211 protein-coding genes, 1 tRNA gene, 3 pseudogenes and 3 riboswitches are annotated in these 225,221 nt (G+C 63.1%); of the genes and pseudogenes, 109 read left to right on the top strand and 106 right to left on the bottom strand.

What is annotated here, in order from left to right; translation table 11 throughout:
* Positions 1 to 852 precede the first annotated feature (852 nt).
* The 3 genes from SB659_RS14045 to SB659_RS14035 all read left to right on the top strand — a co-directional run bounded on the left by SB659_RS14045 (position 853) and on the right by SB659_RS14035 (position 5,462).
* Positions 853 to 1,140, top strand: a complete 288-nt coding sequence (locus tag SB659_RS14045; protein ID WP_284976225.1) for an HU family DNA-binding protein — start codon at positions 853 to 855, stop codon at positions 1,138 to 1,140.
* Positions 1,141 to 1,347: 207 nt separating this feature from the next.
* Complete coding sequence (locus tag SB659_RS14040; protein ID WP_410550807.1) at positions 1,348 to 3,492, top strand: cytochrome c oxidase assembly protein; 2,145 nt, start codon at positions 1,348 to 1,350, stop codon at positions 3,490 to 3,492.
* On the top strand, positions 3,489 to 5,462 hold the full coding sequence (locus SB659_RS14035) for an NHL domain-containing thioredoxin family protein (RefSeq protein WP_410550797.1): 1,974 nt from the start codon (positions 3,489 to 3,491) through the stop codon (positions 5,460 to 5,462). Before SB659_RS14040 ends, SB659_RS14035 begins: the two co-directional genes overlap by 4 nt.
* Before the next feature lie 78 nt (positions 5,463 to 5,540).
* Here SB659_RS14035 and SB659_RS14030 read toward each other — a convergent pair whose 3' ends face one another.
* The 4 genes from SB659_RS14030 to SB659_RS14015 form a co-directional block, all read right to left on the bottom strand.
* Positions 5,541 to 6,533: a hypothetical protein gene (locus tag SB659_RS14030; protein WP_410550796.1), complete on the bottom strand. Its 993-nt coding sequence runs from the start codon at positions 6,531 to 6,533 to the stop codon at positions 5,541 to 5,543.
* A gap of 143 nt (positions 6,534 to 6,676) precedes the next feature.
* Positions 6,677 to 8,290, bottom strand: coding sequence for a helicase HerA-like domain-containing protein (locus SB659_RS14025; protein ID WP_410550795.1), 1,614 nt, complete (start codon positions 8,288 to 8,290; stop codon positions 6,677 to 6,679).
* A 9-nt stretch (positions 8,291 to 8,299) separates the two neighbouring features.
* On the bottom strand, positions 8,300 to 8,818 hold the full coding sequence (locus SB659_RS14020; RefSeq protein WP_410550794.1) for a GNAT family N-acetyltransferase: 519 nt from the start codon (positions 8,816 to 8,818) through the stop codon (positions 8,300 to 8,302).
* Positions 8,815 to 10,794 (bottom strand): FAD/NAD(P)-binding protein, encoded by a 1,980-nt coding sequence (locus SB659_RS14015; RefSeq protein ID WP_410550793.1) that lies wholly within the window; start codon positions 10,792 to 10,794, stop codon positions 8,815 to 8,817. The genes SB659_RS14020 and SB659_RS14015 overlap by 4 nt, the downstream gene beginning before the upstream one ends.
* A 295-nt stretch (positions 10,795 to 11,089) precedes the next feature.
* On the opposite strand from SB659_RS14015, the gene SB659_RS14010 reads away from it, so the two are divergent.
* From SB659_RS14010 to SB659_RS13980, 7 genes and pseudogenes are all read left to right on the top strand, one after another.
* Complete coding sequence (locus tag SB659_RS14010; RefSeq protein ID WP_410550792.1) at positions 11,090 to 12,055, top strand: amino acid ABC transporter permease; 966 nt, start codon at positions 11,090 to 11,092, stop codon at positions 12,053 to 12,055.
* Positions 12,052 to 12,927: an amino acid ABC transporter ATP-binding protein gene (locus SB659_RS14005; protein ID WP_284978225.1), complete on the top strand. Its 876-nt coding sequence runs from the start codon at positions 12,052 to 12,054 to the stop codon at positions 12,925 to 12,927. The genes SB659_RS14010 and SB659_RS14005 overlap by 4 nt, the downstream gene beginning before the upstream one ends.
* Positions 12,928 to 12,937: 10 nt before the next feature.
* Positions 12,938 to 13,963 carry an ABC transporter substrate-binding protein gene (locus tag SB659_RS14000; RefSeq protein WP_284978224.1) on the top strand — a complete coding sequence of 342 codons (1,026 nt, stop codon included), beginning with the start codon at positions 12,938 to 12,940 and terminating at the stop codon, positions 13,961 to 13,963.
* Positions 13,960 to 14,725 (top strand): annotated as a pseudogene (locus tag SB659_RS13995) (LLM class flavin-dependent oxidoreductase). The gene SB659_RS14000 and the pseudogene SB659_RS13995 overlap by 4 nt, the downstream one beginning before the upstream one ends.
* A complete protein-coding gene (locus SB659_RS13990) occupies positions 14,709 to 15,560 on the top strand; it encodes a DUF1684 domain-containing protein (RefSeq protein WP_410550791.1) in 852 nt (283 codons plus the stop codon). Before SB659_RS13995 ends, SB659_RS13990 begins: the two are co-directional and overlap by 17 nt.
* Positions 15,557 to 16,609: an LLM class flavin-dependent oxidoreductase gene (locus tag SB659_RS13985; RefSeq protein ID WP_410550790.1), complete on the top strand. Its 1,053-nt coding sequence runs from the start codon at positions 15,557 to 15,559 to the stop codon at positions 16,607 to 16,609. Before SB659_RS13990 ends, SB659_RS13985 begins: the two co-directional genes overlap by 4 nt.
* An 8-nt stretch (positions 16,610 to 16,617) precedes the next feature.
* Positions 16,618 to 17,964, top strand: coding sequence for an NtaA/DmoA family FMN-dependent monooxygenase (locus SB659_RS13980; RefSeq protein WP_410550789.1), 1,347 nt, complete (start codon positions 16,618 to 16,620; stop codon positions 17,962 to 17,964).
* A 182-nt stretch (positions 17,965 to 18,146) separates the two neighbouring features.
* Here the strand turns inward: SB659_RS13980 and SB659_RS13975 are convergent, their stop codons facing one another.
* On the bottom strand, positions 18,147 to 19,028 hold the full coding sequence (locus tag SB659_RS13975; RefSeq protein ID WP_410550788.1) for an aldo/keto reductase: 882 nt from the start codon (positions 19,026 to 19,028) through the stop codon (positions 18,147 to 18,149).
* 144 nt (positions 19,029 to 19,172) lie between these two features.
* Here SB659_RS13975 and SB659_RS13970 point away from each other — a divergent pair, with 144 nt between their 5' ends.
* Positions 19,173 to 20,102: a threonine/serine dehydratase gene (locus tag SB659_RS13970; protein WP_410550787.1), complete on the top strand. Its 930-nt coding sequence runs from the start codon at positions 19,173 to 19,175 to the stop codon at positions 20,100 to 20,102.
* A 45-nt stretch (positions 20,103 to 20,147) separates the two neighbouring features.
* Here SB659_RS13970 and SB659_RS13965 read toward each other — a convergent pair whose 3' ends face one another.
* On the bottom strand, positions 20,148 to 21,140 hold the full coding sequence (locus tag SB659_RS13965) for an ABC transporter substrate-binding protein (protein ID WP_410550786.1): 993 nt from the start codon (positions 21,138 to 21,140) through the stop codon (positions 20,148 to 20,150).
* 269 nt (positions 21,141 to 21,409) lie between these two features.
* Between SB659_RS13965 and SB659_RS13960 the strand changes: the two genes are divergently transcribed.
* On the top strand, positions 21,410 to 22,399 hold the full coding sequence (locus SB659_RS13960) for an LLM class flavin-dependent oxidoreductase (protein WP_410550785.1): 990 nt from the start codon (positions 21,410 to 21,412) through the stop codon (positions 22,397 to 22,399).
* 86 nt (positions 22,400 to 22,485) lie between these two features.
* Entirely contained in the window at positions 22,486 to 25,122 is a 2,637-nt protein-coding gene (locus tag SB659_RS13955; RefSeq protein WP_410550784.1) for a trehalase-like domain-containing protein, read from the top strand.
* Between the two features lie 17 nt (positions 25,123 to 25,139).
* Here the strand turns inward: SB659_RS13955 and SB659_RS13950 are convergent, their stop codons facing one another.
* Both SB659_RS13950 and SB659_RS13945 read right to left on the bottom strand, forming a co-directional pair.
* Positions 25,140 to 26,066 carry an AEC family transporter gene (locus tag SB659_RS13950; protein WP_284978214.1) on the bottom strand — a complete coding sequence of 309 codons (927 nt, stop codon included), beginning with the start codon at positions 26,064 to 26,066 and terminating at the stop codon, positions 25,140 to 25,142.
* A 109-nt stretch (positions 26,067 to 26,175) separates the two neighbouring features.
* Positions 26,176 to 26,775, bottom strand: a complete 600-nt coding sequence (locus SB659_RS13945) for a TetR/AcrR family transcriptional regulator (protein WP_410550783.1) — start codon at positions 26,773 to 26,775, stop codon at positions 26,176 to 26,178.
* 200 nt (positions 26,776 to 26,975) lie between these two features.
* On the opposite strand from SB659_RS13945, the gene SB659_RS13940 reads away from it, so the two are divergent.
* Genes SB659_RS13940 through SB659_RS13925 form a run of 4 tightly spaced genes read left to right on the top strand, consistent with a single transcriptional unit; the run spans position 26,976 to position 30,971 of the window.
* Complete coding sequence (locus SB659_RS13940; protein WP_410550782.1) at positions 26,976 to 28,436, top strand: APC family permease; 1,461 nt, start codon at positions 26,976 to 26,978, stop codon at positions 28,434 to 28,436.
* 19 nt (positions 28,437 to 28,455) lie between these two features.
* Positions 28,456 to 29,247: a MoaF C-terminal domain-containing protein gene (locus tag SB659_RS13935; protein ID WP_284978211.1), complete on the top strand. Its 792-nt coding sequence runs from the start codon at positions 28,456 to 28,458 to the stop codon at positions 29,245 to 29,247.
* Between the two features lie 28 nt (positions 29,248 to 29,275).
* Positions 29,276 to 29,608, top strand: a complete 333-nt coding sequence (locus tag SB659_RS13930; protein WP_284978210.1) for a cupin domain-containing protein — start codon at positions 29,276 to 29,278, stop codon at positions 29,606 to 29,608.
* 10 nt (positions 29,609 to 29,618) lie between these two features.
* Positions 29,619 to 30,971 (top strand): flavin monoamine oxidase family protein, encoded by a 1,353-nt coding sequence (locus SB659_RS13925; RefSeq protein WP_410550781.1) that lies wholly within the window; start codon positions 29,619 to 29,621, stop codon positions 30,969 to 30,971.
* On the opposite strand, the gene panD is transcribed toward SB659_RS13925, so the two are convergent.
* From panD to xylA, 8 genes are all read right to left on the bottom strand, one after another.
* The gene (gene panD / locus SB659_RS13920) at positions 30,964 to 31,395 is read right to left on the bottom strand and encodes an aspartate 1-decarboxylase (protein WP_284978208.1); all 432 of its coding nucleotides are present in this window, start codon (positions 31,393 to 31,395) and stop codon (positions 30,964 to 30,966) included. The two genes, SB659_RS13925 and panD, sit on opposite strands and share 8 nt — an antisense overlap.
* A gap of 107 nt (positions 31,396 to 31,502) precedes the next feature.
* Entirely contained in the window at positions 31,503 to 32,399 is an 897-nt protein-coding gene (locus SB659_RS13915) for an aldose 1-epimerase family protein (RefSeq protein ID WP_410550780.1), read from the bottom strand.
* Entirely contained in the window at positions 32,396 to 33,925 is a 1,530-nt protein-coding gene (gene araA, locus SB659_RS13910) for an L-arabinose isomerase (RefSeq protein WP_410550779.1), read from the bottom strand. Before araA ends, SB659_RS13915 begins: the two co-directional genes overlap by 4 nt.
* Positions 33,926 to 34,001: 76 nt before the next feature.
* A complete protein-coding gene (locus SB659_RS13905) occupies positions 34,002 to 34,709 on the bottom strand; it encodes an L-ribulose-5-phosphate 4-epimerase (protein ID WP_410550778.1) in 708 nt (235 codons plus the stop codon).
* Positions 34,706 to 36,517 carry a ribulokinase gene (gene araB / locus SB659_RS13900; RefSeq protein ID WP_410550777.1) on the bottom strand — a complete coding sequence of 604 codons (1,812 nt, stop codon included), beginning with the start codon at positions 36,515 to 36,517 and terminating at the stop codon, positions 34,706 to 34,708. Before araB ends, SB659_RS13905 begins: the two co-directional genes overlap by 4 nt.
* Before the next feature lie 153 nt (positions 36,518 to 36,670).
* Positions 36,671 to 37,654: a LacI family DNA-binding transcriptional regulator gene (locus SB659_RS13895; RefSeq protein WP_410550806.1), complete on the bottom strand. Its 984-nt coding sequence runs from the start codon at positions 37,652 to 37,654 to the stop codon at positions 36,671 to 36,673.
* A gap of 69 nt (positions 37,655 to 37,723) precedes the next feature.
* Positions 37,724 to 39,154, bottom strand: coding sequence for a xylulokinase (gene xylB, locus SB659_RS13890; RefSeq protein WP_284978203.1), 1,431 nt, complete (start codon positions 39,152 to 39,154; stop codon positions 37,724 to 37,726).
* Between the two features lie 81 nt (positions 39,155 to 39,235).
* On the bottom strand, positions 39,236 to 40,423 hold the full coding sequence (xylA, locus tag SB659_RS13885; protein ID WP_284978202.1) for a xylose isomerase: 1,188 nt from the start codon (positions 40,421 to 40,423) through the stop codon (positions 39,236 to 39,238).
* A 67-nt stretch (positions 40,424 to 40,490) separates the two neighbouring features.
* Here xylA and SB659_RS13880 point away from each other — a divergent pair, with 67 nt between their 5' ends.
* The 4 genes from SB659_RS13880 to SB659_RS13865 all read left to right on the top strand — a co-directional run bounded on the left by SB659_RS13880 (position 40,491) and on the right by SB659_RS13865 (position 43,252).
* Positions 40,491 to 40,616, top strand: a complete 126-nt coding sequence (locus SB659_RS13880) for a hypothetical protein (protein ID WP_410550776.1) — start codon at positions 40,491 to 40,493, stop codon at positions 40,614 to 40,616.
* Complete coding sequence (locus SB659_RS13875) at positions 40,609 to 41,823, top strand: ROK family transcriptional regulator (protein ID WP_284978201.1); 1,215 nt, start codon at positions 40,609 to 40,611, stop codon at positions 41,821 to 41,823. Before SB659_RS13880 ends, SB659_RS13875 begins: the two co-directional genes overlap by 8 nt.
* A gap of 130 nt (positions 41,824 to 41,953) precedes the next feature.
* Entirely contained in the window at positions 41,954 to 43,015 is a 1,062-nt protein-coding gene (locus SB659_RS13870; RefSeq protein ID WP_284978200.1) for a YihY/virulence factor BrkB family protein, read from the top strand.
* Positions 43,016 to 43,045: 30 nt separating this feature from the next.
* The gene (locus SB659_RS13865) at positions 43,046 to 43,252 is read left to right on the top strand and encodes a hypothetical protein (protein ID WP_410550775.1); all 207 of its coding nucleotides are present in this window, start codon (positions 43,046 to 43,048) and stop codon (positions 43,250 to 43,252) included.
* 62 nt (positions 43,253 to 43,314) lie between these two features.
* Here SB659_RS13865 and SB659_RS13860 read toward each other — a convergent pair whose 3' ends face one another.
* The gene (locus tag SB659_RS13860; RefSeq protein WP_284978198.1) at positions 43,315 to 44,169 is read right to left on the bottom strand and encodes a LysR substrate-binding domain-containing protein; all 855 of its coding nucleotides are present in this window, start codon (positions 44,167 to 44,169) and stop codon (positions 43,315 to 43,317) included.
* A 158-nt stretch (positions 44,170 to 44,327) separates the two neighbouring features.
* Here SB659_RS13860 and SB659_RS13855 point away from each other — a divergent pair, with 158 nt between their 5' ends.
* Complete coding sequence (locus tag SB659_RS13855; RefSeq protein WP_410550774.1) at positions 44,328 to 45,743, top strand: MFS transporter; 1,416 nt, start codon at positions 44,328 to 44,330, stop codon at positions 45,741 to 45,743.
* A 60-nt stretch (positions 45,744 to 45,803) separates the two neighbouring features.
* Here the strand turns inward: SB659_RS13855 and SB659_RS13850 are convergent.
* Positions 45,804 to 45,874, bottom strand: a tRNA-Gly gene (locus SB659_RS13850).
* Positions 45,875 to 45,948: 74 nt separating this feature from the next.
* The gene (locus SB659_RS13845) at positions 45,949 to 47,397 is read right to left on the bottom strand and encodes a D-alanyl-D-alanine carboxypeptidase family protein (protein WP_410550773.1); all 1,449 of its coding nucleotides are present in this window, start codon (positions 47,395 to 47,397) and stop codon (positions 45,949 to 45,951) included.
* A gap of 219 nt (positions 47,398 to 47,616) precedes the next feature.
* Between SB659_RS13845 and SB659_RS13840 the strand changes: the two genes are divergently transcribed.
* Positions 47,617 to 48,060 (top strand): SRPBCC family protein, encoded by a 444-nt coding sequence (locus tag SB659_RS13840; protein WP_410550772.1) that lies wholly within the window; start codon positions 47,617 to 47,619, stop codon positions 48,058 to 48,060.
* Positions 48,061 to 48,066: 6 nt separating this feature from the next.
* Here the strand turns inward: SB659_RS13840 and SB659_RS13835 are convergent, their stop codons facing one another.
* Complete coding sequence (locus tag SB659_RS13835) at positions 48,067 to 50,019, bottom strand: CAP domain-containing protein (protein WP_410550771.1); 1,953 nt, start codon at positions 50,017 to 50,019, stop codon at positions 48,067 to 48,069.
* Between the two features lie 109 nt (positions 50,020 to 50,128).
* Here SB659_RS13835 and dcd point away from each other — a divergent pair, with 109 nt between their 5' ends.
* Both dcd and SB659_RS13825 read left to right on the top strand, forming a co-directional pair.
* Positions 50,129 to 50,704, top strand: a complete 576-nt coding sequence (gene dcd / locus SB659_RS13830; protein WP_410550805.1) for a dCTP deaminase — start codon at positions 50,129 to 50,131, stop codon at positions 50,702 to 50,704.
* 151 nt (positions 50,705 to 50,855) lie between these two features.
* Complete coding sequence (locus SB659_RS13825; protein ID WP_410550770.1) at positions 50,856 to 51,797, top strand: endonuclease domain-containing protein; 942 nt, start codon at positions 50,856 to 50,858, stop codon at positions 51,795 to 51,797.
* 70 nt (positions 51,798 to 51,867) lie between these two features.
* Here SB659_RS13825 and SB659_RS13820 read toward each other — a convergent pair whose 3' ends face one another.
* The 3 genes from SB659_RS13820 to SB659_RS13810 form a co-directional block, all read right to left on the bottom strand.
* Positions 51,868 to 53,067, bottom strand: a complete 1,200-nt coding sequence (locus tag SB659_RS13820) for a cation:proton antiporter (RefSeq protein ID WP_284978191.1) — start codon at positions 53,065 to 53,067, stop codon at positions 51,868 to 51,870.
* Between the two features lie 5 nt (positions 53,068 to 53,072).
* Positions 53,073 to 53,555 (bottom strand): cation:proton antiporter regulatory subunit, encoded by a 483-nt coding sequence (locus tag SB659_RS13815; RefSeq protein WP_284978190.1) that lies wholly within the window; start codon positions 53,553 to 53,555, stop codon positions 53,073 to 53,075.
* Positions 53,556 to 53,620: 65 nt separating this feature from the next.
* Positions 53,621 to 55,024: an MFS transporter gene (locus SB659_RS13810; RefSeq protein WP_284978189.1), complete on the bottom strand. Its 1,404-nt coding sequence runs from the start codon at positions 55,022 to 55,024 to the stop codon at positions 53,621 to 53,623.
* Positions 55,025 to 55,175: 151 nt separating this feature from the next.
* Between SB659_RS13810 and SB659_RS13805 the strand changes: the two genes are divergently transcribed.
* From SB659_RS13805 to mnhG, 6 genes are read left to right on the top strand one after another with little or no spacing between them, the layout of a single operon-like run.
* Entirely contained in the window at positions 55,176 to 58,202 is a 3,027-nt protein-coding gene (locus SB659_RS13805) for a Na+/H+ antiporter subunit A (RefSeq protein WP_410550769.1), read from the top strand.
* A complete protein-coding gene (locus SB659_RS13800) occupies positions 58,199 to 58,699 on the top strand; it encodes a Na(+)/H(+) antiporter subunit C (protein ID WP_284978187.1) in 501 nt (166 codons plus the stop codon). Before SB659_RS13805 ends, SB659_RS13800 begins: the two co-directional genes overlap by 4 nt.
* Complete coding sequence (locus SB659_RS13795; protein ID WP_410550768.1) at positions 58,696 to 60,276, top strand: Na+/H+ antiporter subunit D; 1,581 nt, start codon at positions 58,696 to 58,698, stop codon at positions 60,274 to 60,276. The genes SB659_RS13800 and SB659_RS13795 overlap by 4 nt, the downstream gene beginning before the upstream one ends.
* A complete protein-coding gene (locus tag SB659_RS13790) occupies positions 60,273 to 60,839 on the top strand; it encodes a Na+/H+ antiporter subunit E (RefSeq protein WP_410550767.1) in 567 nt (188 codons plus the stop codon). The genes SB659_RS13795 and SB659_RS13790 overlap by 4 nt, the downstream gene beginning before the upstream one ends.
* Complete coding sequence (locus SB659_RS13785) at positions 60,836 to 61,114, top strand: monovalent cation/H+ antiporter complex subunit F (RefSeq protein ID WP_284978185.1); 279 nt, start codon at positions 60,836 to 60,838, stop codon at positions 61,112 to 61,114. The genes SB659_RS13790 and SB659_RS13785 overlap by 4 nt, the downstream gene beginning before the upstream one ends.
* Positions 61,104 to 61,496: a monovalent cation/H(+) antiporter subunit G gene (gene mnhG / locus SB659_RS13780; RefSeq protein ID WP_284977377.1), complete on the top strand. Its 393-nt coding sequence runs from the start codon at positions 61,104 to 61,106 to the stop codon at positions 61,494 to 61,496. The genes SB659_RS13785 and mnhG overlap by 11 nt, the downstream gene beginning before the upstream one ends.
* Here mnhG and SB659_RS13775 read toward each other — a convergent pair.
* Together SB659_RS13775 and SB659_RS13770 are read right to left on the bottom strand one after the other, a co-directional pair.
* On the bottom strand, positions 61,493 to 61,753 hold the full coding sequence (locus SB659_RS13775) for a DUF4235 domain-containing protein (RefSeq protein ID WP_410550766.1): 261 nt from the start codon (positions 61,751 to 61,753) through the stop codon (positions 61,493 to 61,495). The genes mnhG and SB659_RS13775 overlap by 4 nt on opposite strands.
* Before the next feature lie 62 nt (positions 61,754 to 61,815).
* Entirely contained in the window at positions 61,816 to 62,505 is a 690-nt protein-coding gene (locus SB659_RS13770) for an NUDIX hydrolase (RefSeq protein ID WP_410550765.1), read from the bottom strand.
* A 117-nt stretch (positions 62,506 to 62,622) separates the two neighbouring features.
* Positions 62,623 to 62,759, top strand: a riboswitch (TPP riboswitch).
* A 74-nt stretch (positions 62,760 to 62,833) separates the two neighbouring features.
* On the opposite strand from SB659_RS13770, the gene SB659_RS13765 reads away from it, so the two are divergent.
* The 4 genes from SB659_RS13765 to SB659_RS13750 all read left to right on the top strand — a co-directional run bounded on the left by SB659_RS13765 (position 62,834) and on the right by SB659_RS13750 (position 67,494).
* Positions 62,834 to 63,454, top strand: coding sequence for an ECF transporter S component (locus SB659_RS13765; RefSeq protein ID WP_410550764.1), 621 nt, complete (start codon positions 62,834 to 62,836; stop codon positions 63,452 to 63,454).
* Positions 63,454 to 65,073 carry an ABC transporter ATP-binding protein gene (locus SB659_RS13760; protein ID WP_410550763.1) on the top strand — a complete coding sequence of 540 codons (1,620 nt, stop codon included), beginning with the start codon at positions 63,454 to 63,456 and terminating at the stop codon, positions 65,071 to 65,073. The genes SB659_RS13765 and SB659_RS13760 overlap by 1 nt, the downstream gene beginning before the upstream one ends.
* On the top strand, positions 65,070 to 65,864 hold the full coding sequence (locus SB659_RS13755; protein WP_410550762.1) for an energy-coupling factor transporter transmembrane component T family protein: 795 nt from the start codon (positions 65,070 to 65,072) through the stop codon (positions 65,862 to 65,864). Before SB659_RS13760 ends, SB659_RS13755 begins: the two co-directional genes overlap by 4 nt.
* Positions 65,865 to 65,970: 106 nt before the next feature.
* Positions 65,971 to 67,494: a UDP-N-acetylglucosamine 1-carboxyvinyltransferase gene (locus SB659_RS13750; protein WP_410550761.1), complete on the top strand. Its 1,524-nt coding sequence runs from the start codon at positions 65,971 to 65,973 to the stop codon at positions 67,492 to 67,494.
* A 105-nt stretch (positions 67,495 to 67,599) separates the two neighbouring features.
* On the opposite strand, the gene SB659_RS13745 is transcribed toward SB659_RS13750, so the two are convergent.
* From SB659_RS13745 to SB659_RS13730, 4 genes are all read right to left on the bottom strand, one after another.
* Positions 67,600 to 68,424 (bottom strand): DUF559 domain-containing protein, encoded by an 825-nt coding sequence (locus SB659_RS13745; protein ID WP_410550760.1) that lies wholly within the window; start codon positions 68,422 to 68,424, stop codon positions 67,600 to 67,602.
* A 170-nt stretch (positions 68,425 to 68,594) separates the two neighbouring features.
* Entirely contained in the window at positions 68,595 to 69,803 is a 1,209-nt protein-coding gene (locus tag SB659_RS13740; RefSeq protein ID WP_284978177.1) for an O-succinylhomoserine sulfhydrylase, read from the bottom strand.
* On the bottom strand, positions 69,804 to 70,214 hold the full coding sequence (locus tag SB659_RS13735) for a rhodanese-like domain-containing protein (protein ID WP_410550759.1): 411 nt from the start codon (positions 70,212 to 70,214) through the stop codon (positions 69,804 to 69,806).
* Positions 70,211 to 70,477: a DUF1737 domain-containing protein gene (locus tag SB659_RS13730; RefSeq protein WP_284978176.1), complete on the bottom strand. Its 267-nt coding sequence runs from the start codon at positions 70,475 to 70,477 to the stop codon at positions 70,211 to 70,213. Before SB659_RS13730 ends, SB659_RS13735 begins: the two co-directional genes overlap by 4 nt.
* 12 nt (positions 70,478 to 70,489) lie before the next feature.
* Positions 70,490 to 70,601: riboswitch (SAM riboswitch) on the bottom strand.
* 140 nt (positions 70,602 to 70,741) lie between these two features.
* On the opposite strand from SB659_RS13730, the gene SB659_RS13725 reads away from it, so the two are divergent.
* Entirely contained in the window at positions 70,742 to 71,224 is a 483-nt protein-coding gene (locus tag SB659_RS13725; protein WP_284978175.1) for a carboxymuconolactone decarboxylase family protein, read from the top strand.
* 35 nt (positions 71,225 to 71,259) lie between these two features.
* Here SB659_RS13725 and SB659_RS13720 read toward each other — a convergent pair whose 3' ends face one another.
* Complete coding sequence (locus SB659_RS13720; protein WP_284978174.1) at positions 71,260 to 72,201, bottom strand: aminodeoxychorismate lyase; 942 nt, start codon at positions 72,199 to 72,201, stop codon at positions 71,260 to 71,262.
* 86 nt (positions 72,202 to 72,287) lie between these two features.
* Between SB659_RS13720 and cls the strand changes: the two genes are divergently transcribed.
* Complete coding sequence (cls, locus tag SB659_RS13715; protein ID WP_410550758.1) at positions 72,288 to 73,763, top strand: cardiolipin synthase; 1,476 nt, start codon at positions 72,288 to 72,290, stop codon at positions 73,761 to 73,763.
* Positions 73,764 to 73,843: 80 nt separating this feature from the next.
* Here the strand turns inward: cls and pabB are convergent, their stop codons facing one another.
* From pabB to SB659_RS13690, 5 genes are all read right to left on the bottom strand, one after another.
* The gene (gene pabB, locus SB659_RS13710; protein WP_410550757.1) at positions 73,844 to 75,880 is read right to left on the bottom strand and encodes an aminodeoxychorismate synthase component I; all 2,037 of its coding nucleotides are present in this window, start codon (positions 75,878 to 75,880) and stop codon (positions 73,844 to 73,846) included.
* Positions 75,877 to 76,449 (bottom strand): low molecular weight protein-tyrosine-phosphatase, encoded by a 573-nt coding sequence (locus tag SB659_RS13705; RefSeq protein WP_410550756.1) that lies wholly within the window; start codon positions 76,447 to 76,449, stop codon positions 75,877 to 75,879. Before SB659_RS13705 ends, pabB begins: the two co-directional genes overlap by 4 nt.
* A gap of 110 nt (positions 76,450 to 76,559) precedes the next feature.
* Positions 76,560 to 77,528: a ribokinase gene (locus tag SB659_RS13700; protein WP_410550755.1), complete on the bottom strand. Its 969-nt coding sequence runs from the start codon at positions 77,526 to 77,528 to the stop codon at positions 76,560 to 76,562.
* On the bottom strand, positions 77,525 to 78,976 hold the full coding sequence (locus SB659_RS13695) for an MFS transporter (RefSeq protein ID WP_410550754.1): 1,452 nt from the start codon (positions 78,974 to 78,976) through the stop codon (positions 77,525 to 77,527). Before SB659_RS13695 ends, SB659_RS13700 begins: the two co-directional genes overlap by 4 nt.
* Positions 78,976 to 79,989: a nucleoside hydrolase gene (locus SB659_RS13690; RefSeq protein WP_410550804.1), complete on the bottom strand. Its 1,014-nt coding sequence runs from the start codon at positions 79,987 to 79,989 to the stop codon at positions 78,976 to 78,978. Before SB659_RS13690 ends, SB659_RS13695 begins: the two co-directional genes overlap by 1 nt.
* 240 nt (positions 79,990 to 80,229) lie before the next feature.
* Here SB659_RS13690 and SB659_RS13685 point away from each other — a divergent pair, with 240 nt between their 5' ends.
* On the top strand, positions 80,230 to 81,219 hold the full coding sequence (locus SB659_RS13685; protein ID WP_410550803.1) for a LacI family DNA-binding transcriptional regulator: 990 nt from the start codon (positions 80,230 to 80,232) through the stop codon (positions 81,217 to 81,219).
* Between the two features lies 1 nt (position 81,220).
* On the opposite strand, the gene SB659_RS13680 is transcribed toward SB659_RS13685, so the two are convergent.
* A complete protein-coding gene (locus tag SB659_RS13680; RefSeq protein ID WP_284977358.1) occupies positions 81,221 to 81,847 on the bottom strand; it encodes a LysE family transporter in 627 nt (208 codons plus the stop codon).
* Between the two features lie 49 nt (positions 81,848 to 81,896).
* On the opposite strand from SB659_RS13680, the gene SB659_RS13675 reads away from it, so the two are divergent.
* On the top strand, positions 81,897 to 82,970 hold the full coding sequence (locus SB659_RS13675) for a DNA polymerase IV (protein WP_284978167.1): 1,074 nt from the start codon (positions 81,897 to 81,899) through the stop codon (positions 82,968 to 82,970).
* A 43-nt stretch (positions 82,971 to 83,013) separates the two neighbouring features.
* On the opposite strand, the gene SB659_RS13670 is transcribed toward SB659_RS13675, so the two are convergent.
* From SB659_RS13670 to SB659_RS13650, 5 genes are all read right to left on the bottom strand, one after another.
* The gene (locus SB659_RS13670; RefSeq protein WP_410550753.1) at positions 83,014 to 83,997 is read right to left on the bottom strand and encodes an aldo/keto reductase; all 984 of its coding nucleotides are present in this window, start codon (positions 83,995 to 83,997) and stop codon (positions 83,014 to 83,016) included.
* Positions 83,998 to 84,073: 76 nt separating this feature from the next.
* Entirely contained in the window at positions 84,074 to 85,282 is a 1,209-nt protein-coding gene (locus SB659_RS13665) for an RNA polymerase sigma factor (protein WP_410550802.1), read from the bottom strand.
* A 67-nt stretch (positions 85,283 to 85,349) separates the two neighbouring features.
* The gene (locus SB659_RS13660) at positions 85,350 to 85,709 is read right to left on the bottom strand and encodes a YciI family protein (RefSeq protein ID WP_284977354.1); all 360 of its coding nucleotides are present in this window, start codon (positions 85,707 to 85,709) and stop codon (positions 85,350 to 85,352) included.
* A gap of 104 nt (positions 85,710 to 85,813) precedes the next feature.
* Positions 85,814 to 86,632, bottom strand: coding sequence for a methyltransferase domain-containing protein (locus SB659_RS13655; RefSeq protein WP_410550752.1), 819 nt, complete (start codon positions 86,630 to 86,632; stop codon positions 85,814 to 85,816).
* Between the two features lie 45 nt (positions 86,633 to 86,677).
* Positions 86,678 to 87,232 (bottom strand): MarR family winged helix-turn-helix transcriptional regulator, encoded by a 555-nt coding sequence (locus SB659_RS13650; protein WP_410550751.1) that lies wholly within the window; start codon positions 87,230 to 87,232, stop codon positions 86,678 to 86,680.
* Positions 87,233 to 87,434: 202 nt separating this feature from the next.
* Between SB659_RS13650 and SB659_RS13645 the strand changes: the two genes are divergently transcribed.
* The 3 genes from SB659_RS13645 (at position 87,435) to trxB (ending at position 91,271) form a co-directional block, all read left to right on the top strand.
* Entirely contained in the window at positions 87,435 to 89,603 is a 2,169-nt protein-coding gene (locus SB659_RS13645) for an MMPL family transporter (RefSeq protein WP_410550750.1), read from the top strand.
* 43 nt (positions 89,604 to 89,646) lie between these two features.
* Complete coding sequence (locus tag SB659_RS13640) at positions 89,647 to 90,219, top strand: pyridoxamine 5'-phosphate oxidase family protein (RefSeq protein ID WP_410550749.1); 573 nt, start codon at positions 89,647 to 89,649, stop codon at positions 90,217 to 90,219.
* A 74-nt stretch (positions 90,220 to 90,293) separates the two neighbouring features.
* Complete coding sequence (gene trxB, locus SB659_RS13635) at positions 90,294 to 91,271, top strand: thioredoxin-disulfide reductase (RefSeq protein WP_410550801.1); 978 nt, start codon at positions 90,294 to 90,296, stop codon at positions 91,269 to 91,271.
* A gap of 23 nt (positions 91,272 to 91,294) precedes the next feature.
* Here trxB and SB659_RS13630 read toward each other — a convergent pair whose 3' ends face one another.
* Both SB659_RS13630 and SB659_RS13625 read right to left on the bottom strand, forming a co-directional pair.
* The gene (locus SB659_RS13630; RefSeq protein ID WP_284978159.1) at positions 91,295 to 92,152 is read right to left on the bottom strand and encodes a prephenate dehydratase; all 858 of its coding nucleotides are present in this window, start codon (positions 92,150 to 92,152) and stop codon (positions 91,295 to 91,297) included.
* Between the two features lie 156 nt (positions 92,153 to 92,308).
* Positions 92,309 to 93,721: an aldehyde dehydrogenase family protein gene (locus SB659_RS13625; RefSeq protein ID WP_284978158.1), complete on the bottom strand. Its 1,413-nt coding sequence runs from the start codon at positions 93,719 to 93,721 to the stop codon at positions 92,309 to 92,311.
* A gap of 159 nt (positions 93,722 to 93,880) precedes the next feature.
* Between SB659_RS13625 and SB659_RS13620 the strand changes: the two genes are divergently transcribed.
* Complete coding sequence (locus tag SB659_RS13620; protein WP_410550748.1) at positions 93,881 to 94,525, top strand: LysE family translocator; 645 nt, start codon at positions 93,881 to 93,883, stop codon at positions 94,523 to 94,525.
* Between the two features lie 7 nt (positions 94,526 to 94,532).
* Here the strand turns inward: SB659_RS13620 and SB659_RS13615 are convergent, their stop codons facing one another.
* Positions 94,533 to 95,123, bottom strand: a complete 591-nt coding sequence (locus tag SB659_RS13615; RefSeq protein WP_410550747.1) for a TetR/AcrR family transcriptional regulator — start codon at positions 95,121 to 95,123, stop codon at positions 94,533 to 94,535.
* Between the two features lie 122 nt (positions 95,124 to 95,245).
* Here SB659_RS13615 and SB659_RS13610 point away from each other — a divergent pair, with 122 nt between their 5' ends.
* Positions 95,246 to 97,201, top strand: coding sequence for a primary-amine oxidase (locus SB659_RS13610; RefSeq protein ID WP_410550746.1), 1,956 nt, complete (start codon positions 95,246 to 95,248; stop codon positions 97,199 to 97,201).
* Positions 97,202 to 97,221: 20 nt separating this feature from the next.
* On the top strand, positions 97,222 to 97,686 hold the full coding sequence (locus tag SB659_RS13605) for a hypothetical protein (RefSeq protein WP_410550745.1): 465 nt from the start codon (positions 97,222 to 97,224) through the stop codon (positions 97,684 to 97,686).
* A gap of 3 nt (positions 97,687 to 97,689) precedes the next feature.
* Here the strand turns inward: SB659_RS13605 and SB659_RS13600 are convergent, their stop codons facing one another.
* Positions 97,690 to 98,934, bottom strand: a complete 1,245-nt coding sequence (locus tag SB659_RS13600; protein ID WP_284975182.1) for a pyridoxal phosphate-dependent aminotransferase — start codon at positions 98,932 to 98,934, stop codon at positions 97,690 to 97,692.
* Between the two features lie 16 nt (positions 98,935 to 98,950).
* Positions 98,951 to 99,892, bottom strand: coding sequence for an NAD-dependent epimerase/dehydratase family protein (locus tag SB659_RS13595; protein ID WP_284978152.1), 942 nt, complete (start codon positions 99,890 to 99,892; stop codon positions 98,951 to 98,953).
* Positions 99,893 to 100,028: 136 nt separating this feature from the next.
* On the opposite strand from SB659_RS13595, the gene SB659_RS13590 reads away from it, so the two are divergent.
* From SB659_RS13590 to SB659_RS13570, 5 genes are all read left to right on the top strand, one after another.
* A complete protein-coding gene (locus SB659_RS13590) occupies positions 100,029 to 100,763 on the top strand; it encodes a TetR/AcrR family transcriptional regulator (protein ID WP_410550744.1) in 735 nt (244 codons plus the stop codon).
* 252 nt (positions 100,764 to 101,015) lie between these two features.
* Entirely contained in the window at positions 101,016 to 102,887 is a 1,872-nt protein-coding gene (dnaK, locus tag SB659_RS13585) for a molecular chaperone DnaK (protein ID WP_410550743.1), read from the top strand.
* Positions 102,888 to 102,889: 2 nt separating this feature from the next.
* Complete coding sequence (locus SB659_RS13580) at positions 102,890 to 103,549, top strand: nucleotide exchange factor GrpE (RefSeq protein WP_284978149.1); 660 nt, start codon at positions 102,890 to 102,892, stop codon at positions 103,547 to 103,549.
* 87 nt (positions 103,550 to 103,636) lie between these two features.
* On the top strand, positions 103,637 to 104,614 hold the full coding sequence (locus tag SB659_RS13575; RefSeq protein ID WP_284975177.1) for a DnaJ C-terminal domain-containing protein: 978 nt from the start codon (positions 103,637 to 103,639) through the stop codon (positions 104,612 to 104,614).
* Between the two features lie 9 nt (positions 104,615 to 104,623).
* On the top strand, positions 104,624 to 105,052 hold the full coding sequence (locus SB659_RS13570; RefSeq protein ID WP_284978147.1) for a heat shock protein transcriptional repressor HspR: 429 nt from the start codon (positions 104,624 to 104,626) through the stop codon (positions 105,050 to 105,052).
* A 16-nt stretch (positions 105,053 to 105,068) separates the two neighbouring features.
* On the opposite strand, the gene SB659_RS13565 is transcribed toward SB659_RS13570, so the two are convergent.
* Positions 105,069 to 105,947 carry a hypothetical protein gene (locus SB659_RS13565; RefSeq protein ID WP_410550742.1) on the bottom strand — a complete coding sequence of 293 codons (879 nt, stop codon included), beginning with the start codon at positions 105,945 to 105,947 and terminating at the stop codon, positions 105,069 to 105,071.
* Between the two features lie 237 nt (positions 105,948 to 106,184).
* Between SB659_RS13565 and SB659_RS13560 the strand changes: the two genes are divergently transcribed.
* Positions 106,185 to 106,487 carry a DUF3040 domain-containing protein gene (locus SB659_RS13560; RefSeq protein ID WP_410550741.1) on the top strand — a complete coding sequence of 101 codons (303 nt, stop codon included), beginning with the start codon at positions 106,185 to 106,187 and terminating at the stop codon, positions 106,485 to 106,487.
* A 7-nt stretch (positions 106,488 to 106,494) separates the two neighbouring features.
* On the opposite strand, the gene SB659_RS13555 is transcribed toward SB659_RS13560, so the two are convergent.
* Together SB659_RS13555 and SB659_RS13550 are read right to left on the bottom strand one after the other, a co-directional pair.
* Positions 106,495 to 106,938 carry a hypothetical protein gene (locus tag SB659_RS13555; protein WP_410550740.1) on the bottom strand — a complete coding sequence of 148 codons (444 nt, stop codon included), beginning with the start codon at positions 106,936 to 106,938 and terminating at the stop codon, positions 106,495 to 106,497.
* Between the two features lie 128 nt (positions 106,939 to 107,066).
* Complete coding sequence (locus SB659_RS13550; RefSeq protein WP_410550739.1) at positions 107,067 to 107,717, bottom strand: CG0192-related protein; 651 nt, start codon at positions 107,715 to 107,717, stop codon at positions 107,067 to 107,069.
* A gap of 105 nt (positions 107,718 to 107,822) precedes the next feature.
* Here SB659_RS13550 and SB659_RS13545 point away from each other — a divergent pair, with 105 nt between their 5' ends.
* Both SB659_RS13545 and SB659_RS13540 read left to right on the top strand, forming a co-directional pair.
* Positions 107,823 to 108,164 (top strand): hypothetical protein, encoded by a 342-nt coding sequence (locus SB659_RS13545; protein WP_284975170.1) that lies wholly within the window; start codon positions 107,823 to 107,825, stop codon positions 108,162 to 108,164.
* 96 nt (positions 108,165 to 108,260) lie between these two features.
* Positions 108,261 to 109,076, top strand: a complete 816-nt coding sequence (locus tag SB659_RS13540; RefSeq protein ID WP_410550738.1) for a GNAT family N-acetyltransferase — start codon at positions 108,261 to 108,263, stop codon at positions 109,074 to 109,076.
* Between the two features lie 61 nt (positions 109,077 to 109,137).
* On the opposite strand, the gene SB659_RS13535 is transcribed toward SB659_RS13540, so the two are convergent.
* Entirely contained in the window at positions 109,138 to 110,880 is a 1,743-nt protein-coding gene (locus SB659_RS13535) for a phospholipase C (protein ID WP_410550737.1), read from the bottom strand.
* 156 nt (positions 110,881 to 111,036) lie between these two features.
* Between SB659_RS13535 and SB659_RS13530 the strand changes: the two genes are divergently transcribed.
* Positions 111,037 to 111,897 (top strand): NAD(P)-dependent oxidoreductase, encoded by an 861-nt coding sequence (locus SB659_RS13530; protein ID WP_350224920.1) that lies wholly within the window; start codon positions 111,037 to 111,039, stop codon positions 111,895 to 111,897.
* A gap of 22 nt (positions 111,898 to 111,919) precedes the next feature.
* Here SB659_RS13530 and SB659_RS13525 read toward each other — a convergent pair whose 3' ends face one another.
* Positions 111,920 to 115,366 carry an SNF2-related protein gene (locus tag SB659_RS13525; RefSeq protein WP_410550736.1) on the bottom strand — a complete coding sequence of 1,149 codons (3,447 nt, stop codon included), beginning with the start codon at positions 115,364 to 115,366 and terminating at the stop codon, positions 111,920 to 111,922.
* Between the two features lie 165 nt (positions 115,367 to 115,531).
* On the opposite strand from SB659_RS13525, the gene SB659_RS13520 reads away from it, so the two are divergent.
* Complete coding sequence (locus SB659_RS13520; protein ID WP_410550735.1) at positions 115,532 to 116,377, top strand: hypothetical protein; 846 nt, start codon at positions 115,532 to 115,534, stop codon at positions 116,375 to 116,377.
* 17 nt (positions 116,378 to 116,394) lie between these two features.
* On the opposite strand, the gene SB659_RS13515 is transcribed toward SB659_RS13520, so the two are convergent.
* The gene (locus SB659_RS13515) at positions 116,395 to 116,943 is read right to left on the bottom strand and encodes a hypothetical protein (protein ID WP_410550734.1); all 549 of its coding nucleotides are present in this window, start codon (positions 116,941 to 116,943) and stop codon (positions 116,395 to 116,397) included.
* Between the two features lie 151 nt (positions 116,944 to 117,094).
* Between SB659_RS13515 and SB659_RS13510 the strand changes: the two genes are divergently transcribed.
* The gene (locus tag SB659_RS13510) at positions 117,095 to 117,592 is read left to right on the top strand and encodes a sigma-70 family RNA polymerase sigma factor (RefSeq protein ID WP_284975163.1); all 498 of its coding nucleotides are present in this window, start codon (positions 117,095 to 117,097) and stop codon (positions 117,590 to 117,592) included.
* On the top strand, positions 117,589 to 118,260 hold the full coding sequence (locus tag SB659_RS13505; protein ID WP_410550733.1) for an anti-sigma factor family protein: 672 nt from the start codon (positions 117,589 to 117,591) through the stop codon (positions 118,258 to 118,260). Before SB659_RS13510 ends, SB659_RS13505 begins: the two co-directional genes overlap by 4 nt.
* A 25-nt stretch (positions 118,261 to 118,285) precedes the next feature.
* Here SB659_RS13505 and trmB read toward each other — a convergent pair whose 3' ends face one another.
* Positions 118,286 to 119,191, bottom strand: coding sequence for a tRNA (guanosine(46)-N7)-methyltransferase TrmB (trmB, locus tag SB659_RS13500; RefSeq protein ID WP_410550732.1), 906 nt, complete (start codon positions 119,189 to 119,191; stop codon positions 118,286 to 118,288).
* A 66-nt stretch (positions 119,192 to 119,257) separates the two neighbouring features.
* Here trmB and SB659_RS13495 point away from each other — a divergent pair, with 66 nt between their 5' ends.
* Positions 119,258 to 120,544 (top strand): CynX/NimT family MFS transporter, encoded by a 1,287-nt coding sequence (locus tag SB659_RS13495; RefSeq protein ID WP_410550731.1) that lies wholly within the window; start codon positions 119,258 to 119,260, stop codon positions 120,542 to 120,544.
* A 71-nt stretch (positions 120,545 to 120,615) separates the two neighbouring features.
* On the opposite strand, the gene SB659_RS13490 is transcribed toward SB659_RS13495, so the two are convergent.
* Both SB659_RS13490 and SB659_RS13485 read right to left on the bottom strand, forming a co-directional pair.
* Complete coding sequence (locus SB659_RS13490; RefSeq protein ID WP_410550730.1) at positions 120,616 to 121,908, bottom strand: MFS transporter; 1,293 nt, start codon at positions 121,906 to 121,908, stop codon at positions 120,616 to 120,618.
* Positions 121,909 to 121,940: 32 nt separating this feature from the next.
* The gene (locus SB659_RS13485) at positions 121,941 to 123,158 is read right to left on the bottom strand and encodes a M20 metallopeptidase family protein (RefSeq protein ID WP_410550729.1); all 1,218 of its coding nucleotides are present in this window, start codon (positions 123,156 to 123,158) and stop codon (positions 121,941 to 121,943) included.
* Between the two features lie 139 nt (positions 123,159 to 123,297).
* Here SB659_RS13485 and SB659_RS13480 point away from each other — a divergent pair, with 139 nt between their 5' ends.
* A complete protein-coding gene (locus tag SB659_RS13480) occupies positions 123,298 to 124,335 on the top strand; it encodes an Lrp/AsnC family transcriptional regulator (RefSeq protein ID WP_284978130.1) in 1,038 nt (345 codons plus the stop codon).
* On the opposite strand, the gene SB659_RS13475 is transcribed toward SB659_RS13480, so the two are convergent.
* The gene (locus tag SB659_RS13475; protein ID WP_410550728.1) at positions 124,332 to 125,051 is read right to left on the bottom strand and encodes an SAM-dependent methyltransferase; all 720 of its coding nucleotides are present in this window, start codon (positions 125,049 to 125,051) and stop codon (positions 124,332 to 124,334) included. The genes SB659_RS13480 and SB659_RS13475 overlap by 4 nt on opposite strands.
* Before the next feature lie 495 nt (positions 125,052 to 125,546).
* Here SB659_RS13475 and SB659_RS13470 point away from each other — a divergent pair, with 495 nt between their 5' ends.
* Entirely contained in the window at positions 125,547 to 127,268 is a 1,722-nt protein-coding gene (locus tag SB659_RS13470) for a DEAD/DEAH box helicase (RefSeq protein ID WP_284978128.1), read from the top strand.
* Between the two features lie 71 nt (positions 127,269 to 127,339).
* Here the strand turns inward: SB659_RS13470 and SB659_RS13465 are convergent, their stop codons facing one another.
* The 5 genes from SB659_RS13465 to SB659_RS13445 form a co-directional block, all read right to left on the bottom strand.
* Positions 127,340 to 127,990: an MBL fold metallo-hydrolase gene (locus SB659_RS13465; protein WP_410550727.1), complete on the bottom strand. Its 651-nt coding sequence runs from the start codon at positions 127,988 to 127,990 to the stop codon at positions 127,340 to 127,342.
* A gap of 4 nt (positions 127,991 to 127,994) precedes the next feature.
* A complete protein-coding gene (locus SB659_RS13460) occupies positions 127,995 to 128,999 on the bottom strand; it encodes an aldo/keto reductase (protein ID WP_410550726.1) in 1,005 nt (334 codons plus the stop codon).
* A gap of 180 nt (positions 129,000 to 129,179) precedes the next feature.
* Positions 129,180 to 129,563 (bottom strand): DMT family transporter, encoded by a 384-nt coding sequence (locus SB659_RS13455; RefSeq protein ID WP_410550725.1) that lies wholly within the window; start codon positions 129,561 to 129,563, stop codon positions 129,180 to 129,182.
* A gap of 2 nt (positions 129,564 to 129,565) precedes the next feature.
* A complete protein-coding gene (locus tag SB659_RS13450; protein WP_410550724.1) occupies positions 129,566 to 129,880 on the bottom strand; it encodes a DMT family transporter in 315 nt (104 codons plus the stop codon).
* Between the two features lie 9 nt (positions 129,881 to 129,889).
* Positions 129,890 to 129,955, bottom strand: a riboswitch (guanidine-III (ykkC-III) riboswitch).
* A 57-nt stretch (positions 129,956 to 130,012) separates the two neighbouring features.
* The gene (locus tag SB659_RS13445) at positions 130,013 to 130,663 is read right to left on the bottom strand and encodes a HutD family protein (RefSeq protein WP_410550723.1); all 651 of its coding nucleotides are present in this window, start codon (positions 130,661 to 130,663) and stop codon (positions 130,013 to 130,015) included.
* A 106-nt stretch (positions 130,664 to 130,769) separates the two neighbouring features.
* Between SB659_RS13445 and SB659_RS13440 the strand changes: the two genes are divergently transcribed.
* Complete coding sequence (locus SB659_RS13440) at positions 130,770 to 131,366, top strand: phosphoribosylanthranilate isomerase (protein ID WP_410550722.1); 597 nt, start codon at positions 130,770 to 130,772, stop codon at positions 131,364 to 131,366.
* Positions 131,367 to 131,423: 57 nt separating this feature from the next.
* Positions 131,424 to 131,825 (top strand): YccF domain-containing protein, encoded by a 402-nt coding sequence (locus SB659_RS13435; protein WP_284978121.1) that lies wholly within the window; start codon positions 131,424 to 131,426, stop codon positions 131,823 to 131,825.
* 16 nt (positions 131,826 to 131,841) lie between these two features.
* On the opposite strand, the gene SB659_RS13430 is transcribed toward SB659_RS13435, so the two are convergent.
* Complete coding sequence (locus SB659_RS13430) at positions 131,842 to 132,711, bottom strand: DUF4031 domain-containing protein (protein ID WP_410550800.1); 870 nt, start codon at positions 132,709 to 132,711, stop codon at positions 131,842 to 131,844.
* Positions 132,712 to 133,012: 301 nt separating this feature from the next.
* Here SB659_RS13430 and SB659_RS13425 point away from each other — a divergent pair, with 301 nt between their 5' ends.
* The 5 genes from SB659_RS13425 (at position 133,013) to clpB (ending at position 138,991) form a co-directional block, all read left to right on the top strand.
* Positions 133,013 to 133,423 (top strand): molybdopterin-binding protein, encoded by a 411-nt coding sequence (locus tag SB659_RS13425; protein ID WP_284978120.1) that lies wholly within the window; start codon positions 133,013 to 133,015, stop codon positions 133,421 to 133,423.
* Positions 133,420 to 134,268, top strand: coding sequence for a molybdate ABC transporter substrate-binding protein (gene modA, locus SB659_RS13420; protein ID WP_410550721.1), 849 nt, complete (start codon positions 133,420 to 133,422; stop codon positions 134,266 to 134,268). The genes SB659_RS13425 and modA overlap by 4 nt, the downstream gene beginning before the upstream one ends.
* A gap of 7 nt (positions 134,269 to 134,275) precedes the next feature.
* Positions 134,276 to 135,088 (top strand): ABC transporter permease, encoded by an 813-nt coding sequence (locus SB659_RS13415; protein ID WP_284978118.1) that lies wholly within the window; start codon positions 134,276 to 134,278, stop codon positions 135,086 to 135,088.
* Complete coding sequence (locus SB659_RS13410; protein WP_410550720.1) at positions 135,085 to 136,152, top strand: sulfate/molybdate ABC transporter ATP-binding protein; 1,068 nt, start codon at positions 135,085 to 135,087, stop codon at positions 136,150 to 136,152. The genes SB659_RS13415 and SB659_RS13410 overlap by 4 nt, the downstream gene beginning before the upstream one ends.
* Positions 136,153 to 136,309: 157 nt before the next feature.
* Positions 136,310 to 138,991 carry an ATP-dependent chaperone ClpB gene (gene clpB / locus SB659_RS13405; RefSeq protein ID WP_284978116.1) on the top strand — a complete coding sequence of 894 codons (2,682 nt, stop codon included), beginning with the start codon at positions 136,310 to 136,312 and terminating at the stop codon, positions 138,989 to 138,991.
* On the opposite strand, the gene SB659_RS13400 is transcribed toward clpB, so the two are convergent.
* Positions 138,981 to 139,481, bottom strand: coding sequence for a septum formation family protein (locus SB659_RS13400; protein ID WP_410550719.1), 501 nt, complete (start codon positions 139,479 to 139,481; stop codon positions 138,981 to 138,983). The two genes, clpB and SB659_RS13400, sit on opposite strands and share 11 nt — an antisense overlap.
* A 392-nt stretch (positions 139,482 to 139,873) precedes the next feature.
* Between SB659_RS13400 and SB659_RS13395 the strand changes: the two genes are divergently transcribed.
* Both SB659_RS13395 and SB659_RS13390 read left to right on the top strand, forming a co-directional pair.
* Positions 139,874 to 140,098 (top strand): DUF3073 domain-containing protein, encoded by a 225-nt coding sequence (locus tag SB659_RS13395; RefSeq protein ID WP_284975140.1) that lies wholly within the window; start codon positions 139,874 to 139,876, stop codon positions 140,096 to 140,098.
* 181 nt (positions 140,099 to 140,279) lie between these two features.
* The gene (locus tag SB659_RS13390) at positions 140,280 to 141,050 is read left to right on the top strand and encodes a VOC family protein (RefSeq protein WP_410550718.1); all 771 of its coding nucleotides are present in this window, start codon (positions 140,280 to 140,282) and stop codon (positions 141,048 to 141,050) included.
* An 84-nt stretch (positions 141,051 to 141,134) separates the two neighbouring features.
* On the opposite strand, the gene purM is transcribed toward SB659_RS13390, so the two are convergent.
* From purM to SB659_RS13360, 6 genes are all read right to left on the bottom strand, one after another.
* Positions 141,135 to 142,286, bottom strand: a complete 1,152-nt coding sequence (purM, locus tag SB659_RS13385; RefSeq protein WP_284978112.1) for a phosphoribosylformylglycinamidine cyclo-ligase — start codon at positions 142,284 to 142,286, stop codon at positions 141,135 to 141,137.
* A complete protein-coding gene (gene purF / locus SB659_RS13380; protein ID WP_284978111.1) occupies positions 142,283 to 143,917 on the bottom strand; it encodes an amidophosphoribosyltransferase in 1,635 nt (544 codons plus the stop codon). Before purF ends, purM begins: the two co-directional genes overlap by 4 nt.
* A 134-nt stretch (positions 143,918 to 144,051) precedes the next feature.
* Positions 144,052 to 144,384: a hypothetical protein gene (locus tag SB659_RS13375; protein WP_410550717.1), complete on the bottom strand. Its 333-nt coding sequence runs from the start codon at positions 144,382 to 144,384 to the stop codon at positions 144,052 to 144,054.
* Between the two features lie 46 nt (positions 144,385 to 144,430).
* Entirely contained in the window at positions 144,431 to 144,772 is a 342-nt protein-coding gene (gene uraH, locus SB659_RS13370) for a hydroxyisourate hydrolase (protein ID WP_410550716.1), read from the bottom strand.
* Positions 144,769 to 145,278, bottom strand: a complete 510-nt coding sequence (uraD, locus tag SB659_RS13365; protein ID WP_410550715.1) for a 2-oxo-4-hydroxy-4-carboxy-5-ureidoimidazoline decarboxylase — start codon at positions 145,276 to 145,278, stop codon at positions 144,769 to 144,771. Before uraD ends, uraH begins: the two co-directional genes overlap by 4 nt.
* A gap of 150 nt (positions 145,279 to 145,428) precedes the next feature.
* A complete protein-coding gene (locus SB659_RS13360; protein ID WP_410550714.1) occupies positions 145,429 to 146,259 on the bottom strand; it encodes a phosphatase PAP2 family protein in 831 nt (276 codons plus the stop codon).
* 98 nt (positions 146,260 to 146,357) lie between these two features.
* Here SB659_RS13360 and SB659_RS13355 point away from each other — a divergent pair, with 98 nt between their 5' ends.
* From SB659_RS13355 to SB659_RS13345, 3 genes are all read left to right on the top strand, one after another.
* Entirely contained in the window at positions 146,358 to 146,840 is a 483-nt protein-coding gene (locus SB659_RS13355; protein WP_410550713.1) for a prevent-host-death protein, read from the top strand.
* 47 nt (positions 146,841 to 146,887) lie between these two features.
* On the top strand, positions 146,888 to 147,028 hold the full coding sequence (locus SB659_RS13350; RefSeq protein ID WP_410550712.1) for a hypothetical protein: 141 nt from the start codon (positions 146,888 to 146,890) through the stop codon (positions 147,026 to 147,028).
* Between the two features lie 110 nt (positions 147,029 to 147,138).
* On the top strand, positions 147,139 to 148,233 hold the full coding sequence (locus SB659_RS13345) for a pyridoxal-phosphate-dependent aminotransferase family protein (RefSeq protein WP_410550711.1): 1,095 nt from the start codon (positions 147,139 to 147,141) through the stop codon (positions 148,231 to 148,233).
* 36 nt (positions 148,234 to 148,269) lie between these two features.
* Here the strand turns inward: SB659_RS13345 and SB659_RS13340 are convergent, their stop codons facing one another.
* From SB659_RS13340 to SB659_RS13290, 11 genes and pseudogenes are all read right to left on the bottom strand, one after another.
* Positions 148,270 to 148,689: an ATP-binding protein gene (locus SB659_RS13340; protein WP_410550710.1), complete on the bottom strand. Its 420-nt coding sequence runs from the start codon at positions 148,687 to 148,689 to the stop codon at positions 148,270 to 148,272.
* Positions 148,682 to 149,014, bottom strand: coding sequence for an STAS domain-containing protein (locus SB659_RS13335; protein ID WP_284978104.1), 333 nt, complete (start codon positions 149,012 to 149,014; stop codon positions 148,682 to 148,684). Before SB659_RS13335 ends, SB659_RS13340 begins: the two co-directional genes overlap by 8 nt.
* Positions 149,004 to 150,983 carry a glycosyltransferase family 2 protein gene (locus SB659_RS13330; RefSeq protein ID WP_410550709.1) on the bottom strand — a complete coding sequence of 660 codons (1,980 nt, stop codon included), beginning with the start codon at positions 150,981 to 150,983 and terminating at the stop codon, positions 149,004 to 149,006. Before SB659_RS13330 ends, SB659_RS13335 begins: the two co-directional genes overlap by 11 nt.
* 19 nt (positions 150,984 to 151,002) lie before the next feature.
* Positions 151,003 to 152,109, bottom strand: a complete 1,107-nt coding sequence (locus tag SB659_RS13325) for a PP2C family protein-serine/threonine phosphatase (protein WP_410550708.1) — start codon at positions 152,107 to 152,109, stop codon at positions 151,003 to 151,005.
* A gap of 113 nt (positions 152,110 to 152,222) precedes the next feature.
* Positions 152,223 to 152,690, bottom strand: a complete 468-nt coding sequence (gene bcp, locus SB659_RS13320) for a thioredoxin-dependent thiol peroxidase (RefSeq protein ID WP_284975131.1) — start codon at positions 152,688 to 152,690, stop codon at positions 152,223 to 152,225.
* A 95-nt stretch (positions 152,691 to 152,785) separates the two neighbouring features.
* A complete protein-coding gene (locus SB659_RS13315; RefSeq protein WP_410550707.1) occupies positions 152,786 to 153,553 on the bottom strand; it encodes a winged helix-turn-helix domain-containing protein in 768 nt (255 codons plus the stop codon).
* A gap of 10 nt (positions 153,554 to 153,563) precedes the next feature.
* Positions 153,564 to 154,913, bottom strand: a complete 1,350-nt coding sequence (allB, locus tag SB659_RS13310; RefSeq protein ID WP_284975129.1) for an allantoinase AllB — start codon at positions 154,911 to 154,913, stop codon at positions 153,564 to 153,566.
* On the bottom strand, positions 154,906 to 156,072 hold the full coding sequence (locus tag SB659_RS13305; RefSeq protein WP_410550706.1) for a glycerate kinase: 1,167 nt from the start codon (positions 156,070 to 156,072) through the stop codon (positions 154,906 to 154,908). Before SB659_RS13305 ends, allB begins: the two co-directional genes overlap by 8 nt.
* A 26-nt stretch (positions 156,073 to 156,098) precedes the next feature.
* On the bottom strand, positions 156,099 to 157,874 hold the full coding sequence (gene gcl / locus SB659_RS13300; RefSeq protein WP_284975127.1) for a glyoxylate carboligase: 1,776 nt from the start codon (positions 157,872 to 157,874) through the stop codon (positions 156,099 to 156,101).
* Positions 157,875 to 157,980: 106 nt separating this feature from the next.
* Positions 157,981 to 158,865, bottom strand: a pseudogene (locus SB659_RS13295) (2-hydroxy-3-oxopropionate reductase); the annotation flags it as partial.
* A gap of 78 nt (positions 158,866 to 158,943) precedes the next feature.
* A complete protein-coding gene (locus SB659_RS13290; RefSeq protein ID WP_410550705.1) occupies positions 158,944 to 159,747 on the bottom strand; it encodes a hydroxypyruvate isomerase family protein in 804 nt (267 codons plus the stop codon).
* Positions 159,748 to 160,091: 344 nt separating this feature from the next.
* Here SB659_RS13290 and SB659_RS13285 point away from each other — a divergent pair, with 344 nt between their 5' ends.
* The 3 genes and pseudogenes from SB659_RS13285 to SB659_RS13275 form a co-directional block, all read left to right on the top strand.
* The gene (locus SB659_RS13285) at positions 160,092 to 161,036 is read left to right on the top strand and encodes a HipA domain-containing protein (RefSeq protein WP_410550704.1); all 945 of its coding nucleotides are present in this window, start codon (positions 160,092 to 160,094) and stop codon (positions 161,034 to 161,036) included.
* A gap of 232 nt (positions 161,037 to 161,268) precedes the next feature.
* Complete coding sequence (locus SB659_RS13280) at positions 161,269 to 161,784, top strand: HIRAN domain-containing protein (protein ID WP_410550703.1); 516 nt, start codon at positions 161,269 to 161,271, stop codon at positions 161,782 to 161,784.
* 390 nt (positions 161,785 to 162,174) lie between these two features.
* A pseudogene (locus tag SB659_RS13275) lies at positions 162,175 to 162,430 on the top strand (LacI family transcriptional regulator); the annotation flags it as partial.
* On the opposite strand, the gene SB659_RS13270 reads toward SB659_RS13275, so the two are convergent.
* On the bottom strand, positions 162,428 to 163,027 hold the full coding sequence (locus SB659_RS13270; RefSeq protein ID WP_410550808.1) for a hypothetical protein: 600 nt from the start codon (positions 163,025 to 163,027) through the stop codon (positions 162,428 to 162,430). The pseudogene SB659_RS13275 and the gene SB659_RS13270 sit on opposite strands and share 3 nt — an antisense overlap.
* Before the next feature lie 974 nt (positions 163,028 to 164,001).
* Between SB659_RS13270 and mpaB the strand changes: the two genes are divergently transcribed.
* The 19 genes from mpaB to SB659_RS13175 all read left to right on the top strand — a co-directional run bounded on the left by mpaB (position 164,002) and on the right by SB659_RS13175 (position 181,746).
* Complete coding sequence (gene mpaB, locus SB659_RS13265) at positions 164,002 to 164,991, top strand: daptide biosynthesis RiPP recognition protein (protein ID WP_410550702.1); 990 nt, start codon at positions 164,002 to 164,004, stop codon at positions 164,989 to 164,991.
* A complete protein-coding gene (mpaD, locus tag SB659_RS13260) occupies positions 164,988 to 166,277 on the top strand; it encodes a daptide-type RiPP biosynthesis aminotransferase (RefSeq protein ID WP_410550701.1) in 1,290 nt (429 codons plus the stop codon). Before mpaB ends, mpaD begins: the two co-directional genes overlap by 4 nt.
* Positions 166,274 to 167,506 (top strand): daptide-type RiPP biosynthesis dehydogenase, encoded by a 1,233-nt coding sequence (gene mpaC / locus SB659_RS13255; protein WP_410550700.1) that lies wholly within the window; start codon positions 166,274 to 166,276, stop codon positions 167,504 to 167,506. Before mpaD ends, mpaC begins: the two co-directional genes overlap by 4 nt.
* A gap of 196 nt (positions 167,507 to 167,702) precedes the next feature.
* A complete protein-coding gene (locus SB659_RS13250; RefSeq protein ID WP_284975119.1) occupies positions 167,703 to 167,828 on the top strand; it encodes a daptide-type RiPP in 126 nt (41 codons plus the stop codon).
* 68 nt (positions 167,829 to 167,896) lie between these two features.
* Positions 167,897 to 168,034 carry a daptide-type RiPP gene (locus SB659_RS13245; protein ID WP_284975118.1) on the top strand — a complete coding sequence of 46 codons (138 nt, stop codon included), beginning with the start codon at positions 167,897 to 167,899 and terminating at the stop codon, positions 168,032 to 168,034.
* 82 nt (positions 168,035 to 168,116) lie between these two features.
* Positions 168,117 to 168,944 (top strand): daptide-type RiPP biosynthesis methyltransferase, encoded by an 828-nt coding sequence (gene mpaM, locus SB659_RS13240; protein ID WP_410550699.1) that lies wholly within the window; start codon positions 168,117 to 168,119, stop codon positions 168,942 to 168,944.
* Positions 168,944 to 170,089, top strand: a complete 1,146-nt coding sequence (locus tag SB659_RS13235; protein ID WP_410550698.1) for a YcaO-like family protein — start codon at positions 168,944 to 168,946, stop codon at positions 170,087 to 170,089. The genes mpaM and SB659_RS13235 overlap by 1 nt, the downstream gene beginning before the upstream one ends.
* A complete protein-coding gene (gene mpaP / locus SB659_RS13230) occupies positions 170,086 to 171,771 on the top strand; it encodes a daptide biosynthesis intramembrane metalloprotease (protein ID WP_410550697.1) in 1,686 nt (561 codons plus the stop codon). The genes SB659_RS13235 and mpaP overlap by 4 nt, the downstream gene beginning before the upstream one ends.
* Positions 171,768 to 172,478, top strand: a complete 711-nt coding sequence (locus SB659_RS13225; RefSeq protein WP_284978088.1) for an ABC transporter ATP-binding protein — start codon at positions 171,768 to 171,770, stop codon at positions 172,476 to 172,478. The genes mpaP and SB659_RS13225 overlap by 4 nt, the downstream gene beginning before the upstream one ends.
* Complete coding sequence (locus SB659_RS13220) at positions 172,475 to 173,251, top strand: hypothetical protein (RefSeq protein WP_284978087.1); 777 nt, start codon at positions 172,475 to 172,477, stop codon at positions 173,249 to 173,251. The genes SB659_RS13225 and SB659_RS13220 overlap by 4 nt, the downstream gene beginning before the upstream one ends.
* Positions 173,252 to 173,956: a hypothetical protein gene (locus SB659_RS13215; protein WP_410550696.1), complete on the top strand. Its 705-nt coding sequence runs from the start codon at positions 173,252 to 173,254 to the stop codon at positions 173,954 to 173,956.
* Positions 173,957 to 173,986: 30 nt separating this feature from the next.
* Positions 173,987 to 174,172 carry a hypothetical protein gene (locus SB659_RS13210; RefSeq protein ID WP_284975111.1) on the top strand — a complete coding sequence of 62 codons (186 nt, stop codon included), beginning with the start codon at positions 173,987 to 173,989 and terminating at the stop codon, positions 174,170 to 174,172.
* Between the two features lie 421 nt (positions 174,173 to 174,593).
* Positions 174,594 to 174,752, top strand: a complete 159-nt coding sequence (locus SB659_RS13205) for a hypothetical protein (protein WP_284978085.1) — start codon at positions 174,594 to 174,596, stop codon at positions 174,750 to 174,752.
* Positions 174,749 to 175,012, top strand: a complete 264-nt coding sequence (locus SB659_RS13200) for a hypothetical protein (RefSeq protein ID WP_410550695.1) — start codon at positions 174,749 to 174,751, stop codon at positions 175,010 to 175,012. Before SB659_RS13205 ends, SB659_RS13200 begins: the two co-directional genes overlap by 4 nt.
* Before the next feature lie 127 nt (positions 175,013 to 175,139).
* A complete protein-coding gene (locus SB659_RS13195; protein WP_284975108.1) occupies positions 175,140 to 175,490 on the top strand; it encodes a hypothetical protein in 351 nt (116 codons plus the stop codon).
* A gap of 134 nt (positions 175,491 to 175,624) precedes the next feature.
* Positions 175,625 to 176,245 (top strand): SRPBCC family protein, encoded by a 621-nt coding sequence (locus tag SB659_RS13190; RefSeq protein ID WP_410550694.1) that lies wholly within the window; start codon positions 175,625 to 175,627, stop codon positions 176,243 to 176,245.
* Between the two features lie 142 nt (positions 176,246 to 176,387).
* On the top strand, positions 176,388 to 177,944 hold the full coding sequence (locus SB659_RS13185; RefSeq protein ID WP_410550693.1) for a CHAD domain-containing protein: 1,557 nt from the start codon (positions 176,388 to 176,390) through the stop codon (positions 177,942 to 177,944).
* A gap of 98 nt (positions 177,945 to 178,042) precedes the next feature.
* On the top strand, positions 178,043 to 179,779 hold the full coding sequence (locus SB659_RS13180) for an ABC transporter ATP-binding protein (RefSeq protein ID WP_284978082.1): 1,737 nt from the start codon (positions 178,043 to 178,045) through the stop codon (positions 179,777 to 179,779).
* Positions 179,776 to 181,746 (top strand): ABC transporter ATP-binding protein, encoded by a 1,971-nt coding sequence (locus SB659_RS13175; protein WP_410550692.1) that lies wholly within the window; start codon positions 179,776 to 179,778, stop codon positions 181,744 to 181,746. Before SB659_RS13180 ends, SB659_RS13175 begins: the two co-directional genes overlap by 4 nt.
* 56 nt (positions 181,747 to 181,802) lie before the next feature.
* Here SB659_RS13175 and SB659_RS13170 read toward each other — a convergent pair whose 3' ends face one another.
* Both SB659_RS13170 and SB659_RS13165 read right to left on the bottom strand, forming a co-directional pair.
* Positions 181,803 to 182,375 (bottom strand): MOSC domain-containing protein, encoded by a 573-nt coding sequence (locus SB659_RS13170; protein ID WP_410550691.1) that lies wholly within the window; start codon positions 182,373 to 182,375, stop codon positions 181,803 to 181,805.
* A gap of 43 nt (positions 182,376 to 182,418) precedes the next feature.
* Positions 182,419 to 182,913: an NUDIX domain-containing protein gene (locus SB659_RS13165; protein WP_284978237.1), complete on the bottom strand. Its 495-nt coding sequence runs from the start codon at positions 182,911 to 182,913 to the stop codon at positions 182,419 to 182,421.
* A gap of 237 nt (positions 182,914 to 183,150) precedes the next feature.
* Here SB659_RS13165 and SB659_RS13160 point away from each other — a divergent pair, with 237 nt between their 5' ends.
* A complete protein-coding gene (locus SB659_RS13160) occupies positions 183,151 to 184,521 on the top strand; it encodes a hypothetical protein (RefSeq protein WP_410550690.1) in 1,371 nt (456 codons plus the stop codon).
* Here the strand turns inward: SB659_RS13160 and SB659_RS13155 are convergent.
* The 5 genes from SB659_RS13155 to SB659_RS13135 all read right to left on the bottom strand — a co-directional run bounded on the left by SB659_RS13155 (position 184,518) and on the right by SB659_RS13135 (position 188,888).
* On the bottom strand, positions 184,518 to 184,697 hold the full coding sequence (locus SB659_RS13155; RefSeq protein ID WP_410550689.1) for a hypothetical protein: 180 nt from the start codon (positions 184,695 to 184,697) through the stop codon (positions 184,518 to 184,520). The two genes, SB659_RS13160 and SB659_RS13155, sit on opposite strands and share 4 nt — an antisense overlap.
* A 7-nt stretch (positions 184,698 to 184,704) precedes the next feature.
* Positions 184,705 to 185,835 (bottom strand): glycosyltransferase family 2 protein, encoded by a 1,131-nt coding sequence (locus SB659_RS13150; RefSeq protein ID WP_410550688.1) that lies wholly within the window; start codon positions 185,833 to 185,835, stop codon positions 184,705 to 184,707.
* A gap of 223 nt (positions 185,836 to 186,058) precedes the next feature.
* Positions 186,059 to 186,229: a hypothetical protein gene (locus SB659_RS13145; protein WP_198318270.1), complete on the bottom strand. Its 171-nt coding sequence runs from the start codon at positions 186,227 to 186,229 to the stop codon at positions 186,059 to 186,061.
* Between the two features lie 201 nt (positions 186,230 to 186,430).
* On the bottom strand, positions 186,431 to 188,407 hold the full coding sequence (locus tag SB659_RS13140) for an amino acid transporter (RefSeq protein ID WP_410550687.1): 1,977 nt from the start codon (positions 188,405 to 188,407) through the stop codon (positions 186,431 to 186,433).
* Between the two features lie 220 nt (positions 188,408 to 188,627).
* On the bottom strand, positions 188,628 to 188,888 hold the full coding sequence (locus SB659_RS13135; RefSeq protein ID WP_284978075.1) for a hypothetical protein: 261 nt from the start codon (positions 188,886 to 188,888) through the stop codon (positions 188,628 to 188,630).
* A 182-nt stretch (positions 188,889 to 189,070) separates the two neighbouring features.
* Here SB659_RS13135 and SB659_RS13130 point away from each other — a divergent pair, with 182 nt between their 5' ends.
* On the top strand, positions 189,071 to 189,667 hold the full coding sequence (locus SB659_RS13130) for a DUF1992 domain-containing protein (protein ID WP_284978074.1): 597 nt from the start codon (positions 189,071 to 189,073) through the stop codon (positions 189,665 to 189,667).
* 26 nt (positions 189,668 to 189,693) lie between these two features.
* On the opposite strand, the gene SB659_RS13125 is transcribed toward SB659_RS13130, so the two are convergent.
* Positions 189,694 to 191,031 (bottom strand): ammonium transporter, encoded by a 1,338-nt coding sequence (locus SB659_RS13125; protein WP_410550686.1) that lies wholly within the window; start codon positions 191,029 to 191,031, stop codon positions 189,694 to 189,696.
* A 172-nt stretch (positions 191,032 to 191,203) separates the two neighbouring features.
* On the bottom strand, positions 191,204 to 192,433 hold the full coding sequence (locus tag SB659_RS13120; RefSeq protein WP_410550799.1) for an MFS transporter: 1,230 nt from the start codon (positions 192,431 to 192,433) through the stop codon (positions 191,204 to 191,206).
* A 205-nt stretch (positions 192,434 to 192,638) separates the two neighbouring features.
* Here SB659_RS13120 and SB659_RS13115 point away from each other — a divergent pair, with 205 nt between their 5' ends.
* Positions 192,639 to 193,370 (top strand): glutamine amidotransferase, encoded by a 732-nt coding sequence (locus SB659_RS13115; protein WP_410550685.1) that lies wholly within the window; start codon positions 192,639 to 192,641, stop codon positions 193,368 to 193,370.
* 140 nt (positions 193,371 to 193,510) lie between these two features.
* Here SB659_RS13115 and SB659_RS13110 read toward each other — a convergent pair whose 3' ends face one another.
* The 7 genes from SB659_RS13110 to SB659_RS13080 all read right to left on the bottom strand — a co-directional run bounded on the left by SB659_RS13110 (position 193,511) and on the right by SB659_RS13080 (position 202,301).
* Positions 193,511 to 195,700: a transglycosylase domain-containing protein gene (locus SB659_RS13110; protein WP_410550684.1), complete on the bottom strand. Its 2,190-nt coding sequence runs from the start codon at positions 195,698 to 195,700 to the stop codon at positions 193,511 to 193,513.
* A gap of 105 nt (positions 195,701 to 195,805) precedes the next feature.
* Entirely contained in the window at positions 195,806 to 196,306 is a 501-nt protein-coding gene (locus SB659_RS13105; RefSeq protein WP_284978070.1) for a sensor histidine kinase, read from the bottom strand.
* 139 nt (positions 196,307 to 196,445) lie between these two features.
* Positions 196,446 to 197,033: a DinB family protein gene (locus SB659_RS13100; RefSeq protein ID WP_410550683.1), complete on the bottom strand. Its 588-nt coding sequence runs from the start codon at positions 197,031 to 197,033 to the stop codon at positions 196,446 to 196,448.
* A 132-nt stretch (positions 197,034 to 197,165) separates the two neighbouring features.
* Positions 197,166 to 197,978 carry a bifunctional allantoicase/(S)-ureidoglycine aminohydrolase gene (locus SB659_RS13095; RefSeq protein WP_284978068.1) on the bottom strand — a complete coding sequence of 271 codons (813 nt, stop codon included), beginning with the start codon at positions 197,976 to 197,978 and terminating at the stop codon, positions 197,166 to 197,168.
* 14 nt (positions 197,979 to 197,992) lie between these two features.
* A complete protein-coding gene (locus SB659_RS13090; RefSeq protein WP_410550682.1) occupies positions 197,993 to 199,255 on the bottom strand; it encodes a DUF6986 family protein in 1,263 nt (420 codons plus the stop codon).
* Complete coding sequence (gene aceB / locus SB659_RS13085) at positions 199,255 to 200,868, bottom strand: malate synthase A (RefSeq protein ID WP_410550681.1); 1,614 nt, start codon at positions 200,866 to 200,868, stop codon at positions 199,255 to 199,257. The genes SB659_RS13090 and aceB overlap by 1 nt, the downstream gene beginning before the upstream one ends.
* Positions 200,869 to 200,900: 32 nt before the next feature.
* Entirely contained in the window at positions 200,901 to 202,301 is a 1,401-nt protein-coding gene (locus tag SB659_RS13080; RefSeq protein ID WP_410550680.1) for an NAD-dependent malic enzyme, read from the bottom strand.
* Between the two features lie 220 nt (positions 202,302 to 202,521).
* Between SB659_RS13080 and SB659_RS13075 the strand changes: the two genes are divergently transcribed.
* Positions 202,522 to 203,277: an IclR family transcriptional regulator gene (locus SB659_RS13075; RefSeq protein WP_284975086.1), complete on the top strand. Its 756-nt coding sequence runs from the start codon at positions 202,522 to 202,524 to the stop codon at positions 203,275 to 203,277.
* 125 nt (positions 203,278 to 203,402) lie between these two features.
* On the opposite strand, the gene SB659_RS13070 is transcribed toward SB659_RS13075, so the two are convergent.
* Both SB659_RS13070 and pucL read right to left on the bottom strand, forming a co-directional pair.
* The gene (locus SB659_RS13070) at positions 203,403 to 204,911 is read right to left on the bottom strand and encodes a nucleobase:cation symporter-2 family protein (RefSeq protein ID WP_410550679.1); all 1,509 of its coding nucleotides are present in this window, start codon (positions 204,909 to 204,911) and stop codon (positions 203,403 to 203,405) included.
* 179 nt (positions 204,912 to 205,090) lie between these two features.
* Entirely contained in the window at positions 205,091 to 206,005 is a 915-nt protein-coding gene (gene pucL / locus SB659_RS13065) for a factor-independent urate hydroxylase (RefSeq protein ID WP_284978063.1), read from the bottom strand.
* A 386-nt stretch (positions 206,006 to 206,391) separates the two neighbouring features.
* On the opposite strand from pucL, the gene SB659_RS13060 reads away from it, so the two are divergent.
* Complete coding sequence (locus tag SB659_RS13060) at positions 206,392 to 206,568, top strand: hypothetical protein (RefSeq protein ID WP_284978062.1); 177 nt, start codon at positions 206,392 to 206,394, stop codon at positions 206,566 to 206,568.
* A gap of 175 nt (positions 206,569 to 206,743) precedes the next feature.
* Here the strand turns inward: SB659_RS13060 and SB659_RS13055 are convergent, their stop codons facing one another.
* Complete coding sequence (locus SB659_RS13055; protein WP_410550678.1) at positions 206,744 to 207,679, bottom strand: hypothetical protein; 936 nt, start codon at positions 207,677 to 207,679, stop codon at positions 206,744 to 206,746.
* A 412-nt stretch (positions 207,680 to 208,091) separates the two neighbouring features.
* Between SB659_RS13055 and SB659_RS13050 the strand changes: the two genes are divergently transcribed.
* A complete protein-coding gene (locus tag SB659_RS13050) occupies positions 208,092 to 208,943 on the top strand; it encodes a hypothetical protein (RefSeq protein WP_410550677.1) in 852 nt (283 codons plus the stop codon).
* A complete protein-coding gene (locus tag SB659_RS13045; protein ID WP_410550676.1) occupies positions 208,927 to 209,262 on the top strand; it encodes a hypothetical protein in 336 nt (111 codons plus the stop codon). The genes SB659_RS13050 and SB659_RS13045 overlap by 17 nt, the downstream gene beginning before the upstream one ends.
* A gap of 95 nt (positions 209,263 to 209,357) precedes the next feature.
* Here SB659_RS13045 and SB659_RS13040 read toward each other — a convergent pair whose 3' ends face one another.
* A complete protein-coding gene (locus SB659_RS13040; RefSeq protein ID WP_410550675.1) occupies positions 209,358 to 210,695 on the bottom strand; it encodes an 8-oxoguanine deaminase in 1,338 nt (445 codons plus the stop codon).
* Positions 210,696 to 211,093: 398 nt separating this feature from the next.
* Here SB659_RS13040 and SB659_RS13035 point away from each other — a divergent pair, with 398 nt between their 5' ends.
* The 5 genes from SB659_RS13035 (at position 211,094) to SB659_RS13015 (ending at position 218,415) form a co-directional block, all read left to right on the top strand.
* Positions 211,094 to 211,588: a nucleoside deaminase gene (locus SB659_RS13035; protein ID WP_284975081.1), complete on the top strand. Its 495-nt coding sequence runs from the start codon at positions 211,094 to 211,096 to the stop codon at positions 211,586 to 211,588.
* Between the two features lie 15 nt (positions 211,589 to 211,603).
* Positions 211,604 to 213,112, top strand: a complete 1,509-nt coding sequence (locus SB659_RS13030) for an NCS2 family permease (protein WP_410550798.1) — start codon at positions 211,604 to 211,606, stop codon at positions 213,110 to 213,112.
* A 332-nt stretch (positions 213,113 to 213,444) separates the two neighbouring features.
* The gene (locus SB659_RS13025; protein ID WP_410550674.1) at positions 213,445 to 214,692 is read left to right on the top strand and encodes an XdhC family protein; all 1,248 of its coding nucleotides are present in this window, start codon (positions 213,445 to 213,447) and stop codon (positions 214,690 to 214,692) included.
* Complete coding sequence (locus tag SB659_RS13020) at positions 214,683 to 215,618, top strand: FAD binding domain-containing protein (protein WP_410550673.1); 936 nt, start codon at positions 214,683 to 214,685, stop codon at positions 215,616 to 215,618. Before SB659_RS13025 ends, SB659_RS13020 begins: the two co-directional genes overlap by 10 nt.
* Positions 215,608 to 218,415, top strand: coding sequence for a molybdopterin-dependent oxidoreductase (locus tag SB659_RS13015; protein WP_410550672.1), 2,808 nt, complete (start codon positions 215,608 to 215,610; stop codon positions 218,413 to 218,415). The genes SB659_RS13020 and SB659_RS13015 overlap by 11 nt, the downstream gene beginning before the upstream one ends.
* Positions 218,416 to 218,434: 19 nt before the next feature.
* On the opposite strand, the gene nboR is transcribed toward SB659_RS13015, so the two are convergent.
* Positions 218,435 to 219,046, bottom strand: coding sequence for a nicotine blue oxidoreductase (gene nboR / locus SB659_RS13010; protein ID WP_284978054.1), 612 nt, complete (start codon positions 219,044 to 219,046; stop codon positions 218,435 to 218,437).
* A gap of 199 nt (positions 219,047 to 219,245) precedes the next feature.
* On the opposite strand from nboR, the gene SB659_RS13005 reads away from it, so the two are divergent.
* On the top strand, positions 219,246 to 219,440 hold the full coding sequence (locus SB659_RS13005; protein ID WP_284978053.1) for a YegP family protein: 195 nt from the start codon (positions 219,246 to 219,248) through the stop codon (positions 219,438 to 219,440).
* 78 nt (positions 219,441 to 219,518) lie between these two features.
* Here SB659_RS13005 and SB659_RS13000 read toward each other — a convergent pair whose 3' ends face one another.
* From SB659_RS13000 to SB659_RS12990, 3 genes are all read right to left on the bottom strand, one after another.
* Positions 219,519 to 220,631, bottom strand: a complete 1,113-nt coding sequence (locus SB659_RS13000; RefSeq protein WP_284978052.1) for an ABC transporter substrate-binding protein — start codon at positions 220,629 to 220,631, stop codon at positions 219,519 to 219,521.
* 86 nt (positions 220,632 to 220,717) lie between these two features.
* Positions 220,718 to 221,602 carry an ABC transporter permease gene (locus tag SB659_RS12995; RefSeq protein ID WP_410550671.1) on the bottom strand — a complete coding sequence of 295 codons (885 nt, stop codon included), beginning with the start codon at positions 221,600 to 221,602 and terminating at the stop codon, positions 220,718 to 220,720.
* Positions 221,599 to 222,453 (bottom strand): ABC transporter ATP-binding protein, encoded by an 855-nt coding sequence (locus SB659_RS12990; RefSeq protein WP_284975073.1) that lies wholly within the window; start codon positions 222,451 to 222,453, stop codon positions 221,599 to 221,601. The genes SB659_RS12995 and SB659_RS12990 overlap by 4 nt, the downstream gene beginning before the upstream one ends.
* A 188-nt stretch (positions 222,454 to 222,641) precedes the next feature.
* On the opposite strand from SB659_RS12990, the gene SB659_RS12985 reads away from it, so the two are divergent.
* Both SB659_RS12985 and SB659_RS12980 read left to right on the top strand, forming a co-directional pair.
* On the top strand, positions 222,642 to 224,270 hold the full coding sequence (locus tag SB659_RS12985) for an ATP-binding protein (RefSeq protein WP_410550670.1): 1,629 nt from the start codon (positions 222,642 to 222,644) through the stop codon (positions 224,268 to 224,270).
* On the top strand, positions 224,263 to 224,931 hold the full coding sequence (locus tag SB659_RS12980) for a response regulator (protein WP_410550669.1): 669 nt from the start codon (positions 224,263 to 224,265) through the stop codon (positions 224,929 to 224,931). The genes SB659_RS12985 and SB659_RS12980 overlap by 8 nt, the downstream gene beginning before the upstream one ends.
* A 98-nt stretch (positions 224,932 to 225,029) precedes the next feature.
* Here SB659_RS12980 and SB659_RS12975 read toward each other — a convergent pair.
* Positions 225,030 to 225,221, bottom strand: a 192-nt coding sequence (locus tag SB659_RS12975) for a hypothetical protein (protein WP_410550668.1), incomplete at its 5' end; no start/stop codon positions are given.

Genomic DNA, 225,221 nt, shown 5'->3' with positions numbered 1-225,221 from the left:
AAGACCCACAGCGCCGATGGTACTGCACCCGGGAGGGTGTGGGAGAGTAGGACACCGCCGGACAACCATTCAACCGGGGAGCCCCGACCACACGGTCGGGGCTCCCCGCATTTAACACCCAAAACAAACACCGCACCCTCTGCGGTATGGAGGTCGCCCATCGGTAGCATGGTGGCCGACTGGTAGTCTTCTGGGTCCCGTTTCTTGCCTCAACGCTGGGCCTCAGGAGTCTCCTAAGCCCGGGACCGTGAGGACTCCCATCACCAAAGACAGTGCACCGAGCAGGAGAGCGGTACGAAATGAATGGGATGAAGTTGGCTATGGTGCGGCCGATTTGGTGCCCGCAAGTCCAGCTGCGGAAGGCTGGAGCCAGTGCTCGGATTGCTTATTCATCACTGCCGGCCTGGTTGCTAGGGCTGCCACTGCCATTCGTCCCCACTGTGCTCTCAGACTAGCTGGGCCACGGCCGGACCAGCCGTACCGGCGCCAGGCCGCCCTCGGTGGCAATAAAGTGTGTCGTCTTGTCGCCCCATGCCGACCACAATCCTGCCCGCCTTACGCCGGCAACGCATTTGGCAAGGAAAACGACGACGGCAGCTTCGACCACCGTTCGGCGGTGCCTCTACAACCTGCCGATCCGGTAATCCAAGGTGGCCTTGTCCGCCGTCGAGCGATGTGCCAGCGGCCTGAATAGGGTCCAAAAACCCTCAAAAATCGGTGATTTGCGTCAAAAAAGCGCGGAAACACGCGGAAGTTGCTGGCCATGTGGGCCCAAGCTGGTAAGTTTTCGAACAGTGGCTTGCTCGCAGTCCGCTTGTAAGTTCAAAAACGTATGAGTCCAGGAGGACGTAAATGGCTAAGAACCGTAGTGAACTCGTTTCAGAGGTAGCAGGCAAGGCCGGCACCAGCCAGGCAGCCGTCAACTCTGTGCTCGATGCACTCTTCGAGGTGTTCGAGGCATCTGTCGCCGCAGGCGAGAAGATCACCATCCCGGGCTGGCTCGCCGTTGAGCGCACCGACCGCGCCGCACGCACGGGCCGCAACCCGCAGACGGGCGAAACCATCCAGATCGCCGCTGGCCACAGCGTCAAGCTGACCGCTGGCTCCAAGCTGAAGGCTGCTGTCGCCAAGAAGAAGTAATTGCCTTTGGGCGTAAGCCATGGAAGGGACGGCGGCCGGCTTGGTTGCCGTCCCTTCTGCTGTTAATGCCACTACTCCTCCCCAATGGCTTCCCGATTCGCCGCCCGGCACTAGGTAGCGGACAATGGATAAGTGCCACTAGCAAGAAATTCAGCAACTGCCCCCTCCACAGCTCCCAAGCCGGGAGCGCGTGGAGGTACTGCCGTGATGGGTGTCTCGGTTCCCTGGCAGCTTGCCGGTGTGGCCGTACTTTTCGTGGCCATGGCTCTGGCCCTCGTCTTCTCGGGCGCAGCGGCGGCCCGCCAAGTCTCAGACCCCGGGGCTTTGGTCCGTTGGGGACTTCCGATTGCCAAAGCCGTCCAGGACATGTCCTTGGCCACTGTGGTGGGAGGGCTGTTATTTGCCGTTGGGATTCTACCCAAGAACCTCGGCGGCTCCCGCTCCCGTGACAAGGATCTTGACGCCCCCGAGCATCCCGCTTTCACGCGGGCCCTCGCCGTAGCGGCCGGGGCGGGCGCTGCATGGACCCTCTCCGCCGTCGCGGTCCTGGTCCTGACCTATTCGGACGTGGCGGGTTTGGGTATCTCCGGTGATGCGCAGTTCACGCGGTCACTGGTCTACTTCATGACGGATATTGATACCGGAAAAGCATGGCTCGCCGTCACCATCATTGCCGCCGTTGTCACTACGGCACTGTTTGGCGTGCGGTCATTGACCGGTCTGGCATTCACGTTGGTCCTCGCGCTTATCGGACTGATTCCGACAGCCCTCATTGGCCACTCCTCGAGCTCAAGCGATCACGAGGGGGCCATCAACTCTTTGGGGTTGCACCTCCTCGGCGTCTCCACGTGGGTCGGCGGAATCATCATGCTCGCTGTGCTGTCCGGCCTCCTCGGCGGGTCCAAGAGCAAAGGGACCACGGACATCACGGACCAAACGCTGCGTCGGTTCTCGTCGTTGGCCGGCTTTGCGTTCGTGCTGGTGTTTGGATCCGGCGTCATCAACGCGGCAATCCGGGTCACCAGTTTTGGCGACTTGTTCGGTTCCGCGTACGGCCAGATCATCGTCGCCAAGACCTTGGCCACGCTGGTGCTCGGCGGTATCGGCTTCATGCACCGGAAATGGGTGATTCCCCAGCTCAGCAAAAGCGGTTCACTCTCCGCACGCCGCGTGCTGTGGCAGTTGGTCTTGGTTGAACTGCTGGTCATGGGTGCGACGTCGGGACTCGCGGTCGCTCTAGGGCGCTCCGCCCCGCCGCAACCCACCACATACGCCCCGGATGCGTCCCCGGCCTTCATTCTTTCCGGCTACGAGCTACCGCCTGAGCTGACTCCGCTACGTTGGTTGACCGAATGGCGGCTTGATTGGCTCTGGGTAGCTGTGGCGCTCTTTGGGGCCGTGACGTACATCCTCGGCATCGCCAAGGTCCGGAAACGTGGGGACAAGTGGTCCTGGTTCCGGTCGGTGAACTGGTTCATTGGCCTGGTGGCACTCACCTACATCACCTCCGGACCTCCATCGGTGTATGGCCGGGTACTGTTTTCGGCCCACATGGTGGACCACATGGCGTTGACCATGGTGGCACCCATCTTCTTGGTGCTGGGCACACCCGTGACGCTCGCCCTGCGTGCACTTCCGAGCCGGGGTGAAGGTACGCACGGTTCGAGGGGCCTGCGGGAGTGGTTGCTGCTTTTCGTCCATTCACGGTTCTCCCAGGTGGTGACCCACCCGTTGTTTGCTGCGGCAAACTTCGCCGGCTCGATCGTTTTGTTCTATTACTCGGACCTCTTCGGCTTGGCGATGCGCCAACATGTGGGCCATGAGCTCATGAACCTTCACTTCCTCCTCACCGGTTACATCTTTGTACTGAGCATGATCGGGAGCGATCCCTTGCCGCGGCGTGCCCCGTATCCCATGCGCCTGCTTCTCTTGCTGGCCACCATGGCCTTCCACGCCTTCTTCGGCGTCGCGATCATGGGGGGCACCGGTTTGCTGGCAGCGGACTACTTCGGGAACCTGGGCCGGACCTGGGGTGCGTCGGCCATCGGCGACCAGCAACTCGGCGGGGCTGTGGCGTGGGGCATCGGTGAAGTCCCCACCCTTCTTGTCGCTATCGGAGTGGCGGTCATGTGGTCCCGCTCGGACGAACGGGAAACCCGCAGGGTCGACCGTGCAGCTGACAGGAATAATGACGCCGACCTCAGTGCTTACAACGATATGTTTGCCCGGCTGGCCGATCGCGATGCCAAAATGACCAGCCGACCCGCACCTGGTAACTCAGCGAACGCGGAAGCCACAGACGACTCAACGGGTCAGCCCGAACGAAACACCAAGCTGGAAGGACGCTCATGAGCGATACCGTACGCACCCAACTGCGGGTCCGGGCCTCGGAACTGGAGGGCCGTGGATGGCTCAACACGGGTGGTAAGTCCTTGGACCTTGAGTCTCTTCGCGGCAAGATCGTGCTGCTGGATTTCTGGACTTTCTGCTGCATCAACTGCCTTCACGTCCTCGACGAGCTCCGCCCGTTGGAGGAGAAGTACTCCGACGTCCTGGTGACAGTGGGCGTGCATTCGCCCAAGTTCGAGCATGAAGCGGACCCCGTGGCATTGGCATCAGCCGTCGAGCGGTACGAAATCCACCACCCGGTTTTGGATGACCCCGAGCTGGCCACGTGGAAGGCTTACACAGCCCGCGCTTGGCCCACCCTGGTTGTGGTGGACCCTGAGGGCTACATCGTTGCCCACCTCTCCGGTGAAGGCCACGCTGGCGGCCTGGGCGTCCTGCTCGAGGAACTCGTGGCCGAGCACGAAGCCAAGGGAACCCTCCACCGTGGAGACGGCCCCTACGTGGCGCCAGCGCCGACGTCGGGCACTTTGCGCTTCCCTGGCAAGGCCACCCAACTTGCCAACGGCAATTACTTGGTTGTGGACTCGGGCCACCACCGATTGGTGGAGTTGCGTCCCGATTTGGAAACCGTCGAGCGCGTCATTGGGTCGGGTACCAAGGGATACGCGGACGGCCAGGCAGAGATCGCGCAATTCAACGAACCCCAGGGCGTGGCGCTCTTGCCGCCTGACCTCGCGTGGAAGCTCGGCTACGACGCCGTCGTGGCCGACACCGTCAACCACCGCCTCCGCGGTGTGACCCTGAGCTCCGGTTACGTTCAGACCGTGGCGGGCAACGGTGTTCAGCGGTTGCTGGACGCTGGTCCGGCCCGCGTGACGGAGTCGGGTGCGGGCGATTGGTCCAAACACCACGACGGCGGCCCTGCCGACTTCGCTGCCGACGCCGTCGACGTCGGGGTGCTCGGCCTTGGTACCGGTGTCTCGCTCTCCTCGCCATGGGACGTGGTATGGAGCGCAAAGCTGCAGCGCGTGGTAATTGCCATGGCAGGAACGCACCAGATCTTTGCTTTCGATCCGTTGACCAATGGCGTGTCCATCCTGGCAGGTTCAGGCTTGGAGGGGCTCCTGGACGGCAAAGCCGAAGAAGCATGGTTTGCCCAGTCGTCCGGTTTGGCCATCGATGCCGACGACAACATCTGGGTGGCTGACTCCGAAACATCCTCGTTGCGCCGCCTCGTGATCGGCGATTCCGGGGTGACCGTGGAGACAGCAGTGGGTAAGGGCCTGTTCGACTTTGGGTTCCGGGATGGCGCGGCTGATGACGCACGCCTACAGCACCCCCTCGGAGTCACGGTTCTCCCGGACGGCTCGGTGGCGATCGCTGACACGTATAACGGTGCCGTACGTCGATACGACCCCACGACGAAGACCGTCTCCACCTTGGCTCGGGGTCTCGCAGAGCCGAGCGATGTCGTCGTAGTTCAGGTGGAGGGCAGCGAGCCGCTGCTTGTTGTGGTGGAGTCCAACAAGCACCAGCTGGTTTTGGTGCCGATCCCCAAGGAAGCCCAGCAGGTTGATGAGGGCGCATCGCAGACGCACCGGCCCAAGAGCCCGGTGACCCCAGGAGCGCTGGAATTGACCGTCCGTTTCAAGGCCCCCACAGGCCAGAAGTTGGATGACCGTTGGGGTGACCCCACGCAGCTGAAAATCTCATCCACGCCAGCCGAACTCCTGGTTTCCGGAGGCGGAACGTCGGTGGGCCTGTTGCGCACGCTCGAGTTGTCGAGCGATGTTCCCGAGGGCATCCTTCACATCACCGCGCGCGCAGCTGCCTGCGACGGACCCGAAACTGAAGACGGGGAGATCCCGGATCACGCAGCCTGCCACCTTTACCAGCAGGACTGGGGCATCCCGGTTGTGTTGCAGGCGGATGGCGAATCGGAGCTTGTGCTGGACCTTCGGGGCATGGACTAACAGCGGGCATGGACTAAAAGCGAGGCATCAGGGGGCAAAGCGAGGCATCAGGGGGCGAAGTGCCCGGAGCGGACCGATCTAGAAGGTCAGCATCGGCGTCACGGTCACTTTGCCGCCTGAGACATCCAGCTGCGTGGTGAAGCTGAAATCATGCTCCACGCTGAGGTCGTGCGCAACGCCGGTGAACAGGTCTATCTCGCGGGCGGTTAGCTTGGCTTTGCCGTTGAGCGGCGCTACCACCCATCTGCCACTGAACGGTTCGATGGTGACCTTGGGGTACTCCGTGATGGCCCACTTGATGGTTCCATCCACTACGCGGGCGTTACTCACGTGGTAGAACGGGCAGTCGGGCTGAAGCCGTTGTTGCGCTGTGGCCTGGGCGGCACAGGTGTCCAGGAACTCCTTGACTTTGCCTTGGACGGCGTCGTTCATGGCTTTGGTGGAGCGGGTTTGCAGGTTCAGCGGTGCCTGCGCAGTATCGCGGGTTGAAACGAGGGCTGACGTCGGTGGCGCTTCGAAGTAGGTCCCGTTGAGGCTGGCCTCGTACTTGCCCGGGTAGAAGACGGCGAAAGTGTTCCGGCCGTTGGGCATGTTCACGGGCATACCGTTGAGTGCTACCTCGCTGGCGTTGACCACCGTGACGTCGATGGTGGGCAGCGTGGTGGGAACAAACGCCCATTTCGCGAAGAACAACCATTGAGTGTCCACCCGTTCCACCAGGAACTCAGTGTGAAGCCGCTTGCCGTCCAAGGTGTAGTCGACCGGAACCGCCATCCGGTTGCCGTCACGGGACTGCGGGGTGCCCACCTTGATGTCGGCCAATGTGGAGGCGGCCGTTTGCAGGGCAGTTCCGTCCAGCATCGCAGCGTTTGCAGGCGGCACTTTGGCCCGCAGGAGGCCCAAAGCTTCTTCGCCTTTGCCGCTCTGCAAGGCTTGAAGGTATTCCTTGACGGGCTGTTGCGGGCTCGCCACCGACGAGCTGACCACATTGATGCAAACTATGGCTCCGGCGACAGCAAGCATCAGACCGAGAAGCCACCCGGCTGCGGTCTTGACTATCGCTTGGCTCACCTGCACGCCCTTTACGTTACCTGCAGCGGGCGCAACCACGGCGCAGGATGACGTCAGGGCGGGTTTTATCCACCGTGTGGAGAAGCCCGACGGCGGGTGGCAGCAAGCAGTGCCGCCACCCGCCGTCGGGCTGGAAAGTACGGCTAGCGGCGACGCCTTGAGGACGTGCCGAAGACGCCCCGCATGAGGTCGCGGCCAAGTTGATTGCCCATGGAACGGCCCATGCTCTTCAGGGCACCGCCCAAGACACCACCGAGGGCGCCGGCGATGTCACCGAACATACCCTCCTGCGGCGAGGCCTGCTCGGGAATGGGTGCCGGAAGGGGTGCGGAGGGCGCGGGAAGGGGCTCGGCGGATGCCGGAACCGGGGGCTGCCCGGGGGCTGCGTCGCCAGTGGGCACGGCACCTTGATCGCGGAGCTTCTCATAGGCGGAGACGTTGTCCACTGCCGTGCCGTACTTGGCCAGGAGTGAGGATGCCGCCACGGAACTGCGGACGAGGTCATCTGCGCTGGGTCCGATAACAGATTCCGGGGCACGCAGGCGCGTCAGGGCCACGGGAGTGGGAGCGCCTTTCTCGTTCATCACTGTGATGACGGCCTCCCCGATGCCAGCCGAGGTGAGGGTTTTTTCGAGGTCGTAATCACTGACCGGGAACGTGGAGACTGTGGCTTTGAGCGCCTTGGCGTCCTCTGGGGTGAAGGCCCGGAGTGCGTGCTGCACGCGGTTGGCCAGTTGCCCGAGAACGTCAGCCGGTACGTCTTTGGGTGTTTGGGTGACGAAGAAGATGCCTGCGCCTTTGGAGCGGATGAGCCTGATCGTGGTGGTGATGGCTTCGAGGAACGCCTTGGAAGCGCCGTTGAACAGCAAGTGGGCTTCGTCCAGGAAAAAGACGAGTTTGGGCTTGTCCAGGTCACCGGCTTCGGGGAGGTCTTCGAACAAGTCCGCCAGCAGCCACATGAGGAAGGTGGAAAACAGGAGCGGCTTGGTCTGGAGGGTGGGAAGCTCAAGGCAGCTGATCACGCCGCGGCCATCGGGCGCGGTGCGCAGAAGCTCGGCGGTATCGAACTCCGGCTCACCAAAGAACTTCTCCATGCCCTGGGCTTCCAGATTGACCAGTTCACGCAGGATCACACCGGCTGTGGCCTTGGAGAGTCCGCCCAGATTCTCCAGTTCGGCCTTGCCCTCGTCGGAGGTGAGGTACTGGATGACGGCGCGGAGGTCTTTGAGGTCTACGAGTTCGAGTTGTCGCTGGTCCGCGAAGTGGAAGATCAACTGCAGGCTGGACTCTTGGGTGTCGTTGAGGTCCATGATGCGCGAGAGCAGGATGGGCCCGAACGAAGAAATGGTGGCACGGACCGGGATTCCGTTGCCGTCGCCGCCAAGGGAAAGGAACTCCACAGGGAAGTTCTTTGCTTGCCACTGCTGGCCCAGGGATTCGGTGCGCGCGGTGAGCTTCTCACTCGGGGTCCCCGCCGTCGCCAGTCCGGAAAGATCACCCTTGATGTCCGCCAGGAAAACCGGCACACCCGCCGTCGAGAGCTGTTCTGCCATCATGTGCAGCGTAACCGTCTTGCCTGTGCCCGTGGCGCCAGCCACCAAGCCATGCCGGTTCATCATGGCAAGGGGCAGCCGGACCTGGGCTTCTTTGTGGACGACGTCGTCCACGATCGCGGCACCCAGCTCAATGGTGGCACCTTGCAGGGTGTACCCCTGCTGGATGGTGGCGAGTTTTTCAGCAGTGGTTTTGTTGGCCATGGGCATAGCTTAGCTGGGCAGTGCAAGATCCTTGCTGAACGCCAGATGCTTGATTTTCTCAGGGTCCTCATCAAGGTCGAACAGTGCTTGGTAGCCGGTGGCGAGGTACAGATTCTTGGCTTCGGGCTGGCGCGGACCGGTGGTCAGGTACAGCTTCCGGTACCCGCGGCGTCGCGCCTCGTCCTCAAGTTCTGTCAGCACGCGGCGAGCCAGCCCGCGGCGACGGTGTGCCGAGTGCGTCCAGATCCGCTTGAGCTCCGCCGTGTCTTCGTCGTAGCGGCGGAACGCGCCCCCGGCCACCGATTCACCCTCCTCCTGGATGATGATCAGCGCACCATGTGGGGCCTCAAACTCCTCGGCGGGGTACCTGTTCATTTCCTCGGCCGCGCCCCCGCTGCTGAAAAAATCTCCGTATCGTGTTGCGTATTCAACGGCGAGTTCATCCAGGAGCGGCCGGACGCGGGGGTCGCCCATGGGCAGGCTGAGGACGGTAAGGCCCGACGGCGGCACGGTAGGCGTCGTGGTCATATCAAACCTTTCGTGGTTGCGCCCCTGAGTTGGGTTGCTGGGACTCGGGATGCGGCACCCGCGGCGATGGTGGACAGGATCCGGCGGGCCAAAGCATCATTTTCCCGGAAGGGGGCAGCATTGGTATTGGGACGGGCGAAAGCTCCCGCGCCCCAACCGGACGTCCACGGACCGACCGCGAACAAACCCTTCTGTGGTGTCCCAACCGGGGAGAGGACCTCGTGATTCCCGGAGACCAGAAGTTTGCCAGTGGAATGGGTCCCCTCGGAGGTGAGCAGTCTCTGTTCCGTACCTCGTCCGGCGTCGTGTAGATCGGTCAACGCAGGGTTCGCGGAACGCTCCACGGAGGCCGAAGGCAACCGGGCCTCAATGTATGCTGCGGCGTCCACAACAACAGGTGACTGGAACGAACCCGCCACAAACCGTCCAGCCGATTCGTCCGCGCGCACCCACACGCCCGGCCCAAGGAATTTCAGGAAACCGGCACGCTGAAGCGCGAGCATCTCGCGGAGCCGGTGCGCCGGGGGACCGGAATCAACAAAGCTGAAAAAGCCGTGCCACCAACCATGGATCGCCTGTTGGGAGCGGGCATTCAACCGCTCCTGCGGAACCAGGCGGCCCAGATCCATATAGACAAACAGGAGCGCAGTGAACAACGCCAAAGTTTCGGAGTGCTCCGGGCTGGTACGCAAGTCCAGATCACGCTGGATATAGGCAGACACGGATCGCTGCACAGCGCCGTGATCGGCGAAAGCGCAACCGCTCAACGGGTGGTCCAGCCTTTCCAGGTCCAGCCACGATGCCGGATCAGGCACAGACGCGGCTACCAGGTCTTCGCGGCCGGGGCTGTACCAGTCCAGGGCATCGAACCGGGCCTCGAAACTGGCCCACGTACCCCGTACCCGGGAGGGATGGCCGGTGAAGAGCTCGCGGTAATAGGCGTAGCCCGCGTCCTTGGCGATCAACGGCCACAAGTGCGCGCGGAAGTCGAGTTCCGCATGTGAGCCGAGCAAAGATTCTATGGCGGGTGCCGTAAAGTACCGGGGCCGGGCGGCTGGCTCACCGAGGAGTGTGGAGGAAATCTTGGAGTGGTACGGCACACCTCGTCGTGACCCTGCCCAGACCCGCGGCTCGGCTCCGGATGGCAGGTAGGTGAGTTCGCCGTCGGGCCCCTCTTCAAAGCGGCCACCGCGGCCCTCGAACAACAGCACCAACAGATCCACGAACGCCAGGCCCATACCGGAGACGATCACGTCCTGGCCAGCCCCAATAGCGGAGTAGTCCACGTCCGTGGTGTACGACGGCGGTGCATGGAACCCGCCGTGCCGGGCGGCGAAATCGCTGAGCCCGGCAGACTCGTCATCCGGCAGGGAATCGGTGTGGCCCAGTGCGTAAACCACGACGTCGGCAACCACCTCCGCGCCTGTTGCCAGCCGGATGCGGTGCGTGCCGTCGTCGTGCCCGTCATGGGTGCCGGACGAGGCTGAAGCAGGCGAAACGGCGGTGGCGGTGTCGCGATGCACGGTGACTGTGACGTCCGTGCCCAGAGCAGAAACGGCGCGGCGGAAGAACCACTCCAAGTACTTACTCTGAAGCTGCCGCGTAGGAAAGGAAGCGGGTGTGAGGGCGCGAAGCTGCTCGAGCATATGCGGCTCCAGCACCGGAACGTCCCGGATGCTGCCGTCCAGCACGCCCGCGGCCCACGTGGAAAGCCCCGGCCCGTCCACTGCGGGACCGTCGCAAACCACCGAACCGTCCGTGAACATGGTGACGTCAGCCGCGGTGGAGTTCAGCAGCAGGCCCGGGCTCTGGTCATAGCGCCAGATCCTCCCGGACCCCGGCTGGTGGGGTTCGATGACGTGGACGTGCAAGGGACCGCCGAACAACGACGGACGGTTGGCGGCAAGCCTTTCGAGGACTCCAGCCGTACGCGGGCCGCCGCCGATGAAGGCGATGGCGGGAACTCGTGACGTCATGGGATCTCCTGAACGGCCTGGCAAGGGAGGGTGGTGCACCCAATCTAAGGAGGATGGGGCGGGCTGGTCGAGGAGCTGGTAACTGCCGTTAACTGCGCGTCATGCCGCGTCAATGAGCGCAAAAAAGGGACGCAATCAGCGGCCACCGGAGCAAAGTGTGACGTCCCGGGAAGCTGCAAGAAGTCACGCTAAGTCCGGTGAAGAAGTGCAAATTCCCGCCTTGCTGGGCGCTTTCCTGCGGCCCTAGATTGGCAGCCATCCGATAGTGAACAACCGATCTGAAATGAGGTGGCGCATGAGTGCACTAGCATCGCCTGCCACGGCGGACACTGCACCGCCCACCCCGGATTACTCCGAGTACAAGCTGGTCGCCGCCCGGCGTCCATGGCGTTGGGTTGGCACCGTGGTGGTGGCTGCCGGCGTCGCCGCGATCGCGTGGTCCTTGGTGACCAATCCCCGCTGGGAGTGGGGCGTGGTGGCCGAATGGTTCACCGCGCAGTCCGTAGTCAACGGGCTGATCGAAACCCTCAAGCTCACGGCAATTTCCGGTGTCCTTGGCTTTGTGCTCGGGTTCATCCTGGCCCTCATGCGCCTATCCGCGTCTCCGCTGTTGGTCTCGGTGTCCTGGACGTTCTCCTGGATCTTCCGCTCCACGCCGCTGCTGGTCCAGCTCCTGCTCTGGTACAACCTTGGCTATCTTTACGAGAAAGTCAGCGTGGGCATACCGTTCACGGACGTTCGCTTCTTCGAGGCGCAGACCACCACGCTGATCAGCCAGTTCGCCGCCGCGGTCTTGGGACTTACCCTGAATCAGGCAGCGTACTCCGCGGAGATCATCCGTGGCGGCATCCTTTCGGTGGACCAGGGCCAGTTGGAAGCCGCATCCGCCCTGGGTATTCCAGCCTGGAAACGCTCCACCAGGATCGTGCTCCCACAAGCCATGCGCGCTATCTTGCCCAACGCTTTCAACGAGATCATCGGCCTGGTCAAGGGCACCTCGATCGTTTACGTGCTGGCCTACTCCGAGCTCTTCTACACCGTCCAGGTCATCTACAACCGGACGCAGCAAGTGTTGCCGCTCCTGCTCGTTGCCACGCTCTGGTACGTGGTGATCACCTCGGTGCTCAGCGTCTTCCAGTACTACATCGAGCGCCATTTCTCCAAGGGCGCTTTGCGGAACCTGCCACTCACGCCGCTGCAGAAGGCCCGTAAATTCTTCGCCACCCACGTTGCCGCTTCTCCCACGAAGGACGCCCGATGAGCATCACCGCTGCACGCAAAGAATCGACGACGGCGGCCGCTTCGGCAGGTGCCGGCCACGTGGCTCCGCCGCTGGTCGGTTCCAGGACAGCCTCCCGCGGCCAGGTCGATATCACCAACGTAAGGAAGTCCTTCGGTGCAACCGAAGTCCTCAAAGGCGTATCCCTGTCCGTGCCGCCCGGCGGCGTTGCAGTGATCGTCGGCCCCTCCGGCTCGGGCAAGTCCACCCTGCTGCGGACCATCAACCACCTGGAAAAGGTGGACGGCGGCTATATCACTATCGACGGCGACCTGGTGGGCTACGAAGTCCGTGGAAACAAGCTGCATGAGCTGCGCGAAAAAGACATCCTCAAGCAGCGCACCAACATTGGCATGGTGTTCCAAAACTTCAACCTGTTCCCGCACCTCACCGCGCTGGAGAACGTCATCGAAGCGCCCATCGTGGCGCAGGGACGTTCCAAAGCGGAGGCACGCAAGCGGGGACTGGAACTGCTGGACCGGGTGGGTCTCAAAGACCGTGCACAGGCCTACCCCCGCCAGCTCTCGGGGGGCCAGCAGCAACGTGTTGCGATTGCCCGGGCGCTCGCCCTCAATCCCAAGATCCTGCTCTTCGATGAGCCAACCTCGGCGCTGGACCCTGAACTTGTCAACGAGGTCCTGGACGTCATCCGGGAACTCGCCAAGTCCGGCACCACATTGATCGTGGTTACCCACGAGATGGGGTTCGCCCGGGATGTCGCGGACACCGTGGTCTTCATGGACGACGGGTTGGTTGTCGAGTCCGGCACACCGCAGGAGATCTTCACCAACCCTCGCGAGGAACGTACCCGCAGCTTCTTCTCCAAAGTCATCGAACCGGCTTTCAACATCTAGGACACCCTCCATGCTTCGCATCACCCGCAGTTCCGCCGCAGCACGCAAAACCAGTTCCGCCGCAGCACGCAAAACCAGGCTCGCGGCACTTGCTGTTCTTCCCGCCGTCGTAGTCGCTGCACTGGCGGGGTGCTCCGATCCCGGTGCGTCGGCCGCCAAACCGGCATCCGAAGCGGCGAAGAACGGCGTGGTGTACAACACCTCCGTAAACCAGAACCGTATCCGCGATGAGAAGGACGCAGCCGCCGCGGCCAAGGTTCCCGCGGTCATCTCCAAGGACGGCAAGCTGACCGTCGCGACAACCGCCGGCGCTATTCCGCTGTCCTTCCATGCCACGGACGACAAGACGCCGATCGGCGTTGAGGTGGACATCGCCCAGCTCGTGGCCGACAAACTCGGCCTCGCCCTGGACCTTCAAGTGACATCGTGGGAGAACTGGCCGCTGAAGACCCAGTCGGGTGACTTCGAAGCTGTCTTCTCCAACGTGGGCATCAACGCAGCACGGGTGAAACTCTTCGATTTCTCCACGTACCGCGCTGCGTACATGGGCTTCGAAGCCAAAAAGAGCGCCAGCTACGACATCAAGGGCCCGGACGACATCACTGGCTTGAAAGTCTCCGTGGGCTCGGGCACCAACCAGGAGAAGATCCTGCTGGCGTGGAACAAGGAACTTGAGGCGAAAGGAAAGGCGCCCGCCACACTCCAGTACTACTCCTCCGACGCCGACACCATCCTTGCGCTCTCCTCGGGCCGCACGGACCTGAACCTGGCGCCCTACCCGTCGGTGACGTACCGCGAAAACACCCGGGACGACCTGAAGGTAGTGGGCAAGGTCAACGCAGGGTGGCCGTCTGAAACGCTGGTAGCAGCGACCACGCTGAAGGGCAACGGCTTGGCTCCTGCCATCACGGACGCCCTGAACTCCACCATCAAGGACGGCTCCTACGGCAAGGTCCTGGAACGCTGGGGCCTTTCCGAAGAAGCTGTGCCGGAATCCAAGACCGTCACAGAAGCAAGCTTCGGAGCGGGCAAGTGAAGTTCCAGGTCCTTGACATCATTCCGCACCTGAAGAATCCGGTGACGGGGGAGAGGGTCTCCACTGCTGATCGGCTCAACCAGGTAGTGGCGACGGCCCGCCGCGCGGAGGAGCTCGGCTTCGACAGCTTCTCAGTTGGTGAACGCCACGCCGGCTGCGCTCGCCGCCAAATGGGGCGATCCGTTGTTCACGGCCAACGCCATCCAACCGCGGGAAAACTACAAGGTCCTGATCGACCACTACCGGGAAGAGTACGGGCGTCACGGCCATGATCCACGGCACCAGTACATCGGCTCGGGCAGCGGAGCAGGCGGAGTGTTCATCGCGGACACTACCCAGGAAGCCATCCGGCAGTACGGTCCCGTGTATGAGGCCCTGACCGCCGGCCGCAACGTTCCAGGTAACAACTCGCCTTTCCGGGATATCCAGCACGCAGTCGCCCAGGGCCCGGCGTTGGTGGGCAGCCCCGAACAAGTGATTGACAAGATCCTCAGCTACCACTCCCTGTATAGCCACGATCTCCAGTCAATTTCCCTGCCCACCACACTGCCGTTCGAACAACAACTCGACATCCTGGAGCGCTTTGCATCGGAGGTCATCCCGGCCGTCCGCGCCGCAGCCCCCACCACTCTGTGGGAAGCGGGGGATCCTTTCGGTGGCAGGCCGGAATTTGCCGGAGCCACCGAACCTGACGCCGCAGCAACAGTCACCGCCGACCACGCCTTCAACAGGACGGATAACGCCCATGTCTTTGCACACTAATAGCGCTACACACGCCGCAACCACGCTGGAAGCCTTCGACGAGGAATGGCTGGAATGGCACGCTGCCCATGAGCGCAACCGTGCCCACCCGCACGGCTTCCTCGCAGTGACCCACCTGCACGGGCTCAGCAGCGAGGCGACCCGGCTGGAAGGTGCGCCGGGCACCTGGAGTGCGGATGACGACGTCGTACGGGTTGTCCTGGAACCGGGCGAGAGCCTCCTGCAGGACGGGGTGGAACTGAACTCAGACGCAGGCAAGTCGCTGGAGCTGGGTCCCATCGAGGAACGCGGCGGGATCAACCTGGTCTCCGGCGATACCGTGATCGAGGTTGCCAAGCGGGGCGGCGAGTACATTGTGCGGCCGCGGAACCCCGAAAACCAGCTGCTGAAGCAGTACCAGGGAACGCCCGCATACACGCCCAACGCCGCGTTTGCCGTTGCCGGTAGGTTCGTGCCGTTCGAGACACCGCGCGCCACCACGGTGGGTGCCGCGGTGGAAGGTATCCAGCATGTGTACGAAGCTCCAGGCGAGATCCGCTTCAAGCTGGCCGGAAAGGAGTTGGCGCTGACCGCGTTCAACGGTTACGCGCCGGGCTCGCTGTCCGTGCTGTTCACCGACCAGACCTCCGGTAAGACCACCTACGCAGCCAACCGCTCACTATCCGTAGTCCCGGCCGCCGACGGAACGGTCCAGCTCGACTTCAACCGGGCCGTGAACCTCCCGTGCGCCTACACCGACCTCGCGACCTGCCCGCTGCCGCCCGCCGAAAACCGGCTTCCAGTGGCTATCGAAGCCGGCGAAAAGATCCCCTACGAACGTCAGGACCAGAAGTGAGCAGCAACAACAACACAGCCGGGTTCCTGGCCATTGAGCTCGACAGAGCGGGGTATGAGAACCTCTCCGCCGCCGTCCTCGCCGCAGAATCCGCCGGCTTCCATGTGGCAACTTTCAAGGACTCGCCCCGGGCCGGCCGGGTGAACGCCCTGCAACGCGCTGCGTTTGCCGGACCGGCGACCCGGGCCATCGCGGTGGTTCCGGAAGTGGACACCGTATACACGGAGCCGTTCCACATCTCCACGCAGCTCGCGAGCCTGGACTACGTGTCCGGAGGGCGCGCCGGGTGGATCGCGACCGCAGCAGAGTCACCGGAGGCCGCTGCCGCCGTCGGGCGTTCCTCCGCTAGCGGGGAAACTCTGGCTCAGGAGGCCGCCGCCTCAATTGAGGTCGGGCGTCGCCTATGGGACTCCTGGGAGGACGACGCCGTGATCCGCGATGTCGCCACGGGCCGTTACATCGACGTCGACAAGTTGCACTACGTCGACTTCGAAACACCTGCCGACTTCAGCGGCACACCCTATTCCGTGAAGGGCCCCTCCATCATCCCGCGGCCGCTCCAGGGGCAGTTGCCTGTGCTGGCGGCGGCATCCCTGGTGGGGGAGGGGTTGGTTCCAGTCGAGGCCGTGGATGCTGTACTGGTTTCCGCGCCCACGCCGGAGTTGCTTGCCGCCGAGGTCCGGGACGTGCGTGCCCGGCTCGGTGCGTCGGTGCCGGTTGTTGCTGAGCTCGACGTCGTCCTGGACTCGCGCGGCGAGACAGCGGGTTCCCGCGCCTTAACGGAGCCGGAGCATGCGCGTTTTGTTGGTTCTGCCTCCGGCCTGACCGATCTGCTTGAGGCCTTGTTGAAGGAGGCCGACGGCGTTCGCCTCCACCCGGCTGTTGTGGACGTGGAGCTCGAGGAGCTTTCGCGCCTTGTCCTGCCTGAACTACGCAGGCGGGGCGCCTTGCGGGCCCCCATCCAGGACGGCACCTTCCGCGACGTGCTGGGCTTGGCGCCGGCGGAAAACCGCTATTCGATAACCGCCGCCGCTGCGGCTGGAAAGTAGGAACCACCATGTCACGCGACGTTTTCCAGCCCACGGGGCAGATCCAGTTCGGCATCTTCTTCCAGGGCGTCAACTCAGGCACCATCTGGAAGGCTCCGGAGTCGGGCTCGCAAACCGACTTCGAGTCGTTCCGTCATATCGTCCAGACGGCCGAACGCGGGAAGTTTGCAGCTTTCTTCCTCGGCGAAGGGCTGCGCCTGCGCGAACATCTGGGACGGCCGCATGCCCTGGACGTGGTGGGACGCCCGGACGCGCAGACCATGCTCGCTGCGCTCGCCGCCGTCACCCGAAACATCGGCTTGGTTGCCACCCAAAACACCACGTACAACGATCCCGCAGACCTGGCGCACCGGCTGTCCTCGCTGGATTTGATCTCAGCGGGCCGCGCCGCATGGAACATCGTGACCACGGACAACGCGTGGACCGGAGCGAACTTCCGCCGAGGTGGGTATCTGGACCATGCTGACCGTTACAAGCACGCTGAGGCATTTGTTGAAACGGTCAAGCGCATATGGGATTCATGGGAGACGCCCTCTGGGCCAGCCCGCCCCGTCCGTCACGAGGGCCAGCACTATGCCGTGGACGTCACACCCCGCCTGCCGCGCAGCGCCCAATACCGCCCCGTGCTTTTCCAAGCCGGCGACTCCCCGGAAGGCCGCGATTTTGCTGCCCGCCAAGCTGACGTGATCTTCTCGGCCCACCCAAAGCTCGGTGACGCCGTGGAGTTCCGCCGAGACATCGTCACGCGTTCCATAGCCGCAGGGCGCGGCGCCAACGCGGTGCAGATCATGCCCGCCAGCGAGTTCATCCTTGCCGCCACCGACCACGAAGCCCAGGAGAAGAAGGCCTGGGTCCGCAGTTTGCAGATCGGTCCCCAGCAGGCCGTCGCGTACCTGGAGCAGTTCTGGGGTCGCGAGCTTTCCTCTTACGATCCCGATGGCCCACTTCCCGAGATCGACCCCGTAGTTGAGGAGACCTCCGAAACCCGCGGCAGTGGCTTCCACGGTGCCAAGGCCCGGCAGCTCGCAGATCAGTGGCGCGCCGAGGCTAAGGACAAGGGCCTGTCCATCCGGCAGTTCGTGACCTCCCGCACCGCCAGAGTGGATGCCACGTTCACAGGCTCCTACACCGCAGTGGCCGACCACCTCGCCGAGTATGCCCGCGTCGGGGCCGTGGATGGCTTCAACATTTCACCGTGGCTCATCCCCACTGGCCTGGACGACATCGTGAACCACCTGGTCCCCGAACTCCAGGAACGCGGCGTGTACCCCACGGAATACCGGGGCGCCACCCTGCGCGAAAACCTGGGCTTGGAGACGCCGGTGCGGTCCAGCGAAACGGTGCCGGCAACGTGAGGGCGCGTTGGTTCACGCTCTTTGCCCGATTGTTCACCAGCGATTCCTCCCACGGCACGGTCCGGCTACAACTGGCCGCTTGGGCTCAGCCGCTGTAGCCGCACCTCGGGACTAGAGCAGTTCGCGGAAAGCGTTCCAGCCCGGACTGGTTCGGACCCCGGAGTGCTCTACCCCGGCGGGATCTAGGCTTCGGGGATGACCAGGGCAAAGCGCTCTTCGCGGGCAACGTCGGGGTCCGGCCCGTTGCGGTTGCCCGTATCAAGCGAATCGATGGCTGCGACTTCTTCGCTGGAAAGCTTAAAGTCGAAGACGTCAAAGTTCTGGGCGATACGGGCAGGGTTGGTGGACTTTGGAATCGCGGAGCGGCCCTGCTGAAGGTGCCACCGGATCATGACCTGGGCAGGGCTCTTGCCGTGTGCCTGCGCAATCCCGGCAGTCGTGGGGTCTTCCATGACATTTTTGCGTTGCTCGCCCCAGCCCGGGTAGAAGGTGATCCCGCCGATCGGCGACCATGCCTGGGTGAGGATGCCGTGTTCGGCGTCGGCGGCCTGGACGTCCGGCTGGGTGAAATAGGGGTGCAGCTCGATCTGGTTCACCGCGGGAACGATATCCGTGGACGCTAAAAGTTCCTGCAGGTGGTGTGGCATGAAGTTGCTGACACCGATCGCACGGACGCGGCCGTCGGCAAGCAGTTGCTCCAAGGCTTTGTAAGCGGCGATGGTTTTTCGGAACCGGTCCGGTGCGGGCTGGTGCAGGATGAGAAGGTCCAGTTGCTCGACTCCGAGTTTCCCTACGGCCTTTTCCCATGCATGAAGCGTTTCGTCGTAGCCGAAGTCACTGACCCAGACTTTGGTCTCAATGAATATCTCCGATCTGTCCAGGCCGGAGTTGCGGATGCCTTCGCCCACCTCGCGCTCGTTACCATAGGCCGCGGCGGTGTCGATGTGCCGGTAGCCGGTTGCAAGCGCTGACTCAACGGCCGCGGTCGTCTCCTCAGGGGCGCTCTGGAAGACGCCCAAGCCGAGGGCTGGCATGACGACGCCGTTATTCAAGGTGATGTCCATGATTCCTGATCCTCTTCTTCAGCAGCTTCTTCAGCGGTGGACGGGCGATGTGTGCACTCCACAGAGGGCCTCCTTCCCAGTAAACACCGTGTGCGCATCCGCTCCAAGGCACCCTAGGATGAAAGTCGGACGAAAGGTGCACGGATGGTCACGCGCGAAGAAGTGGAAGCGGCTTACTCACGGACGGCAGGCTGGGTCCGCCACACGCCCTTGGCCGAGAGCGGCAACCGGGAGCCCTACAACCTTTGGTTCAAGTGCGAGTACATGCAGCACACCGGCTCCTTCAAGGCCCGCGGTGCGTTCAACCGCCTGCTGTCGGCCCGGGAAGATGGCGAACTGGACCCCGCGATCGGCATTGTTGTCGCCTCAGGTGGCAACGCTGGGCTGGCCAATGCCTACGCAGCTGCCAAGCTTGGAGTTCCGGCCACGGTGTTTGTTCCCGAGTCGGCCCCAGCCAACAAGGTCCACAAGCTGTACGCCATTGGTGCCCGGGTAGTCCAAGGTGGAGCCGAGTATGCCGAAGCCTACGCTGCGGCCATTCGCTATTCCGAAGACAAGGGCGCCGTCTACTGCCATGCCTACGATCAGCCGGAAATTGTTGCAGGTGCCGGGGGTGTGGGCCTTGAGCTGCTGGACGAACTGCCCGGCGTCGACACTATCCTCGTCGCTGTCGGCGGAGGCGGGCTGATGGGCGGCATCGCTGCGGCGGCAGAGGGTAAAGCGCGCGTTGTCGGCGTCGAACCTGAGACGGTCCCGACCCTGCACACGGCCCTGGCGAAGGGTGGGCCCGTGGATGTGGCGGTGTCCGGAATCGCCGCGGATTCCCTGGGTGCCCGTCGCATTGGCGAGATCGGCTTTGGCGTCGCACGCCGCACCGGAGTCCAGAGCGTCCTGGTCACCGACCAGGACATCATCGACGCCAGGCGTTCCCTGTGGGAGGAATACCGGATAGTGGTGGAACATGGCGCCGCAGCTGCCTACGCGGCCTTGCTGTCAGGGACCTATCAGCCGCACGACGGCGAGACCGTTGCGGTAGTTCTCTGCGGCGCCAACACCGACCCATCCCACTTTTGAGGGGCCTGCCACTTCGGGTACAGGCCTCCCACTTAGGGTGCGGGCCTAGGACTTAGGCAGGCCTGCCGGGTTCAGTTCAGAGGCGGGAATGGCCTCGGAAGAAAGCCCCCAACGGTCAAGTATCTTCCCGTAGTCGCCGTCTTTGATCAGATGGTTGATCGCAGCCTGCGCAACGGCAGCCAAGCCGTTGCCCTTCTTGGTGGTGAAAGCGATGTCAGCCTGCAGCGGCCAGCCGCCGTTGAGGGTGCCCACCTGCTTGGTCTTGCCGTCCTTGGCTGCCTTGTAGGCCGCGGAAGCGTTGGGGCCAAAGGTCAGGTCCGCACGCCCGGACTGCAGGGCGAGCTGGGAGGCGGAGTCGTCGTCGTAATACTGGAAGTCAACCGGCTTCAAGCCGTTCTTCTTGTTTTCCTGGTCCCAACGGATCAGGATGGCCTCCTGGTTGGTGCCGGAGCCCACGATGATCCGCTTGCCCGCCACGTCCTTGGCTTCCTTGATGCTGGAAATACCGGAGTCGGACTTGGCGTAGAAGCCCAAAAGATCGTTGCGGTAGGTAGCAAAGTCGAACTTTTCCTTGCGGGCTTCGGTGACAGTGACGTTGGACAGGACTGCCTCGTACTTCCCGGATTCGACGCCGAGCGGCCAGTCGGCCCACGCCGCGGGGACTACTTCCACCTGCAGGCCGAGGGTCTCTCCAATCGCGTAGGCGAGGTCGATCTCGTTGCCGATAAGGGTCTTGTTGTCCGAGGCGAACAACGTCAGCGGCGCTGTGCCGCCGGTGGAGGCCACCGTCAGTTTGCCGTCTGCCTTGATGGCGTCCGGTACCAGCGCCGCAGCCGACGAATCAACACTGACCTTGATCCGGTCCTGCTGCGGTGTCAGGTTGAAGGCTCGCGCCGTTGAGCTGGCTGAAGCGTTCGACGCCGGTGCCGATGGCCCGGCTGCCGCCGTCGCGCTTGGATCCGAGCAGGCCGCGAGGCCCAGAAGAGCAGTGGCGGCCAGCGCTGCGGTGACGCCGGTCCTGGCTGCGAAACGTGCCATGTAAACCCCTAAGTTATCTCTGATGCGTGCTTGTGGCTGCAACTATCCGGCAGACCCTAAAGGAGGGTCAAAGCACTCTGAAACGCTGGGATACAGGGGGTCACGGCGGTTAATCGGACGTCGGGCAACGTCATAAAACCGTCCCGGCAAACAGACGTAACCCAAGCGCGACGCAACTCACAGAAATAAGGCGGGTGCCGCCGTCGTTGTCGATTACGTGCCCGCTAAGCAAAGCGCTGGGCCGCGAAACGTACCGAAAGGCATTCCCCGTGACTGTTCCACTTTCCATCCTCGACCTGGCGACCATCGGAAAGGGCCAGGCGGCAGGGGAAAGCCTTGCGGGCAGCGTTGCCATGGCGCAGAAAGCCGAGGAGCTGGGATACCGCCGTGTGTGGTACGCCGAGCACCACAACATGTCCGCTATCGCTTCATCGGCAACGAGCGTGCTGATCGCCCATGTTGCCGCGCACACCAAGAGCATCCGCCTTGGCGCAGGCGGCATCATGCTGCCCAACCATTCCCCGTTGACCATTGCAGAGCAGTTCGGCACCTTGGAGACCCTTCACCCGGGACGGATCGACCTCGGTTTGGGACGCGCTCCCGGCAGTGACCAGAACACCATGCGTGCCTTGCGCCGGGACCACATGGCCGCCGACACCTTCCCGCAGGACGTTCTCGAGTTGCAGGGTTACCTGACCGGACCCACCCGCATCCAGGGTGTTGAGGCGACGCCGGGTAAAGGCACCAACGTGCCGCTGTATATCCTGGGGTCTTCGCTCTTTGGAGCCCAACTGGCCGCACAGCTGGGGCTGCCGTATGCGTTCGCTTCACACTTTGCCCCTGCCGCACTGCGGGACGCCGTGGCGATCTATCGTCGCGACTTCAAACCATCCGCCCAGTTGTCAGAGCCGCACGTCATCGCTGGCGTGAATGTCACTGCAGCGGACAACAACGCGGACGCCCAGGCCATACACCTTGCTGTGAAGCGCGCCCGTGTCTCCTTGTTCTTTGGCGGCGGTCGGGACTTCACTGATGACGAGGCTGACATGGTCCTGGACTCCCCGCAGGGCCAGCACATTGCCCAGATGATGAAGTACTCGGCCGTGGGCACACCGGAGGTTGTGCGCGAGTACCTGGACGAATTCGCCCAGCACGCGGACGCTGATGAGCTCATTGTTGCCCACCAAAGCACAGGAACCGAAGAGCGGCTCCGCTCCGTGGAACTCGTCGCGGAGGTTGCCGGGCTGGTCCCGGCATAAGTCGGTAACGCATTCGAAACGGCGGAGCTATACAAGCGAAACCGGCCGGGCGGACACTGGGATAGTCCGCACCGGAAGGATTCGCTATGCCCACACCGCTGAACCAAACAGTCGCGGCCTCCGCGCTACTCATGAAGTCCCTACCGTTGGGATTGCTGCGGACGTTCGTCCAGTCGAATGCGGATCAGGGAATAACCCCGGAGTTGCTCGCCGAGCTAAGGGTCCTGTCCCGTGTTCCAGGCCTGCTGGTGGCCTGTAATTACGGCGGCACCCTGTGCTCAGCCGAAGGAGTGTCCACCGAGACCCTGCCACTGGACAGCGCAGCCGTGGCACTGCGGGCTTTGGCCGCGTTGCCCAATACCCACACGGCCGTCATTTCCGGACGCTCCTTGCGGGATCTGGCAGCGGTCTCCAGGCTGCCCGCGGAAGTTCATTTGGTGGGTTCGCACGGCGTCGAGTTCGACATGGGCTACGCCTACAACCAGTCCTTGGCCACTGACGCGTTGCTTCAGGAGGTGGTAACGGCCCTCACCGAGGCCGTCGCCTTTGAAAAGGGCATCAGGATCATGCGTAAGCCTGTGGGCGTCGGCGTTCACACCCGGCCTGCGACACCGGAGGTCAGGGAACGCGTCATCTATCGTGCCCAGCAGATCGCCATGGAATTCGGATTGTTCTTCATTGTGGACGGCACTGTGCTGGATCTGACGGTGGAGGAGCCGGCCAAGGGCCGCGCCCTGGAACAGCTTCGAGCGAGCCTGGGCGTGAGCGCGGCTCTTTACGCCGGTGATGCTGAAAGCGACGAGAAGGCGCTCGCCACCCTTCGGGGCCCCGACCTCGGCCTTCACGTGGGACCGGGGAATACGACGGCGGCACACACCATCCCGGACCCGGAGGCCTTTGCGCGGGTGCTGGCCTTGTTGTTCGAGATGCGCCGGGCGTGGTTGTTCGGCGAAGACGCGGTAGGCCTTGAACGGCATTCCATGATCGGCAACGGGAGCTCCACGGCGTTGCTCACTCCGGATGCGAAGATCTGCTGGATGAGCCACCCGTTACCTGACTCGGGCTCACTGTTTGCCCACATCCTTGGTGGAGATCCGGCCGGGCACTTCAGCATCGAACCCGTGAAGACGTCGCCCGTGCTTGCCCAGCGATACGTGGACAACACCATGATCGTGGAGACCCGTTGGGCTGATGTCACGGTGACGGACTACCTGGAACCTGCTCCGGAAGGTATCACCAGCTTGGTCCGCGTGCTCTCCGGGACTGGTACGGCCCGGGTGGTCTTCGCGCCACGGCCGGACTACGCGAACGCGCCCTTCAGCATGGAAATCCGAGACGGCGAGGTCCATGTGGTGGGGACCTCCGACCCGATCATCCTTTCCGCGCCGGGAGTTACCTTCCGTGTCACCAGTGACGGCAGGCATGCCACTGCGATGGCCGACGTTCCTCTCTACGGGGGTCCTGTGGTCCTGAACCTGCGCTGCGGTGACACCGAGCCGCCCCCCGCGGACCCCTACGGAGAGCCCCACCGGCGTGCCGCCGTCGGGCAGGTTGCGCGGGAGTGGGTCAAGACGCTCCAGCTTCCCAGCATGAAACCGTCGCTGGTGCGCCGTTCGGCGCTGGTGCTGAAGTCGCTGGTTCACGAGCCCACGGGCGCTGTGCTGGCGGCCCCCACAACGTCCCTGCCCGAAGGCATCGGCGGAACGAGGAATTGGGACTACCGGTACTGCTGGCTGCGTGATGGGTCCATGACGGTCAACGCCTTGGTCAGCCTTGGTTCCACGCGTGAAGCCGATGGGTTCTTGAGCTGGTTGGGACGCATCCTGGAGAATGCGCCGGGGCCTGAGTGGCTGCACCCTCTCTACTCAGTGACAGGCGCTCCGCTGTCCACGGAGGCGATTGTGGAGAGCCTGCCCGGCTATGCAGGGTCGCGGCCGGTGCGGATCGGGAACGCCGCGGACCACCAAGTGCAATTGGACGTGTTTGGGCCCATTGCCGAACTGATCCATGATTTGGCCGAGCGCCGGGGGTTCATGCCGGACGAGCACTGGTTCCTCATGGAGCAGATGGCCCACGCAGTCATTGCGCGCTGGCATGAACCGGATCACGGCATCTGGGAAGCGCGCCGCGCCCCGCGGCACCACGTCTATACCAAAGTCATGTGCTGGGTGACCCTGGACAGGGCAGTCCGCGCCGCAGCCCTGCACGGCCGCGAGGCGCACGCCGACTGGGCGCCAACGGCGGTGACTATCCGGGAACAAGTCCTCCACGAGGGCTGGGACAACTCTGCTGCGTCCTACACCGTTGCGTACGACAGTCCCGACCTCGACGCCGCCGTCCTGCACATCGGGTTGTCCGGGCTCCTGGATGTCCAGGACCAACGTTTCCTGGACACCGTGACCGCTGTTGAGCGGGATTTACGCGTGGGGCCTACGGTTTTCCGTTACAGGTACGACGACGGCCTGCCGGGTTTGGAGGGCGGGTTCCACATCTGCACCACGTGGCTGATCGAGGCCTACCTCGCTGTTGGCCGTTTGGACGATGCCTTGGAGTTATTCAACCAGTTGGTGGCGTTGTTCGGACCCACCGGTTTGCTGCCCGAGGAATATGATCCTTCCACGGAAACCCACTTGGGGAACCACCCACAGGCGTACTCGCATCTGGGCTTCATCCGCTGCGCACAACTCCTGGACCACTACCTGGCCCGGGCCGACGTCGAATAGGCCGTCCCGGGGAGCGTTTATGTCAGAAGCAGGGCCACCACGATCATTGCGGGCACTGCCACAACCGTGGTGATGAGCACCGTGTCCTTGGCTACCGTGAGCCCGGCCTGGTAGCGGTTCGCGGCCACGAACACGTTCTGCGCCGTGGGCAACGCCGATGTCACCACCACGGCGAAGAGTGCGTGCCCGTCAATGCCCAGGGCGAACCTGGCAAAGAGATATGCAACCAAGGGGTGGACCACCAGCTTGAAGCCGCTTGCCAGCAGGGTGTCCGTCCGGCGTCCGGCGTCCCTCTGCAGCGGTTTGGAGCCGTTCAGGCTCATGCCAAAGGACATCAGCATGGCCGGGATCGCGGCTCCACCAATCAGGTGGATCGGTTCAAGGATGAGCGAGGGCACCTGGAACCCCGTGCCGGCCGCGACCAGGCCCAGCGCAGAGCCCACAATCATGGGATTCCTGACGATCATGAGCAGGAAGCGCAGGGGAGTGGTGCGGTGCGCGCTGGTGCTGGCGTCGAGGGCCATCAGGTACATCGGTGTGTAGAACGCCAGCTGGAAAATAAGCAAGGGCGCCACATAACTGGCATCGCCCAGGACAAAAACCGCGATGGGGATGCCGAGGTTTGCCGAGTTGGCCAAGGACGCACTCATGGAGGACATCAGGGCCTCAGGCATGGTGCGCCCCAGCCAGAACTTCACGATCAGGAAGAAGAGCAGGCCGGTGATCACAGCGCCCACCGCAGTGACAAGAAGTGGGGCAGCGAAAACGTCGTGCAGGTTGGCTTTACTCAGGGTCTCGAACAAGAGCGCCGGGCTGGCAACGAAGAATGTCAGGGAACTCAGGACCGAGCGTGCATTCTCGCCCAAAATCCCCCGGCGGCCAACGAACATGCCCACCAGGATGATGGCCCACACTACGAAAAAACCCGAGAGGACGCCGATCATTGCAGCGGCGAAGGGGCAGGGAATCGACGGGTCACGACTTCCAGCCTAATCAGTCCTAGGTAGCCAGTAAGCGTTTTCACGGTGGTGTCCCGTTATGCGGACACTGCGGTCAATGCGCGGGGGGCTCTCCAGTGGTCCCGTTCGCCTCGCCGAGGGCGGAAACCATTCGGCCTACCTGGGTTACCGCCGCCCTGATCTTGGCGGGGTTGCCAAAAGTGACGAACTGCAGCATCAGCCCGTCTAGTGCGGCGAATATCGCGAGGGATGCTTCGTTGTCGGTATCCAAACCGCGGCGCTTCAAGGCATCCTCAACGGTTTCGACGTAACTCGCGTACAAATGCTCCACCATGGCACGGATGCGTGGGTTGCGCCGTGATTCGAGGATCATTTCAAACTGGAACAGCTGAAGCTCCGGTTCGGCAGAAACGCTCTCGATGAGTGAATCTGCGAAGTTGCCCTCAAAGTCCGCGACGCCTGTCAGCCCGGTTTCTTCAATGGACCGCCGGACGGACCACTCCATCGTGGCTACCAGAAGGCCCTCCATGGAGCCAAAGTGGTGGGTGACCAGGGCATGGTTGACGCCGGCACGCGCTGCGACCGATCTGTAGGTTGCCCCGCGCAGGCCTTTGTCCGCTACCACCTCCACCACGGCAGACAAGAGGGCGTCCCTTCCGTCTCCGTACGGCAACCTGTGTGATTCCTGAGCCATGAAGTGAGTCTATCGGCGGCACCACACCCACTCTTGACACTCAGAACTATACAAACGTATAGTTCTGAGTGTGGCCGGCATCACTAGCCGCACATCAAGAGCAGCTTCAGCCTTGACGCCCCCGGAAGTGACCGTGGGCGTAGGCGCCCTATCCCTCCGCACTGGCGATGGAGCCATTGCATTTCGGAAAGAACAGCCTCATGAACGAACCCAGCCCCACCACAGCGGCTCCGGCCGAAACTCAATCTGCACAGCCTTCCCATAGCAGCAACAACGCGCGGCTCGGGGCAAACAAGCTTGGCGTCGTCGCCATAGCCTTCTTCGCCATCGCCGCAGCGGCGCCCATGGCCGCCGTCGTGGGCGCAAGTCCGGTGATCTTCGCGGCGAGCGGCCCCGGAACCCCGGTTGTCTACATCATTGCCGCCCTCCTGGTAGCCCTCTTTTCAGTGGGATATCTCCGAATGAGCCAGCACATCACCAACGCTGGCGGATTCGTGGCCTACATAGCCAAAGGACTCGGAGTTAAGTGGGCCACAGGCGGGGCCGGCATTGCCATCCTCACGTACCTCAGCCTGCAAATTGGTCTATGGTCACAGTTTGGCGTTTTCGCGGCACAGTTGGTGCAGGGCCTCGCGGGCCTCGCAGTACCTGTCTACTTTTGGATCGTGGCCGTTCTGGCGCTCACTACGTTCCTGACCATGAAAGGCGTGGATGCCAGCCTTAGGGTTTTGGGGGTCCTGATTCTTGGCGAAACCCTGGTAGTTGCCGCGTTGATTGCCTCCCTCATCGCCCAAAAAGGTATCGGCATCTTTACGTTCGCAGGGTTCACGGCGGGAAGCATAGTAGGCCCGGGCCTGGGCATCTCGCTGCTGTTTGCCTTCGCCTGCTTCACCAGTTTTGAAGCCACGGTGGTGTTCGCCGAGGAGGCAAAGAATCCGCGTCGCACCATCCCGCGCGCCGCCTATCTGGTCATTGCGTTTGTGGGCGTCTTCTACGCGGTGTCCACCTGGGCCATCAGTGGTTCCATCGGAATTGACGGGATCCAAGCGGCGGCAACCGAAAACCCCTCCGGCATGATTTTCGACCTCGCTGCGGCCAGTGCGGGATCGTGGCTGAGCATCGCCATGCAGGTGCTGGTGGTCACAAGCTTTATCGCAATGCTCCTTGGATTGGCCAACATGTTCTCCCGGTACCTCTTCGCTCTTGGGCGCGCGGGATCACTTCCGGCCAAGTTGTCCTCGGTTTCCCGATCAGGTGCGCCGTCGTTCGCCGGCCTGGTCAACTCCTTGGTCGTCCTGGCAGTGATCAGCGCTTTCCTCATCGCCGGCGCCGATCCGATGGCAACGGTCTTCGCCTGGTTCGTGGCCCTGGGCACAGCGGGATTCATTTCCATCCTGCTCCTGACATCAGCGGCCATCCTGGTGTACTTCGCCAGATCAGGGCTGAGGGACAACCTCTGGGTCACCACCATCGCGCCGGCTCTGTCGCTTCTGGCCTTTGTGGTGGTCGCCTACCTGACTTTGGACAACTATGACGCCCTGCTTGGAGGCGAGGGAGGGGTAGCCCGATGGCTGCTCCTCGGTATCCCGCTGTTCTTCATTGCAGGTATGGTCCGCGGAGCCCAAAAACCAACCATCAACTACGCAGCCGAAATCGTCTGACATCCCGAAAGGACCACGCATGACTACCACAGCTCTCCAAGACTACGTTCCGGAAGAAGAGTGGCCGCCCGTCTCCACCATGGTGGACGGATTTGGCGACCAGACGCTGCCTGCCTCGCCTGCACTGGTCAATACGAAGATCTCCCAGGAAACACCTGACGGTTCCCGCATCGAATACGCGTTCCAGACCCCGAATACCCTCTCCTGGTCGGAAGGAAGTTCGGGAGGGACTGCCGCCTATAAGGCGATTGAGGCCCGCGAGGGCATTTTCATTATCGACTTCGTCCGCGGACAGGCTGCCGACGCCGAAAATGTCACCATCATCTTTGATCGCACCAACGGTGCGCTCACCACGGCCGTCTCCAAGTTCACCACATCCAAGGGGACCGTGCGCGCCTCAACGGGCTTCACGCATACGAACATCAACGGACACCCCACGGTGCACCAACGATCGTCGGCACTCGTAGGTAAGCGGATCTTCTACCGCTACAGCGACGTCGAATCCTACGAGCACATCTACCTGAACCAAGGCACCTTCACATGGCACTGCGTCCGCGGTGGGGAGGCCGGGTTGGCTGACACGGATCGCTGCATGGTGTGGGACGTTGCGGAGGATTTGTACATCTTCTTTTGGACCGAAAAGGTCATGACCGTGGAAGCGGTGCTCCTGATAGACCTCCGCGAAAAACGATCTATTGGGCGCATGTTCGGGTGGGACAATCCAACCGGGGAACCGGTTAGCCTGCCGTTCGATTCAAGGCTCAGCATCCTGAACACCACCAACTACCCACAGGACACGCGCAAGCGTTGAGCGTGGTTCCCGATGACAGGAGTACACCATGGCCCAAGTTTTTCACGCCCACCTCGACCACACAGGCTTCGACTCTTTTGAGCTTGGAAGCGTCCAATGGCTCCGCCGTCCCGGTGATGACGGCAACGATTCGCTCAGCAGCGGTATCTGGAAAGTCACCCCTGAGCAAGCGCCTGAGCCGTTCGACCTCCCCATCGACCAGGACGAAACCATTTACATCATTTCGGGCCACCTCCGCATCGATGTCAAGGGTGGCGAGACCTTCGAACTCACCGCAGGTTCCATGGCGTCCCTGTCCAAAGGCGCCATGACGCGATGGGCGGTCCTTGAGCCCACTGTCGAATTCTTCGTTTACAGCTAGGAGCCAGCGCGTGGAGACTTCCGAGGTACTGATCATTGGTGCCGGGTTCGCGGGACTCACCGCGGCCCGCGAGCTGTCACGGCGCGGTCACACCACCACCGTGCTGGAGGCCAGAGATAGGATTGGCGGCCGAACCTATCTGGAGGAACGCCTCGGGCGCGACCTCGAGTTGGGAGGAACCTGGGTGCATTGGACCCAGCCCTATGTCTGGGCAGAGCTGGGGCGGTACGGGATCCCGGCCGTCCCTGGACCGGATTTCACCAAGGCTTTCTGGGTGGCCGATGGCCTGCGGCGCGAGGGGCCCGCTGAGCAGTTGACGGAGTTGCTCGATGCTCCCAACCGAACGCTCTTGGCTGACTCCCGCCGCTATTTCCCGCTGCCTTGGCAACCGCTGACCAACCCGGAGGTGCTCGACATTGACGGGATCACGCTCTCCGAGGCCATTGACAGGCTTGCCCTCCCCGAGGATCAGCGGCAACTGCTGAGGTCCTTCTGGACGCTGAACTTCAATGGCAGGCTTGACGAGGCCGCGTATACGCAGGCGTTGCGTTGGTGCGCGGTAGCCAGTGGCGATTGGCAGCTCATGTTTGAAGCATGTGCCAGTTTCAAGATCGAAGGGGGCACCCGTCGCTTGATAGATGCGATCCTCGCTGACTCAAGGGCGGAGCTACGGCTGAACCAACAGGTCGTCTCGGTTCGACAGGACCGCGATGAAGTGCGCGTTACAACCACGTGCGGAAAGACTTACGCAGCACGGCAACTCATTCTCGGCCTGCCTCTGAGCGTGTTGAACGATATCGACATCCAGCCGCCCCTGTCCCCTGTAAAAAGGGAAGCAGCGGCGAAAGGCCAAGCGGGCCGCGGTGCCAAACTGTGGATCACGGTGAAGGGTTGCCACGAACGCTTCGTTGCCCTTGGGCCGGAGACAGGCGCCTTGAACTTCCTCCAGGTCGAGTACATCGACGACGAATCCACCACCTTGGTGGGGTTCGGTCCCGACGCCGCGGCCGTGGACGTGGATGATGTCGCCGCAGCTCAACGGCATGTGGACGCACTGGTCCCAGGCCTGGAAGTGCTGGAAGTAGCTGGGCACGACTGGGTTGCGGACCAGTTTGCCCAGTCCACGTGGCCCATGCATTACACGGGCTACCTCACAAACTGTTTGACCGAGCTTCAACGCCCCGAGGACCGGATACACCTTGCCGGCTCGGACTACGCCAACGGGTGGGGCGGCTTCATTGACGGCGCCATCGAGAGCGGAATCGACGCTGCCCGCCACGTGGAAGCCGAGCTGCTCATGGAGGCGCGCTTACGGGACCAGGAGCACTTACGGGACCAGGAGTTAGTGCAAAAGCCTAGCTGAGCTGGGCGGCGTTGCTGAGGGCGTGCGGCGGTCGGAGGAGCCCGGGCGTGTGTGCCTCAGCGGGATCATTGCCGAGCCGGATGATGTGGTTATCTGCACCCACGTGAACGACCTTGGGTTGGTAGGCCCTGGCTTCCTCCGTGGTCATCTCGGCATAGGTAATGAGGATGACAGTGTCGCCGACATGGACCATGTGGGCGGCAGCACCGTTGATACCGATCACGCCGGTGCCGCGCTCACCCGCAATGGTGTAGGTCTCCAGACGGGCGCCATTGGTCACATCCACGATGGATACAAGCTCGCCGGGAAGGATGTCGGCCGCCTCCAAGAGGTCCAGATCGACGGTGACGGAGCCGACGTAGTGGAGGTCGGCATGGGTCACCGTTGCGCGGTGGATCTTGGACTTGAACATTGTGCGGATCATAATGCCTACAGTTTAGCGCGGCACCCTGTTCCAGCGCTGTGACGGATCTGACGTTCAGCACCGTGGAACGTACAACACTGCGGCGTCTGCCGCCCCTGGTTGGGTCGCTACAGCGCGTAGATGCTCCACGAGGCCGTGTGCTCGGCACCCGGCGCCAGCCGGATCAGGTCCGTGCCGCTATTGAACACATCCGGCGGACACGTCATCGGCTCCACGGCCAGCCCAATCCGGCTCGGAATTGGTGCCGGTTTGTCTGCCGTATGGATCTGAAGCCACGGGCAGCTTTGGTCCCAGGACATTCCGACGCCGGTTCCCGCCGGGTCCCGTACGGAAAGGCGGGCCAGGCCGCCGTCGAACGTGATGTCCGTGAAGGCATGGTCGATCTCGGTGGCTCCGATGGCACGCGGGGAACGGAAATCGAACTCGTGGCCCTGCACCGGAGCCAGCGAAACAGGCAGGAGCCTATCCGGCGTGACCTCAAGGAAGGTGTCAGCAGCGAACTCCAGCACCCACTCATCCAAGGGTGAGGACCCGGCGACGAGGTACGGGTGCGGGCAGACACCGTAGGGAGCGGTGACGTCGGCTGCGTTGCGGGCCGTGACGGACGCGTGCAGCCCGGTTTCGTCGAGCACGTAGCTGGCCGAGAGCTCAAGCACGAACGGATAGCCCGTGGTCGGCCCCACAGTGCACGACAACGTGAGCGACGCGGCGTCGGACTCCTTCAAGGTCCAGTCGAGGGCGAAGGCCAGCCCATGCAAGGCGGTGCCGCGCTCGGGTTCGTTGACCGGCGCATGGTGCTCGACGCCGTCGAAAATGTACTTCCCGTCCTTGATCCGGTTCGGCCACGGCGCGGCGATGATGCCGCGAAAATCCGGGATCGGACCGCCGACCGGGAACGGAACCACAAGGTCCCGTCCCTCAAACTGCAACACCCGCAAGGCAGCCGCGTGGGCGGTCACAACAGCCGTGTAACCGCCCGCGCTCAGCGTAAATTCGGGGCTCACAGGCCGCCGGCCAGCTTGTAGTAGGCGGCGTTCCAAGCGAGTTCCTTTTTGAACTGTTTGATGGTGGTGTCCTCATCAATGGTGAGAAGTTCGGTCTTTGCGATTTCGGCGAAGTCCTCGAACACCTCCAGGCCCACCTGCGTTGACAACACCGTGTGGTGTGCCGCACCGGCGGTCAGCCACGCTGCGGCCGAGGTGGAGAAGTTGGGTTTGGGCTCCCAGAGCGCTCGGGCCACGGGCAGGTTGGGCAGCGGCTGGTCGAGGTCGACGACGTCCACGGCGTTCGCGACCAGACGGAACCTATCGCGCATATCGGACAGCGCGACGACGACGCCGGGGCCGGCATCGGTGTCAAACACCATGCGAACGGGATCTTCCTTGCCGCCGATGCCCAGCGGGTGGATCTCCACGCGCGGCTTCTTCGCTGTCAGGGAGGGGCAGACCTCCAGCATGTGGGCACCGAGGATCTTCTCCGAGCCCGGCTCCAGATGGTAGGTGTAGTCCTCCATGAGCGAGGCACCGCCGGGCAGGCCCGAGCCCATGACCTTCGCGGCGCGGACCAGGATAGCGGTCTTCCAGTCCCCTTCGGCGCCGAATCCGTATCCATCGGCCATGAGGCGCTGCACGGCCATTCCGGGGAGCTGGCGCAACTCACCGAGGTCCTCGAAGGAGGTGGTGAACGCGGCCGAGCCGTTCGCTTCGAGGAAGCTGCGCAGGCCGAGTTCAATGCGGGCGCTGTAGCGGAGCGATTCGTGGCGGGTACCGCCTGCTTTTAGCTCGTCAGCCACGTCGTAGAGGCGCTCGTACTCGGCGACCAAGGCGTCGACGTCGGACTCTGCAGCGCCGTGGACGGCGTCGGCGAGCTCGTTGACGGACCAGGTGTTCACCGAAACACCGAAGCGCAGCTCGGCCTCGGTCTTGTCGCCTTCGGTGACGGCGACGTTGCGCATGTTGTCACCGAAGCGGGTCAGTTTCAGGCTGCGTACGGCGGCCCATCCGGCGGAGGCGCGCTGCCACGCGCCCACTTGACGGGCCACGTCCGGATTGCTGACATGCCCGACGACGGTCTTCCGCGGCACGCCGAGGCGCGACTGGATGTAACCGAATTCCCGGTCACCATGGGCCGCCTGATTGAGGTTCATGAAGTCGAAGTCGATGTCCGCCCACGGCAAGTCCCTGTTGGCCTGGGTGTGCAGGTGCAGCAGCGGCTTGCGCAGTGCGTCCAAGCCTTGGATCCACATCTTGGCCGGGCTGAAGGTGTGCATCCACGCCGTTACGCCGATGACGGCATCGTTTGAATTCGCTTCCAGCGCGGTGCGGCGGATGGCATCGGAATCGGTGAGCACCGGCTTCCAGACCAGCTTGACCGGTACGTCGCTGGCGGCGTTCAACGCGTTGGCGATCTCTTGGGACTGCGCTGCGACTTGCTTAAGGACATCTTCACCGTAGAGGTGCTGGCTGCCGGTGAGGAACCAGACTTCGTACTGCTCCAGCGAAGTGTTGTTGGCGGCAGTCTTGTTGGGCATGGGGTGCTCCTGGAGTGTGGGGGTGTTCGGCTTGCTGTACGGTTGCTGGCTGTTCAGTGTTGGTTTCTTCAGTGCGCTAGCGGCCGTAGACGTTTTGGTAGCGGTCGTACAGGGACTCGATCTGGGCTTGATTGATCGGTAGCGGATCGCCGAGTTGGCGGGATACGTGGACTGTCTTGGCCACTTCCTCGCACATCACGGCGGCTTTGACGGCGGCGCGGGCGTCCTTGCCAATGGTGAATGGGCCGTGGTTTTGCATAAGTACAGCGGGGGAGTTGGAGCCCTTAAGTGTTGCCACGATGCCCTGGCCGATCGAGTCGTCTCCGATCAACGCAAACGGTCCCACCGGGATGGGCCCACCAAATTCGTCGCCCATCATGGTGAGTACGCACGGGATTTCTTCTCCCCGGGCCGCCCACGCTGTGGCATAGGTCGAGTGCGTGTGGACCACGCCGCCAACCTCGGGCATGTGCCGGTAAACGTAGGCATGCGCCGCTGTGTCCGAGGACGGCGACAGGTCCGGGTTTCCCCAATCCACAGTTCCGTTGCTGCCCGTGTTGATGCCGCGGACAGGGGTGCCGTAGAGGTCGGTGACAACCATCGATTCCGGGGTGAGCTCCGCGTAGGAGATGCCCGAGGGTTTGATGACCATCAGGTCGTGTCCCGGGATCCGAGCGGAAACGTTCCCTGCCGTCCAGACCACGAGCTCGTAACGCGTCAGTTCGGCGTGAAGCTCGCAAACTTCCTTGCGAACCCTTGTGATGGTGTCCAGCAACGCGCTCATTTGGTGGCTCCTTCCAAGGAGTTGACTTGGTCCCCTGAGCTGCCGGATGCTGGGCTGTCGGATGCTGAGCTGCCAGGTCCTGAGCTGTTAGATGCTGGGCTGTTAGATGCAGCGTGGCCGAGTGCCGCCCCTTGGATTGCTGTGCGCTGGATTGCCTTGAGGCGGTGCATGACGTTGTTCCCCCCGCGGCCGAAGTAGTCGTGGAGGGCTTTGTATTCCTGGAACAAGACCTCGTAAGCTGCGACATTTTCGGGGATGGGCGTGTACACAGCTCCCGGCGCAGCGGACATGGACGCAGCGGCTTCCCTGATGTCCTTGTACTTCCCGGCGGCCACTGCGGCGTGGATGGCAGAGCCGAGGGCAGGGCCTTGTTCGGATCCGATGGTGGAAAGCTGCAGCCCGGTGACGTCCGAGTAGACCTGCATCAGGAACTTGTTCTTCAGGAGTCCGCCGGCCACGATGAACTCCTTCACCGGGACGCCGGAGTCGCGGAAGGCATCCACGATGGTCCGCGTCCCGAATGCCGTGGCTTCCAGCAGGGCGCGGTAGGTGTCTTCGGGCTTAGTGGCCAGTGTTTGCCCCACCACCACTCCGGACAGCTCGTGGTCAACCAGCACCGAGCGGTTGCCTGAGTGCCAGTCCAAGGCGATCAGGCCGTGCTCCCCGATTGCTTGCCTCTGGGCGAGTTCGGTCAAGTATTCGTGGATGCCCTGGCCCTGTTCGGCGGCGGCCTGGTGGTACTGGGGCGGGACTCCGTTCTTCGTGAACCAACCGAAGATGTCCCCGACGCCGGATTGGCCGGCTTCGTAACCCCACAGCCCGTCCACGATGCCGCCGTCGACAACGCCGCACATGCCCGGGACCTCACGCAGGACGTCGCCGTTCATCACATGGCAGGTGGATGTGCCCATGATGGCGACCAGTTGCCCGGGCTCCACTGCGTTGGCCGCCGGGGCGCTGACGTGCGCGTCCACGTTGCCCACGGCTACTGCGATTCCAGCAGGAAGGCCCGTCCACGCGGCTGCTTCTTCGGTCAGGTAGCCGGCCGCGTCACCCAAGCGGCCGATGGTGTGTTCGAGTTTCGCGCTGACAAAGTCCTTGAAATCCGGGTTGAGGGCTGCCAGGAATTCGTCCGACGGGTAATGACCGTCTTGGTAGATGCCTTTGTAGCCAGCCGTGCACGCGTTGCGCACATAGCTTCCACACAGCTGCCAGACGATCCAGTCTGCTGCCTCCACCCAGTGGTCCATGGCCCCGTAGACTTCCGGATCCTCTTCGAGGAGCTGCAGGCCTTTGGCGAACTCCCATTCGGAGGAAATCAGGCCACCGTAGCGGGGGAGCCAGGACTCGCCGCGTTCCTCGGCGAGCTGGTTGATCCGGTCGGCCTGCGGCTGGGCTGCGTGGTGGCGCCAGAGCTTCACGAATGCGTGCGGACGGTCCGCGAAGCGTTCCAGTTCGTTCAGCGGCGTGCCGTCCGCCGTCGTCGGAACCATGGTGCACGCGGTGAAGTCGGTAGCAATGCCCACCACCGCGGCCGGGTCAATTCCAGCGTCGACGACGGCGGCCGGGACCGCGTTGCGGAGAACGTCGCGGTAATCCTCGGGTACTTGCAGGGCCCAGTCGGCCGGGAGCCGCCGGCCGGTACCGGGGAGCTTTTCAGTCACGACGGCGTGCGGGTACTCGAACACACCGCTGCCGAGTTCGGCGCCGTCCGAGACCCGTACCACGACGGCGCGTCCGGACAGCGTCCCGTAATCCACGCCAATCACATATTGCTGGTCAAGCGGGAGGTTTTCAAAGGTATTCATGGGTCTCCATCCGGCTGGCCAGGGCCTCATTGCCGGGGGTTGGGGTGGAAAACTACACTAGGTCTGATGCAATTGTTAGCGCTCACAACTTTGATGTCAAGAGCGGGCTCTTCGGTCAGGGATGCTTGCGACGCCGGTGTGGCGCGGGTCTACTTAATTCGAGAACGCCGCCGTGGTGGAACGGACCACCAAGTAGGGCTCCACCGTGACTGCCGGCCGAGGGTCCCCGCCCTCGAGTCGTTCCACCAGTAAGTCGATGGACCTGCGCCCCAGTTCTTCGAAGTCCTGGGCAACCGTGGTCAGCGGCGGGATGAAGTAGGCCGATTCAGGTTGATCGTCGAAGCCCACAACGCTGATGTCGGACGGTACCTGCACACCTGACTCGTGGAAGGCACGCAGGACGCCCAACGCCATTTGGTCATTGGCTACGAAAAGCGCCGTCACAGTCCGCTCCTGCGCGATACTCAAACCCGCCCGGTAGCCGCATTCGGCGCTCCAATCGCCTTCGATCATGGCGCCGGGTTCCAGGCCCGCTTCGGTCACGGCATCCCGCCAACCGTCGATCCGAGCTGCCGCGTCGATCCAATCGGCGGGACCGGAGAGGTGCCCAATCCGGGTGTGTCCCAGCTCCACAAGGTGCTCTACGGCCAGGCGCGCCCCTTGGCGTTGGTTAACCATGGCTCCGCTGAGGCGTTCATCTCCGGCTGAGCCCACGGCAACGAGCGGCACATGCGCGGTCACATCCTGGAGGACCTCAAAAGTGCCCGGGTGCGGAACGATCACCACGATCCCATCCACGCCCTGATCCATGAAATGGGCGATCGCGTCTTTGATGGAAGCCGGTGTTACCTCCCGCAAGCTGGCGATGCTGACGAAATATCCGGAGTCCCTCGCCGCCTGCTGGACACCAAGGAGGGTGCGGGAAGGACCATACTGGGCCATTTCGCTTCCTAGGACGCCTATGGTTTGGGAGCGCCGCGTCACCAGGCTCCGCGCGGCAGTGTTTCGCCGATATCCGAGCTCAGTGATGGCTTGTTCCACGCGCTCACGTGTGGTGGAGCTGACGTTGGGATGGTTGTTGAGCACCCGGGACACGGTCTGGTGGGAGACGCCGGCCACGCGGGCAACATCCTCCATCACGGGTGGCCGGCCTTGTGCGGATTGTTCAGTGCTCACCCTGTCACGATAGAGCACTGGCGACGCCGATCAGCTCATCGCTGCGCGAGTGGCACACTGCCGATACCTCGTCAGGAAAGGGGCAGGCCCATCCGCGGGCGCCGGCACTACTTCCGTGCCCTCGATGGGCCATTCGGGGAACCGGCCTTCGAGAACGCCGGCAGCCTGACGTGCCGCTCCATTCGCAACGTACTCGCCGGGTTCAGGAACGAATACCGGCAATTGGAAGGCGGTCGCAGCAACATGCTGCACTGCCGGTGATTGGGCCCCGCCGCCCACCAGGACGACGCGACGCGCCGAGACCCCCTGGGCCTGCAACGCGGCCAGCCCGTCCGCCAAGGAACAGACCACGCCCTCGACGGCGGCCCGGGCAAGGTTGGCCCGTGTGTAATTAGAGAGTGTGATGCCGTGCAAGGAGCCGGTTGCGTTCGGCAGGTTCGGTGTCCTCTCTCCCTCGAAATAGGGGATGAGTGTCAGCCCCTCTGCTCCCTCCGGGGCGGTCAACGCCAGCTCGCTGAGTTCGGGCAGGTCCACGCCCAGCAGTGCCGCTGTCGCATCAAACACCCGGGTGGCGTTGAGCGTGCAGGCCAGTGGCAAGTAATGGCCGGTGGCGTCAGCGAAACCTGCCACCAATCCGGTCGCATCCTTTGAAGGAACATCGGATACAGCGAACACTGTCCCCGAGGTGCCGATGGAAATCACGACATCGCCAACGCCCGCGCTCACGCCCAGAGCTGCGGCAGCGTTGTCCCCGGCGCCTGGCCCTATCAGTGCACCGGACGGCATTTTCCCGGCAACGTCCAACGGCCCCGCAACGGTGGGCAGCGCCGGCACGTGTCCGAGTGTGCTTTCGAGGACCTGGGGTAGGTACTCGCCCGAAGAAGCCGCATGGTAGCCCGTTCCTGAGGCGTCCGAACGATCAGTCCGGAGGAGGCCCAGCGACGACGGCCCAGTGCCAGGTCCGTGGCCAGCGAGCCGCCAGGAGAGCCAATCGTGGGGGAGGCATACTGCGGCGGTCCGGGCTGCGTTCTCCGGCTCGTGGCGCGCAAGCCACCGGAGTTTCGTGGCCGTCAAGGAAGCTACGGGCACTGTCCCTGTCCTGGCCGCCCAATGCTCGGCCCCAGCCTTGGCGTTGCCGTTCCCGGCCTCCACTATCAATTCTTCGGCGTCGCCTGCCGATCGGGTGTCGTTCCATAGCAGGGCGGGCCTGACTACCTCGCCGGACTCGTCCAGGCACACCATGCCGTGCTGCTGGCCGCCCACTGAAACGGCCTCGACGTCGTCCAGGCCGCCCGCCTGGGAAATGGCTTCCTGCAGGGCGGTCCACCAGTGATCCGGGTGGATCTCTGTGCCGTCGGGATGGGAAGCCCGGCCCTGACGCACCAGGGCACCGGTGTCAGAGTCCCGGATGACGACTTTGCAGGACTGTGTGCTGCTGTCGATTCCTGCTACAAGGGGCATGAATTTTCCTTTGGCGGACCGTCACCGGCCGTGCCGGGTGAAGTTGGCGCGGCCGGTGACGGCGTGAGGGTGGGGTGTGGTTTAGCGGGCGCCGAGCAGGTGCTCGATGGCCAGCTGGTTGAGGCGCACAAAGGCGAACGAACGTTCGGCGGCCTTGTCGGCGTCGAACGTGTCGAAGGCGCTGGCGTCTGCAAGCAGGTCCGCCGTGGTCTCCCCGGCGTTCAGCGTGGGTTCGCCCAGTTCGAAGACGCCAGATGCGGCGAGGGCTTCCTGGACGTCCGAATCGGCGCGGAATGCCAGGGCGCGTTCCTTCAGGAGGAGATACATGGACATGTTCGCCTTGGCGGATTCCCACACGCCGTCGTAACCATCCGTGCGCGAGGGCTTGTAGTCGAAGTGGCGGGGACCATCGTACTTAGGTCCGCCATTGGGGAAGCCGTTTTCGAGCAGGTCCACGGTGAAGAAGGCGCTGGTGAGATCGCCGTGGCCGAACACAAGGTCCTGATCGTATTTGATGCCGCGCTGGCCATTGAGGTCGATGTGGAAGAGCTTGCCCGCCCACAGGGCCTGGGCAATGCCGTGGGTGAAGTTCAGCCCCGCCATCTGCTCGTGGCCGGTCTCGGGGTTCAGGCCGACGATGTCTCCGTGTTCCAGCTGGGCGATGAACGCAAGGCCGTGGCCGACGGTGGGCAGGAAGATATCACCACGGGGCTCGTTCGGCTTCGGTTCAAGGGCAATCCTCAGGCCGTAGCCCTTTTCCTTGATGTAGCCAGCGGCGGTGTCAACGCCTTCCCGCATCCGGTCCAGGGCGGCAGAGAGATCCTTGGACCCGTCATATTCGCTGCCTTCGCGGCCGCCCCACATGACGAAGGTGTCTGCACCAAGCTCTGCTGCCAAGTCGATGTTCCGCAGGATTTTGCTGAGTGCGAAGCGCCGAACCGAGCGGTCGTTCGACGTGAAACCGCCGTCCTTGAACACGGGGTGGCTGAACAGGTTAGTGGTGACCATGGGAACTTTCAGGCCCGTCTCCGCCAACGCACCCTTGAAGTTCTTGAGGATAAGGTCGCGTTCGGACGCGCTGGCATCAAACGGAATGAGGTCGTTGTCGTGGAAAGTGATGCCGTAAGCACCGAGTTCGCTCAGCTTGTGGACGGCTTCCACTGGATCCAAAGCGGCTCGGGTGGCGACACCGAAGGGATCCGCACCGGTCCAGCCGACGGTCCAGAGGCCGAAAGTGAAGCGATCCTGCGGGGTTGGCTGCGGGGACATGAATTGCTCCTTTGCAAAGCAGGGGAAGGGTGAAAAACCTTGGGATTTAGTTTTCAATCTGAACTATATGGCTGATAATGGATCATGGTCAATAGGCGATGACCACATCGCCGAAACAGCCAAGCGCGCCGGAACAGCCGAGCATGCGAACGTCCGGATCGTGCTAACAGCAAGGAGGGTGCGCCGTGAATGAACCAGCAGCGCCCAATGCGCCCGGCCGGGTGGGGGACGTCCGCCGTCGAAACCTGTCATTGGTGCTGGACTCCATTGCCCGCACGGGCGATTCGAAGCCAAGCCGGGCGCAGTTAGCCGCCGGAACGGGGCTGACCAAGGCCGCAGTGTCCAGCCTTGTCGCGGACCTCGTCGAATCCGGACTGGTCGCGGAGGTAGGCCTCTACCGCGACGGCGAGCGTGGGCGCCCAGGGCAAGGCCTTGAGCTCAGTTCCCGACGGGGCGTGGTGGGCATGGAGATCAATGTGGATTACTTGTCGGTCGGCTTGGTGGACCTTGCAGGAAACCTCAGGTTTTCAGCCAGCATCGAATCACGGAACCGCGGGCTGGCTCCAGACGCTGTCATGGCCCGTCTGGCCGGATTGGCAGCCGAGGCAAGGGCGGCCGCCGACGCCGAAGGCATCAGCATCATGGGAGGCGGTCTCGCCGTGCCTGGCCTTGTGGATGAGCAACGCGGCATCGTCCTGTCAGCCCCCAACTTGCACTGGCAGTACGAAAGATTGGATCCCCAGGCCTTGTTGGACGGTGCGCCCCTGGGTGTCAGGTTGTCCAATGAGGCCAATAGCGCCGCGCTCGGCGAGCTTTGGTACGGCGGGGGGCGGCCGGACTTCCTTTATGTCTCGGGCGAGGTTGGGGTCGGTGGGGGAGTCGTCATCGGGTCCGAGCTTTACACGGGCCCCGGCGGCAATGCGGGCGAGCTCGGGCATATGGTGGTTCACCCGGATGGGCCGCCCTGTTCCTGCGGAGGCGCCGGCTGCCTGGAAACCTTTGCAGGCCAAGAGGCCATCTTCCAAGCTGCCGGCATCGCCGAAGGCTCCTTCAAGGAACGGACCGAGCTGCTGCTGCGCGCCCTTGACGACGGAACCCCGGCTGCGTCCAAGGCAGTGGACGACGCCGGCCGGTACTTGGGCGTGGCGCTCGCCTCTGCTGCCCGCCTGATGGATGTGCAGGCGATCGTCCTCGGAGGCCATTTTGCGGTGTTGGGACAGTGGCTGATGCCCGCGCTGGCCGGTAGCCTCGAGCGACACGCTCCGGGGCTTCTGGATCCCAAGAACCTCACCGTATCCGGGCTGGAGCACTCCGGAACGCTCCTGGGCGCAGCTGGCCAGGTCATTCGTTCGGTCATCGAATCACCCTTTGAGTTCCTGTTGGCTGCCAAGCTCGCTTAGCCGGACTGGATCCGCTGATTCGGAAGGCGCTCGAGGTAAAACGGCGTGGATGCTTCCCATGGATTCATCAGGATGCTTAGTATTGAGGGGTCAGTTGTTCGCGCAAACTACCCCAACGGACGAGTGCCCCATGACATCACAAGACTCAGCCCAAACCAGCACGGCGAAGGCGCAGACCGCTCCTTCACCCGATGATTCCCGCAAGGCCGATGGTCCCACGGACCTCACCAAGCCCACGTGGATGTACATTGCCAAGCGGACCTTGCGTGAGTTCAGCAAAGACCAGTGCCCCGACGCTGCTGCCGGGCTCACCTACTATGCCGTCCTCTCGCTTTTCCCTGCGCTCCTGGCGCTGGTGTCCCTGTTGGGACTCTTCGGAAACGCCCAAAAAACCACGTCGTCATTGCTGGACATCGTCCAGCAATTCGCGCCGGGACCCGGGCTGGACGCCATGCGTAAGCCCATTGAGGAGTTGACCACCTCCAACGCGGCGGGATTCGCCTTGGTGTTGGGCATTCTGGTGGCGCTGTGGTCAGCGTCGGGTTATGTGACGGCGTTCAGCCGGGCGATGAACCGCGTGTACGAAGTTGATGAGGGCCGCGGCTTCATCAAGCTCCGTGGCACCATGCTTGCCGTTACCGTCGTCGCGGTTGTTGGTGCCGCCCTCGTCGCCGCCATGCTGGTCCTCACAGGACCTGTGGCCGAATCGATCGGTAAAGCCATCGGCATGTCTGAAGGGTTCCTGACTGTATGGAACATAGCCAAGTGGCCCGTACTCGTCGTATTGGTGGTCATCATCATCGCGGTCTTGTTCTACTTCACCCCCAACGTCAAGCAGCCCAAGTTCCGTTGGATGAGCATGGGGTCCCTGATCGCCCTGGTCATCTTCGCCTTGGCGTCACTTGGCTTCGGCTTCTATGTTGCCAATTTCGGCAATTACAACAAGACCTACGGGGCCTTGGCCGGGGTCATCATCATGCTTTTGTGGCTCTGGATCCTCAACATGTCGCTCCTCTTCGGTGCCGAATTCGACGCCGAAATGGAACGCGGCCGCGAGCTGCAGTCAGGCATCGAAGCCGAAGAGAGCCTCCAGTTGCCTCCGCGCGGTACCAAGCGGAGTGACAAGGCGCAGAAGAAGGAAGAAGAAGGCATCCGTGCAGGTGAAGAACTCCGCGAGTCGCACCGGGACTGAAACCGGCGCAAGCCAGGAAGGCCGCTAACGGTGAAGCAGGAGACTCAAAACAAGAAACTCAAGAGCATCAAGAACGGCGATCGGGTTGCCATCCGTGGCGAAGTGTTCCAGGTCAGTTCGGTGCGGCCACAAGCAGACTCGCACAATATCCAGCTGGAGTTGCAAGGGAACGACGGCGGCTCGGTCACCGTAATAGGGGTCCCGGGGGCTAGAGTCTCCTTGGCTGCAACGCCCTGATTGAGCGGAGGGGCCTGGCCGGTGAGCGGACTGGCTTGCGGTGGGCGGACGGGCTCCCTGGGCTAAGTCGACTTGCTCAGGGTGCGTCCCATGATGGCTTGGGTCAGTGCGTCGATCACCTCAGCGTTCGCCAACGGATTTCGGATCAAGGTGAAATCGACGTCACCTACTGGTGGCAGTCCGAAGCGCTGAGTGATCACTTTCAAGTCCTCGGGAACCAGGGACGCCGGCATCACAGCCACTCCGATGCCGGCGCGCACCGCCGCCAGTACCCCACTGATCTGCTTGGTACTGCACGTGATCCGCCACGTCCTGCCCGCTGCCTCCAATGCGTCAATGGCCAGCTTCCGGCTGAGGCTGGGCGCGGGGTAGGCAATAAGCGGTACAGGGGCTCCCGGCTCCAACTGGGTCTGTTCAAGGCCGACCCAGGCAAAGTTGTCGTGCCGGACCACGGTCCCTTCCTTGGCTCCGGCGACCCACTTTACAAAGACCAGATCCAGCTGCCCGGCGTTGAGCCGCTTGTAGAGCTGATCGCTTTGGCTGACGGTGAGTTCCAGGTTGATCTGGGGGTAAAGCTGCCGGAATTCGCGCAGGATCCGGGGGAGTCCGGTGATGGCAAGATCGTCTGCCGTGCCGAAGCGGAGGCGGCCACGCATGGCCGATCCGGAAAAGTAGCGGGCTGCCGAGTCGTGGGCCGCCAGGATGTTCCGGGCAAAACCGGCCATGGCGTCGCCATTATCGGTGAGCCTGACCTCGCGGGTATCACGGGCGACGAGCGCACGTTTGGCTGCGGCTTCGAGCTTGCGGACATGCTGGCTGACGGTGGGCTGGGCCAGGCCGAGCCGCTCTGCTGCCTTAGTGAAACTCAGGGTCTCGGCGACGGCAAGGAAGGTGCGGAGCTGGACGGGTTCGAACACGGAACTCCTCGGAGGGGCCGGGATGGAAACTGCGCCGTACGGGAAGCGGTCATTGCGTTTCGCAATGCTAGTTATAGGCCTAATACGCTTCCATGATTGCTGCTGGCCACCATAGCGTTAATCACATCCCACCGAAACTCTCGATCCGAGGACTCCCTTTGGCACCCCCACCGCCTTCAGCGGCACATGTCAGCCAGCCCGTCGTCGATTCCCCGTCCGCCCGTCCCTTGCCGGAAACAAACCGGCCGGACACAAACCAGCCGGACACCGTCACCCAGCCACTCGCCGTCGTTGGCGAAAAGCTGCCGTGGCGGCACACGTTTATCTCCTTGAAGGTTCCCAATTTCAGGATCTTCGCAATCGGTCACTTCATTGCGGTGGTGGCCGTCTGGATGCAGCGCATCGCCCAGGACTGGATGGTGCTGCAGCTCTCAGGCTCCGTGACCGCCGTGGGGATCACTGTCGCCCTGCAGTTCGTTCCATCCCTGTTCTTGGGTCCTTGGGGCGGGATGATCGCCGATCGCTTCGCCAAACGCAAGATCCTCATCATGTGCCAATCGGCCGCAGCAGTCCTCGCGGCTGTGCTCGCAACGCTTTCCTTGACCCATCGCGTCGAGGTCTGGCACGTGTATGTGATTGCCTTTGTCCTTGGCTTCGTTACCGTCCTGGACCAACCGGCCCGGCAGGTCTTCGTGAACGAACTCGTGGGACCCAAGTATCTGCGCAACGCGATCAGCGTCAACAGCACAACATTCCAGCTGGGTGGGCTGATCGGACCAGCGGTGGCCGGTTGGCTGCTCACTGCAGTAGGTGCAGGGTGGGCTTTCGCGGCAAATGCAATTGCATGCTGCTCCACGGTGACCATGCTGATGCTCTTGCATAAGGACCAGCTCCACACCAGCCAACCGACGCCCCGCAAAAAGGGCATGCTGCGCGAAGGGCTGAACTACGCACTCAGCAAGCCCACCATCTACTGGCCGTGGCTGATGGCAGGATTCGTTGCTGTCTTCGCGATGAGCCTGCCGGTGTTGCTGGCCGCGTTCGCGGACCACGTGTACGACGCCGGTGCGGGCGGCTACGGACTACTGAACGCGATGGTTGCCCTGGGGGCGCTCACAGGAGCTGTTGCATCCACCCGGCGGCGGCAACTGCGGCTGCGTTCGGTGGTCGTGGCGGCCGGTTTGTATGGGCTGATGCTCTGCCTCTCGGGAGCCATGCCGTCCATGCCCTTGTTCAGCGCCACTATGGTCTTGGCTGGTTTCTGGTGCCTGATGTTCCTCACGGCGGCCAACCAAATGGTCCAGACGAGTTCCAACCTCAGCATTCGTGGGCGTGTCATGAGCCTCTACCTTGTGGTGCTCATTGGCGGCCAGGCCATTGGTGGTCCCATGATGGGCTGGCTGGCAGAACACGTCGGGCCGCACCTGGCGTTGTTTGTCGCAGGCGGGGTGCCGGCAATAGCGGCCGCCGTGGTCGCCGTCGTACTTGCCCGGAAGTCATCGCTGCATCTGGAAGTTGACCTCCGCGACAGGCGACGCGTGCTGCGCATTGTGGAGCGAAGGCAAGCGGCCTGATCGGGTGACCGGCCGGTCAAAAGCGAAAACCCCGGATCGCTTGATCCGGGGTTTTTTGTGAGCGGGCGACGGGAATCGAACCCGCGTATCGAGCTTGGGAAGCTAGCGCTCTACCATTGAGCTACGCCCGCGTAGCCCGGCTAAATTCCGCCGAGCGAGTTTTAGCATAGCGTAGTTGAAGGGCTCCCGATGACCACCGATGTGCCTACTTGAACAGTTTCAAGCCGTTCCAGCCGGAGCCCACCTGCCCGTACGTCGTCCAAGAACCAGCCCCGAGTCCGTAGTTGTAAAGGTTCCCGTCGACCGTTTGCGCCGTGATTCCCCTGGTACCAGCGCCCGTTAGGCCAAAGCTGGGAAGCAGGGTGTTCATGTACTGCCAGCCTGTACCCGCGGTGGTTGCGGGCCCGTAGAAACCGGCCCAGCCGTCGCCGCGGTAGTTAATGAGGGAGCCCGAAGCCGTCCGGGCCAGGATGTCGTTGGCTCCGTCGCCTTCCCAATCAGCCATTGTCAGGTCCAAACCGTTCCAGCCTGTTCCAATCGCCTGCGGGGCGCTGAGGGCTCCTCCGAACGTATTGGGGTAGTAGCGCAGCACGCCATCGGGGAAATACCCGACGACGCCGGGCCGGGCATCTGCATGCGTCCACTTTCCGACCGTGATGGTCATGCGGTCCCAGCCGCCGTTGCCCACAACGACCTGGCTGGCGAAGCCGCCCCCAGGCAAGCCCCGATAAACGCCCAAAGTTCCGTTGTCCCACTGCGCGAGGATGTCGTAAACACCGTCGACGTCCCAGTCCACTACGAAGCCCTGCTTCAGGCCGGTCCACCCCGAACCGATTTGCACGGGCGCGGCGTAGCCTCCCGCCGTCGTCCCCGGATAGCGCAGCAAGCGGCCCGAAGCATCAGCTGCCACCAAGTCGGCCCCTGACTTGATGCTGGCTGCGCCGGCGGGGTTCCCTGAAAAGTACTGCTCCAGGGTGGCAAATCCCCGCCGGTTCATATCGGTTGCCAGGGCAACCCCCACATACCGAAGATGCCACGGTTCGTAGCTGTATCCGGTGATGTTCGTGTAGCCGTTGGGGTACCGGACGATGAAGCCGTATTTGTAGGCGTTAGCCGCCACCCACTTCCCGGCGACCGTATCCCCAAAGCAGGTGGTCAGTCCGCAGGAGCCCGCGGCGTTTCCGATGTCCATGGCCATGCCGGTCTGGTGCTCGCTGTATCCGGGACGGGCCGAGATTGTATCGGCGTACGCCTGTCCGTATTTGCTGACGTATGACGAGTACACCTGCTGCTGCTGCACGTAGGAACGGTAGCCGCTGACGACGGCCAGGCCGCCGGTTCCGGCGTCGGCCGCGCCTTGGAAAAGCCCATTGAGCCAAGCGGCAGCCTCTTGGCGCATGTATTGACCCGTGCCGCGGACGTTGATGAGATCGGCGGGGGCGTAATTTGCGGGGCTCAATGGCCGGGATTTGTTGACGAGCACCGACGTGCTCGCTGGATCGCTGATGGGATCCAGGCTCGGAAGCGGGTTCGCGGTGAGGGGAACCGCAGCATTCGCGAAGGCTCCGCCTGCAAACATCAGCGCCAGTGCGAGCGAAGCAGCGCAAGCGGCAATCCGGCGTCGGGCATTTCGTGGATGGATGTGAACTCGCACGGACGGCGCCCCCAAATTGTTTTTAGCCAGCGGCAGGCACTCTACCCGGTCAGTGTGGGATTGTCAGCCATTCCCAGTCGAGGCCCGCACATAACCATTAGGTCAAGGCTCGGGGATCATATGGTGATTGCCGCTCAGCGCTGGCTACTCTATGAGAGATGGCTGCTGTGGAGGGGGGACCCGGCTACCTCCCCGAACCGTACGCCGAAAGAGGTTTCCGTGGCATTTGCAGACTATGAAGTGTTGATTGGCAAGGACGCCATGACCGTCTACAAGTTCCTGATGGACGGAACCAACAACTCCTTGTGGCGCCCCGGCGTCCGCAGCGTTGCACTCCAGTCAGGGGTCCTTGGCGAAAACGGTGCGGTGTACAAGCAAACCGTGGCAGGTCCCGCTGGGCGCCCGATCGCCGCGGATTTCCAAATCACTGAGGCCCGTCCCGGAGCTGAAATCCGGTTCAACGTTGTCGCAGGCCCGGCCCGGCCCACGGGAGGCTATTTCCTCAGCACCGAGGGAGCCATGACCCGGCTGCGGTTCGCCCTTGAGTATCACCCCAAAGGCCTGCAAAAGCTCATGAACGGCATGGTCCAGAAAACCATGGAGGCAGAAGTTGCACAGCTGGAGCAGCTAAAAACGGTGATCGAGTCACGCCCGGCGGATTAGCCCCTCTTATTGTGCGAGCCTGAAGCCGCCCCAGCCTCCGCCCACGGTGACCGGCGTCGTCAATCGGCCCGAGGTGAGGTCCCAATATTCCAAAACGCCGTTACTGCCCAAGCCTGCGACGCCGGTGGAGCCGACCCCGGAGACGCCCTTAAGGGCGCGCAGAGCGGTGTAGTCGGTCCATGCCGCGCCAACCACCGGCCGGCTCTCTTGCTTGGGGGTGCCCAAGCCGCTGCCCCGGTAGAGCCTTAGCGAGCCGTTGGCCTCCACAGTCAGGATGTCCTGGAACCCATCTGCGTCGTAATCGACCATGCTGAGGCGCGTGGCGGGATTCCCGGTTCCGATAGCAGCTTGTGAGCGTATGTAGGAAAGCCCGGAATTCTTGTACAGCCACAGCCCGCCCGATCCGTCCATCGCCACGATCTGGGGAAGGCGGTTATTGGCACACCAGTTACCGACCGAGATGTTCAGGGACTGCCAGCCCTGCCCCAGGATGCCGGGCGATCCAAAGCCACCCGACTGCTTGCCTGGGTAAACCAGCAGGGTGCCGTCCGTGCGCTGGGCGATGAGGTCGAAGACGCCGTCGCGATCCCAATCGGAGACGAAGAGTTCCTTCAGGCCAGTGAACCCTACCCCGATTTTCCGCGGAGCACCGTAGGTGGCGTTGCCGGTGGAAGGGTAGGAGTACACGGTTCCGTCGGAAGCGACGGACACGAGGTCGGCGGCACTACCGATCGATGCCGCGCTCAAGTTCACCGTGGGTGGCTGGTATTTGTCACTGGGTTCGCAGACTCCCACCGGATCCACCGGGGGAGTCACAGCGCCACCGCCACCGCCCGGGCTGGTGGTGGTTCCTGGCGGCAAGGTGGTGTAACCGAAGAAGTTCACCACGCCCCAGATGGTGTACCGGTTCGGTGTGGTCTGCGGGTTGCCGTCCGTGTAGGTGATCCCGATGCCCATGACGTTGAACCGGGGATCGCGCAACAAGGCGTCGTGTCCAGGGGAATGCTTCCACCACTCCACAAGTTGCGCGGCGTCCCGGTCCCAACGGACGGCGATCACCTCACCTGCGCCATTGTTTGGGTTCAGGGCGCGCGGGTCGGTCCAAAAGTTGGCACGGTGCTGGATGATTTCCCGCGAGGCGATGCTGTTTGACCACTCTTGGGACATGCCTGCAACGGTGGCGTTGAACTTCAACGCCGTCAGCCCGAGGGAGACCCTGTAGCTGTTGATTGCGTTGAATACGGTCAGGATTGCTGCCCGGTTGTCATCAGGAAGAAGGGCAAGCGCACCGTTTTCCAGGTCCGGTTGGCTGCTTGGCGCCTTGCCGGGGAAGGGCGTGCTGGTTGGGGTTGGTGTTGATGACGGGCTTGCGGTTGGTGACGGGCTTGCGGTCGGTGACGTGGTCGGGACGGCGGCCGGGCTCGGGGCTGCCGCTTTGAGTGAGGGGGTGGCGGGTGCCGTGGTTGGCCCTGCTGGAGGTACGACGGCGGCCGGCCCTGCTGCTCCTGCCGACGGAGTGGGCACGGGGGTTGCCGTGTTTGCGGGCAGGTTTGGGGAAGGTTCGGAGATGGCGGTTTCAGGCGGCTGGCCTGGGCCCGCTACTGGAGTGGAGGGAGCGTCGGGCCCCCGCAACGGCCCAATGTTCGGCACTGGAGGCGGGGTGTCGTACACAGGGTCCACGGCAATCGGCCGACTTCTGACGGGATCCGTGTTCGTCCCTGCGCCCGGCTCGGCCTCCACGGCCGGGCTAGTGCTCGCGGCTGTGGGCGTCGCGACGGAAGGCGCCGGAACCGGCGTCGTGCTTGGCTCCGACGCCGCCAATCCGGTTGGCGCGGTACTTGCGGGAGGGGCCGGGGAGGGAATTGCTTGTGTCGCAGGCAAGAGCTGACCCGAGGCGGCGACCAGGAGGGCCAGCGCTCCGCCCAGCACAATAGCGGCCGGCGCTGCCAGTTTTTTCACAATAACCCCGCGAATGCTCGTTGCCCCCAAGTACGGGCGCGGTTGTTTACGTCCCGGAACTATAGTCCCACGGGACGGCTTGGACAATGAATGGGGTATTTTTGATGCTGTGCTGATCTCTGACCGCGATATTCGTGCCGAAATAGACTCCCAACGGATTGTTCTTGAACCGTACGACCCCGCGATGGTCCAGCCATCATCTGTGGATGTGCGAATTGACCGGTTTTTCCGGCTCTTCGACAACCACAAATATGCGCACATCGACCCGTCGGAGGAGCAGCCTGAACTGACCCGCCTGGTGGAGGTCGACGGCGACGAACCGTTCATCTTGCACCCGGGCGAATTCGTCCTTGGTTCCACGTATGAGATGGTCAGCCTCCCCGATGACATCGCCGCACGGCTGGAAGGGAAATCTTCCTTGGGCAGGCTCGGACTGTTGACCCACTCGACTGCCGGTTTCATCGATCCTGGCTTCTCAGGGCATGTGACGTTGGAGTTGTCTAACGTCGCTACGCTGCCCATCAAGCTGTGGCCCGGCATGAAGATCGGCCAGTTGTGCTTTTTCCGGCTGACCTCCGCTGCCGAGCACCCCTATGGCTCCGGGGAATACGGCAACCGATACCAAGGTCAACGTGGGCCCACGGCGAGCCGCAGCCACCAGAACTTCCACAAGACCGCCATCTAGCACTTCCCCTTTGCCGAGGGGTTAGCTCTCGGCGCTTTGGTGGGATCTTTCGGCCGAGATGTCGCCCCTCGCGGCAGCCTCCTAGGCTCCACTTCTCCTCCACACTGTGGGTAACCTCTCGGGCTTCCTAGAGCGCGCCAACAATGGGCTGATGAGGATTCCGCAGCCACTCCCGGATGAGCTCCGCGACCGCTCATTCACGCTTTCCGAACAACGTGCCGCAGGCATCCCGGAGCATCGCGCGTGGAACAGCGACCTGCATGTTGCGAGCAGGGGTATCCGGGTTCCGTGGGGTCAGGAGCAGGACCTTGCCCATACGGCCCGCCTCCTCAGCGCCATGAGTGAGGGTGCTCTCTGTTGCCGGGAAACCGCGGCGTTGCTGTGGGGATGCCCGCTGCCGTGGGAGCAGCAGCAGGACTTTCTGGTGCATCTCACGCGGGCGGAAGGCAGCTTCCGCCCGCAACGCAGGGGAGTTCGCGGACACAGGATGCTGCTGGGGGATCAAGACATCGCCTGTGTGCACACCATTCCAGTGACGACTCCCGCCCGAACGTGGCTGGACCTTGCCGCGATCCTGCCCTTTGAGGACCTGGTCGCAGCAGCCGACCACTTTATCTGCAGCCAGCGGAGGAGCTTCGGCCATAACAGGACCGCCCTCTGCACGCTGGAAGACCTGCGGGAACAGGTGAAGCGGAACACCGGTATGCGTGGCATTCGGAAGGCTCGGGCTGCCCTGGATCTGGCGAGGGTTGGTGCCGATTCCGTTCCGGAGACCAAACTACGCCTGGCTATCGGGCGAGACTTCCTGCCCGAGCCGGTATTGAGTTACGTCGTCTGCACCGCCTTTGGGCGGGAAGTAGCGTGGCCGGATCTGGCTTTCCCGAACTTCAAAGTTGCGGTTAATTACGACGGCGGCCATCACCTCACCGCGACGCAGAAGGAATCCGATATTCGGCGTGAGGCCCTGCTGGCGGCGAACGGGTGGATCTCCGTGGTTATCACGGCCGCGCAGGTTCGGGACCGCGGATACGACGGGGTTGTCCACCGCGTCCGGGAGGCTCTCCTACGTGGCGGGTGGGTGCCGAGGGGTTAGCTCTCGGGGCTTTGGTGGGATCTTTCGGCCGAGATGTCGCCCCTCGGCGAGGGGAAGCAGGGCGCTTTGGCTAGGCCGCTGGGCGCTCCTGCGTCCGGGGTGGCGCCTTCGGGGACCTGCGAAGGGCCTTGACCACGGGTTCGACGAAGCGCGCGGCCAGGGGCCCCATGATGGCCATGATCAACACATAGGCCGTGGCAAGCGCGGCGAGGTCGTGCGGCACCACCCCGGAGGTCACCGCCAAACCTGCGATGACGATCGAGAATTCGCCGCGCGCTATCAACGCTGCGCCGGCACGGAACCGGCCCGGCACGGCGATACCTGCGCGCTTGGCAGCCCAGAAACCCGTGATCATCTTGGTGGCTGTGGTCAACACCGCCAGCACCAGCGCCCAGCCGAGCACTGGTGGAATCGAACCCGGATCGGTGTTGAGCCCGAACGCCACGAAGAAAATTGCCGCAAAAAGGTCGCGCAGCGGTTCAAGGATCCGGGTGGCGTTGTGTGCTGTTGCGCCGGAGATAGCGATGCCCAGCATGAAGGCGCCCACGGCTGCGGAAACTTGGAGGGCAGAGGCTATTCCAGCCACCAGCAACGCCAGCCCCAGCAGGTTGAGCAGGAAGACTTCCGAGTTCTCGCTGTGCACCGCTTGGGAGACCCGGTGCCCCTGCTTCAGCGCGATAAAGAGCACCAAGGTGACGACGGCAAGCGCGATCCCCACGGTCTGGAGACCGCCCAGGAATCCGACGCCGGCGAGCATGGCCGTGAGGATCGGAAGGTAGATGGCCATCGCCAGGTCTTCAAAGACGAGGATTGACAGCACCACGGGTGTTTCGCGGTTACCGATCCGTCCCAGGTCCGTGATGACTTTCGCTGCTATGCCGGAGGACGAGATGTAGGTGACGCCGCCCATGACGATGGCCCCTACCAGTCCCCAGCCGAGGAACACGGCAATGCCGGCCCCGGGGAGGAAGTTGAGCACGAAGTCCACCACGCCGGCCTGCCAGGAACGCCGTAGTCCGGTCACCAGCTCGGAGGCGGTATATTCCAGACCAAGCATGAGCAACAGCAGGATGACCCCGATCTCGCCCGAGAGGTGGGCGAATTCGTGCATTCCATCCAGCTTGACCAGGCCCCCGGCTCCAAAAGCCAAGCCACCTACCAAATACAACGGAATGGGCGACATGCCGATCCGTCCCGCGAGTCTGGCCAGGAGGCCGAGGCAGAAGACCACGGCGCCCAGTTCAACGAGGGCAAGCGCGAGCGGATCCATCCCGCTCAGCCGTTGCGGAGGATGCCGGCTGCCGAGTCGAGGCCTTCCTGGGTGCCCACCGCCACGAGCAGGTCACCGGTGTGGAGTACGACGTCGGGCGCCGGCGACGGAACAACTTCGCCTTCGCGCATGATCGCCACGATCGAGACTCCGCTCCGGGTACGAATCTGGGCTTTGCCCATTGCTTGGTCCACGAAAGGGGAATCGGGAGTTATGGAGAATTGCCGTGTCACGATCCCCGGCACTTCCCGGTGGGCCTCCGCGAGCCGCATGGCTATGTGCTGGCCGCCCAAGAGGTTGCCCAAGGCCGCTGCCTCGTCGGCCGTCAGGGGGATGGATGCTTGGCACGTGTCTGGATCGTCCCAGGTGGAGACGAATAGTTGGGTTTCGCCTTCGCGAAGTTCCACCACGCCGATGCGGCGTCCTGATGCCGTGACGAAGTCCTTGCGGATCCCCAGGCCCGGCAGTTCAGTCTCTTCCACGTTCATAGCTCCACCCTAACCTTGCTGAAACGGCGCTGGTGCGGCGACCGCCGTCGGCCGTTCCTATCTAGTTAACGTTCGGGGACCACCGCTATTTCCACAGCGGCAGGTGGCTTCACCGGAAGGATCACCAGCAACCCTGCCAAGAGGACCACCATGATCCCGAGTATGCCCCAGCGTTGGGCTTGGCCCTCGGCCACCAGGGGTGCTGCGATGGTGATGCAGAGCGTGAAGAGCAGGGGAGCGAGGAAGCTCACTGCACGTCCGGTGGTGGCGTAGAGGCCGAACAGCTCACCCGATTCACCTGCCGGTGCCAGCCGGGCGAGGTAGGCCCGCGACGATGACTGGGCCGGTCCTACGAACAGGCAGAGCAGCAGGCCGAAGACCCAGAAGGTGTTGGTTCCGGGCCAATCTGAGCCGAAGAACACGTAGTGGCCGTTGCCGAGCACCAGGATGGCGGTCCCCGCAGTGAGCAGGCCAATCAACGAGCACACAATCACTGTCTTGGGCCCTACTTTGTCATCCATGAACCCGCCGATCATGGCGCCGACGGCAGCGACGATGTTTCCGAAGATGGCAAAGAAGATGACTTGCTTGAGCTGAAAGCCGAAGGTGCCTGCGGCGATGACACCGCCGAAGGTGAAGACCGCGGCCAGCCCGTCCCGGAAGATGGCGCTCGAGAGCAGGAAGTAGATGGTGTGGGGGCTGGTTCGGTACATTGCTCGGACCCGCCGGATCAGCAGTCCGTAGGACGCTATGAAACCAAGGGATGCGCCTTCCTTCTTTACGGATAGTTCGGGAACGGCGAGCATCACAGGAAGCGCGAAAATGAAGAACCACAGCGCTGAGAAGATTGCGACGAGCCGGATGTTCAGTGAGTCCTGGGTTGATGCGCCGAACCACTCGAAGGAGGGTTGGACGAAGAGTTGCAGCACCAACAACAAGGCCACGATCCCGCCGAGGTACCCCATTCCCCAGCCGAATCCGCTCACTTTTCCGATGTTCTTGGGCGTGGAAACCTGGGCCAGCATGGCGTTGTAGTTCACGCCAGCAAACTCAAAAAAGACGTTGGCCAATGCAATCAAGCAAACCCCCAGCAACAGGAAACCCGGCTGGGGGAAGACGAAGAAGCAGAGGGCCGTGAGCAGTGCCGTTGCGGCAGTATTGACGCCCAGCCACAGTTTTCGCCGCCCTCCGGCGTCGGAGCGTTGTCCCGTCACCGGGGCCAGCAAGGCGATGGCCAAGCCACCGACGGCCAGCGCAGTGCCCAGGGCTGCCGACGCCGTATCCTGGCCGCCGAAGGCATTGGACGTGAGGTAGACCGTGAACACGAAAGTGGTCATCACCGCGTTGAAGGCAGCCGATCCCCAGTCCCATGTTGCCCACGCGAGGATCTGCCCCTTTGTGGGAACGGCAGTGCCGGAGGCGAGCTCCGAGGAGGGACGGGAGGCTTCGGGAACTACGGCCGCGTTCATAGCATGAATGCTATAGGGAGTGGTCCGGCTTCGGGCAGAGGACGGAGGGTAATCCGGTCGGAGTGCCTTGGTAAACTAGGGACACTGAACCCAACGAATACCCGCGTGCTCCAACTTTTGATAATGCCTTCCTGACTTTGCGGAGAAAACAGTGATCACAGTTCTCGCCATCACCTTTGTAGCGGCAACTGTGGCGCCCTTGATCTTCAGGCAAATCGGGCGGAACGCTTTCTACGTGCTTGCCGCCGTCCCGGCAGCAGCTTTCCTGTGGCTCATCCTCCAGTACCAAGCTGTATATTCCGGCGAGGGCATAGAAGAGTTGCTTCCGTGGATACCCAGCCTCCACGTCGAGCTGGCCTTCAGGATGGACCCCTTGGCGTGGGTGATGTCCCTTCTGATCTTGGGCGTGGGTTCGTTGGTCCTGGTCTACTGCGCCCGGTACTTCAAGAACGAAGACCCCGATCTAGGCGGATTCGGCGCTCAGCTGTTGGCCTTCGCCGGTGCCATGTTCGGCTTGGTCACCTCTGACGACCTTTTGATGCTCTTCATTTTTTGGGAGCTCACAACTGTCCTGTCCTACCTCCTCATCGGATACGCCCGCACCCGGCTTGCGGCACGGCGTTCGGCCCTTCAAGCCCTCATAGTTACCACCGCCGGCGGACTTGCGATGCTGGTGGGGCTCGTCATCATGGGCCAAGCTGCCGGGACGTACCGGATCTCGGCGATCCTTGACCGCGCCGGGGAACTCCTTAACGGCCCCATGCAAGGCGCGCTTACGGCCGCCGTCGTGCTTGTCCTGGCCGGAGCCGTGACCAAATCGGCATTGATTCCCTTCCACTTCTGGTTGCCCGGCGCCATGGCCGCGCCCACTCCGGTGAGCGCCTACCTGCATGCTGCTGCCATGGTGAAGGCCGGCATTTACATCGTGGCGCGGCTGGCACCCGGTTTTTCAGAATCCCCCTGCTGGCTGCCGCTTGTCCTGGGTCTTGGCCTGGCAACGATGCTCGTGGGTGGGTACCGGGCCCTGCGCCAAACCGACATCAAACTGATCCTTGCCTACGGAACAGTGAGCCAACTCGGTTTCCTGACCATGGTTGTGGGACTGGGCCAACCAGACGCCGCGCTCGCAGGTTTAGCGCTCCTGTTGGCCCATGGACTCTTCAAAGCAACCCTGTTCCTGGTGGTGGGCATCATCGACCACCAGTCCGGAACACGGGACCTGCGCAAACTGTCGGGCGTTTTCAGGTCTTCCCGGGCCTTGGGCGTGGTGGCCGCAATTGCTGCTGCGTCCATGGCCGGTGTTCCACCGCTGGCCGGGTTTGTGGCCAAGGAATCTGTGTTCGAAGTCTTCGTCCACTACGCCAACGGCCATGAGGCACCGGCGTGGAGCCTCTTGATTTTGGTGGGGCTCGTGGTGGGCTCGATCCTCACTTTTGCCTACAGCGCACGCTTCATGTGGGGCGCGTTCGCCACCAAGCCCGGCGTGGAGCCCACACCGTTCAAACCCATCAAACCAGCATTCCTGGCGGCCCCCGCCGTCCTCAGCCTCCTGACGGTCCTCTACGGTTTGTGGCCGGATCCGGTAGATTCGTGGATCCAGCCCTACGCTGCGACGTTTGCCCAGGGCCACGCCCAAGGCCAGGAGACAGCCGACGCCGGGCACTTGGCTTTGTGGCACGGCTTTACCCCCGCGTTGGGCCTCACCGCAGTCACCTTTGCCCTCGGCGCCGCCATGTTCTACGGCCGCCGCATGGTTGACCGTGTGCAGGGCAGGATTCCCCCGTGGATCGACGGCGACCGCGCCTACCAAAACACCATTGGTGCTTTGGACGACGTCGCAGTCTGGGTGACGGGCCGCACCCAACGCGGATCGCTGTACTTCTACCTGGCCGTCATCCTGACCGTTGCCTTCGCGGTCCCGCTGACTGCGCTGATCATGGCCAACAAGCCGTTGCCCGGAAACATCTACCTGGTGGACCCCAACTCGCCGCTCCAAATTGTGGTGGGCATTGGAATCGTGGTGGGTGCTTTGGCAGCGGTCCGGGCCAACAAGCGCTTCCTCGCGGTCCTCATGGTGTCCGTCACCGGGTACGGCATCGCACTCATGTTTGCCTTCCAGGGAGCGCCGGACCTGGCGCTGACCCAGATGCTCGTGGAGACCATCGTGCTCGTGGCTTTCGTCCTGGCCATGCGAAGCCTCCCTGCGGGGCTACGGGACAGGACCGGAGGCAGGCTGCGGGTGATTCGAGTGATCATTGGCGCTGCGTTCGGGATCACCATGATTTTCGTGGCCATTTACGCCATGGGTGCGCGCGTGGCGACGCCTGTTTCACTGGACTTCCCGCAACTGGCGTACAAAGGCGGTGGCGGCCTCAACGTGGTCAATGTGACGCTCGTGGACATCCGGGCTTGGGACACTTTCGGGGAGATCTCCGTACTGGCCATTGCCGCGACGGGCGTTGCAAGCCTGATTTTCGTCCGAAGCCGGGGCGAGCGGATTAAGACCTCCGAGACGGTTCCGGAAGGCAGCGTGGGGCGCCGGACCGCCGTCGACCGTGGTACCCGGGCAAGCGCAACGCTGGCGGTGGCGCGGAAATTCAGCGATGTCAGCCGCGACGCGTGGCTTGTGGCGGGCAGGACTTTGGCACCAGAACGTCGATCGATCATCTTCGAAGTAGTGACCCGCCTCATCTTCCATTCGATGATCGTCTTCTCCATCTACTTGCTCCTGGCAGGCCATAACCTCCCGGGCGGCGGTTTCGCCGGGGGCCTGACAGCCGGGTTGGCCCTCACTATCCGCTACTTGGCGGGCGGGCGCTTCGAGTTGAGCGAGGCCGCCACGGTCAGTGCCGGAACCCTTTTGGGAACGGGACTTGCGACGGCGGCAGCGTCCGGACTGGTGCCGTTGTTCCTAGGCGGACAGGTGTTCCAAAGCGCCATTATCGAGTTTTGGCTGCCCGTTTTTGGCGACATCAAGTTCGTCAGCTCCACCGTGTTCGATATCGGCGTCTACATCGTGGTGGTGGGCCTGGCACTGGACGTCCTCCGAAGCCTTGGTGCTGAAATCGACGAGCACTTTGAAGGAGCGGATGCACCGCTCACCGAGAACGATGCCGCCGATTCCGCCGAAGCTGCCGAAGCCGCCGAAATCGCGGCCACCGGGAAGGGCCACGCATGAGCATCAACCTGACCCTGCTGATCATCATGGGCGTCCTCTACGCCTGCGGGATCTACTTGATCCTTGAGCGCAGCCTCACCCGGGTATTGCTGGGGTTGATGTTGCTGGCCAACGCCACCAACATCCTCATCCTCAGTACGGGCGGATACGCGGGCTTGGCGCCGTTGTACAGCCGGGAAACCAAACCCGATGCCTATAACGACCCCTTGCCGCAGGCGTTGATCCTGACCTCGATCGTCATCTCTTTCGCCGTGACCGCTTTCATGCTGGGCATCATTTACCGGACCTGGCTCTTGGCCCGGCAGGACGAGATCCAAGACGACCTCGAGGACCGCCGCGTGGCCAAGACGCCGAGTTTCGACGCCGAGGATGACGCCGTGGTCCCGCTGGAAACCACCGAGTTCGCCCTCATTCCCCCCAGTGCGGAAAACCGGAACAAACCGGACGCCACGGAAACCCCCAATTCATCCACCACCCAGGAAGGAGGCAGCGCGTGAACCTGGCCACCCTGTCACCGCTCGCTGTCCTCCTGCCCATCCTCGGTGCGGCACTGACGTTTATGCTCATCCGGCACCACACAGCCCAACGGGCCGTCAGCATCAGCGTCCTCAGCGCCACGCTGCTGCTTGAATGTGTTCTGCTGGCCTCGGTGTGGAATGGCGGTACAACGTCAGTGACCCTCGGCGGCTGGTTCCCCCCTTGGGGCGTGGTCTTGGTGGTGGACCAGTTCTCCTCGCTGATGCTCGTGGTCTCCAGCGTGGTCAGCCTGGCCGTCCTGGTTTACGCCACGGGACAAGGCATGGCCGACGGCGACGAAGAGGCGCCTGTCTCGATCTTCCACCCCACCTACCTGATCCTCGTAGCTGGAGTGTCCAACGCGTTCCTCACCGGCGACCTCTTCAACCTCTACGTCGGCTTCGAAATCCTACTGACGGCCAGTTATGTCCTGATGACGCTGGGCGGTACCGGCCCACGCATCCGTGCGGGTGTCACGTATGTGGTGGTTTCCGTGGTGTCATCGGTGCTGTTCCTTATTGCCATTGCCATGATCTATGGGGCCACGGGAACCGTGACGCTCGCGGACCTGGCCATCAAGTTGGCGGCGTTGGACCAAGGAACGCAGAACCTGTTGCACGTGATGCTGCTGGTGGCGTTCGGCATCAAAGCAGCCGTCTTCCCGTTGTCCTTCTGGCTTCCGGACTCGTATCCCACAGCGCCTGCCCCCGTGACGGCAGTCTTTGCCGGCTTGCTGACCAAAGTGGGCGTTTACGCCATGGTCCGCACTGAGACATTGCTTTTTCCCGGCGACACCCTCAATGTTCCGTTGATGGTGGTGGCGCTGCTGACCATGCTGGTGGGAATCCTTGGCGCCTTAGCGCAGAGCGACATCAAACGACTCCTCTCCTTCACGCTGGTCAGCCACATCGGTTACATGGTGTTTGGCTTGGCGATGAGTTCGGTGGCTGGGCTGGGTGCCGCTGTCTTTTATGTGGCCCACCACATCACGGTGCAGACCAGCCTCTTCCTGGTGACGGGGCTGATAGAGCGTCGCGGGGGCAGCTCATCCATCGACCGTTTGGGTGGCCTGGCCAAACTTTCACCACTGCTCGCGTTGCTCTTCTTCGTTCCTGCAATGAACTTGGCCGGCATTCCGCCGTTCTCGGGCTTCCTCGGCAAACTCGGCCTGATGCAGGCCGGCATCGAACTTGGAACCCCGTTGGCGATCGCCCTGGTGGTGGGCGGGGTGGTCACCAGCCTGTTGACCTTGCTTGCCATAGCCCGAGTGTGGAACAGGGCTTTCTGGCGTAGGCCGGAGGACGCCGAATACCCGGCCGAGGTCCTCAAAACGCCAGGTAACATCGGAGTCCTTCCACGAACCATGGTCGGATCCACGGTGGCCCTGGTAGTTGTTGGAGTGGCATTGACCCTGTTCGCCGGACCACTCTTCAAGGTTGCGGACGGATCCGCCCGGATCATGCTGGACCGTACGGCCTACATCCACTCCGTCCTGGGCGATTCAGTCCAGGTTCCGCCGCTGCGGGTCCCTCTGCCCCGGACGGCAGGTGCCAAATGAGTCGGAATCCCATCGCGTTCCGCAAGGAACTGCCCCTGCTCATCTGGTTGGTGATCGTTTGGGGGGCACTGTGGCGGGACTTCAGCCCCGGCAATTTGTTGTTCGGCGCCGTCATCGCCATTGTGGTCGCCAAGCTCTTCTACCTACCGCAAGTGGAGCTGAGCGGGAGGTTCAACGTGGTGAGGGCCGGGGCCTTCGCCGTCGTTTTCCTGGCCAAAGTGGCGGCAGCGAGCTTCTTGGTGCTGTACCAGGCCATCGCCAAAGGGCCCAAGGTGCGCAGCGCCGTCGTCGCTGTTCCGTTGCGGAGTCATTCGGACCTCATGGTGACGGCCACCGGCCATGTCATCTCGCTGATCCCCGGCTCGCTGGTGGTGGACGTGGACCGGTCGACGTCCACGCTGTACTTGCACGCCCTGAGCATCTACAACGAAGACGACATCGCGAAGATCCGTCGTGATGTGCAAAACATCGAGGCGAGTTTGATCCGGATCATGGGCACCCGGGAGGAAGTGGATGCGCTGGACGTGGAACGGGCTGCAGGAACGGGAGGGATGAAGGCATGAAGGACATCGTGCTCATTGCCACAGCGGTGATTTTGGGACTGGCTGCTGCCGGGGCCATCATCCGGATCGCCATCGGCCCGTCCTTGCTGGACAGGGTCCTGGCCTCTGACGTGTTGCTGGCCATCCTTGGTGCCGCGCTGGCGGTGGACATGGCCGTTAACCGACACCTGAACAACCTGATGCTCCTGGTGGCTTTGGCCATCATCGGTTTCGTCGGCTCAGTAACGGTTGCCCGTTTCGTGGCCGAACGAAGGGACCGCAGCAATGACTCCTGACGCCACCGGTGTGGACGCAGTGATCGACGGCGTGACCGCTGTATTGCTGGTGGTCGGCGCCCTCATGTCCTTGGGCGCCGCCATCGGGCTGCTGCGATTCCCTGACCTCATGAGCCGCATGCATGCCGCCACCAAGCCCCAGGTTTTGGGCCTGTTCCTGATGCTGGCCGCGATCGGGCTGCAGATGAGGACGTGGTGGGTGTGGCCTGTGCTGTTGGTTGCATGGATCTTCCAGCTGCTGACGGTGCCGGTCTCAGCCCATATGGTGGGCCGCTCGGCGTACCGGACAAAGCACGGGCACCGGGAGCTGCTGACCAAGGACGAGCTTGAGTCGGTGGTCCAGCGGGCCGCGGAAATCCAGCGCGCCGCTCCCGATGCCTAGACGATGTCCTGGGTCTTGGCGAAGCGGGCGATAGCGTGCTGGGTGCCCCGGCTTGCGAGAACCTGGATGAGCGTGCTCACGAACGCTGAAATCAGCGCGAACGTCAGGGCTGAACGAAGGCTGGTCTCCATGTCGTCATTGCCTGTGGGCGGCTTGTTTCCCGTGGCCTTTTCCCATCCTTTGTTGACGAGTTTGGTTCCGACGAAGCCGGCTCCGAGGCTGACTCCGGCACCCACTAGCTTGAATAGGAAGTTCATGCCCCCAGCCTAATGGCAATGGCAGGAGCGCCACCGTTCGTTGCGGCTTCCCGTCGTGTCCATTAGGGCCCGGCGTGGGCCTTGAGGAACGCGGCAAGGGAACCGGGCCCGGCGAGGACTGGAACGACGTCGTGCTCTGCTGACCACACAGCGTCCACCGAGCCGAAACCGGCGATTTCCTTGAGCAGGAAGTACGTGGGCGGCATGAGCTTGAGGCTGTGTGCAGCCTCAGCCTCCAGGATCTGTTGTACCGGCATCCACAAGGACTGCCACGCCTCCGTTGTCTGGTGCCGCGGGTCAGCTCCCGCGTCCGGCTTTGCGACGTAGAAGAAAGTGTCGAATCGCTTGGGCATGTCTGTAGGGGTGATCCAATTGGCCCATGGCCGGAGATTCGCGGCTTCCAGGGTTAGCCCGGATTCCTCCTGGACCTCACGGATGGCTGCTGCCAGGATGGTGCCGGCCATCTTGTGTGCCTGTGCGGGGTCTTCGCTGATGGAGCTCAAGTGCCAGTCCGCGGCATGGCTCGCCAACAAGTCCGCTGGGTAGTTCCACCCGTCATGATCCGCTGCGTCAACCCGCCCACCAGGGAAGACCACCATGCCGGCGGCGAAATCCATGGTGCTGACACGGTGCTGGACAAAGACTTCCAAGCCACCTGGTGCGTCGCGGAGCAAGATGACGCTCGCGGCGAGGCGCGGTTTTGGCGGGGCACCATCTTCGGTGGGAGTCGTGTGCCGCGAAACGTTGGTCATTGAGTCATTCTCTCAGGTCTCGTTGCGGGGCCCGCTGCGCAGGGAAAACGTCGTCGTAATCATGGAGAGCGGGCCCCGCAACGCAGGTGTAAACTGAACCAGCCCACAAGGGCAGATTCATAACGACAGGGGAGCGCCGCCGTCGTAACCTGCAGCGATGCAGGTGACGCGAGGGCGCTGAGAGTGCGGACAGCCGCAGACCCTCGAACCTGATCCGGTTAGTACCGGCGCAAGGGAGTCGAGCTTCTCAAAGTGTCCGGATCAGGGCGGCGCAGGCCGCTGGGACCCAGGCGCTTTCCCCTCCTGTAAACCTCAGGAGGCAGAAAAAATGACCACGGTAAACGTGAAGAAGACCAGTTACAACTGGCGCGTAGTAGACATTGTGGTGGCGGCCCTTATCGCCATCGCCGGCGGCGTGATCTTCTGGGCTTGGGACCAGGGCGCCGCAATCATCTCCATCCCGCTGGACGCAACGTATCCTCCACTGACCGGCATCATCGCCGGCGGTTGGATGATCCCGGCGGTCTTGGGAGCACTCATCATCCGTAAACCGGGCGCGGCGCTGTTCTGCGAAACCGTGGCAGCAGCCAGCGAGCTCATCATGGGCTCCCAGTACGGCACCACGGTGCTGATCTCCGGCGTACTCCAAGGCCTCGGCGCCGAACTCATCTTCGCCGCCTTCCGCTACAAGAAGTTCAACCTGCCGACGGCGCTCCTCGCCGGAGCGGGCGCGGGCTTGTTCTGCGGCCTCAACGACTGCTTCCTGCCGTGGGGTTGGAACATCGCCTACGAAGCATTCGACAAGCTGACCTACATCATCTTCACCACCGTTTCCGGGGCGATCATTGCCGGCGCACTGTCGTGGCTCGCCACCCGTGGCCTTGCGACGACGGGCGTGCTGAGCTCGTTCGCGTCGCGCAAAGCGGCTTCGGAGCCCGTCTTCAACTGATGGGTTCCACCTACGACGCGCGGCCTGCCGCCATCCTGGCCGAGGGCTGGGGTTGGCGGCATGCCGGGCGGCCCCAGCCGGCCATTCAAGGCCTTGACCTCCGGATCGAACCGGGGGAGCGCGTGCTGTTGCTGGGTCCCTCGGGCGCGGGCAAGTCCACCCTTTTGCATGCCCTCGCCGGGGTCTTGGGTGATGAGGAAGACGACTCGGATGAGACGGGTTCGCTGCTGATCGACGGCGTTGCGCCACGCGCACAGCGGGGCCGGGCAGGCTTGATGCAGCAGGACCCCGAAACGCAGGTTGTCCTCTCCCGGGTGGGGGACGATGTCGCCTTTGGCGCGGAGAACCTCTGCGTGCCGCGGGAGGAGATATGGGCCCGCGTTCATGAAGCACTCGACGACGTCGGCTTGCGCACCGCGGCTGGTGCGGGTTTGGCCCTTGACCACCCGACGGCGGCACTGTCCGGCGGACAGAAGCAACGCCTCGCCCTCGCAGGCATCCTGGCCATGCGGCCCGGCCTGATTCTCTTGGACGAACCGACCGCCAACCTCGATCCCGAAGGGGTCTTGGAAGTGCGCGACGCCGTCCGCCGCTGCCTTGATAGGACCGGCGCAACCTTGGTGGTGGTGGAGCACCGGGTGTCCGTGTGGAAAGACCTCGTGGACCGAGTGGTGGTGCTGCAACCGGGCTCCGGCGGGACTTCAGCCTCACCTGGGAAGTCAGCTGCTCCCGGAGTCCTCGCGGACGGTTCCCCCGGCAAAGTGTTGTCCGAACAGCGCTCCATGCTTATGGCCGCCGGCGTGTGGGTCCCGGGATACGTGCCCCCTACCCGGGCGCGGCGCACTGGACACTCTGAGCGGGGACACTCTGAGCGGGGTAACTCTGAGCCGGGAGCAGCAGAACTTCTCCTCGCGGCACAGGACCTGGCGGTTTCCCGCGAAAAGCCCCGCCGCCGTGGCTTCAAGAGCATCCCGCCCGTCCCTGTGCAGTCTGGAATCACTGCGCAGGTCAGGTCCGGACAAGCCCTGACGATCATGGGTCCGAACGGGGCCGGGAAGTCCACGTTCGCCCTCACATTGGCCGGCCTTCTGGCGCCGGTGCGCGGCCAGGTGAGTGCCGCCGTCGAGCTTTCCCAGGGAGCGGGAATTGATCCGTTCAGGTGGAAGGCCGAACAGCTGATCTCCCGCATCGGAACGGTGTTCCAAGAACCTGAACACCAGTTCGTCACAGGGAAGGTTTTGGACGAGCTCATGTTTGGACCCAAACACTTGGGGCACGGACAGGAGCGCGTGGACGAATTGCTTGAGCGGTTGAGGCTCACCCACCTCGTTGACGCCAACCCGTACACTCTCTCCGGCGGGGAGAAGCGCAGGCTGTCCGTGGCCACGGTGCTGGCCGCGCACCCCAAGGTCCTGGTGCTCGACGAACCGACTTTCGGCCAGGATGCGAACACCTGGGCGGAGCTTGCCTCCTTCCTGTCAGAACTGCTCGACGCCGGAACGGCCGTGGTCTCGGTCACCCACGACCAGGAATTCAGCTCCGTCCTTGGTGGTACCGAATTGCGGTTGGGCCCCGTGCCGCAGGACCGCGAAAGCCGCCAGGAAGCCGGTGCAGCATGAGGGAAGCCTTGACTATGCAGGGCAGTCGCGCCGTGCTGACCCGGGCAAATCCACTGGCCAAGTTCGTGGCCGTGTTCCTGGTTTCGATGGTGTTGGCCTTGTCCATCGATTGGGTTTCGGCCTCGACGGCCATCGTGGCCGAGCTCGCACTCTTCCCCCTGGCTGGCCTCACCCTTCGGCTGTTGTGGCATCGTGCCTGGCCGCTCATCATCGCGGCAGCCATCGGCGGCTGGAGTACAGCGATCGTGGCAGCGGACCGCGGCGCTGTACTGCTCGACGTCGGAATATGGTCAATCAGCGAGGGTTCCCTTGAGCTTGGCCTTGGTTTCATGCTGCGAGGGCTGGCGATAGCCCTTCCGGCTATCCTCTTGATGACCTGTACGGACCCCACCGATTTGGCGGACGCCCTGGCCCAAAAGGCTCGACTGCCGCACCGCTTTGTCCTTGGGTCCCTGGCGGCCATGCGGCTGGTGGGACTGATGGCCGAAGAGTGGCAGACCATTGGCATGGCGCGCCGGGCCCGCGGGGTCGGGTCGCACGGCAACCCATTGCAGCGGCTGAAAGCGACCCTGGGTCAGAGCTTCGGATTGCTGGTCCAGGCTGTGCGGAGGGCCTCGCGGCTGGCGGTGACCATGGAAGCGCGTGGTTTTGGCGGCGGCCAGAGGACGTGGGCCCGCGAATCGTCGTACTCGCTGCTCGACGTTTGGGTGGTGCTAGGGGGGCTGATCATTGCATCGGCAACGGTGCTTGCTGCAGTGGGCGCCGGCACCTGGACGTTTGTGTGGCGGTAACCCACGGTATATCGGCGATATCGCATGGATCGGGCACGGTGTGACGTTTGACGCTCAAATGGCGAATTGCTGGGTAGTTATAGCTCATCTGTGATATTTCTTGGATATGACTCAACCTACCGCTGAACACGTGGGCCTCCTGCTCCGCAACGCCCGCAGCGAAAAAGGCTGGACCCAAGGGCAGCTGGCCGCCGAGCTTGGAACCAGCCAGAGCGCGATCGCCCGGATGGAACAAGGCAAACAGAACCTTAGTCTCCGCATGATCGAGCGGCTCGAAGCGATCTTCGGGCGCTCGATCGTCAAAGTGGGCCGCCCGCAGATGACCCATCTTCGCGTGGAAGGTGGCCGCACTCTCTCCGGCGAAGTCGATGTCAACAGCAGCAAGAATGCCGGCGTCGCCCTGTTGTGTGCCAGCTTGATCAACCGCGGCACCACAACCCTGCGCCGCCTGGCACGGATTGAGGAAGTCAACCGGATCGTCGAGGTCCTGACGTCCATAGGTGTTGAATGCACGTGGCTCAATGGAAGCGACCTGCGCATCCGCAGGCCTGAGATGCTGGACTTGGGATCCATGGACGTGGATGCGGCCCGCCGCACCCGGAGCGTCATCATGCTCCTGGGCCCCTTGCTGGATGAGAGCAGCGAATACCAACTGCCCTATGCAGGTGGATGTGATCTGGGTACCCGGACGGTGGAACCCCACATGCAGGCATTGCGAGAGTTCGGGCTCACAGTGGAGGCAAAGTCGGGGTTCTACTCAATTGCTGCTCCCCCTGCTGATGACCTTCACCGCTCGTTCGTGCTCACTGAGCGTGGTGACACAGTCACCGAGAATGCCATCATGGCCGCCGCGCACCGCGAGGGCGTCACGGTGATCCGCAACGCCAGCCCCAACTACATGGTCCAGGATTTGTGCTTCTACCTCCAGGGCCTCGGCGTGGACATTCAAGGCGTGGGCACCACTACCTTGAAGATCACCGGGCGGTCCGCGATCGACGTGGATATCGAGTACTACCCTTCGGAAGACCCCATCGAGGCAATGAGCCTCATCACCGCGGGAATCGTTACCAACTCAGAGGTCACTATCCGCAGGGTGCCCATCGAGTTCATGGAGATTGAGCTTGCCACCCTCGAACAAATGGGCCAGAAGCTTGAGGTCTCCGGTGAGTACATGGCGCGCAATGGCCGGACCCGCTTGGTGGACGTCACCACCAAGCCCTCGGAGCTCCATGCCTTGCAGGACAAGATCCATCCCATGCCTTTCCCCGGGCTGAACATCGACAACCTGCCGTTCTTCGCTGTCATCGCCGGTAACGCCGAGGGACAGACCATGATCCATGACTGGGTCTACGAGAACAGGGCCATATACCTCACGGAGCTCAACAAGCTCGGCGCCCAGGTGCAGCTGTTGGACCCGCACCGGATCTACGTCAATGGGCCCACCAAGTGGCGTGCCGCCGAAATCGGCTGCCCGCCGGCGCTGCGTCCAGCAGCGTGCTTGTTGCTGGCGATGCTGGCGGCCCGTGGCACGTCCGAGTTGCGCAACATCTACGTGATCGAGCGCGGGTACGAGGACTTGGCCGAGCGTTTGAACACCATCGGTGCCAAAATCGAGTACTTCCAGGACTGAGCTGGACGGTTTTGCTGGATCATCCCGACGTGCGGGGGCTCGAATCCCGCGTTGACGGGCCTCGGTCCGTGCCGTTCGGCGGTGATCCGGCAAAACCGACGCAGGTCAGGCTCGCCACAGTGGTCTGCCCCGCTCCAAAACCCCGCGAACCTGGGTCATGACGTCCTGGGGAGAGTTCCACAACTGCTCAGGTGCGAAGCTCAGCACAAGAAACCCCCGGGCTTGCGCAGCATTCAGCCTGCCCATGTCCTTCCGCCAGGCTGACCTGGAGCTGTGAAACTGAAAGCCATTGACCTCGACGATCAGCCATCCGTCGATCAGGATGTCCACGCGGCCCACACCAGCGATCTGAACCTGGCGCTGGAAGGATAGTCCCTCCGCCTCGAACAGCAACCGTGCGCTGATTTCCGGAACGGACTCGGACAATCCGTCAGCCATGCGGAGTAGTTTCCGTGCGGATCCAAAGTAGTTGGCCCGCAGCTCGCCTGCAATGACTTCCCGTGGCACTCCGCGTAATCGCATGGCCGATTGGGCGACGGCTATTGCATCACCATCGGGGAGGCAGGTTAACGCGTGCACCACCGTGTCTTCCAAGGACGCCATAGGCACGTTCCCTTCTGAGCCCACCCGCAGACCGGAATGCCGAACGAATCCATGTCCCCTGTGATGTCGCGTTGCCAGGTGCATCTGTACCGGCTGGGCCCTCAGCCACAGCCCGTAACGGACGGCCGCGGAGGCGCACGTCAGGTATCCGTTGTTGACAAGGGCGGCCAGGTACTCGCGATCGGCGGATGGGAGTGCCCAAATGCCCTGTCTGGGCTGGTAGGCGTGCGGTATTCCCCGCACCATGGCAGGGGTAAAGCCATGCTTGCGGAGTAGGCCAACTCTGGCTACGCCGCCGACCGAAACCAAGAACTCGTACGCCTCCATACAACCAGCTAGCCACGTCCGCGTTGGTTGTGTCCCAGCGAGCCTTGTGTATGTGGAAACAGCCCGCGATCTTTTTTGCTGGATTATCCCGACGTGCAGGGCAGCGAATCCCGCGATGCTGGGCTTCGGTTCCGAGCCGTCCGGCGATGATCCAGCAAAACCGAGGTCCGTCAGACCTGTTTGAGGGCCTTCTCCAAATCGAGGATGAGGTCGCCGACGTCTTCGAGCCCTACAGACAAGCGCACCACGCCATCCGAAAGCCCGATCGCGGCCCGGCCCTCAGGCCCCATGGCCCGGTGGGTGGTAGTAGCTGGATGAGTTATCAGCGACTTGGAATCGCCCAAATTATTGGAAATGTCGATGATGCTCAGCCCGTCCAAGAGCGCAAAGGCCGCTTCTTTCGCTGACCGGCCGGCCGATGGGGACAGCTCAAACGTCAGCACAGTACCGCCGGCCTTCATCTGCTGCGCGGCGAGCTCGTACTGTGGGTGGGATTTCAGCAGTGGGTACTTGACCCAGCTGATCGCGGGCTGCTCCTCCAACCACTCGGCAATCTTCAATGCGGACGCCGAACTGTGATTGACCCGAAGGCCCATGGTTTCAAGGCCCTTTGTCAGTACCCAGGCGTTGAACGAGGACAGCGAGGGGCCAGTGTGGCGCATGAGTTGCTTGACGGGCCCGTCGATGAACTCCGTGGTGCCGAGGATCGCCCCGCCCATAACGCGGCCCTGACCGTCTATATGCTTGGTCCCCGAGTAGACGATCACGTCCGCACCCAGCTCTCCGCAGCGTTGGAGCAGGGGAGTAGCAAAGACATTGTCGACGACGACCGTCGCGCCTGCGGCATGCGCCAGCTCGCTGACCGCGGCGATGTCGACGATCTCCTGCATGGGGTTCGACGGCGATTCGAAGAAGACCGCGGTGGTGGGTTCGGAGAGGGCAGCCTTCCACTGGTCAAGGTCTGGACCGTCGACAAACACTGTCTCCACGCCCCAACGAGGCAGGATCTCGTTGAGGATCACGAAGCACGAGCCGAAGAGTGAGCGGGCGGCAACCACGCGGTCGCCGGCGGCCAGCAAGGCACCCAAGGCGGTGAAGACAGCGGACATACCCGACGCCGTCGCAAAGCATGCTTCGGTGCCTTCAAGCACACGCAGCCGCTCTTGGAACGTGGCCACGGACGGGTTTCCGTAGCGCGAGTAGACGAAGCGTTGGTCCTCGCCCGTAAAGGCGCGTTCGGCAGCGGCAGCTGACTCGTAGACGAAGCCCGAGTTCAGGAAAAGGGCCTCGGAGGTCTCTTGGAAGTTGGTACGGTCGAGGCCGCCGCGCACTGCCTGGGTGTCCGGGCTCCAGTTGGCGGTATCGGGATTGAAAGTCACTTAGTCGTTCCCCAAATTCGTCGGCAGCCCACGGTTTTTCCAGCCGTTGACGGTCCGCTCGCCGTAGCGATCCGGCACGCCTTCGAAGCCTTCAAGAACGTTGTAGGCAGTGAAGCCGGCCTGCGTAGCGGCGATGGCCGCGGAGACGGAGCGATGTCCGCTGCGGCAAAGGAAGACCAGTTCCACGCCGTCGCCCTCGGGCGCTTGCTGCTGGAGTTCTTCGAGGAAGCCCGGGTTCGGGATGCCGCCAGCGAAGTTCCACTGGATGAACAGGGGATCGTTTTCCGTGGCTTTGGTGTCCGGGATGCCCATGTGTGCCCACTCGCCCTCGGTGCGGACGTCCACCAGTATGGCGCCTTCCTGGAGCTTGGCCCACGCGTCTTCAGGAGTCAGGTCACCTGCGTAGCTCATGCGTGGCCCTCGAACGCTTCTTCGTCGTCATCATTCTCCAACTGGTCCACGGCATTGGCGACGGCGGCGTCCGCAGTCGCAATGGCGGCAGGGAGCACCACGGCTTGGGCGACGATGACGCTTTCCCCGTTGAACGTGGCAGCCGGGCTTCCGTGGAGCACGTATCCCTCGGCCAGCGCAGCGGAAATCCGTTCACAGAATTCACGGGTGTCCGGGCCGGTCACCAGGCGGTAGGCAAGTTTTTCTTCGGTGGGTTCAGGCATGGTGCTTCTCCTCGATCACGCTTGCAGTTCGAATTGTCGATACGCCGAGTAGTCACCTGAGGCACCCCGCCGGAGAGAGGGTTGCCGACCAGCAAGTCAGGGCTTGGCGCTGGTGCTCATTACTCTGGAAAAACGTAACATCCGCGAGGACACCGGCGCACTCGGAGGGCCTGAAGCTGCCGTCATGTTGCGTAATCGGAGCCTGCCCAAGCGTCGTTTTCTTACGTCCCGCTGGGTTCGACGGCGTTGCGCTAGGCTCCAACCATGCCCGAACAAGAAGGAAAACCCCGGCTCGCCGGATATTTGGACAAGCAGCAGCCGGACCTCTACGCCACGCTCAGCCACTATTCCCAGCAGCTCGTTGAGGAAGCCGACCGGCAGGGGCTCCCACGCCTGACCCTGGAACTCATCAACTACCTCTCCTCCCAGATCAACGGGTGCGCTTTCTGTTTGGACCTCCATCACCGCCGGGCCTTGAAACTTGGTGAGACGGAACAGCGGCTGTCCCTGGTTGCCGTCTACAAGGAGGCGCAGTTATTCGAAGCAGCGGAAGTGGTGGCGATGGAAATCGCCGAGCAGATCACCCGCATGAGCTCGTCCCGGCCCAGCGCCGAGTTGTTCGAGCGAGCGCGGCAGCACTACACGGACGAGCAGATCAGCGTTATCTGCATGGCGGCGATCGGAATCAACGCGTTCAATCGGCTGTCCATTCTCAGTGAGCACCCAGTGCGGGCAAGCAAGAAATAGCGCGCCGCGTCGTGGTCCGGTTTGAGGTCGGGAATTTACTCGATCCCGGCAAACAACTCATTCAGTTCCGCAGTGAGTTGTTTCCGCACATCGGGAGCGCCCACCTCTTTGCCATTGATGTGGTTCACGGGCGCGATCAGCCGGATGCTCGAAATGAGCCAGACGGCATCGGCGTCGAACAGGTCCTGCGGTTCCAACGGACCATAACCCAGTTCCCAACCAGCCGCCTTGGCCGCTGCAAAGAGCGCCCCCTGCGAGGTTCCGGGGAGAATGCCGCTGTCCAGCTGGGGAGTGATCAGGCGCCGAACAGTCCTGGCTGAACCTTCGCCGTCGTCCACCGTCTCCAGATGCGCCAAAAGGACCGTGGACGTGGGGCCCTCCAAAACGCGGCCGTCGGTGGACGTGAAAATCGCGTCGTCCGCGCCCTGCTTGTGCGCATACCGAAGCGCCGCCATGTTCACGGCATAGGACAGGGTCTTGGCCCCAAGCAACAGCCACGGTGCGCGCTCGCCGGCTTCCGTGTCGAAGCCACGGTCCAAAAGTACGACGTCGATACCCGTCTCGCGTTGCCGGCGACTACCCGCAGGGGAGGGTGAAGCCTGCACCCAGCAGGTGGGGCTCGAGGCACCCTCGACGCCGCGGGTCACGAGCAGCTTGACGACGACTTCGTCCTCCTCCGGGGTAGGGGCCGGATGCGACTGGCGGAATTCATTGATGGCGGTGGAAATGGCTTTGCGCCACGCATCCTGCCCAGGCAGTTCCAAGTCCAGGGCAGCAGCAGAACTTACCAGCCGATTCAGGTGTGCCTGTACCTTGCGGGGCCGGCCTTGGACGGCAAGCAGCGATTCGAACACACCATCACCACGGGTGGCTCCAAGGTCCGTTGCCATGAGTTGCGGCTGGCTCGAATCAGCAATGCGGCCATTTTCGACGGCGGGGTCCAGGAAAACGAGGACTGTCGGTGCAGGGGAAGTCATGGTCCCAGCTTAGTGCTGGGCCTCAGGGAGCGCCTTGGCCGGATAGGCTGTGGTCACCGTTGTTCATGGATCGTAGGGGTTGTCGCGTGCTGTTTCCTTTTCCGTTCGGCCAGGAGTGGACTTGGCTGCTCACCGTGTGGGCCATCGTGGAAGTCGGACTCCGCATCGTGCTTTTGGGGGTCATCCCCGGCAACCGCCGCCCGACCACCGCTATGGCATGGTTGTTGACGGTCTTTTTGGTGCCCTCAGTGGGCTTTATCCTGTTCCTCCTCTTCGGAAACTTCCGGCTGTCCAAGCGCAGGCGTCAACAGCAGGAGGATGTCAACCGCCGGGTCCGGGCCGTCACGGATGGGCTGGCCGAAGCCGGGAGTGAGTACGCCGGCCCCGAATGGGTGACATCGGCAGGGGAACTGAACCGGAGGCTCGGCTCGTTGCCCATGGTTGACGGCAACAAGGTGGAACTCATTCCAGGCTACGAGGAATCCATCAAAGCCATGACGGAGGCCATCAAGGGCGCCAAGAACTACGTCAACGCCGAGTTCTACATCATGAGCAGCGACTTCCTGACCAACGATCTCCTGACGGAATTGGAAAAAGCGGCGGACAGGGGAGTGACCGTCAGGCTCCTCTTCGACCACATCGGAACGCTCCGCATCAAGGGTTACCGCCGCTTGATCCGGCGGCTCAGGGCAAGCCAGGTGCAGTGGAAAAGAATGCTCCCGCTTCTGCCCATCCATGGCCAATGGCGCAGGCCCGACCTGCGGAACCACCGCAAGATCATGGTGATCGATGGCGAGATTGCCTTCACAGGATCGCAAAACCTTATCGAGCCCTCCTATAACAACCCGAAGCACCGGAAGGTTGGCCGCAAATGGGTTGAGCTCATGTCCCGGCTGGAGGGGCCGATCGTTTCCACCCTCAACGTTGTCTTCGCCACTGACTGGCTGAGCGAAACCGACGAGTCCCTGGAAGACCAATTGCGCCTGCCCACGCAACCACCACCGCCCGGGAACGTCACGGCCCAAGTGGTTCCCAGTGGCCCGGGCTTCGCCACGGAAAACAACCTGCGACTGTTCAACACATTGATCTATTCCGCGCAGCATAGGATTTCCATCTGCAGCCCGTACTTTGTCCCGGATGATTCCCTGCTGTATGCCATCACTACCGCAGCCCAGCGCGGCGTGGACGTGGAACTCTTCGTCTCCGAAAAGGGCGACCAATTCCTGGTCCACCACGCCCAGCGCTCCTACTACGAGGCCTTGCTTGAAGCCGGCGTCCGCATCTACTTGTACCGGGCACCGTACGTCCTCCACGCCAAGCACTTCACCATCGACGACGAAGTGGCTGTCCTGGGTTCCAGCAACATGGATATGCGCTCCTTCTCCTTGAACATGGAGGTCTCGGTGATGCTGTTGGGCGCCGAGACCGTGAACCTCATGCGGTCAGTGGAGTCCACGTACCGGGAGGTGTCCCGTGAGCTTATGCTGGATGACTGGATGGACCGGCCCCCCTTGGCCAAGTATGTGGATAACGTGGCGCGATTGACCGCGACACTCCAGTAGGCAGCGCCTCGCGGGCGGCGCAGCCCTGGCAGCACGGCACAGGCACCACCGCACAGGAAGCCCGGCTCGAGCCGCAATGCTCAATCCGGGAAAACGGCTCCCAGGGTCGAGAGAACACCGAAGGCCTTGGTCCGGATCTCTTCGTACTCGTCGTCGGCCGTCGAATCGGCTGTTATTGCCCCACCGACCCCGAGGCTCAGCGTTCGGCCGCCGTCGCCGTCGGGGTTGATGACCAAAGTCCGGATCACGACGGCCAGATCAGTGGCGGCGTTCAACGAAAAGTAGCCGATCGCTCCTGAGTAGATGCCGCGGGGACCGTCCTCAAGTCCGTCCAGGATGTCCATGGTGCTGATCTTCGGGGCACCGGTCATGGAGCCTGCGGGAAAGGCCGCCGCCACGGCCTCTGCCCGCGGGGCTCCCGGCCGCAGATGCGCGTCCACGGTGCTCACCATCTGGTGGACTGTGGCGTAGGTTTCGATCGCACAAAGCCGGCTCACGGACACTGAACCGGGCACTGCGAAGTGGCTAAGATCGTTGCGCAGCAAGTCCACGATCATGATGTTTTCAGCGCGGTCCTTTAACGACGTTTCCAGTTGGTGCTTCAGCGTGGCGTCCTCTGCGGTGTCGGCTGACCGGCCGCGGGTGCCCTTGATTGGTTCGGCGCGCATGCCGCCGTCGGAATGGATGCGGAGGAAACGCTCGGGTGAGGTGCTGGCGACCGCCAGTTCACCGAACCGAAGGTAACTGCCAAACGGGGCCGGGTTCCGACGTCGAAGGTCCAGGTAGCTTTGCCAGGAATCGAGGCCCCCGGCGGGCGCCTCCAGGGTAGTGGTCAGGCAAACTTCATACGTGTCGCCCTCGCTGATACGGTGCTGCGCCGCTGCGATTTTGCGTTTGTAGTCCGTGGCGGAGTCCCGGCTGACGAACTCGGGCACCGTGCGCTGGGAACGCTCGACGGCGGCATCCCCGCCAGCGCCAGCAGCAACCTCGACGGCGGTGCGCGCCTCACGTAGCCAGGCATCGGCGTCGGGAGCGTCCAAGGCGAGCAACCACACCGTCCGTTCGCGGTGGTCCACCACAACAGCCCGACCGGCGAAAAGGAGGGCCGCGTCCGGAGTTGGCGAGGACACGTCATTGCCGCCGGTTTCCCGTTTGAGTTCGTAGCCCAGATAGCCGAGCCAGCCCAGCGTGAACTGCCCGTCGTAACCCCGGGGTGCCCGGACGGCGTGGCGCCCCCACACCGAATCGAGCCACCGGAAAAAGGGTCCGGTGGTCTTGACTGTTGCGGAGCCCGCTGTCACTTGCGTAGCGCCCGTGCGGTGGAGGACCGACTGTCCAAACGTCCCGGCGTCGTCCGCGAGGATACTGAACCGGCTCCGGGCGGCCGCTTGCGGGGACTCAGGCAGGGCCGATGCGTTGGAGGAATCGAGCCAGACGGCGTTGGTGGAGCGGCCGTAGAGGGCCTCGAACAGCAATGCAGCGTCCGGGGCCGCGGCGATCCGCTCGGCTCGGAGCTGCAGCCCGTCCCGCGCACCGAGCTCGGGCGAGATAATCGCGGCCATGGACGGCAGGTACATCAAGGCCCGCAGCACGTCGGCCGGGGCGCTCCCGTCCGCGGGGTTCTCCACGCGGACGTCTGCGGCATCGATCACAGCATCGGATCGCAGCCACTCCTCTTCCTGGGCAGCCCAGCCGTCCCAGTGCGGTTCGTAGGTGCTCCCGTCGCGTGAGAGAGCCCGACGACGGCGGTCCTCGCCCGGGGATTCGACCCACACCACGGCATCCAGCAGGTGACGCGCGGAGTGGGCGGCCGCGCCGACACCCTCCACGATCACCACCTCAGCGGGAAGCGTGACGTTCGTTGCGCCGTCGTAATGTCTTTCCCAATCCCAACTGGTCCACTCAGCTGCCAGTCCTTGGCTCAGCGGTGCGAGGACGGTGGCGACGTACCGGTCGATCCCCGCGGCGAGGCCGTTCCAGCCGGGATAAATGTCCTCCAGATGGAACAGCGAGACCCTATGGTGCTCCCTCAACCGGGCCGCCAATTCAACGGCCAACGTGGTCTTCCCTGCGCCGGACCGCCCGTCCACAGCAATGATCACAGGTTTTGGGGTCATGACATAGAGGTTACCTGCTGAGGTTCCCCGCCCCGTCGGGCTGTCTCCTGTGCAGCGGACGGGCCAAGTGCAGCTTTCACATGCTCCACAATGCCCGGGACAGCCGCATGGATGAGCTTCCATGTGGTGTCGAAGTCTGTGTGCCCGCCATACCAAGGATCCTCGATGCCGAGGTCGAGTGAGCTGCGGCTGGCCATGGCCGGATCGAAGCTCCTCAGCATCCGCACCTTGTTCAACGATTCGGGGCCCGGCGCACCCTGTTGGAGCCAGCCGAAATGGTCCACGTCCAGCGCCAGGATCAGGTCCCTTTCGGTGAACCATTCCTGCCGCCATTTCCGCGCGATGTGGTCCTGTGACGGGATATTATGGGCTGTCAGGACCCGCGCCGCACGGGGGTCAATGGGGTGCCCCACCTCGTATCCCGTGGTCCCTGCGGAGTCCACCACTACAAGCTCGCTGAGCCCTTCCGCGTCAAAAGCTTCAGTCAGCATGAGCGCTGCCATGGGCGAGCGGCAGATGTTTCCTGTGCAGACCGTAATGATGCGGTATGGGCTCGGCGTTGAGTACATTCAGCAAGCATGGTGGACGGCACCCCCTCTTGGCTAGGGGGCCACTTCACAACCTCGCCATGATCTTGTCAAATTTCATGTCAAGATTGTCACGCGCTGGGAACGCCGGGCTACGCGCGCCGTAGCTCCTCGACCTCGGCGGTGCTGGGATACGCCGCCTGCGTACCCTTTTTGGTGGCCGCCAAGGCTGCCGCCACGGAGGCAAACGCCGCGGCATCCGCCAGTGATTCACCCGCCGCCAGTCGCGCGGCGACGGCGCCGGTAAAGGCGTCGCCGGCACCCGTGGTGTCCACTGCGGACACTGGGGTCGGCGCGATGCGGGTGATCCGGCCTCCGGCTTCAGCCAGGGCGTCGAGCACCACCGAACCCTGCGCACCGAGTGTGACCAGCACGCGGTGTAGCCCGCGGTCGGCAAAACGGCTCTGAACCACTTCCCATGCCTCAGCGCCGGACCCGGGATCGGGAATGCTTGCTTCGGATCCCAGGAACAGCGAGGCCTCATGCGCGTTGACCAGCAACACGTCGGTCAGCTCGGCCAAAACCTGCGGCACCTCAGCGTACGGCGAGAGGTTGAGCAGGACGGTGGCTCCGGCGTCGTGCCCTGCTTGGGCGGCGGCGGTCACGGTATCGATCCCCACCTCCAAGCAGAGGCACACCACGGCGACGTCGGCGAAAGCCCCAGACGCGGCCTCCACGTCGGACGGCGCCAGGGTCCCGTTGGCGCCGGCAGAGATGATGATGCTGTTCTCTCCGCTCGCGTCCACCGAGATGACGGCGACGCCGGTGGCAGCGTCGGCGCGCCGGACGCGGGAGACGTCGACGCCGGAGCTCGCCGTTGATTCCAGCAACATGGTGCCGTTGGGGTCATCGCCCACGGCGCCGATCAGGCTGACCCGGGCACCGAGCTTGCTGGCAGCGACGGCCTGGTTAGCGCTCTTGCCGCCGGGGTTCACTGCGAAGCCGCTTCCGTGGATGGTCTCGCCCGGTTGCGGGAGGCGCTCGCAGTAGATGGTGAGGTCGGCGTTGAGGGAGCCGACGACGACGACGCCCGCCTTTGGCGCGCCCGTTTCGGTGCTCATGCGCTCACCTCTGTGGTCGAGGAGTCCGTGACCTCGGCTTCCACCGGCTTGGGGATGAGCAAGGACGCTGCCAGTGCAGCGACGGTGATGACAAGGCCCACCACCACAACCGTCAGGTAGGACGCTTTGGGATCACCCATGGAGGACGTGGCCACCAGGACAGCAGGCAGGACCAGGAAGCTGAGCCCTGCGCCCAGGTTGAAGGCGCCGGCGTTCATTCCGGGCAGGAATCCCGGGTTGCCTTTCGGGGAGAGGACCACGCCAAGGCCGTTGAGCATGATGTTGACGGTGCCGGCATACATGATTCCCAGCAACGCAGTCCCCACGATCATCATGGGCAGGCTGTTGAGGCCGAAGAACGCGATGACGGCCAGTGCCACCAAGCTGCCCAGCATGCCGATACGCAACACCTTGGTGTAGCCAAGGACGGGAGCCAGCCGGCCACTGATCGGGCCGAATACCCAGCCGAGGAGCGCATACGGGGTGAGGATCATCAGTGACATTTCGGTGGGGCCAACACCGAAGCCGGGATTCGCCGCCTGCACATAGGCAGGGACAATGCCGTTGATGACCGCGAAGATGCCGGTCATGGTGAGGGTGGTGGTCAACAGCGGCGCCCAGGTTGCGCGTTGGCGCAGATGGATGGTCTCCACCATGGGCTGCTTGGCGCGCTTTTCAACCGTCCAGAAAGCGAAGAAGGCGACGGCGGCAATCACGGTCAGGCCGATAGCGAGGGTCAGCGTTCCGGCGTCGAACGCGGTGGCCAGCTTGGAGCCCTCATTCAGTGCCGTCAACAACGCACCGACCGCGATGACGATGCAGAACACGCCCAGCCAGTCCATGGATGTTCCTGCCGCGGGCTTGCTTTCGCCGGCCAACAGGGCAACCAGGGCGGTAGCCGCGACGGCCAGGACGACCATGAGCCAGAAGATGCTGCGGAAGCCGAAGTTCTCGGCGAAGTAGCCGCCGACGAAGGAGTCCACACCGGCTACTCCACCGTTGACCGCTGTAATGAGGCCCATCAAAGTGCCGTATTTGCGCGGGTTGGTTACCGACGAGCGCAGCATGATCAGGCACAGCGGAACCGTAGGGCCACTGACGCCTTGGATGATGCGGCCCACGAAGAGCCACGTGACATCCGGGGCAAGGGCTGCGATGACCGATCCAACTGCCATGAGGATCATCATGCCGACGAGGATTTTCTTGCGGCCAACAATGTCGCTGAGCCGGGGGAGGAAGAGGGAGAAGAGCGCCGCGGCGGTGAAGAACCATGTCTGCGACAGGCCAATGGTGGCTTGGTCCGTGTGGAGTTCGTTGCCCATGGTGACCAAGGCCGGGCTGAGCATGGAGGCGTTGAGCTGGAACGCGACACAGGCTGCCAGCAGGGCAACCATGAGTGCGGTGACGTTGCTGCGCGAAGATTTGGTTTCGGTGACGAGCGTGGACATTAGTTGGCCTCTCCTGTGAGGACGGATTCTGCGACAGAGCCGGCGTCAGCGCCGGCGTCGAGCGTTGGTTCGCCAATCCTGGCGATTGCGTCGGTGACAAGGTCCCAGAACTTCGTGTGGTCCAGGTCCACGGCAACCGAGGTGTGGCAGTCCTCCGGCGCGGGTGCGCGGAAATCGGCCACGGTCATGCCGAGGGTGAGTTTGCCTTGGAGCTCGATGTCAACGGGGACCTTGCGGGTGGTCATCACGGTGGGGTCGATCACGTAGGCCACCGCACAGGGATCGTGGACGGGCGGGAAGTCGAAGCCCTGCGCGTCCTTGTAGGTCTTCTTGAAGAATTCCATCAGCTCCAGGACGAACTTGGCAGGCTTGGTGCCGATCGCTGCAATGCGGTCCACGACCTCGTCCGTGGCCAGCGCTTGGTGGGTGAGGTCAAGGCCCACCATCACCACGGGCCACTTTTCGTTGAAGACGATGTGGGCGGCCTCGGGATCGATGATGATGTTGAACTCCGCGACGGCGCTCCAGTTGCCCACGTGGTAGCCGCCGCCCATGAGGACCACTTCCTTGACCCGTTCCACAATGCGCGGTTCCTTGCGGGCGGCCATCGCGATGTTGGTCAGGCCCGCTGTGGGAACCAGTGTGACCGTGCCCGGCTCATGCGCCATGACGGTTTCAATGATGAGGTCGACGGCGTGGCGCGGGTCCAGCTCGATGGCGGACTCGGGCTGTTCCGGTCCGTCCATGCCGGAGTCGCCGTGGATGCTGGGCGCGGTTTCGATGGTCCGGACCAAGGGACGGGCGCAGCCAGCGGCGAACGGGACGCCGGTGATGCCGGCGATGGTGCCCACGGTCAAGGCGTTGCGGGTTACCTTTTCCAGGGTCTGGTTTCCCACCACGGTTGTCACGGCGAGCAATTCGATGTCCGGGTTGCCGTGCGCGAGCAGCAGTGCCACCGCATCGTCATGGCCGGGGTCGCAGTCAAGAATGATCTTCTTGCGTGCGGATGTCATGGTGTTGGGTTCCACGTTTCTCTCCACGTCATTGGGGCTTGGCTTGTCATTGCCAGATGAGGACTTCAAGCATTCGAAGGAATTCTGGCACCCGCGCAGGGCGCACGTCAAACGCTTAACGTTTGTCCACGTCAAACGCTTGATGCGCAGTGCCGTTCTTGGTGCCGGGAACCCGGCTACGATCGATGCATGGATACCGTGGACCTTCGCAACGCCAGAGCGCCCCGCGTGACGGCGGCGATGGTGGCTGCACGTGCCGGCGTGTCCACTGCCACCGTTTCCTTGGTGGCCAACGGCAAAACCCAAGGGCGGGTCTCAGAGGACAACATCTCCAAGGTCCGCACGGCCATTACAGAGCTGGGCTACGTGGTGGACGGTATTGGCAGCTCCCTTGCCAAGGGCGTGAGCTCCATCGTCATCCTGGTGACGCCGGACGTGTCCAACCCGTTCTTTGCCAATGTCATTAGCGGAGTCCGGGAATCCCTGGGCTCGCAGTACCAGCTGCTGCTGTCAGTGACCGACGCAGGGGAGTCCCCCCAAGCGGATGACGTCCGGAAGCTTTTGGCACTGCGTCCGGCCGGGTTGCTGCTGGGCGCCCCCAGCGCCGAGTTCCTTGAGGACCTGCACGCCGCCGTCCCGCTGGTGCTGCTGGACGCCCCTGGGCTGGATTCCTACGCGCCGTCGGTGAACCTCGACGTCGCACAAGGAGCCCGCGAGCTGGCCAGGCACCTGGCGTCCTCGGGCCACAAGCGCGCCGCCTACGTTGACGGAATCACAGGCACGGCCACTTTCGCGCTGCGGCGGGAAGCCTTCCTGGAAGAGGCCCAAGCGTGCGGGCTTGCAGTTGATGCGGCCCACGTCATCAGCACAGCGATCGACGTCGGTGCTGCCGCCGCTGCCTTTGCCCAAGCGTGGCAGGGCTGGAAGCGTGAGGGGGTGACCGCCGTCGTATGTGGCACGGACACGCACGCCTACGGGGTGCTGCAGGAAGCGCGCGTGGAAGGTGTGCGCATTCCCGAAGAGTTGGCGGTGGCGGGTTTCGACGACCTGCCGTATTCGGCCACCAGTAACCCAAGCCTGACCAGCGTCCACCTGCCCGCGACCCCGCTGGGCCGCAAAGCGGGGGAGCAACTACGGGGGCTCATGGAAGGGCTTGAACTTGAAGAGCCCCACGTCACGTTGGAGAGCTCGTTGGTGGTGCGGGGGTCTACCTGTACCCCTGGTGCGTGACCTAGTGGATGGCCGCGAGCAGGATTCCCACCAGGACGAAGAGGCAACCGAACAGGCGGTTCAGGACCTTCTGGCCGTGCTGGTCGTGGGTGAAGCGCTGGAATGAGCGCGCCGCCATGGCGAAGAAGAACCACATGACCATGATGTCGATGGCCAGGACCGTGGCCGTGAGCACCACGTATTGCTGAACCAGTGGCTGGTCCGGGCGGATGAACTGGGGCATGAACGCCAGGAAGAACACAATCGCTTTCGGGTTCAGCAGGTTCACCCAAATGCCGCGTTGGAACATGGACAACGCGGGCTCGTTCTTCTTGTTGGCGACTTCCTCTTTGTCGAGGTCCGGCTTGTGGAGGAACTGCCGGATGCCCAGGTACACCAGATACGCCGCGCCGGCATAGCGGATGATGTTGAAGATCAGCGGGGAGTTGGACACCAGCACGCCCACGCCCAAAGCCACGATGACTATGTGGATGACCAGGGCCACCTGTTGTCCGAGAATGCCGAAAATGGAGCGGCGGAACCCGGAGTTGAGCGAGTTGCTCATGGTGAAGATGGCACCGGCTCCGGGCGTGAAACTGATCAGGGCGCCGGCGCCGACGAGGGCCAGCCAGAGAGAAAATTGCACCATCCCAGCTTATGCCGGAGCCACCGGCCAGCGGGTAAGGCAGACTGGTGCCGTGAGCGGAATCCCGTGGGTACTGCATGTAGATCTCGACCAGTTCATCGCCGCAGTGGAGGTGCTGCGGAGGCCTGAACTGGCAGGAAAGCCGATCATTGTCGGTGGCAGGGGAGACCCGACGGAACGTGCAGTGGTGTCCACAGCTTCCTATGAAGCCAGGGCGTTCGGTGTCGGTTCAGGGATGCCGCTGCGCATCGCGGCCCGGAAAGTTCCCGACGCCGTCATCCTGCCCGTTGACCACGAGGCGTATTTGGAGGCGTCGGAAGATGTCATGATGGCCCTGCGTGAGCAGCCTGGTGCCACGGTCCAGGCGTTGGGCTGGGACGAAGCTTTTGTGGGCGTTGTGACCGAGGACCCCGAGGCTTATGCCCGGCAGATCCAGGCAGCGGTGCTGGAAAAAACCCGCTTGCATTGCAGCGTGGGGATCGGTGACACCTTGGTCCGGGCAAAGGTTGCCACCAACTTCGGAAAACCGGCCGGGGTCTTCCGCCTGACCCGGGATAACTGGCTCGAGGTCATGGGGCAGAGACCCACCATTGAACTTTGGGGCGTCGGCTCCAGAATTTCCAAGAGGCTGGCCGGCCACGGCATCACCACGGTAGCCGAGCTGGCCGCCGTCGACCCCCTCGCCTTGGTGCCGGAGTTCGGCCCCAAAATGGGACCGTGGTACGCCGAACTTGGACGCGGTGACGGCACAAATGTTGTGGATGACACCCCGTGGGTTGCCCGTGGGCACAGCCGGGAAACCACGTTCCAGCATGACCTGACCGAGCCTGGGCAGGTGGAAGACGCCGTGAAGGAGTTGACGGCGTCGGTCCTGAAGGACGTCATGGCCGAGGGCAGGCCGGTGATCGGGCTGACGCTCAAGGTCCGCTACGCCCCGTTCCTTACCAAGACCCATGCCCGGAAGATCCCTGCGACGTTCGATCAGGACGATGTCCTGGCCCGCGCCCTTGACCTCAGCTCTGCGATCGAGCCCGGGCGGCCCATTCGGCTTTTGGGGCTGCGGGCCGAGATGTCCATGCCCGAGGACGCACGCAAGGGACACACCCCGACCCGCGGCGGCTGGTAGCAGTAACCGCAACGCTCACGGCGACGACGACGGCGGCAGCGGCCTACCAGCGCGGGTGGACCGCTTCGCGGAAGTAGCGATCGTAGATGTCCCGGACCCCATCGCTGAGGCCCGCACCAACTGACTGCATCCCTCCGGCCTCGGCGTTCGCGGCAGCCTGCACGGCGGAACGGGCCCCCGGAATGACTGTGCTGACGCCGTCCTGGGCGATGATCCAGGCGAGTGCCGCCTGGGCGGTGCTGACGCCGTCGGGCACTAACCCAGCGAACTCCTGCGCGGCCTTGACGCCAGTGGCGAAGTCCACGCCGGAGAAGGTCTCGCCGACGTCGAAGGCTGAGCCGTCCCTGTTGTAGTTCCGGTGGTCGTCGGCCGGGAATTCGGTGTCCGGCGTGTACTTCCCGGACAGCAACCCGGAGGCCAGGGGCACCCGCGCGATGATGCCCACGCCGGCCTCTTTCGCGGCCGGCAGGACCTCGTCGAGGGGCTTGAGCCGGAACGCGTTGAGGATGATCTGGACGGTGGCCGTGTTGCCGCGCTTGATGGCTTCCAGTGCCTCCTCTGTCTGCTCCACGCTGACGCCGTAGTTGCGGATGGCGCCTTCGCTGACCAGGGTGTCCAGGGCGTCGTACACTTCGTCCCTGCCGTAAACGGCGGTGGGCGGACAATGCAACTGGACCAGGTCCAAGGTGTCCTGTTGCAAGTTCCTGCGCGAGCGGTCGGTCCACTCACGGAAGTTGCTGAGTGTGTAATTTTCCGGAATTTGGTCCACCCGGCGACCCATTTTGGTGGCGACAGTTAAGTCCAGGTTTGGATTCTCGCGCAGGAAGCGTCCGATGAACTGCTCGCTGCGCCCATCGCCGTAGACATCTGCGGTGTCAAAGAAGGTAACGCCCGCAGCCACCGAAGCCTCAAGCACCGAGTGCGCGTCCTGTTCGGTGACGGAGCCCCAGTCTGCTCCCAGTTGCCAGGTCCCGAGCCCAACGGTAGAGACGGATCGACCGGTCTTGCCAAGTATGCGCTGTTCCATCCCTCGACTATATGTTGCATAGGCACCCTCATTTCAAGGCTTGGCCACGACCTTCTTTCATGCTCGCCACAGCGGGTCAGGAAGCCCCCGCTGCGTCCAAGGCGGCCACCTTGCCCATCAGGTATCGCCGCTCCTGCAGGCTCCCGGTCTTTTTCGCAGCCGCCAGATACGCAGCCCGGGCTTCGGCGGGGGACCCGGACAGTTCCAGCAAGTGCGCCCGGACCGCGTCCAAGCGGTGGGTCCGGCCCAAGGCGGCGTCAAGGCCGGACAACGCTGAAAGTCCAGCAGCAGGCCCTTCCACCTTGGCAACGGCTACAGCCCGATTCAGTGTGACCACAGGGCTGGGTGCAATGGCTTCGAGCACTGTGTACAGGGCGAGGATCTGGGGCCAATCAGTCTCGGTGTCCGAGTCCGCTTCAGCGTGGACTGCGGCAATGGCGGCTTGCACTTGGTAGGGCCCAAGGCCGGAGCGACCCAACACCGACGTCAGCAACGCAATGCCTTCACCGATCTGCCCATGGTTCCACAAACGCCGGTCCTGTTCAGCGAGGGGCACGGGCGTCCCATCGGCGAGCGTCCGTGCCTCACGACGGGAATCCGTGAGCAGCATCAGCGCCAGCAAACCAACAGCCTCACCTTCACCCGGCGCCGCGTCCACCAGCAGCCGGGTTAACCGGATCGCCTCCGCGGTGAGGTCCTCGCGCTGCAGCGATGGGCCGGAACTTGCTGCGTAGCCTTCGTTGAAAATGAGGTAAAGCACATGGAGTACGACGCCGAGCCTTGCCTTGCGTTCGGATGGCGGCGGCAGGTGGAACCTGGCCCCCGCCTTCTGGATCCCTTGCTTCGCCCGGCTGATGCGCTGGCCCATGGTCGCTTCGGGGACCAGGAAGGCGGAGGCGATTTCCGCCGTCGTGAGTCCTCCGACGGCGCGCAAGGTCAAGGCGAGTTGTGAAGGTGCCGATAGCGCTGGATGGCAGCAGAGGAACATGAGGGTGAGGGTGTCGTCCGCTTCCGGGGCGTAAAGCCCGTGGGGGTCCACCTCCATTGAAGCCGCCCGTTCCTCGCGGCTCCGCCGGGCGCTTTCGCTACGCCAAGCATCAACCAGGCGCCGTGAAGCGACCGTCAACAACCACGCCCTCGGATTGTCCGGCAAACCTGAAGGCCACCGGATTGAAGCGTCCAGGAGCGCCTCCTGGACGGCATCTTCGCAGGCATCGAACTGACCGTGCTTACGCAGCAGCACACCGAGGACCTGCGGTGCCAAAGTCCGCAGCAGGTCCTCGATGCGTCGGTCCGGAACGGGCCCAGCTACGGGCCTGGATCCAGCCGCGGGCCTGGATTCAGTCAAAGGCCTAGACGTCCGGCGGCCCGTCGGCAATGGCGCGAAGCTCCACGACCTGGGAGTACTTCACGATGCTGGAGCAGATCTCCACCGCCCGTTCCTCACTCGCCACATCAACCACCCAGTAGCCCACCAGCGATTCCTTGGACTCGGCGTAGGGTCCGTCCGTGGTAACCACCCCGTCCGGAGTCTGCTTGACGAGCTTGGCCGTGCTCCCGTCCGCGAGCCCTGCGTTGAAGACGAGTTCCCCGCTGGCCGTGAGGTCCTTGTCGATCTGGATCATGAATCCAATCATTTCCCGGACCCACTCAGGGTTGGCCGTCTCCATCATGCCTTCAGCGGATCCGAACATCATGATCATGTATTTCATCTCAAACTCCTTGTCAGGGGCGCTCCGGTGCGGGCGCCTTCATCCATGGGTCGGAACAGCGGGCGGCATTCCTACATGCGGGGTGGAACTTCTTTTGGTGGTTCTCAGGCTCGTGCGATCACTTCGCCATTGGGGATGAGGAAGTAGCCGTCCGAGGTAGCGCCCCAGCGGTGCCAGCCGGCGGCAATCCGGGCAAGATCAGCCTCGTTCGCCAAGCCATACTCCAACGCCTGCTCAGCGAACGCGGAGTGCAGCACCCGCTCGCTCCAAACCCGTGACTGCCAGGCCCGCTGCTGGGCTGTGGCGTACAGCCAGTTGCTGCTGCTGGGGGCCACTTGGGTAAACCCGGCCTGCTGCGCCCACGAAACCAAGCGCCTGCCGGCGTCGGGCTCTGCACCGTTACGCCGGGCGATCTTTTGGTAGAGCGACATCCATTCATCCAGCTCGGGAACTTCCGGGTACCAACTCATGCCGTGAAAATCAGCGTCGCGGACCGCAACAATGGCGCCCGGTTTGGCCACGCGCCGCATCTCACGCAGCGCTGCCACGGGGTCGGTCAAATGCTGAAGGACCTGATGGGCGTGGACGAGGTCGAAAGACTCGTCCTCGAAGTCCAGGTCATAGATGTTGCCCGTGCAGAACTCAACGTTCCCCACCCCCCGCTCGGCGGCCAGCTTGCTTGCCTGGGCCACGACGTCGGGCGAACGGTCCAGGCCAACAACCTGCCCCGGTGCCACCAACCCGGCGAAATCGCAGGTGATGCTTCCTGGTCCGCATCCGACGTCGAGCACTGACGTTCCGGCAAGGAGGTGGGGAATGACGAATGCAGCCGAGTTCTCGGCTGTTCGCGAGGCATGGGCCCGGACAACCGACTCGTGGTGTCCATGGGTATAGACGTCTTCGGGCTGCTGCTGAGCGTTCATAGGGAAACGCTACAACTTGCAACACGGATTTGAGCGGAACGCGGCTCAGCCGGGTTCCGGGTGCGTGGCTTCCTGCCGAGCGGCCAACGTAGCCTCCACCATGTCCGTCATGAATCGGGTAACCAGGTCCAGTTCCTCGGGACTGTACGCGGCCATGGCTTGGCCCATGCGAACGGCCAACGGCATGAACATGGCGCTTCCGTCCCGATAGGCCTTGGGTGTCATGCGCAACTGCACCTGGCGCCGATCGGTACCCAGGCGCTCGCGGACCACGTGCCCTGAGGCGTGCAGCCGGTCCACAAGTGCCGTCGTTGCCGGGGAGCTGAGCCGTAGTTCGGCGCGTAGGACCCCCGGCGTGACAACGTGCCCCGCGGCGGAATGGCGAATGATCACGGCCAAGGCGTTGAAGTCGGTTCGGTGCATGTCGTTCTTGCCGCCCGCTGCGTCCACATAATGGTTGGCTTCCAAAGTGAAGTCCTGGAGCAGGCGAACCAGCTCTTGTGGTGCGGCGTTTTCCGGGCGCTGGGTTCCGGTCTGTTCCGGGTTTGGCTGGGTGCCGCCCTGTTCCGTGCCTGGCTGGGGGACTCTCGGGTCAGACATGTGCACCCCTCCTGTCCGCGCTGCTCATGGCCCATCTGCATCAGCTTTCGTCTTCCTGACATTGCTTTCCGGATATTACTCCCGGCACTGCGCAACAACCCTATCCGGGCACCACCGCCAGAAGCAGATCTTGGAATAGTTCCATGATAGAGATAATCTATGGTGGAATAAAGCTCAGCCGTCCCACGATGAAGAAGGAACCATGAACCCGCACAAAGTCCCCTTCTGGTTGCGTTGGCTCCTGCCCGTCGTCCTGGTCATTACATGGCTCGGCATTGCGGGCGTCGGAGGCCCCACGTTCGGACGCCTGGACGAGGTCTCCTCCAACGACCAAGCTTCGTTCTTGCCGGCGGGCGCTGAAGCCACTGAAGCCGGGGACTGGCAGGCCAAGTTTCGCGACTCCAAAGAAATCCCCGCTGTGGTCATTCTTGAAAGCGATGCTGCACTGACCCCGCCGCAATTGGGCGAAGCGGCAAAGCTGAAAGCCAGCATTCAGGCACTCCGGCTGGGGAGCGCCGTCGTCGGCCCCATTCCATCGCAGGACGGCAACGCGGTGCAGTTCATCGTGCCTGTGTCCTCCTCCAATGAGTTGCGGACCCACGTCCAGGAACTGCGCGATACCGTGCGGTCCGGCGTTCCGGGCGTCCACGCCTTTGTCACTGGCCCTGCCGGGCTGACCGCAGACCTCGTCAACGCCTTTGGCGGCATCGATGGAATCCTGCTGTTGGTCGCACTGGGTGCCGTTTTTGTGATCCTGCTGCTGGTGTATCGCTCGCTGGTGCTGCCCCTGGCCGTTCTGTTCACCTCTATGTTCGCGCTGTGTGCAGCCATCCTTCTGGTGTTCGGCATGGCCAAGATGGGCTGGATACAGCTCAACGGCCAGAGCCAAGGGATCTTGTCCATCCTGGTGATAGGCGCGGCCACCGACTACGCACTGCTGTTCGTGGCGAGGTTCCGCGAAGCCCTCACGCACACCAGCAACCGCACGCGCGCCGTCGTCACGGCCTGGAAGAAGTCCTTCGAACCGATCCTTGCCTCGGGCGCCACTGTCATCGTCGCCCTTCTCTGCTTGCTTTTCTCGGACCTGAACTCCAACAAGGCGCTCGGACCCGTAGCCGCGGCCGGCATCCTCTGCGCGCTGTTCGCGGCATTGACGCTGTTGCCGGCGCTGATGGCCCTGCTGGGGCGTGCGGCCTTCTGGCCTTTCCGGCCCAAGCTACTGCCCGACGACGAACGCGAACCTGAGATTGTCACCGGACTTGAAGGGCAGAAGGGCCTGTGGCGGGGTGTCGCTACGTTGGTCTCCAAGCGTCCGCGGGTTGTCTGGGTGGCCTCGACGCTCATCTTGCTGGTTGCAGCCACGGGCGTCCTCCAGTTGAAGGCCAACGGTGTTCCGCAAACCGATGTCATCCTCTCCGCGTCCGATGCCGTTGATGGCCAAAAGGCACTCGCGCGCCATTTCGACGCCGGCAGCGGCAGCCCCGCCGTCGTGGTCGCTTCGCAAAGTGCAGCAGGGCAAGTCCTTGAGAAAGTGAAAGCCACACAGGGCGTGGGTGATGCGTATCTGTTGGCTGAGGGGAGCGTTCCGCTGCCCGGGGCGCCCGGGGCGCCGAGCGAACCCGCCGTCCGGGATGGCAAGGTCCTGATCAACGCGACGCTTAACTCGGCCGCGGACTCGGTGGAAGCGGAGAACACCGTGAAGTCCCTACGTTCGGCCGTCAAAGTTGCGGATCCCGGGGCGTTGGTAGGAGGCGTCACAGCCATTGCCCTGGACACCAACACCACGGCTCAACATGACTTGGCTGTCATCATTCCGATCGTCCTCGTGGTCATCTTTTTCATCCTGATGCTGCTGCTCCACTCTGTGGTTGCGCCCCTGTTGCTGGTGCTTTCCGTGGTGCTGTCCTATGCCGCGGCTATGGGCGTCTCCGCGTGGGTCTTCAACGGTGTGTTCAAGTTCTCCGGTGCCGATGCCACCGTGCCGCTGTTCGGCTTCGTGTTCCTGGTGGCCCTTGGGGTGGACTACAACATCTTCCTGATGAGCCGTGTCAGGGAAGAATCCCTCAACCATGGGACGAGGCCCGGCATCCTGCGGGGGCTGGCGGTAACGGGCGGTGTCATCACCTCGGCAGGTGTTGTTTTGGCTGCGACCTTCGCGGCACTTGGAGTCATCCCCATCATGTTCTTGGTGCAACTGGCGTTCATTGTGGCGTTCGGCGTGCTGCTGGATACAGTGCTGGTCCGATCGCTGCTGGTGCCGGCGTTGGCGTACGACATCGGAGCCCGCATTTGGTGGCCGGGGAAGCTGGCCCGCCGGCCTGTGCCTTTGGCAAAGGGAGCCGAGGAGGAGCGGGCTGTCTCGCGGTTTTGAGACGTGTTTGAATGGTCCCTGCAAGCCATGGGAGCGTAGCTTCATGGGCAAGGTACACGGTGCAATTGACGAGCGGATAGCGAAATTCATCAACCGGCAGGTGGTCTTTTTCGTCGCGACCGCGCCGCTGTCCGCCGATGCCCATGTCAATGTGTCCCCGCGGGGCTTGCCCGGCACGTTCGCAGTGCTCGATGAGAAGACCTTCGCCTGGCTCGACGTCACCGGCAGCGGCAGCGAGACAATCGCCCATCTCCGGGAGAACGGCCGGATCACCGTCATGTTCTGCGCTTTCGATGGGCCACCGAACATTGTCCGCCTCCATGGCAAAGGGCGGGTGGTCAGCCGGTACGACCCCGACTTTGACTCCTTTGCCGCGCACTTCGAAGACAAACCCGGCACCCGCGCTGTCATCGTGGTCGATGTCACCAGGGTCTCGGATTCATGCGGCTGGGGTGTGCCGCTCATGACCTTTGAGGGCCACCGCGAACTCCTCGGGCCGTATTTCAGCCGCAAAGGAGCACAAGGCAGCGCGGAGTACCGGGTGGCAAAGAACCGGGTCAGTATCGACGGGCTGGCGGCTTACGACTTTGACCCCATGGAAACCGGGAAGGCGTGAGAAGGCGGCCGCTATACTCGGTGCATCGACGGGTGTTATAGGCCAGGCCAGCGAACGGGAGCGCCATGAGCGCAGTGGATAGCGAACAACTGATCATCATCGGGTCCGGTCCTGCCGGCTACACGGCCGCGATCTATGCCGCCAGGGCCGGCTTGAACCCCTTGGTTTTGGCCGGCTCAGTCACTGCCGGTGGCGCGCTGATGAACACCACCGACGTCGAAAACTTCCCTGGCTTTCCAGCTGGAATCCAAGGCCCTGAGCTGATGGACGGGCTCCAGGAGCAGGCGGAAAGGTTCGGCGCCCGGATAGTGTTCGACGACGTCACTGAGGTGGATCTCAAGGGCCACCTCAAGCGCGTGGTCACCGGCGCAGGGGAGACTCACGAGGCAACTGCGGTGATTCTTGCAACCGGTTCCGCGTACAAGGAGCTGGGCCTGCCGGAGGAGAAGAAGCTCAGCGGACACGGGGTGTCATGGTGCGCCACCTGCGATGGCTTTTTCTTCCGTGAGCAGGACATCATCGTTGTTGGTGGTGGGGACTCGGCCATGGAGGAGGCAACGTTCCTGACCCGGTTCGGGAAGTCAGTGACCGTAGTGGTCCGAAAGGGCGAGCTGCGGGCATCGCGGATCATGGCCCAGCGCGCCAAGGACAACCCCAAGATCAGCTTCGCTTGGAACTCAACCATTACGGCGATTCATGGAGACGCGAAGGTCACAGGCGTCACGCTGCAGGACACCCGTACCGGTGAAACCCGCGAGCAGGCCGCCACCGGGATCTTCGTGGCTATCGGCCACGTGCCGCGCACTGAGCTGCTGGCAGGCCAAGTGGAGCTGGATGCCGAGGGTTACATCAAGGTCGAGTCGCCCACCACGCTCACCAACCTGAGCGGCGTTTTCGCCTGCGGAGACGCCGTCGACCACCGCTACCGCCAGGCGATCACTGCCGCGGGCAGCGGTTGCGCCGCCGCCCTTGACGCCGAACGCTACTTGGCAGCGCTCGACGACGCTGACAGCATCGCCACGGCGTTAGTGGAGGAACCCACCCATTTTTGATGCAGGCAGCCCAGCCGCAATGTTCAGGCGCTGACGGTGTTCCGTTCACGGAAGCTGTCCGCCGCATAGACTCCCAGAACACGGACCTCGGTGGTGAAGAATTCGAGCTCTTCCAACGCCCGCCGGAGGCGCGGTTCCTCGGGGTGGCCTTCGACGTCGGAGATGAACATGGTGGCCGCAAACTCGTCGCCCACCATGTAGCTTTCCAGCCGCGTCATGTTCAGGCCGTTGGTCGCGAAGCCTCCCAGTGCTTTGTACAAGGCCGAGGGGACGTTGCGTACACGGAACACGAACGTGGTGATGGCCGGGCCCGGGAGCTCCTCCTTGGTGGGAAGCTCCCGTTCCCGGGCCAACACCACGAACCGCGTGGTGTTGCTCGGGTCATCCTCGACGCCGGACGCCAGGACGTCGAGCCCGTAAAGTCCTGCTGCAAGCGGCGGAGCCAGGGATAGCTTGCGGGGGTCGTTCCAGTCCCGCACCTCTCGGGCCGAGCCTGCCGTGTCCCCTGCGATGACGGGCTTGAGCCCGGCCTCGCGGATGATCCTGCGGCATTGGCCCAGGGCGTGAATGTGGCTGTGCACTTCCGTGGCACCCTCGATGGTGCTTCCCGGGATCCCCAGAAGGTCAAAGCGGATGGGCAGGAAGTACTCGCCGACGATCTGCAGCTTGGACTTCGGCAGCAGGACGTGGATGTCCGCAACCCGGCCCGCGATTGAGTTCTCAATGGGGATCATCGCCAGATCCACATCGCCGGTGGAGACGAGTTCGAACGCGTCCTCAAAGCTTGCGCAAGGCACGCTTTCGAGTTCGGGGAACATCTCCTTGCACGCGAGATCCGAATTGGCTCCCGGCTCGCCTTGGTACGCAATCTTCTGGGACATGCTGCTCATAATTTCACGGGGTGTGCGCGGCAACCCAAACGCGTCCATCCTGTGACCCCTCTCGGCGCAGATCGCCCAACTAGGGGACAGATAACGCCGCTATGAGGGCTCATTGCGACGTTATCTGTCCCGTAGTTGGGTGCGAAGACTACGGAATCAGCCGTTGATGATCTGTGGGACGCCGAGGGCTTTGAGGCCTTCGGCGCCGAACTCCAGTCCGTAGCCGGACTGCTTGGCGCCGCCGAAGGGAATGCGCGGGTCCACGGCGCCATGCTTGTTGATCCACACGGTCCCGGCTTGGATGCGGGAAGCGACGTCGCGGGCAGCGTTCAGGTCCGAGGACCAGACCGAGGCGCCGAGTCCGACGTCGAGCGCGTTGGCTTTGGCGACGGCCTCGTCAACGGTGCTGTACTTGATGATCGGCAGGGCCGGCCCGAACTGTTCCTCGGCCACCAACGGGTTGTCGTTGTCGATGTCCGCCACCAGCGTGGTGGGGTAGAAGTTGCCGGGCTGATCGGCGTCCGGGTTGCCGCCCATGAGGATCCTGGCGCCGGAGTCGCGGGCCGCCTCAACCAGCCGGGCGACGATCTCGTACTGCTGACGGTTCTGCAACGGACCAAGAACGTTCGCTTCATCCAAGCCGTTGCCCATCGGCATCGCAGCGGCGACAGCGGCGAGTTCGGTGCATACGGCGTCGTATTGGGACTCGTGGACGTAGAGGCGTTTGAGTGCAGCGCAGGTTTGGCCCGTGTTGATGAACGCTCCCCAGAACAACCCCTCGGCAATGGCTTTGGGGTCGGAGTCGGGCAGGACGATGCCGGCGTCGTTGCCGCCGAGCTCCAGGGTGAGGCGTTTGACGGTGTCCGCCGAGGACCGGATGATCGCCTTGCCCGTGGCAGTTGAACCCGTGAACATGACCTTGCCGATCGCGTCGTGGGAGGCCAGTGCTTCACCGACGTCGCGGCCGCCGGACACCACGGTCAGCAGGCCTTCAGGCAACTCTTGGTTGATGATCGCGGCGAGTGCGAGCACGGACAGGGGAGTGTATTCGGACGGCTTGACCACCACGGCGTTGCCCATGCGCAATGCCGGGGCGATCTGCCAAACGGTGATCATCATGGGCCAGTTCCACGGCCCGATCGCGCCGACAACGCCGATGGGCCGGTACTGCAGTTCGGCGCGGGTTTCGCCGTCGTCCACCACGGTTTCGGGATCCAAGGCCGTGGCGGCTGTGGCGCGGAGCCACGCTGCGCACGCGCCCACTTCGAAGCGGGCGTTGGGGCCGTTGAGGGGTTTGCCTTGTTCGCGCGAGAGCAGGTGGGCCAGTTCCTCCGCGGAACGTTCGACGGCGTCGGCAGCCTTCATCAGCGCGGCGGATCTGGCGTCGTGGCCCAAGGCAGCCCATGCAGGTTGCGCTGCAATGGCGGCGTCGATGGCAGTTTGAAGGTCCTCGACGGTGTGTACGGGTGCTTCGCCAACAGCCTCGCCAGTGGCAGGGTCAAAGATGGTGCGGCTGTTCTGGTCGGTTGCTGGGGTGATCGAGGCCAGCAGGGCGTCGTAAGTCTCCATGGGAACTCCGCTCGGTAGTGAGTCTTGGCGGCCAGTCAGGCGCGCGGCGATGTTTCAAGTGTGGTCGGCATCACGCGGAGAAGCTTGTCGTTGAACGAACAGCCCTTGACCGGAAGCGAAGGGTTTCTTCCCCGGCGGTCCTGCCGCATAATCGACCCTGTGACTCTTGCCTCCCTTGCAGCCTTCGCCGGCCTCTGCCTGGTCCTCTCGGTGACGCCCGGGCCGGACACATTCCTTGTGCTGCGTATCGCGTTGAACAGACCAAGCGCGGGGGTTGCGGCGGCAGCGGGCTCGGCCGGTGCGGCCATTGTATGGGCGGCCTTGGTGGGCCTGGGCTTGGCAGCTGTCCTGGAGCAGTCGGCGGAGCTTTTCCGTTGGGTCAAGATCGCAGGCGGCCTCTATTTGCTGTACCTGGGCCTGTCCTCCTTGATCAAAACCCGCAGGGCGGCAAAGGCGGTAGGCAGTGAGGACTCCGGCAAAGATGCGCCCCTCGCTTACAGTCGGCTGTCTGCCTTCGGCGCAGGAGCGTTCTCAACGTTGCTCAACCCGAAGGTCGGCCTGTTCTACTTGGCGGTGGTTCCCCAGTTCGTTCCCCACGGTGGCAACACTTTTGTGAACTCACTCATGCTGGGAGCGGTTGAGGCCGTGGTGGCCTTTGCCTATCTCACGATGGTCGCCGTTATCGCTTTCAAGGCGATGCGCTGGCTCAAGCGTCCCAAGGTGAGTACCGCCGTCGAGCGCACCAGCAGTGGCATCATTGCCGGACTTGGCGTGGGAGTTGTTGTTTCCGGCGCCGCGAGCTAGCTACTTCCTAAGCCGCCAGCAGCCTGAGGTAGTTGTCCAGCTGGCCTCCCAAATCCCGCGAAAAGTGCTCGTCGGGGGACAGGGCGGCGACGATTTGTGCGCCCAGCATCATGTTCAGCAGGTGATCGGCGACGGCGGCGTCCCCCATCGGAGTGGCGATCTCTCCGGTCGCCCGGGCTGCTGCGGCATGGCCGGCAATGGTGGCGTGCCACAGCCGCATGGACTGGCTGTGCAGGGCTGCCATGTCCGGATCATTGAGCGCCTTTTGCCAGAACGGGATCACAATGCGTGCCTCGTTGACGCGCTCCTCGTCCAGGGGAAGCACCTCCGAGCAGAATGCCCGCAAGGCTGCCACGCCTGAAAGACCCTCCGTGACGGTGGCGATGCGCTGGTTGGTCCGGTTGAAAACGTGCCCGAATGCGGAGGTCAGCAGCTGGTCCTTGGTGGGGAAGTAGGGCTTCAAGGCTCCATTGGCGAACCCTGCCTCCTCCGCGATTTCCCGCAGGGTGGCGCCCTCGATGCCGAGTCTTGCGATGATCCGCCATGTGGCATCGACCAGTTCCAGGCGTCGTTGATCGTGGTCGACAATCTTTGGCACGGTATAGGGCTCCAGGAAAAAATCGGCGGACAGGTCTTGTGACTCATCTTACGTTTTGGTTATTCTCTACAGCAATAGAAAATAAATCCAGACCCTTCGCGGTCGCGGGAAAAGAGGCCACCATGACGCCCACCACCACAGAGACAGCAAGCCAGTACAGCCTGGCCACGGGAGCCGAGATCTCCCAGGTCCAGGCCATCCTGCAAACCGCGGGTCACCTGGGCCCCGAAAAGCGGATCGCTTACTTGGGTTTGGTGGATCCTTCGCGCGGATCTTCGGTCGAAGACCGGCGGTTCCGTGTCTTCATCCACGACATCTCCGGCGGTGCTCCTACGGATGTGCTGGTTTCGGTCACCAGCGGAGAGGTCCTGTCCTCCCTTGAGCTGGACACCAAGGTCTCCGGCGAGCTTCCCGTGCTTGAGGAGGAGTTCGAGGTGGTTGAAACGTTGTTAGCTACCGATGAGCGCTGGTTGGCGGCTTTGGATGCGCGTGGGCTGGACGTGGAAAAGGTCCGGGTAGCACCCCTCTCGGCCGGCGTCTTTGAGTACGACGACGAGCGGGGCCGCCGGATCCTGCGGGGGCTGGCTTTTGTACAGGAGTTCCCGGAAGACAGTGCTTGGGCGCATCCGGTGGATGGGTTGGTGGCGTACGTGGATGTGGTCGGGAAGGTAGTCACCCAGGTCATTGACCTCGAGGTGATGCCGATCCCCGCGGAACACGGCAACTACACGGATCCGGAATTGACCGGCCCGCTGCGGGAATCGCAGAAGCCGATCAGCATCACCCAGCCCGAAGGTCCGAGCTTCACCGTGACCGGCGGGAACCACGTGGAATGGGAAAAGTGGAGCGTGGATGTCGGCTTCGACGTGCGCGAAGGAGTTGTCCTCCACAACCTTGCTTTCCGGGACGGCGAGCGGCTCCGCCCCATCATCAACCGTGCTTCGATCGCCGAAATGGTGGTTCCCTACGGCGATCCCTCGCCCATCCGGTCCTGGCAAAACTACTTCGATACCGGAGAATACCTGGTGGGGCAGTACGCCAATTCCCTGGAGCTCGGGTGCGACTGCCTGGGCGACATCACCTACCTCAGCCCCGTGATCAGCGATGCATTCGGTAATCCGCGCGAGATCCGTAACGGCATCTGCATGCACGAGGAAGACTGGGGCATCCTCTCCAAGCACTCGGATCTCTGGACCGGCATCAACTACACCCGCCGTAACCGCCGTCTTGTGATCTCCTTCTTCACCACCATCGGCAATTATGACTATGGCTTCTACTGGTACCTGTACTTGGACGGGACCATCGAGTTCGAGGCCAAGGCCACCGGCGTCGTGTTCACATCCGCGTTCCCTGAAGGCGGCTCCGACAACATCTCCCAGCTGGCCCCCGGCTTGGGTGCCCCGTTCCACCAGCACTTGTTCAGTGCACGCTTGGACATGGCGATTGACGGGTTTACCAACCGGGTGGAGGAAGAAGATGTGGTCCGCCAGGCAATGGGGCCGGGCAACAAGCGCGGCAATGCCTTTTCCCGCAAGCGCACCGTCCTGGCCCGGGAATCGGAGGCCGTCCGCGAAGCGGATGCGCGTGCGGGCCGAACGTGGATCATCTCCAACCCGGAATCCCGGAATCGTTTGGGCGAACCGGTTGGGTACAAGCTCCACGCCCATAACCAACCCACGCTCTTGGCCGACCCCGGTTCTTCCATAGCCAAGCGCGCGGCTTTCGCAACCAAGGATCTGTGGGTCACCCGGTATGCGGACGGGGAACGGTACCCCACCGGGGACTTCGTGAACCAGCACGCCGGTGGCGCGGGCCTGCCGGCCTACGTCGCGCAGGATCGCGACATTGACGGCCAGGACATCGTGGTGTGGCATACGTTTGGCCTGACCCACTTCCCGCGTGTGGAGGACTGGCCGATCATGCCCGTTGACACCGTGGGCTTCAAGCTACGCCCGGAAGGTTTCTTCGATCGCAGCCCCGTCTTGGACGTCCCAGCCAACACATCGGCTTCCAGTTGCCACAACGCTGCGGGTTCCGGTGACGCTGCTGGCTCCGGTGCCGCGGGCCACTGCCACTGACGCGACCTTGGATTGACAGGATGACAGCCTCCGCGGGGCGGGTCCGTTCAGCCGGACCCGTCCTGCACACCCGGATCTGTGCGGCGCTCACCGCCGTTTCATGCATGGTGCACCTATGGCTCGCGGCCTCCGGCCACCACGACGCATGGTTGGCCCTCCTTATGGTCGGATTGGCTGCTGTGTGCATCCCGTGCACGGTCCATATTTGGCGGCACTGCCGGGTCGGCGCCCTGCACCAGGTGACGGCCGCCGCCGTCGTCATGGTGGGGCTTCATGCGTTCCTGCTGCTGGGCGCCGCCGGCGGCGGACACGTCCACGGCGGAAGGGCGGCGTCGACCTTTACCGGTACTGGCGGCACCTCGGATACCGCAGATGCCGCTGGGCTGCTGCTGGTGATCGGCGTGGAAATCACGACGGCGTTGCTCGCCGCCACCCTGGTAGCCCGCCTTCGGCGCCGAACGGCAAAGGCCACCGCGGTTTCCTGAGGGTCAGGACGCCACAGCAGCAGCCTCTTTGGACCGGCTGCGGTACGCCGCCAAGAAGTGGTCGATCCTGCGCACGGCCTCCTCGATGTCGCCCACGGCGGGCAGGATCACGAACCTGAAATGGTCCGGCGTCGGCCAGTTAAAGGCAGTGCCATGGGAGACCAGGATTTTCTGTTCCTGCAGGAGTTGAAGGACGAACTTCTCATCGCTCTCGATCGGGTAGATCTCCGGGTCCAACTTGGGGAACAGGTACATTGCCCCCGCCGCCGGCACGCAAGAGACACCCGGGATGGCGGTCAGTAACTTCCACGCCAGATCCCGCTGCTCGCGCAGGCGGCCACCCGGACGGATGAGGGCCTCGATGCTTTGGTAACCACCGAGGCAAGTCTGGATGGCATGCTGGGCCGGGACGTTGGCACACAACCTCAGCGAAGCCAGCAACTCCAAGGACTCCCGGTAGGCAGCCGTAGCAGCAAATGGCCCCGTCACGGCAACCCATCCTGCCCGGTATCCGGGCATCCGGTATGCCTTGGACAGGCCACTGAATGTCAGTACGCACACGTCAGGGGCCACGGCTGCGGTGTGAATATGGGGTGCGTCGACGTAGCGGATTTTTTCGTAGATCTCATCGGAGAACAGGACCAGATCGTGCTTCCGTGCAAGGGCGGCGAACTGCTCCAGGATGTGCTGCGGGTACACGGCGCCGGTGGGATTGTTTGGGTTGATGATCACGATGCCGCGGGTACGCGGGGTGATTTTCGCTTCGACGTCGGCCATGTCCGGCCACCAGTTCTGCTCCTCATCACAGAGGTAGTGCACGGGCTGCCCGCCGGTGAGCGTCACCGCAGCTGTCCAGAGGGGATAGTCCGGGGCGGGGATGAGGATTTCGTCCCCGTTCTCCATGAAGGCCTGGAGGGTCATGGATATCAGTTCGCTGACCCCATTGCCCACAAACACGTCTTCGACACCGATGCTCATGAGTCCGCGCGTTTGGTAGTACTGGGAAATCGCGGTGCGGGCAGAAAAGATGCCCTTCGAATCGCTGTACCCCTGTGCGCCGCGAAGGTGATGGATCATGTCCACCACCACCGACTCCGGCGCCTCCAACCCGAAGGGAGCAGTGTCCCCGAGGTTCATCTTGAGGATGCGGTGCCCCTCGGCCTCCATGGCCTTCGCCGCTTGGAGGATGGGCCCACGGAGTTCATAGCGGACGTTCTGGAGTTTGCTGGAGTGCTGCATCGGACGCATGGTTGATCATTTCATGTCAGCGCTCGGCAGGAAAACGCTCCAACGTTTCCTCCCACCACGCCACAGTGACAGCGGCCGCTTCCGTCAGCGGGGTAGGTTCCTGACCCAGGAGCTGCTGGCTTTCGGTGGAATCCATGACGAACGGGCGCTCGAACTGATAGAGCATCTCAGCGAGTTCCCGCATGTCGGTGGAGAAGAGGCCGAGCCCCCGCAGTGCCCAAGCCGGCACCGCGGAAACCTTCGGCGCGGACACGCCGGCTGCTTGCGCGTACGCCGCAGCCATTTCGCGTTGGGTCACCGCGGGCCCGGTAGGCGCATGAAGCACCGAGTTCCAGAGCCCTGGCCGTTGAGCTGCGGCGATCATGGCGGCAGCCAAGTCAGGGACATAGGTGAACGAGTGAGGTTGGTCTGCATTGGCCAGCACTTGGACGGTCTTTCCCCTCAAGACCAACGGCACCATGCGCTCGCCGGCATGGGCCATCCTCACGTACGGCCCAAAGAAGTCACCCGCCACTACGCTCACAGTATCCGCAGCGTGCGCTTCGCGCGCTTTCAGCAGTTCGGTCCGGATGCCACGTTTGCCTCCCGTTGCTTCGCGCGGGCCTGCCTCCTTCATCACGTGATCAGGCTCGCTATACGAGTACAGGCTTTCGGGGAAAACGACGACGGCGCCCGCAGCTTTGGCCGCCGTCATCACCACTTGTTCGGCCCGGGGGAGTTCGGCACGCCAGGCTGCGGCACGGTAGGCGGAGCCGTGGATGCAGTGAAACACGGCAGCGGCACCTTCCAGTGCTGGTGCCAACTGTGACGGATCGGAGACGTCTACCCGCATCCTCTGGATCAAAGGATGATCAGGTCCGCTGCCGGAGCGCGTCAGCACGCGCACCTCATGTCCTTGCTGCGCCAACTGCTCGGCGATGGTGTATCCGACTGGCCCTGCTCCGGTGACGACGTACATGGTGTGGCCTTCCTAAGGGGGATGATCGTAGCGAGAGCACTGCTCTCTGAAATCAGAATGCCTCTGCGTTGCTTGAAAGTCAAGAGCAGTGCTCTCCTTTGTTGACACTGCTCTCGGTTCTCGGCAGGCTGGGTTGATGACGATCGCTGATTCGAAAGCCAAGCCGCCCACCCCCCGCGAGCGGGCGCGTTCCCAGATGGTCGCGGATATCGTTCGGCTTGGCCGTGAGCATTTGGCCCGGCACGGTGCGGCCGCGCTTTCCCTTCGTGCCGTGGCCCGCGATGTGGGTGTGGTTTCTTCGGCGGTCTATCGCTACGTGGAGAGCCGGGATGAACTCCTGACGCTCTTGCTGATCGATGGCTACAACGAGCTCGGCGACCATGTGGATGCTGCGGTCGACGCGATTCCCGAAACTGACTACGCAGGTCGATTCAAAGCGCTGGGCTTGGCGGTCCGCACTTGGGCCCTGCGCGAACCGGCCAGTTACGCCTTGCTTTTCGGCAGTCCCGTGCCCGGCTACCAAGCGCCAGGGGAGCGCACTACGGTCCCAGGGACCCGTGTCATCCTCCGGCTTGTCGGCATCCTCGACGCCGCCTACCGGTCAGGCGCGCTGGCACCCCAGCACGGTCCCGCCGTCGTGATTCTACCCGGTCTCGCCGCCGATATGGAGGCCGTGAGGGCGGAGCTGGGCCTTGCTGCCGACGGTGAGTTCCTGGCGCGCGGCGTGCTGGTGTGGACCTCGTTGTTTGGAGCTGTCAGCTTTGAAGTCTTCGGCCAGTACGGCGCGGACACGTTCGTCGCTCGGGAAGAGTTGTTCGAGCATCATTTGAGCGTGCTTCAAGGACTGGCTGGGCTCCGTGAGGGCCATTGAGTAGGCGGTTATCCGAGTTCACCGTAGGCGAAACAGCATCCAAATCGCCGTGTTTCCGCGGGATTGCGCAGCGCGGAAAGCAAAGTTGAGCGTACCTCACTCAACTTTGGATTGACTTTGCCTTCAGCCTGAGTACAGTTGAGTCCAGAACGCTCAACTAGCCGATTGTTGAGTGGGCTCCCGATGATGCTCCGCCCTGCGGACCGCCGTCGAGCGCAATCGCCAACATCGGCCATTGAAAGGAAACAAGATATGTCACGTGCAGTAGGTATCGACCTCGGGACCACCAACTCCGTGGTCGCAGTTCTCGAAGGTGGCGAGCCCACCGTCATCGCCAACGCAGAAGGCGGCCGCACCACGCCGTCGGTCGTTGCGTTCTCCAAGTCCGGTGAAGTCCTGGTTGGCGAGATCGCCAAGCGCCAGGCCGTCAACAACATCGACCGCACCATCGCTTCGGTCAAGCGCCACATGGGCACCGACTGGACCGTCGCCGTCGATGACAAGAAGTACACGCCGCAGGAAATCTCCGCGCGTATCCTCATGAAGCTCAAGAACGACGCCGAGAGCTACTTGGGCGAAAAGGTCACCGACGCAGTGATCACCGTTCCGGCCTACTTCAACGACGCCGAGCGCCAGTCCACCAAGGAAGCCGGCGAAATCGCGGGCCTCAACGTGCTCCGCATCGTCAACGAGCCCACCGCGGCTGCACTCGCTTACGGCCTGGACAAGGGCAAGGAAGACGAACTCATCCTGGTCTTCGACCTCGGTGGCGGAACCTTCGACGTCTCCCTCCTCGAGGTTGGCAAGGACGAAGACAACTTCTCCACCATCCAGGTCCGCGCAACCGCCGGTGACAACCGCCTCGGTGGCGACGACTGGGACAACCGCGTGGTCGAGTGGCTCCTGAGCCAGCTCAAGATCAAGGGCATCGACCTTTCCAAGGACAAGATCGCCCTCCAGCGTCTGCGTGAAGCTGCGGAGCAGGCCAAGAAAGAACTGTCTTCCTCCACCAGCACCAACATCTCCCTCCAGTACCTGTCCGTCACCCCCGACGGCCCGGTCCACTTGGATGAGCAGCTGACCCGTGCCAAGTTCCAGGACCTCACCAAGGACCTGCTGGACCGCACCAAGAAGCCGTTCCACGACGTCATCGCTGAAGCCGGCATCAAGGTTTCCGATATCGACCACATCGTGCTCGTTGGTGGTTCCACCCGCATGCCTGCCGTTTCCGAGCTCGTCAAGGAACTCGCCGGCGGCAAGGAGCCCAACAAGGGCGTCAACCCGGATGAAGTTGTGGCCGTCGGTGCTGCCCTGCAGGCCGGTGTCCTCAAGGGTGAGCGCAAGGACGTCCTCCTCATTGACGTCACGCCGCTGTCCCTTGGCATCGAAACCAAGGGTGGCGTCATGACGCACCTCATCGAGCGCAACACCGCAATCCCCACCAAGCGTTCCGAGACCTTCACCACCGCTGACGACAACCAGCCGTCCGTGGCCATCCAGGTCTTCCAGGGCGAGCGTGAGTTCACCCGCGACAACAAGCCGCTGGGCACGTTCGAACTGACCGGTATCGCTCCGGCACCGCGTGGCGTCCCGCAGGTCGAGGTCACCTTCGACATCGACGCCAACGGCATCGTGCACGTCTCCGCCAAGGACAAGGGCACCGGCAAGGAACAGTCCATGACCATCACCGGTGGAACCGCGCTGTCCAAGGACGACATCGACCGCATGGTCCGTGAAGCCGAAGAGCACGCCGCCGAGGACAAGGCCCGCCGCGAAGCTACGGACACCCGTAACTCCGCAGAGCAGCTCGCCTACTCCGTGGACAAGCTCATCGCCGACAACGACGACAAGCTGCCTGAAGAGGTCAAGACCGAGGTCAAAGCCGACGTCGACTCCCTCAAGTCCGCGCTGGAAGGCACTGACGACGCCGCTGTGAAGACCGCGTTCGAGAAGCTGCAGGCTTCCCAGACCAAGCTCGGCGAAGCCATCTACTCGCAGGCTTCCGCAGCTGACGCTCCGGGTGCAGGTGCCGAAGGCGCTCCGGCCGGTGGTGCAGGCGCAGGTTCGTCCGATGAGGACATCGTCGACGCCGAAATCATCGACGAAGACGAAGCGAAGAAGTAGCCATGCCTCACCACGGCAACGAAGAAGAGCACTCCGAGGGCAACGAGCCGCGCAAACCCGTTATCCGGGACAACCGCAAGGTTGACCCGGAGACCGGGGCGGCCCGCCACCCTGACAACGAAGCTGGCGCTCCGGCCCAAGGCAATGCCGCTCCCACGGATGGCGACGCTCTCTCCCAAGCTGAGGAAATCCTCAACGGGGTAGAGGTGCCGGCCGAGGAATCGGTGGCCCCGGGCGCCGCGGCTGAAGCCCAGGCAGCGGAGCTCCGCAACGACCTCCTCCGCCTTCAGGCTGAGTACGTCAACTACCGCAAGCGCGTGGAACGCGACCGCGCCGTCGCGGGGGAAATGGCCGTCATCGGCGTCCTGAACTCCCTGCTCCCGGTGCTGGACGACGTCGACGCTGCTCGCCAGCACGGTGACCTCGAGGGCGGCCCCTTCGCCGCCATCGCCACCAAGCTGGAGAACGCGCTGAAGACGTACGGCTTGGAGCGTATCTCGGAAACGGGCGTCGAGTTTGACCCCACCATCCATGAGGCGCTCATCCAGCAGCCCGGCGAGGACATTCAGGTTGACACCGTCAGCCAGGTGCTGCGCTCCGGATACCGCTCTGGCGAACGCGTGCTGCGGGCAGCCCAAGTGATTGTGGCTGTCCCGGCGTAACACTCCGCGAGATGGCAGTTTGTGGCAGTGATTTGCACAAACATTGGCATGAACTGCCATCTCGTTCCCCGACGAAAGGAAACGCTCTTGGCCAGCCAGGACTGGGTTGAAAAGGATTTTTACGCGATCCTTGGTGTTGCCAAGGACGCGTCTGACGCGGATATCAAGAAGGCTTACCGCAAGCTCGCACGGCAGTACCATCCGGATACCAATGCCGGGGACGCTGCCGCCGAGAAGAAGTTCAAGGACATTTCGGAGGCGTACTCCGTGTTGTCCAGCCCAGAGGATCGGCAGCAGTATGACGCCATCCGTGCCATGGGCGGCGCAAGGTTCGCTCCCGGTGCCGGTGGCCGCGGAACCCCTGGTGGCAACGGTGGGTTTGAGGACTTGTTCGGTGGTCTGTTCGGCGGTGGGCCTGGTGCCCGGCAGCCCGCCGGTGGCGGCCTCCCTCCAGAGTTTGCCGACCTGTTCGGCGGGGGCTTTGGCAGTGGAGGCCAGACTGGATTCCAGCGGACGCCGCAGAAGGGCTCCGACCGGACAGCGACCACGTCCATCTCTTTTGCCGGTTCCATCCACGGCACAACGGTGAGCCTGCGCGAAAGCAACGGCAACGTGATTGACGTCAAGATCCCGGCCGGAATCAAGGACGGCCAGAAAGTCCGTCAGCGCGGCAAGGGCAACGCCGGACCTGCGGGTAACGGTGACCTCATCATCACCGTGAGCGTCAAGCCGCACGAGTTCTTCCAGCGCGACGGCGACAACATCAGGATCCACGTACCCGTCACGTTCGGCGAAGCCGCACTCGGCGCGACCATCGAGGTGCCCACGCTCGACGGCGATACCGTCAAGGTGCGCGTCCCGGCGGGAACGCCGTCCGGACGTACCCTGCGGGTCAAAGGCCGCGGCGTGAAGACACCCAAGGCGACAGGCGACCTGCTGGTGACCATCGACGTCGCAGTTCCTCAAAACCTTAATAAAGAAGCGGAAGAAGCCGTCAAGGCGTTTGCCGCAGCAACCACTGACGCCGACCCGCGTCGCGACCTGGCCGCGAAAGCCCGGTTATAGGGAGCAGGCATGGGCATCGACGTCAATCAGCCGATCTTCGTGATCTCCGTGGCTGCTGAGCTTGCGGACATGCATCCGCAGACGTTGCGCCAGTACGACCGGCTGGGCATCGTCTCGCCCAGCCGTGCGCCCGGAAAGTCCCGCCGCTACTCCCAAAATGATGTCAACAAGCTGCGGGAGGTCCAGCGCCTCTCGCAGTCCGGCGTCTCACTCGAGGGCATCAAGCGGATACTCGACCTTGAAAATCAAGTGGCGGCGTTGCAGTACCGGGTGACCGAACTCCAGGAAGAACTGTCCCGCCGCCGGTCCCCGATAGACGCACGCATCTTCGCGGCCGGAGCAGCAGGCGACGTCGTCAGCTTGGCGCGCGGCCAGCGACCCCGCGCGAGGTCCCAGGCTGTTGTGGTGTGGAAGCCTCGGCCGGGCGAGAAGCTGTAGCCCTCTTCTCTTGCCACTACAACGGCAAGGTCCGATCCCACCTCACCACAACCACTGCGCCACCGCCCTCGGTCCGGTCCACCTTGGTGACGATTTGGGATTCGGGTGCGCCCATGTCCCTTACTTGCTGCCGGTAGTCCTCAACGCTGCCCACCAAGGACTCGTCTGTCCACTCACCTGGCCGCATCCTGATGGAAATCTCCACGGGCTCCGTGCTGGGGACGAGGAGTTCTTCCGGTTGGGCGGCGTCGCCGGTGGTACTTGCCACGGGCGTGGCGGTGGCGGGGGATGCTCCATCCCTTTCCAACCTCGGGCGCACGGCAGGCCGGGGCTCTCCGGGAGGAACCATCATCCGCATGGCAAACATCACGCAGGCAGCCCCGGACAAGAGTCCTACGGCCACCAGCAATGTCGTGCCTACGGGACCGCGTTTGGAAGTGCTGGGAACCTCGGGGACAGCAACGGCAGTGGCTGTTATGAGGGGGATGCGCTGTGCCATGGAGTGATTCAACTTTCCGTAGGGTGTTTTTTCGTCCGTGTTCCCGGCCGCCCTTGGCGAGGTGAGCCAGAGGTAGATCCAGCCCAATTCAGTGACTGCATCCACCAAGTACATCCTGCTGATTCTTCTCGGTGGGGCGTAGATGAGGTCCACGGCCGCCAATGTTGCCGCCGTGCCGATCCCTATCATTCGTGCCTGCGCCTGGCCGTGTTCTGAGCTACCGGAACGGGCTTGGGCTGCCCCGTTGGTCACCATGAGCCCTGCAACGGTCCTGACGAGCCACTTATCTTTTTTAGGCCCAAAAATCGCTTCGAAGCTCCTCATGTGAACCAAGGGCCACAGCCCATTGACCACGTTGAACGTGCCTTGCAGGCGGGCAAGGCTTTTTCGGTCCATCTTCCCTCCTAGCGTTCCGACGGCGTGGCTGGCGAGCGTCCTTCAATCGTAAGCATGCTTAGCAGCCTATGTAAGGGGTGAGGGGCGCGAGTTCGTGATTCCGCTCTACTGCCTGTGGCCAGACGGACGGAAGGAGCAGATAATGGAGTCATAGCACGGCAAGCAGCGCCCGTGCTGTTGGCTTATGCACCGACGCGACGTTTGCGTCCCTGCTCGCGTGGTGAGTGAGGAAACCCGATGCCGTTGTCGGAGGAAGAACGAAGGACCCTTGAGAGGTTGGAGCGGGATCTCGCTGCTTCGGATCCCGAACTCGCCTTCGAGTTGCAGTCCGGCCGCCCGCGGGGTGCAACGACGCGGAGGATCCTCGGCGCGCTTGCAGTCGTTGTCGGTTTTGGCTTGGTCATCTCGGGAATAGCTACCCAACTGGTCATTCTGGGCGTACTCGGTTTCCTCCTCGCCAGCGCCGGGGCCTACTGGCTCTTCTCGGGGACCTCGCTGCGACGTCGGCTTCGTCGGCGCGGCGAACAGCCGCCCCCCTGAGCCCGCTCTAACGGGGCTTAGGCTCTCCGGACGGCATCACCATTCGCCAGGCATACACAGCAGAAGCACCAACAATTAACCCGGCGACGGCGGCTAGCCACCCTCCGCGACGGACACTGTTACGGGGCGAGTACCCCATCCGCGTCTTTCGGCTTAGTGCCACTGTCGCTTCTTTCACGGCCTTCGCGGCAGTGCGTTGAGCCTGCTTGGCCGCCTTCTTCTTGCCGGTCAGGGTCAGGACAACTCCGTAAACCACTGATGGAACATCGGCATGGTTGATCCGGGTCAACGCCCACCGCACCACTGCATTAGCCTGCGCCGAGGAGCCCTCCGCCGTACGTCCCACCCACTCCCGCGCGAGCTCTTGAACCGCCGGAACGATGCTCTGGGCCCGGCCTACCCGGGCCTGCGTCCTCTTCACGTTGAACTTGTTCATCCGGACTCTGTTCATCGTTAAACCCCTCATCAAAAGTTGCCCCCGTTTGCCAGCGTACGCTGGAGCCGAAGCCTTCAACAGACCGGAGCCTTCAACAGGCCGACCTTCAACAGATACGAGCCAGCGCGCCTCCTGTGAACTTGTCAGGCCGGAAGAATCGATGCCAGTTCCACGGGGTTGTCCAGACCTGCCCACCGGCCGTTCAGCGCGAGCTCGCCCTGGGGCTCGGATGCTGCCGCAAAGTTGGCAGTAACGTCCGCTGTTGCATCGAGGACCCGGGCGACTTTCAGCCTGAAGGTACCCGCGTCAATGATCGTTACATCCTGCCCTGACACCGGCGCCGAAGCGCTTAAGGGGGGAAGGTCGCCGTCGAGCGTCCCGGTTCCCTTCACGGTGACCGTGCTGGGCCGTGGCTCGGGCTCGCCGTCGACGTACTGCACTGCCTCTCCCTGCCCGGTGAGAATGGCCGCGGCGAGGGCTTTGATATATACGGGGTCTGCGCAGGCGTCGTACACCCAGCGCTTCCCCAAGACGGAGTGGTCCATAGTGCCGATGAGCCAATCACCGGCTCCGGCCAGCTCGTACCCGCGGTAGCTAAGGGGGACCTGGTAGAAGTGGCCGCCACTGGTGACGACGTGCGTTTCGAGGCCGACCTCGCCGGCCGGGTCATCAAAGCGGTAAGCCCCCACGAGTTCAGCAGCGCCTTCCTTGATGAACCAGGGCTGCGCTGGCAGGTAACCGGCAATGAGTTCGAGCTTGGACGGGGACAAGGTTGCCTTGTGGATGATCGCCATATGCCCAAGCCTAGGCCAGCGACGCAGGGACGCGAACAGCGGCCGATGCGTGGCCTTGCCCCGGCTCTGATTAGAATCTAAGGGACGTCGACCATCGAGGGAATCATGAAGAAACTCACCACTGTCCTGATCGCTGCCGGGCTGCTTGCCACGGCCTCCGCTTGCTCCGCACCGCAGCTGACCACGGCGGAAACCTGTGACCGCGTAGGCGTCGCCGTATCCAGCCTTTCCAGCAACTCCGGCAAGACTGCCACCGCGCGCGTGGCAAACGCCGTACGCCCCATCGAATCGGTCGCTTCCGATGAGATGAAGTCCGTGGTCACGGCCATCGTGGACTACTCCGATGAAGCCTCCAAAGCGAACCCGGATGAGAACAAGATGGGCACCCTGTCAGCCGCCTACCAGGCCGCAGGAACAAAGTACGGCCAGCTCTGCGCCGCTAAGTAACGCCTAAAGAAGTACTGCTGGAGCGTCTGCCGGGGGAGACATGGCCATGATCGTCGGTTCATGGCCGGTCCCGGTGGCTTCCAGTAGGCTCGCCGGATGATCGAAAATGACGTGCACGCGCGCCTGCTCGCCGCCTATGACGAGCAACTCCGAACGGATGCAGAGGCGTCTGGTGCGATCAACGTCGCTGTCCATGGGCCCCTCCTGCTTGTCACGTTCGCGGGCGGGAACGGCTTCGTGACCTATAGGAATTTGGGCGGCGCGGACGTTGACGCTGTTCGTCAACTGGTCACCGCCGCTATCGAGTACTACAGGGCAGACACCGCCGTCACCCGCGTGGAATGGAAAACGCGAGGGCACGACCGGACTCCTGGGTTGCCTGAGGCCCTTCAGGAGAACGGCTTCGTCCCCGATCCGCCCGAATCGATCATGATCGGCGAAGCGGAGCTGCTTAGCCGCCCTGTTGCCCTTCCCGACGGCGTGACGCTGCGCCAGATGACTGATGAGGCCGATGTTCTTGCCATGTGTGCGATGCAAGCCGAGGTGTTCGGCGATCCGACCTCGGACCACATAGCCGGCGCGCTGCTGCGACGACTCTCGCTGGATGACGGAATGGAGCTGTGGGTCGCAGAGGCGGACGGCCGGATAGTCAGCGCCGGACGCTTGGAGCCGGTTCAAGGGACCACCTTCGCCGGAATCTGGGGCGGGGCTACGCGCCCGGAATGGCGTGGACGTGGCATTTATCGAGCGCTGACCGCCCGCCGCGCCCAGTCAGCGCTCAGCATGGGAAAGACGTTCATCCACAGCGATTCCACCGAGTTCTCCAGGCCCATTCTGGAGCGTTCGGGACTGGTGAAAGTCTCGACGACGACGCCGTACCGCTGGGTACGGCAAACGCCACCGGGTGATTGACCCCGATGGCGTTTGCAGGCGCTGCAGCTGAAGTGAAGCTCAGCAGCGTGGAGCGGGCCTCCTAGTTCTTTGAGTCCCGGTTTCCACGGTTGTCAGAGTTTTTTCCGTCGTTGTGATCGTCTCCGGAGTTGGTGGAGGACACCACCGCGCCGCTCTGCTCGTTCAGCAGGACTTTGTCCTTGCGCTCCTTGTCGAAGTTGAACATCGCGTTCACCGAGCCGGCAGTTGCGTCGGCAGAGCCGTCACCAATCTGGCCGGTGTGCCAGTTGTCCTCGATGAATCGAAGGATGGAGGCCTGGTCGGTCTCGGTGTGGTCCACGAAATTCTTCTTCGAGTACGGGGAGATGACTACCAGCGGCTGGCGGGGGCCGGGGCCACAGCGGTCAGCGTAGTTGCCCGCCATCGGGACACCGGCCGATGCGGCACTTTGGCACCACGCGGCGTCGTCCGATGTGTTCGAGGAGTTCTTCACCTTGGCGGCGACATGGTCGTACCAGCCGTCGGAATCGTCGTAGGCAAGCACAACCGCAGTGTCCTCCCAGTTCTTGGACTTCTGGATTGCGTTCACGGTGTTGGTCACGAACTTTTGTTCATCGAGCGGGTCGGAGTAACCGGCATGCCCGTCCTGGGACATGCCTCCCTTGAGGAACGACACAGCCGGCAGGTTGTCAGTGTTGACCACTTTGTTGAAGTCGGTGAGGTCGTACTGGTGGTTGGCTTGGCCGTTGTGGCCGATTTCGGCCACGGATGCCGGGGCCAAGTGGTGCGGGTTCGCCGTGGAAGCGTAGTACTGGAACGGCTGGTGGTGCGGCGAGTAGTCGACGACGCTCGCGCCTGCAACGTTCGTGTGGGTGGACAGGCACGACGCCGGAGAAGTTGCCGTAGCGGCAGTGGTGGGGGCGAAACCCCCCTGGAACCAGCCCCACGATGTGCCCTTGGCGTTGAGCAAGTCACCGATGTTCTTGCCAGTCATGCCGGCGAGGTTGCCGGGCTTGGGGTTGGTGTGGCTGCTGTTGGAGCAGTCGTCATAGACGGGATCGGGATCGTTGATAACGGTGCCGACGCCGGTGGCATCCGGTTGGCGAACGGCGCTGGACCCGCCGGCCGGGGTAGCTACGGGCTGCCCTGCCGGAGTGTATTCCTTGACGCCGTGGGTTTGTCCTGAAATCAGGTTCAGCGCGCCGGGGGTGGACGGGCCAAAGACGGTGCTGAAGTGGTTGTCACTCATGGAGTAGTTCTGGGCGTAGTTCCAGATGCCCGTGACGGTGTTTCCGTCGTAGTAATCCATGGTGAGCCCGGGGCGGCCATATTGGTTGGTCCCGCAGGCATCGCGGCTGGTGAAGGGGACGAACATGTCCATTGCGCCGCCGTTGTACGCTTTCTGCTCTGCTGTGTACCCATGGTCCTGGTCGCAAGTGACAGCCTGCATGGGTGAAAGACGGGCAGGTTGGACCGAGTTGGGGTTCTTCGGCGCCAGCAGGCCGGCGTTTGCCAAGGTGTTGATGTCCTTGGGGGTGTTTTTGGCGGCCGTGAAAGCCGTGGCCGGCGCGCCGGTGCCCTGCTGGGTTTCGCCTGGGACGTTGGCGGCTTGGGGGTACGTGGCGAAGTAGTGGTCGAAAGAGACGTTCTCCTGGAAAATCACCACCACGTGCTTGATGGGCGTTGCAGTCCCGCCGTGGTTTTCACCGGCGACGGCGGGGCCCGCGCCCATCCCCACCAGGCCGGCGGTCAAAGCCGAAGCGGCTAACGCAGTGGCTCCTGCCGCGGCGGCTATCCGCTTCCGCGTAAGTGCTTGTACTGGCATGCGATGTCCAATCATTCTTGTCGTGACCCGAGAGTGGGGTGATGTGGCCTCCGCGACGTTACGCGCCAGCCATTAACCCACTGGGACCCTGGAGTGAACAAAAGGTTGCCGCGGCCGGAAGCAGTAATCTAAAGCGGTCATCGCCGGACAAAAGACCTGTTGAAGGAGATCGCTATGACCACTGTTGCAGTACTAGGTGCAGGTGCCCTCGGAGGGGCCATGGCTGTCCGTTTGGCCGAGGGAGGTTATGACGTTCGCTTGTGGAACCGAACCGCATCGAGGGCGGAGGATGTGGCCGCAGGGTCGGACAAAGTCACAGCCGCACCCACCGTTGCGGAGGCGGCAGCGGAGGCCGACGTCGTGCTGACCGTACTGCGGGACGGGCCCGCGGTGGCGTCCATTGCAGAAGAGATGCTTCAGGCCATGCGACCGGAAGCCATCTGGGCCCAGGTCAGCACCGTAGGACCGGTCATGGCCCAAAGCCTTCGGGAGTCAGCGGCCAGCCACGGTATTGGCTTCCTCGATGCACCGGTCTCCGGAAGCACACCCCAAGCCAGCCAGGGTGCGCTGCTGTGGCTTGTCTCAGGCCAGGACAACGCCGTGGGCATTGCGCGCCCGGTCCTGGAGCGGCTGGGCAAGGAAGTGCGGGTTGTCGGCGGGGATCTGGAGGCCAGCGCCCTCAAACTGGCCGTGAACACGTGGCTGGCAGCATCAACGGTGGCGATCGCCGATGTCCTGAAAGTGTGCGATGCCTTGGGTGTCTCACACGAGGAGATGGTCACAACGCTCCAAGCAACGCCGTTGGCAATGCCTTTCGCTTTCGCCAAGATCGATCTGATGGAGAAGCGCGAATATCCCGCAGGCTTCGCGGTCGACCTCGCACTCAAGGACGTGGACCTGACCTTGGCCGACGGCAAACTGGACTTGCCGTTCCTGGAAGCAGTGCAGGAACGCCTGAAGGCGGCCATCAGCGCAGGTCACGGCCGGGACGACGTCGCGGCGGTGTACGAAGGGTAAGGAAGAACCCGTACGCTGGGACCTACTCCGCGAACAGTGCTGCCAAGTCGTCCGCCGTCAACGATCCACCGGCCATCGCGTCGCCTTCCATCACGTCCGCGAACAGCTGCGATTTCTTGGCCTTCAAGGCCATGACCTTCTCTTCGATGGTGTCCTTCGCTACCAGCCGGTACACCATGACGTTCCGGTCTTGGCCTATGCGGTGGGTACGGTCCACAGCCTGAGCCTCCGACGCCGGGTTCCACCAAGGGTCGAGCAGGAACACGTAATCAGCCTCGGTCAGGTTGAGTCCGAAGCCGCCGGCCTTCAGCGAAATCAGGAACACCGGAGCCGTGCCGTTCTTGAACTCGCTCACCACATCGCCGCGGTTCCGCGTGGAGCCATCGAGATAGCAATACTCCACCCCTTCAGCGTCCAAACGGTCGCGGACTTTGCCCAGGAAACCGGTGAACTGGCTGAATATCAGTGTCCGGTGGCCCTCGGAGATGACGTCTTCGAGTTGCTCGAACAGCACGTCCAGCTTCGAGGATCGAACGCCGGAGAGCGATGAATCCACCAATGACGGGTCAAGGCTCAACTGCCGGAGCAACGTCAACGACTGGAAAATCGTGAAGCGGTTCTTGTTGACGTCATCAATGAGGCCCAGGATTTTCTGCCGTTCGCGCTGCAAGTGGGTCTGGTAGACCTTCTGGTGCCGTGGGTTGAGCACCACTTCAAGTACTTGCTCCTGCTTGGGCGGCAGGTCCTTGATGACTTGCTCTTTGGTGCGGCGCATCATCAGCGGACGGACCCGACGCCGGAGCTTACCCAGTTGCGCGGAGTCCCCGTTCTTTTCCACGGGCTTTTGGTAGTTCTCGGCGAAACGCTTGGGGCTTGGGAACAGACCCGGCGCCACAATCGAGGTCAGCGCCCAGAACTCCATCAGGTTGTTCTCCAGCGGCGTGCCGGTGATGGCCAGCTTGAAACGGGCCGGCAGTTTGCGGGCACACTGGTACGCCTTGGACTGGTGGTTCTTCACGAACTGCGCCTCGTCCAGCATCAGCCCGGCCCAGTGGAAGGACGCGTAGGCATCGTAGTCAATGCGGAACAAGGCATAGGAGGTAATGACGACGTCGGCACCGGCCAACGCTTCCGCCGGCGCCAGGCCGCTCTTGGCGAAAGTTTCCCCAACGGTCCGCACCACGAGTCCCGGCGCGAACCGCTCCGTCTCCAGCGCCCAGTTGCTGACGACACTGGTGGGCGCCACCACGAGGAAAGGAGCCCGCGGCGGTACTTCCGCAGCATCCTTCGCAGCATCCTCCGCTGCCAGATCCTTCGCGGCGCACATCAGCGCGATCGCCTGGACCGTCTTACCAAGGCCCATGTCATCGGCCAGCACGCCGCCGAGGCTGTGCTTGTACAGGAAGCTGAGCCAGTTGAACCCTTCCAGCTGGTACGGACGCAGCTCAGCGTTGAGGCCGGCCGGCAGCGGAAGCCCGGTCACGCCGTCGTCGAGCAATCCACCCACGGCCTCGCGCCACGCGGCAGCCTGCTCGTCAACGATGCCGAGCTGCGCGAGTTCGTCCCAGAGCCCGGCTTGGAAGCGGCTGATCTGCAGGGTTCCGTCCTTGTTGTCCGGGTTGTCCTGCAGGGACCGGGCCTCGTCGATGAGGGCCCGCAGTTGGTGAAGTTCGGGGAGGTCGAGCGAGAAGTAGGCGCCACTGGGCAGCAGCATGCGGGTCTGGCCGGCTGCGAGGGCCGAGAAGACTGCCGCGAAAGAGACGGGTTCGCCTTCGAGCGTGATCACAATGCCGAGATCGAACCAGTCACCGCTGGCCGTTTCCTTGGTGGAAATCGACACGACGGGAGCTTCTTCGGCCTCTCGGTAGTCAGCGATGTCGCCGGAGGTTTCCACCACGACGTCTGGCAGGTCCTTGAGTGCGGGCAGCACCTCCTCCGTGAACGCCAGCGTGTCCAAGCCGCTCAGTTCTGCCGAGGCCGCCAACCTCGGAGCGCCCCAGCCGCCAGTGGACGATTCCGCCAACGCGGACACCACATCCCACGGCCGCCCGAGGGACTCCAAGATGCGCTCTTCCTCGGGGTCGTCACGGTACCCGCGATCATCCGGGTGGCGCCAGAGCGGCTGAGCTGTGACGAGCGTGCCGGACTTGTAGTGCCACTCCCAGTGCAGCCGGACTTTGTGGTCGTTGCCGTAATTCGCGAGGAGGGACAGCGTGGGAAGGGCAAGGGTAGGCAGCTCCACGGAGTCATCCGCAGCCTGCACGGCCGTGGACTGCCGCAGCTTCGGGTAGAACGAGGTCAGGAACCGGCCCTCGTCCTCCGCCGGAATCTGAAGCGTTTGGCCGTCGGTCACGAATTCCAGCAACTCATCGGTGATGCCACCCTCGATCGGCGCAAGGGTGATGAGGTTGTTCAGTTGCGGGACGCCGGGCAGCGATTCGCCGGCATGGGTGAAGAAGATGCCGTTGGCCGGCTTACCGAGGAAGCCCACGGTTCCCGCATCAATCGAGTGACCGTTAACGGTGATCGATGGCGCGAGCTGCAGCCCGCCGTCGTGCGTTGTGTTGACCGGGCTAGCCGGCTCGGTCGCCTCGGTGCCCACCCGCGCCAGGCTAAGTCCGACGACGGCGGGTTGGGTCTCGACGCGGACAGGCTCGCTACCAGCCGAGTGGATGAGGGGGATGCCGGCTTTGGTGGCGTCGGCGAGTAATGTCCAGAGGTTTTTGGCCGCAAAGTCGTTCAGGCTCAACCACATGGCGCCCGATGGTTGCTGGCGTCCGTTGCTGGAGCCGTGGGCGGCGAGGAATGTTTGGAGCCATTCGACCTGGACCTCGTTGAATTCGCGCCGGAAGCTGATGTAAGTCAGGTTGTTCCACGAGACATCGCCGCGAATCCATTTACCTTTGGCGCCCATCATCACGGGACGGGCCTTGAGTTGCCGGACGCTGCGCATGGGGTCCCGGCGGCCTGTGTAGGAGAAGTGGGCGGCCGGCTCTTCAACCTCGAACTGAAGGGCCAGCTGGATTCCTGCCGCGCTTGGGGCAGCAGTGGGCTTGGTGATCAACCTGTTGAGGGCCTGTTCCCAAGCGGGACGTGCCGTGGCGTTGCGCTGGGGCCGTGCGGTTTGGACTCCCGGAGCCTGGGATAGAAGTTGCGCCCGAATAGTGGGATGGTCTTCGGCGGTGAACAGCAGGGCCGCCACGTGCTTGCAATCCTTGCGGACCGGGCAGCTGCAAATACCTACCGTGCAGCTCCAGCCGCTGGGCTTGCGGACCAATTTTGCCGACGTCGAATATGGCTGGGGACCGCTGCCGCGGACTTTGCCCAGCAGGAGGCCGGTGCCCGCATCGAACGTGATCCCGGTGACCCGGCTTCCCATGGCATAGGCCAGTCCGGCCGCGAGGGAGCGGTCGTTGATAGCAGGAGTCTGTATGGCCAGTTCCCAGGTTTCGTCTGTGTGGGACGGCATGCGTCGGGCTACTTTCGGCAGGAGGTTATCTGTTCAATCTTAGTCAGCCCGGGACCGCCCCCAAACTTCGCCCACCGTTAACCCCAACCTCGTTTGCCGCGCCACTGCCCCGCGTACGTTGAAAGTGTCCGGAGCACCATGAGCTTTTAGCAGTGAGGATTTCCCATGACTACCAACCAGTACCCCGTCGTCCTGAGCAAGGCCAGCCTTGAAGCCGGCAACGCGGAGGTTGTGGACTCCAACGTCACCGTGGTGAACGGGATGTACCAGGAACTCCTCAACAGTGACGAAATCGCTCCAGCGGCGCTGAACAGCTACTTCGTGGACTTCTACTTAACGCAGGCCCTGTCCGGTGGGTTCGCGCAGTACGTCTTCACCGCACCCGAACGGGAAGAAGTAGATGCTTTCGTAAGGGCCGGTTTGGAAGGCATGGGCGCAACGCGGCACTTGGACCTGTTCAACCGGACTGCCGCCGCCTTCGACGCGCTGAGCGAGGACGAAGCGGAGGCCTATCTAGACGGCGAACTGGACGAGTCGGAGATGCCGGTTGCTGCCGTCGTGCTGCTTGATGAGCTGAACGGTCAGTTCGAAGGCCTGTTGGAGGAAGAGGACATCATCGACCTCAACGCCGCCTACCTTCGTGGCCAGTCCGAGCTTCTGGTTCTTACTGACGAAGAGATCGAAGCGCACATCGCCGAACGGGTTGCACAGATACCGGACCTCGCCGAGCGCCAAGCCGAAGCGGACGAGGAAGCCCTCGCCAGCGCCCCCGAGTTCGAGGTGATCATCCGCGAACTGTGCGATGTGGCTGGCTACGCCTTGGAAAAGATCACCATGGGTGACCCGAACTACGACCACGACGGCGTGACCACCCTCGCCTGGCATTTCTCCACCGACCACGGCGACTACATCATGGTGGAAGAGGACGAGGAAGCCTTCATGATCCACCCGGAGACCAAGGAGATCATCGCCGCCGTTGAGTTCGAAGAGTCCGAGTTCGCTGACGCGTAGTGCTTCCGCGTTGCCGCTCAGTACCCGGAGGTCGCCGAACCCTTGACCATCTCGCCGCTCGGGCTCACCAGGTACCAGACGCTGCCGACTCCTTGTCCGAGGACATCGCCAGGTGCCTTGTCCTTGGAGTAGTAGTACAGGGGCATCCCGTTGAGGGTCACTTGCTTCTTGCCGTCCGGAGTTGCGATGGTGCCCACGGTTCCCGTGACCCCGTCAACGGCAGGGGTGGCCGACGTCGTCGTCAATACCGGCCACAGGGCCAAGCAGGCTCCGGTGCAAGCGCTCTTACCCGAGTCCTTGACGTCCTTGGTGAAGAAGTACAGGCTCATGCCTTTGCTGTCCACCAGAATTTGCCCGGCACTTGAGGAGGCAACTTTCAGTTCGGCCCCGGAACTGGACGGTGCTGCGGAACTGGAACTGGAATCCGAACTCGAACTGGAACCCGAACTCGACGACGCCGGTGGTGCTGCGGAGGAGCCGGCGCTGGTCCCGGAACTGTTTCCGCATCCGGCGAGGGCAGCGGCGAGGACAAGTGCACTGAACCCGAGGCTGAGTTGCTTTTTCATCTCTTGCTCCTTTGACGAGCCGGCCGGGATGGGCTGGCACTACCCCCTATGACGCCAAGGGGGGAAGAATGGTTCACGGGTGGTGAACCTTTTCCTGACCGGCTGCGTCTTATAGGCAAGAGCGGTGGAAGGGATCGCAGCGGAGGTGGGTATGGCCTTAGACGAAGACGTGGTTGCGGCGATCTACAGAGATCACGGGACAGCGCTGAAACGCTTCGTGCTCAGCTGTACCTCGGACACGCACATGGCGGACGACGTCGTTCAGGAAACCATCCTCAAAGTGTGGCAACACGCCCCACAAATCACCGGCAGCCTGCGCAGCTACCTCTTCCGGACGGCCCGCAACGTCATCATCGACAACTACCGCAAATCCCAGAGGCGGCCGCACGAAACCGGGGAGCATGACCTCCCGGACCACGCCGCTACCGAGCGGGTGGACGAACTCCTGAACCGTGTGCTCATGGAGGAGGCCCTGCTGCGGCTCAGCCACGAACACAGGGAGGTCCTGGTGGCCCTCCACTATCAGCGGTACACCGTCGCCGAGGCAGCATTACAGCTGAACATCCCCAGCGGCACGGTGAAATCCCGGGCCTTCTATGCAGTGAAGGCCCTTCGAACGATCCTTGACGAAATGGGGGTGGAACGGTGAGCGTTGACTCTGTCCACCAATTGTTGGGAGCCTACCTGCTGGGCGGCCTGGACCCCGTAGAAGAGCGGGCGTTCACAGACCATCTCGCCGATTGCGCCGAATGCCGCGGTGAGTTGGAAGGCCTCGAAAGCCTGCCGGCGTTGCTCGACGCCCTGCCCGCCGCGGACGCCATCGCCCTCACGTCCAGCGGCCACGCCAGCGCGCCGCTTTCCCTCGTGGAAGCCGAAATGGTCCCGGAGGCCATCCTCGTGGACCTCTCTGCGCAAAGGAAAAAGTCACGACGCCGGTGGTCCGCTTTGGTGGGTGCGGTTGCCGCGGCCTGCTTGGCAGCGGGCGTCCTCGGCGGCCCGTTGCTGAACCAACCACCGAAGCCCGACGCAAGCTACTCGGTGCAAGCAGGCAACGGTCTGCAACTCACCGTCGCCATGGTGAAGAAGACCTGGGGCACCGAACTCGACGTCGACGGCAAAAGCATGCCCTTGGCCGGAACGCTGTATCTCTGGGTGAAGGGCCGTGACGGCGCCGAGGAGCTTACCTGCGGCTGGACTGCCACGCCGAGTGGTCGGATCAAGGTAACGGGCGCGACGCCGGTCCAGCTGGCGGGGATTGCTGGCGTGGAACTCCGGGATGAGGCGCAGAAGACCGTGGCGTCGATCTCAGTGCCCTAAGTCGATCTCGGTGCCTTAACTCGGGCTAGATCTTGCGGTAGGTCAAGTCGAAAATCATGCGGCCAGCCTCGTGCGCTTTGTTCTCAAAGCTGGTCCGGACGCGGCCCTCGAAGCGCGGAGCCCAGCCGCCTTCCTCGTCCACGCCTTCGTTCGGCCCGGTGTGCTCGGTGCTGACAGGAGCCCGGCCCTCGCGGACGGGCGCCCCACCCACCACGGATTCGACGCCGGACTGCCACACTTGGGTCAGCGGGCTGTCCTCGCCGCTGCGCTCGCCGTCGTGCATGTTTTCGAAGTCCGGCGACCCAGCGAGGACCTCGCGAACGTGGACCGCGTAGTTGGACCAGTCGGTGGCGATACGCCAATACCCGCCCTTTTCGAGGGCCTTGGCAGCAACGGCTGCGAAGGCAGGCTGAATGAGACGACGCTTGTGGTGGCGGGCCTTGTGCCACGGATCCGGGAAGAACACCCACAGTTCACTGACTGAGCCTTCCGGGAGCATGGACTCAAGGACCTCGGGCGCATTTGCTTCCACCACGCGCACATTGGTCAGCCCGCGGCTGTTGATCTTGATGATGGTGTTGGCCAGCCCCGGGGTGTAGACCTCCACGGCGAGGAAGTCCTTGTCCGGGTTCTGTTCGGCGGCGTGGACAACGGCGTCGCCCAGTCCTGATCCGATCTCCACGATCAGGGGAGCCTTCCGCCCAAACACCGCCTCGGCGTCGAACGTGTAATCCGGGTGCACCGAGGTGTTGGCCACGTGCCGGGGGACCTGGATGGCCCAGCGCTCAGCATGCTCTTCCCACGCAGCTTGCCTGCGACCCTGCAAACGGGTGCCTCGACGCACAAAGCTGACAGGCCGGCCACCGTAGGTACCGAAGGAAGCTTGGCTGCCGGGCGTGATGGGGCGCGGGGAATCTGGGGTTTCACTCATCCATTCCAGAATACTTGGCTTCGGGTGCCCGACGTGGAACGGGGTGGAAGGGGGCACGCTGACACAATGGGAGGCGTGACTTCCTCGAAGAACCCTGCGCACCCCGGGAAATCCATCCGGCCCGAGATCGCCGTGGATGCCGAGATCGATGAAGAACCAGCGGCGGATCCTACGAGGCTCAACGGTAAACGGGGCTTGGTATACCTCGGTATTTGCCTTGTCCTGATCGGCTTGAACCTCAGGACGGTCTTCTCGAGTTTCTCGGCCGTGCTTCCGGAGATAATGTCCGACGCCGGCCTGCCGGGCTGGTCGCTGGTTGTGCTCACCACGGTGCCGGTCACGTTGCTCGGGGTCTTCGCGCCTCTTGCGCCCGTCCTTGCCCGCAGGTTCGGTGCGGAACGTGTGCTTTTGGGAGCCATGGCGGTGCTCACAGTCGGGTTGCTCGTCAGGCCCCTGGACCTCCCCGGGGTGGGTCACTTGCCGGCCCTCCTCCTTGGGACCGCCGAGTGCGGGGCGGCCATCGCGTTGTGCAATGTGTTGCTTCCGGGCGTGGTCAAGCGGGACTTCCCGCAGCGGCTCGGCTTGATGGGCGGGCTGTACACCACAGCGATTTGTGCCTCGGCTGCCCTCGGTGCGGGCTTCACGTACCCGATCTTCACGGCAACCGGCCACTGGACCTCGGCGCTGTGGTTCTGGGCGCTGCCTGCCGCCGTCGTGCTTTTGCTGTTCCTGCCCCTGGCGGTCCGCCAGCATCCCGTCCGTCATCAGGCTGTAGGCGGTGGCGTTAACGTGTGGCGTTCGGCCGTGGCATGGCAGGTGACCATCTTCATGGTCCTCCAGGCGATGATGTCTTTCAGCGTTTTCGCTTGGCTCGCACCGATTCTCCGGGACCGTGGGGTGGATGGCGGAACGGCCGGGTTGATGGTCTCAGTGTCCATCGTGCTGCAGATGCTGGGCTCGTTGTTCGCCCCGGCCCTGGCTGCCAGGCTCAAGGACCAGCGGGTGATCAATGCCGTGGTGGCGTTGATGACCGGTGGCGGTTTTGCCCTCAGTATCTTCGGCCCCCCGGAGTTCATTTGGGTCTGGACGGGGCTCAATGGGTTGGGGCAGGGGTCGCTGACCGCCGTCGCCCTCACCATGATCATGGTCCGCACCCGCGATGCCCACACGGCTGCGCACTTGTCCGGGATGATGCAGGGGGTCGGGTACGGAGTGGGCTCGGCGGGGACCTTGATGGTGGGGCAGTTGCACCAAGCAACGGGCGGGTTTGCGGCCGCCGGAATCCTGTTCCTGGTGGTTGGATCACTCGGTGCGTTCTTCGGCTACCGCGCAGGCCGGGATCGCTTCGTTTAACGTTGCCAGGCCCGCTCTGCACCCTAAAACTCCAAAGAAGGGTGCAGAGCGGGCCTCACAACAGCAAGAACTTACAGGGTGAGGTCCTTGCCCTTGGTTTCGGCGATGGAGAAGGCAAACCCAATACCCACCAGCAGCAGGATCACCGCGTAGACGTTGAACAGGTAGCCCTGCCCGACGCTGCCAAGCCAGGTCTGCAGGTACGGTGCCGTACCGCCGAACACGGCGACGCAGATGGAATACGGGACACCGACGCCGATGGTGCGGATGTGGGTGGGGAACAGCTCGGCGTAGACGGCCGGAACGATCGCGGCGCTGCCTGCGATGAAGAACAGCATCACCGACATGGACACGGCCAGCTGCCACGGCGAATCCTGGAGCAGCCAGGTCATGGGGAAGTGCAGCAACGCCGCACCTGCAGAGGAAGCAATGATCACGGGCTTGCGGCCAATGCGGTCGGACAGCTTCCCCCAGAACGGCAGGGCGGCAATGAACACCACGTTTCCGATGACGCCCGCCCAGAGTGCTGCACCGCGGTCCATCTTCAACGACGACGCAGCGTAGCTCGGTGCCACGACTCCCCAGATGTAGTAGACAACGGTGAGCCCCACAGTCAGACCGACCACTTGCAGCGCCTGCTTGCGGTACTTCACGATCTGCGGCCACATCGGCAGCCGCTTCTCCTTGGGAGCCTCAGCTGTGAATGCGTGGGTTTCCTTCATCTTGGCCCGCATGAACAGGGCGTAAATGCCCAGCGCCCCGCCGATCAGGAACGGCACCCGCCAACCCCAGGCGTTCATATCGCTCTTGCTGAGCACACCGGTGAGTATCGCACCGAGCAGAGTACCCGCGAGGATGCCCGCCGTGCCGGACGTATAGATCAGCGTGGCCCAAAAACCGCGGTGCTCCTTGGGTGCCATCTCCGAAAGGTACGTTTGCGACGACGGCAACTCACCACCGTGAGCCAGGCCCTGGATGAGCCGTGCGATCAGCAGCATCACCGAGGCGAACGCACCAACCGCTTGGAATGTCGGCGCTATGCCGATCAGCAGGCTGCCCACGGCGCCGATCGCGACGGCGATGGTCATCGACGTCTTGCGGCCAACCCGGTCTCCGATCCACCCGAAGACGAACCCGCCGAAGGGCCTGGCCACGAATCCGACGGCGAAAATCGCCAACGTGGACAGCACGGCCGACGTGGGGTCGGTCTGGCTGAACAGGGCGCTCGCGATGAACGGCGAGAACGTGGCGTAGATCGCCCAGTCGTACCATTCCACGGCATTGCCGATCCCTGTTCCGACGAGCGTGCGCAGATGCGACTTGTGGACCTTGACGTCGGGGGACGTTCCTACGGTGGCGGTCATGTGCTTCTCCAAGGTAAGCGGGGCTGGGGATGTTAGTTGCCGGCGAGGGCGGCGATGCGGGACACGGCGAGTTCGGCATAGAGCGCCGCACCGTCGGTGAGGACGCCGTCGTCGAACGTTGCGTACGGCGAGTGGTTGAAGGGCGACGTCGCGTGGTCGGCGCCCGGGGGGACGGCGCTCAGGCCCACGAATGTTCCGGGAACTTCTGCCAGGACGCGGGAGAAGTCCTCGGAGCCGCTAAGTGGCGTGGCCATCCGGGTGTGCCGGGATTCCCCGAACAGCCCCTCGATCACTTTCGCTGCCGTGGCGGTCTCATCTTCGCTGTTGATGGTGAGCGGATACTCTTCCTGGTAATCCACATCCACCTCCAAGCCGTGGGCTGCGGCGATCCCTTCGAGCAGCCGTGGTACTACGTCCATCATCTTCTGCCGGGACGCCTCTGAGAAGGTGCGGATGGTGGCTTCGATCCGGGCGGTTTCGGGGATGACGTTCCGCTTGGTGCCCGCGTGCAGCACGCCAACGGTGAGGACGACCGGATCGAACATGTTGAACTGACGGGTCACCATGACTTGCAAGGCGGTCACCATCTCCGCCGCGGCTGTCACCGGGTCTTTGGCTGAATGGGGAGCCGAGCCGTGGCCGCCGGCGCCCAGCACCGTGACTACCAGTCCGTCGGAGGAGCTGAGCATGACGCCCGGCTTGGTCACGAACTGCCCATGCCGTTCCATGGAGGAGAAGACATGCATTCCATAGGCTGTGTCCGCCCGTTTGCCTGCTGCGTCCAGGACGCCTTCCTTGATCATGTAGCTGGCGCCGTCGTAACCCTCTTCCCCGGGCTGGAACATGAGGACGACGTCGCCGGCCAGCTGATCACGACGTTCGGCGAGTAGCGTTGCAGCCCCGGCGAGCATGGAGGTGTGGAGGTCGTGGCCACAGGCGTGCATGGCACCGTCCACGCGGGACGTGTAGTCCACGCCGGTGCTTTCCTGCACGGGGAGCCCGTCCATGTCCGCCCGCAGCAACACCACCGGCTTCTCGGCTGAGGAATGCTCCGCGCCACCGCGCAGCACTGCTGTTACCGACGTCGTCTCCTGGCCCAAGGTGATCTCGAACGGGAGTCCGTCCAGTGCCTTGAGGACCTTCTCTTGCGTGCGGGGCAGTTGCAGGCCGATCTCGGGTTCGCGGTGGAGTTCGTGGCGGAAACGGACGATGTCGTCCGTGAGTTCCTTGGCATCGGTGGCGATGGACATGCAGTGCTCCTGGTCTCTGGCTATTTGGTTCCTCATGCCATTCTGTGGTGACCTGCTTCACAATTTCTGAAACATCTGGAAATACGCACTTTTGCTCTTGAGTGGCCCGATTCGTGCACCGCCCTGCGAGAATGGAGGGATGGAGCTCAGCGAAGAAGATTTGCGTTTGGTCAACGCCTTACAAATTTCGCCCCGCATCAGTTGGTCCGACGCCGGCGAAGTCCTGGGTGTCCACGCCACCACGCTGGCCTCGCGATGGGACCGATTGCGCTCCTCTGGTGCCGCCTGGACCACGGCCCACCTCATGGGAGATCCCAAGGACATGTGTCTGGCCATGGTGGACATCGATTGCGAAATGCACCTCAGGCCGGAGGTCACCGCAGCGGTGGCCCAACTGCCCGAAGTCATTACAGTGGAAGAGGCGGCCAGCAACAGGGACCTCACCCTGACGGTCATCACCCAGGACCTGGACCAGCTCAGCACAAGCTTGTTGCCACGGCTCAAAGCGATCAAGGGACTCACCAAATATCACACGGCCCTCTGCACCCGAATCCACACCAGCGGCTACGCTTGGCGTCTCAACGTCCTCACCCGCGCCGAGCAGCAGGCGCTCCGAGCACTCGCCGGTCCCGAGTCGGCCAACCCCTCCGCCCCCGACGCCACCGTGGTCCCGCTGCCCGAGAGCCACCTCGCGCTCATTCCCTTCCTGGCCCGGGACGGCCGCGTCACCGCTGCAGAGATAGCGCGTGCCCTCGGCAGGAATCCGGCCACGGTTCAACGCCAACTTGGGAGGGTGCTGGCCAGCCGAATGCTGTCCTTCCGTTGCGAAATCGCCCAGCAATTCTCCGGTTTCCCCGTCACGGTGCAGTGGTTCGCCAACGTTCCTGCAGGCCAGCACGAGGCAGCAGCCACCGAGCTGCGTGCCGTTCGCAACGTGCGGTTCTCAGCGTCCACCACCGGCCGCACCAACTTCACCATGATCATGTGGCTGCGTTCATTGGCCGAAGTCATGGATATGGAGCTGGCCGTTCAGCAGCGTATCCCCGGCATCCAACTCGTGGAGAGCGTGGTCATGCTGAACACCGCCAAACGCGTCGGCTGGATGTTGAATCCCGACTCGACCGCAACGGGAAAGGTTGTCCCTCCCTACGGAGAGTTGCTGCCCGCCGGCGTCTAGCAGCGTTTGGTGGCCTTCAGGACCGTGTCCAGGATGGTGGCCGGTTCGCCTCCGGGACCGATCATTGTGCGCTCCCGACTGGTCAGGACGTCCACGCGCCACGGCCCTTCGTGCAGCCGCAGCCCGCCCTCCGGCCGCAGTTCTTCCGCCAACTGCTCCGGCGTAAAGAATGCCGCGGTGTCATGATGGTGGCTGCTCCACGGCGGCAACCCGTGCGGGTGGTGCCCCACCACCAGCAGCGTCCCGCCCGGAGCCACGGCTGCTGCGGCCGAGGCCAGAGAATCGCGCCAAGACAACAAGGGCGAGTGCAGGAACTGTGCCGAGACCAAATCAAAGACAGGCTCGGGCACCCACTCGGTTAGATCCTGTTGCTGCCAGGTGATCCGTTCAGCATGGCCCGCTTCCGCTGCATGCGCGGCCCCCCGTTCAAGCGCGACGGCGGACACGTCCAGCGCGGTCACGGTCCAACCTTGCTCGGCGAGCCAGAGGGCGTCCGCACCTTCGCCGCAGCCCAGATCGAGTGCCCTGCCCGGCTTCAGGTCACGCGCCTCGGCCACCAGTTGCGGGTTCGGGTTTCCGCTCCATACTTTCGGGCGTTCCCGGTACATCCCATCCCACATGTCCACGGCGTTCTCTGCGTCCTCGTGGAGATTGAGTCCTCCCGGACGGAGACCGCCGACGTAAGTATCGCCGTCGTCGTGCGTGTGTTCAGTCATGAACCAAGACTGCCGTGAGTCCCGGATGAAGGGCAACGCCTATAGCCATATTTGGCAGGTTCCTCCACCCCCAACTCGTTGTGGGGCCTACTCTGCACGCTTGGTGCGCCCGGAACCCTGTAGAGCGGGCCCCGCAACGGGGGTGGGTCTGTTGTGGGGCCTACTCTGCACGCTTGGTGCGCCCGGAACCCTGTAGAGCGGGCCCCGCAACGGGAGGGCAGCGACGGCGATGCGGGGTCAGGCACCCGGTACTGCTAGACTGGACTTACTTGATGTGCGGTGACGCCCTGAAGCAGGTGGCCTAATAGGCTGCGCGGCGGGGCATTTTTCATGTGAGAGGCACATCCTGCGTCGATGAACGCGTTCCATTTGGTCCCGGCCCCCGCTGCTGAAGCGAACCGGTAGACCACCTGAATTTTCCTCGGCGAACCCCTGGCCCAACCGGCGTCGGGGGCCGATGTCCGCATGTGGACACCGCCCGAAAGACATTAGTACATGACTACTTTTGCTGCCCTTGGCACACCCAAGCCCATTGCTGAATCCCTCGCTGCAGACGGCATCGAAGAGGCATTCCCCATCCAGGTGAAGACCCTTCCGGATACGCTCGCAGGCCGCGACGTCCTGGGCCGAGGCCGCACCGGCTCCGGCAAGACCATTGCTTTCGCTATCCCGCTCGTGGCCCGCTTGGCCGAGCGCGAAGCAAAGCACTTCCGCAAGCCGGGACGCCCCATGGGCCTCGTGCTTGCACCGACGCGTGAACTGGCAACCCAGATCAACGCCACCATCGAGCCGTTGGCCAAGGCTATGGGCCTGAACACCACGGTTATCTACGGTGGCATCTCCCAAGCCCGCCAGGAAAAGGCGCTGCGCGCCGGCGTCGACATCGTCATCGCCTGCCCGGGCCGCCTCGAAGACCTGATCCGCCAGCGCATCCTCACCCTCGAGGCTGTTGAGATCACCGTGCTGGACGAGGCCGACCACATGGCAGACCTCGGCTTCCTCCCGGTAGTCAAGAAGCTCATGGACATGACCCCCACCCAGGGTCAGCGCATGCTCTTCTCCGCGACGTTGGATAACGGTGTTGACAAGCTGGTCAACCGTTACCTGTCCAACCCGCTGACGCACTCGGTGGACGATCCCCAAGCCGCCGTGACCACCATGGAGCACCACGTCCTGGTGATCAACGACCAGACCGTGAAGAAGCAGGTCATCGTCGAACTCGCGTCCGGCGCCGGCCGCCGTGTTCTCTTCATGCGGACCAAGCACCACGCCCGCAAGCTTGCCAAGACCCTCACGGACGCCGGCATCCCCGCCGTCGACCTTCACGGCAACCTGTCGCAGAACGCCCGCGACCGCAACCTTGCCGAGTTCTCCAACGGCGACGTCCGCGTCCTGGTGGCTACCGACGTCGCAGCCCGCGGCGTGCACGTTGACGACGTCGAACTCGTCATCCACGTTGACCCGCCCACAGAGCACAAGGCATACCTGCACCGCTCCGGCCGCACGGCCCGCGCAGGTTCCGACGGCACCGTGGTCACGTTGACCCTTCCGGAGCAGCAGAGTGACGTCAAGAAGCTCATGAAGGCTGCCGGCGTTGACGTTTCCTTTGAGCGCGTGACCGCCAACTCCCCGTTGATCGCCGAGCTCGTTGGTGACATCGCGGACAAGGTTGATCCCCGCACCCGTGCAGCACTCCTTGCAGCGAAAGCCCCGCAAGGTGGCGGCACATCCACTGGCGCCAACGCCCAGCGCAAGCGCACCCGCCGCACCGGTGGCCAGGCTGCACCCACTGCCGGTGGCCGTGGTGGCCGCGGCGGACGTGGCAAGGTCGCTGCTGAGCCGGTTCGCACTGACGTCAACCGCGCCGAGCGTCGCGCAGCAATGAACGACGACGTCGCCCGCAGTCCGCGTGGCCGCGGCAAGTCGGCTGCAACCCACCGCAATGACGTTCCCGGCGCGCAGGGTCAGGGTGCCCGCAGTGGTCGTCCGGCTACGGGCCAGCGTTCAGCTTCGGCTCCGCGCACGGCATCGACCACGAGCACGCGAACTGGCGGAAACAAGGCCGTATGGTCTTCCGCTACGGGTGCCACGTCCGGCGGATCCTTTGGTTCGGGTTCGGGCAACTCGAGTCGCGGTGGCTCGGGTGCAGGTCGTCCGGCACGTAGCGGCCCGCGTCGTGCATCGGCTCCCGCCTCGAACGAGCGTCGCAGCCGCTAAGTACTAGCGTTGCGAGGCCCGCTCTGCAGGGTTTTCCTGAGGATTACCCTGCAGAACGGGCCCCACAACGGTTACCAGCCTCGGGCGCGCCACTCTTCCAAGTGCGGCCGCTCGGCTCCGAGGGTCGTGGGCAATCCATGGCCCGGGTGCACCAAGGTTTCGTCCGGGTAAGCGTCGAACAGCCGCTCCGATACGTCGTTCAACAGAGAAGTGAAGCGTGCAGGATCGTTCTGTGTGTTGCCGACGCCGCCCGGAAACAACGAGTCGCCACTGAAAATGTGGGCCGGCCCGTCCGGGTCTTGGTACACGAAAGCGATCGAGCCCGGGGTGTGTCCACGCAGGTGGACCGCCAAGAGTTCGAACCCGTCGAACCGCTCAACGTCGCCGTGGCCAAGCCGGACATCCACCGGAACCGGCAACGCATCGGCGTCGTCCGCTCCTGCTGAAGTGCTCGCACCTGTGGCCGCAACCAGCTCGCCAAGGGCTCGGACGTGGTCCCAGTGCTGGTGGGTGGTGGCGATCCTGGCCAGCTTCGGCGTCGCGGACGTATCGGCAGCGGCATCTTTGAGCAGTTGCTGAATGGCTGGAAAGTCATCGGCGGCGTCGATCAACACTTGCATACCGGTGGACTTCGAGGTCACCAAATACACGTTGTTGTTCATCTCGCTGACAGAGATGCTGCGGATGGTGACGTCACGGAGTGAGTGAATGAGTGAGTCCATTTGTTCAGCCTACGTTGCCCGTTTCGCGGCCTTCCGAGACCCAGGTGGGGTCGGCGGACCGTGAACCCACGACGGCGGCCGCGGCTTTGTCGAGTACCTCAAAGTGTGCTGTTCCCAGTTGCAGGGACAGTGCCCCCAAGTTCTCGTCGATCCGGTGCGTTTTTCGCGTGCCGGGGATCGGAACCACAGGAATCCCGAGGCGCTGACCTTGGGTAAACAGCCAAGCCAGGGCTACCTGGGCAGGAGTTGCATCCAGCCCGCTGGCTACCTCGCGAACCGCGGCCACCACGGCCTGGTTCGCATCAAGTGCCTCGTCGCCAAAGCGGGGGACCCTATGGCGGAAGTCATTCTCGCCGAGGTCGCTCGCGCTGATGGTTCCCGTGAGGAACCCACGGCCAAGCGGCGAGTACGGCACGAACCCGACGCCAAGTTCCTTGGCTGCAGGCACAACGTTGCGCTCCACATCCCTGCTCCAGATGGACCATTCACTCTGGACTGCGGCAATGGGATGGACGGCGTTGGCCTGCCTGAGTTCCTCGGCTGTCACTTCAGACAGCCCGAGGTGCCGGACCTTGCCCTCACGGACCAGCTCCGCCATGGCCTCCACGGTTTCCACTATCGGAACGCGGAGGTCGCGGCGGTGCATGTAGTAGAGGTCAATAACGTCAGTGTCCAGACGGCGGAGGCTCGCTTCCGCTGCCTGCCTGACATAGGGTGCATCCCCGCGGACTCCTGTGTATCCGTCCGCGGGGTTGCCCTCAATTCCGAATTTCGTGGCCACTTGGATCTCGTCGCGGCGCCCTTTAAGGAGCCTGCCCACGAGTTCCTCGTTGCTGCCTGCCCCATAGATATCTGCGGTGTCAATGAACGTGATTCCGGCGTCCACGGCGTGCCTCAACGTGGTGAGGCCGCCTTCGGGGTCGATTCCGCCATACACCGGGGTCAGGGCCATTCCGCCGAAACCGAGGGGGCTGACTGTGAGGCCGTCGCCGAGCTGAACTGCAGTCATGAACTTCTCCAATGCGCGTTTGGGTGCTCTTGAAGGGGAGAACTCCACGGACGCTGTGGGTATTCCGGCGGGGGCCAGGACTAGGGAGTGGCGACCGATTCGGGGCTTTGCTGCGAGGTGTGCCGCGCGAACGGCCTGGTGCGCAGCGAGCCATCGAAACGGAGCGCTACGGAATGGTAGCTACTCGCTGTCCAGGGCAGGCTTCCCGGTGGGCAGGGCCTTCAAACCGGCAGCACATCCTACGATGCCCGCGATGAACAGCAGTTTCAGCGGGCTAGCGGATTCCACGCCTGTGATCATTGCCCAGCCCACGGTAAGAGCTGCGCCGATGCCCACCCATACGGCGTAGGCCGTGCCGAGGGGAATCCGCTTCACGGCGATGCCCAGCCCGAGCATGCTCATAGTGGCCGCGACGGCGAAAACCAGGGTGGGGATGAGTTGCGTGAAGCCGTTGGAGAGGCCCAAAGCTGTGGCCCACACGGCTTCGAGGATGGCCGATGCCAGGAGGATGGCCCAGGAGGCGGTGCTCTTTGTCGTCTTGGTGGTCTTTGTCGCCATAACCATTGCTACGCCACCACCTTCAGGCCCACCACACACGCGCCAATGCCGGCGAGCAGCAGCAGCCGGGCCGTCGTCGCCCGTTCAACTTTGGTGACCATCGCGTACGTTGCCGTCAGCACGACGCCAACGCCAACCCACACCGCGTAGGCCGTGCCGGTGGGGATGCTCTGCATGGCGACGGCGAGTCCGCCCGTGCTGGCAACAACGGCTACCAGGAAAACCGCGGACGGCAGAGGGCGACGGAAGCCTTTGGAGCGATGCAGGGCTGCGGCCCAGACGGCCTCAAGCGCTCCCGAAAAAATGAGGATTAACCACGGCATGACAAGTCCTTTGGCCAGTCTTGTCGCGTGCCGGGTACTGAACCGTCGTCCGGAGGTCCCATGGCGAAACCTTGGTTTCAGGCTAGCAACTCCTGTGAAGGGTGGCCAGTTCCGGTGGCGAAGGTCACCAGCTCACGCGTCAACGGGATCGATCGAAATCACCGCAATGAATCCCCTGCCGGAAATCTCGGGGCTGCGCGTATCGGAACCAACCACGGTGTCGTAACGGGACAGTTCCAGCGGTTCGTCTGCGCTGGTAGGCGCGGCGCCGCCGTCGGGCGTGTTTCCGCCAAGAGTGCCCGGCGCGACCGTAGCTTTTCCCTCGAGCAGGACTGCCAGCTGGCCCTCGAAAACGGGGTGGGCGCGCTTCTTGGAAATCTCCACAATGGACGTGTAGCCCTTGAAGGCACCGGTCCGGGCGATGACGTTCAGGTCGCGGACGTCGCCGGTGGGAAGGCTGGAAGCAGAAGTCGCATCGCCGGAGAATCGGAATGGCCGGTACTTCTCCAGCGGATGTTCAGAGCCGTCTACCGTGAGCAGCAGCAACTCGCCGTCGATGATGGTGATGACGCGTTCCATGCCCGGAAACGTGGAGAATTCGCCAGCTTTGGAGACCTCGGCGATGCTGACGCGCCAATCCCACGAACCGTCCTGTGTCGAACCGTCCTGCGCGGAACCGCCCTGTGCCGATGCTGCTGCAGGGTGGCGGGCGAGTTCGCGAGTCACCCCGCCCCCGTTGCGCCAGGGTTCGGGGCGGATGTCGGCAAAGCGGATGATCTCCATCCGACCAGCCTAGTGCTGGACAACGGTTCTACGTTGCCGGTTCGGCTTGCTAACGTCGTAGGTGGAAGTTGTGTGCGGAAATAGTTGCAAATACCTGGAGGCGCGGATGTTCGTCAAAGTGTGCGGCTTGAGCACGCCCGAATCCGTGCGCGAAGCCGTCGACGCCGGTGCGGACGCCGTGGGTTTCGTCCTCACCGCGAGTGCTCGTCAAGTGAGTCCGGAGCAGGTCCGCGCGTTGCTTCCCTTAGTTCCTTCCTCCGTCCGGGCCGTGGGAGTGTTTCGCCATGAGTCGGCGGCGGATGCTGTTGCCGTTGCCCAGGCAGCGGGTCTCCACTGGATCCAGCTGCACGGTCACCGCACCTCCGAGGACGTCGCAACAGTGCACGACGCCGGCATGCGGCTCATCCGGGCCGTCACCATGGGTGCCTCCCAGGACGAGTTCGGGGATCTGGGCGAAGAGGTGTTCCTGATCGACGCTGCAGTGCCTGGGTCTGGTGAGTCGTGGGACTACGCGTCCGTGCAGGCCAAGGGTCTCGGTGGGCGTGAGTGGTTGCTGGCCGGCGGGCTCGAACCGGATAACGTCTCCGGCGCGGCAGCGAGCGCGGGCGCCTGGGGCGTGGATGTTTCCTCTGGCGTTGAGTCTTCCCGTGGAGTCAAAGACCTGGCCAAGATCCGCGCATTCGTCCTTGCCGCGAAGGCCTGACGCACCCTCAGGGGGAACCCGCGGCTTTTTGTCATACCTGCGGGGGAGAATGAAGAGATGAAAACGCTCCTTAACATCATCTGGCTGGTCTTTGGTGGCTTCTGGTTGGCTTTGGGCTACTTCGCAGCGGGGATCATCTGCTGCGCGCTCATCGTGACCATTCCTTGGGGCATAGCCTCGTTCCGGATCGGTGCCTACTGCCTCTGGCCTTTCGGGCAAATGGTGGTTGAGAAGCCTGGGGGAACTGGGGTTTTCACGCTCCTCGGCAACGTCATTTGGCTGCTGGTGGCTGGCATCTGGATCGCCGTCGGCCACGTGGTTACCGCGTTTGCCATGGCCATCACCATCGTCGGCATCCCCCTGGCCATCGCCAACCTGAAGCTGATCCCGGTTTCGCTGATGCCACTTGGCAAGCAGATCGTGCCTACCAACCAGCCGTTCGTTAGCAGCTACCGCTAGGACGCGGCCCCACTGTTCAGGCGAGCTCGGCTGCCAGGTTCCGAGCCGCTGCCTCATGCCACAGCGCGTGCGCGCGTTGACCGTGAAACAAGGGGTCCAAGGCCAGCAAATGGCGCACGACGGCGGCACGCCCCTTGGCGAAGTCGTCGTCGCTGACGTGCGCATAGTCTTCGCGAACGGCGGCAAGGTACCGCGCATACGAATCCTCGTCGCCACCGAGGACCGAGAGGTCGGCATCGCACAGGAGTGACCCGGCGTCGTCTCCCGGCTTAGGTGCATGCGTGGCGGTGAGCCGGACGAGCCTGGCCACCTCCGCAACATCCGCCGGCGGCAAGCCCGCAAGCGCGAGCCGGTCCTCGGCGAGCCGGGCTGATTCCTCCTCGTCCTGGCCTGCAACCCCTTCGTAAACGGCGTCGTGAAACCATGCGGCCAGGACAACAGTCGCGGGTGGTGTGGACGGCTCGGTCAGGGTGTCCAGAGCCTCCAGGACCGCCAGGAGATGGGTGCGGCTGTGGTATTTCCGGTGCTGCTCACCCCACCGCTCCAACAGCTCAAGGCCTAATTCCTCGTGATCCGGGAAGAGGCTGTTCCAACGTTCCATCAGGGGGACGGTCAGGGCTTTGCTGCGTTCGCGCGCCGGAATCCGCAGACCACTGGCGATGAGTTTGCGGACCAGGATCCTCGCTTCCACCGGAATGGCGCCGGCAAGGACCAGGTCGTCGTAACGGCGTTCCGGCACGTCGTAGTGATCGCCGTCGAAGGCCCTTTCGGGGACACCTGCCGCATCGGCGAAAGCGTGCAGCTCAGCCAGCGATCTGTCTGAAACGAGGTGTGAGAACACCGTTCCGTGCGCCGGCCACAACGGAGGATCGATGTAGATGGCCATGGCGAAAGTGTACCCAAGCGATCCTTCCCAGTTGCTGGCCATCGGGACGTCTACCGCCTGCTTGCCGTCCCGGAAATCGGGCGTCAGTGCCCGTGACTCGCACCGCAACTGGGAAGGAGCGTCGAAACCCGGTAGTAGAACAGCGTACGTCCATGCCGCCCGGCGGGCCATGGGTAAAGCTTACGAATTGCTTTCATTGCCACGTCAGCCGGCGAACTGCGCCCCGGGTAGCAGTGAGTCACAATGCGTTTGCGGAACCCAAACTGCCCCATCACCGCATTTACGGAACTACACTCATTTCATGCCGCAAATACGAATTTCTGAGGCCGCCCGTTTCCTCGGCGTCAGTGACGATACCGTGAGGCGTTGGACGGAGAATGGGACGCTGACGGCGCGAAAGGACGCGGCGGGCCGCCTCGCGGTTGACGGGTTGGAACTTGCCACACTCGCCCGCGACCAGTCGCACCTGCCGGACGACCCCGCACGAACGGGCAGTTCGGCCCGCAACCGCTTCGTCGGGCTCGTTACAGGGATCACTGCTGACAAGGTCATGGCCCAGGTTGAACTCCAGTGCGGTCCGTTCCGTGTGGTGTCACTGATGAGTAGCGAAGCAGTCCGCGAGCTCGGCCTGGAACTCGGCTCCGTGGCTACCGCAGTGGTCAAGGCGACCACTGTCATCATCGAGACACCGCATGGAAAGAGCCTCATATGATCCCGCACCTGAAGAGGAATTTGGTGGCTCTGCTGGTTGCCGGCGGGTTGGCCAGCGCCCTCAGTGGATGCGGCGGGGCGCCCGCCGGCATCTCATCAAGCACCGGCACCTCATCGAGCACGGGCACCTCATCCAGCACCGGCAGCTCATCAAGCGCCGGCAGCCAGCTGGACGGACCCATCACCGTGTTCGCCGCGGCCTCCCTCAAGGCGCCGTTCACGCAATTGGCCCGTGAGTTCGAAGCGAAAAACCCCGGCACCAAGGTCACTCTTAGCTTTGCCGGATCATCGGACTTGGCAACTCAGATCATCCAGGGCGCCCCGGCGGACGTGTTCGCCTCCGCGGACACCAAGAACATGTCCAAGCTAGTAGACGCGAAACTGCTCGACGGCGGCCCCCGCAACTTCGCCAGCAACGTCCTGGAGATCGCAGTCCCACCCGGCAATCCGGCGTCGATCTCTTCCTTTGCGGATCTGGCAAAGCCAGGGGTCAAAGTGGTCGTTTGTGCCCCGCAAGTTCCCTGTGGCTCGGCCGCCGCAGCTGTCGAGAAGTCAACGGGTACAAACCTGAAGCCCGTGAGCGAGGAATCGTCGGTCACCGATGTCTTGGGGAAGGTCATCTCCGGAGAAGCCGACGGCGGCCTGGTGTACGTCACGGACGTCAAGGCCAACGGGGGCAAGGTCCAGGGAATCCCGTTTCCCGAGGCAGCGAAAGCGGTGAACACCTATCCCATCGCGGCGGTGGGCAACAGCAAGAATAGGGCGCTGGCGGCGGCGTTCATCGCCTTGGTTACCGGCGAGACGGGCCGGAAGGTCCTCAGCGACGCCGGTTTTGGGGCACCCTAGGAAGCCCATGAACAAACACAACAGCCACAGCTACCACGGGATACCGGGGTGGATTTACGCCGTCGCGTCCATCGGTGGTTTGTTGGTGATCCTGCCTTTGGCGGCCATGGTGGCCAAGGTCAATTGGGCGCAGTTCATCCCCCTGGTCACGTCCGAATCGGCGCGCACGGCCTTGGGCCTGAGCCTGCGGACGGCCACTGCCAGCACACTGTTGTGCATCGTGCTCGGGGTCCCGCTCGCGCTCGTGCTGGCCCGCGGCGCGTTCCGTGGACAACGCCTCCTCCGCGCCTTGGTCCTGCTGCCCCTGGTGCTGCCGCCCGTCGTCGGCGGTATCGCCCTGCTGTATACGTTTGGCAGGCAAGGCCTCTTGGGAAAGTCGCTCGAGTTGGCAGGTATCCAGATCGCGTTTTCAACGACGGCGGTGGTCCTCGCCCAGACGTTCGTTGCCCTGCCGTTCCTGGTGGTCAGCCTTGAGGGGGCCCTGCGCTCGGCCGGGCACAGGTACGAGGCTGTGGCTGCCACTCTGGGGGCCCGGCCCACCACGGTACTGCGCCGGGTTACGCTTCCGTTGGTTCTCCCTGGCCTGGCTTCGGGGGCGGTGCTGTCCTTCGCTCGAAGCTTGGGTGAGTTCGGGGCCACGCTTACCTTCGCAGGGAGCCTGGAAGGGGTCACCCGAACCCTCCCGCTGGAGATCTACTTGCAACGCGAGACCGATGCCGATGCCGCCGTCGCGCTTTCCTTGGTTCTGGTGGCGGTGGCGATGGCCGTGGTTGGGCTCAGTTATGGTCGCCGACGGAGCCGGCAAGGGGCAGCATTATGAGTTTCACTTTCAAAGCAGCCTTGTCCGCGCGGAAATTCGACATGTCCGTCAGCCTCGCCGATGCTGAAACCGTGGCAGTCCTTGGTCCCAACGGCGCGGGCAAGTCCACGCTGCTGGGGATGATCGCTGGACTGCTGCGACCGGATTCCGGCACCGCGGTTTTGGGGGAGCGGAGGTTGTTCGACCTCGACGGCGGCACCCACCACTGGCGCCCACCGCACCTTCGCGGTACCGCGTTGCTGGCCCAGGATTCGCTGCTCTTTCCGCATCTGGATGCCTTGGAAAATGTGGCCTTCGGGCCGCGGAGCACGGGAGCGTCGAGAAAGGCTGCGCGCGAGGCTGCCCGCCACTGGTTGGCCGAGGTGGACGCTCTGGCCTTCGCGGACCGCAAGCCCTCGCAGCTCTCGGGCGGGCAGGCGCAACGCGTCGCGGTGGCCAGGGCCCTTGCCGCCGAGCCCGAACTGCTGCTCCTTGATGAGCCGATGGCCGCCCTCGATATCCACGCTGCGCCCATGCTTCGCCGCGTGCTCAAGAGGGTCTTGCGGGGGCGGAAAGCCATCATCGTCACCCACGACGTCTTGGACGCGTACATGCTTGCCGACCGTGTGATCGTTGTGGATAACGGCCGCATCGTGGAGGAGGGCCCCACCCGCCGGATCCTCGAAAGGCCGCGGAGCGCGTTCGCGGCCGGACTGGCCGGGCTCAACCTCGTATCCGGGACCATCACAGGGGAAGGAATTGCGACGCCGGACGGGCAGGTTTTCGCCGGGCAGCACGATCCCGCGTGGTTGCCCCAGCCGGGCCAGGCAGGTGTGGCAGCCTTCCCGCCGTCGAGCATTTCGGTGTTCCTGGGCGACGTCCACGGAAGCCCGCGCAATTCCTTCGCGGTCACCATCACCGAACTCGAACCGCACGGCGACCAGATCCGGGTACGGGCGGACACAGGGCAGCACACCCTCTCCGCTGACATCACGCCCGCCGCGTCCGCCGATCTGGGCTTGGTGCCGGGAATGGAAGTGCGGTTCGTGGTCAAAGCCGCGTTGGTGTCTGTATATCCGGCGTAGGAGCGCGTCCGGATTCAGCGTTATTCACATAGCCACCCCTTTTTCTGGACAGGCCTTTCGCCGTGGGCAAACATGGAGACCAGAGCGGGTAAATCAAACTTGAGCGTAGTAGACTCAACTTTGAAAGTATTGGTCACACCCAGAAAGGGAGCACTCTTTGGACGTCAAATTCACCACCAAAAGCCAGGAGGCCCTTTCTGCGGCCGCCATGAATGCCTCCACCGCAGGCAACCCCCAAGTGGAGCCCGCGCACCTGCTGAAAGCCCTCATGGATCAGCGCGAGGGTGTGGCGGTGGCCCTTCTCCGGGCCACGGGCTCCGATCCGGACGCCGTCAGCGTGCAGGCCAGCTCGGCCATCAAGGCGCTGCCGTCCTCGTCCGGCACCTCCGTCCAGCAGGCCCAACTGTCCCGCCAGACCGTGCAGGCCATCCAAGCAGCCCAAAACGAGGCCGATAAACTGGGCGATTCCTTCGTCTCTACCGAGCACCTCCTGCTGGGACTCTCGGCCGGAAGTGACGCGGTAGGGAAGTTAATGCGCGACGCCGGGGCCTCCCACGAGGCGCTGCTCGCCGCACTGCCTGGTGTGCGAGGCGATCGGAATGTGAACTCGCCGGACCCGGAAAACACTTTCCAAGCGTTGGAGAAGTTCGGCACCGACCTCACCGCAGTGGCGCGTTCCGGCAAGCTGGACCCCGTGATCGGCCGCGATAGCGAGATCCGCCGTGTCATCCAGGTCCTGAGCCGCAGGACTAAGAACAACCCGGTGCTGATCGGCGAACCCGGCGTGGGCAAGACTGCCGTCGTCGAAGGCCTGGCACAGCGGATGGTGGCTGGTGACGTCCCGGAGAGCCTGCGCGGCAAGACCCTCATCGCTTTGGACCTTGCTTCCATGGTGGCCGGCGCCAAGTACCGCGGCGAGTTCGAGGAACGGCTCAAGGCTGTGCTGGAAGAGATCAAGAACTCCAACGGCCAGATCGTCACCTTTATCGACGAAATCCACACCGTGGTGGGTGCCGGTGCCACCGGCGAGAGTGCCATGGATGCAGGCAACATGCTCAAGCCGATGCTGGCCCGCGGTGAGCTGCGCCTGATCGGTGCCACCACCTTGGATGAGTACCGGGAGAACATCGAGAAAGACCCTGCGTTGGAGCGCCGTTTTCAGCAGGTCTACGTGGGCGAGCCGAGCGTCGAGGACACCATCGGCATTCTTCGCGGCCTGAAGGAACGCTACGAGGCGCACCACAAGGTGGCCATTGCCGATTCCGCGCTGGTAGCTGCGGCAACCCTGTCCAACCGCTACATCTCCGGCCGCCAACTTCCGGATAAAGCCATCGACCTCGTGGACGAGGCAGCGTCCCGGCTGCGCATGGAGATCGATTCCGCGCCCGAAGAGATTGACCAGCTCCGCCGCGCCGTCGACCGTTTGACCATGGAAGAACTGGCGCTGCAGAACGAGACCGACCCGGCCTCGGTGGAGCGGCTGGCTGCCCTCCGCGCGGACATGGCGGACAAGAAGGAAGAGCTCAACGCCCTCAACGCGCGGTGGGAAGCGGAGAAGGCCGGCCTCAACCGCGTGGGTGACCTCAAGGCAAAGATCGACGAGTTGCGCTCGGCGCAGAAGAAGTACGAGCAAGAGGGCGACCTGGAATCGGCGTCGCGCATTCTCTACGGTGAGCTGCCCGCGCTGGAGCGTGAGCTAAGTGCCGCAGCCGAAGAGGAAGCCCGCACCAGTGGCGAGAACAAGCCTGAGCTCATGGTTGCCGAGGACGTCACAGCGGATGATATCGCCGAGGTCATTTCGGCCTGGACCGGCATCCCCGCCGGCCGCATGCTGCAAGGCGAGTCGCAGAAGCTGCTCCACATGGAGGAGGAGCTCGGAAAGCGTCTGATTGGCCAGGGCAAAGCCGTCCAGGCTGTGTCCGACGCCGTGCGCCGTGCCCGTGCCGGTATCAGCGATCCCAACCGTCCCACGGGCTCGTTCCTCTTCCTGGGACCCACCGGGGTGGGCAAAACCGAGCTGGCGAAGGCCTTGGCGGACTTCCTCTTCGATGACGAGCGCGCCATGATCCGGATCGACATGTCCGAGTACAGCGAGAAGCACGCTGTTGCCCGCCTCGTGGGTGCACCTCCGGGATATGTGGGCTACGAGGAAGGCGGGCAGTTGACCGAAGCCGTGCGTCGTCGTCCGTACTCTGTGGTGCTGCTCGATGAAGTGGAAAAGGCCCACCCGGAGGTCTTCGACATCCTCCTGCAGGTGCTCGACGACGGCCGGCTCACCGATGGGCAGGGCCGCACCGTGGATTTCCGGAACACGATCCTGGTATTGACCTCGAACTCGGGAAGCCAGTTCCTGGTGGACCCGAACTTGGACGCCACCTCAAAGCGTGAGGCTGTCATGGCCGTGGTCCGGGGGTCGTTCAAACCTGAGTTCCTGAACCGGTTGGATGAGATTGTGCTGTTTGATCCGCTGTCCGTGGATGAGCTTGCAAGGATCGTCGAGCTGCACGTGGCCGAACTGACCAAGCGGCTGCGCGATCGCCGCCTGAGCCTGGAGGTAACTGACGGGGCGCGCGCCTGGTTGGCGATGTCCGGTTACGATCCTGCCTACGGCGCCCGGCCGTTGCGCCGGCTGGTGCAGCGTGAAATCGGCGACCGCTTGGCAAAGGAGATCCTCGCCGGGGAGATCGCTGACGGTGACACCGTCTTGGTGGACACAGCCGCCGATCTGGACGAACTCACCATGGAAGGCCTCGAGGCGTTGGTAAGTCCCGACGGCAGCCCCACGGCAGGGGCGGGTCTCACCGTCCGCCGGAAGCAGGGGTCCCAGGCTACTTCTTGAGGACGTCGTCCTTGATGGTGTTGCCTGAGTCCACCACGATGAAGCAATCAACGCGGCGGTCGCCACGGTCCCAGCTACTGGAGCTGGGGTAGACGTTCTGCTGGAGCAACTGGTAGTTCGCGGCCGCCGCGTTGAGTGTCGCCCCGTGGCAGACCTCGCGGCCCTTCTCGCCGAGGGCCTTTGTTCCCGGGAAGGAATCGTCCGCGCCATAGTTGAACACCGCGACAAGTTGCGCTGAGTGTGGGGTATTGCACGCCACCGCCTTGGCGGTCGCGTTGTTCGGGTTGAAGTCGGCAAAACACTCGCCGGCTTGGAAGTTCTTTGCGGCCTCGTCGCGCGGCAGCGGCCCTTGGCTTGCCGAGGTCGTGGGGGCGGGGCTGCCGCCCGCCGCGGGGTGGCTGCCAAGCACGTTCAGGAGGGTCCAGATAACCGCGCCGATCAGCACGAGCACGCCCACAACGATTGCGGCGATGATGATCCTTTGCCGCATGATGGGGTTCCTTGAGGATTTAGATCTAACTGGCGAATCCTCTGGCGCGTCCCGTGATGGATCCTGCCTTTGATCCTCGGGAAATGAAGGCGCCCACGCGGACGTGTCCGACGGTGAGCTTTCCGACGGCGGAATGTTGTCTTGGGTCATGTCCCGGTGTGTGCCTTCCTGCTCTGGAGCCGCATTGAAGCAGACTCTACCCAATTTTGGGGACCTTTGGAGGTGCTGAACCCGGGTTTAACCAGGGGCGGGCCCCTCGGGCGACGCCGATGGCACACGGGCACCCCTGAAAGCATGTAATCTAGACATACGACAAATTGACCAAACATTCCGGGGCCTCACCGATAGCCAAGGTGACCACCTCCGGTCCAAGTACAAAAGGGGGTCACGCCATGGGGCGCGGCCGTCAAAAGGCAAAAGCTACCAAGCAGGCTCGGGACATCAAGTATTACTCCCCGAACACTGACTATTCGGCACTTGAGCGGGAGCTCACGGGTCCGTCCAGTCGTGTAAAGAGCCACTTCCCGGACGATCCTCCGGAGCCCGACTACTCGGCCTACGAGGATAAGTACGCGGATGATGATGACGACGAGGTAGACACCCGCCGTATCGGATAGCTGTCGTAAACACCAAGTGCCTTTGGCGCTGTGTTGCGAACCGCCGTCGTACATCAGGTCGTCGCGCATCTCCGGATGCCGTATATCTCTTGAGAAGGCCCTCGGGGCACGCTGAAGTTTGGCGTACCCGGGGGTCTTTTTTGCGTAGTCTGGACATTAAACCTCGGGAAGGGAGTTTCGTGTGACCACGCGCAAACATTACGCCAACGGTGAGCCGTGCTGGGCCGACCTTCAAACGCGGGACGTCCCTGCAGCTAAAGACTTCTACCAGGCTCTGTTCGGTTGGAGATATGAGGACCTTCCCACACCTGATGGGCGCAGCTACGCCCAGGCCTTCGTCGGAGATGATTTGGTGGCTGTGATTGCGCCCCAAAATCCGATGCAACAAGCCGCCGGGACGCACGGGCAGTGGAACATCTACATCGCTGCGACGGATGCGGAGGAAGTGGCCGAGGACAGTGTGCACGCCGGGGGAAAGCTGGAGTTCGGGCCCGAGGCAGTCGCGGACACAGGTACGCTGGCGTTCATTGAGCCCCCTGGGGGCGGCACCACCGGCATCTGGCAGGCCGGCACGCATCGGGGCAGCCACCTTTTCAACGAGCCCGGGGCGTTGGCCTGGGCCGAGCTCCTGACGCCTGAGCCGCAGGCCGCCGTCGGCTTCTTCCAGCAGCTGTTCGGTTATCAGGTCACCGAATATCCACAGGACGACGGCGCGAATTACAGTACGCTGCTGGTCAATGGTGACGAGGTCGCCGGGATAGTTCCTGCCGATGCCGGCGAGGACGCCAGCTGGCAGGTGTACTTTGCCGTGGCTGACCTCCGGAAAGCCGTGGAGGCCGCGGTTGCCGCTGGGGGAGAGGTCATAGTGGAGCCTGAGGAGAAGCCGGAAAGCGGATCCCTTGCCACCATCCAGGACCCGCAGGGTGGAGTGCTGAGCCTGATCCAGGTCTAAACCCCTGATCCAGGTCTAAATCAAAGAGCGGCCGGCCAGTTGGGATCAACTGGCCGGCCGCTCTTTCAGAAGGCGGTAAGACGCCTAGGCGTAGGCGTTCACCAGACGGACGGCGCCGCCGTCGACGCCTTTGGCGCCCTGGACGTAGTCCGGACCGGTCTTGTCGATCGAGTCGCTGTTGGACGACACGGTGCCCATGACCCATGACGGCAGTCCGCGGTCGTTGAGGCGGGCTACCGCAGCGTCGGCAACCTCGGGGGACACAATGGCGATCATGCCAACGCCGAGGTTCAGTGTGCGCTCCAGGTCAGCCAGGGGAACGTTCCCCAACTCAGAGACCAGCTTGAAGATCGCCGGCAATTCCCACGTGCTGCGGTCAACCGTGGCCACGAGGCCTTGGGGCAGGACGCGGGCCAGGTTGGCGGCCAGGCCACCACCGGTGACGTGGCTGAAGCCGTGCACTGCTGCGCCGCCGCTCAGCGGGAACGCGCGGGTCAGGTCCAGGCAATCGGCCGCGTACACACGCGTGGGTTCCAAGAGCTCTTCACCCAAGGTCCGTCCGAGCTCGGAAACCTGGCGGTCCAGTGCCCAACCGGCGTGGTTGATGACTCGGCGAACCAGGGAGTAGCCGTTGGAGTGCAGGCCCGAGGAGGCCATGCCGATCACGACGTCACCTTCGCGTACGCGGTCCGGGCCGAGCAGCGCGTCAGCTTCCACGACGCCGGTAGCGGCTCCGGCGACGTCGTATTCGTGCTCACCCAGAAGGCCCGGGTGCTCGGCGGTTTCGCCGCCCACAAGGGCAGTACCCGCAACGGAACAAGCCGCAGCGATACCACGGACGATGTCAGCGATGCGCTCCGGAACAACCTTGCCGCAAGCGATGTAGTCAGTCATGTAGAGCGGCTCGGCACCCACCACGACGATGTCATCGACCACCATGCCCACGAGGTCGAAACCTATGGTGTCGTGGATGTCCATGGCCTGTGCGATGGCAACCTTGGTGCCCACGCCGTCCGTGGAGGTAGCCAGCAGCGGCTTCTTAAAGGTCAGCAGCTTGGAGACGTCATACAGGCCAGCGAAACCGCCGACGCCGCCAATCACCGAGGTGTTGTGGGTCGCCTTGATGGCACCCTTCATCAGTTCGACGGCGCGGTCTCCCGCTTCGACGTCGACACCTGCCGAAGCATAGGTGATGCCGTTCGCGGCGTTTCCAGCGGCAGGGGTTGCGGAGGTCATACGGGCTCTTTCTTGTCGGCGTCGGTCAAACGATCAGCGTCGGTCAGCAGGTTCTCGAATTCAGCGTCCGGTCCCGGATCGCAACCCGTGGCGCCCGGCTTCTCGGCCGGGTCCTCGGAATCGGCAACTTCGTCGCTCGCGGACTCCGCCGGAGCCTGTCCACCCAAATCCGTGCGTTCCAGCAAGTTCTTGCCCAGCTTGTCCGCGTGCGGAAGTTCGATGGGGTATTTGCCCGTGAAGCACGCCGTGCACAACCGTTCGCGCGGCTGCTGAGTGGCACCGATCATGCCGTCTTCGGAAATGTAAGCCAGTGAGTCAGCACCGATGGCCTGGGAGATCTCATCGATCGTTGCACCGTTGGCGATCAGCTCTGCACGGGATGCGAAGTCGATGCCGTAGAAGCACGGCCACTGGACTGGAGGAGAAGAAATCTTCACGTGTACCGCGGCGGCACCGGCTTCCCGGAGCATCCGGACGATGGCGCGCTGCGTGTTGCCGCGAACGATCGAGTCATCCACCACAACAATGCGCTTGCCACGGATCACCGATTCCAGGGCGTTGAGCTTGAGGCGAATACCGAGCTGGCGCAGTGTCTGTGAAGGCTGGATGAACGTGCGGCCCACATAGGCGTTCTTCACAAAGCCGTGCGCAAAGGGGATGCCCGATTGCTCAGCGTAGCCAACAGCGGCCGGGGTGCCGGACTCGGGAACGGGAATGACAAGGTCTGCCTCGTGCGTGTTCTCACGGGCCAGCTGGCGGCCCATTTCAACGCGGGCCTCATACACGGAACGGCCAGCAATGGCAGCATCCGGGCGGGCAAGGTAGACGTACTCAAAGACGCAACCCGCAGGAGTCGCCTCGGCGAAGCGCTGCGAACGGACGCCGTCCTCGTCAATGGCAATGAATTCGCCGGGCTCGATCTCGCGGATGAAGCTGGCGCCAACAGTAGCCAGACCCGCCTGCTCGGAAGCGACAACCCATCCCCGTTCCAGGCGGCCGAGGCACAGGGGGCGAATGCCGTACGTGTCCCGGGCGGCGTAGAGGGTTCCTTCGTCCATGAAGACGAAGCAGAATCCACCCTTGATCTTGGGGAGCAGCTCAAGCGCAGTCTGCTCAAGGGTTTTGCCCTCTTCGCCTTCAAGGAGGGCAGTCACCAGTGCCGTGTCCGAGGTGTTGCCCTGCTTCATTTCACCGGTGAGCTGGCCGTCGTTGCGCCCCAGGATCATTTCCCGGAGCTCAGCGGTGTTGGTCAGGTTGCCATTGTGGGCCAAGGCAACGGTGCCCGTCGCGGTCGCACCCAAGGTGGGTTGCGCGTTGGCCCAGTGGCTTGCACCGGTGGTGGAGTACCGGCAATGGCCTACAGCCAAGTGACCGGTGAGGGTATTCAGGGTTGTCTCGTCAAAGACCTGGGACACGAGGCCCATGTCTTTGTAGACATTGATGCGCTTGCCGTCACTGGTAGCAATACCAGCCGACTCTTGTCCGCGGTGCTGCAGCGCATACAGCCCGTAATAGGTGAGTTTTGCTACTTCTTCACCGGGAGCCCAAACCCCGAAGACGCCACAAGCGTCCTGGGGGCCTTTTTCGCCGGGGAGAAGATCATGAGAAAGTTTTCCGTCGCCACGTGCCACTGGTCGATTGTCTCATGTTGTGGCCGTGGTACGTTCCCGCTCAGCTTATGTGACCGCCAAAATAGCCTGTTCGGGCAAAAATGCGGCGAGTTTCACATTCGCACCTGCACCGGATGACCCTTCAGTAGACCTGGTTAGCTGACGCCGTCGTCGTCCGGTCCTGCATCCGGAACTGAATCCGGAACGGCCTCCACGACGGCGCGTTCGGACCGCTTCACGCTGAGCCGGTCCAGGATGAGGGCGAGGATCGAGAAAAGGATGACGCCGCCCCCGATGCAGACGATCAGGAAAAAACCGAAGACCGTGCTTGCGTCGTAGGCGGGGTCGGCCGGGCGGCCGTAGGCAATAATCGCGGCGACTATGGCGCCCACCACCGCGCCAAGAATCATGAACGGTACGAACTTGGGCGCCCGGCGAACCGTAATCTCGCGGTGGGCGGTGTTGGGGGTGGTGTCCTCTGAAGCCATGCCTTAAAGCCTACCGTTCAGCTGGTGCCGCCTTGGCGGGCGGCTGTTAGCTTCCGCGGTAGGTGGAGAAGGCGAACGGGCTGAGCAAGAGCGGCACGTGGTAGTGCTCACCGGCGTCGGAAACCGTGAAGTTCAAGTCGACCTCCGGGAAGAACGTTTCGGTGCCAAGGCCCTCGTAATACGCGCCCGTGGCGAAGTTCAGGCGGTAGGCGCCGCCCGGAATTCGTTCCGGGCCAAGCGTCTTGATGCGGCCGTCGGCGTCAGTCTCGCCCTTGGCCACCAAGGTCCAGTCGCTGCCCCCGCGCACATAAAGTACGACGGCGACGCCCGCCGCCGGGCGGCCGGAACCTGTGTCCAGGATGTGGGTTGTTACCTGCGAAACGGTCATGCGTTCACTCCTTCGCTGATCAGCCCGGCGAGCCGCAACAATGCGATCTCCCGGAGCTGGCCGGCCACAATGATGTCTTCTTCTTCGGGCGTGTGGGTGAGGCGTTCCTGCAGGGCACCCAGGATTTCCTGGGCGCTCCGGCCGGCAGCACGGATCAGGAACACCCTGCCGAACTTCTCTTCGTAGGCCAGGTTGCCCTCGGCCAAAGCGGCAGTGGTTCCACTATCTCCGGGGTCCACACCGGCCTGTTCCGAGCGCGACATTGCGGCTTCGGTTGTCTGGGCCTTAGGGCGTTCGCCAATCCGGGGGTGATGGGCCAAAGCGGACTCCACCTCGTCCGGCGTAAAGGGATCGGCGGCCTTCCGGGCCCGGGCGAGCAACTCGTCCAGGCTGGCGAACGGACGGGCGTCCACGACGTCGTTGACCCAGCGGCTGATGTCCAGGCAGGGCGTCAGGATCCTGATGGCCTCATCGCGGTCAACACTGTTGAATACTGCAAGCTCCATGCTTGTCATCCTCGTGCAAATGCTGGCATCCATGGCGTTGGCTATGCGGAACTCCTGCTGGTAGCAGGAGGAAGCAATGACTTCTACTTCCACATCATGGAACTGTTATTTCAGCATACGTAATAGTCAAGCGGAGGATGAGTGCTGGTGTCAAGAGACTACGTGCTGCGAGTGCCGGGCGCGAACCGTGAGGTACAGGCGATGCGCGGTGATGACCAAGGCCAGCCATGCGATACCCAAAGCCCACGCCGCCAGAACGTCGGTCAGCCAGTGATGGCCCAGGTACACCCTGCTCAGCCCGATGGTGATGGCAAACGCCGAGGCGACCAGTATGGTGATCACCCGGGCGCGGGTGGTCTCCAGCCGGAGGATGATGATGTAGGCCACGATGCCGGCGATCACGATCGAATTGAGGGAATGACCGCTCGGAAACGACGGCGAGTGCTCGTACGGTGGGACGGCGTCGCTGAGGTTCGGACGGGCACGGCCAAAGAGTTGCTTGCCCGCAATGGTCATCAGCAAGGAGCCCAGTCCCGCAGTGACAATCAAGATGACAGGAGTCCAGGATCGCCTGCGCAGGGCCAACCAAATCATGATGACGACGGCGATGATGGGCATGCCGATGGTGCCGCCGATATCCGTATATGCCGTTACGGCCACATTCAGGGCCGGGGATCTGACGCTCTTGGCGGCGTCCAGTACCGGATGATCCAATCCGGCGACGCCGTCGGCCTCGGTCACTGATTCGTAGACCTCACCGAACACCAGGGCCAAGGCAAGCACCACCGCAAGGCCCACCGCCAGTGTGATGACAAGCGCGGCGTAAGGGCCAAGGAAGGCCGTGATCCGCTGGGCGATCCTGACCATGAATCGGCCGACGGGGGACTTCCAGCGAGTGAGGTCCTGCCCGCCGACAAAGCGGTCCTGGTTCACCTCACCACGAACGCCCGTTTCCGGCGTTTTAGGCTCTTGAGCAGTCACTGTGGTCCTTTGCTCGGGGCGGACTCCATATTAGTGAGTAACCTTAGCATTTTGGTCTCCGATGGACTTCAGAACGTGTTCTGAGTTAGTGTTGTTACATGAGCGCAGCAACATTTCCAAGAACGACATTCAAGTCTTCTGAACTGAGCCGCGCATCCGCAGACGTTTTTGCAGCCGCGGTTGATCATCCTGTCCACGTCACACGCCGCGATGGCGAATCGCTGGTGCTGATGTCCGAGTCCGCGGACAAAGCGCGCGATGCATTACTGGAACTCGCAGCGCAGCTCGTTGCTGTCTCCACGAGCACTGACGGAACGCTCGCCGGCCGCATGAGCGATCGCTTTCCCTGGATGTTGGCCCTCAGCCCGGCTGACCAGGAAGCCTGCGCGACTGCTGTATTGTCGGCGGCTCGTGCGTCTTTCGCCACGCATCAGCCCCATCTTTCCATTGCTGAACTTACCTCCTGGCGTGAAACAGCTACGGCGATCGCCGCGGGTCTGGGCAGGCAGCCGGTGGAGTGGCTCGATGAAGCCGAAGCCGTCGAGCGCCCCCAAGCGCATGGCGAAGGAATCAAAGGCTGAGCGGAGAAACCCCCTTTAACTATCGGCTCAAAGGTGAACTCGGGCGGGTGAACCGAAACGGTTCCTCCCATGACCGGTGGCAGCATAAGCCGACACTCAAGGGCACCGCTCGCCTCTGGTTCTACGTTGAGGGACAGATCGTCTACTTGGAACAGGTCCATACCAGCCACCCCAACCAGACCAAGTAGCGCCGCCCCGGTGGTCGATTCCGGGGAAATGCGAAACCCCACTTGATCTGAAGATCAGATCGACGCTCTTGGCTGGGGCAGAATGGCGTCAACAGCCAAAGGAGTTCCCCATGCCAGACATCCTGACGTCACGGTTCCTGTTCGGTCCCGGGCCGAGCAATTGCTACCCGGAAGCCATGGCCGCTTTGGCATACCCGGTGCTGGGGCATCTCGACCCGGTGTTCATCGAGCGGCTGGACCGGACGTGTGAAGGCCTGCGCGCCGTTTGGGGCACCTCGAACGCCCGCACCCTGCCGTTGAGTGCCACCGGTTCCGGCGGCATGGAGGCAGCTTTCGTGAACACCGTTTCCGCCGGCGACGTGGCGGTCATCGCCGTCAACGGGCTCTTCGGTGAGCGGATGTGCGAGGTCGCCCGGCGCTGCGGAGCCACTGTGGTCCGTGTGGATCACCAGTGGGGCCAACCCGTGGACGCCGAACGAGTACTTTCGGCGCATCCGAATCCGAAGGTCATAGCCGCCGTCCATGCCGAGACTTCCGTCGGCGTGCTCTCGGACATAGCCGCCCTTGGCGCAGGCAAGGGCGACGCCCTGCTGATCACCGATGCAGTGACGTCCATCGGCGGACTGGAACTGCGCGCAGACGACTGGGGGATCGACGTCGGATATGCAGGGACACAGAAGTGCTTGGGCGTCCCACCGGGTCTCTCGCCGTTCACGGTGTCCGATCACGCGTTCGAGCGTCGGGTGAAGGAGCCGCGATCGTGGTACCTCGATATTGGCCTGCTCGGCGGATACGTCGGAGCTGCGAGCGGCGCCAGGACGTATCACCACACCGCCCCAGTCAGTATGATCGCCGGACTGGAGGCGGCACTGGACCGGATCCTCGCCGAAGGCCTGGACGTGGTGCAGGCGCGGCATCGCGCTGCGGGAACTGCGTTGCAGGAGGGGCTGCAGGAGATGGGGCTCGAATTGTTCGCGGCCGAAGGGTCACGGCTGCCAAGCCTCACCACCGTCAAGGTGCCCGACGGCGTCAGCTCGGCCGCGGTCCGAAGTTACCTTCTGGAGAACTTCAGCATGGAAATTGGCTCGGGCGTTGGCGCGTTTGCGGACACGGTGTGGCGGATCGGCATGATGGGTCCGAACGCCAATCCGGCATCAGTGACCTTGGTCTTGGGCGCACTGAAAGAGGCCATCGCGAAAGCCTAGGGCTTTTGGTCTCTCTACGAGGGGCAGATAACGAGGTCACGTGTTGCGGGTCAGGATCCAGGTGTTGGTTCCGTCTTCGCGTTCAAAGGTCACGGTAGTCACCAACGCCTCGATGAGTGCCAGGCCACGGCCCGACTCTGCATCTGCATCCGGCATGGAAGCCTGCATCTCTTCGGCAAAGGGTTCCCGCGCGTTGAAGGCACTGACACGGGCCACCAGCCGGTTGGGCCGGACGCAGATGTCGACGTCGATCTCCACGGGCTTCTCGGCGACCGGTAGGGCGTGCTGGACGATGTTGGCCGCAGCCTCGATGACGGCTGTGGCAAACGTCATCCTGTCCAAGTCCGGCACGAAGGAGGCGTCTTCCCACAAACCGTCCAACTCGTTGTGGATGGCCTCGATTGCTTCTTCGTTGGACTCGCCCCGGTAGCCGCGGCGGGCGATCACGTCAGTCATCGCCGAACGCCTCTTCAGCCGAGGGGTATGCGGTGAGCACCCGGTCCATGTTGGTCAGTTCCAGCACCATTTTCACCTGCGGCTGCACACCGGCAATGCGCAAGTCCCCGCCGGCTTGGCGAGCGGCTTTGAGGCAACCGATGAGTGCACCGAGCCCGGAGGAATCCAGGAAGTCGGTTTCGGCAAGGTTCACCACAACACGGCTGGAGCCGGCCGCCACAACTTCCGCCACGACTTCGCGGAGTTTGGGCGCAGCCACCATGTTCAGCCGGCCCACGCTCTTCACCTCCGCGTAGGAGTCTTTGACCTCATAGCTAAACGGCATCTGCATTCCTCTCGTCAGGACCTTCAACGTTGACCAAGTCTTCGGGAACGAACCCCTTGTACAAAACTGCTTTGACCAGCACGCTCAAAACCACGATGTCGTACGTTACCCACGCCACGTTCACCAGCGTGCCCAAAGGCTCCGAGAGCCCCGTCAGCAGCCGGGCGATTCCCGTCACCATTGCTACGGCCAGCAGCACGCCCACAATGATCTGGGGGCGGATGAGGCTCCAGCTGGGCCCACCGCTCTGCCGTGCCTTGGGGGTGACAGCGAACCCGAGCGGGCGGCCGAACCAGACGTTACGTGCCGCCGTCGTACATGCTTTGATCCAGGTGGGGAACAACGCAAGGCTGTACTGCTGGCCGCGCCACGTGGGAATGCCGTGGCCTGCCACCACGAACAGGAGCTGGTTGACCACCATGAACGGGATGAAACGGATGAAGAAGTCGTAACTGAGGCTGCTGACCGGAAGGATGCCGAGCGTCAGGTAGATGATCGGCGCTGCGAAGTACACGACGGCGGCGAAGCCGCTCAGATAGCTCCACATGGTGGAGAAGTACATGAGCCGTTGGCCCCAGGACATGCGGCGCTGAACCAACGGATTTTCACGCAGCAGGACCTGCATGGTGCCCTGGGCCCAACGGAGCCGTTGGGTCAACATGGTCTTCAAGTCCTCGGGCGCCAGGCCGTTGGCGAGGATTTGGTGGTGGTACACGCTCTTCCAGCCGAGCCCGTGCAGGCGCATGGAGGTCGCCATGTCCTCGGTCACCGAGATGGTGGCCAGCGGCATGATGGGCTGGGCTTCGTCCATTCGTTCCACGGAGATGGCCGCGAGGATGGCGTGCACGGATTCGAGCGCGCCCAACGGAGACCAATCGCGTCCGGACATCAGGTCGACGGCGTCACTGGCCACAGTGGTGACGCCTCCCTCGCCGACTTGGGCCAGTTCCATGGCGGCGATCTCGTCCAAGTCCGATTGCAGGGCGGAGAAATCGGCAGCCACGAGCGTGCGCACGGCCTCGTCCACCTTGCGACGCACGCGGTACGTGATCTCACTGAGGGACGCACCGGCTTTGAGCTCCTGCTGTGCGGACTCCGTGGCGGCCTCCACTTGCGTGAGCATCTCCGCCACCAGCGGATTCTCTGCTTCCGTGGACCTGCGGGCCTTTTTGATGGCTGAGCGGGAAGCCGCGAGTGCACGCCGGACGCTCTTCTCGGTGGCTTGGACGTAACCCACCAAGCCCAATTGCATCAGCCCTTCCCGGCGCAGGATCGCGTTGGAGCCGCAGAAGAACGCCGCGTTCCAGCCGTCCTTGCCTTGCTGGATTGGGCCGTAGAACAGGGGAGCCTGGCTGCCCAGGGGATCGTCTGCCGGGACGTTGATGAAGTACTGAGGTGTCTGCACCAGCGCCACGCGGTCATCGTTGAAGTAACCCAGGGTCTTGTCCAGGATGTCCGGCTCGGGGATCTGGTCGGCGTCGAGAATCAACAGGTATTCACCGGAGGTGACCATGAGCGCGTTGTTCAGGTTGCCGGCCTTGGCGTGCCGGGGCATGTCCGGGGTCCAGTCAGCGCCTCGCGTCACGTAACCGATGCCGTTCGACTCGGCTAGTTCGCGCATCTCCGGGCGGTTGCCGTCGTCGAGAATCCACGTGCTGTGCGGCCACCGGATATTCTTGGCAGCCAGTGCCGTGGTCATCACCAGGTCCAGCGGCTCGTTGTAGGTGGTGATGAAGACGTCCACCGTGGCCGTCTCCGGGGGCGCCGGTGGCGGCTTGCGGATCTTCAGGTTCCACACGGTCAAGCCGAAGAGCATGACGTCGATGAGGCTGTAGGTCTCGGCGATCACCAAAGGAACGGCGATCCACCAGGCCTCCCAGTTCAGCGAGGCAAACCAGCGCCAGGCCACATAGTTGAGGCCCAGGATGACCGTGAGGACAACGAAGAGGCGGGTCCAGAAACGCGTCACAGTTCCCCTTCCGCGCGGCTCAGCGTTGACGGCGAACGACGACGGCGGTGACGTCGTCTTCCGCCGTTGCCGCGGGCGCCAGTTCGAGCAGGGCAGCGCACACGTCCTCGGAGGTGGTTCCCTCGCGAGTCACTTTCTCGACGTTCATGACAAAGTCATCCAGCGAGTTATGGGCATCCAGGACACCGTCACTGACGATCACCAAGGAGTCGCCGGGCCCGAGCTCGAGTTCGGCCGCCGGCCAGTGCTGGTCTTCGAGTATCCCCACGGGTGGGCCTGCTGAAACGAGTCGTTGCGCGGCGCCGTCGGCAGGAACATACAGCCCCAGTCCATGACCGGCGTCGATGTAACTGAGTGTGCCCGATGCGCTCTCCAGCCTCCCATGGAACATGGTGACGAAGGAGCCGGACTGATCCAGGTCCGAGGTAATGGTGGCCCCTGCCGATTCGAAAGCGTCGTCGAGGACCGGGGTATCGGCGACCGAGCGCATGACTGCCCGGACGGTGGCGGCGATGAGCGCGGCACCCATCCCCTTGCCCATCGCATCTGCGAAGGTCAGGTGCATGCCGGTGGGGGTCTGGTACCAGTCGTAGAAGTCCCCGCCAACGCTGCGCGATGGCCTGAAGGCACCGGCGACGTCGTACCCGTCCAGGCGCACCGTCTCCCGGGGGAGCAGGCTTTGCTGGACGACGGCGGCGCGGGCGAGTTCGTCGCTCTGGCGCTGATCCTCGGCCGGCGCGGCAGGGGTGCGCGCCCGGCGGAACAGGGCACGGATGCGTGCCTGGACTTCCTTGGGGCTGAAGGGCTTGCTGATGTAATCGTCAGCGCCGGTATCCAAGCCGTTCAGTCGGTCGATCTCGTCCGCGCGGGCGGTGAGCATGAGGATGTACGCGTCCGAGAATTCCCGCAGGCGGCGGCAGACTTCCATTCCATCGATGTCCGGAAGATTGACGTCCAGGGTGACGAGTTCGGCATTGGTGTTGCGGACAGCTTCGACGCCGGATAGGCCGTCAGCTGCTTCCGTGACCACAAAGTCGAGTTGCGTGAGGACTACAACGAGGAGTCCGCGGATATCGGCGTCGTCTTCGATGACTACTGCGTGGCGCACTGGTGTGGGGGAGACCATGGATCCATTAACTAATGATGCTGAGGTTTTGTCACGTTTAGTCACGAGACATGTAACGCCCGCTCACATTTGCGAGCGGGCGTTACAGGAAATGTGCAGTTATGCGGAGAGGGCTAGACGCCGAGCTCTTCCTTGAGCGCTTGGACATGGCCCTTGGCGCTGACCTGGTACTGGGTGAGCTTCACTGTGCCTTCGCCGTCGAGCACCACGGTGGAGCGGACCAGGCCTTCGACGATCTCGCCGTCGACCAGCTTCTCGCCCCAGGCACCGTATGCGCGGGCAACGGCGTGGTCCTCATCGGAGAGCAGCGGGAAAGTGAGGGCAAATTCGCCCGTGAACTTGGCGAGGGCTTCCGGGGCGTCCGGGGAAATCCCGATGACGTCGTAGCCGTTTCCCTGCAAGCTGGCGAGGTTGTCGCGGAAATCGCAGGCCTCGGTGGTGCAGCCCGGGGTTGCAGCCTTGGGGTAGAAGTAGACGATGACGTTGCGTCCGCGGTAATCGGACAGCGAGACCTTGGTGCCGTCGGCGTCGAGAAGCGCGAAATCAGGTGCTTGCGTTCCGACGAGGAGTTTGTGGGTCATGCCGATCCTTTACATTCAACCGGTGTGCACCGGCGGTTATTCAAACAACAGCGATCTTTCACAGTGCGGAGCTCTGACTTCCTATAACAACGGCGTCAGATGCTGTATTCCGCAGGTCCGCGCACGGTGGCATAGGGGCCTGGCACGAACTGGTAGCCGCCACCACGGACGGTGGAGACCGTGTGGCGGGCACTTCCGAGCTTCCGCCGCACTCTTCCAACATAAACGTCGATCGAGCGAAATGCCGCGCCGGGAAGGTCAAATGACTCCAGGAAGCGTTGCAATTCTTCACGACTTATGGCCCGTGAGCAGTTCACCACCAGGTAGCGCAGCAGCTTGTATTCCATGCCAGTAAAGGCAACGGGCTCGCCGTCGAGCAGTACTACTTCAGCGGCGAGGTCGATTGCAACTTGGCTGCGACGGGCTGCCAACGTTACGGGCTCGACGGCGGTGCTAGCGCCAGCGGCGTCGCCTTCAGCCAGGGCATCCGCAAGCGTCACGCTGCCCGGCCCCGAAAGGTGGTTACCGGCGTCGGCGGCTTCCTGTGGAGTGCCGCACCAGGAAGTGTCACCGACGCCGGAGTGCTCTGCCCCGGTGGCGGGCCAGATGCGGACTTCCGCCTCCGGGGCAAGTTTCATGGCGCGGGCCAGCACCAAGCGCGCCGCCCGCTCCCAGACCTCAGGGTCGAGCTCGTCGCCCTCGGCAGGGTTGACCCACAGCGCCAGGCCTCGCGCGCTCAAGCCCGGTCTGCTCAGGTCATTCGTGCTCAGGCCATTCGTGCTCAGGCTGGTGCCACGCCGCGCGGCGGAACCGCGTGCTGCGGGTCCTCGCGAGGGCGGCGGCCCATAAGCATTCACTGCCATGGCAGTGGGCCTACACGTTACCGCGGCGGAGCAGTTTGCCGCCGGGGTTCTGGCCGTCGATCGGGGTGCCGCGCAGGTAGGTTTTGCGGACGACGCCGGCCAGCGGACGGCCGTCGTACGGCGTGATCGGGTTCTTGTGCTTGAGCTTGGTGACATCCACCACGAATGCCTCATCCGGGGCGAAGATGGAGAAGTCGGCGTCGTAGCCCAGGGCGAGCTGTCCCTTGGTCTGCAGCCGGGCCAGTGCGGCAGGCTTCTCGGACATCCAGGAGACCACCTGTTCCAGCGGGATTCCGCGGTGGCGGGCTTCGGTCCAGATCAAGGACAAGCCCAGCTGCAGGGAGGAAACGCCGCCCCACGCCACGGCGAAGTCGCCGTTTTCCAGGTCCTTCAGGTCCAAGGTGGAGGGGGAGTGGTCCGAGACGATGCAGTCGATGGTGCCATCCTGCAGGCCTTTCCACAGGAGCTCGCGGTTGGAGGCTTCGCGGATGGGCGGGCAGCACTTATAGGCCGTGGCGCCGTCCGGGATTTCCTCGGCCATGAGCGTCAGGTAGTGCGGGCACGTCTCAACGGTGAGGTTGACGCCGTCGCGCTTTGCGGAGGCGATCATCGGCAGCGCGTCCGAGGACGAGAGGTGCAGGATGTGGGCGCGGGCGCCGGTCCAGCGTGCGCGTTCGATGACCTCGGCAATGGCCTTGTTCTCGGCGCCGCGGGGGCGGGAGGCGAGGAAAGTTTCGTAGTGGTCACCGCCCGGGTGGGGTGCGCGGTCGATCGCGTGGGAGTCCTCTGCGTGCACGATCATCAGGGAGTCGAAGGACTTGAGCTCAGCCATGTCCTCTTCCATCTCATCCGCTTCAAGGTGCGGGAATTCGTCCACGCCGGAGTGCAGGAGGAAGCACTTGAAGCCGAACACGCCTTCATCGTGCAGCGGGCGGAGGTCCTTTTTGTTGCCCGGGATCGCACCGCCCCAGAATCCGACGTCCACGAACGCCTGGTCCTTGGCCACCACGCGCTTCTGCTCCAGGCCGTCAACGCTGGTGGTGGGAGGGATGGAGTTCAACGGCATGTCGATGATGGTGGTCACGCCACCGGCTGCTGCGGCGCGGGTGGCCGAAGCGAAGCCTTCCCACTCGGTGCGGCCGGGCTCGTTGACGTGGACGTGGGTGTCCACCAGGCCGGGGATGAGGGTTTCGTCGTCTGCGAGTTCGATGACCTCGTTGCCGGTCAGTCCGTTGCCGAGGGGTTCGATCGCGACGATAACGCCATCGCGAATGCCGACTTCGCGGGCAGTGATACCGGCGGTGGTCAGGATGCGCTGGCCCCGGATAACGAGGTCATAGGCGCCGATTGCTTCAGACATTGAGGTACTCCTTGTTTTCGGTCCGTTCCGCCAGGTACACGCCTATGTGCTTACCTAATTGTTCAAGCAGCGGACCTGCTTGGGCGATACATTGTTGGACGTCTTTTTCCAGATCGGTCAGGGCATGGACCGTGTGGAAGCCGGCGTCCGTGAGTTGTTCCCGGCTCAGGGTACTCCGGCCGCACACTGCGATCACGGGAACCCCGTTCCGTTGCGCCGCCCGGGAGACACCCATGGGCGTCTTGCCGAGCAGGCTTTGTTCATCCAGGCTGCCTTCGCCGGTGATGACCAGATCGGCGCCCTTCAGCCTCTCTTCGAGGTCGGTGAATTCAAGCACGACGTCGATGCCCGGCCGCCGCTCGGCCTTCAGTGCCGCGATGGCAATGTAGCCAACGCCGCCCGCTGCTCCGGCACCCTCGGCCTTGGCTGCGAACTTTGCCTGTGGGCCGGTTGTTGCCGCGAGGACGTCCACGAAGTGGCTCAGCGCCGCGTCCAGCTCGGCGACGTCGTCCGGCGTCGCACCCTTCTGCCGTCCGAAGATCGCTGGGGCTCCGCTGGCCCCCAACAGGGGATTGTCGACGTCGGACGCCAACACGAACTCCGTGGCTTCGATGCGGACGTCGAAGTTGGAGAAGTCGATGGTTTCCAGCCTTGCCAGGGCAGCGCCGCCGCCGGGGAGCTCGCTGCCGTCCTTGTCCAGGAAGACTGCCCCGAGGCCCTGGAGGACTCCCGCGCCGGCGTCGGTGTTGGCGCTGCCGCCCACACCCAGGATGATCTTGCGGCAACCGAGGTCCAGCGCGGCGCGGATGAGTTCGCCGGTTCCAAGGCTTGTTGCGTTCTTGGCGGTTTCGCGGGTTGGCCCCTCGGGGAGGAGGGCGAGACCGGAAGCTGCCGCCATTTCGATGACAGCTTCCTGCTCCCGGACCGCGAAGTCCGCTTGCACGGGTTCGCCGAGCGGGCCGGTGACGGTGGTGGTCCGGCGGGTGAAGCCGGAACCGATCGCGGCGTCGATGGTTCCTTCGCCGCCGTCGGCCACCGGAATGTGTGTTGCCTCCAAACCTTGCCCGAACCCCGCCAGCAAGCCTGTAGCCAGGTGCTTGGCGACGTCGGGCGCGGACAGCGAGCCCTTGAATTTGTCCGGGGCGATGACAACACGCATTCCGGTGCCTCCCTTCTTACTGTTATTTACGCTTTGGTGAGGATCGCGGTGGGGGCGTCCTCAGCGGTCTCAGCCAGCTCTTCGAACTCGTTCACGCCGTTGATCTCAACGCCCATGGAGATGTTGGTGATCTTTTCCAGGATCACTTCAACAACCACGGGAACCTTGAACTCGCCCATCAGTGCCTTGGCCTTGTCGAAAGCGGCAGGCAGGTCGTCCGGGTTCTCGACGCGGATGGCCTTGCAGCCCAATCCCTCGGCAACCTTGATGTGGTCAACGCCGTAGCCGTTTGTCTCCGGGGAGTTGATGTTTTCGAAGGCCAGGGAAACGTTCTGCTCCATGTTGAAGCCGCGCTGGCTCTGACGGATCAGGCCCAGGTAGCTGTTGTTCACCACCACGTGGATGTAGGGCAGGTTGAACTGTGCGCCTACGGCCAGTTCCTCGATCATGAACTGGAAGTCGTAGTCACCGGACAAGGCAACAACCGTCGCGTCCGGGGTGCCACGAACCACGCCGAGGGCTGCGGGACCGGTCCAACCCAGCGGACCGGCCTGGCCTGCGTTGATCCACTTGCGGGCACCGAACACATGCAACATCTGGGCGCCGGCGATCTGCGACAGGCCAATGGTGGACACGTAGGTGGTGTCGCGGCCGAAGGCCTTGTTCATCTCCTGGTACACGCGCTGCGGCTTGATGGGCACGTTGCTGAAGTTGGTCTTGCGGTGCAGGGAGCCCTTGCGCTCCTGGCACTCGGCAACCCAGCCCGAGTAGTCCGGCAGGGTCTTTGCTGCCTGGCGCTCACGGGCCAGCTCCAACAGACCGTCCAGCGCCGCACCGGCGTCGGACGCAATGCCCAAGTCCGGGGAGAAAACGCGACCGATCTGGGTCGGCTCGATGTCGATGTGAACGAACTTACGGCCAGCCGTGTAGGTGTCCAGGCCGCCGGTGTGGCGGTTGGCCCAACGGTTGCCGATGCCGATCACGAAGTCGCTCTGCAGGAAGGTCTCATTGCCATAGCGGTGCGAGGTCTGCAGGCCAACCATGCCGGCCATCAGCTGGTGGTCGTCCGGGATGGCGCCCCAGCCCATCAGCGTGGGGATAACGGGAACGTTCAGGATCTCGGCCAGCTCTACCAACTGAGCCGAAGCACCGGCGTTGATGATGCCGCCACCGGCGACGATCAACGGGTGCTTGGCCGCGGTCAGCAGATCCAAAGCCTTCTCGAGCTGCTTGCGGGAAGCCTTGGGCTTCTCCACCGGCAGGGGCTCGTAGGCGTCGATGTCGAACTCGATCTCGGCCATCTGAACGTCGATGGGCAGGTCCAGCAGAACCGGGCCCGGACGACCCGAACGCATCAGCTGGAACGCCTTCTGGAAGGCGCCGGGAACCTGGCCCGGCTCCAGGATGGTCATGGCGAACTTGGTGAGCGGCTTGGCGATGGACTCGATGTCCACAGCCTGGAAGTCTTCCTTGTGCAGCTTGGCAACGGGTGCCTGGCCGGTGATGCAGAGCATGGGGATCGAGTCAGCCTGGGCTGCGTACAGGCCAGTGATCATGTCCGTGCCTGCGGGGCCCGACGTGCCGATGCAGATACCGATGTTGCCATCAGCTGCGCGGCTGTAGCCGTCGGCCATGTGGCTGGCACCTTCAACGTGGCGGGCCAGCGTGTGGCGGATGCCGCCGTGGGCACGCATTGCCGAGTAGAACGGGTTGATGGCTGCGCCTGGCAGGCCGAACGCCTCGGTGGCGCCCTCCTTTTCCAGGATGGCGACTGCCGCATCAACTGTGCGCATCTTTGCCATGGTGTACTCCTTGAAAGTCTGTTTTTGGGTGTGGTGAGGGAGCCGCCGTCGTTATTTATGTACGACGGCGGGTTCCCTGCTGTGTGTTGCTTAGTTGCCTTTGGGCTTACTTCCGGCCGCTGAGCTGGAGGACCTGCTTGAAGAGGCCCGAGTGGTCCAGGCCGCCGTCGCCCTGGTTGACGGTTGCGGCGACGAGCTGGGCGACGACGGCGCCGAGCGGGACAGCGACGTTGGCTTCGCGGGCTGCGGAGGTGACGATGCCGAGGTCCTTGTGGTGGAGGGCCAAGCGGAAGCCAGGGTCGAAGTTGCGGTCCAGCATCTTCTGGCCCTTCTGGTCGAGGACCTTGGAGCCGGCCAAGCCGCCGCCGAGGACCTTCAGTGCTGCGTCGGTGTCTACGCCATAAGCCTCGAGGAAGGCGATTGCCTCGCCGAGGACCTGGATGTTGACGGCCACGATCAGCTGGTTGGCTGCCTTGACGGTCTGGCCGGAGCCGGACGGGCCGACGTGGACGATGGTTTTGCCCACTGCGTTGAGGACTTCCTGTGCTGCCTCGAAGTCTGCCTTTTCGCCGCCGACCATGATGGACAGGACGGCGTCGATGGCGCCCTGTTCACCACCGGACACGGGCGCATCGAGCGGGCGGATGCCGGCTGCTACGGCTTCTTCGGAGAGACGCTTGGCAACGTCCGGGCGGATGCTGGATGCGTCGATCCAAAGAGTGCCCTGCTTCGCGTTGGCGAAGACGCCGTCTTTGCCGCTGACAACACCCTCAACATCGGGGGAGTCCGGGACCATGGTGATGACGACGTCGGCGTCCTTGACTGCGTCCGCGATGCTGGTGGCACCCTGGCCGCCTTCGGAGACGAGCTTGTCGATCTTGTCCTGGCTGCGGTTGAAACCGGTGACCGTGTGGCCGGCCTTGACGAGGTTGATGGCCATGGGGAGGCCCATGATTCCGAGGCCGATGACTGCAACGTTGCTCATTGTGGTTCTCTTTCTGAAAGTCTGTTTTAGCTCAGGTGTGCTGGATGGTGAGTCAGTCGCTGTGGCGGGTGCCGCCGTCGTGCGCTAGTTGGCGTCGGCGCGCTGGCGGATGGCCCAGCTGAAGGCCGACTCCTGCGGTTCCTTGTACTCGAGGCCGATGTAGCCGTCGTAGCCGAGTTCGCGGCTGCGGGCGATCCATTCGCCGAGGGGGAGGTTGCCGGTTCCCGGAGCGCCGCGGCCGGGGTTGTCGGCGATCTGGATGTGGCCGAAGTCCTTGGCGTGGTTCTCGATGACGGATTCGACGTCGTCGCCGTTGACTGCGAGGTGGTAGAAGTCCGCGAGGAGCTTGATGTTCTGGGCGCCGGATTCTGCCTTGACGCGGGCGATGACCTTGAGTGCGTCTTCGGCGGTGAGGAGCGGGTACTTGGGTGCGCCGCTGACCGGTTCGAGGAGGACGGTGCCGCCGATGCGGGCGACGCCCTCCGCTGCTGCGCCGAGGTTCTTGGCCGCGAGTTCGTCCTGCTCTTCAGGGGTGAACTCGTCCTGGCGGTTGCCGTAGAGGGCGTTGAAGGCCTTACAACCGAGGCGCTCACCGATGCCGACTACGACGTCGATGTTGTCCTTGAACTCGGAGCAACGTCCCTTCCAGGAAACCAGGCCGCGGTCGCCGCCGGGCATGTTGCCAGCGTTGAAGTTCAGGCCCGTGAGCTGAACGCCGGCGTCCTTGATGGCTGTTTCAAACTCAGTTGTCTCTTTGTCTGTGGGAACCGAAGTGGCGAAGGGCCACCAGAACTCGACGGCGTCAAAACCGGCTGCCTTCGCGGCGGCGGGGCGCTCGAGCAAGGGCAGCTCCGTCAGGAGGATGGAGCAGTTCACTGTGTACGTCATCGTAGGTCCTTCCGAGGAGGGGCTTTGATCTATCTTCCGGGTTGCTTGGCTGCTGCCTTGGTGTTTGGCTTCAGTTTCCGCTTTGTGGAATTTAGATTCTGCTTTATGAAAAGTTTAGGGAAGGTGGGGGTGTGAGTCAAGGGGGTGGTTGGGAGGTGGGGTTGGGATGCCTAGCCGTCGCCCTACTTTTGAGCTAGTGGCATACCGGCGTGGGAGACAAGCCATGTCCGCGCGGATCGAGACGGTGAGCCCACTCCGCGCTCCCTATGACGGGCGGCTAGGCTGTCCATTATGGAAGGTCGACTGTCATATCAGTCACTGGCTCGAGTACCTATGGAACCGTGATGAGTAAATACGACGCCTGCGACATTACGAATTGGCCTATCACGGCTCCCGAATATGGCGGAGATGACGGAAAGAACTGGGTCGGGCGACCGGAGCTCGCCGATCCCTCTGAGAAATCCCAGTGGTGGCTCTTCAAGCCTGCAAAATATGGGCTCATGACCCTTCCGGGGAGCGTTCCGGGCGCAAGATACCGGCGACGAGATGATCATGTGGAGAAGATTGTTTCCGAACTCGCGGACCTAATAGGCCTACCGGCTGCTGACGTTGAAGTCGCCGTCCGGGATGGTGAGGAGGGGATCATTTCCAGGAACGTCGCTCCGAAAGGGTGGGATCTTCAACCTGGGAACACATACCTATCCGAATTCGATGGCTACCTGAACTGCGACGTCAATGATCGCCCGCGTAACAGGGTGGGGCACAACGTGACCAACATATCGAAGCTGCTTCAAGGAAAGCCAGGACCGCCCGACACAGCAGTTGCGGAGTGGGAAGCACTTGATGTTTTCGTCGGTTATTTGATTCTCGATGCGTGGGTGGCCAACACTGACCGTCACGCTTTGAACTGGGGTCTTTTGGACAGCAATGGTGCTGCTCGTCTCGCCAAGTCCTATGACCACGGAAGTTCATTGGCTTCAGGGGCTAGTGAGACACGATTGCGCCAAATTTTGGAGTCAGGCGTTGAGGGCTGGAGCCAGAGGGCGCTGGCCCATCGATTTGAGGATGGTAAGAAGAAGACTCTCCTGGACGTAGCATGGGAGGGACTGCAACTCTCATCGGGTCGAGCGAAGGAGTTTGTGGACCGAATTGGTTCGCTGGACCGCGCCTCATGGCTTGGCGTGTTGGAAGGTATACCCTCAATGTCAGAGGTCGCCTATACGTTTGCAGACGAACTTCTCGCAGCAAACAGAAAGAGGTTGTGTGATGGCAACAAGCGTCTTGAATAGACCTGCACCACAATCGTCCGACATCACGGCACGTCGCCTTCTAGTGACCCGCCAATTCCCTGACAGCCGGCTCTACCGTCCTGTCGGATTTTTGACGTCAGATCGTGGCGAATACTGTTTCGCCTACATACGTAAATCCGTGGAGGCTCCCTGGTTCGCCCCGCTTCCTGGTCTAAGTGACTCTGGACGTAGATATACGTCTGACCAACTTTTTCCGATATTTGCAGAGAGAGTGATTTCGGCCCGCCGGCCGGATCGAACGGAAGCGTTGAAAGCCTTGGGCCTGCCGGAGGACGCTGCACCCTTTGAAGTGCTCAACCGCAGTGGCGGCCAGCGCGTAGGGGACACGATCGAGTTGGTACCCATGCCGTGGGTAGCCTCAGATGGAGCGTTCTCGCAGTTGTTCCTCGTTCACGGCGTTCGACACCGCAGTGCGGAGGCGCAAGATCGGATCGCCCACCTGGAGCCCAGGGATCGCCTAGTGTTGCGCCGGGATCCACATAATGCTGTCAATGCCTTGGCCGTACAAGTCGAGGATAATGACGGACTCACTTTGGGGTTTGTTCCGGATCCGTTAGCTGAATTCATTCAGGACGTATTAGACGACCACCGCGGTTATCGACTGTCGGTCGAACAGGCTAACGGGGTGGATGCGGGATATCATTTTCGCTTACTTGTTCGACTTGATGGCTTTGTGAGCCCGGGTGAACAGCCCTACACAGGCCTCGAGTGGGACACTTTCGGCTAGAGAGACGCTACGGTCATTGAGGCGTCCTTCTCCACAGCCGTTGGGATGCATACTCGGAAAGATGGAATGCATCTCAACTTAGCGGTGGCTACGATGCCTGTCGTTGATTCCGTTGCACTCCGGTACACCTGCGACGCGGCATCCGTCGCAGCTGTACCCATATGGAAGCAATTCTTGAGGGCGTTTCCGGTGAGGCCCTGCATAAGCCGTTAGATAGCTCAACGTTCCGTTAAGCACTCCGACCACATTGAGGAGCCCCTCGGGCAGGGCGGTGGCGGTGGCGGCCAGGACCCTCGTCACTGCTCGCGGAAGGATAATCGAACGGCTCGGTCGACAGTACAGGAGGTCGCTGGGACTGCCGGTGTCTTCGTAGGGACGGCGTGGCGCGTCTTGAATGGAAGCCCGGCAATCAGTGAGGCGGCCAAGGAGAAGTAAACGCCGACATCCATCAGCTCGGCTACCGCCCGCTTGCCTCGGCACGGGACCTCAGAAGAGACCGGACCATGCGCGTCCTCGCCCTCGCCAAGAACCTCGATTCCCTCGTGATCAGTGAAGTGTTTCGAGGTGTCGGTGACGCAGTCGCGGACTCAGGCTACGTTGACCCACCGCAGCGACCGACAGAGATCTGGATCGCCACCAGCAGCTACAACCGTCTGGCGGGGCTTTTGGCCAACCCGACAACGATCTCCTCGATACGAGCGAACACCTCGGCCTGCGCCCGCTGGGACGCCCTCCAATCATTCGGGATCTGCAACGAGTGGTCCGCGCCGGGCACTTCAAAGAAGGTTCCGGCGTCGTCGGGTCCTCCGCCACCGTCCCACAGCCTGTCTTCGGATCCACCAATGAAGAGGTCGTCCTTGGAGAATCCGCCGGGGAGGGTAGCCCGGACCAGACCGTCGGTCAGCAGGGGAGTCAGCCAGATGCCAGGGATTTGAGCCGCGTCTGCCCAAGGAATCGAGAGTGTGCTGAGAGACTTCGCAACTATCAAGCGTTGGGCAGCCTGCGGCGTTGCGGCAAACGCGAGCTCGGCGGCCTGGGTCACAAACGAGTGCGGATCTTCACTGGGAGCGTCGCCGGGCGTCCAGCGGACAGCCTGGACGTGCCATCCGAGTGCAGCCAGAATCTCGCCTGACCAGAAGAGTACCGGCCCCTCAACCGGGTAGCCGGACCCAGGAAGTAGAACGGCTACCTTCGCGCGTTCCTGACCGGTCGTGGTTGCTTTGGCCCACGTGAAGGATTCCATGCGCACGGAAGCTAGCGGGGCGGGCAAGAGAGCGCACCACCTAGACAGTCCGCGTCCACCCCCTAGATATCGCCGCATTGTCGAGCAGTTCACAGACGGATCGATCGTCAGCGGGTCTTGGAAGAAAGATCGGCAAGGTGTGGACGCCCTGACCTGCGGGTCAGGGCGTCCAAGCTAGAGAGCCCGACGGAGCGCTTGGCGCGGCCCCAGGGTGGTCAACGATTGCCTTGCCGACTAGAAAACACGTAGGTCGCGACCATGGCAACTGCAGCCGTCAGTGCCAGTACCGCCACCAGATGATTGCTGAAAAGCGCAGTAACAGCTGTGATGAAGAACAGGCAAGCCGCCGTAAGCGTCAAGAGCTTCATTGGTCGCCACAATGCGCGAAAACATCGTCGCGGGCCATGACGTGACCCGGGAACCCGTCCACACAGCAAACTTGCTGCCAGTTCATTTTCTTCTCCTTGAACTCAACTTTTGCGAATCGTCGGATTCCCCCATGCGCTCGATCAAGAATCCCGACGCAGTTCAGCATGAACCACAGGAGTGCACTCACGAGGGCCAGGAACAGAAAATGAGTGGTGTTTTGGGCGTCTCTAGGAGTTCAAGGGGGCGAAATTGGGTGGTTTTCAAAGCCGCCTAGGTGGTGAAGTGGCCGGCTCCCCTGCGGAACCACTGGTGGAAGAACGTTGGGACGGCCGACCCACAGTTCAGGACGTCGCCACGACGGGAAAGAGAGCGCACCACCTAGCCCACCCCCAACCAACCCCTAGGTGCCCTCAATTCACCCCTAATTCCCGCCCCTTCACCACCTAGTTTTCTCCATCCAACCCTGTGGCCGCTCCACCCGCCCATAGTGTCCTTCCCAGAGCGCGGACCCCGGATCACCACCGGGACCGCAGCAGGAAACACGTGAACAACTATTGGGGGTTGGGTCATTGAAGCTGACTGAGCAACATACCATTGCCGCCGCTGTGGATCAGTGGATCACAGGGATCCCGGGTCGCATCCCCGGCCACGTCATTTTCGTCGAAAGTCCCGAGCACGCGGCCTACGCGAAGACACTGGCCGGCGAGGGCTCCACCATTCTGGTCCTCAACGGGGACAAGGAGGACGTGGAGATAGTCCCGGTCCAAGGATCGTTCGACGTCGGCGGCGAAGAACTGCTGGTGGCCGGCAGCCTGAACCTGGAGATCCAGGACTACCTGGCCATAGCGTTCGTGAACCTCGTGGGCGTGACCGTCGTTAGGATAACCACCAAGCAAGACTGGCAAGCATTCTTCGACGACGCAGAACAGGCCCGCATCTCCGGCCACTTCGTGCAGCAGCTTACTGAGGTCAACGCAGTGCTGGCAGAGCGGGGCTTGCTCAGCGGCGGCACCCGAGACACCCTCATGCTGGCCCGGCTCCACATCGCCGCGGACGGGTCCATCCGCACCGGGCCCTACGGAACCACCATCGGCCGGGTGGGGGATGTCATCACCGATCTCCGGGTGAGGGCCATCGCGCTCCGGCCGGAATCTGCTGTTGCCGCCGTCTACTATCCCTGGGACATCCAGGATTCCCTCGCGGCCAAGTCCTGGATCCCGCGCTACCTCGCCGCCTTGGATGCCTGGAAGTTCGTTCCCCGGCAAGACCGCGAAAGCACGAGGTTGGTCGGCTTCGGACTCAGCCTCTACGGCGCAAGCACCAGCGACCCTCTCGCTCAAGCAACAGCACCCTTCATCCTCAAGAGGGGGATGGAACACACCCTCCTGGACACCGCAACGGGCAGGCTGTTCAAGATCGGTCAGGACGCCGCAGCTATCATCGAGGCCGTTTCCAACATAGGGAACGTCAGCGCGGCGGCAACCAGAGTTGCCCCTGCGCTCAACGTCACAGCGGCGACGGCGGAAGAGTCCGCGCACGCGGTTCTCGCCCGGTTTGCGCAGCTCGGTATCGACATCCTCGGTACCCGCTCATGACGGTGGCGCCCATTCTCCCGACTCCGAGGACGCAACTTCCGCTGTGGGTCCCGCTCGTCACCCAGCACGACTTCGCCGCGGACACCTATACAGCTGTTAAGGCCGACGGCGTTTACGTCACCTTCGAGGACGGGCAGCGCAGGCTGTGCGCCAAGAGCGGACTGTGGAACGCCAACCTCGGCTACGGCAACCCACGCATTGCGGCGGCCATCCACAAAGAACTCGAGACTGCGTCCTACCTTCCCCTTTTCCGCACAGCCCACCGCCAAGCCATCCATGCCTCCACCGCACTCCTGAACCTCCCCGCGCACCCCTGTCAGCGCGTCGTCTTCTCCACCTCGGGCGGGGCCGCTAACGACGCCGTCATGAAGCTCGCCCGGCAATACTTCGTCCTCAATGGACAGCCTGAGCGGAAACTCGTCGTCGGCCTCAGCGGCAGCTACCACGGCCTCACCTACGGAAGCCAAGCCCTCAGCGGTGACGAGCTCGGCCAGGCGATGTACGGCGTCGACCGGCGGAATATCCGCCACATCAGATTCGACGACGACGGCGCTGAACTGGAGCTACTGATGCGCAGGGAGGGCAACAGGATCGCCGCCGTGATCATCGAGCCGGTCCTCGGATCGGGGGCGGAAGTGGTCCCGGCGAGCTTCATCGAACAGCTTATGAGGCACCGAGAGGACCACGGCTTCCTCCTGGTCGCCGACGAAGTCGCCACAGGCTTCGGCCGCGTCAGCGGCTGGTTCGCGTCCGATGAATGGCGGGAAGCGCCGGACGTCGTAGTCACCTCAAAAGGACTCACCAACGGGACCAGCGCGTGCGCGGCACTGCTGATCGCGCAACGTGTCACGGACGCCTTCGACAAGAACGAGGCCGTCTTTGTCCACGGTGAAACCCAAGCCGGCACCCCGGCTACCTGCGCCGCGATCCTGGCCACCATCGAGGAGATGACAAGGCTGGACCATCAAACCCTGAACAAGCAGGTGTCAGCCGGATTGGACAAGCTCATCACCGAGCTTCAAGCCAGCAAAGGCGTGGGCAACTCCACCGGCCGTGGTTGCATGCGGGGGATCAAGCTCCTCACGGATAACGGATTGCCCCTTTCCGCCAACGCAGTGCTCGCCGTCGTCAAACGCATCCACTGCGCGGGAGCCATAGTGCAGCCGGGACCGGGTCGGATCCAACTATTGCCCGCGCTTACCTACACGGCAGCAAACTTCGAGGAACTACACCGCGCGATCGCGGCAGGCTTGGCGAGGTCCAAGCGCGATGGGGTGTTCGCGTGATCGCCGACCGCACGTGGAATACGCGCTGCGTCATCCTCGACCACGGAGTGTCCGCCAGGTACGTCGGCGCGCTCACCCGCGGCCGGACCGGCCTGGTGGTGGACAACGCACTCCCGGAACACCGGGAGCGGCTCCTTGCCGGCGGCCTCAAAGGAGTGCCGGTTCTTGGCCTCGACGCGATGCCCGTCACCCGCGAAACCCTCCGGAAGGTGGGCCACTTCATCCGCGAAAAAGGGTTGCAAACAGTCGTCGGGCTCGGTGGCGGATCCGTGTTGGACGCCGTGAAGCTCGCCGCCGTATTCACCGCCGACCCAACGCTGGCCAATTTCGCCGAAGTCCATGCGAAGCGCTCCGGCCTGCTGGTTTTGCCCCCGATCCGCAACATCGAGGAACGTCCCAAAACCGTCCTCCTGCCGTCCACCGTGGGGACCGGTGCGGAAGTCAGCGGGGTCGCATGCCTGGACACCGCCGTCGGACGCCGCCTCATAGCCTCGCCTCACCTTTCGGGTGACGTGGCAGTGCTCGACGGCGGACACCTCGCCACCCTGCCGCGGCACCTGGTCCTGGAGGGTCTGCTCGAGGCGTTCCTTAGGGTGGCGGGAACCCTGACGGGCAGCAGTGCCAGCAGATTTGACGACGACGCCTACTCGCTGATGCAACGCATGATCCGGCTGGGGTTGCGGCTCGCCCACGTCGACGCCCCCGAGATGAGGCTGGCCGCGGCCCGCCTCAGCATGGAGACGCACACCGGTTGGTCGCTCACGGGTCGGAATCCTTACGGTGCCAAGCACTGGTACGTGGCCAACGAACTCGCTTACGTCATGGGTGTCCGCAAGATGACCGCCACGGCAACCGTGATCGGGCCCATTTGGGAAGAGATCGTGAACGGCGCCGCAGCCTGGGGTGACCGTGGGCGCCTTGATGAACTGTGGGCGGCAGTCAGGGAAGTAGAACCGACTCTCGCATCAAACCCGGCCAGCGGCATCAACGAACTCACGCGCCATTGGGGCATCGCAAAGCTCCCGACCCTCAGCGAAGAGGCCTTGATGCAGACCAGCGTCGCCGCCATCCAGAGCTGGGGTGGAGTCCTTCCCATGCTGCGCGGCATCGATGTGGCCCAGATCCAGCACGTGCTGAGGGTCGGGACTACTGAGGGTGGCAGCCGCACCGAACTTGCCATGCCCAAAGGGCAACCTACGAGTGGCAGGGGAGAGGGGGTGAGCACATGAACAGCAGCACTGCACTGAAAGCGCTGGACCTCCACATCCAGGAGCTGGAAAGCCTGGACATCCCGGATGACTGGAGCGAGCGGATCCACGGGGATCACCGTTGGCCTGGCGCTGGTTGGTATCGCCGTCAGCATCACCTAGCGGCCGCCAGTCCATGCGGAGCCATTCAACTCGCGAAGAAGGGAGGTGAGCGAACATGCAGGACCAACTCAACATTTCCATCCAGGAAATCGAGTCCATGGACACCCCGGACTTCAACAACTGGTTCATCGGGGTCTCCCAAGGCGTCGCGCTGGGCTTGATCGCAGTCAGCATCACGTAGCCCGGGCTTTACGGCGCCACGGCCAACACGGCACCACTCCCCACACAGGCACCAGAAAGGAGGAATCAATGAACGCACCATCGAATCTCCAACTGAGCATCGAAGAGCTGGAGAACCTCGACACCCCGGACGATACACCGTGGTACATCCGCGTTGGTGACGTGATCATCATCGCCGGCATCGTCGTCGGAATCGCCGCTACCTAGCCGGTACACGCGGGCGGTGCAACGTTCCGCCCCCGCCCGCGTGTACCCCCTCCATGTCCAACCTCCCGGAGAACACGAGCTGATGAACATCGCATCCGATAAGACCGCCGACGCCATCCTGCGGGTCCTGGGCCACGTCGATCCGCCCGAGGACCTGTACAGCGTCTCGGGATCACGCCTCTACGACCAAGTCACAGCCAACGACCTCACCGAACTCCCCGAGATACTCGGCGCCGCGCAAAGAACCAGTGGCCCCATCCTCGAACTGGCTGCGGGCTCGGGCCGGATCACGCGTCCGTTGCTGGCGCTGGGGCGTCCCGTGACCGCCGTCGACTCTTCGCCGGAGATGCTCTCCTTGTTGCGCGAGAGAGTGGCTACGCGCGCCTTCAATCCGCGCGCTGCGGCAGTTCGACTCGTTGAGGCCGACATGTCCCGTTTCGAGCTCGACGACGCCTACGGTTGCGTCGTTCTCGGCGCCAGTTCCATCACTCTCCTTGATCCGGCCGGGCGGCATGAACTCTTCCGCCGCGTCCGGAAATGCCTGGCGCCGGAGGGTCGCTTCCTGCTGACCGTACTTAACGCGGACGGCAATGAAGGCTACGGCGAGGACGCCGGATGGAACGACGGCGGCACCACCGTTTCGACGATCGGCGAGGACTCATTCCTGGTCACCGTGGAGAACCGTGATCCGGTCAACGGCGCGCGCAGGGTGACCATGATCCACGTGTGCTTCAACGAGGGAGGCACGTACCGGTCCTCGGCATATACCAGCGAGGTTGCCTTTGTCAGCAACGACCTCATTGAGGAGGAGATTGCCTCCGCGGGGCTCAGGATTTTTGAACGGCGGCCAGTGCGGATCACCAGCGGTGTACCCGGTCAGTACGACGTCGAACTGTGGGTGTGTGGCTGATGAACGCTGATCCTCTCCCCACCCTCGATCCTCTCCGCACCCTTGATCCTGCGCTGGGCCTCGTGTCCGAGTCCACGGTTTACCTTCCCAATGACGTGGGCCTGTGGCGAACGGTTGGGCTGCTCGCGAATACTGAGTCCCGCAGTCTCGCGTCCGCCGTCGGCGCTTTCGACGTCAACCGGCGAGCCTCCCTGACCAGGGGAGCCGGGGAGGCAGTCGAGCGGTTCGCGTTGGTGCCGATGCGTGGGGACTCTGCCCCGTTGGTGGAGTCCGACGGCGTCCCCTGGTACTGGGCTACCGACCTAATCACCAGGGAACCGTCTCGGGTCCCCGGGCCAATGGTGGACTATGCGCCCGCAGCAACTCAGCAGAACACTTGGGATGCGTCCTTCGATCCCTCGCCGAACGGCGCTGCGTCGGGCCCGTCACAGACGTTCGCGCAAATATCGGGGCTCTCGGAAGTATTGGAGCGGGATGCCTTCCTTGGAGCTTGGCATCAGCAATGCCCACTGAACCGCGTAGACGTTGCGGTCATTCGCGCGGAAGCTCGGCAGGAACCCGGTGCACGAACTCTTGTGTCGTTGCTGGACGCGGCGAACCGGGCCGGCGTCGAACCGATCCTCGCGTTCGTTCCGCATAGCGGGCGTCCGCTGGAAACGGCCGCGTGCATCATCATCGGTGAAACCGGTCGCGGGCGCTTCGGAGCCGTGGGCATCAAAGCATCGTCGGACCCGATCGCAGCGCTGCGCGGCGCCTTGCAGGAGGGACTCCAGATCCGCGCATTGTTCCTGGCAAGGAAACAGCCATCAGCTCCCGTCTCCGCAGTGTCCGACGACGAATCACGCGCCGCCTTCTGGACCACCGAGCCGGCGATTGAGCACTTGCGTGGTTGGGCGGAATCGTTCCGGTCGGCGTCGCTTCCGAAAGGTGGCACCGCGCCCGACGTCGAAACGCTGGTGAGCTACCTTGCGTCCAGAAAGATCCGCCCGCAGTGGGTGGACCTGACGCACAGGCTTCCCGTGCAGATCCAGCGACTCGGCTGGATTACAGGAAAGGCCGTGTGCTCCGGGGCCATACCCCTGACCATGGACGAGTCCAAGCTGCCGGGCTCACCCATCCGCTCCGTGCCACACCCGCTGATATGAAGGCGGCAAATAACGGTCGCACCGCGGAGAGGGCGAAGCTCGGTGCTGCGCAGTGGCCGGTGCAATTGGCTTCCGCTGCCTCCATTGATGAGCCCCTCCAGGACGGCGGTCCCTGGATAGTTTCCATCAACAGCGTGCCGAAAGCCCGCGTCTCAGCCGACGTCGCGGCCGTTCTGAAGGCCGTGGACGGACGCAAAGATCCCGCACACGTGGCCCAACAGTTGGGCCAGCCGTGGACAGCGGCTGACGTCATGGGTGTGGTTCGCCACTTGGCACACACCGGAATTTTCGACGTCGGCGCTCGCCAAGGGACCACGCGGCGGCTCCAGTTCAAAGCACCCTTGACGCTACAGCTGACACTCTTCAACCCTGCTCCGTTTCTGCAGTTCCTCCGGCCCGGCGTCGCAGCACTGATTCGCCCGAGTTCAGCAGTCCTCCTCGGAGCCCTGCTGTGCGGCGGCATCGTCGGAGCTGCAGGTGCAAGCCAGAGCATCTGGCGCGTTCTCTCCGAACCGCTTCCGCTTGAGGCATACCTGATGGTTGCAGTGGCAATGTTCGTCTCCACGCTCCTGCACGAACTCGGCCACGGCATGGCTCTCACGTACTTCGGTGGGACCCCGCGGCGCATCGGAATCATGCTGTTCTACTTCTCGCCGGCCTTCTTCTGCGATGTCACTGACGGATGGCGGCTGCGTTCCCGGAGGCAGCGAGTCCTCGTTGCCTTGGCCGGACCTTTTGTCCATCTCTTGCTGGGAAGCGTTGCGCTCGCAGGCCAAGCCCTCCTTGCGGCGTCTTCCGCCAAGGACGCCACCATCCTGTACGGAGCGATCTGTTACGCCGTGGCCATCCTCAACCTGTTCCCGTTCATCAAGCTGGACGGATATGTGGCCCTCATGTCCGCCGTGGACATCCCCCACCTCCGGCAAAAGTCCCTGGAGGCACTCGCTGAACTGGTCAGCCACCGGGTCTTGGGTTCAGCCCCGAGCTTCCGGAGCAAGGGAATCCTTCCGTGGTTCGGGCTGGCAAGTTTCATCTCCGGGATCGCCTTCATGGTTGTTGGCTTCCAACGGCTCGTACCGATCTTCCTCCAACTGGGACTTGCCGGTTATGTGGCCGTGTTCTTGGCCCTGGGCCTGATGGTGGTGCTGGTAGTGAAAGCTGCTGCCCGGTTCTTCCTCTCGGCGGCCAGGCAAGGCAGTCCTCGGTGGCGGCGCTGGGGCGTTATGGCAGGCACGTTAGCCGTCGGGGCGCTGTTGCTCTTGATCCCTGTGAAACCGGAAACCGTTGCCGGATACACAGTGGTGCATGGCGAACTGAGGATCGTGGTGCCGCTGGAAGCAAGCAATCAGCACCTGGATGCCGGGGACCACGTGGCGCTGCAATCCCAAGGGATGATCATCCACCGCAACCTCGGCACGGCCACCGTTGGCGACCAGCCGCCGTCGAACGCTACGGCCCCGCTGGAGACGGTGGTGCCCGTCCACTTCGGCGGGACGAGCCTGGCCGTGGCGGCGTACCCGGGCATCCTCACAAATGCTGCGAATCTTCCTGCGTCCGGACGGGCGGTAGTGGCGAGCCAGCGGCAAACCACCTTGGCCCAATGGCTCTGGGAGACCGTGGCGGATTCGCCACTGTGGCCGCGCACCGGACAGACGCACCAACCGACGAAAGGGCAGCCATGACCGTCCATGCCAGATTCGAAGGGTTCAGTAAGAAGAGAGGGGGACGGTTCGCCGTCGAAAACCTGACATTCGATGTACTGGCCGGGCAAGTGGTGGGGCTTATCGGCCCCAATGGTGCCGGGAAAAGTACCGCACTCGCGGGTCTGACGGGGCTGCTTGAGGCTACTAGAGGGAGCGCAACCGTTTTTGGAAGCCCATACGGGGCACTCCGCCGGCCGGCCACCAGGGTAGGCGTCAACCTCGACGGAATGGATATTGAGCCAGCGCTTACGGGCCGCCGGCACCTGCGCGTCTGCCAGCTTGCTGCCGGTGTGGACCGAGGAAATGTTGACCGCGTGTTGGAGCAGGTGGGCCTGACGCGCCAAGCACATAAGAAGGTCAAGAATTATTCTCTGGGTATGCGCCAGCGGCTCGGAATTGCCTCGGCCATCATTGGTGATCCGCAGCTTTTGGTCCTCGACGAACCCGCCAACGGCCTTGATCCGGAGGGTATCCAGTGGCTCCGGACCTTCCTGAAATCCTTTGCCGCAGCGGGAGGGAGCGTGTTGGTTTCCAGCCACCAACTCATGGAACTTGAGCAGATCGCTGACCACGTGGTCATCCTCAAGCAGAAAACCCTCTTCATGGGATCGCTGGAAGAAGCCAAACTGCTCGGGGGCGGCAGCTTGGAATCCGCATACTTCAAGATCTTGGCGGCCACCCAGTGAACGCGGACAGTTCATCCCTGTCCGGAGGTGTCCTGACCGAGGGTGTCTTGTCCCGGGGCGTCCGTTCAGAGCTCCTCCGTTATGTCAGCGGGTATTCGGTCCTCGGGGTCCTGGCCTTCAGCGGCTTGGTTCCGTGGTTCGTGGCCAATTTCCTGGGTTGGCCGGACAACTCGGGGGCACTCTCAGCGGCGACCAACATCCAGACATTCTGGGCGTTGGCGGCGAGTAACGCACCTGTGGCAGGTTTCGCCGGAAGCTACCTGGTGGCGCGGGAGGCTTATTACGGGACCCTCCGGCGGAGCGTGGTGATGTCCGGACTGACACAAGTGTTCGTTGCGAAATACGCTGCCGCGGCGGTGGTAGGACTGACCACGGCCGCAACAGGAGTTCTCCTTTGGGGTGGGAGCATCTTCTTGGCCGTGCCCAGCGAAACGAGCGCCCAGCTCCTCACCTCCGAGTCTCTGGGTGAAGTGCCCGGATTGCTGGTGGCCTCGCTTTTGAGCTCACTGTGGGGGTGCTCGCTGGGCTGGATCGTCCGGAACTACTACGCGACGGCGTTACTCACCTTGGTGGTTCCGTTCGCCCTTGAGTTGCCGCTCATCGTGAACGAGCCGGGTATTGGCCGGTGGCTCCCCTCCGGGGCGCTGGCGGGAATCTTGTCGCTGCCGCTGGACCACTTGCTGCGGCCATTCCCGGCTCTCCTGGTTTCTGTTGCCTGGGTGGCCGTTTTGGCAACCTGCGCGGCCCGGGTTGTGAAGGGCCGGGAGGGCTGAATGGGTGCTGCAGTCCCTGCCCTTCTTTCGGACCTACAACGGCCGTGGTTGTGGAAAAGCTCCGCACTTGGGGTCCTTGTGGTGGCCGCGTTCATGGCACTGCTGGTTGTTGCCTCCGGTTTCGAGGCGAATACTCCGACGCCGGGAACGGTGACGATCCTGCTCGACTCAGCGTTCTCACTCACACTGACCGGAGCCGCCGTCGTAGGCTCTTTCTCCTTTACCCGGGATTTCGGTGCCGGGTGCATCGCCCGGCGGGTGCTCCTGTTTCAACGTGGGGCGGTGTTCACTGGGCGGGCAGCCACAGCAACGCTCGCAACAGGGCTTGGCGGCGGAGCAATCGGTGGCGGTGTTTGGTTGTTCCTATCGGCCACGTCCAAACCAACAGGGCAGGGGATGGGCACCGTTCTGGCGTTCGTATCGATCGCCTGCATCGGCGGCCTCTGGGGATTCTCCTTCGGGTCACTCATTCGCAACCACCTTGTAAGCCTGTTCGTGGTACCGGCCACGCTGGTGCTTCCGGGTTTGCTGCCGGACTCGCTGGAACAGATCCGGCCATTGCTTTTCCCGGTCGAGTCCCTTGCCTGGGCGAAGCAACTGGCCCTCCACATACCGGCGTCGGCGTCTTTGCTGGGAGCTGTGGATTGGCTTCTAATGATCACCACGGCGGCTTGTCTCGTGTTTTCCAAGCGCGACCTCACCTGACAAACTGCCCAACAAATAAAGGAAGTAACTGTGAATCGTAAACCCTTGGTATGGCTTCTGCTGGCGCTGATTTTCGTTTTCTATGCGGCCTACCTGTTTCTCTCAAACACCAACGGGTCACTCTGGTCCACCGTCTCGGGGATTATCTGCATTGTTGCGGCCATTGTTGTGTTTTGGAAATACCTCGTTGAGCAAAAGGCCGATCGAAGTGAGTAGTGGTGGGCCTCGCGTTGCCCAACCGGGAGGCGCAGCGCTACATGTCAGGCGGCGGCAGCCATGTTAAACCCGGCTGCTCCCGGCCCAGATACGGTTCACTCATGTCGCCGCTCTCCCGCATCGCCCCATGCGGGTTGCCAGGTCTCCTCGAGTTCGATGGGGTCTTGGGAGCCTATTCCGTCAAGGCCACCTAAAATTACTGTCAAATAGGGCTGTGCTACGTTCGAACGCGCTCTTATCATGAAGCTGTGAACGTTTTTTTCCGAAAATGGGAGGTTTGAACCTTATTCGGAGGGGTACGTAAGCAATATGGAGAATAATTTCTCCGATCGGTGCCCGTTGGCATGGGTGGCGCTCCGTGAGGGGTACCAGCGGACGCCTTCCTGAATAGTCAAAATTCAATGAAGGGATGCGTAGCTCAATGAACACACTACTGGTGATTGCCGGTGTCATTGCAATCGTCCTCTTGCTTGTTGGCGGACTCAACCAAGCCCTGGGTTTCCTGCTTTGGGTAGGAATTATCCTGCTTGTGCTGGCCCTCCTTGGCTGGGTTCTGGGACGGGGCCGGTCGCGCGTATGACAACTGATCCAGGCGAGTTGGCCGGCACCGACCAAGTGCACGACGGTATCAAGACGCCGGGACACCCCCTACCGAGGGACCTGGCGACGCCGGACGTTAGCGGTCAGGTGCCGCCGGAGGGCGGGTCCGACGACGACAATTCGGACGCCGTTGACGCCGGACAGAGCACGTCGGCCAGTCCGCCTGGGCCCGCCGAAGAAAAAGACGAACAAACCACGGATGATCGTGGATTGACCACCGAAACCAATCCCACGGATTGATGGTGGGCGGGGAGGCCGCGGCGGGAGTTTCCCGGCCGCGGCCTTGCTCTTTGGTGAAACGCCCAGTTTGTCAGTATGCTTACTAATATCCATATACACGTTCACCACTTTGGAAAGGACAGGTCACATGGACGAGAAAAATTCCACACCCGAAGAGGAAGTGGGAGGCTACGGCACCCCCACAGCTGAGCAGGAATCAGGCGGAGGCCAAGCGCAGCCCCGTGTCGAGGAGGATCTCTCCGAAGCAGGCCTGAGCCAAGACAGCCCCGACGGCGAAACTTACCAAACGGGTGCACCAAACCTGAGCCACTTGGATCCGGAAGACGCTGACAGCGCAGGAGAGCCGGGGGCAGGACGCTTGGGCGGTATTGACGAGCAGACCCAGAGCGAGCAAGCATCCCTGCCGGACGGCAGCGGTAACGACCTTCCCGAGGAAAAATCGCCTAACGATGACGGCGAGGATTTCGACGCAGGATAAGGCTGCAAAGCCCTTTGCACCGGCGCGCCATCGGTTAAGCAGCCAGCCGCCTGGCGGGCCCCTTTTTAGCACTGCCGCCAAGAGCAGTGCCGCTAGACATCAGCACCCGAGACTCGCTCGAAGGAGCACCCTTTATGGCCACGGTCAATAAATCAATCGAAGTAGATGTCCCCGTATCTGTTGCCTACAACCAGTGGACGCAGTTCGAAACCTTCCCTGAGTTCATGAACGGCGTTGAGTCCGTGGAGCAGATCGATGAGACTGCACTGCATTTCTCAACCAACGTTGGTGGCGTGAAGCGCGAGTACAACGCCCAGATCGTTGAGCAGGTCCCGGACTCCTTGGTGAGTTGGGCGAGCGTGGACGGTCCCCGAAACGGTGGCACCGTGAGCTTCGAACCCCTTGACGGGGGCAGGACGCGGGTCAACGTGGAGATCATTTGGGAGCCTGAGACGCTCACCGAAAAGGCCGGTTCCGCTCTTGGCGTGGACAGTATGCGCGTGGGCGCCGACCTGGACAAGTTCAAGAAGTTCATTGAGGTACAGGGCCGCGAAACCGGTGCTTGGCGCGGCACGGTGTCCGGCGGCGACGTCGAAGACACCGGCGTGGAGGTCAACCACGTGCAGGCTGTCGACGGCGACTTCGGTCCCAGCGGCGTGCCCACCGCCATGGGCATGCCCTCGACGGACCCGGACCTCGCAGCGCCTGCAGCCGAGGACGGATTCGTAGACCCTGCCCGGCCCCACGATTCGTAAGGTCTTGTAGACCTGATCGCAGTGATTCACCGAGGTAGACGTCAGGGCCGGCCACCAGTATTGGGGGCTGGCCCTGACTGCTTTAACAGAGGAAATTAACAGATAGACAACCGCAGTACTGCACCAAGGAGGGCCCACTGCCATGGCAACGTCCAGCCACGTGGAAACCGAGCGGAAGTTCGACGTCGACGCGGCCACGCCGCTTCCGGCGCTCGGGAAGATCGACGGCGTCGAGCGAGTGGGTGACCCGGCCATCCACACCTTGGAAGCGATCTACTTTGACACGCGGGACATGGCGCTTGCGCGGCGCCGGATCACGCTGCGTCGGCGTACCGGCGGGCCCGACGCCGGTTGGCACCTCAAGCTCCCGTTGCCTTCAGGGGATCGACGGGAAGTCCACGCCCCACTAGGCCGCGCGGATGCCGTGCCGGAAGAACTAGCCCAGCGGGTCCTCGCGTACACGCGGGGCAAGGAGTTGGCGCCGATTGCAACCCTCACGACAGAACGCACCAGCTATGCCCTGTACGGAGCCGACGGCCACCGCGTTGCCGACTTCGTGGACGACCACGTCCGCGCAGGCGTTCCCAATGGCGTTCCCGATCACCAACCCGGCCCTAAGATTTCCTGGCGGGAATGGGAAGTGGAGCTGGCCGCCGACGGCTCGGGCAAGAAAGCAGCCCAGGCATTCCTCGACGCCGTTACCGGACCCCTTGCCGAGGTGGGCGCGATTCCAAGTGCTAGAACGTCCAAGCTCGCAACCACATTGGGACAGTCATGGCCCCGGCCCCAAGGCGCGGGCCGGGAGGTGCCCAGTACGGCCGGTCCCGCGGTTGTTCCCGTCCTCCACTACCTGGAAGCCCAAGTTGCGCAGCTGCTCACCCAGGATGTGGACGTACGGCAGGGCCGCGACGACTCCGTGCACCAGATGCGCTCGCTGACCCGGCGCATTCGCTCGGTCCTTCAAACGTATAACAAGCTTTTCCTCCCTTCCCCGGTGAGCGATCTCGAGGCCGAGCTGAAGTCCCTGGCTAAAGTCCTGGGCCGTTTCCGCGACGCCGAGGTGCTCCATGCGCGGTTCCATCGGGACATCGACGCACTTCCGGGCGAGCTGCTACTGGGTCCGGTGCGGGATGAACTCGATGAACGCATGGCCGTTCGAACCGACACAGCCATGGCGGGAATCCGCGCGCGCTTGGACAGCCACCGCTACTTCAAGCTTTTGGATGACCTTGACGCGTTCCTGGACACGCCACCGGTTGCTCCCAAAGGCACGACGCCGGCCCGCAAGACTACTGCGGCGCGCGTCAACAAAGCCGCTAAACGCCTTGCTAAACGGCACCGGGCAGCGGTGGGGGCCGCCGTCGGGCCTGAACGCGATAAGGCCTTCCATAACGTCCGCAAGGCGGCGAAAAAGCTGAGGTTTGCCGCTGCCGCCGCTGAAAGCGTGCATGGAAAACGCGCAGCGAAAATGGCCAAGGCTGCGCACGCTATCCAGTCGATCCTGGGTCAGCACCAAGACAGCGCAATGTTGCGGGCTGAACTGCTCGCGCTGGGTAAGGCATCGGATGCCGGGCCCAGTGCCTTCACCTACGGTGTGCTTCACGGCGTCGAACGCAGGGCCGCGGATGCCGCCCAACAGGACTACTTGCGGCGTGGAAAGAAAGCTCGGAAACTCAGGTTGAAGAAGTCCTCAGGCTAGCCGGCAAGGTTCAATCTCCCGTTGCGGCAACTTCCCTAGTTGCCCACAGCAACCAGACGTAAACTGGCCTTCGGTCCACACACGCTATGGGAGATCCGATGCTTTGGAATGTTCTTGTCCGCTTCCTCAGGCCACACCAACGGCTCCTGATTGCGGTGGTCATTTTCCAGTTGGCGCAGTCGATCGCGTCCTTGTACTTGCCCACCCTTAATGCCGACATCATCGATCACGGCGTTGCCACCGGAGACACGGACTACATCCTCCGCACAGGTGGCCTCATGCTGCTCATCACCTTGCTTCAAATTGCCTGCGCTGTGGTGGCTGTTTACTTCGGAGCGAAGGCCGCCATGGGGATGGGCCGCGATCTCAGGGACGCCATCTTTACCCGTGTCGGCGAGTTCTCCGAGCAGGAGGTCACCAAGTTCGGGGCCGCCTCCCTGATAACCCGCTCCACCAACGATGTTCAGCAGGTTCAGCAGCTCGTGCTGATGTCCTGCACCTTGATGGTCGCCGCCCCGATGCTCAGCATTGGCGGGGTCATCATGGCGGTCCGGCAAGACGCCCAACTGTCGTGGCTTATTGCCGTGTGCGTGCCGGTCCTTTTGGTTGCGGTGGGGCTGATCGTCACCCGGATGGTCCCCCTCTTCCGCAAAATGCAGGTCAGGATCGACGCCGTGAACCGCGTGCTGCGCGAGCAACTGACCGGTATCCGCGTGGTCCGGGCATTCGTCCGGGAAGACATGGAAACTGAACGCTTCGCCGGTGCCAACCGTGACGTCACCGACGTCGCCTTGCGGGCCGGGCGGTTGATGTCGCTGATGTTCCCGGTGGTCATGTTGGTGATGAACGTTTCCAGCGTGGCGGTGATTTGGTTCGGTTCCTTCCGGATCGAGGACGGGTCCATGCAGGTGGGTACCCTGATCGCGTTCCTGAGCTACCTGATGCAGATCCTTATGTCGGTCATGATGGCAACGTTCATGGCCGTCATGATCCCGCGCGCCTCCGTGTCTGCCGACCGCATCGGTGAGGTGCTTAACACCAGCTCCAGCGTCCAGCCGCCGTCGAACCCGGTGGTCTTCCCCGGCGCCCGGCGTGGCGAACTGCGGATGCACGACGTTGGTTTCGCTTACCCCGGTGCCGAGCAGCCGGTGCTCAGCGGGGTGTCCTTCACCGCCGCCGCAGGGCAGACGACGGCGATCATCGGCAGCACCGGAGCGGGCAAAACAACCCTCGTCAACCTGATGCCACGCTTATTCGACGCCACGTCAGGCTCGGTACAGATGGACGGTGTGGATATCCGCGAACTGAAGCCTGACCTGCTGTGGGGGCACATCGGCTTGGTCCCGCAAAAGCCCTATCTCTTCTCCGGAACGGTGCGCAGCAACCTTCAGTACGGCAAGCCCGACGCCACTGAGGACGAGCTCTGGCAAGCGCTGCGGGTAGCCCAAGCCGAAGATTTCGTGCGGGAAATGGAGGGCGGCCTGGATGCCCCGATCGCCCAAGGCGGCACCAACGTCTCGGGAGGCCAGCGGCAACGGTTGGCGATCGCGCGGGCGTTGGTAAAACGGCCTGAGCTTTACATCTTCGACGACTCGTTCTCGTCCTTGGACACCGCGACGGACGCGCGGCTCCGCCAAGCCCTCAAACACCACATCAACGGTGCCACCATGGTGATCATCGCCCAGCGCGTCTCCAGTATCGCGGACGCCGACCAGATATTAGTGCTCGACGGCGGCAGGATCGTTGGGCAAGGAACGCACGACGAGTTGCTGGATACGTCAGGGACGTACCGGGAAATCGTCTCCTCACAACTTGCAGCGGAGGAAGCAGCATGAGCGGCGTTGCAGCAGGTTCCCGGGGCCCCGGCCGGCCGCCAATGGGTCCGGGCCGTGGCGGACCATTCGCCGGCATGAACATCCCGGCGGAGAAGGCCTCGAACTTCGGCGCGTCCGCCCGCAGGTTGCTCGGCACGTTGCGACCCGAGCGCATGTGGTTGACCTTGGTGCTCCTCTTTGCCTTGGTCAGTGTGACGCTGTCCGTGATCGGGCCACGGATGCTCGGCCAAGGCACCAACCTGATCTTCGCCGGCATCGTGTCCAAGCAACTGCCGGCCGGTGTCACCAAAGAGCAAGTGGTGGCGGGACTTCGCGCATCCGGGGACAACAGCAAGGCCGATATGTTGAACGCCATGACGCTCACCCCCGGCGCCGGCATCGATTTTGGTGCGTTGTCCTCGGTGCTTCTGTGGGTGTTGTGCCTGTACATTCTGGCCGCAGCGTTCGGTTGGTTGCAGGCGTACGTGCTCAACGGCGTCGTGCAGCGGACCGTCTACCGCCTGCGTGAGCGGATCGAAGCGAAAATCCACCGCCTCCCGTTGCGTTACTTCGACTCCATCCAGCGCGGTGAGCTGTTGAGCCGCGTCACCAATGATGTGGACAACATTTCGCAAAGCCTCCAGCAATCAATCAGCCAGGCGGTCTCTTCGCTGCTGACGGTGCTCGGGGTGTTGGTGATGATGCTGGTGCTATCGCCCTTGCTGGCCGTGATCGCTTTGGTCACCATTCCCTTGACCCTCGGCACCACGTTGCTGATTGCCAAGCGCTCCCAGAAAATGTTCGTTGCCCAATGGAAGAACACCGGGCAACTCAACGGACAAATTGAAGAAACATATACCGGGCATGCTCTCGTGAAGGTTTTTGGCCGCCAGAATGAGGTGCAGGAAAAGTTCCGGACCAAGAACGAAGAACTGTACCAAGCGAGCTTCGGGGCGCAATTCGTGAGCGGGTTGATTATGCCCGCCATGACATTCATCGGGAACCTGGTTTATGTCGGAATCGCCGTAGTGGGCGGCCTGCAAGTGGCCTCCGGCGCGATGCAGTTGGGCGATGTCCAAGCTTTCATCCAGTACTCGCGGCAATTCACCCAGCCGTTGGCGCAGCTCGGCTCCATGGCTAACATGCTGCAGTCCGGGGTTGCCTCAGCCGAGCGCGTCTTTGAACTGCTCGACGAGGAAGAAGAATCCGCCGAGCCGGCCCCGGTACAGCGCTCGGGAGCGGCACGTGGACGGCTGGTCTTTGAAAACGTGTCATTCCGGTACTCGCCGGACAAGCCCCTGATCTCGGACCTCAGCTTGGTCGCCGAGCCAGGGCAGAGCATTGCGATCGTGGGCCCCACCGGTGCCGGCAAGACCACCCTGGTGAATCTCATGATGCGTTTTTACGATCTGGACGGCGGCCGGATAACGCTCGACGGCGTGGATATCGCCACGATGTCCAGGCAGGAGTTGCGTTCCCGGATGGGCATGGTCCTGCAGGACACCTGGCTCTTCGGCGGGACTATCCGCGACAACATTGCCTACGGTCGTCCCACCGCGTCCGGGGCGGAGATCCTCGAGGCCGCAGAGGCCACGTACGTTGACCGTTTTGTGCGGTCCCTTCCCGAAGGCTACGACACAGTGCTCGACGACGAGGGTGGGAACGTCTCTGCGGGCGAGAAGCAGTTGCTCACGATTGCCCGGGCGTTCCTGTCCCAGCCGTCCGTGTTGATCCTGGACGAGGCGACCAGCTCCGTGGACACCCGGACGGAGGTCTTGGTGCAGAAAGCCATGAACGCGTTGCGCTCGGACAGGACCAGCTTCGTCATCGCGCACCGGCTCTCCACCATCCGGGACGCCGATCTCATCCTGGTCATGGAGGCGGGGCAGATCGTCGAGCAGGGGACTCACTCGGAGTTGCTGGCAGCGGGCGGGGCGTACTCCCGGCTGTACGAGGCCCAGTTCGCGGCGCCAGCTGCGGAGGTTTGAACAGGTCCTAGCGGGTGAGCAGGTCTGAGTAGGCTTTAGCGTGCCCGCAGGATCCGCTAGGGGAGCCGCGAGGGCCTTAGCCCCTTCGCCTCGCCGGCTTTCCCGGGGTCCAGGGGGACCGGGCTGACCAACACCGCGGGTCCCCGATGGAGCAGCCCGCCGGAAACCACTTGGCAGCGCACGCCTCCACGCCCACGCATCGCCTTGTGGGCGCCCGGTGCGAGCATCTGGTCCATCCATGCGCAAGGATGGGCCGGGCGTCCTGCTTTGAGCCGCACGACGTCCGGGCCGCACTCCAGTGTGAACTCGTGCCCCAGCAGTGGGGCCAGCTCGGCGCCTCGCAGGACCACATTGCGGCGCGTTAATAGGGGATCGAAAGGGCCAGCCCCGAGCTCAGCGGCAATGGCTTCGAGCGATTCGACGGCGAACACTGTCACCGCTGCGTCCATGTGAGCGGCTTTCCCGAAGAACCGGTCCCCAACGATCCCCTTGCCTGAGACCAAGTGCGCGCTTTCGGCATCAGTGGTGGGGACGTTGGCCGCCCCTTCCCTGGCGCGTCCAAAATAACCGTGTGCCGGGGAGACCAGAAGGTGCAGCACCTCGACGTCGTACCTGTAGTCAGCGGTCATCCCTCAACGCTAGCCCCCAACAGCCCGGTACGGGTGACCGGTCCTACAAGGAACCTTCACCAGACGAACTTTCACCGAGGCGTCGAATCAGGGCGTCCACAATGGGCAGCTGGCCTTTGACGAGCTTGGTCCGTGCCACGCTCTCTTCAAACCATCTGGCGTCGTCGATCTCAGGGAAGTCCTTAATGGCCCCGGATCCCTTCGGCCATTCCATGGGGAAAGTGTTGCTGACGATCTTTTCCGGTTGGAAGTCTCCGGCTTCAGCCGCGAACGCAGTGATGAGCTTTCCTGAGGGCTGCCGGAAAACGCCCAGCAACTCGTAGTTGGCCGGTGGGGGAGGCGAGCCTATTTCTTCCGTGAATTCGCGATGCGCGGCAGCCAGCGCGTCTTCGTCCTCAGCAAATTCACCTTTGGGGATGGACCAGGCATGGTCATCCTTACGGGCCCAGAAAGGGCCGCCCATATGGGCTATCCAGAGCTCCAATTGCCCGGACGCATTGTGCCGGAAAAGGAGTATGCCAGCGCTGCGAATGGTGATGTGCCCTCCCGAATAAAAGTGTGTCGTGCGCCAGAGCCTGCACACGTCAAGGCTACTCCCGGGCACAGGGCCGTTATCCAATTGATGATGTAAAAGTGAGTTTCCTTTCCCCTTTTGCTTCCGGCGGCCCCCTGCCTCATTCATAATCGAGGGGTTGTACGTTCTGTGGGGGGAACGTCGTTGCGGACTCCGGCAACCGCTGGGGACGTTTCCGGGCACGTCAGCAGGAGGACAGCTATGGCGTTATCAGTGGGCCGCCATCCACGTGGTGGAAGAAAAGCCATAGGTCTGGCCGTCATGATGGCCGTAGGTTTATCAATGTTCGCCGGGATAGCCCCGTCGAACTCTGCGGGCAACCCCCCTATGGTCCAAGATCCCGGCCCAGTAGGTAGCTTCGCCTGGAAAGGGTTCAACTGGCAGAAGCGTTTTTGGGGCGGGGCGCCCATGTACAACGGCAGCTGGGATGCCAACAACGTCACCGCTCCGGATTCCAACGGGTACGTGAAGCTCGGCATCAGCAACCCCACCGGAAATGCCCCGGTAGGGGCGGAGCTCCAATCCACGCGTCAGGGCTTCGGCTACGGCACGTACAGCACAACGGTGGAGAAGGACATGAGCTCGCTTCAGAAGGAGGCGGTCTGGGGTTGCCTGTTTACCTATGATCCGGCGGCCGCGCCCGGATATACCGAGATCGACCTTTGCGAAGCCTCCGCATGGGGCGGCGGAGCTGCCTACGGGCAGAGCTGGCCGGTCACCCAAGGCCACGGATATTGGTTCGATGCCACGTTGCCCCCCGGGCAGGGGAACAACACCGTGACGTTTGGTGTTACCAACGCCCCGATCCTGACGCACCGGATGGTGTGGGAACCGGGCAAGCTGACCTTCGAGACCTATGCCGGTGAGGGCTACAGCGGACCGCTTCTGAAAAGGACTGTCCTTGAAGGCTCCACAGTTCCGGTTCCGGCCAAGGAACAGATCCACTTCAACCTTTGGGTAACCGGTGGCGGCGGGGGAGACCCGGCCCATGTTGCTCCTGAATCAGTCACCGTCCGTGATTTCTCCTTTGTTCCCGGCATTCCCTTGACGGCGCCGACCCCCACCGTTTCCGGAACGGCCGCCGTCGGATCGACTTTGACAGCGACACCAGGGACCTGGACCACCGGAACCACCCTCAGCTACCAGTGGTTCCGGAGCGGCACCGCTATTTCCGGAGCCACCGCCACCACCCGCGTCCTGGCGGCCGCGGACCAAGGCGCTACCCTCACCGTCCAGGTGACCGGCACCCAAACGGGCTACGCAACCACCACCAAGGAATCAAGTCCGACTGCCACTATCGCAGCAGGGACCCTGGTGGCACCCGTTCCCACCATCACCGGAACAACCACCGTAGGATCGACGCTCACGGCCAACCCGGGCACGTGGACCTCCGGGGCCGCGCTGACCTATCAGTGGTACCGGTCCGGAGTGGCCGTCACCGGGGCAACAGCAAAGACGTACACGCTGGTGGCCGCCGATCAGGCAAACGCCATGAGCGTCAGGGTGACGGGCACCAAAGCCGGGTACACGACCGTTTCAAGGACGTCGGCGAGCACGGGCCCCGTCTCCTAGTCGCGGTTCGTCTTCCGGGCCCGGACGGGGACAATGCGCTTGATGGCCAGGCCGAGGGCCAGCATGGCGAAGGCTGCGAGGGCCAACCAGAACAGGCTTCCTGCCCCGGTCATGGCGAGTGTGCCGGTTCCGGCGGCGATGGTTGCTGAGAAGGGGGTTACTGGATTGCTGTACATGAATCGATTACCAGGTTTTCTTTCGGTTGAGTGCTGAGTCCAGGTACGCCTTGGCGTGGACTGCTTGGAGAAAAGTGTCGATGACGGTTTCGTACATGGTGGCGGCCAGCAGCATGTACCTCCAGCCGCGGAGCCGCACGGTGACGATGCGTTCCACGATGAAGACGCCGGTGACTGCCATCCAGAAGGGCCGGAGGTTCAGTCCCATTCCGGTCACCAAGGCAAAGATGATGGAACCGAAATAGGCCAACGTCACCAGGACGCCGATCATGGAGAGGAACTGCCGCCCCCAGTAGGGCCGGGTGACTTTGGTCCATCCGTACTGCACGCAGTTCTCCACTGCGCCGCGCTTCCAACGGAGCCGCTGGGCCCACAGTTCACGCCAGGTGGGCATGACCTCGGTGACGAGCGTGCAGTTGGACGGTGAGGCAATCCGGTAACCCAAGGTCAGGAGGGCGAACGATAGTTCGTTGTCCTCGGTCAGTACGGAGGTGTCGTAAACGCCGCCCTTGCCGTTGCCCGGGGGGAGTGTTCCCTCCAGCCGGGCGGCAACGACGGCGCGCAGGGTCTTAACCCGGAAGAGGGCCGCGGTTCCGGTCACGACCAAGCACCTGCCGTGGAGGCGCTTGACGTCGCGTGCGTAGCGGGCGTACTCGTTGCGTTGCAGGTGGCCTACGAAACCGCCGCCGGGACCACCGCTGAATACCCCGCCCACAGCGCCAAGCAGATCGTCGGCGAGCAGGTGGGCGGTTGCGTTGTGGATGAAGTCGACGGCGAGCTGGGAGTCGGCGTCCTGTACCAGGATCAGCTCTTCGGGGTCGGCGTCGGGTAGCAAAGCGCTGAGGGCGAAGTTCAGCGCGCCGGCCTTCTTATCCTTGTTGCCGACGGTACGGATGACCTCAGCGCCCTGCGCAACGGCCAGCTCCTCGGTGTCGTCAGTGCAGTTGTCCGCCACCACGATGACCCTGTCCGGGCGACGGGTTTGGTTGTTCAAGGAGACGAGTGTCTCTGTGATACCCGCGGATTCATTGTGTGCCGGGACCAGGACTGTGACCACTCCGCCGGGGGCACGGTGGGATCCGCGGGGGACTGCGGACGTGTCGGCGTCCCGCGGCTGCGGCATGATGAGCGCGGACATCGGATCCTCCCTTCGAGTCTTGAAGTGTTGTCTCACTTAGACTCGCAACCCGACCGCAAGGAATACGCGAGGAAACCGTCAAGGAACACTCAAGGTTGGCTCAGGACTGGAGGAATGCCGCTTTAGATCCGGAATGACGTTTTGGATCTGGAATGTCGCTTAACTGCAAGAGGACGACGCCGGTGGGTTCCGGCGTCGTCCTCTTGGGTGCGGTTTGGGCTGCTTAGCGGCTCAAGCTGACCGTGAAGGTCTTCGGGCCGCTGAGGGTCACTGCGATGCCGCAGTTTTCCGCCGCTGCGCGGTGGGACAGGGACTGGACGGCGGCATCGATGGTGTGGTCGATGGCAGACTTGTCCCAGATTTTTAGCGTGATGGAGTCAGTATGTGTCGTCATTGTCAGTACTTTCACTCAGGCCGTTATCAGCCCCAAGCTTCTTTGCAGGGGCTGCATCCTCGTCGGTGAGGATTGCTGATTCAGCTTGTACGGGAACAAGTTCCCTCATTCATGGTTCATGCTGGCCACCATCATTGACAAGCCAAATCGGTCAAGTGTGATCTATTGCACGCTCCTGGTTACTCCGTGTAACCCGCCGAACTAGCCCACATGGACCCACGGACGCCGGCTGAGTTCCGGTTCGGCTTCCCGCAGGACCTCCCGGGTCACGGGCGCAATCTCGCCCTCGCCCAGGAAAAGGAACCGGAGGAGGTTGGTGATGGGATTCCCTTCAGTCCAACGGAAGTAGACGTGCGGCATCAAGCCGGTGACGTCCCTGATATGCAGCAGGACCGAGGCGATGGTATTCGGTATGACGGGACCGTGGACTTCCAAGATGCGATAGCCGTGGCGTTCGATGCCACGCACTTGGAGCTCGGTTTCAAAGTCCGAGGTGTCATCGAGCACCACCTCGAGGAACAGAGCCTGGTAGTTCAACGGCAGATGGCTGACCTCGATCGCTGAGGTGAGCTTCTCCCCGTAGGCCTCGGCCGTCAGGCGGCGCGGTTCGTGGGCGATGATGCGGATGGGACCGTCGTCGTCGTCGAACATGAACTCAAGGGCCGCACTGTCCATGTGCACGTGCGTGGCGTGGAGTTCGAAGGAACGCCGAACCCGCGAAAGCAGGGAAATGGCGATAATGCCTGCAATGAAGATGGCCGCGATCCTGATCCCCTCGGGCCGCTCAATGATGTTCGCAACCGTGGTGTAGCCGAACACAGCGGTGATGACGCCGAAGGCAACAGCGCGTTTCCGCTGGTGGCGACGCCGCGCCGAGAGCGTGACGGCCAGCGCCGCGGAGGTCATGAGCACCAGCACGCCGGTTGCGTAGGCGCCACCTTGGGCGTCGACGTCGGCGTTGAACAGGAACGTAATGGTGAAACCAACCAAGGTGAAGACCAATACGAGGGGCCTTACCGCCCTGGCCCACGCCGGAGCCATCCCGTAACGGGGAAGGTACCGGGGGACGAGGTTGAGCAGGCCTGCCATCGCTGAGGCACCTGCAAACCAGAGGATGCCAATGGAACTGATGTCGTATGCCGTGCCGAACCCGAGTCCCAGATACTGATGGGCCAGGAACGCAAGAGCCCTGCCGTTGGCCTGTCCGCCGGCCTCGAACTCCTGCTGTGGGATCAGCACCACTGTGGTGAAGCTGGACGTGATCAGGAAGCTGCTCATGATGACAGCAGCCGTGGTCAGCATGCGCCGCGTCCCTTTGATGCGACCGGTGGGGCGTTCTTCGGTGTCGTCGTCCGCGCCGCGCACCTGCGGCATCACGGCCACGCCTGTCTCGAAACCGGAGAGCCCCAACGCCAGCTTGGGGAAAACGATGAGGGCAATCGCCACAGCCATCAACGGGTTGCCGTGGGAGGTCCACAAGAGTTGCCACCAGTTTCCCACCGCGATGGGGTGCCCGATGACTTCCAGCAAGGCCGTGCCCACCACCACAACGTTCAAGCTGAGGTAGAGGACCACCAGAACCACGGCCACGCCCATGGCCTCTTTGAATCCGCGCAGGAACACCGCGGCCAATAACGCCAGCAGGATCAGGGTGACGGTGACGTTTTGCCCTTGCATCCACGAGGGCATGACGGGATTCTGGATCAGGTGGGCGGTGGCGTCGGCGGCCGAGAGCGTCATGGTGATCATGAAATCGGTGGCCGCGAAACCGAGGAGGACGAGCACCAGCAACTTGCCGCCCCAGCGCGGAAGCAGCCGCTCGAGCATGGCGATGGAACCCTCACCGCGCGGGGACTCCCCGGCCACACGGCGATACACAGGCAAAGCCCCCAGGAGGGTGACGGCGACGAGCACGATCGTGGCCAGCGGGGAGATCACCCCGGCTGCCAGTGCTGCGATGGCAGGTTGATAGCCCAGGGTTGAAAAGTAGTCCACGCCCGTCAGGCACATCACCTGCCACCAGGCGTGCTTCTTCTCATCGGTGGCGCTGACACCACCGGGTCCTTGATGGCGGCCTTTGCTGTCCTGGAGGCCGAAGAGCAGCCACGTCCGGAAGGAACTTGATCCCTTGGGCTTCGGGGCCGATGGGTCTGCCGGCGTTCTGCTAAGGGTCGTCATGGCGTCCTCCTTGGATGAGGCTCATCACTGTGAGCTGAACATAGCACCGGCGCCACACTTGGCCGCCTGCCTCGGGCAATTTTTGACGATTCCTTTACGCGGTCTGAGGGTCGACGGCGCTGAGGCCGGGTTGGGTTGGGCGGTGAGGCGGGGTTGGGCGGGGCAGGGCAGACGAGAGCCGTCCGGCCCTGGTGGGGCCGGACGGAAAATGTTGCGTGACTTAGTGCTGCCCGAGAGTGCCGCCCAAAGGAGGTATCGCACCCGAAGCCGGCTTGTCGCCGTCGCGCTCGGCCGCGCTCTTGGTATCGCTCTCAGCTGTCTCGTCCGAATCGCCCTCGACGTCTGCCAGCCCGTTCGTTTGATCGAACAAGTGGCTGACCGGGTCCACGAGCGGTGTTTCCGTCGACTGTTCTGTCGACTGGTCCGTCGCGTTGTCTGGCTGCCGGTGCCGGCCCTCTGACTCGTTGGCTTCCGTGCTCACGATGCCCTCCTTCTCTGGTGTAATAATCAGGATACTTACATTATTGAGGCTAAAAGGGCTCAAGGGTAGGCCTAGGCTGCCGCTTCTTAACTTGGGAAGGACCGTCCGAGCCAAAGTGCGGAATACTGGTCCCAGGACCCGATCCCGTGAGTTGAGATTGCCCTCCGAGGAGGTGATGGCGCATGGATCCGGACAACAATGCCTTCAGGCGCAAATTGGAGCGAAGCGCTGAACTGCGTGCCGTGCGGTCCTGGGGAGGAAATGCCCAGGAGGACGCAGAGATCGAAGCCGCGGATGCGGCGGAGCGCGAAAAACGTCGGAAGGTGGACGACGCGGCCAGGGTTGAATACTTGGTCCGCGACGCAATGGCCCAGGGCAAGTTCGACAACTTGAAGTATGCCGGCAAGCCAATACCCGGACTCGGGGAACACTACGACCCTGATTGGTGGGTCAAGGGGCTCATCCAGCGTGAACAACTCAGTGGGATCGGCCCACCCGCTATTCTGCTGCGCATCGAGGATGCTGAACTTGACGCGAAGCTGGACCAGCAATACACCGAGGGGCAAGTCAGGGAAACCCTGGAAGATTTCAACAAGCGCGTCATCGAGGCCCGTAGGCAGCTGCAGGGTGGTCCGCCGGTGATCACCAAGCTCCGCGATGTTGACGCCGAGCTTGAAAGATGGCGGGAGCGCCGGGCCGCGTCAGCCCCGCCGGAGCCGGATCCTCCAACGGAAACCAAACGAACGTGGTGGCAGCGCCTCTGGAACGGCTTGGGCTAGGGGACTTGCGTCACTAAGGGACTGCGTCAGCGGGCGAAGCTGTCTTCTTTGACCTTGACGGTCGCCGGCTCCTCGTGTTCCGGCTTTCGGCGGAGGATCGAGTACAAGTGTGCCTGTTGCTGACGGAAGTGACCGTGCGCTGTGAGGCCGAATTCGTAGGCCGACTCGGCATGTTGCGTGAGGTCAACACCGGTGACTTCGTGCTCGTGAGTGACCCGGAACCCGATGGTCTTGTGGATGGCCAGCCCGATGACGAGCGTGCCCAGTCCGGACAGTGCCATGGTGATGAGGACCGCGACCGTCTGTGCCACGAGTTGCTGGGGGCCGCCGCCGTAGAGGATGCCACCGCCGTGCCCGCCCTGCGGAAGTGCGATGAAACCGAGCGAAAGCGTCCCGATGATGCCCGCACCGAAGTGCACTCCCACAACATCAAGGGAATCATCGAAGCCGAACTTGAACTTCAGATCCACAAATACGGCGCAAGCGGCGCCCGCAACGAGACCGAGAGCCAACGCGGCGAGGGGGCTGATGTTGGCACACGAGGGGGTGATCGCCACCAATCCCGCGACCACGCCCGACGCTGCACCGAGGGAAGTGGGGTGCCCGTGGCGGATCTTCTCGGTGACGAGCCAGCTCAACATGGCAGCAGCCGGTGCCACCAGTGTGTTGACCCAGATCAGGCCTGCCTGCTCAACGGTGGTCGCTGCCCCGCCATTGAAGCCGAACCATCCGAACCAGAGAATGGCGGCCCCGATCATGATGAAGGGGATGTTGTGGGGCCGGTGGTTGGGATCCTTGGCGAACCCGTGGCGCTTTCCCACGATCAAGGCGAGGACAAAAGCGGCTGTTCCCGAGCTCACTTCAACAACTGCACCACCGGCGAAGTCGATGACCTGACCGAAGACGCGACTTACAGCGCCACCGGCACTCATGAGGCCACCGCCCCAGATCATGTAGGCAAGGGGGCAATAGACCACCGTCACCCAGATGGGCACGAAGAGGGCCCAAGCACTGAACTTGGTGCGGTCCGCGATCGCGCCGCTGATGAGCGCAACAGTGATAATCGCGAAGGTTGCGGCAAAAACCACCTTGAGGAGATCCGGGGAGCCGATGAGGTCCTGGAGGCCAAAATGCGTGAAGGGGTTCCCGAACAAGCCCAGGAAGCCGTCTCCGGTAGTCATCGAGTATCCCCAGAGGACCCACATCACGCCAACAATGCCTGCCGAGATGAAGCTCATCATGATCATGTTCAGGGCTGCCTTGGCGCGGGTCATGCCGCCATAGAACAGGCCCAGTCCGGGCGTCATGAATAGCACCATCGCCGATGACAACATCAGCCAGACTTGTTGCGCAGAGATCTCCACCTGCGTTCCCTCCTGATCGGCCTGTCCCAAAGGGGCCTCAGTTACCGGCCCGCGCTACCCCCGGGTTCAATACTCGGTGAGCTTTGTTTCCGGCTCAGGAGGGCTAAGTTGCGGGTACGTTACAGAAATCGCGCCTGCGTGAAGTTCGCGTGACCGTCGTGTTTCGACATTGTTAACGGCGCTTCTCGTGAGGGCCGGCAGGGTAGCCTCCGCGCCGGCTGGCAACGATGATCGCCAAGGAGACGGCGGTGGGGACGGCAGCCGCCAACGGCACCAATTGCGCTCCGAGTGTAGTGAGGGCAAAGGCGCCGTATCCTGCGCCCACGGCGATGCCCAACTGGATAGTGACCACGGTGAGGCCGTTGGCCGCATCCTTGTGTTCCCCGCCCGCACGCAAGATAGCCGCTTGGTTATAGATACCTATTGCCCCGAACGTGACACCCCACACCGTCATCAGGCCGAACGCCCCCACCCAGGTCCCGCCAAGCACAGGCAACACCGCGAAAACGAGCAAAAGAAGCACGACGGCGGCAATCACCGAGGTTCTGGGGCGGGAATCAGCAGTCATGCCGGCGATCCAGATGCCCACCAAGCTGGCTACTCCCACCACGGACAAGGAGATACTGGTGGCAGACTCAGGCAAGCCCGAGGCCAGGAGGAACGGCGCAACGTAGGTGAAGAGGGTGAAGTGGGCCAACAGGAGGAGTGGCCACGCGGTAGCTACCGCCACCACTCCGGGCAATTTCAACGCAGCCCGGAGTGAAGGAGCCTTGGTGTTGCGTGCGTCGTGGGCGGCCGGCAGGAGCCACAACGCCAGGAATGCCAAAAGAGCGCCAACTCCGGCGAGCACAAGGAACGAGGTCCGCCAGGTCAGGACATTCCCCATGAGCGTCCCGATGGGTGCGCCTACGGCGAGCGCGATACTGTTTCCGCTAAAGACGACCGCCATGGCCTTCCCCACGGAGTGGGCTGGAACTATGCGTGCAACGTACGGTGCCATGCTGGACCACAGCATCCCGTGCGCAACCCCACCCAAGAGCCTGGCGCCAACGGCCCAACCCAGCGAGGGACTGAACGCCAACAGGATGTTACTGACGGCGAAGGCCAGAACGGTGGCGATCAGGAGTGTCTTCCGTGGAACGCGGCCAGCCAGGAGCCGGGACAGTGGGAGGGCGGTGAAAACGATGATTGCTGCGTAGGCGGCGGTGAGTGACCCTACTGCTGATTCCTCCACGCCGAGGTCGCGGCTGATTTGGGGCAGCAGGCCTGAGGGAAGCAGCTCGGTAGTGACCGCTGTGAACCCTGCGGCGGCGAGTACCAGCAGGCCGGCCCACGGAATCTTCTGGGGACCACGCCCGGGAACTGCTGTTGATCCGTAGGCGGCTCGTTCTTCTTTCGCCAGGGGCTGGGCGTCGGGTAGGGTCGCTCCGATAACGGAAGGGTCCTGCTTCAAAGATGGCTCCTCATGGATGGATGGTTGGGGCGGTGCTCAGCGGGGATATGTCCAACGCTACGCATCCTTAGCGTTATGAGGGAGGCCCTGTCAGACACCCCTTCGCGCCAACACACTTTGTCACCCGGGCATTCCTTGGCGCAGACTTGGCCTTGTGAAGCCCTTCCTGTTGCTCGCCACCCGGGCCGAAGACGCCGCAGCCGACGACGAGTACCGGGCTTTCCTCCAGTATTGTGGCCTGGCTTCGGAGGAATTGGTCCGTATCCGGATGGAATCGGTCCCCCTTCCTCCCCTCGAACTGGGCGACTATTCCGGCGTCATTGTCGGAGGCAGCCCATACACTTCCAGCGATCCTGTAGGCGAAAAGAGCGCAGCCCAAGTCAGGGTCGAGGCGGAGCTTTCGGGTCTTTTGGACCGCATTGTGGCCGACGATTTCCCCTTCCTCGGTGCCTGCTACGGGGTAGGCACGTTAGGTACGCATCAGGGCGCCGTCATTGATCGAAAGTTCGGCGAGCCGGTGGGGTCCGCGGAGATCGAACTGACCGCGGAGGGGGAGCGTGATCCCCTTCTCAAGGGCGTTCCGCATCGTTTTGAGGCGTTCGTCGGTCATAAGGAGGCGTGCAGCCAGTTGCCTACTGGCGCGGTGCTGCTGGCCAGCTCCGCAGCCTGCCCGGTCCACATGTTCCGGGTGAAAAACAACCTCTACGCCACGCAGTTCCATCCCGAATTGGATGCAGATGGACTCATCACGCGTATCGACATCTATAAGGACGCGGGATACTTCCCGCCGCACGCTGCCGACGAGCTCATCCAACGGGCACGTCAAGCATCGGTGACCGAGCCCATGAGGATCCTCAAGAACTTCACTGAGCGCTACGCCCGCTAGTTGTGGGGCCTGCTACGCAGGGTTGGGGTTGCGGGGAGTGGGTAGAGCGGGCCCCGCAACGCTGGGTGGGTTTGTTGTGGGGCCTGGTAAGCAGGGTTGGGTTTGCGGGGAGTGGGTAGAGCGGGCCCCGCAACGCAGGGTCAGTGGCCTGTCAGCCTTGGCGCTGAGGGCGCGGGTGTTGCCGGAGCCGGTGGAGGGGCGGGGGCTGGGAAAGGACCGCTCGGGTAGAGGGCGGTAGCTTGCATCATGTAGTTCGCCCACTGTGGCCCGGCAATCATGTACCCGTCCAGGGAGGGGTAGAACGTACCGTTGATGGTGACGTTTTGCCCGGCCCGCTGCTGGCCCGCCGTCGTATCTCCAAAGAACGACGCCGTCGCCAGGGCTGTGGTGTAACCGGCCACCCAGGTGGCTCCATTGTTGTTGGACGTCCCTGTCTTGGCCGCCACGGGCACCTGGTTTTGGACTTTGGGGTTGATGTAGATGCCGGAGCCAAGCTTGAGGACGTCCTGGAGGACCGCATTGACACCCCGGGCGACTTCCGGTTTGACGGCGCTGCGACACTGTGGCGACTGGGCTTGGTACTTGCGCCCTTGGAAATCGCTGACCTGGGTGATGGCGATCGGCTTGCAGTACGTCCCGTCGTCGGCGAAGGTGGCGTACGCGCTTGCCAGTACCAGCGGCGAGACGCCGATTGAGCCCAACAGGTTGCCGATTTGGTGCATGTTGACCGGCGCGTTATCCACTCCGCTGTGCAGTCCCACCGCGTCAACCATCCGTTGGATACCGCAAAAATCCAGTTGCGCGGCAGTGGCAAAGGTGGCCGTGTTGATGGAGTTGTACAGGCCGTAGTTGATGGGCATGGCGCGGTAGTAGCCGGGCTCGTTGTTTTGCAGGTCGTCGTCGGCACCGAGGTTGGCGTTCTTCTGCGCCGTGCTGTATCCGCCCAGTACCGGGCCACACGTTGAGTGCCATGGGAAACCAACGGGATAAACCCGGCGGGAGGCATCGACGACGGCGGTAGGAGACTTCCCTTCGTTGAGCCACTCGGCGAAGATGAACGGCTTCATAGTGGATCCAGGCTGGAAACCACCCGCGCCGTTGAGGTCTTCTCCGTTCTCGTCCTTGGCATCGACACTGAAATTGAGTTGGGTGTCGAACTTGCCATCTTGCGGCACGAACACTGTATTTTGCGCCATCGCCAGGATCTTCCCCGTACCTGGCTGCACGGTGGTCATTGCTGCGCCCCACTTGTCCGGGTTCGCGCCCGCCGAGGCATCCACCTGAGTCTGTGCCACTGACTGCAAGCGGCTATCCAAGGTGGTGGTGATGGTCAGCCCGCCGCGGTAAAGCAGCCGGGCCCGGTCATCGGCCGTCGCTCCATAGGCCGGGTCATTGAGGATGAGATGCGAGACATAATCGCAGAAATAGATGGCGATGGAGGCTCCGGCGCATCCTTGCAAGGACGGGCTGATGTTCAGGCCCACGGGAGCAGCCACGGCCGCGTCGTGCTCGGCATGGGTGATTTTGCCCTGCTCCAGCATCCGGTCCAGCACCAGGTTCCGCCGGCCGATCGATGCTTTTGGGTCCACTATGGGGTCATAGACGCTGGGCCCGTTCACCAGTCCGGCCAGCAGGGCAGCCTGTGGCAGGGTCAGTTTCTTCGCAGTAGTGCTGAAGAAATAGTGTGATGCGGCTTCGATGCCGTAGGCGTTTCGGTTGAAGAAGACGATGTTCAGGTAGCCTTCGAGGATCTGGTCCTTGGTGAAGCGCTTCTCCAGCTCCAGGGCCAGCTTCATTTCACGGAGTTTGTCCCCCAACGTCTTATCGCCACTCAACACCACATCTTCCGGGCGGCCCTCGGTGAGCCGGGATTCGTTCAGGACGTTGGTGACGTACTGCTGGGTGAGGGTCGAAGCCCCCTGATGGGTGCCCTTTGTCAGGTTTGACGTCAAGGCGCGGAGAATTCCTTGGGCATCGACCCCCGGATGTTGATAGAACCGGCTGTCCTCAACGGCCACGATCGCTTCCCGAATGAACGGCGACATGTCCTGCAACGACACCCTCACTCGGTTCTCCGCGTAGAACGTGGCGATGTGTTGGCCGTCAGCGGTCACCACGTTGCTGGAGAGCGACGGCGAATTGATGTCGAGTTCGCTGGGCAGGCCCTCGTAAAAACCGATGGATCCGCCAAGCGTCGTGCTGGTGAAGGCCGCCGCCGGGACCATCAGGCCGCATAACAGGACTCCGCATAAGCCGCTCACCAGGAAGAAGCTAAGGATCCTCAGAAGGACCCAGCCAAGACCTGAACGTGCACCCGTATTCCGTGCCATGCTGTGCCATCCCATCGAGATGCCAGGCTGAAAATTAGCTACAGAATACGTCCGAGTCCGCACATGATCCATCGATTCGAGGCCGGATCAGGTCCCAACTCGGCTTCAATCCAGCGGGAGTGTCACCCGCACGCTGGTGCCCTGCCCAACTGCAGAGTCGATCTTGACTGTTCCACCGGCGTCGTGAACTGCTATGGACATCAGAAGCAGGCCGAAGCCGTGCCGCCGTCCGCTGGGGGAGGCGTGGATTTCGAAGCCTTTGCCATCGTCCGTAATGGTGAGTTGGATGCCGTGGTAGACGGCGTTCAGCCGGATGCTCAGTGAGCTGGCGTCCGCGTAGTTGAGGGTGTTGCTGAAGGTTTCCTGGGCAACGTGATACAGGAGGCCGGCTGCGGCGGAAGAGATCTCGATGCCATGGTGCGGGGTGTCCCAATGGACCCTCACACCCGCCCGGCGCAGCGGTTCGGCGAGCCTGTCAATGCTGCCGGCGACTCCCAAGGCGTAGAAGTCCACTGGGTGCTGATCCTGGATGATGCCCCTGACCGCCACCACGTCACTCAAAGTTGATGCCTGTTCCATTGCTTTCCCCACATCGTCGTGCTTCATGATGGAAATTCGTAGCCGGGGGCCTTTGGTATGGGTCCTTCGCCTGCTTCCAGCGTGGCGCCGCAACATCAAGGAACGTTTTCGATTGGCTCAATTTCGCATCAAGGTTGGTGTGGCCGGTTGCGTGGGTGTGTTGGGTTTAGTATCGCTGCAGGTCGGCCGTCCGGGCTGCTTCCTCGATGCGGTACCGGTAGGCTGCCCATTCTTCTGAGTTACGCGCTGGCATGTTCGCATCGTTGGCCTTCATCCCGGCCGAACCGTCGATGAGCTCACGGATGATATCTGCGTGCCCTGCATGCCTGGCCGTCTCGACGCACATGTGGACGAGGATCTGGTGGAGGCTCACGTTACGCCGCTCTTCGGGCCACCACGGGACGACGCCGGGCGCGTTCAAGGAGAGCGCTTCGATCGTTTCGTCGCTGTGCCGGGCCGAGTAGTGGTGGAACTCGATGATCTCTTCGCGGGATTCGTTGGCCGGGACCCACATGTCCGAGTCCGGCTCGGCGTTCTCCTGCAGCCATGGAAGTTCCTTGTCGCTTGGCCGCCCGAACGTCTCACCGAAATACCCCAGCTGCACAGTGGCTACGTGCTTGACGAGGCCCAGCAGGTTGGTTCCCGTGGGCGTCAGGGGCCTTCGGGCGTCATACTCACTGAGGTTCTCAACCTTTCCCAGCAGTTCGGCCCTCCGCAGTCGCAGGTAGGTGTGCAGCGTCGTCTTGTGGTCCATGTGCTGCACTGTACAGACCTCCACGCGGCTGAAAACGGCTTCGCGGGCGACACGCGAAAATCGCCGGGACCCTCCCAGCGAAGGGGAGGGTCCCGGCGATCCAGCGATCAAGCGGCGTAGCGAAAGCCGGGGCTAGGTGAGCTTCACCTGGCGGTTCATGTCCTTGTACAGCAGGTAACGGAACTCGCCCGGACCACCGGCATAGCAAGCCTGCGGGCAGAACGCCCGAAGCCACATGAAGTCGCCGGCCTCAACCTCAACCCAGTCGTTGTTGAGCAAGTACATGGCCTTGCCCTCCAGGACGTACAGGCCGTGCTCCATGACGTGGGTTTCCGGGAAGGGGATCACGCCGCCGGGCTGGAAGGTGACGATGTTGACCTGCATGTCGTGCGCGAGGTCGCTGGAATCAGTGAAGCGCGTGGTCTTCCAGACGTCGTTCGTGTCTGGCATGGACGTGGGCTCCACGTCCTTCTCGTTGGTGACGAACGACTTCGCTTCGAACCCTTCGAGCCGCTCGTAGGCTTTGCGGATCCAGTGGAAGGAGACGATGTCGTCGGACACGTTCTCCAGTCCCCACTCCGAGCCGGCTGCGAGGTACGCGTAGCCGCCCTCCTCGAGGTGGTGGAGCTCGCCGTCGAGCGTCAGGTTGACCTCACCCTTGGTGACAAAGATGACGCCTTCGACGCCGGATTCGAACTCGGCCTTCGGCGCACCGCCGCCCGGGGCGATCTCGACGATCAGCTGGGAGAACGTGGTGGCGAATCCGGAAATCGGCCGCGCGATGATCCACGAACGGGTGTTGGAGAACCCGGGCAGGTTGCTGGTGACGATGTCCGTCATGACGCCCTTGGGGATCACCGTGTACGCCTCGGTGACGATGGCCCGTTCCGTGGTGAGGTGGGTCTGCGGCGGCAATCCGCCTTGTGGGTAGTAGTACTTGCCCATGCGAAATGCTCCTATCAGTGGGACGTCGGTTGTGCGAGCCGCGGGTGCGCCAGCGCTGTCAGCTGTGAAAGTTCGACGCCGGCAAGCGCCTTGACCTCGTCGGTTCCCACTGCGCCGCACTGGACGCCGCGGAGAACGAAGCCGGCAAGGGCGCGCGCCGTCGCGGGTTCATCCATGACGCCGCCTTCGGTGCGTTCCACATAGTTGCGCAGGCGCAGGGCCGCTGCGGGGAGGCCTTCGCGGTAGAAAGCGTACGACGCCGAAAAACGGCTGGGGAGCTGGGCGGCGTGGAGATCCCAGCCCTGGTAATAGCCGTTTTCCAGCGAGCGACGGACCAGACGGCCATGCAGTTTCCATGCATCTTCCACGGCGTCGCCCACGGGGATGATGTTGGTGGAACCGTCGGAGAGGCGGATGCCTGTACCGGCAACAGCGAGCTGCATGACTTCCTTGGCGAAGTCGGCCACAGGGTGCTCCATGGACTGGTACTCCGCGGAAATCCCCAAGGAAGCACTGTAGTCGTACGTTCCGTAGTGGAGGGCGCTGATGCGGCCGGGCACCACGTGCGCCAACTGCGCCACTGGCGAAGTCCCGTCCGCGCCGATGATGAGCTGCGGCGTTTCCACCTGCACCTCAAAACGGAGCCGGCCAGCGGGGAGCCCAAGGACTTCCTCCAAGCGCGAAACAGCGAAGTCCATGGCTTGCACCTGGGCAACGGTGGTGACCTTGGGCAGGGTGAGGATCAGTCCCGAGGGAAGCTCCCCGGCCGCTGCGAGCGTGGACACGAACAGGTCCAAGGTGCGCAGGCCGCGGGCCCGGGTGGGCGCTTCGAAGCACTTGAAACGGATGCCGATGAACGGCGGAGCTGTTCCGGCCGCAACCGCAGCGGCAACAGCGTTGGCGGCAGCAACGGCGTCGGCGTCTTCTGCTTCATCGCCACGATCGCCGTAACCGTCTTCGAAGTCCAAACGGAGGTCCTCGATCGGTTCGGCGGACAGCTTGGCTGCTACCCGTGAAGCAACCGCGGCAGCGAGCTCGGGCTCCTGGCCCAGCAACTGCCCGAGCTTTTCGAGGCCGCCGTGGGCTTCCGCCGTCGCGAGGGCCTGGGCGCCCCAGTCCGCCACGAAGGTGGGCGTGAAGCGGTCGGCCGGGACGTAAACGGTGTGGATGGGCTGGCGGGAGCCGTCGTCGCCGGGGTAGTTGCGGTCAAGCAACTCATCGGTGGCCGAGAGCTGCGCCTCGATATGCGCGAGGTCAGCGGAGGTAAACGAACTCATCAGCCCACCAACTCATACGCGGGCGTGGTGAGGAAGTCCGTGTAGTCGTCCGACAAACAGATGTCCTCGATCAGCTTGGACGCCGGCTCGTAGTACTTGGTGAAGTTCTCGTCGCCGAACTCGATGCGCAGGCGCTCGGTCTCTTCCCCGAGGATGCGGGTCACCAGTTCACGGGTCACGGTGTTGCCGGTGTCGGCAAGGATGGACTTGTTGCGGAGCTGCTGCCACACCTGCGAGCGGGAGATTTCCGCCGTGGCAGCATCTTCCATGAGGTTGTGGATGGCCACGGCGCCACTGCCGGAGATCCAGACGCCGGTGTAGGCGACGGCGACATATAGGTTCAACCGTAGCCCGGCTTCCGTGACGGTCCCGCCGGCGGAGGCGACGTCGATGAGCTGCTCTGCGGTGACGTTGACCTCGGGGCGCTGCTTGTCCAGCTGGTTGGGCCGGCCCCCCATGGCGGGATCGCCCAGCACGGAGTCGAATACTTCGCGGCAGGTGGGCACGAGGTCCGGGTGCGCTACCCATGAGCCGTCAAAGCCATCGTTTGCCTCGCGCGTCTTGTCCGCGCGGACCTTGTCGAAGGCGGCGGCGGTGACGTCGGGCTGCTTGCGGTTGGGGATGACGGCGGCCATACCGCCCATGGCGAACGCGCCGCGCTTGTGGCAGGTCTTCACCAAGAGCTCGGTGTAGGCGCGCATGAAGGGAGCCGTCATGGCAACCGTGGCGCGATCCGGGAGGACGAACTCTTCGCCGGCATCACGGAAGTACTTGATGATGCTGAAGAGGTAGTCCCACCGCCCGGCGTTCAGGCCGGAAGCGTGGTCACGCAGTTCGTAGAGGATTTCGTCCATTTCGAAGGCTGCCGGGATGGTTTCGATCAGCACGGTGGCGCGGATGCTGCCCTGCGGGACGCCGAGGAAGTCCTGGGCGAACACGAAGACATCATTCCAGAGGCGGGCTTCGAGGTGGCTCTCCATCTTGGGCAGGTAGTAGTACGGGCCCTGGCCGTTGAGCAGCAGCTGCTTGGCGATGTGGAAGAAGTGCAAGCCGAAGTCCACCAGCGCGCCAACGGCGGGTTCGCCGTCGAGCAGCAGGTGGTTCTCCTCCATGTGCCACCCGCGCGGGCGGGCGACGACGACGGCGAGCGGCGCGTCGGTCCGGAGCCGGTATTCCTTGCCCTCGGGCGAGGTGTAGCTCAGGGTTCCCCTGGCGGCATCGCGGAGGTTGAGGATGGCGTCGATGACGTTGTGCCACGTGGGGGTGGAAGCGTCTTCAAGGTCGGCGAGCCATACCTTGGCGCCGGAGTTCAGCGCGTTGATGGCCATCTTGGCCGGGGTTGCCGGGCCGGTCATCTCGACGCGGCGGTCCTGCAAGGCTGCCGGTGCTTCGGCGACCTTCCAGTCGCCGTCGCGGATTTCCCGGGTCTCCGGGAGGAAGTCCAGGCGGCCGGTCTCCGCAACCCTCTGGCGCTTGACCTTCCGGGCCTGCAAGAGCTCGTTGCGGGTGCCGGCGAAGCGTTGGTGCAGTTCCTCGATGAAGCCCAGTGCCTCGGGGGTGAGGATTTCCTCGGCGCGATCTACCGGCCGGGGATCAGTGACTGTGATAGCCATGGTGACGTGTCCTTTTCTAGAGTGCGCTGGTGCTAGAGGGCGCTGGCGGCGTTGGCGTGCGCAGCATTCGCTACAGCGGCAGCCACATCGGCGGCAACATGGGGATCGAAGACGCTGGGGATAATGTAACTCGCGTTCAGCTCATCGTCAGCCACCCGGTTGGCAATTGCCTCGGCTGCGGCCACCAGCATGTTCGGCGTGATGTCAGAGGCCCCTGCATCCAAGAGGCCGCGGAAGAAGCCGGGGAATGCCAGCACGTTGTTGATCTGGTTCGGGAAGTCGCTGCGGCCGGTGGCTACGACGGCTGCGTGCTTCGAAGCGATGACGGGATCGATCTCCGGCGTCGGGTTGGCCATGGCGAACACGATTGCGTTCTCGGCCATGGAAGCGACCTGCTCTTCGCCGATCACATGCGGGGCGCTGACGCCGATGAAGACGTCCGCGCCGTTGAGGGCGTCGTGCAGGGTTCCGGAGAAGCCTTCTTCGTTGGTGTTTTCGGCAATCCAGCTGCGGTGTTCGTCGTCGTACTTCTGGCCCGAGTGGATGGCGCCGGAGCGGCCTGCGGCGATGATGTGCTGCGCGCCCTGGGCCTTGAGGAGCTGGATGATGGCGGAGCCGGCAGCGCCGACGCCGGAAACCACGATCTTGACCTCGGACAGCTTCTTATCCACGACGCGGAGGGCGTTGACCAAAGCTGCCAACGTAACGATCGCCGTGCCGTGCTGATCATCGTGGAAGACCGGGATGTCCAGCTCTTCACGGAGACGGTTTTCGATCTCGAAGCAGCGCGGGGCAGCGATGTCCTCGAGGTTGATGCCGCCGTAGACCGGAGCCATGGCCTTGGCAATCATGATGATTTCCTCGGTGTCCTGGGTGTCCAGGCACACGGGCCAGGCGTCAACGTTGGCGAACTGCTTGAACAGCGCAGCTTTGCCTTCCATGACGGGCAGGGCCGCGGCGGGGCCGATGTTACCCAAGCCGAGAACAGCTGATCCGTCAGTAAGCACGGCGATCGTGTTGCGCTTGACCGTCAGGTTGCGGGCTGCGGCCGGGTCTTCTGCAATGGCCAGGCAAACACGGGCGACGCCGGGAGTGTAGGCACGTGAGAGGTCGTCGCGGTTGCGCAGGGCTACTTTGGGGACCACCTCGAGTTTGCCGCCGAGGTGCATGAGGAAGGTGCGGTCCGAGACGTGCTGGACCGTGACGCCGTCGAGCGCGTTCAGGGCGTCCTTCACGCGGGCGGCGTGGTTGTCATCGGTGGTGTTGCAGGTGACGTCGACGACGATCTTCTCGTGGTGGGATTCCGTGACGTCCAAGGCAGTGATCGCAGCGCCGGCTGCACCAACGGCAGCGGCAAGTTCGCTGGTAGCGGTGAAGCTCGACGGTGCGGCGACGCGCAGGGTGATCGAGTTTCCGGGGCTCGGATTCGCCATTGAAATTCCTCCTGTAAGGCCCGTTCCCGGGCCGCCGTTCCAACTAAATGTTTTCGTATTATGGATATTATTATCTACAAAGTGGAAACACAACCCCTGACTTGGTCATGTTCGGTGTCATCGCGTACTGGGCACGCGTGCTGTATGTTGGGTGTTCTAAGCAATTCTTTTCACGATGCGGATAAGAGTTGTCGGAATTTGAGTCATTGGAGACAAGGGAATGGCTGAAAAAGCCTCCGGAGGCGTGCAGTCCGTTGAGCGCGTCTTTGAACTGCTGGAACTGATCACGGACGCGGGCGGCGACGTCACACTGAGCGAGCTCTCCTCGTCCACTGACCTCCCTTTGCCCACTATCCATCGCCTCTTGCGGACGTTGGTGGCCCTCGGCTATATCCGCCAGCTGCCCAACCGCCGCTACGCCCTGGGCCCGCGGCTCATCCGGCTCGGCGAAGGTGCCAGCAAGCAACTCGGCGCCGTCGCCCGCCCCCAGCTCAAGACCCTCGTGGAACGCCTCGGTGAAACCTCCAACATGGCCGTCCTCGATTCGGACATGGTCATCTACGTCGCCCAGGTGCCGTCGATGCACTCCATGCGCATGTTCACCGAAGTTGGCCGCCGCGCGCACACGCACGATACCGGCGTCGGCAAGGCGATCCTGGCCCAGCTCGACGACGAAGTGGTCCGCGGCATCGTGGCCCGCACGGGAATGCCCACGCCCACGGCCAAGAGCATCGGGGACATCGACTCCCTGCTCGCGGACCTGGCACTGATCCGTGAACGTGGCTACTCCATTGATGAGGAAGAGCAGGAGCTCGGCGTTCGCTGCTTCGCCATGGCTGTCCCCAACGCCCCGACTCCCACTGCGATCTCCGTGTCCGGCCCGATCACCCGCGTGGACCAGAGCTTCGCGGACCGCGCCGTGCCCATGCTGCGTGAAGCCGCCCAAGCGATCTCCGCGGAGCTCAACCAAAACTAACGCGGAGTTGGCATGTGATGGCAATGTTTCCCGGAAACATTGCCATCTTTTGCTATGTCCGCGAAGCAAAGAAGGGCGGCAGTGCTCCCATGGGGAAACACGGCCGCCCTTCATCTGCCGACCCTCTAGTGCTCGGACGCGCTTGAGGTTTTGAGCGGGACCTCGTTGCCTTCGGCGTCGATGAGCTTGCCGTTTTCGAAACGGTCTCCCTCGGTGAGGCACTTGATGTCCGCTTCGCTGACAATCCGGTCAGTTCCGGCGACGAACACCGATTGGTTATCGGAGTTACCGGCCTTGAAGTGGTTGAACAGGATGTTCAGCAGGATAGCCATGACAGCGGCCGAGCTGATGCCGGAGTGGAAGATCGTGGAGAACCAGGACGGGAACTGGTTGTAGAACGTCGGAGCCACAATCGGGATGAGGCCGAAGCCGATCGAGGTCGCCACGATGATCAGGTTCATGTTGTTCTTGTACTCGACCTTGGCGAGGGTGCGGATACCGCTGGCAGCCACCGTACCGAAAAGCACGACGCCGGCACCGCCCAGGACGGGCGTCGGAACCGCTGCGACAACCCGGCCAAGGACCGGCAGGAGGCCTAGGACCACCAGGATCAGGCCGCCGGCGCTGACCACGAAGCGGCTCTTGATGCCCGTGATGGCAACCAAGCCCACGTTCTGCGCGAAAGCACTCTGCGTGAAGGAGTTGAACAACGGGGAGATCGCACTGGAGAGCATGTCTGCCCGGAGGCCGTCGCCGACGCGCCGTGAATCAACCTTGGTGCCAACGATTTCGCCTACCGCGAGGATGTCTGCGGAAGTTTCTGTCAGCGTCACCAGGATCACGATCAGCATGGAGACGATCGAGGCGATTTGGAAGGTCGGAGCGCCGAAAGCGAAGGGAGTGGGGAAGGCCACGATGTCGCCTTGGCCGATCTTCGAGAAGTCCGCCATTCCGGTGACGAGTGCCACCACTGTGCCGATGACCATGGCCAGCAGGATGGAGAGCCTGGAGATCGCGGCGTTTCCCACCTTGCTCAGGAGAAGAACCACCGCCGTGGTGACTGCCGCGAGGCCGATGTTGGCCACGCTGCCGTAGTTGCTGGCTTTGGCATTGCCACCCATCGCCCATCCCGCAGCTACCGGCATCAGTGTCAGGCCGATGGTGGTGATGACGGTACCGGTGACCACCGGTGGGAAGAACCTAATGATCTTGGAGAACAAGGGCGTGATCAGCAGGCCGATCAGCGAGGCTACGATCACCGAGCCAAAGACCGCTTGGATACCTCCGCCGCCTTGGACAATGGCCACCATGGTGGAGACCCCGGCGAACGAAACGCCCTGAACCAGCGGCAACTGGGAACCAAACCATGGAATGCCGACAGTTTGGAGGATTGTGGCAAGGCCGCCGACGAAGAGGCATGCGGCAATCAGCAAGCCAATGTCTTGGGATGACATGCCAGCCGCAGCACCGATGATCAGTGGCGGTGCAATGATTCCGCCGTACATGGTGAGCACGTGCTGGAAACCGTAAGCGAAGGTGCTTCCGATGGAAAGTCGCTGATCTTCGGGACGTGCGGCCCGCTGTGTACGGGACGCGGTGGTATTTGCGGGGCGGGACTTCTTATTGGTGTTCATGGCAGACTCTCTGGGTTCATGGCAGACGTCTTCGTCTGGCTAACTGTGTCTGGCTAACAAATCGTGGATATTGAGGGTTTTTTGGGGTCGGGTCTGCATGCTGGCCACGCTCACGGCGGGGCGCTGTTGGGCGTGGCCTGCACACAAATCCAGGTAAAAACGAGGTAAAACGGTGGTGCTTAGCAGAAGCCGGCGATGCCGCTCCATGCAACAGGTGCAGCAGTGGTGTTCTCACGCTGGACCGTTGCTTCAATCAGGCCGTACGGGCGATCTGCCGCGTAGAAGACCTCGTTGGGGTTGTCTAAACCGAACGGGCTCAGGTCAACCAGGAAGTGGTGCTTGTTGGGCATGGAGAACTTGATCTCGGCCACTTCGCTGTGTGCTTCCAGGACTTTCTTGCCCATGTCGAACAGCGTCTGCTGCAAGGCGTGGGAGTAGTTCTCCGTGAAGCCTTCCAACAGGAGTGCCTTGATGTCTTCGTAGCTCTTGTTGAAATCGGTCGCGGCGACATCGAGGTTGGTGTTGTACCGCCACCGGGCGGAAACGTCGGTGGCCAGGATGCGGTCCGTCGTCTCCTGCAAGGTGGTGTATTTGTCACGCGGGAAGCCGACGAAGCCGGACTCGGTGGTCTTGAGGACGGTCAGGTCCTTGAGGCCGGAGACAACGTGGGTGGTTGCGCCATCCCGGACGACGACGGCGGTGCGCACCTCTTGGCCGTTGCGGACAAAGCTGTGGTTGTGCTCGGATCCGTGGGCCTGGATCCGATCCCAGGAGTAGGCCTCGGCTTCCCAGCGGCCACCGGTGACCCAGTCGAACTCGCCGGTGAAGTGATCCGCAAGGCGGAGGAGGAACGACTCAGGGGAGCCGACACCTTCGCGGGCAAAGGCGTAGACCGTGTTCTTTTGGGTGTCCGTGGCAACGACGTGGCCGTTGTCGCCTTCCAGGTGCGCGGCTTGGAAATCACCGCGCAACTGGGAAGTCACGTTCAAGTCTTCGATGTGGTGGCGGTCAGTATCCCGGGTGACTTTGACGACGCGTACTTCTGCTTTGCCGTACTGGTTTTCGCCAAGGACGATGTTGTTGCTCATGGTCATATCCCAACTTCTGTGAGGTGGAACCTAGGTTCCATCAATGAAATTAAGCGCGTGTTTCCACCGCGTTTCTGGTGGAGTCGACCCAACAAAAAAAGAGCCGACATCCATTGATGCCAGCTCATTACGACCCTGCCTGCTGCTCCCAGGTTACGTGACCTGCGCCACGAACTCATTCGAGAGTAGCGCATGATTTCGGCTTGTGTACATGGCTTTCGGAGGATCGTTATGAACCTTCCAAATGTGACCGGAGCAACTCGGCTTGCCCCGATGTGGGCCTTGACGACTACTTTCCGCGTTGCATACACTTTCCACATAACAATAAAAGTTTTCCAGACTATGGAAGTTTGGAAAGTTCGAGAGCTAGTGGCGAGAAAGAGGAGGAACAGATGGACGCGAAGGATACGAACACGGTCGTGGAATTCCCGGCGCCGGGTCAGGAACTGTACCTGCCTTTCGGTGCCACGGATCCGGACTTCTATATCCCGGCCGACTGCGACCGCAAGGCCAACGGGTTTTCCCGCTGGCTCCGCGCGCTCCCGGTGTTCGGCCGGCAGCGCCCCTAAGATCACCTGCGTCACGGGGGCGCGGACTCTGCGCAACAGAGCCAAGAGGCGGGCGGTACCTGGGGAGGTGCCGCCCGCCTTTCTGCTGCCGGTTTCCCGTTCCCGCCGATTCGAGGCCTTCCTGCGCAACGTGCCGTGCGCACGGCATGTCCTGCAGCGAACCCCCGAATCGGGGCTAGCCCCTGCCGTCCAAGGACCGTAGAACACGCATTTTGAACTCGTGTTCTTGGAACAACTGCTGCCAATTAACGCGAATGAACTTCCAGCCGAGCTCCATCAGGGCCTTTTCGCGTTGCCGTTCTTGGAAGATGACCTCGTCTGTGGGCGCATAGTCGAAGTACTTGACCCTTCCATCGAACTCCAATGCCACCTTCTTCTTCCGCCAAGCGAAGTCCAGTCGGTGGCGACCGGCCGGCGACAATACCTCCACCTGTAGCTCGGGCAGTTCAATTCGCAACCGTTGAAGTAACTCGCGGGTCAGGGTTTCGCCCGGTGATTCGGACCGCGCGTCTGCCTGCTCGAGGGCCCTCCGCAGTGACAGAACACCATTTCGTCCAGCCAAGGACGCACACATTTGCCGCAACGCCGCGGTATCGGCACCCATACGCAGGCCATGATCCATCAGCACCAGCGATCTCTTGAAGTTCATCATGAGGCAGCAGTCCACGATTGTTCTCTCCAAGGAGGTGCACGGCATGCCCTGCCGAAACACGACGTCGGTGGACGTGAGTTTGCGTGCATGGGCCACCACATCCTTGCCGTGCGAAGTGCGCGACGGCGTCGAGTCCGCGGTGACGTGGACCCGATCATCCGCGTCCCACAGGAACAAGCCGTGCAGGCGTGCTGCCGAGGTGTGGCTGTAGACCAAGCCGCCAGCCGACGTCGACAATGTCCCATGCGCGTGCGCGGCGATCAGCTGTCTGCTCCGTACCCACGGTTTTTGGGCTGCCCAGGTGCTCCCTCTGATGTAGCAACCACGGCGGAGCCTGACCAGGTTGCCGGATCGCACCAGCAGCGCGATTTTCCTGTCATTGAACCCCAGCTCATGCAGTTCGTCGGTTCGCCATAGATCCATTCCTGTGGGCAGGCCGCCCGCGTTATACGTGGTCATAGTCCAAGCTTTTGGCCTCCCACACGCCATCTACATCCGGAATGAGTCCTATGTGGAAAACCCCATTTCGATGCTCCGCTGCAAACAATGCCGAGCGCACGGCCTGTGGTGCAGGGAACCATCGCATCGGCCAGGGCATGGCGGAAAACGGGCTGACGTATGCTGGTTGACGGCCACCCACTGGTAATACGTGGTCGTGGCGGCCCTGATCGGACACGGGCCGCGCAGTCCCGCACGGTGGCGCCGTCTACAGGCAGAGCGCCGGAACAGGCGGGAATCCTGCATTGATCTCTGCGCCGCGCCGGGTAACGCCCGGCTGACGATCCCTGCCTCAGCAGGAAGCGGTAGAGCCGGTGGCGGAGCCGGCACGGAAGCAGCTGTGCCCCGGCTGCCATCCCAAGGAATACACGTCATGAATCTCAAGGTCTCATTACTCGTGGCGGCGATCGCGGTAGCCGTCAGTGGCTCCGCAGTCCCGACATCTCCGCCAAGGCCGGTTGCGCCGGCGAAACTGGACAACCCGAACCTGTTCCCCGTCAGTGTCTTCTACGGCAAACCGGAGCACGCGGCGCAGTTGAAGGACATCGGCGTGAACGTGTACCAGAACGCGGAGCACGACGGGTCATCGATGGCTTCCATCACTGATACGGGCATGCTCGTCATTGCCGGCGACGAGTGGACCCGAGCGGAAGTTGGCAACAACGCAGGCGTGGTCGGATGGTCCACGTACGACGAGTGCGACATGGGCTTGGGCTGCAGCGGCTCCACCACACAACAGAACCTCGCCCAGATGCAGCAATTGGCAGCGACCCTCCGCAGTTACAAAGATGGGCGCCCGGTCATGGCCAATTACAGCAAGGGCATCTTGGGCACGTGGTGGGCCTCTGGCACCATGAATGGCTTCATGTCCGCCGTCGACTTTGCAAGCGCAGACAACTATGCCTACACCAGCCCTCCCGTCGACGATGCCGTGACCGCGTCCCCGGCTTGGCCTGCAGGGGCCAGCGCGGCAACGAGCGCAGCGTACGGTTGGCAGGTGGATCGGATGCGTTCCTACCAGGCCACTCCGGGCGTGAAACCGAACTGGGTGTTCGTGGAATCAGCTCGCCCATACCTGACCGAGTCGAATGCGAAGACGATTACGCCAGCAGATGGAGGGTGCCATGTGGTCCGGCATCATCCACGAGGCCCGGGGCATCAGTATCTTCCAGCACAACAACGACCCCGCGTTCGGGAACTACTCGCTGGTGGACATCCCCGCTGACCGGAAGGCAAAGATCAAGGCCGCACTGGCCGGTATCCAGGCCCTGGCGCCGGTCTTGAACACGCAAAGCTATGTCTGGAACGCAGGAGCTGCCGGGACGGACACCATGCTGAAATCCAAGGATGGCAGCGCGTACCTGTTTGCGGGCATCGGTCTGAAAGGCACTACCGGCTCTAAAACATTCACCCTTCCAGCCGGGATTACGGGCTCGCAGGTGCAGGTTGTGGGTGAAAACCGGACCATCGCGGTGCAGAACGGTAAGTTCACGGATTCGTTCGCCAACGAGTACACGCACCACATTTACCAGATCACCATCTAGGCTCAGTCCGTTTCGATGGTTCGCTGCATACCGTGCCGCGGGAACGGCACTCCGCGCAGGGAACCATCGAAACGGGCCGGCCGGGACTCCAAAAGCTACCCCGCCACCAGCTTCCGCGCCGCGGCCGAGTGCTCAGCGATGAGCCCGGCAACGTCCAGGTCCGGAATCACCCCGTCCACCACGCGCCATGAGCCACCCACCATCACCCGGTCTGCACGGTCCGCCCCGCAGAGCAGCAAAGCAGCTACGGGATCATGGCTTCCGGAGAACCGCAGCTCGTCCGGCTTGAACAGGGCGAGGTCCGCCTGCAGCCCGGGAGCCAACTGGCCAATATCGGTGCGCCCCAAAACCGTGGCGGACCCACGCGTTGCCCAACCAAGGGCTCTCTCCACGGGAACGGAGGCGCCGTACCTGAGCCGCTGCAAATACAGGGCCTGCCGGGCTTCGAGGATCATGTTGGACGCGTCATTGGAGGCCGATCCATCCACACCGAGCCCCACCGGAACACCTGCGGCCTCAAGCTCGAGCACCCGGGCGGTACCCGAGGCCAACCGCATGTTGGACGTTGGGCAGTGCGCGACGGCGGTGCCCGCGGCTCCCAGCCGGGCGATCTCGTCGTCGTTGAAATGGATTCCGTGTCCAAGCCACGTGCGTGAGCCCAACCAGCCCACCGATTCCAGGTAATCCACGGTTCGCAGGCCGAACATTGACCGGCAGAACTCTTCCTCGTCGATCGTCTCGGCCAGATGGGTGTGCAGCCGAACGTCAAAGTGCTCAGCCATGGCCGCCGACTCGGCCATGATTTCCTTGGTCACAGAGAAGGGCGAGCAGGGTGCCAACGCGATCTGCACCACGGCTCCCTCACCGGTCTCGTGATACCTCCGGATCAGCCGTTCGCTGTCGGCAAGGATTGTCTCGGGGGACTGGACCGTCGTCCTGGGCGGCAGGCCGCCGTCGTCCTCTCCCAACGTCATGGAGCCGCGAGTCAACGTGGCCCGCATCCCCATGGCGCGGACGGCGGCGACTTCGATGTCGATGGCATCCTCCATGCCGTCCGGGAACAGGTAATGGTGATCCGCGGCCGTGGTGCACCCTGAGAGGAGCAGCTCAGCGAGGGCCACGTGCACGGCCAGTTCCAGGCTTCGCGGAGTCAAGCGCGCCCATACCGGGTAGAGGTTCTGCAGCCACGGGAACAGTGGAGCGTTGGCCACCGGACCCCATGCGCGGGTGAGTGTTTGGTAGAAGTGGTGGTGCGTGTTGATGAGCCCTGGCAGGACCACGTGCCCGGAGGCGTCGAAAACGGAGGTGTAGGAGGCAGGCTGTCCGCCCGTTGGCACGAGCTCCACGATTTTCCCGCCATCGATAACTAGGCCGTTGCCGGCGTCGAGGTCGTTTGCGGTGAAGATGCCCAGCGGGTTTTTGATCCACAGCATGAAAGGATTCCTTGTCTGGTCGGCATATGTGCGTTCCAGCTCAGTTAGGCCTGTCTGCTGATCCAGGTTTACCGGCGCCCAGGAGCGGCCGGTTCGAAAAGCGTAAAAGGCCCGACGGCGGCAGTCAACGCCCACGGGCACGGAACGGTCACATTCGGCCAGAATAAGTAATTTCGCATGACGAAATTAAGTTTTCAAAAAACTATGGCGCTGCTCACAACCCCGGTGCTACGCTCTAACTGCCAAAGGCGGGCACCCGGACTTCGGGAAGCTATCTACCAGGCGCAACTTAACCTTCATCGCACATGCTGAAGCCTGGTAACCAAGCTAAACGGACCTCTCTTTGAGGTGCCCCCCGACAGGTCACCTGGCTTCCTCAGCACTAAGGAAGTCGCAACATGAGTACAACCGTCACGGCCGAGCAATTCCTGGCCACTTCCATTGAGCTGGCAACAGCCAATGTCCTCAACAGTGGTGGCCCGTTCGGCGCCGTCATTGTCACCGCGGACGGACGAGCCTTCGAAGGCGTCAACCGCGTGACCGCCACGAACGATCCCACCGCACACGCAGAAGTCACGGCTATCCGTAACGCCTGCCGCGAACTGGAAACGTTCGATCTGAGCGGAGCAACCCTCTACACCAGCTGCGAGCCCTGCCCCATGTGCCTGGCCTCAGCCCTGTGGGCACGCGTTGACCGCGTGTTCTTTGCCGCAGACCGCCACGATGCCGCATCCGTCGGCTTCGATGACGCTGTCTTCTACGAGTACTTCGAGAACGACAACCGGGACGCGCTGATGCCGGTAGCCAAGCTGGAACTGGGCGACCCCCAGGCTCCTGCGGCCCTCCAGCCGTTCACTACATGGAACACGCTCGATTCCAGGATTGACTACTAGGGCCCGGTGGCTGACATGACAATCCTGGATCCCGCAGAAATGCACACAGAGACCGGACCCGCCCAGCACACCACTGGCGGCAAGCCTCCGGCCCCACACTCCTTCCTGGATAAGTTCTTCCAGATCTCCCAGCGTGGCTCCACGCTGGCGCGCGAATTCCGCGGCGGCTTGGTCACGTTCTTCACCATGGCCTACATCGTGATCCTCAACCCACTGATCCTCGGTGGATTCTCCGCGCAAAACGCACCCACCGACGTCGCCGGCGGCTGGCTCTCAGCGGCGCAGGTAGGCGCCGTCACCGGACTCACGGCCGGCGTCATGACCATCATTTTCGGCCTGATCGCCAACCTGCCGTTCGGGCTGGCCGCAGGCCTCGGCATCAACTCGTTCCTTGCAGTGGCCGTCATTCACGAGGTCACCTGGCCCGAGGCCATGGGCCTGGTGGTCATCAACGGCATCCTGATCGTCCTGTTCGGCGTGACCGGCGCCCGCACGGCGATCTTCAAAGCCGTGCCCAAGGAGCTGAAGGCCGCCATCACCGTTGGCATCGGCCTGTTCATCGCCTTCATCGGCTTTGTGGACTCCGGATTTGTTCGTCCCACCGCGGGCGGCCCACCGGTGCAGCTCGGCAACGGCGGCTCCATCACCTCCATCCCTACCCTTGTCTTTATTATCGGATTGCTGGCCATGGGTATCCTGGTGGCCCGTAAAATCCAGGGCGGCTTGCTCATCGGCATCGTGGCCACCACGGTCCTTGCCGCCGTCGTCGAGGCTGTCTTCCATATCGGCCCCAGCAGTGCCAGCAACCCCGGCGGCTGGCATCTGAACACGCCGGTCCTTTCGGGCCAGCTGGTCTCTGCCCCGGACCTGAGCCTCGTGGGCCACTTCGACCTGTTCGGTTCGTTCGCCAGGATCGGCGGATTGGCCGCAACCATGCTGGTCTTTACCTTGGTGTTCACCAACTTCTTTGATGCCATGGGCACCATGACCGGCTTGGCCAAGAGCGCCGGTGTGGCACACAAGGACGGAACGTTCCCCAGGCTCAAGTCGGCCTTCATCGTCGAAGGCTTCGGCGCAGTGGCGGGCGGCGCGACGTCGGGCTCGTCCAACACTGTGTACATCGACTCCGCCGCCGGTATCGGGGAGGGCGCCCGCACGGGATTGGCCTCAGTGGTGACCGGGGTGCTGTTCCTGGGTTCCATGTTCTTCACCCCGCTCACGTCGGTGGTGCCCCTGGAAGTCGCCGCCGCAGCTTTGGTGGTGGTGGGCGCGATGATGATGGCGCAGATCCGCGAGATCAAGTTCACCAAGTTCTCCATAGCATTGCCGGCGTTCCTGACCATCGTGACCATGCCGTTGACGTACTCCATTGCCAACGGCATCGGCGTCGGGTTCATCTCCTTCGCTGTGATCAGCGGGGCGTCCGGCAGGGCCAGGAAAGTGCATCCCCTCATGTGGGTGGTTACCGCGGGCTTCATCATCTACTTTGCCCGGGGACCCATCAACGCCCTGATGGGTATCTAGCCACCCCACCCGCCGGGTCACCACCCGGCGTTCCGATCGGCGGTCCGTCGGAACCCACCGCACGAATAGGCGTCCGCCGTCGTCGCCCTTCTGGGGCACCACCAAAGAAGGGCACGACGGCGGGCGGCGGCCCTGTTGATTCAGGAACGGTTCTGATGCTCCGCTATGGCGCGGGGGCAGGGAGATGAAGCCCTTGCCCCCGCACCTAAAACTCTTACCGATAAGCCGCGACTACCCCTGAACATCCTCCGGGAGTGAGACCATGGGGCAAGATCGCGCACTGCTCCGGCCGGGCCACTTGGCCGGGACACCTGGATAAAGGACGTGTTGCCATGCTGGATCTGATGCCTTCACTGGGCAGTTGGCGGCCTGCGATCTCTGGCCAGCGATGCGCTGTGGCCACGATCGTGGGAACCGGTGGCTCCGTGCCGCGCCCCGCCGGGACCTCGATGATGATCTCCGAACATGGCGAAATACTGGGCAGTTTGTCCGGCGGCTGCGTGGAAGGCGCCGTCGTGGAGGCCGCCCTGGAAGCACTGCGCGACGGCGGACCCCGCCTTGAGTCGTTCGGTTACAGCGACGCGGATGCGTTCGCCGTCGGGCTCACCTGTGGAGGGGAACTCGAAGTCCACATCCAGCCTTTGACTGGCGGGATGCCGGAATTTTCCGGTGTTGTGGACGCCGAGCAGCCGGCGGCCATCATTCGCCGCCTTGATACCGGCGGGGGAGTAGTCATGGTGAACGATCCTGTCCGGTTCCGGGCCATGGAGTCGCCCGAATTGGCCCATCTCGTCGGAGACCATCCCGCCACAGTTTTCGCAGCCGCTGCCCAGATAGAGCCGCTGCTCCAAGGAGGCCGCGCGGGCTTGGTCCGGCTGGCACCACCTGCAGGCTGCATCGACGGCTGGGTCACAACCGAGAGGTTGGAGGCCCCGCCCAGGGAGGAAGAGGAACCGCAGCCCATTACACTGTTCGTCGAAAGCCGCTTACCGGCGGCGCGCATGGTGATTTTCGGCGCGAATGACTTCGGAGCAGCCTTGCTCCCCGCCGGGAAACTGCTCGGCTATGACGTCACAGTGTGTGATGCCCGTCCGGCTTTTGCAGGGCAAAGCCGCTTCAGCGGGGCTGATTCGGTGGTGACCGACTGGCCACACCGCTACCTCCAAGCAGAAACGGCAGCCGGGCGCATCGATTCCCGCACCGTGATCTGCGTCCTGACCCATGACCCGAAATTCGACATCCCCTTGCTCGAAACCGCGCTTCACCTCAACGTGGCCTATGTGGGCGCGATGGGATCCCGGCGCAGCCACCGACAGCGGGTCGACGCCCTGCTTGACGCCGGCACGCCTACCGAGGCCCTGGAACAGCTGCATTCGCCCATAGGCCTGGACCTCGGCGCGGTCACCCCGGCGGAGGTAGCCGTCTCCATCACGGCGGAAATCATCGCCGAGCGCGGGGCCGGAACCCGGCGGCCAACCCTGGAAGCCCCTGGGTTCCCGTCCCTCAAGGACAGCACAGGGCCCATCCACGCTGCGCCTCCAGCCCCAACTACCCCCACCCAGGAGGACTCATGGACATGAACACCATCGAGGCCGTGGTCCCCACCACCGATCCGGCCCAGTGGCGCGACGGCGACGCCTGGCTTGCCGGTGGCACGGTCCTTTTCTCCTACGGCAGCACCGTCCTTAAACGCCTCCTCGATCTGGGCCAAGCTGATTGGCCGGCTGTCACGGTGACCGATGAGGGAATCGAACTCGCTGCGACCTGCACCGTCGCCGAGCTCTACGCCGTGCCCGTTTCGCCGGCGGCCGCAACCCTGGAATGGCCGGGATTGGCCTTGATCCGCCCGTGCTGTGACTCGTTCGTGGCCTCCTTCAAGATCTGGAACATGTCCACGGTGGGCGGCAACATCTGCACCGGGTTGCCTGCCGGACCCATGACGTCATTGTGCGCAGGACTCGACGGCGTTGCCGCCATCCTCAGCCCGGATGGCGGCAGTCGCACAGTCCCGGTGGCCGACGTCGTGATCGGGGACATGCAGACAATACTGGCCCCGGGGGAGTTGCTCCGCAGCGTCCACTTGCCCGCCACGGCCCTGTCCGCCAGGGTTGCGTTCCGGCGTTTATCACTCAGCAACCTCGGCCGTTCCGGGGTCCTGCTCATCGGCCGCCTCGACGCGGACAACACCATGGTGATCACGGTGACCGCTTCCACCAAGCGGCCAGTACAGCTGAGGTTCCCCGCCGGGCAGGTTCCCGACGCCGGGACGCTGGCTGACGCCGTCGGCGAATCCATCCCTTGGCCGCTGTACCACGATGACATCCACGGGCTCCCGGCCTGGCGCCGCGACATGACGTTCAAACTCGCCGAGGAGATCCGCGCCGAACTGCTGGGCGAGTCGATGACCGTATCCGGCGATTTCTGGCCTCCGCATGACACCTCGCCGCAGCCGTCCGCCCAACCCCAAGCTTCAGGCACCCAGAAGGAGGCCCACCATGGCAATTGAGATCAACGGCGCGCCCTCGCAAGCCACACCCCGGCCCGGTCAATGCCTCCGCACCTTCCTCCGCGAAGAGGGCAACTTCGGCGTCAAAAAGGGCTGCGACGGGGGCGATTGCGGTGCCTGCACCGTCCACGTCGACGGCAAACCCGTGCACAGTTGCATCTACCCCGCCGTCCGGGCCAAGGGCAAGGCGGTCACCACCATCGAGGGGTTGTCCCAAGGCGGAGAACTCCACCCAGTGCAGGAACAGTTCCTCGAAAGCCAAGGCTTCCAATGCGGTTTCTGTACCGCCGGGATGATGATGACCGCGGCCACGTTCGACGACGAACAACGCGCCAACCTGCCCCGCAACCTCAAGGGCAACCTTTGCCGCTGCACCGGTTACCGCTCCATCGCCGACGCCGTCTGCGGTCACGGTGACGATCACCAGCACGACGCCGGAGCTGACGTTTCCGGGGCACAGTCGCCAACCGCTGTGGAGGCTACGCCTGGCCAACTCGGGGACGACGTCCCGGCCCCCGCAGGCCAGGCAATAGTCACAGGCACGGCCCGCTACACCTTGGACATCCCCGCCGAGCAGCTTCCGGGGTTGCTGCACATGAAGCTAGCCCGGTCGCCGTACCCGCACGCCCGGATCGTCTCCATTGACAAGGCCCCGGCTTTGGCAGTCCCCGGCGTCGTTGCAGTGTTCACGCATGAGGACGCACCGCAGCTGTTGTTCTCCACGGCCCAGCACGAGAACTTCACCGACGATCCCGATGACACCCGTGTCCTGGATAACGTGGTGCGCTTCATCGGACAGCGGGTTGCCGCCGTCGTCGCCGAATCCGTTGCTGCCGCCGAGGCCGGAACCCGCGCGCTGGCTGTGCAGTACGAACTCCTGGAGCCGGTGTTCACCCCCCAGGAGGCCATCCTTCCCGGCGCCCCGGCGATTCATGGTGATAAAGACGGAGTTTTCTCGCGCATCTCGAGGCCGCTGAACAACGTGGTGGCCGAGGTCCACGCGGAGCTGGGTAGCGTCGCTGAAGGCTTTGAAGCCGCCGACTTCATCCATGAACACACCTACAGCACCCAGCGTGTCCAGCATGTGGCAATGGAGACCCATGCTTCCATCGCCTTGATTGATGAGGATGGCCGGTTAATGGTCCGCTCGTCCACGCAGGTGCCGTTCTTGGTGAAGCGGACCTTGAGCCGGGTTTTCAACCTCGCGCCGGAAAGCATTCGGGTGGTCGCAGGCAGGGTTGGTGGCGGGTTCGGCGGCAAGCAGGAAGTCCTCACGGAGGATGTGGTGGCCCTCGCGGCCTTGGCCCTGAAGCGTCCCGTGCAACTTGAGTTCACCAGGACCGAACAGTTCACGGCCACCACCACACGCCACCCGTTCACCATCCACCTCAAGGCCGGCGCGAGCCGGGACGGGCAGCTGACGGCCCTCCAGCTCGACGTCCTCACCAACACCGGGGCTTACGGTAACCATGCTCCCGGCGTGATGTTCCACGGCTGCGGCGAATCATTGGCCGTCTACAAGTGTGTGAACAAAAAAGTGGATGCCCACGCCGTCTATACCAACACGGTTCCCGCTGGCGCCTTCCGGGGCTACGGACTGAGCCAGATGATCTTCGCGATCGAGTCGGCCATTGACGAACTGGCCATCGGAATCGGCATGGACCCCTTGGAATTCCGGCTCAAGAACATGGTCAGGCCCGGTGACCACATGCTCTCCACGACGCCCGAGCCCGAGGAAGATGTCCACTACGGCAGTTACGGGCTGGACCAATGTGTGGCGTTGGTCCGCGACGCTTTGGACCGCGGCAAGGAACGGTACCGCGCTGCCGGGTTGGAGGACCTCGGGCCCGAATGGGTGATCGGCGAAGGCTCTGCGCTCTCCATGATCGACACCGTTCCGCCGCGGGGCCACTTCGCCCACACCCGGGTGAGCCTGGAAGCGGACGGACGGTTCGCCGTCGACGTCGGAACTGCGGAATTCGGGAACGGCACCACCACTGTCCATGCGCAACTGGCTGCCACGGCGCTCGCAACATCGGCAGACCGCGTGACCGTGCGCCAGTCCGATACCGATCTGGTGGAGCACGATACCGGTGCCTTCGGCTCGGCAGGGACCGTGGTGGCCGGGAAGGCGACGCTGGGGGCGGCACTCGAGCTGGCCACACGCATCCAGACGGTGGCGGCGTCCCTCACCGGCGTCTCGTTAGCGGATTGCCGGTTGGTGGACGGCGCCGTTGACTGCGGAGGGCGAACGGTGCCGCTGAAGGAAATCCACGACGCCGCCCACCTTCAAGGCGTCCGGCTCGCCACCGACGGCAACTGGGGAGGAACGCCCCGGTCTGTCGCGTTCAACGTCCATGGCTTCCGCGTGGCTGTTAATACCGGCACGGGTGAGCTGCGGATCCTGCAGAGTGTCCAAGCGGCCGACGCCGGCGTCGTGGTGAATCCGCGGCAGTGCCGCGGGCAGATCGAGGGCGGTATTGCGCAGGCGCTCGGCGCCGTGCTCTACGAGGAAGTGAAAGTGGACGACGCCGGCAGGATCACCACGGACATTCTGCGGCAGTATCACATTCCTTCGTTCGCGGACGTGCCCCGGAGTGAGGTGTATTTCGCCAAGACCAATGACTCCACCGGGCCCCTCGGCGCCAAGTCCATGAGCGAGAGTCCGTTCAACCCGGTGGCACCAGCGCTGGCCAACGCCATCCGAAACGCAACGGGCATCCGCTTTGCTGAGCTGCCCATTGCCCGGGACAAGATCTACCTGGCGCTCCGTGACCGCACCCTCATACGCAACTAGTTGGGTACGGCCCGCAAATCTACCCGTCCAGCAGGTACAGCTGATCCTTGGTATCCAAGTCCGCGCCTGAGCAGACGTCGCTGCAATCCACCAGGTCCACCAAACCCGGATGGGCCTTGAGGAAGGATCGCGCCCCCGTGTCACCCGCCGCTGCTTCCGCAGCTTGCTCGCGGAGTCCGACGTCGAAAATCACCGGGTGCCGACGCTTCAGGTGGCCTGACTCGTCCGGATACGCAGCGGCTGTGACCCGCCCTGGCCGGTGACTGCCCAGCAGCCTGCTCACTGCCGCAGCGGTCAGTCCGGGCTGGTCCACTAAGGCCACCATGATGTTGTTACCCCGTGTTGCGGCGTCGATGCCTGATCGGAAGGACCCGGCCATCCCTTTGGCCCAGTCTTGATTCTCAACCACCAGGTACCCGGAGAGGTCGGTGGAACTGCGGACGGCAGCAGCTTCGGCACCGAGGACCACCACTACCTCCGAGCATCCGCCCTCGGAAAGGATGCCGGCAATTACCTCCACAAGAGTGCGGGAATGGAAGGGAAGCAGCGCTTTGGGACCGAGTCCCAGTCGGGTTCCAGCACCTGCTGCAAGCAGCACTCCCGTGGTGGCATTGGCGCTTCTTTGGGTCATCCCTTCACCATACGCGGGACACGTCGAATGGTCCTTGGATTCCCGTGGCGGGCAAAAGATCTACCAATATCGGTTTCGTATTACCGATCAGTAGGGCTACACGTTGCTTGGAATGGCCGTTATGGTCGATGGGAGAGTCAAGAAGAGAGCTCGGGTACGCAACGACGCGTAGAGAACCAACGCATAGGAACAGGGGACGATGGCGGGCAGTTTCGAGATACTCCAAGCAGGACCAAGTGCATTCCGTTTCCGGCTGACGGCCGAGGACGGCACTGTTGTGGCAGAGTCGCCGCAGTTTCCAACCCTGAAGGCAGTCGTGGCAGGGATCAACGCTGTCAGGGAAAATGCCGCCACGGGGTTCGTGGTGGATCGCCGCTCACTCGCGGCCAAGTAAAACAGGATTCGTAAATAAACAGCAGCGGCAGTGCTCGGAAGCACTGCCGCTGCTGTTATGCCTGGCTGGGAGTACGGGTTAGCCGTCCGCACCGGCGGGCGTCGTGGTGGGGGTGTAGCCCTCGAGCTTGAGCGCCGCCTGAGCGTACTTCTGCGTGAAGGTGTCGGGGATGTTGACCTTGGAGGTGTCGACGCCGATGGTCTTCTCTTCGGCGAAGATCGTCTTGGGTCCACCTGCGGGCATCAAGCCGTCCGGCAGGAACTGGCCCTTGTCCTTGTCCAGCGCGGACACGTACTGGTCCTTGCTGATGGTGCTGTTCTGCACGAATGACTGCGGCAGTTTGTCGGCGATATCCTTTGCGGAGTGCGTGCTGATCCAGTGCATGGTGTCAACGAGGGCGTTGACCACCTTCTGCGCTGCGTCTTCGTGCGACTTGACCCAGTCTGATTGGGCCAACAGGCCAGCGGACGGAAGGCTACCGCCCAGTGCTGCCTGGGCGCCCTCAGAAGTGGCGAGATCGATGGAAGGAACAGCGAGGTTCTTGCTTTCCAAAGCCCCCACTGTGGGCTGGGTGGTCATCACGCAATCGGCAGAACCACGCTGGATTGCCGCAATCGCTGTGGAACCGGATCCGACGGCGATGGTGTGGTAGTCGCTCTTGGAGAGGCCGCCCTTGGCAGCGATGAACTGGGTGAGCTCATCGGTTCCGGAGCCGAGGTCCGTGACGCCTACCGTCTTGCCCTTGAGGTCGGCTCCGGTTTTGACGTTGGCCTTCGGGTTGCACATGATGCGTTCGCCGGGAGCTCCGGAGAGTTGCACCAAGTTGATGACGTTCTTGCCCTTGGACTGGAAGTCGACCGTGTGGACGTACCAGGCTCCGGCCATGTCCACCTGTCCGGAGGCCATCGCGTCTTCAGCGCCGACGCCACCCTGGGACTCGGTGGACAGTTCCATCTTGACGCCGTACTTCTGGTAGTAGCCGAGGCTTTCCGCCAGTTGGTAGGGCAGGTAGATCTGCTTGTCGATTCCACCCACCATCATCTTGACGGTCGGCATCGAGCTGGTGTCCGCTGAGGCGCCACCGCTTGCGGAGCTTCCATTGCTGGCGGGGGTGCTGCTGCTGCCGCATCCTGTGAGGCTGAGCGCAACGGCTCCAGCGGCAGCGGCGACAAACATAGTGCGCTTCATCATTGTTTTACGCATCCTTTTTGGATCCCCGGAGGGATATGGGTGTTCTAGTGGGGTACTGCGGGTGAAAACTGGGTGACTGCCGGTACTTAGATGGCTTGGGCTTCGGAACGGTTTGGCGGCCGCCACTTCAGGAGCTTGTGCTCCAACGCGCCGATGAGGTACTCGGCGGCGAGGGTGACCACTGCGATGATCACCATGCAAGCGAAGACGGTGTTGGGATCGAAAGTTCCTTGTGCCTGGCTGATGATCAAGCCGATGCCTTGCTGGGCGCCGAGCACTTCGGCCACGAGGGCACCGATGATCGCGAAGCCGAACGCTGTGTGGAGGCTGGCGATGATCCACGTCATCGCGGACGGAATGGTTACGTGCATCGCCACTTGGATCGGCGAGGCGCCGAGCACCCGCACGTTAGCCACCAGGTTCTGGTCCACTTCACGGACGCCTTGGAATGCGTTGAAGAACACCACGAAGAAGACGAGCACTGCCGCGAGCAGGATCTTCGGGAAGACGCCCAGGCCGAAGGCAACGATGAAGATCGAGCCCAGCACGATACGGGGAATCGAGTTGACGATCCGGATGTAGGGGCCCACGACGGCGGACAGGTACTTGTTGGAACCGAGAAGAATGCCGAGCACGACGCCCACGAGCGTTCCGAGGATGAATCCAAGGAAGGCTTCTTGGGCCGTGATCCAGAGGTTCTCCCAAATGGTGCCGAAAGCCGTGCCTTCGGTGAACAGCTTCACGAGGCTGCTCCAGATTTCGGATGGCTGGCCGAAGAAGAACTTATCCACCCAGCCCTCGGTGGTGAACCACTGCCAACCGCCGATGACGATGACGGCCAGCGCCACTCGGCCGATCCAGATCGACATCGTACGACGCCGGGCCTTACGGCGGCCGGCCGCCTTTGCTGCTGCTTCTGGTTCCATGGGTTTCTCGATCTTGCGGGATCCGCTGTGTGTGAGGGTTGTCATGCTGCACCTGCCGTTCGTGCGTAAGCACGGGTCACTTCGTCTTTCAGGGATTCCCAGATGTGGCCCTGGAGTTCGAGGAAGCGCTCCTCGTGGCGGATTTCCTGCACATTCCCGCGGGGCCTGGGAAGGTCGATGTCGAAGACGTCCTTCACCGATCCCGGGCTGGTGGTCATGATGACCACCTTGTCCGAAAGCGCCACAGCCTCGTCCAGGTCGTGGGTGATGAAAAGGACCGATGGCCGCAGTTCTTCCCAGAGCTTGAGCAGTTCGTTCTGCATGATCGCTTTGGTCTGGACATCGAGTGCCCCAAAGGGCTCATCCATGAGGAGGATGCGCGGGTTGTTGATCAGGGCAGCAGCCATGGCCACACGCTTGCGCATGCCGCCGGAAAGCTGATGCGGGTAGCGATCTTCGAATCCGGCCAGGCCAACCCGCCGGAGCCAGTCGCGGGCAAGGTCGGTGGCTTCGCGTTTGGGCATGCCCAGAAGGATCGGCCCCATCATGACGTTGCTGAGGACGCTCTTCCAGGGGAACAACGCGTCCGCTTGGAACATGTAGCTCACCCCGTTGGTGATGCCCTCCACCAGGGAGCCGCCGACACTCACAGAGCCTGCGCTGGGCCGCTCCAAGCCGGAGACTTGAGCCAGCGTGGTGGACTTACCGCAGCCGGTGGGCCCGACGATCGAGCAAAACTGGCCGGCCTCGACGTTCACGGTGACGTCCTGGATGGCGGTAAACGTTTCGCCCTTCGGTGTGAGATAGCGCTTGGTCAATCCCGCTATCTCGATCCGGGCCCCCTCTTCGGCTTTATCGGCCGCTCGTGGCGCCCGGTGGGGGTGGTTACTATTCATTGCCAAGACCTCTCTGTCGCAGGTACTTCGGAAGAAGTTAGTGATGTGGATCACTGAAACTATGTAAAGCTTAGGAAGTGATCATTCATGCAAGAAGAGTTCGGTAACATGTGCGCTTTAGCCGCAAAAGTGCACGTTTTGTGCGTTTTCTGCAGTACCGCTAATACGTCGCCAAGGCACGGATTCCGATGACCCGTACGCCCCTTGCAAAGCGGAGCCGTTTCTCCACCCTGACCACGCAGATTCTCCTGGCCTCGCTGTCCTTGCTGTTCCTCACCGTTGTCTTGGGCGGTGTCTTGTTCACGATGATCAGCAACCAGACATTGGACCAGCAGTACCAGCTCCGTGCCTTGGGCATTGCCACCACCACTGCCCAAATGCCGGAGATCAGGTCTGCGCTGGCAGCCGGTGATCCGCAGAAGATGATCGCGGGTTTGGCGCAGCAGATCACCTCCGCAGCCCAGCCGGACTACGTGGTGGTCAGCGACCGGAACGGTGTGCGCTTCTCCCACCCGGATCCCACCTTGATTGGACGCAGGCTCGAGGAACCCGTGGCTGTTTTGGACGGCCAAACGCATGTTGGTTTCGACCCCGGCAGCTTGGGCACTTCCGCAAATGCCAAGGCCCCCATATTCGGCAGCGACGGATCGGTAATAGGCCAAGTCTCCGTCGGGATCGAAGAGACACATGTCCTGGACAACCAGGTCCGGAACATCTGGCTGATCACCGGGTTCTCGGCGCTGGTCCTTGCCCTGGGTTTCATTGCTTCCCTGCTTCTGTCCCGCCGGATCAAACGCGTCACGTTCGACCTTGAGCCGGCCGAGATCGCCTCACTGTTGCAAGAGCGCGAGGCGCTGCTGCATGGAATCCGGGAGGCCGTCGTCGGGCTTGACGACGACGGCAAGGTGACGGTCATCAACGGGGAGGCACGGCGTTTGCTGCACGTGGAGGGCGAAGCGCTGGGCAAGCCTGTTGCGGAGCTGATCCCGGATGGCCGGCTTCGCGATCTGTTGACCGGCAAGCTCTCCGGCGCCGATCAAGTGGCGCTCACGGAAGATTCCCTGCTGGTGGTCAATCGAATGCCTGTGGCGACGGCGGGAAGGAGCATCGGTTCGGTGGTGACCCTGCGCGACCGAACGGAGATTGAGGGCCTGGTCCGGGACCTCCACTCGATCCAAGGACTCATGGAAGCAATGCGCGCCCTCGAGCACGAGTACGCCAACAGGCTGCACATCGTTGACGGGCTGCTGGAGATGGGGGACGTGGACCAGGCCAAGGCATTCGTTTCGCAGGTGTCCAGCATGTCCCATTCGCTTGGCGAGGGCCTTCGCTCCCGGATCGCGCCGCCTGAATTGGCAGCGCTGCTGCTGGCCAAGGTCGCAGTCGCCGCCGAACAGGACGTCCAAATGACGGTGACGCCCGGCTCCCGGCTTGAACATCCCGAGGTTGACCAGGCCGAGCTGCTGACCATCGTGGGGAACCTCCTCGACAACGCGGTGGACGCGCTCGCGAACACGCCCCGGCCACGCACGGTCTCGGTACACTTTGACGACGCCGACGGCGTGTTTATTGCCGTGCGGGACAACGGCCCGGGAGTCCCAGCGGATAGGGTCGAGCAGGTGCTCGTGGATGGGTACTCCACCAAGGAGCCGCGGCCCGGCATGCGGCGCGGCATTGGCTTGGCTTTGGTGAGCAGGATCGTGCACCGGGCGGGGGGAACCCTGGACGTTTTCCCGGGACCTGGTGGACATTTTGAGGTGTGGCTGCCAGCCAACCCAAACGTAGCGGAGAAGGACAGGAGCGCAGGCGTTGATTAAGACGTTGGTTGTTGACGACGATTTCCGGGTCGCCGGAATCCACGCGTCCCGTGTGGATAGGGTGGATGGCTTCGAATGCATCGGCCAGGTGTACACAGCGGCATCGGCGCGCGAGGCGATCTCGCGGCTGGCTCCGGACCTGTTGTTGCTGGACATCCATCTCCCGGACGAGGACGGCCTGTCGCTCCTTCGCTCGCTGCAGGCCTCAGGGAACCCGGTCGACTGCATCATCATCACCGCTGCCCAGGACTTGGCGACGGTGAAGTCTGCCATGACCAGCGGCGCCGTCTACTATCTGGTCAAGCCTTTCGGCTTCGAACGGCTCAAGACCCAGTTGGAGTCCTACCGGAAGTGGCGCCAGGAGCTCGAATCCGCGTCCACCGGCAACCAAGCCACCATCGACAGCCTCTACAACGCCCGCTCGGCCGGGATTAAGCCCGCGGCGCCGGCTCCGCGGTTGCAGCCCACCATGCAAAAAGTGTTCGACGCCGTTCGGACAGCGGGCGGCCCCATCAGCGCGGCCGAGATCGCGGACCAGCTCGGTGTCAGCCGTCCAACAGCCCAGCGCTATCTCAGCTCCCTTGAACGGAAAGGCCTTCTGGTCCTTGACCTCACGTATGGGACTACGGGCAGGCCGCTCAATTCCTATACGGTGCCGTAACGACGCGGTGCCGTAACGACGCGACGCCGTAACGACGCGACAAAGGCCGGCAAGGGCTGGTTTCCCAACCTTTGCCGGCCTTGCGTTGCGCGTGTTTCTTAGGCGTCTCCGCCTGCTCCGCCGGTGGTGCCGGCGGTGACGTCCAACAACTTGTAGCGGTCAATGGCGTACGACGGCGCGCCCTCCTCGACCTCGCCCCTCGCCGCCAACATCTGGAGTGTTTTGGTGACGATGGAGTGGGTGTCGTTTTTGAAGTAGCGGCGTGCGGCTTGGCGGGTGTCGGAGAAGCC

The sequence above is a fragment of the Arthrobacter sp. SIMBA_036 genome, assembly GCF_046535135.1.
Lineage (GTDB): Bacteria > Actinomycetota > Actinomycetes > Actinomycetales > Micrococcaceae > Arthrobacter.
The sequence above is the reverse complement of the archived record's forward strand: the minus strand, read 5'-3'. Positions and strand labels throughout refer to the sequence as shown.

What these genes read in the sequence shown, in the direction of transcription:
- SB659_RS13815 (WP_284978190.1), bottom strand. Translation starts at nt 53,555, where the DNA reads ATGAACGTGGAAGAGACTGAACTGCCGGGCCTGGGGATCCGCAAGGAC.
- SB659_RS12985 (WP_410550670.1), top strand. Translation starts at nt 222,642, where the DNA reads ATGACCCGTACGCCCCTTGCAAAGCGGAGCCGTTTCTCCACCCTGACC.
- trmB (WP_410550732.1), bottom strand. Translation starts at nt 119,191, where the DNA reads ATGAGTGAAACCCCAGATTCCCCGCGCCCCATCACGCCCGGCAGCCAA.
- SB659_RS13625 (WP_284978158.1), bottom strand. Translation starts at nt 93,721, where the DNA reads ATGGAGACTTACGACGCCCTGCTGGCCTCGATCACCCCAGCAACCGAC.
- SB659_RS13225 (WP_284978088.1), top strand. Translation starts at nt 171,768, where the DNA reads ATGACCGTCCATGCCAGATTCGAAGGGTTCAGTAAGAAGAGAGGGGGA.
- araA (WP_410550779.1), bottom strand. Translation starts at nt 33,925, where the DNA reads ATGCCCAACAAGACTGCCGCCAACAACACTTCGCTGGAGCAGTACGAA.
- SB659_RS13305 (WP_410550706.1), bottom strand. Translation starts at nt 156,072, where the DNA reads ATGCGTGTTGTCATCGCCCCGGACAAATTCAAGGGCTCGCTGTCCGCG.
- SB659_RS13905 (WP_410550778.1), bottom strand. Translation starts at nt 34,709, where the DNA reads ATGAGCGCGTTGCTGGACACCATCACAAGGGTTCGCAAGGAAGTTTGC.
- SB659_RS13965 (WP_410550786.1), bottom strand. Translation starts at nt 21,140, where the DNA reads ATGGCACGTTTCGCAGCCAGGACCGGCGTCACCGCAGCGCTGGCCGCC.
- SB659_RS13990 (WP_410550791.1), top strand. Translation starts at nt 14,709, where the DNA reads ATGTCTTTGCACACTAATAGCGCTACACACGCCGCAACCACGCTGGAA.
- SB659_RS13785 (WP_284978185.1), top strand. Translation starts at nt 60,836, where the DNA reads ATGAAGGACATCGTGCTCATTGCCACAGCGGTGATTTTGGGACTGGCT.
- SB659_RS13050 (WP_410550677.1), top strand. Translation starts at nt 208,092, where the DNA reads ATGAATCTCAAGGTCTCATTACTCGTGGCGGCGATCGCGGTAGCCGTC.
- SB659_RS13335 (WP_284978104.1), bottom strand. Translation starts at nt 149,014, where the DNA reads ATGCCGTTTAGCTATGAGGTCAAAGACTCCTACGCGGAGGTGAAGAGC.
- SB659_RS13730 (WP_284978176.1), bottom strand. Translation starts at nt 70,477, where the DNA reads ATGCCTGAACCCACCGAAGAAAAACTTGCCTACCGCCTGGTGACCGGC.
- SB659_RS13375 (WP_410550717.1), bottom strand. Translation starts at nt 144,384, where the DNA reads ATGGCTTCAGAGGACACCACCCCCAACACCGCCCACCGCGAGATTACG.
- SB659_RS13595 (WP_284978152.1), bottom strand. Translation starts at nt 99,892, where the DNA reads ATGTACGTCGTCACCGGAGCAGGGCCAGTCGGATACACCATCGCCGAG.
- SB659_RS13040 (WP_410550675.1), bottom strand. Translation starts at nt 210,695, where the DNA reads ATGCTGTGGATCAAAAACCCGCTGGGCATCTTCACCGCAAACGACCTC.
- SB659_RS13145 (WP_198318270.1), bottom strand. Translation starts at nt 186,229, where the DNA reads ATGACGACACATACTGACTCCATCACGCTAAAAATCTGGGACAAGTCT.
- SB659_RS13790 (WP_410550767.1), top strand. Translation starts at nt 60,273, where the DNA reads ATGAGTCGGAATCCCATCGCGTTCCGCAAGGAACTGCCCCTGCTCATC.
- SB659_RS13745 (WP_410550760.1), bottom strand. Translation starts at nt 68,424, where the DNA reads ATGGAGGCGTACGAGTTCTTGGTTTCGGTCGGCGGCGTAGCCAGAGTT.
- SB659_RS14000 (WP_284978224.1), top strand. Translation starts at nt 12,938, where the DNA reads ATGCTTCGCATCACCCGCAGTTCCGCCGCAGCACGCAAAACCAGTTCC.
- SB659_RS13640 (WP_410550749.1), top strand. Translation starts at nt 89,647, where the DNA reads ATGGGCAAGGTACACGGTGCAATTGACGAGCGGATAGCGAAATTCATC.
- SB659_RS13475 (WP_410550728.1), bottom strand. Translation starts at nt 125,051, where the DNA reads ATGACTGAACACACGCACGACGACGGCGATACTTACGTCGGCGGTCTC.
- SB659_RS13150 (WP_410550688.1), bottom strand. Translation starts at nt 185,835, where the DNA reads ATGTCCGCGCTCATCATGCCGCAGCCGCGGGACGCCGACACGTCCGCA.
- SB659_RS13020 (WP_410550673.1), top strand. Translation starts at nt 214,683, where the DNA reads ATGGACATGAACACCATCGAGGCCGTGGTCCCCACCACCGATCCGGCC.
- SB659_RS13435 (WP_284978121.1), top strand. Translation starts at nt 131,424, where the DNA reads ATGAAAACGCTCCTTAACATCATCTGGCTGGTCTTTGGTGGCTTCTGG.
- SB659_RS13495 (WP_410550731.1), top strand. Translation starts at nt 119,258, where the DNA reads ATGGGAGGCGTGACTTCCTCGAAGAACCCTGCGCACCCCGGGAAATCC.
- mpaM (WP_410550699.1), top strand. Translation starts at nt 168,117, where the DNA reads ATGAACATCGCATCCGATAAGACCGCCGACGCCATCCTGCGGGTCCTG.
- SB659_RS13440 (WP_410550722.1), top strand. Translation starts at nt 130,770, where the DNA reads ATGTTCGTCAAAGTGTGCGGCTTGAGCACGCCCGAATCCGTGCGCGAA.
- SB659_RS13015 (WP_410550672.1), top strand. Translation starts at nt 215,608, where the DNA reads ATGGCAATTGAGATCAACGGCGCGCCCTCGCAAGCCACACCCCGGCCC.
- SB659_RS13645 (WP_410550750.1), top strand. Translation starts at nt 87,435, where the DNA reads ATGAACCCGCACAAAGTCCCCTTCTGGTTGCGTTGGCTCCTGCCCGTC.
- SB659_RS13655 (WP_410550752.1), bottom strand. Translation starts at nt 86,632, where the DNA reads ATGAACGCTCAGCAGCAGCCCGAAGACGTCTATACCCATGGACACCAC.
- SB659_RS13650 (WP_410550751.1), bottom strand. Translation starts at nt 87,232, where the DNA reads ATGTCTGACCCGAGAGTCCCCCAGCCAGGCACGGAACAGGGCGGCACC.
- SB659_RS13895 (WP_410550806.1), bottom strand. Translation starts at nt 37,654, where the DNA reads ATGGAGGATGTTGCCCGCGTGGCCGGCGTCTCCCACCAGACCGTGTCC.
- SB659_RS13430 (WP_410550800.1), bottom strand. Translation starts at nt 132,711, where the DNA reads ATGGCCATCTACATCGATCCTCCGTTGTGGCCGGCGCACGGAACGGTG.
- SB659_RS13570 (WP_284978147.1), top strand. Translation starts at nt 104,624, where the DNA reads ATGGGCATCGACGTCAATCAGCCGATCTTCGTGATCTCCGTGGCTGCT.
- SB659_RS13630 (WP_284978159.1), bottom strand. Translation starts at nt 92,152, where the DNA reads ATGTCCCAGAAGATTGCGTACCAAGGCGAGCCGGGAGCCAATTCGGAT.
- SB659_RS13290 (WP_410550705.1), bottom strand. Translation starts at nt 159,747, where the DNA reads ATGACGTACACAGTGAACTGCTCCATCCTCCTGACGGAGCTGCCCTTG.
- SB659_RS13315 (WP_410550707.1), bottom strand. Translation starts at nt 153,553, where the DNA reads ATGGCAGTGAATGCTTATGGGCCGCCGCCCTCGCGAGGACCCGCAGCA.
- SB659_RS13345 (WP_410550711.1), top strand. Translation starts at nt 147,139, where the DNA reads ATGCCAGACATCCTGACGTCACGGTTCCTGTTCGGTCCCGGGCCGAGC.
- allB (WP_284975129.1), bottom strand. Translation starts at nt 154,913, where the DNA reads ATGTCTGAAGCAATCGGCGCCTATGACCTCGTTATCCGGGGCCAGCGC.
- SB659_RS13515 (WP_410550734.1), bottom strand. Translation starts at nt 116,943, where the DNA reads ATGAAAAAGCAACTCAGCCTCGGGTTCAGTGCACTTGTCCTCGCCGCT.
- SB659_RS13945 (WP_410550783.1), bottom strand. Translation starts at nt 26,775, where the DNA reads ATGGCTCAGGAATCACACAGGTTGCCGTACGGAGACGGAAGGGACGCC.
- bcp (WP_284975131.1), bottom strand. Translation starts at nt 152,690, where the DNA reads ATGACCCACAAACTCCTCGTCGGAACGCAAGCACCTGATTTCGCGCTT.
- SB659_RS13080 (WP_410550680.1), bottom strand. Translation starts at nt 202,301, where the DNA reads ATGGCGAATCCGAGCCCCGGAAACTCGATCACCCTGCGCGTCGCCGCA.
- SB659_RS13455 (WP_410550725.1), bottom strand. Translation starts at nt 129,563, where the DNA reads ATGGTTATGGCGACAAAGACCACCAAGACGACAAAGAGCACCGCCTCC.
- SB659_RS13765 (WP_410550764.1), top strand. Translation starts at nt 62,834, where the DNA reads ATGACCACGGTAAACGTGAAGAAGACCAGTTACAACTGGCGCGTAGTA.
- SB659_RS13415 (WP_284978118.1), top strand. Translation starts at nt 134,276, where the DNA reads ATGAACAAACACAACAGCCACAGCTACCACGGGATACCGGGGTGGATT.
- SB659_RS13235 (WP_410550698.1), top strand. Translation starts at nt 168,944, where the DNA reads ATGAACGCTGATCCTCTCCCCACCCTCGATCCTCTCCGCACCCTTGAT.
- SB659_RS13460 (WP_410550726.1), bottom strand. Translation starts at nt 128,999, where the DNA reads ATGACTGCAGTTCAGCTCGGCGACGGCCTCACAGTCAGCCCCCTCGGT.
- SB659_RS13025 (WP_410550674.1), top strand. Translation starts at nt 213,445, where the DNA reads ATGCTGGATCTGATGCCTTCACTGGGCAGTTGGCGGCCTGCGATCTCT.
- SB659_RS13540 (WP_410550738.1), top strand. Translation starts at nt 108,261, where the DNA reads ATGATCGAAAATGACGTGCACGCGCGCCTGCTCGCCGCCTATGACGAG.
- SB659_RS13825 (WP_410550770.1), top strand. Translation starts at nt 50,856, where the DNA reads ATGAGGATTCCGCAGCCACTCCCGGATGAGCTCCGCGACCGCTCATTC.
- pabB (WP_410550757.1), bottom strand. Translation starts at nt 75,880, where the DNA reads ATGACCCCAAAACCTGTGATCATTGCTGTGGACGGGCGGTCCGGCGCA.
- SB659_RS13775 (WP_410550766.1), bottom strand. Translation starts at nt 61,753, where the DNA reads ATGAACTTCCTATTCAAGCTAGTGGGTGCCGGAGTCAGCCTCGGAGCC.
- SB659_RS14040 (WP_410550807.1), top strand. Translation starts at nt 1,348, where the DNA reads ATGGGTGTCTCGGTTCCCTGGCAGCTTGCCGGTGTGGCCGTACTTTTC.
- uraD (WP_410550715.1), bottom strand. Translation starts at nt 145,278, where the DNA reads ATGGAGCTTGCAGTATTCAACAGTGTTGACCGCGATGAGGCCATCAGG.
- SB659_RS13245 (WP_284975118.1), top strand. Translation starts at nt 167,897, where the DNA reads ATGAACGCACCATCGAATCTCCAACTGAGCATCGAAGAGCTGGAGAAC.
- SB659_RS13170 (WP_410550691.1), bottom strand. Translation starts at nt 182,375, where the DNA reads ATGACCGCTGACTACAGGTACGACGTCGAGGTGCTGCACCTTCTGGTC.
- SB659_RS13520 (WP_410550735.1), top strand. Translation starts at nt 115,532, where the DNA reads ATGACTACCAACCAGTACCCCGTCGTCCTGAGCAAGGCCAGCCTTGAA.
- SB659_RS13175 (WP_410550692.1), top strand. Translation starts at nt 179,776, where the DNA reads ATGAGCGGCGTTGCAGCAGGTTCCCGGGGCCCCGGCCGGCCGCCAATG.
- SB659_RS13445 (WP_410550723.1), bottom strand. Translation starts at nt 130,663, where the DNA reads ATGGAGATCATCCGCTTTGCCGACATCCGCCCCGAACCCTGGCGCAAC.
- SB659_RS13690 (WP_410550804.1), bottom strand. Translation starts at nt 79,989, where the DNA reads ATGACATCCGCACGCAAGAAGATCATTCTTGACTGCGACCCCGGCCAT.
- SB659_RS13870 (WP_284978200.1), top strand. Translation starts at nt 41,954, where the DNA reads ATGACATCACAAGACTCAGCCCAAACCAGCACGGCGAAGGCGCAGACC.
- SB659_RS13130 (WP_284978074.1), top strand. Translation starts at nt 189,071, where the DNA reads ATGGATCCGGACAACAATGCCTTCAGGCGCAAATTGGAGCGAAGCGCT.
- SB659_RS13770 (WP_410550765.1), bottom strand. Translation starts at nt 62,505, where the DNA reads ATGACCAACGTTTCGCGGCACACGACTCCCACCGAAGATGGTGCCCCG.
- SB659_RS14005 (WP_284978225.1), top strand. Translation starts at nt 12,052, where the DNA reads ATGAGCATCACCGCTGCACGCAAAGAATCGACGACGGCGGCCGCTTCG.
- SB659_RS12990 (WP_284975073.1), bottom strand. Translation starts at nt 222,453, where the DNA reads ATGAATAGTAACCACCCCCACCGGGCGCCACGAGCGGCCGATAAAGCC.
- purM (WP_284978112.1), bottom strand. Translation starts at nt 142,286, where the DNA reads ATGACCTCCGCAACCCCTGCCGCTGGAAACGCCGCGAACGGCATCACC.
- SB659_RS13590 (WP_410550744.1), top strand. Translation starts at nt 100,029, where the DNA reads ATGACGATCGCTGATTCGAAAGCCAAGCCGCCCACCCCCCGCGAGCGG.
- xylA (WP_284978202.1), bottom strand. Translation starts at nt 40,423, where the DNA reads ATGTCCCCGCAGCCAACCCCGCAGGATCGCTTCACTTTCGGCCTCTGG.
- SB659_RS13205 (WP_284978085.1), top strand. Translation starts at nt 174,594, where the DNA reads ATGAACACACTACTGGTGATTGCCGGTGTCATTGCAATCGTCCTCTTG.
- SB659_RS13395 (WP_284975140.1), top strand. Translation starts at nt 139,874, where the DNA reads ATGGGGCGCGGCCGTCAAAAGGCAAAAGCTACCAAGCAGGCTCGGGAC.
- SB659_RS13270 (WP_410550808.1), bottom strand. Translation starts at nt 163,027, where the DNA reads ATGGAATCCTTCACGTGGGCCAAAGCAACCACGACCGGTCAGGAACGC.
- SB659_RS13705 (WP_410550756.1), bottom strand. Translation starts at nt 76,449, where the DNA reads ATGTACTCAACGCCGAGCCCATACCGCATCATTACGGTCTGCACAGGA.
- SB659_RS13425 (WP_284978120.1), top strand. Translation starts at nt 133,013, where the DNA reads ATGCCGCAAATACGAATTTCTGAGGCCGCCCGTTTCCTCGGCGTCAGT.
- panD (WP_284978208.1), bottom strand. Translation starts at nt 31,395, where the DNA reads ATGATCCGCACAATGTTCAAGTCCAAGATCCACCGCGCAACGGTGACC.
- SB659_RS13340 (WP_410550710.1), bottom strand. Translation starts at nt 148,689, where the DNA reads ATGACTGACGTGATCGCCCGCCGCGGCTACCGGGGCGAGTCCAACGAA.
- SB659_RS13800 (WP_284978187.1), top strand. Translation starts at nt 58,199, where the DNA reads ATGAGCATCAACCTGACCCTGCTGATCATCATGGGCGTCCTCTACGCC.
- SB659_RS13975 (WP_410550788.1), bottom strand. Translation starts at nt 19,028, where the DNA reads ATGGACATCACCTTGAATAACGGCGTCGTCATGCCAGCCCTCGGCTTG.
- SB659_RS14015 (WP_410550793.1), bottom strand. Translation starts at nt 10,794, where the DNA reads ATGACGTCACGAGTTCCCGCCATCGCCTTCATCGGCGGCGGCCCGCGT.
- SB659_RS14020 (WP_410550794.1), bottom strand. Translation starts at nt 8,818, where the DNA reads ATGACCACGACGCCTACCGTGCCGCCGTCGGGCCTTACCGTCCTCAGC.
- xylB (WP_284978203.1), bottom strand. Translation starts at nt 39,154, where the DNA reads ATGCCCCTTGTAGCAGGAATCGACAGCAGCACACAGTCCTGCAAAGTC.
- SB659_RS13485 (WP_410550729.1), bottom strand. Translation starts at nt 123,158, where the DNA reads ATGTCCATCGCCACCGATGCCAAGGAACTCACGGACGACATCGTCCGT.
- SB659_RS13545 (WP_284975170.1), top strand. Translation starts at nt 107,823, where the DNA reads ATGAAGAAACTCACCACTGTCCTGATCGCTGCCGGGCTGCTTGCCACG.
- SB659_RS13940 (WP_410550782.1), top strand. Translation starts at nt 26,976, where the DNA reads ATGAACGAACCCAGCCCCACCACAGCGGCTCCGGCCGAAACTCAATCT.
- modA (WP_410550721.1), top strand. Translation starts at nt 133,420, where the DNA reads ATGATCCCGCACCTGAAGAGGAATTTGGTGGCTCTGCTGGTTGCCGGC.
- SB659_RS13070 (WP_410550679.1), bottom strand. Translation starts at nt 204,911, where the DNA reads ATGAACACCAATAAGAAGTCCCGCCCCGCAAATACCACCGCGTCCCGT.
- nboR (WP_284978054.1), bottom strand. Translation starts at nt 219,046, where the DNA reads ATGACCCAAAGAAGCGCCAATGCCACCACGGGAGTGCTGCTTGCAGCA.
- SB659_RS13560 (WP_410550741.1), top strand. Translation starts at nt 106,185, where the DNA reads ATGCCGTTGTCGGAGGAAGAACGAAGGACCCTTGAGAGGTTGGAGCGG.
- SB659_RS13470 (WP_284978128.1), top strand. Translation starts at nt 125,547, where the DNA reads ATGACTACTTTTGCTGCCCTTGGCACACCCAAGCCCATTGCTGAATCC.
- SB659_RS13450 (WP_410550724.1), bottom strand. Translation starts at nt 129,880, where the DNA reads ATGCCGTGGTTAATCCTCATTTTTTCGGGAGCGCTTGAGGCCGTCTGG.
- SB659_RS13700 (WP_410550755.1), bottom strand. Translation starts at nt 77,528, where the DNA reads ATGAGCACCGAAACGGGCGCGCCAAAGGCGGGCGTCGTCGTCGTCGGC.
- SB659_RS13035 (WP_284975081.1), top strand. Translation starts at nt 211,094, where the DNA reads ATGAGTACAACCGTCACGGCCGAGCAATTCCTGGCCACTTCCATTGAG.
- SB659_RS13600 (WP_284975182.1), bottom strand. Translation starts at nt 98,934, where the DNA reads ATGCGTCCGATGCAGCACTCCAGCAAACTCCAGAACGTCCGCTATGAA.
- SB659_RS13190 (WP_410550694.1), top strand. Translation starts at nt 175,625, where the DNA reads ATGGCCACGGTCAATAAATCAATCGAAGTAGATGTCCCCGTATCTGTT.
- SB659_RS13110 (WP_410550684.1), bottom strand. Translation starts at nt 195,700, where the DNA reads ATGGCACGGAATACGGGTGCACGTTCAGGTCTTGGCTGGGTCCTTCTG.
- SB659_RS13000 (WP_284978052.1), bottom strand. Translation starts at nt 220,631, where the DNA reads ATGATGAAGCGCACTATGTTTGTCGCCGCTGCCGCTGGAGCCGTTGCG.
- SB659_RS13030 (WP_410550798.1), top strand. Translation starts at nt 211,604, where the DNA reads ATGACAATCCTGGATCCCGCAGAAATGCACACAGAGACCGGACCCGCC.
- SB659_RS14035 (WP_410550797.1), top strand. Translation starts at nt 3,489, where the DNA reads ATGAGCGATACCGTACGCACCCAACTGCGGGTCCGGGCCTCGGAACTG.
- SB659_RS13565 (WP_410550742.1), bottom strand. Translation starts at nt 105,947, where the DNA reads ATGGACCGAAAAAGCCTTGCCCGCCTGCAAGGCACGTTCAACGTGGTC.
- SB659_RS13760 (WP_410550763.1), top strand. Translation starts at nt 63,454, where the DNA reads ATGGGTTCCACCTACGACGCGCGGCCTGCCGCCATCCTGGCCGAGGGC.
- SB659_RS13725 (WP_284978175.1), top strand. Translation starts at nt 70,742, where the DNA reads ATGCCCGAACAAGAAGGAAAACCCCGGCTCGCCGGATATTTGGACAAG.
- SB659_RS13610 (WP_410550746.1), top strand. Translation starts at nt 95,246, where the DNA reads ATGACGCCCACCACCACAGAGACAGCAAGCCAGTACAGCCTGGCCACG.
- SB659_RS13580 (WP_284978149.1), top strand. Translation starts at nt 102,890, where the DNA reads ATGCCTCACCACGGCAACGAAGAAGAGCACTCCGAGGGCAACGAGCCG.
- SB659_RS13410 (WP_410550720.1), top strand. Translation starts at nt 135,085, where the DNA reads ATGAGTTTCACTTTCAAAGCAGCCTTGTCCGCGCGGAAATTCGACATG.
- SB659_RS13510 (WP_284975163.1), top strand. Translation starts at nt 117,095, where the DNA reads ATGGCCTTAGACGAAGACGTGGTTGCGGCGATCTACAGAGATCACGGG.
- SB659_RS13140 (WP_410550687.1), bottom strand. Translation starts at nt 188,407, where the DNA reads ATGACGACCCTTAGCAGAACGCCGGCAGACCCATCGGCCCCGAAGCCC.
- uraH (WP_410550716.1), bottom strand. Translation starts at nt 144,772, where the DNA reads ATGACCGTTTCGCAGGTAACAACCCACATCCTGGACACAGGTTCCGGC.
- SB659_RS13605 (WP_410550745.1), top strand. Translation starts at nt 97,222, where the DNA reads ATGACAGCCTCCGCGGGGCGGGTCCGTTCAGCCGGACCCGTCCTGCAC.
- SB659_RS13325 (WP_410550708.1), bottom strand. Translation starts at nt 152,109, where the DNA reads ATGGTCTCCCCCACACCAGTGCGCCACGCAGTAGTCATCGAAGACGAC.
- SB659_RS13100 (WP_410550683.1), bottom strand. Translation starts at nt 197,033, where the DNA reads ATGGACCACAAGACGACGCTGCACACCTACCTGCGACTGCGGAGGGCC.
- SB659_RS13935 (WP_284978211.1), top strand. Translation starts at nt 28,456, where the DNA reads ATGACTACCACAGCTCTCCAAGACTACGTTCCGGAAGAAGAGTGGCCG.
- SB659_RS13755 (WP_410550762.1), top strand. Translation starts at nt 65,070, where the DNA reads ATGAGGGAAGCCTTGACTATGCAGGGCAGTCGCGCCGTGCTGACCCGG.
- SB659_RS14025 (WP_410550795.1), bottom strand. Translation starts at nt 8,290, where the DNA reads ATGGCCAACAAAACCACTGCTGAAAAACTCGCCACCATCCAGCAGGGG.
- dnaK (WP_410550743.1), top strand. Translation starts at nt 101,016, where the DNA reads ATGTCACGTGCAGTAGGTATCGACCTCGGGACCACCAACTCCGTGGTC.
- SB659_RS13670 (WP_410550753.1), bottom strand. Translation starts at nt 83,997, where the DNA reads ATGGAACAGCGCATACTTGGCAAGACCGGTCGATCCGTCTCTACCGTT.
- SB659_RS13950 (WP_284978214.1), bottom strand. Translation starts at nt 26,066, where the DNA reads ATGATCGGCGTCCTCTCGGGTTTTTTCGTAGTGTGGGCCATCATCCTG.
- SB659_RS13720 (WP_284978174.1), bottom strand. Translation starts at nt 72,201, where the DNA reads ATGACTTCCCCTGCACCGACAGTCCTCGTTTTCCTGGACCCCGCCGTC.
- SB659_RS13535 (WP_410550737.1), bottom strand. Translation starts at nt 110,880, where the DNA reads ATGCCAGTACAAGCACTTACGCGGAAGCGGATAGCCGCCGCGGCAGGA.
- SB659_RS13480 (WP_284978130.1), top strand. Translation starts at nt 123,298, where the DNA reads ATGGAGCTCAGCGAAGAAGATTTGCGTTTGGTCAACGCCTTACAAATT.
- gcl (WP_284975127.1), bottom strand. Translation starts at nt 157,874, where the DNA reads ATGGCAAAGATGCGCACAGTTGATGCGGCAGTCGCCATCCTGGAAAAG.
- SB659_RS13680 (WP_284977358.1), bottom strand. Translation starts at nt 81,847, where the DNA reads ATGGTGCAATTTTCTCTCTGGCTGGCCCTCGTCGGCGCCGGCGCCCTG.
- SB659_RS13525 (WP_410550736.1), bottom strand. Translation starts at nt 115,366, where the DNA reads ATGCCGTCCCACACAGACGAAACCTGGGAACTGGCCATACAGACTCCT.
- SB659_RS12995 (WP_410550671.1), bottom strand. Translation starts at nt 221,602, where the DNA reads ATGACAACCCTCACACACAGCGGATCCCGCAAGATCGAGAAACCCATG.
- SB659_RS13490 (WP_410550730.1), bottom strand. Translation starts at nt 121,908, where the DNA reads ATGACCGCCACCGTAGGAACGTCCCCCGACGTCAAGGTCCACAAGTCG.
- araB (WP_410550777.1), bottom strand. Translation starts at nt 36,517, where the DNA reads ATGAATACCTTTGAAAACCTCCCGCTTGACCAGCAATATGTGATTGGC.
- SB659_RS13250 (WP_284975119.1), top strand. Translation starts at nt 167,703, where the DNA reads ATGCAGGACCAACTCAACATTTCCATCCAGGAAATCGAGTCCATGGAC.
- SB659_RS13285 (WP_410550704.1), top strand. Translation starts at nt 160,092, where the DNA reads ATGAGTAAATACGACGCCTGCGACATTACGAATTGGCCTATCACGGCT.
- SB659_RS13695 (WP_410550754.1), bottom strand. Translation starts at nt 78,976, where the DNA reads ATGTCCACGCTCGTCACCGAAACCAAATCTTCGCGCAGCAACGTCACC.
- SB659_RS14010 (WP_410550792.1), top strand. Translation starts at nt 11,090, where the DNA reads ATGAGTGCACTAGCATCGCCTGCCACGGCGGACACTGCACCGCCCACC.
- SB659_RS13930 (WP_284978210.1), top strand. Translation starts at nt 29,276, where the DNA reads ATGGCCCAAGTTTTTCACGCCCACCTCGACCACACAGGCTTCGACTCT.
- SB659_RS13555 (WP_410550740.1), bottom strand. Translation starts at nt 106,938, where the DNA reads ATGAACAGAGTCCGGATGAACAAGTTCAACGTGAAGAGGACGCAGGCC.
- SB659_RS13820 (WP_284978191.1), bottom strand. Translation starts at nt 53,067, where the DNA reads ATGGATCCGCTCGCGCTTGCCCTCGTTGAACTGGGCGCCGTGGTCTTC.
- mpaD (WP_410550701.1), top strand. Translation starts at nt 164,988, where the DNA reads ATGACGGTGGCGCCCATTCTCCCGACTCCGAGGACGCAACTTCCGCTG.
- SB659_RS13970 (WP_410550787.1), top strand. Translation starts at nt 19,173, where the DNA reads ATGGTCACGCGCGAAGAAGTGGAAGCGGCTTACTCACGGACGGCAGGC.
- SB659_RS13185 (WP_410550693.1), top strand. Translation starts at nt 176,388, where the DNA reads ATGGCAACGTCCAGCCACGTGGAAACCGAGCGGAAGTTCGACGTCGAC.
- pucL (WP_284978063.1), bottom strand. Translation starts at nt 206,005, where the DNA reads ATGACCATGAGCAACAACATCGTCCTTGGCGAAAACCAGTACGGCAAA.
- SB659_RS13685 (WP_410550803.1), top strand. Translation starts at nt 80,230, where the DNA reads ATGGTGGCTGCACGTGCCGGCGTGTCCACTGCCACCGTTTCCTTGGTG.
- SB659_RS13215 (WP_410550696.1), top strand. Translation starts at nt 173,252, where the DNA reads ATGGGTGCTGCAGTCCCTGCCCTTCTTTCGGACCTACAACGGCCGTGG.
- SB659_RS13735 (WP_410550759.1), bottom strand. Translation starts at nt 70,214, where the DNA reads ATGAGCTACGCAGGTGACCTGACTCCTGAAGACGCGTGGGCCAAGCTC.
- SB659_RS14045 (WP_284976225.1), top strand. Translation starts at nt 853, where the DNA reads ATGGCTAAGAACCGTAGTGAACTCGTTTCAGAGGTAGCAGGCAAGGCC.
- SB659_RS13400 (WP_410550719.1), bottom strand. Translation starts at nt 139,481, where the DNA reads ATGCGGCAAAGGATCATCATCGCCGCAATCGTTGTGGGCGTGCTCGTG.
- mnhG (WP_284977377.1), top strand. Translation starts at nt 61,104, where the DNA reads ATGACTCCTGACGCCACCGGTGTGGACGCAGTGATCGACGGCGTGACC.
- SB659_RS13160 (WP_410550690.1), top strand. Translation starts at nt 183,151, where the DNA reads ATGGCGTTATCAGTGGGCCGCCATCCACGTGGTGGAAGAAAAGCCATA.
- SB659_RS13200 (WP_410550695.1), top strand. Translation starts at nt 174,749, where the DNA reads ATGACAACTGATCCAGGCGAGTTGGCCGGCACCGACCAAGTGCACGAC.
- SB659_RS13105 (WP_284978070.1), bottom strand. Translation starts at nt 196,306, where the DNA reads ATGAAGCACGACGATGTGGGGAAAGCAATGGAACAGGCATCAACTTTG.
- SB659_RS13810 (WP_284978189.1), bottom strand. Translation starts at nt 55,024, where the DNA reads ATGAACGCGGCCGTAGTTCCCGAAGCCTCCCGTCCCTCCTCGGAGCTC.
- SB659_RS13955 (WP_410550784.1), top strand. Translation starts at nt 22,486, where the DNA reads ATGCCCACACCGCTGAACCAAACAGTCGCGGCCTCCGCGCTACTCATG.
- SB659_RS13060 (WP_284978062.1), top strand. Translation starts at nt 206,392, where the DNA reads ATGGACGCGAAGGATACGAACACGGTCGTGGAATTCCCGGCGCCGGGT.
- SB659_RS13155 (WP_410550689.1), bottom strand. Translation starts at nt 184,697, where the DNA reads ATGTACAGCAATCCAGTAACCCCCTTCTCAGCAACCATCGCCGCCGGA.
- SB659_RS13550 (WP_410550739.1), bottom strand. Translation starts at nt 107,717, where the DNA reads ATGGCGATCATCCACAAGGCAACCTTGTCCCCGTCCAAGCTCGAACTC.
- SB659_RS13465 (WP_410550727.1), bottom strand. Translation starts at nt 127,990, where the DNA reads ATGGACTCACTCATTCACTCACTCCGTGACGTCACCATCCGCAGCATC.
- SB659_RS13980 (WP_410550789.1), top strand. Translation starts at nt 16,618, where the DNA reads ATGTCACGCGACGTTTTCCAGCCCACGGGGCAGATCCAGTTCGGCATC.
- SB659_RS13750 (WP_410550761.1), top strand. Translation starts at nt 65,971, where the DNA reads ATGACTCAACCTACCGCTGAACACGTGGGCCTCCTGCTCCGCAACGCC.
- SB659_RS13075 (WP_284975086.1), top strand. Translation starts at nt 202,522, where the DNA reads ATGGCTGAAAAAGCCTCCGGAGGCGTGCAGTCCGTTGAGCGCGTCTTT.
- SB659_RS13195 (WP_284975108.1), top strand. Translation starts at nt 175,140, where the DNA reads ATGGACGAGAAAAATTCCACACCCGAAGAGGAAGTGGGAGGCTACGGC.
- SB659_RS13180 (WP_284978082.1), top strand. Translation starts at nt 178,043, where the DNA reads ATGCTTTGGAATGTTCTTGTCCGCTTCCTCAGGCCACACCAACGGCTC.
- SB659_RS13090 (WP_410550682.1), bottom strand. Translation starts at nt 199,255, where the DNA reads ATGAGTTCGTTTACCTCCGCTGACCTCGCGCATATCGAGGCGCAGCTC.
- aceB (WP_410550681.1), bottom strand. Translation starts at nt 200,868, where the DNA reads ATGGCTATCACAGTCACTGATCCCCGGCCGGTAGATCGCGCCGAGGAA.
- SB659_RS13005 (WP_284978053.1), top strand. Translation starts at nt 219,246, where the DNA reads ATGGCGGGCAGTTTCGAGATACTCCAAGCAGGACCAAGTGCATTCCGT.
- SB659_RS13660 (WP_284977354.1), bottom strand. Translation starts at nt 85,709, where the DNA reads ATGAAATACATGATCATGATGTTCGGATCCGCTGAAGGCATGATGGAG.
- SB659_RS13880 (WP_410550776.1), top strand. Translation starts at nt 40,491, where the DNA reads ATGGCTGATAATGGATCATGGTCAATAGGCGATGACCACATCGCCGAA.
- mpaP (WP_410550697.1), top strand. Translation starts at nt 170,086, where the DNA reads ATGAAGGCGGCAAATAACGGTCGCACCGCGGAGAGGGCGAAGCTCGGT.
- SB659_RS13355 (WP_410550713.1), top strand. Translation starts at nt 146,358, where the DNA reads ATGAGCGCAGCAACATTTCCAAGAACGACATTCAAGTCTTCTGAACTG.
- SB659_RS13095 (WP_284978068.1), bottom strand. Translation starts at nt 197,978, where the DNA reads ATGGGCAAGTACTACTACCCACAAGGCGGATTGCCGCCGCAGACCCAC.
- SB659_RS13055 (WP_410550678.1), bottom strand. Translation starts at nt 207,679, where the DNA reads ATGACCACGTATAACGCGGGCGGCCTGCCCACAGGAATGGATCTATGG.